Below are 230,686 nucleotides of genomic sequence, written 5' to 3'. Positions count from 1 at the left end.
CCTCTGCTCCTCCAATGTTTGCTTGAGATAACCAATCTAAAGATGAGTTCCAACTTTCACTGTCATCTTCCCAGTAGTGGTTGTAGGTGAGATTAAAGCTATTTAACCAACTCACATAGCCGCTCTCACTCGGTTTAAAAAGCGGGTAACCTGATGATAAATTGATGTCAGTTTCGTTTAGAATTTCAGAATCTAACGTCGCTTGTAGGACCAACAATTCAGGGTTGAGTGATATAGAAACCCCTTTCGCATTCAGTGTTTCAACCGTGACATAGTCCGAACCACTTTTTGGGGTATTTTCCTGCCACCACTTCGCGGTGATGCGTCCGCCTAACACGCTATTCAATCCAGAGATAGAAACACCAACCAGTGACATGCCATTAATTTCGACAGGCAAGTCTCCGAGCTGTGTCTCTCCATAGACTAAAGGAAGAGAGAGTCGATAAACGCTTCCCCAAGCCGAAATGGAAATAAAAATCGTAATGACAATAAATACTGACCGCCACATAATCGACCTACGTTATTGAAAGGTGTGACGTTATTGAGTAAAAAGAGACTCTGCGTTTACTTTCACTTGCTGGTTTGGAACCAGATACTGCATTGGAAGCAAAGATTCTAATTGTTCCCAATTCCAAACTTTCTTTTGACCATTCCATTCAACCGAGTAACTGTGTCTACTCAACTCTAGAATACTTGTTCCAGTATTGCTGATTACTAATTCTGGCGTATTTTTGCTATTCGTGTTTACCGCACTGGTAAAGTCATCTTTTGCGCTTTGAGGCGAGACGAACACCAATGCCCCAATACGAAATAGCATCTGAATTGCATCTTTCTCTGACTCTGATTTGAGTGGTAATTGAGTCACGATAAGACGATAAGATTCGGCGAACTGCTTCGGTGCGCCAATGTATTGCACTTTAATTGTTTGGGACTTACCTGGTGGAATTAAAATCTGTGGTGGGAAAACCATTAGGTCATCAGTCTCAAGCAGAGTCTCGTCATTATTAAATTGGACACTACGTTTACTGGTTGTCATCTCTAATGGCAAAGGAACCAAAGATGTATTGGTCACTTTAAAAAACGTCGAAGTCCCTTTTCCAATATCATCAACACCTTGCACCATAGGGAAAAGCTCAAAAGCCAACACTTGGATTGGCATTAAGATAATAGAGATAACGAGCAGTCTTATAGTTTTCATAAAGCACCTCAGATTGGGGAGACTGCTCTCCCCAATAGCTTTAACTATTTATTACATGTGGAATAGTGATACATACATTGCACCGCTGTACTCACCCCAACGTGCGCCCGCTTGAGGGTTAGATTCAATTGTCAGCGTATGTTCACGGTTCATTTTCTTGTTAATTTTATTACTAATCTTAACTTCTTTAACAATACGTGCATCTACTGTAGATACGCCTTTTTTCTTCGTTGAAGTTGTTCCTTTAAAGGTATACTTCATTGGGATTTCGTCGCCATTTGAGTTCACGAAATCAAATGGGTCAACATACATTGTTCCTTTGTTACCGTACGAGTTACACCATGCTTTAAATTTGAAAGTATGAGTATCTTTATCTTGAGCAAGGTCGAACGTAAGTTCTTTTAGACTATTATCTGCTACCATTTCACAACGCTGTGGTACTTCGCCTTTAAATTTCACATAAAAGTCAGCACGGCCATCATCAGTACCTACGGTCCAATCATTTGCTACTGCACCCGCTGAAAATAGCACTGCCATTGCTGCGATACTTGCTAAACGTTTCATGATTGTTCTCCTTTACATTTATTCCTTCGGTATAAGTCAAAAAGTTGATTGGAAATTACAATGTAAATTTACGCTCAAAGCATTTTTTTACCATCAGTCATCTGACCAGAAAGAAACAAATAAAGGATGAGGAAAGGCCAACAAACACCTTAAATTGATTTAGAACAACAATTAAAACCTTTATTCCATCATTAAAGCACCTAATTGAGATCGACTTTGTTTTCCTGTTTTACTCAAAATATGTGATACATGAGTTTTAATCGTACTCAAACTCACATTTAATTGTTCGGCTATTTCCTTATTGGAGTAACCTTGGAGCAAATATAGAAACACTTTTTGTTCTTTACCTGACAACTCATACTTAGCCCCTACCATTTCCATAGACAAACCGTTATGGACCTGCCCCCTCACTATATTTCTTAAAGAATAAGACATCGCTTCGCGACTAAACCACAATTGTCCAGAAGTCACCATTCTCGTAGCTTTGTGCAAAAGTTCTAAAGTCATCTCAGACTCCAAAAGGCCACACCACCCCATTGAAATCAGCCCTTTAACACCTTCCAAATCTTGCTTACTTGCGTTTGCTAATATCCAAGCCCCGCCACGAGTAATAGGAGATATTAAATGGAGAGAAGGATTACCTAATGTCGTCCGGTCATAAATAACCAGATCATTTTCGTTCAGTTGCCAAAGTTTATTGACAGAAGCTTCAATAAAAAAGTTGTACGTTTTAAAACTATGAGAAAGCCCTGCAATTACTAACTTAGACCACTCGGGATTTTCAGATACAACAAAAACCTTTTGTGAGTTCGCCATAATGCATCTCGTTCAGAATTATAATAATAAACACTTGCTAACCAACAAGGTTGCATATTTATATTACTTTATTATCAGCCGGATATTTTGATTATCTTCACAATATAGTTTTATTTATCCTTTTGTCATTTTCGTGATTTTATTAAATGAAACACAAAATTATAAAAAACGCCGCATCAATTGCGGCGTTTTTTATTGAATGAGCTCTTCTGAGCAATGGCGAATTAAGCTTTTGGATAAAAGACTAACTTATCCCCTTCCACCATCACACAATCCATACCTGCTGCGTGAGCGGCTTTCTTGCCTAACTCGGTATCTTCAAACACCACACAGTCTTGTGCGCTTAAACCAAGTTGTTCTGCGGCCATAAGGAATGTATCTGGGAAAGGTTTGTGGTTTTCGACGTCAGTCGCTGTGACGACAGCATTTAGCTTCTTCAAGATGCCTGCTTTCGCCAATAGACGCAGTGCACTGTCTCGTTGGCTACCGGTTCCAACTGCGATTTTCTTATTACCTAGATGTTCATCTAATACGATGTTGGTACACGAGATGATTTCTCCGTGTTGTTCCATCTCTGCGAACGTGTCCATTTTGAAGCGAGATACGGTTTTAGGGTCGAGAGACAAACCATGTTGACGGTTCACTTCGCCAACGATTTTGAAGCTTGGCATGCCACCTAAACTGTGCAACCAACCTTGGTTGAAAGGGAAATCGAAACGGTCTGCCGTCGCTTGCCACGCTGCTAGATGCGCTGGCATGGTGTCGATTAAGGTGCCGTCCATATCGAAAATCAACCCTTTATAGGGGCTTAAATCTATCGTATTCATGTCAATTCTTCTATTTGTACATCTCTGATGGTAATTTATCAGCCATTACAACATTCCTTATTGGCATTTAGTAAACATGCTCAAAATTTCGAACTCCGTCACAATTCAAGATTGGGAAATCCAATTATCTCCCATCAGGGCTCAAGGAAGTGGTGGGCAAAACGTTGATAAGGTATCGTCCGCGATACATTTGCGCTTTGACGTACGTCATTCCACGCTGCCAGAATTCTATAAAGAGCGATTACTTGCCCTTTCTGACAGCCGAATATCCAAAGATGGCGTAATCATCATCAAAGCACAACAGTTTCGGACGCAAGAGCAGAACAAAGAAGACGCACTAAATCGATTACAAGCGTTGATACAATCTGCAAGCCGACAAGAAAAGAAGCGTATTAAAACCAAACCAACTCGCGCTTCGCAACGTCGTAGACTTGATAGCAAAAACAAGCAAGCGACAAAGAAACAGCAACGCCAAAGAGTGCTGTACTAATAAACGTCAGAGCTAGCCATTGGGAACCTTTTTGGGCTCCTTACTTTAGTCAACTATTCAGGACAAACTTTATGACTATTAGGCACAAGCTCTACTCCTTAGGAGTGATCGCCATTCTGGGCATTATGACCCTGCTGGGTACCTCGTCACACTTCGCTAACCAAAGCCAAGAGCTCGGCCATGCTGTTAAGCTCGTTGGTGATTTGGAGATTCGTCTCCTTAACTTACGCCGTAATGAAAAAGACTTCTTACTGCGTAGTAACATCAAGTACCTTGATAAGTTCGATGGTAACGTCGATAAGTTCTTGGTGATTGAACAAGAATTGGCTGGCATCCTTAACCGTTATGACCTTCCTTCTAGCCACCAATTCAAGCAAGACTTATTGGCCTATCAAAAAGGTTTCCAGACTTTAGTTTCTGCCTACGGACGCTACGGTCTAGATTCGGAAAGCGGCTTATGGGCAAGTTTTGAGCGAGAGCTTTCTGCTGCGGAGCAAAATGCTGATCATCAACAAGTCATGGCTCTGACTAAATTCTCAGAACTTGTTAAAGCCGGAGAAATGGACGAAAGCCTTCTACAAGACCTATACGTACCTGCTTTGATTGAAAGTGCCCGTCAGCTTGCTGCGCAAAAGCAAACTATCGGCGTGGCTTACAATAAGGGTTTATTGGGTGATACTCGTGCTTTATCACACACAGTAGAACAACAGTTTAAAACCTTTTCATCTGCCCTGAGCGACGCAGCACAAGCTCGAGATAGCCAAAACAACTTGGTGAAACAAGTCATCACAGCGGTTGTGCTGGTCATCATCTTTGCCTTGATCTTCCAAATCTCACGTTCGATCAATACTCGCGTTAGTAGCTTGCTCACCACTATTAAAAACATTAGTGAAAGCAATAACATGGGCCTACGCTCTGAACTTGCGGGGAAAGATGAACTGGCGGACATCAGCCATCACTTAAACGATCTATTAGACAAACTTGAGCACCTTATCCACGGAACACAGGAGAAGTCAGCACAGTTATCGGCAAGCACAGACAACATGCACCGTGAGCTAGAAGGCGTAATGGAACAATTTCATGCCCAAGCCGATCATACTTCGTCGATGGCAACAGCCGTTCAGCAAATGGTCGCAACCATTGGTGAAATATCTGAAAGCACTTCGGTAGCAGTGGAAGGCGTTCACCAAGCAGCAAACAATGCAGAACAAGGTCGTACCGTTGTCGAGACGACAGTTTCGAATGTCGGCCAGTTAACTGGTATTCTTTCAAACAGTCAGCAGTCCATTGGCTCTCTCAACGAGCACGTGGCGAAGATTGGCGGCGCAGTAAATATCATCCAAGATATCGCTGAGCAAACTAACCTACTCGCACTTAACGCAGCGATTGAAGCTGCACGTGCCGGCGAGCAAGGTCGCGGTTTTGCTGTTGTGGCCGATGAAGTACGTGCACTGGCAAGTCGCACTCATCAATCGACAGAAGAAATCACCCGCGTGGTGTCTGATATTCAATCGCAAATGTCCATGGTGGTATCTGATATCGACCAGTGTAATGATCAGGGTCAGCAAACCCTACAAGCATCGGAGAAGTTAGATTCAAGCCTTCAGCAAATCATCGCAGACATGCACGCAATTCAGGGCAACTCCGAGCGCATTGCATCAGCCATTGAAGAGCAAGGCATCGTGATGAATCAGGTGAGCGATTCGATTACTGAGCTAAACGTGATTTCAGAGAACAACATGCAATCAGCGCAAGAATGTTTGCATGAGGTGAACTCTGTTTCGGCTCAGGCCCATGAAATGGATGATGCTGTCGCTGAATTCAAAACACGCAGCGTATAATCTACCTTCCCTTGCAATCATTATTGCCAGATAAACAAAAAGCCCGAAGCACTCTCATGCTTCGGGCTTTTTCTATCTGAGGAAACTCAGTGCTTATTCGTCATCAAGAGGAACAAGCTTAGTGCTACCACCGTGGATCTTCTCACGCTTTCTCTGTACCAGAGCGTAGAAGCCCGGGATCAGGAAGGTACCCGCTAGAAGTACACACAACAGACCACCGATTAGTGAAATACCCAACGAGTTTTGGCTCACGTGACCCGCACCTGCTGCGAAGATCAGTGGGAAGATACCCAAGATGAACGACCAAGATGTCATGTTCACCGCACGGAAACGAAGCTTACCACCTTCTACTGCCGCATTATCAATATCCACATCTTTCTCTTCACGCTCTTGCTTGGCGAATTCCACAATCAGGATTGCGTTCTTCGCCGCGAGCGCTATGAGCAAGACGAGACCTATCTGAGCGTACAAGTTGAGTGGCGTTCCGGTTAGATTCAACGCAAGGAAAGAACCTAACGTTGCCACAGGTACCACAAGGATGATCGCCAGAGGGATACTCCAACTCTCGTACTGAGCCACCATGAACAAGTAGATAAAGATCAATGCCAACGCAAACGCATAGATTGCTTGGTTGCCTGCCAGTACTTCTTGGTAAGCCATGCCCGTCCATTCATAAGTGTAACCTTGCGGTAGCACTTCAGCTGCGACACGCTCCATCGCTGCGATCGCATCACCACTTGAATAGCCCGGTGCTGGTTGGCCTTGAATGATCGCGCTGCGGTACATGTTGTAACGCCATGCTACATCTGGCTCAAACACCTGCTCGTAACTTACTAGCGTGCTCAGCGGCACCATATCACCACTTGAAGAACGAACGTGGAAACGTTCCAGATCGTCCATGCTGCTGCGGTGCTCACTGTCTGCTTGCATGGTTACACGGAAGTTCTTACCAAACATGGTGAAGTCGTTCACGTACAACGAACCAAGGTTACCTTGTAGTGTTTGGAAAATTGACGACAGTGGAATACCCAACTGCTGTGCTTTTTCACGGTCAATATCCACATAGTAATGCGGTACGTTTGCACGGAAAGTACTGAAGGTATAAGCGATTTCTGGCGCTTGGTTAGCCGCCTGAATCATCTCCCCCATTACCATCGACAAATCAGTACGGCTACGACCTAGCGTGTCTTCCAGTACAAACTCGAAGCCAGATGCTGCGCCCATACCCGGTACTGCAGGAGGCCCCATCGCGAATACTACCGCTTGAGGAAGTTCCATCGCAGCACGGCCGTTGATGCGGTTAGCAATTGCGTTAGCAGCGTGTTCACCGTCAAGCGAGTTACGCGTGTCCCAATCATGCAGTTTGATGAACAGAGACGCACCGTTTGATGCTGCGGCACCCGTCATGAATGAGTAACCATTCGCAACGGTTACGCCATCTACACCCGGCTCTTGCTCAACCATCTTCATCAGTTCATTAGTTACTTCCTCGGTACGAGAAAGCGAAGCCGAATCCGGAAGCTGAACGTTCACCAACAAGATGCCTTTGTCTTCTTGAGGAACAAACGCCGTTGACGTTGTTTTCGCGAAGAACGTTACTGCCGCAACCGCCACGAAGAAGAAAGCAATCAGCAACATAGACTTCTTAACCAAGAAGCCAGCAATTTGACCGTAACGCGCTGTTACACGCTCTAGACCACGGTTGAACGCTTGGAACCAGTTAGCCGTGTTGCCACCACCCTGCTTCAATACCAACGAACATAGTGCTGGAGACAGCGTTAATGCGTTAATAGACGAGATAACTACTGAGATACAGATCGTCAATGCGAACTGACGATACATGATGCCAGTAATACCCGGAAGCATGGCTACTGGCAGGAATACCGCCAATAGAACCAAGGTCGAAGTAATGATTGGACCCGTTACTTCTTTCATCGCCAGCAACGTTGCTTTACGCGGTGAAATAGTTGGGTCTTTCGCCATGGTGGTATCCACGTTTTCGATAACCAGAATCGCGTCATCTACCACGATACCGATGGCAAGGATCAAACCGAATAGGGTTACCGTGTTGATGGTAAAGCCCGTCGCCTGCATGATGGCGAATGTACCGATAAGGGATACAGGAATCGCAACAACCGGAATCAAGGTTGCACGCGCACTACCAAGGAACAGGTAGGTTACTGCGATTACCAGCAAGATAGCTTCAATCAGCGTTTTCACTACGCCCTTGATCGACTCTGCAACGAACACGGTGGTATCGTAACTGGTCTCGTAAGCCATACCCTCAGGGAAGTTAGTGCTTAAGCGCTCAAGCAAGTCCATAACTGCTTGACCACTTTCCAGTGCGTTTGCGTCGGACTGTAGTGACAGAGCGACGATCGACGCATCTTGACCACGGAACTTACCGTTACCATCGTAGAACTTCTTACCAAGCTCAACACGAGCCACGTCTTTTAGGTATACCGTAGAGCCATCTGGGTTTGCGCGAAGTACTACATCCTCAAACTCGCTCACGCTCTCAAGACGACCTTTGGTCACTAAGTTGAACTGAACTTCTTGAGGGTTGTTGTACGGCGCAGCACCGATACGACCTGCCGCTACCTGTACGTTCTGTTCTGCCAATGCCGAGTAAACGTCAGTTGTCGTGAGGTTCAGGTTAGCCATTTTTTCTGGGTCTAACCAAACACGCATCGCGTATTCACCACCACCGATAACGTTAACTTCACTGATGCCTTTAACACGCGCCAGCTGGTCTTTTACGTTCAGGTTGATGTAGTTGATAAGGAACTTGTCATCGTACTTACCGTCAGGTGAGTAGAAGTTCAGAACCATCAACAAGTCAGGAGAACGCTTTTTCACCGTTACGCCTACCATGCGCACTTCTTGAGGTAGTTTGGACTCAATCTGTGATACACGGTTTTGCACGTTAACCTGCGCCATGTCTGGGTCAGTGCCTACATCGAAGGTAACGTTTAGGCTGTAAGAACCATCGTTCGCGCTCTTAGAAGACATATAGATCATGTCTTCTACACCGTTAACGGAGGTTTCTATCGGGTCGGCTATTGCCTGTTCCACAACCTCTGCACTTGCACCCGTGTAGAATGCGGTCACGCTCACCGATGGCGGACTGATTTTTGGATATTCAGCAACTGGCAAGATCGCTAAAGAGATGGCACCTGCCAACGTCAATATGATCGAAATAACCAGTGCGAATTTTGGTCTTTGAATAAAGAAACGACTTAACATTGCGCCTCCTACTGCTTGTCTTCAGCAGGAGATTGAATGCGCACTTCTACACCGTTACGTACACGTTGCAGACCCTGTGTAATCACAGTGTCGTCTTGTTCCAAACCTTCATTGATGATGATGCCCTGCTCTACTTGAGGGCCAAGTTTCACGTTGCGACGCTCTGCAACATTGCCTTCAGTCATCACCATTGCGAAATCGCCCTCTAGGTCAGTTTGCACCGCACGACGAGGAATCACGATAACGTCTTTCGCGTTTTTATCACGGAGATTCACTTTAATGTGCTGACCAGGAAGAAGTTGTTGTTCTGGGTTTGGTACCAATGCGCGCATCGCAATCGTACCGGTTTGGGTGTTGATACGGTTGCCCAAGAAGTCTAACTGGCCTAGGTGCTCAAAGTACTCACCGTTTTCCAGTTCAAGTTGAACTTCTACACCACTCGACTCATCACTGCCGTCACCCTTGATGCGGTCCATACCAAGCGTTAAACGCTCACGTTCACTAACGCTAAATGAAGTATGCACTGGGTCTAAGCTAACAAGCGTTGTCAGAATGCCAGAAGAAGGAGAAAGCAGGTCACCCGTACTTACTTTACTGTCGCTGATGCGGCCGCTAAATGGCGCACGAATTTGTGTGTAAGAAAGGTTTACTTCCGCAAGCTTGAGTTGAGCGTTTGCCGCTTCTAACTCGGCACGCGCGCCAAGAAGAGTGGCCGTTAACGCATCAAATTCAGATTGAGAAATACTGCCACGTGGCAACAAGTTCTTACCTCGTTCGTGGTCAAGTTCCGCTTTCTTCAAAGCAGCTTTAGCTTGAGCTAAGGCCGCTTTTGCACTCGCCACTTGCGCTTCAAAAGAAGAAGGCTCGATGGAGTAAAGCAGTTGTCCTTTCTCGACCATTTGACCTTCGTCAAAATGGCGAGCTTCAAGATAGCCAGAGACTTGTGCCGTGATATTTGTATCTTCTACTGCTTCAATGCGACCGATGTAAGATTTGCTCGGCTGGTAGTCGATAATTGTGACATCTTGAGTCACAACAAGAGGAGCTTGGCCCCCCTTCTGGGCATTGTTTGCTTCTCCGCATCCTGCGAGGATAGCTGTTGCCGCCATTAATGCGACGAGTGGTTTCTTTTGCATGTATATACCGTCTTTATAGAACAGGATTCGTTTGACAATACCCTAACCTTACAGGGTGCTTTGTCCGAAAACTTTAAAGGAAACCGGGGAAAGTGTATCAAAGTGTAAGCCAATGAAACGACTCGCAAACATCGTAATTAGCAGGCTATATTTGTTGCGATCCTGTACTCGAATCGCAATGAAAGTCGTGTAAATGTTGTGGGGTAGAGAACGGAGATTATTTGCACAATGATAGGCCGATAACCTAGTAAAACGAAAACTTCGTAAGCGCAGCGTATGATTTGACTATTTTTTTAAACAAAATGCGTTATCATGCAAGTAATTCAAAGCTTTCGACCGAGAGGATTAGTATGATTTCTAAATGGGAGAAACGTTTTTACCAAATGGCTGAGCTTGTGGCGTCTTGGAGTAAAGATCCATCAACACAAGTTGGCGCGGTAATCACTAAAAACAACCGCATTGTCTCTGTTGGCTTTAACGGCTACCCACACGGTGTTTCCGACAGTGTGGATACAGATGAACGTGAACTGAAGTATCTAAAAACGTTGCACGCTGAAGAGAACGCGATTTTGTTCTCAAAACGCGATTTAGACGGTTGTGATATTTGGGTTACCCACTTCCCTTGCCCGAACTGCGCTGCGAAAATCATTCAAACAGGTATTGCGCGCGTAAGTTGCCCTGAACAATCTGAAGATTTCTTATCTCGCTGGGGCGACAAGATTCAAGTGAGCCAAGACATGTTCGACCAAGCAGGTGTGGAAGTAAACTGGCTACCAATCAGCGAAATCGAAGAGAAAAGCGTTCGCTAAGTTATCACTGAGCTTTTGTTTGAGCACTCAGGCAACCCTAGCTCGAAGAAACAAATAAAAAAGCCCAGGCACGCGTCTGGGCTTTTGTTTATCTAAATGGTGAGGTTAACCAGCTGTAAGATTAACCGTATTTCTTAGCCGTTAGTTCTGCAATCTTGACGATCACTTGTACCGACTTCTCCATCATCTCCACAGAGATAAACTCATGAATACCGTGGAAGTTGTAACCTCCAGTGAAGATGTTTGGACAAGGTAAGCCCATGAACGATAAACGCGCGCCATCTGTACCACCACGAATTGGCTTAATCAGAGGTTCAACATCGCACGCTTCCATCGCTTGCTTCGCTAAGTCGATGATGTGAGGGTATGGCTCAACCATTTCACGCATGTTGTAATAGCTGTCAGTTAACTTCAACTCAACCGAACCGTGTTTCAAGCCTGCGTTCATGTCATCAACGAGCTTCTGCATAAAGACTTTACGGTTTTCCAGACCTTCACGGTCGAAGTCACGGATGATATAACCTAGCTCACTGCGAGCGACACCAAGTTCACCAGATTTTAGATGGAAGAAGCCTTCATAGCCTTCTGTCGTTTCTGGCGTTTGATCTTCTGGCATCTGCACTTGGAATTTAGCCGCCAAGTTCATTGCATTAACCAATTTACCTTTTGCTGTGCCTGGGTGAACGCTCACGCCATGGAAGATAACGTCTGCACTAGTTGCATTAAAGTTTTCGTATTCCAACTCACCTTGCGGGCCACCGTCGATGGTGTAAGCCCACTCAGCACCAAATTTCTCAACATCAAACAAGTCAGCACCACGACCAATTTCTTCGTCGGGAGTAAAACCAATACAGATGTCGCCATGTGGGATTTCTGGGTTTTCAATCAACATCGCTACCGCAGAAAGAATCTCTGCAATGCCCGCTTTGTTGTCAGCACCAAGAAGCGTTGTGCCATCTGTGGTAATCAGGTTGTGGCCATGAAGCTCGTGCAAATCAGGATACTGCACTGGAGAAAGCACTTCATCACCTAGGCCAAGTGCGATATCGCCACCTTGATAGTCTTCAATAAATTGTGGTTTTACGTTTTTACCTGAAGCATCAGGAGCCGTGTCCATGTGCGCGATAAAACCAATTGCTGGCACATCATAATCAACGTTAGATGGCAGCTTAGCCATTAGGTAGCCATTGTCACTCAAGGTCACATTGCTTAAACCAAGTTCAATCATTTCTTTTTTAAGCTGCTGAGCAAATACAAGTTGCCCGCCGCTGCTTGGGCAAGCTGATTCGTGGGGATTAGATTGAGTATCGAACGTGACGTAGCGAAGAAATCTTTCAACTAAATGCTTCATAATTATTCTCATTGTTTTGAGCGAAGGATGCCGCGCACAGGGATGTAAGGTGTGCGAGGATCCTATCCAACATGGTTCGACAAGCCATGTTACGCTCATGCCACAATAAGAATTTGCTTTGAATCAGTTTTTCATCAGAAAGTGCTGACACGCCACATCAGCACTCACATTAAGGGATTGTTTTATCGAGAATTAATTCAATAAGTCTTCAGCAAGTTCACGCCATTCACGGATTTTTCCGTGGAAATGTCGCCACTGTTTATCACTCATTGTTTGAGAAATATCTAGGGTGAATTGATCCGTTAGAGCGATATTATGATCAATATTCTTGGTCAGTTGATCACTATAATAACTTTCCGGCTCAAACAGGAGCTGCATGAATACCTGCTGGTAAACCACGCTATTGTTTTTATTTTCGAAAAGATACTCTAATTCCTGAATTATAGAGGATCGATAATCACGCCATAATGAGCTATTAATTATCACATCTTGAGAAAGCTGTTTGGCACGTGCTTTTTGCTTGTTAGATAATTTACCTAACCATTCTTCCATCCACTCTTCTGTATTCTCTAAGACAATTTCTCTCAGCTCTTGTTCCGTTTTCCCTGCATATTTTTCATCTCGTTCTTTGTAACGCTCTTTTACGCTATCGACGAACTCCGATTCTTGCTTACTGTCTAACTGCATACTCAACGAGAACAGGTCTGGCGCGGCTTTCGAGACAAGACGTTGGTAATGGTCTCGCATTTGATCTCGGTTAGCTTGCAATGACTCAAGTGTCACACTGTCTTTATTCAGTGACTCTAATTGTTTTAAGTGATCGATATATAAGGGTAATTCCTCTTCTTTATGCCAATCCGCCAATAATAAGATACGTTCTTCCAACAGAGCTTCTTGCTCACCATCTAATGAGACGTAGTCATCCAAATATTCAATCACGACCCAATCAATATTGCTGTATAAGAACTTTTTCGCGCAGCCAGCGAGTACCAGAATAGATATCAAAATACATCCGTATCGAACCGCGTTATTAGATAAACTTTTTAATTTCATCACCGATCCATATTCCCTTTTCCATTGATTCAGTTCTATACTCAATCTTAATCACTTATTATTGCGGCAAACTTTCGTCAGTACGGCAAAGTGACATTGCCACTCATGTAGTATATAGAGTTTGAAATTAACTTTTTTATCACAACTATCCGCAAAAAAGTGAGTTAGTGCGCAATTATCGACCAAAACTTGAACGAAACGGCGTTCCTTATATGGCATATAATTTGCATCAATAACATCAGGATAGTTTATGGAGGCGTAGCATGGCTGCTGCTGAGCAACTTGATACGAGTGTAGAGTACGAGATTCGTTACTTTGAACAGGGGAAAATGCACAGTATGAGAGTCGTCGCGGAAGATAAAAACGCGGCACATCATTACTACTTGGAGTGCGGCAAGCATAACAGTGATTTGTATTCGATTCGCCCAGACAAATGAAAAAACCGCCAGTGATTGGCGGTTTTTTTCTGCTTAAGATGCGTTTAGCTTTAGGCGGTTATTTGATTTCGCCAAAACGCTCTAGATAAAGCACAGTCGCGGCGGTGCGAGAAGGCACTTTGAGCTTTTTCAACAAGCTCTTCATGTGCACTTTCACCGTTGACTCAGAGATAAACAGACGATCTGCAATTTGCTTATTACGGAAGCCACGTGCGACCTCTTGCAAGATCTGCGTTTCTCGGTCAGTAAGCGTGTCAAACACGTCTTCTTGCCCTTCACGTTCGTTCAGGTACTTAGCCACGGCTTGGCTGTATGCCTTGTCACCCTCGTGTGCTTGTTTTAGCAATTCAACCAACTCATCTGGCTCGGTATCTTTCAACAAGTAACCATCAGCACCACTTCGCACGATCGCTTCGATGTCCGCAGGGCTATCCGATACCGTTAGGATAACGATACGCGCTTCACAACCGTCTGCGCGCAGCGCTTTCAGCGTATCCAGGCCCGACATGCCCTTCATGTTCAGATCAAGAAGTACCAAATCCAGTTCTAGTTCGTGAGCTTTAGCAACCGCACCTGCGCCGCTGCTCGCCTCTGCAACCACTTCAAACTCTGGCTCGAAACTGAGAAGCTGATGAATACCACGTCTCATGAGTGGGTGATCATCCACCAGCATTACTTTACACACTGTCAATGTTTACTTCCTTACTATGTTGGAATTCTAGTCTTACGATACAGCCACTATTCTTCGCTGCCTCTATTCTGAGGTCGGCGTGCAACCTTGCTGCACGCTCTTGCATGATGCTCATACCGTAATGATTTAATTTTTCATCTTGTTGCTCAAAGCCTATACCATCATCGGTGACCGTCACTGTGACTGTCCCTTCAGAATCAAGACATTGAATATCAATATTTTTAGCTTGAGCGTGCTTGATCGCATTAATTGTCGCTTCTCTGATCAACTGTAGTAGATGTACTTGTTGGTGCGCATCTAATTCTGTTGAAGAGAGCTTGTTATTGAGAGAGATTTCAGCCGCCGTTTGATCGTCTAGCGTCGAAACCATCTCTTGAAGTGCCTGACCAAAACTGCCCTCTTTTATCGTGAGACGGAATGTAGTCAGCAATTCACGTAACTGGGTGTAGGCCGCTGAAAGCCCGGTATCTAATTCAGCAATCACTTGATTAGTTTGCGCGATCGCTTTCTCATCAGGGATGTTCTTCACACTGCGTTTCAAGAGCGACACTTGAATCTTCAGATAAGACAAGGCTTGAGCCAATGAATCATGAAGCTCGCGAGCAATGGTGGCACGCTCTTCCATCAGCAATAATTGCTCGGCTTGTCGTTGCGCTCGGTTGTAATATACCGCACGAGATAAGATTTGAACAAAGTTATCAATAAGGGACTCATTTGGGCAAGGTAGTCCTACTTTCCAATGCAAGAAGCCAAGATGCTCGCCATCTAAAGTAAGCGGCTTACTGTGACATTCACTGTCACACTCATGACGGCATTCTTCCCCTTCCGTAAGAATCCAATTTGGTTCCCCAATTTGATCAATTTCGAGCTTAACAGCACGAATTCCTTCCAAACTTGCAATATGTTGTAAAATCGCTTGGAAATTCTCTTGATGAATACGAGAAGCGGTCAACTCTTTTGATGAATCATACAGCACTTGGAGTGTTTGGTTTGCATGTTGAAGCTTGCGTGTTTTCTCATCCACCGCCAGCTCTAACCCTCGATATAGCTTCCCTAAATCAGTCGCCATCCGATTGAAAGTTCGAGTTAAAATGCCCATTTCATTGTCACTCGATACATTCAGTGAAACGTCAAAAGAACGGTTCTGGATCTGCTCACTGGCAAACACTAATGCGCGTAATGGTCTTACGACTTCTAGCCTCACAAAGTGCACAACAAACATGCTCACGCACAAGATTCCGCCAAGCCCTAATCCACCAATCCACGCTAAGTTAATCAGTTTTTGTTCAGAATAGTTCTGTAGCTTAAACACGAAACCATCAATTTGTTGAACAAAACCAGCCACTAACACCAAATACTGATCTCTGTCTTGGCTCTTTAATACGGTTTTCAGCTCGTGCCAGCGAAGAATCAGTCGATAGTAATCTTTTGTAATATCTTCTGGCACCGACCAATGCTGCAGTGCGAGCATCGAGTGGGAATAAATGGACTGCTCAAATAAATCAATATGTGAAGAATAATCGACAGATTCGCTTTGAATATCATGGGCTAAGCGATAGCTCTGCATTCGCATAGAGCCAGAAACGTTGACGGCCTCTGCATCATTTAAGCTCGACGCGAGAGTGAAAATAGCAAAGCCAGTGGTTGCGACAGAAAGAAGCAAAATCAACATCATGGCAGACGCAATCGTGCGCGTTACTGACTTTTTCACATTTTTAAACAACTCTGAACTCCGCTCATTTGATAACCATGTTTGTCTTTATACAACACGTATTATCTTTCAACTTTATCAATATGTGATCACCTGCGACGGAATTTATTGATCCAAAACAATATTGCGTCCTAATTACCCCCTAAGAGGTATTTATAGATATATGTCAAAAACTACAATTTCGTGTACTTAAATGACAGTTTATTAATGAAATTGTGGACTATGCTTAGTTTGGGTTTCAATTTCCGAGGTGACTAAGTGGTAGACCTTTCTAGAAGAAGACTTTTTGCACGTAAAGCGCAGCCAGATAATTCGGTACGTCTTCCTTGGTTAGCTAAGCCGACTCAATTCACAGACGATTGCACTCGCTGCGGTAAATGCATCGAGGCTTGTGAAACTAAGATTATAACTAAAAGCGACGGCGGATTTCCTGCGGTCGATTTTTCGATTGATGAATGCACGTTTTGTTACCAGTGCGCTGAAGCTTGCCCAGAGCCGCTATTCTTAGCAGAAGCTGAACAACCATGGCACGCAAAAGCAAGCATCAACGAAAGCTGTTTAGCAAAACAAAATGTCGAATGCCGAAGCTGTGGGGACATGTGCGACCCGATGGCAATCCAGTTCAAGTTAGAACTTGGCAAAGTAGCACAACCAAATTTAGACCTTGATGAGTGTAACGGCTGCGGCGCCTGTGTTTCAGTGTGCCCTACTTCATCCATCAATGTGAGCAATATAACAGCCTAGCCGTTAGTGGTCGGCGCGAAAGGCGATAAAACGAGAGAGATGTATGTCACTAAACGAAGTGCACATTTCGAGTCTGGTAGTCCATGTTCTGCCTGAACATCTGGCTGAGGTCAAAACCCAGATTGAAGCGTACGAAAACGCGGAAATCTACGGTGACAGCCCGGAAGGCAAAATCGTGGTGGTGCTAGAAACTGAGAACCAAGGTTTCATCACCGACACTATCGATGCGATTAATAATTTACCGAATGTCTTGAGCACAGTACTGGTTTATCACCAAATCGAAACTGGGCTTGAAGAAACGGAAGAAAAAGACACTGGAACACAACATTCCCAAATCGAGGGTGAAGTATGAAAATGACAAGACGTGCGTTTGTGAAAGCAAACGCGGCTGCATCAGCTGCTGCTGTCGCAGGTATTACACTACCGGCTTCTGCAACCAATCTGATTGCAAGCTCTGATCAAACTAAAATCACATGGGACAAAGCGCCTTGTCGTTTCTGTGGTACAGGCTGTTCTGTTCTTGTTGGTACACAAAACGGCAAAGTGGTAGCAACTCAGGGTGACCCTGAAGCACCAGTAAACAAAGGCCTAAACTGTATCAAAGGTTACTTCCTTTCTAAGATCATGTACGGTCAAGACCGTCTGACTCAGCCGCTTCTTCGAATGAAAGATGGCAAGTACAACAAAGACGGCGACTTCACTCCTGTATCTTGGGACGCAGCTTTCGACATCATGGCTGAGAAATGGAAAGCTTCTCTAGAGAAGAAAGGCCCAACAAGCATCGGTATGTTTGGTTCTGGTCAATGGACCGTAATGGAAGGTTACGCTGCCGCTAAAATGATGAAAGCGGGTTTCCGTTCTAACAACATCGACCCGAACGCGCGTCACTGTATGGCGTCTGCAGTAGTAGGCTTCATGCGTGCATTTGGTATCGATGAGCCAATGGGTTGTTACGATGACTTCGAGAACGCAGATGCCTTCGTTCTTTGGGGTTCAAACATGGCAGAAATGCACCCAGTTCTTTGGACTCGTATTACTGACCGTCGCCTGAGCCACCCTCACGTTAAAGTGAACGTGCTTTCTACTTACTACCACCGTTCATTTGAGTTGGCAGACCACGGCTACATTTTCAATCCTCAGTCTGACCTTGCGATTGCTAACTTCATCGCAAACTACATCATCGAAAACGATGCAGTAAACTGGGACTTCGTGAACAAGCACACGAACTTCACTCAAGCAGATACTGACATCGGTTATGGTCTGCGTGACGATGATCCGCTACAAAAAGCAGCGAAGAATCCGAACTCTGGCAAGCTAACTTCTATCTCTTTCGAAGAGTACAAGAAATCAGTTGCACCATACACAGTAGAGAAAGCATCTGAAATCTCTGGTGTAGAGAAAGAAAAACTGATTGAGCTTGCGAAGCAATACGCGGATCCAAACACGAAAGTAATGTCTCTATGGACGATGGGTATGAACCAACATACTCGTGGTGTATGGATGAACAACTTGGTTTACAACATCCACCTACTAACCGGTAAGATTGCGACTCCGGGTAACAGCCCATTCTCACTAACAGGTCAGCCATCAGCGTGTGGTACGGCTCGTGAGGTTGGTACGTTTGCTCACCGTCTACCAGCAGACATGGTGGTTGCTAACCCTAAACACCGTAAGATCGCAGAAGACATCTGGAAACTACCTGAAGGTACTATTCCACCAAAACCTGGGTTCCACGCAGTACTTCAAGACCGTATGTTGCATGACGGCGTTCTGAACTGTTACTGGGTTCAGTGTAACAACAACATGCAAGCAGGTCCGAACATCAACACTGAACGTCTTCCTGGTTACCGTAACCCAGAAAACTTCATCGTTGTATCTGACCCATACCCAACAGCAACAGCGCAAGCCGCTGACCTTATCCTTCCTACCGCAATGTGGATCGAGAAAGAAGGTGCTTACGGTAACGCAGAGCGTCGTACTCAGGCTTGGTACCAACAAGTTGAGACCATCGGCGATGCGAAGTCTGACCTATGGCAGGTAATGGAATTTGCAAAACGCTTCAAGATGGAAGAAGTGTGGCCAGAAGAGCTACTTGCAAAAGCACCAGAATACCGCGGTAAGACCATGTACGACATGCTGTTCAAGAACGGTCAAGTCGACAAGTTCCCTATCGAAGAAGCGCGTGAGATGAACGATGACGCTCACCACTTCGGCTACTACGTACAGAAAGGTCTGTTCGAAGAGTACGCGACGTTTGGTCGTGGTCACGGTCATGACTTAGCACCATACGATGTTTACCACACAGTACGTGGTCTACGTTGGCCGGTTGTTGATGGCAAAGAAACACAATGGCGCTTTAAAGAAGGCTCTGACCCGTACGCGAAAGCTGGTTCAGGTTGGGACTTCTACGGCAATGCTGATGGTAAAGCGAAGATCATCTCTGCACCATACGAAGCGCCACCAGAGGTGCCAAACGAAGAGTTTGACCTATGGCTATGTACTGGCCGTGTTCTTGAGCACTGGCACACAGGTACTATGACTCGTCGTGTACCAGAGCTTTACAAAGCGGTTCCTGACGCGGTGGTTTACATGCACCCTGCGGATGCGAAGAAACGTAACGTTCGTCGCGGTGAAGAAGTTCTGATTGCAAACAAACGTGGTGAAGTACGCGTTCGCGTTGAAACTCGCGGCCGTAACCGTCCACCTGAAGGCTTGGTATTCGTACCGTTCTTTGATGCCCGTATTTTGATTAACAAGTTGATCCTTGATGCGACTGACCCACTGTCAAAACAGACAGACTTTAAGAAGTGTCCAGTCAAAATCACCAAAGTCGCTTAACCGTCAAATAACGAATGCAATGGCCGTCTACTCGGCGGCCTAAAAAGAATTTAAGCCATAAGGCGGAGATGAAATGATGAAAAAATACCTTATCGCACTTTTATCTGTAGGTGCTTTGTTGACAGGCGTTGCACAAGCTGAGCTGGACAATCCAGGCGGCACAGGCGGTCTAGACTCGCTACGTGGTACTGCACAACTTGAAGACACGCGTCCTGCAGATGATTTCAAAGACTTTCCAAAAGACCAAATCGTTGCAGACAGCTTTGTATATCAGCCGCCACTGATCCCACATAGCATCCGTAACTACGAAGTGTCTTTGAACGCAAACAAATGTCTAGCATGTCACAGCTGGAAAAATGCTAAAGACGCAGGCGCTACCAAAATCAGTGTAACGCACTACGTTAACCGTGAAGACGCGGTACTGGCAGATATGTCGCCACGTCGTTACTTCTGTTTGCAATGTCACGTTCCACAAACAAGTGCTACCCCACTAGTGGAAAACGAGTTTAAGGCAGTCGATTCGCTTCAGTAATTGAAACGCGAGTACTAAGAGGTTACTTATGAAAATACTTAAAGCGTTTTGGAAGAGACTGTCGAGCCCGAGTAAAGCTGCCGCTGGTATCGTTTTATTCTTAGGCTTTACTGGTGGTCTTCTATTTTGGGGCGCGTTCAACACGGGTATGGAAGCGACCAACACAGAAGAGTTCTGTTCTGGCTGTCACGCTCCAATCGTTGCTGAAATTCAAGAAACGATTCACTACTCGAACCGCTCTGGTGTTCGTGCAATCTGTTCAGACTGTCACGTACCACACGAATGGACTGATAAAATCGTTCGTAAAGTTCAGGCATCTAAAGAGCTGTTTGCGCACTTCGTAACGAAGACGATCGACACGCCGGAGAAATTCCAAGCACGTCGTGAGCACTTAGCAGAACGCGAATGGGCACGAATGAAGAAAAACGACTCACTTGAGTGTCGTAACTGTCACGAGTTCGACTTCATGGATTACTCTCAACAGGGTAAACGTGCAGCTGAACAACACTCAACCGCTCTGGCTTCAGGCGAGAAAACGTGTGTAGACTGTCACAAAGGTATCGCACACAAACTGCCTGACATGCACGGCGTTGAAGGCTGGCAATAAGGAGAAACAAAGACAATGAGTAATCTTGAATCCTTTATCTGGCATTTCCTTGGGTACAGTGCAATGCCAGTCATTATTCTTTCCGGCTTTGTCGGAGTAGCAGCAGTCTCTCTATGGCTACTCTCACTAGGTAAGGATAAAGAGGTTTAATCTGCCTCGAATCAGTCGACATTTTTGCCTATTTTGTTGACGGAAAACGCCAAGCATTTGCTTGGCGTTTTTTCTTTGTGGTTCTGGCAATTCAATTGCGCTGAAAACGAGCTAAGAAGTTTTGTTTTCAATCCCCTCCCACCGACTCAAACTCTCATTACCACAACTCAAGCTTCCGTGCTTCACTCCTTCACTCCCTCACTAAGCCTCCTCGGCTTCCTTGAGGTACGCCAAAAACAAAAAAGGCGACCCGTGTTAGGCCGCCAAGTGAGACTGCTGTGAGGAGCAGATTAGGACTCTTTGATTGGCAATACTTGTCTTACGTACTGACCCGGAGCGTCTTCAATTACTGGGTTTTGCTCTGACCCCACTGGGAACGGCTCAACTTGCTCTTCTGGGTTGAATTGCAACAGCCATTGATGCCAATGCGTCCACCAAGAACCTTCCTGATGATTAGCGTTGTTAAACCATTCATCAGCAGAGTCATCAAGGTTGTCGTTTAACCAGTAGCCATACTTGTTTTTAGCTGGATGGTTAACGATACCCGCGATGTGGCCAGACTCGCCCAACACAAAGGTCTTGTTGCCGCCAGTATTGAGTGCACCACGATAGGTTCCTTGCCACAATGCGATATGGTCTTCTTTGGTCGATACAAAGTAGCTCGGGATCTTAATCTTATTCAGGTCGATCCAGACGCCACCGATCTTCACTCCCTTGTCTTGAACGAGCTTGTTCTCTAGATAGAGTTCACGCAATAAGAAGTTGTGGGAAGCTGCACTCACATTTGTGCTGTCGCTGTTCCAGTACAGAAGATCGAAGTCTACAGGGCTGTTGCCTTTGAGGTAGTTATCAACGTAGTAGTTCCAATATAAGCTGTTTTCACGCAGCAAACTGAACGTCACGCTAAGAGATCGACCATCCATGTAACCTTTCGCGTTGTTTTGCGTTTCAATTGCACTGATGATGGTATCGTTGATGTACGCCCCGACTTCGCCCGGCTGAGAGAAGTCCAGTAGCGTGGTAAAGAAGGTTGCAGACTTAATGCGCTTCTTCATACGCTTCGCCGCATAGTAAGCGACCGTGCTCGCCAGAACCGTACCACCGATGCAATAACCCGCTGCGTTGATCTGCTCTTGGCCAGTAATATCTTCAATCGCTGTGACCGCTTTCGCCACGCCTTCCGTTACGTAATCGCCAAACTCGACGTGAGCTTGCTCTTTACCCGGATTGCGCCAAGACATCATAAATACGCTGTGACCTTGCTCTAGCAACCATCGAACCATTGAGTTCTTCGCCGTTAGGTCAAGGATGTAGTATTTATTGATAAACGGCGGGACGATCAGCAGTGGCGTTGCATTCACTTTTTCTGTCAAAGGACGATATTGAATCAACTCAAACAGTTCGTTTTGGAAAACCACGTCACCCGGCGTTGTCGCAACATCATCCCCCACGCGGAAGGCATTATTGTTGGTCATGCGCACTTTGAGAATATCGGCACTCGACTCAACATCTTCCTTAAGCTTTTCCAGCCCCGTCAGCAGGTTTTCACCATTTTGCTCAAGAGTGAGTTTAAGCAGTTCTGGATTAGTAGCAATGAAGTTTGATGGAGAGAGTGCATTGATAGCTTGGCGAGAAAAGAAAGTAATACGTTCTTTCGTCTTCTCATCAAGACCTTCGATAGAATCGAGCGTGTCGAGGTATGTCTTGCTGAACAATAAGTAGGATTGTTTGATGAAGCTGTACATGGCTTCTTGTTGCCAAGCATCGTTTGAGAAACGCTTGTCGCCCTTCTCGGCTTCGATGATTTGTGTTTGGTTACCCGCCAGTGCCACGTTCTGCCATATTTGAAGCTGTTGCTCCCACCATTCGGCTTGCAACTTTAAAATCGCCGCTGGCTGGTTTGCCGCTTGCTCGAACAGTTTGGCAGTATCTTCGAAGTTCACTTCTTGCATGGCCTTATTCAAAGGAGAATTCACGACTGCCTTGTTCACTTCGAAATCATGCCACCACTGATGATTGGTTTCCTGAAGCTTTACAAGATAGTCCGAAAAGAAGTGTTGAAACATAGTCTTACTCCTGTATTCGGAAAAAACAACGCCGCCCAAGATCTCGGGCGGCGATAAGCGGACTTATTACGCAGGAGTAACAGTCTTAAGGTTTTCCGAAGTCATTTGCTCAACATCTTCTTTGAATTCTTTCGCTATAGATTGCAGCTTGTTGCTGTCGTCCATCATTTGCTGAGAAAGCTTAGTAAGAACAGCTAGCTGTTGGCTGTTGAAAGCCGTTAGAGAAGTCACGTCTTTGATTTCAGACGCTGCTTTCATTTGGTTTAGGCCAACTTCACTGTAAGTGCGGATTGCGTTCAGTTGAAGCTCTGTAAGAACTTCCACGTTCTTTGTCACTAGCTTGTTGAACTTCAAGTATGGTTCTAGATTCTTTTCAGTTTGATCGCTAAAAGTTTTGAAGAAATCAGTGTACATGGTTTATCTCCTAGAGAAAGAATTAAAAATGTCCGTTTAAATAACTACTTAACTGCTTTTACAACCACAGCCGTGCCCATACCGCCGCCTACACAAAGTGAAGCAACACCGTACTGACCGTCTTGTTTGTGAAGTTCGTGTACTAGCGTAACCAGAATGCGGTTACCCGATGCACCGAGTGGGTGGCCCAATGCGATAGCACCACCATTAAAGTTGGCTTTATCTTGAATTGAGCTCACTGGTACTTGGTTGGTTTCTGCCAGTTTATGAATCACACCTAATGCTTGTGCAGCAAAGGCTTCATTCAGTTCATAAACATCAATGTCGCTGGTTTTCAGCTCGGCTTTTTGCAGCGCCTTGTTCACTGATTCCACAGGACCAAGACCCATAATCTTAGGATCCAAACCGGATTGAGCGTAGCTCACCACTTCAGCAATTGGCGTCAGACCATGCGCTTGAACCGCGCTTTCTGACGCTAAAATGATGGCACTTGCACCGTCGTTGATACCTGAAGCGTTACCTGCGGTTACTGTACCTTCACGGTCAAACGCAGGACGTAACTTGCTCAAACCTTCTAGCGTCGCGTTCGCTTTTGGGTATTCATCTGTGTCAAATACCACAGTTTCGCGGCGCTGTTTGACTTCTACTGGGACAATTTCATCTTTGAACTTACCCGCTTCAATCGCAGCCACGGCTTTCTGCTGGCTTGAAAGTGCATATTCGTCTTGTTGTTGACGCGATAAGCCCACTTCCTTAGCCACATTTTCTGCAGTTACGCCCATATGGTACTGGTTGTAAACGTCGGTCAAACCGTCAGCAATGAGGAGATCTTTCAGCTCCATGTTGCCCATCTTATTACCATCACGTACGACGCTAGGCACAATGAATGGGATTTGTGACATCACTTCTACACCTGCAGCCACAACGATTTCTGCATCGCCACTGCGAATATGAGAAACGCCATCCATGACGGCTTTCATACCACTGCCACAAACCATGTTGACGCCGTATGCAGGGACTGACTCTGGAATGCCAGCAAACAATGCCGCTTGACGCCCAACACCCATGCCTTGCCCTGCGGCAATCACGTTACCAACGATCACCTCATCAACTTTATCGCCAGATAGCGATGCGGCCTCAAGAGCACCTTTGATCGCAACTGCAGCTAGATCGCCTGCTGATGTGTTTTTTAAGCTTCCGCCAAACGCACCGATAGGTGTGCGTTTCGCTGCAACGATAAATACTTTTTCCATCATCTCACTCCTTAGCTCATGTATAGACCGCCATTCACTGACAATGTCTCGCCAGTGATGTACGCGCCGGCATCACTCACTAAGAAGCTTACTGATGCTGCAATTTCTTCAGGCGTAGCTAAACGCTTCATTGGAATTTGGTTAGTAATAGACTCAAGCACTTCCGGCTTCATCTGTTCAACCATTGGCGTGCCTGTGTATCCCGGAGCAATCACGTTAACGGTTACGCCAGAACGAGCACCTTCGTATGCCAATGCTTTAGAGAAACCAATCATGCCAGCCTTAGCCGCTGAGTAGTTTGCTTGACCGAACTGGCCTTTAAGGCCATTTACAGAAGAGATGTTAATGATACGACCACCACCCTTTTCGCACATCGTTGCGAATAAAGGCTGTGTGACATTGAATAAGCTGTTGAGGTTGGTGTTGATTACATCGTTCCAAGCTTGTGCAGTCATCTTTTTAAACACGCCATCACGTGTGATACCTGCATTGTTGACCACGACATCAACGGTTCCTTCTTCCTCAAGCAAAAGTGCTAATTTTTCAGCACATTGCGCTGTGTTGGTTACATCCAATTCAAAAAGGCGTACCTGATCTTTCGTAAACCCTTTTTCATTAAACCATTCCAAAGCACATTCATAATTACCAGTATAATAAGTAGCTATTACTCGATAACCATCATTCACTAATTGAGAGGAAATAGCAGAACCAATTCCGCCTTTTGATCCAGTGATCAAAGCGACTTTCTTCATTGAAGACTCCATTCTTAACGGCATTAAAAAAGCGAATTAAGACACTGGCGAAATGTATCGCCAACTGACGTGTTAATTTATTCTTGTGGCAACAAATCCTCTGCTGCCTTTTATTTTAAGTTAACCTAGAAATATTACATTTCAAATAAAAAACTCATTCATTTGCATAAGATTGATTTAGATCTCACTCACAATGAAATGTTATAAAAACGTTAACTTGACATAAGCTCATGTTTTAAAAGAAAAAACCTTAACTACAATGTCATTATTAAATTTAAAAAACACTGCTTATTCAGCAAGTTGCACGCATTTTCATGTGCGTTACATTGACTAAGAGTTTAAGATCATCCTTCTTCAATCAAGTAATAAATTGCGATTAAATCATTGGAGCAATACTTCTAACCGACTTACTAATAAATATGAAATATATCATTTGGTTAGCATTCTATTGAGTATTTAATTTATTAAAACAAACCTCACTTGGTGATAAATTTGTTTATTGGAAAAATATTAAATATCAAGTAAACATTCTTTTAACCTTAATTCCAATTAGCCACATTTATTTATAAATGTCATTCTTTGGTGCAATGTCGCACTAATATGTCGCATGCATTTAATTACTATTTAAGTTTTATTAAATAATTGAATGTTAACTCTATACTGGCGCGTTCAAGATTGTTTAGAGGTGGCATCTCTTCTCCTTTTGCACTATCTTTGTGGCCTAGTTGTTTACTTATACAATCATCAATATTCATGAATACAGCCTTGTTAACCATGTTCATCCCCACCTTCTTTTTTGTCTCTATTACGCCTGGGATGTGCATGACGCTTGCTCTAACATTAGGGATGAGTGTCGGATATCGACGAACCCTATGGATGATGGCAGGCGAATTAGTTGGTGTTGCTCTCGTTTCTGTCGCAGCAGTACTCGGTATCGCAGCCATTATGCTTAACTACCCTTGGTTATTTACCGCACTTAAATTGATTGGTGGTGGTTACCTACTCTACTTGGGTATCGAAATGTGGCGCTCAAGAGGCAAACTCGCGATCAATGTTGAGAACGTTGATGTCCCTACCAGCGGCAACTGGGATTTGGTCTTGCAGGGCTTTGTTACCGCTATCGCGAACCCGAAGGGCTGGGCGTTTATGATCTCTCTTCTGCCTCCTTTTATCGATCAGAGTGCTGCTCTTGCACCTCAGCTTGTCATACTGGTTTCTATTATTTTGATGTTTGAGTTCATTTGTATGTCTCTTTACGCAACGGGCGGCAAAGGATTGAAGCGTTTACTGGGGCAATCAAAAAACGTACGCTTAATGAACCGAATCGCTGGCACCTTGATGATGGGTGTGGGTGTATGGCTATTAATGAGTTAGAAAAGCCTAAGTTATGAAGAACATTTTAAACAAGCTCAAGCAATCTATTGGTGAAGCGTTGGATTTTCAGGCCCGAGTGTGGGTTGTCAACGTCTATGCGGGCGAACATAAAGGCGAGTCTTATGTGGTTAATGAAGACAGTTTTTCTGAGCCATTACAATGGATGAAAAAGAAAGGGTATAAAGAGGCGATGCTTACCAAAGTTGAATCAATGAAGCGTTCGCAAATCATTGAGTTTGATTTAGGAGCAGTCAAACATCGCTTGATGCGAGTGAAATAACCCCTCTTCTATTTTCTATTTCGTTTCTCGTTTCTCGTTTCTCGTTTCTCGTTTCTCTAGATAAAAAAGCGCCACTCAAATTGAGTGGCGCAAGCACTTTTACCTTAAACACCAAGCATTATGGTGCAGTGTCGATCTCTACTGGTAGGTAGTGTTTTGGTTCTAGCTTCAACCATTCAGGAAGCACCGTACCAATCGAGATGGATGACCACGTACCTGAAAGTACGCCAATAAACATCGCTGTTGAGAAGCCAGCCAGAGCCGAGCCGCCCATAATCCACAACGCCCCAACAGTGATCAGAGTGGTACCTGATGTCACCATTGTACGAGAGAATGTCGCCAGTACGGCTTCATCGTTGATCTGCTCTGTTTTCCAGTTTTGCTTAGCCACCAGCAATTCACGAATTCGGTCTGCGATGATGATCGAGTCATTGAGCGAGTAACCAAGGATCGCCAGAATCGCAGCAAACACCGTTAGGTTGAACTCCATTTGTGTAATCGCAAAGAAGCCTAATACCAAGATAACGTCGTGAGCTAATGCGAATAGAGAACCACTCGCCAGACGCCATTCAAAGCGGAAACACAAGTAACCAAGAATCGTTAGTACTGATACTAATAGTGCCAAACCACCTTGATCGAACAGATCTTGACCCACTTGTGCACCAACGATGCTGTTACTCACTACATCCACTTGGTGTGAAATAGGCTTAAGCACATCAGCTACGCTCGGTAGTGTTTGACCTTCTGCAGGCGCAGAGTAGCGAATCACCCAACGGCCATCTTCACCTGAGCGTGTTACTGATGTTGATTCACCAAGCTTAGGTTGAAGTGCGTTAAGCAGATCGTGGTTAGTCAGTTGTTTATCGACTTTCACTTCAGTAACCATACCGCCAGTGAAGTCTAGACCTAGGTTAAGCCCTTTCATACCAAGAGCAACCAGAGCAATAATCGTTAGAATTACCGATACTACAGTCGTGAAGTAACGAATCTTGCGGATATTTTGTTTTAGCATTTCGACCATGATTAAACCCTCACATCACGACGGCCATCGCGGCCCCAAATTAAATTGATCATTGCACGAGAAGCGAATACGCCAGTAAACATACTGGTCATCAGACCCAAGCCTAGCGTTAGCGCAAAGCCTTGGATTGGACCGTTACCAATAGCGTATAGAATCACAGCAGTGATCATGGTGGTGATGTTGGCATCAAGGATAGTAGCGAACGCGCTGTCGAAGCCTAAGTCGATAGCTTGTGCAAAACTACGACCTTCACGCATTTTATCTTTGATACGTTCGAAGATGATTACGTTGGTATCTACCGCCATACCGACAGTTAGAACCAAACCGGCAATACCAGGGAGCGTTAGCACGGCACCAGGAAGCAGTGCAATTAGACCAAGCAAGCAAAGCATGTTTGCACACAAAGCCACGTTCGCAACCCAACCAAGACGACGGTACCAAAGTGCCATAAATGTCAGTGTTAGACCCATACCCAATGCTAGAGCAGCAAAACCGTTTTGGATGTTTTCTGCACCTAGAGAAGCACCGATTGTGCGTTCTTCAACAATGGTTACTGGCGCAGTTAGAGAACCCGCACGTAGAAGCAATGCAAGTTGCTGTGCTTCATCCATGCTGCCCGCACCTGTGATGCGGAATTGGCTACCAAGTTGAGACTGGATAGTTGCAACACTGATGACGCGCTCACTACGCTCTGTCATACCACGTTCGTCAGTTTTGTACTCGCGGTATACGGTCGCCATTGGTTTGCCGATGTGTGTTGCAGAGAAGTCACTCATCTTCTTACCACCCGCGTGGTCTAGAGAGATGTTTACTTCAGACATGCCCATTTTATCGACGCCCGCACGCGCGTTTACGATGTGCTCACCCGTTAGTACTGGACGTTTAGTTAGGATTACTGTGCGGCCATCGTTGTCTTTCAGAACGAGATCTTGGCTACTACGTGCTTGACCCGCGTCTTTTACTTCGTAGAACGCAAGACTTGCTGTTGCACCGATAACGTTTTTCGCTTGAGCAGGATCTTGAACACCTGGTAGCTCAATACGAATGCTCTCTTTGCCTTGGCGTTGTACCAACGCTTCAGTAATACCAAGCTCTTCGATACGGCCACGCATGATCTTCAAGTTTTGTTGAAGTGTCGTGGTTTGGAATTCTTGGATATTTTGTTCGCTTGGTTGAAGTTCAAAACCACGGTCTGAACTTGTCATTGTCCAACCTGGGTAGTTCTGACGAATGAACTGGCTCGCCGCTTTTAGGCCTGCTTCATTTTCGCTGTTTACTGCGATGTGGTTGTGCGCTTCTGCACGAACTTGAACGCCACGAACACGTTCTTCACGAAGGCTTGCTTTGATCTCATCAACGAGTGCATCACGTTGTTCTTCGAAAGCTTTGTTCACATCTACGTTCAGTAGGAACTGCACACCACCCCGAAGGTCGAGACCAAGTTTGATAGGGCTAAAGCCCATTTCGTTCAACCACTCAGGTGCAACAGAAACGTAAGAGAACGTAATGTTGTCATCTTTGTCTAGCTGTTCGTTAAGCAATGCACGCGCTTTACTTTGTGCGTCTTCACCATCAAAAACGATGGTAGTTTTGCCGTCTTTCTCAATGATCTTAGACGCAGGAATGTGGTGCGTTTTCAGCAATTGGTCTAACTGAACCACAGACATTGCGCTGTTGTTTTGGTCAGCAAACGTCACCTGAATAGAAGGCTGCTCACCAAACCAAGTTGGAATAGCACTTAAGGTTAAAATGATAATGGTCGTGATAAGTACGACGTATTTCCATGCTGAGTAATGATTCAGCACTTTTCTGGTTTTTTGTGGTTTTGGTGTTTTCTTCATGTAAACATCATCCCTTCACTAAACAGTGAAGTTTTCAATAATTGGATTCAAGACACGACAAAACGCTCACCTGATTAAAAATGCAGGTACAGAATGCCCAGAGCTTCAATCGCTCTGTCGAAGAGTTGTCGTGTTAAGAACGCACAAGATGTGCAGAGTGATGGTGCTTACGCAGAAAACTGACTATTGAGGGCGACGTACATGGCATTGGTTTCTTTCCAGCCGGAAAGACGATGGTCGCTAACGAAGTGATTAAATACGGATTGGTTTTGACGCCAGCTGATGTCCATTAGGCTATAAGCGTAGCCAGCATCAGCGTAGAAAGGCGCATTTAAATCGCCAATGAAGTCAATGTGTTCATCGTCGATATTCTCACGCAGATGCGATGTCCAGCGCTGAGAATTAAAGATGGCCAGTGAATCTTGAAGCGCATGCCCTTCAGAAACTGGAGACTGCGTGCTTTCTTCAGTCAGTTCAGAGAAATCAACCGGAGAGTTCGACGCTGAGCTGCTCGCCGTAAAAGGCTGCAGTTTAGAAAAGTGAGGCAAATAGGATTTTTGTTCTGTTTGTGCAGCCGACGCCTGCATTGGCGACAAAGCCATTGCAAGAAGCAACAAAAACAGTTTTCTAACGTAAATCCAAGGCATGATAGCTCACTTAAAACAAAACGAGCCGAGTTCTTCAACTCAGCTCGGAGATAGTATTCCTATTGCTTATACTTAACAACTAAAAAGTTATAAATCTCTGTTTTCAATCGTGGAAAGCAATGACCATAAGGGTTGAGGCTATATTCATCGATAAAATATTTCGCCTTTATCCACATCTAAGTAGATTTTGTTTTCTTGTTCCAGCCCGCCGCAATAGATGAAATACACGTTACGCTTCTTATAGGTAACTGAGCGAACCCAACCACCGAGTTCTTCGAAATCACTAGGGTCACAGGTTTCATCATCAAGCAATTGCTGCGTTTTGTTGCGGAACATATCCAAATGCGTTTTTAAATCGTCAGATTTTTGCAGGTAACCATCTAAGATTTCCAAACGCTCTTGTTCTTTGATAACTGGCTCTGCATCAGACAAGCCTTTTGAATCGACCCACTCAGCGGTTTCTTCCCGACCCTCTTCATACACGATGTAATCTGATAGGCGGAACCAACCATCGGCTTTTTCAAGCACAGAGACTTTCACACCTTTGTACAGAGAATCAACGATTAAGGCTTGGTGCTCCGGCTTGTTGTACACGTTAATGCGTCGCTCGGTCACGTAGTATTCGGTGATTTCCGGTGCCGGAGCTTCGAGATCCATGATCGGCTTTGGCTTTTCTTCTGGCTCGCTTGGTTGCTCAGGCTCTGGCTCTGGCTTTTGCTCAACCACTGGCTCGTCTTTTTGCATAAAGAAAAAGTAATACCCGGCTCCTGCTCCGCCTAATAGAAGCAAAATGGCCAACGCTATCAGGGCTTTCTTCATGTTCAATTCCTTTTTCGTTCCTTATGCAGTAGACGCTTCCACACTAACTATACTGATAGAAGATGCATAGCTGACGCGAAACCAATTAACGTGAAAACAAATAATTTCAAAACCAATAATCGTAAAACCATTCATTGCAAAACAATGAACCTGAAAGCCGTAAGCATGAAAAGAATGATGAACAAGTTCAGTTGGATATTGTTACTCCTGCCTTTTCCCGCTTTGGCAAATCTTCAATGTGATCACGCATCGTGGAATGACAATCTTACCCAATTCAACCGTTTAGAGTCCAACTACAATGAGCATGCAAATTTGTTTAATGAGAGGTTGAGAGAGCACAATGAGCACCAGTTGCTCTCGCAAACCTTCTCAGTTGATGAGCTCACCAATCTTTGGCGAACCCCTTCCAATAAAACCATGTTGAAAAAGCAATTGTTGGAGTCCAAAGAGCAACAACAAGAGTTTATTGAGATGTCGCGTTCCATTAATGCCTTGATGCACCACTCACAAAACATCGCAGAGAATTGGAAACGTATTGTTTTTTACTGCCAGAAAAGTGGCTCCAAATCGAATGAAATTTCCGCCAACTGGTATCTCACCAACACCCTTGAGATGCAGGAAGAGTTCCGCGTTTTAGCGGGTAAATATCTCACCTTAGCTAACCAATACGGTAAAGAAATCGAAGTGATAAATTACGCAAAAAATGTTTCCGATTAAATCTGTTCATATTGGGATTGTTCCCTTTTTAAAATTGAGCAATTAATAGACAAACAGGTCAAATAATAGAGATGTACGTCACAATAACGCTTTACTTGCGACCAGTTTTTGGGTAATTTACCCATTAACAAAATTTAATATAAAGTCACATTTGGCTGGAGATGATGCTAAACCAATGGTTATCAATCGTTTAAGTAACAGGGATTGTCCTAATGCTACCAGAGCCAAGTTTTTGTCAGTAGTTAGGCACGTTAAAGAGTTTGGTTCAATCAGTGATTTGGACCTTTGTAAAATCTTTGGAGAAACAATTTGGAGCGATGGGAGGGAATACCATTCAGCCGCGTTCTCATTCAAGGTTGATAGACACACAGGCAACTGTGAGATCTCAAAATACAAATACCAATAAGGCTTAAAAGAATACGCAAACGGAGGCAGGAAACTGTCTCCGTTTTTTATTGCACGCTATTTTCTTAGCTTAGGCATCACCACCGTGAAATCATGGTCGGAATAACCCTCAATGAGATAACTCCTTTCACTCAACAATTTGCAGTAACGTAACACGCCCTCTTTGTTATGAGATTCTAACAATCTCATGCTCGGTAATTTGGCCTCATCCAGAAGATTAAACGCGCATGCGATGTTCGCAGCATGATACATCTTCTCTATCATCTCTACTGTATGATTCGGGTTTGCGGACTGGTAATTCAGTGAACCCGAAGCAAACACGTAGTCCGACTTTGGCAGCACCAATTTCGAAAAGTCACCACGAATAAAATCAGTCTTCGTCTGGAAACTGCGCTTGCGAGACTCCGCGACAAACTGTTTTTGCTGATCGATGCCAACATAAAGGCTTGGACTGCTGCCCTTTTGTTCGATGAAGGTCAATAAGTCTCCATAACCACAACCAATATCGAGAACGCTTTTGCCATCTAACTCTAGATCTCGGCATAGAGCTTCAAAGCGTGTGATTTGGCTAAAAGTGTCTTGCCAACCAAGTGTTCTCGCTTTGTCGTCACCAAACTGCTTGTGTCTTTTGCGGTGATAGTGTGCGATCCGTAATCTATCGAGCCACTTCATAATGCCTTATTACCTTTGTATGGATTAACCGTGAATCGCCGTACTTACGAGTAAATTGGCAGGTTACCATTACCCTTCACTTGGCGGATGGCCAGATGCGTATGGATGTCTTTGACGTTTTCAAGTCGTTGTAATTTACGCGTGAAAGCTTCGTACCCAGTGAGATCTTTACTCACGACCTCTAACAAGTAGTCATAGGCGCCAGAGACCACATGGCATGAAATCGCCTCTTCCATATCGCTAATTGCTTGCTCAAAATCATCAATAGAGGTCGCTTGATGGTTGTTTAGACTGACTTCTACGAACACTGTCATCGCAATACCTGCTTGTTCGCGAGAAATCATTGCTCGGTAACCACTGATCACGCCCTCTTGCTCTAGGCGTTTTATTCTTCGCGCGCAAGGCGAAGCAGAAAGCCCAACCTTATCCGCGAGCTCGCTTGTCGTCATTGTGGCGTCTTGTTGGATCAAATCCAATAACAGTCGATCGATTTTATCCATTACGTCTTCCCTGCCAAATTTCACCAAGTAATGTTCATTCTAAGATGAAAATCGCTAAGTTCTAATTATATTCGGTCATATTTTGCCACCATTGAGCGCCACTTTCATTCGATAATTAACACATTATTTACAAACGCACGGAACGCCTTATGGCACTTGGATACGCCGCAATCATCACCACGTTATTTCTTTGGTCGGGCTTTTTTCTCTCACTACGCGGGGGCGCGATATCAAACCTTCAACCCGCCGACATTGCATTAGCGCGCTTTCTTATCCCTGCCATTGTGCTGCTTCCATTCGTTCTAAAGTCTATGGATAGCATCCGTGCTGTACCGAGCAAATACTTGCTGGGTCTCGTTGTGGGCAGCGGCCTGCCTTATCTCCTTGTCGCTGGTACAGCAATGCACTTTGCGCCCGTCTCTCATGGCAGCGCACTTATCCCTGGCACTTTGCCTCTATTTGTCTCTGCTATCGCAGTAGTGTGTTATCAACAACCGTTAAACCAACATCGCATTATTGACTTATCCGCAGTTTTACTCGGCATCCTGATCTTCTTGCTATCTAACGTTGGTGCAGAATACAACTGGCTACAATTAAAAGGACATCTTCTGTTTTTGGTTGGCAGTTTGATGTGGGCAGGCTTCACCATCAGCGCGCGCGTCGCCAATTTGAGTGCGTATGTTTGTGCTGGGTTTGTTTCGCTGATTTCATTTGCACTACTGATCATCGCGGTTGGTTTTGGCTGGCTTGATAGCTACCTTGCAACAACGCCTGTCAATCAATGGCCTTGGAATGAGTTGTTTGGTCACATAATGTTACAAGGCATAGGAGCAGGCTTGTTGGCATCGTTCACCTTCCTTTATGCGGTTAGAACCATAGGTGCAGAAGCCAGTGCGGCATTCGGCTCACTCACACCCGTATTAGCAACGTTATTAGCCATTCCTGTCTTTAACGAACAACCTGATACTCTCACTTGGTGTGCGCTGTTGTTCGTTACCTGCGGAAGCATCGTCGCAAGCAATGTGCTGATGAAACAAGATCCTAGCCAAAATTATCAGCCTCCCGTTCACAGATAAGAATAAAACTGCATAACTTTTCATGTCGCCTATTGAAAGCAAAAACGGCGATTTGATAACCTGTCTGGATAATAAATTAAAACGTCAGATGTTATGCCATCCACTCATACTAAAGATGAACTGAATAAATTCCTAAAAACAGGGATGCGACTCTCAATTAACTTTGAGTTTGGTCAGGACGAAAAGTACATTTACGCTGCGACCTATCTGGGGCTGAAAGAAAACGCTTATATCATCCTCGATATACCGACTCGTTTATTGGAAGAACAAGCACTTAGAAAACTCAACAATGTCGACGTTGTTATTCGTGGTGTATCGGACACCGATCTTGGGCATGTTGTCGCTTTCAAAACTAGCGTGTTGATGAACTTAGTTCGTCCTTCGCCATTGCTGTTTATTCGAATCCCTGCAACGTTTGCAACTAAACCAGTACGAGAACATGAACGCTATAAATTGCAACTAGATTGCGCGATCGACCACATGAGCAATAAATACGACGGCTGTTTGGTGGACTTCTCACTTTCTGGGTGTGGTATATCCACTCTGATTGAACCAGAGTTTGCGGTCGGTGATAGGATCACGATTGAGTCCCCTCTAAGTAGCTACATTGATGAAGACAACTGTTGCTCTATCGCCAATATCAAGAAGCTACAAAAAGGCTGGATTATTGGGGTTAAGTTTGCAGAGCCTCTCGATATGACGGAAGCGCTCAAGAATGAACTGCTAGAGCAGTCTTTTTCGGCCAGCACTATTTAAGATTTGGCAAACAACCAGATACAAAAAGGGAGCATTTCGCTCCCTTTCTCTTTTTCATTATGTCCTTTCAAGCAAGAACCGCTGCTTAAAATCGACAAACGCCTCATGCAATGCGTTTTCTTTTATCGGCTTAAGTAAGACATAGTTCGCGCCTGCTGCCATAAACGCATCACTGGTTTCCTTCGCGGTATCCGCTGTACATGCGTAAATCGGTGTACCTAAACGTAAGTTCTGACGAATCTCATGTGTTGTTTCGATACCACCAAGGTGCGGCAACTGATTATCCATCAATATGAGGTCATAGGTGTTATCAGCAAGAAACCCCATCGCTTCCAACCCATCTTTCGCCCAATCCACCTGCATCTTGTACTTCTTACAGAAAGCCTGAAGAATAAACGCATTGGTGTGGTTGTCTTCCACCAGTAGCACTTTCAAACTCTCATCAAACAATAGCTCTGGCTTAACACGTTGGCTGACCTCTAAAGGCCTCAATACGCGTTCACGATCCTTCACTGGAAGCGTCACAACAAACGTGGTCCCCACCCCTTTGCTACTGCGAACTTGAACGTCACCTTCTAGCATGTCGACAAGGTTCTTCACGATGGTCAAACCTAGGCCACTTCCGCCGTATTCACGTGTGGTCGTTGCCTCTTCCTGCACAAAAGGTTCAAACATTTGATCTAGTTTGTCGGATTCAATACCGATACCCGTGTCGGTGATTTCCACCACTAAAACGCTGTTATCTGCGCCGTAAAATTGCTCCAGTTCGGCATTCAAGTGAATCGAACCAGAAGGGGTGAACTTAACGGCGTTGCTTACCAAATTAAACAAAATCTGGTTGAGACGAACTTGGTCAGTGAAGATCTCAACATTCGGATCGAGTTTGTTCTCGATAACCAATTCGACCCCTTTGTTCGCACAGATTGGGCGGTAGATGTTCTCCAACGTGCGCATCGTATCGGTGAACGAGAATGGGTGTTTCTGAATATTGAATTTACCCTGCTCTATCTTCGAGAAATCAAGAATGTCGTTCAATACCGCCAACAGATGCTCGCCACTGTGACAAAGTACGTCGATTTGGTTCTTCTGCTCTTCCGTCTCTACCGAATCTTTAAGCAACTGAGCAACACCAAGAATGCCGTTGATCGGCGTGCGGATTTCATGGCTCATCTTGGCAAGGAAATCGGCTCGTGCTTGCGCTGATTTCTCCGCTTCACGACGAGCAATATTACTCTGCTTTTCGGCTTCGATAAGCGTTGTAATGTCTTGGCCTTGAACGATGATGCCACTGATATCGCCATCAACACGAATTGGCGACAAATTCCAACGATAGATCTTGTTACCGATAGGCACATTAACGCCCGTCAATGTCGCGCCTTGTGCGGCCATCTTAAGGTGTGGCGTCAGTTTGCCTTTAAAGCCTTGGAATACCGGATGCATCGTTTCGTGATCGTCTTCAATCACTAACTCTTTGCGCGCTGCTGGGTTCATTTGAATCAAGATGCTTTCTTCAGACCAAACCATGATTGGAGATAGCGCAAAATTAAACAGATCTCGGAACGACTTTTTCTGTGCTTCTAGCTCTTCAAAGGTACTTTCTAGGGTTGAGCCTATGTGGTCAAACTCTTCGATATCCGAGCCACCAAATCGTTCAAACCCCTTCTCCTCTCTCGCAGAGCGAGTATAGGACATCAAAGATTCCAACTGAGCCGCCACTTTGCTTTCAATCCACTCTTTGGTCATGAGCGCAATCATGATCATACCAATGATAGAAGCCAGCATGGCCAAAATGTGTTGGATTTGTAACGTCACGACGCTTTGGTTGTCTTGTACCGTCAACAGGCAAAGCTCGGTCGTCACAGCATTCACTTCAATTGGCGTTTCAATCACCAACAGCTTATCAAGTCTTCTGTCTGAAGCTTTACGGTGAAGGACATCCACCACATCATAAGGTTCATCGCCAATCAAAGAGTTAGCCAGAGGCACGTTATTGGCAATCAAGACGACGTTATCGACATTACTCTCACTCTTGAGCTTTTCCATCAACGCAAAGTTGTTGTCCAACACAACGGCATTGAACGAAAAGCCAAGCACCTCGCCAGTTGGTGGGTCTAATACAGGAACTCGACGAATCAGCATGTGCCTTGACCCGATAGAAGTCATCACATTCACATAGTACCAGCTGTTGCTAAAGGTCACTCGATTGGCAAGGCTATCCAGAATCAGGTCATTCACACCATAGAAATGTGCATTGCCATCGTCCCAAATGATGCCTTTGTGATCGGTAAGAAAGCGAAATTCTGGTGTATGTGACGGGTCGCTCTGGTCGATGCTGAGAAAGAAGAAGTTGAGCGCATCCGTATTTCGACTGGTGTAAAAATCACGAATCACTTCACTTTTAGTATTGCTGTCATGATGTATTTGAATCGCCGCAAAGTGGCTATCAAATATATTGTGGATCAGTGCAGAGGTTTGTTGCTTGGTTCTGTCCACTTCTTGCCAAATGATCTGCTTGGAGAAGTAGTAGCTCTGAATGAAAATCCCGAGAATGATCGGAGCAAGAACAAGGATGATGATCTTTGTAATGAGCGTCGCCAGAGAGCGACGCTTTTTTATAGTTGAACGCGTTGTCGTCATCAATTATCTGAATATCTAAATGCACGCTTTTTAAGCGCTTCGATTCGTTCCGGTGAATCCGATTTTGTGACAATTTCAAAGTCACCGGAGTATACGGTTGGCACTGGCTTTCCTTCCAAGTCCCACTTAATGGCTTCTGCCATGGCGATGCCAGTATCATCATTCATACGCATGACGGTAATGTCTAAATCGCCTTTTTGAATAGCGTCTAGCTCAGCAGAGCCTCCACCCCATCCATTAACCATAATGTCGTCACGACCCAACTCAGCCAATGCATCGACAGCACCTAAGGCCACATCGGTCGAACACGCATAAATAAAATCAACGTCTGGGTGTTTCGCTAAACTTGCTTTCGCGGCCTCATAGCCAGATTGCTTGGTTGCTTTCGTGTAGTACGCTGATTGTAGCTCAAAGTTATTGTCACGGTTAACTTGGTGAATGAAAGTGTCACCTCTTACGTCGCTAATGTACCCTTCAGAAAAGTAAAGCACACTGTAATATGTGTGTTTTGGGAAGTACTTTCCGAATTCTGTTGCAAGTTCACGACTGCCTTCTGCGTGGTCAAACCCAACATATAAGAATGGCTGATGCTTATCCCATTCACGCACTGGTGTGGTGATATTTTGTAAAATTAATTTGGTGTCGGTGGAATCTAACACGTGCTCTACAAATTTACGGTGCCTCGTCGTATCAAGCGTGAAAATCAAATAATCGGATTTGCTCTTAAGCGCCTCCATTAATGACAAGCTCTGTTGCTTAATATCGGCATTTGGTCGTGTAAATACTTGGTTGATTTGATAGTTGATATTCAACTTGTCTAATCGTTTTTCAAATGCAGCGATGTTTCTTACCCAATAATCGGACACTTGTTGCCCTGGATAAACAACCGATATTTTGAGTGGACGCTTTTTGGTTTTAGAAAGCGGAACAGGATGCTCTCGAACGGCTTCCGCCAACGCATTGGTCAGTTTTCTCTGCTCAGGAAATTCATCTAAGAATTCTTGATATGCCCAGTACCCATTCAACACTTGAGTGGCGTGGGTAACTGGAGAAAAACTCACCATAGAAATTAAGGAAAATAGTAACGCTTTATTCATTTGTTGCTCATTTAGTTTTTTATGGAGCATGGAGCTGCTCTATTTTATTACCTAGCCGAGTCATCCTTTACCCTATTAATTTCATCTTCCATAAATTGTCCGTTTCTATATAAATATTTTTGATATAAAGCCGAACGGACATCAACGTATTATGTGGTACAAGCGCCCGAAATGATACCCACAAGCGCCAAAAATAAACCGCCATTTGAAGGCGGTTTATTTTTTGACATAATTAGGTATTAATTTAGAGGACAAACGTTGAATTAGCTGCACAGTTTTGCACTTTTTGACCGATTGAGGGTTGTACTTGCTAGATGTAACTCAAACGCCTGTCCAGCCACTGGATGAGCTCTTAGCGTTGCGATTTACGGGTTTGAAATGCAAGCAATTGGTCTTCACCTACCTGAATATCGGCGCTTTTTTGCACCAACAGTTCTTTCTTCGTCTTGGTAAGCTGCTTGATGAAATATTCAGCCTTCATTGCCATGCTTTTGTTCTCAAAAGAACAGGACCACTCTAACGTTAGCGGCCCTTTTCCTTTTAAAGCTTTCGCGCCTTTCCCACTCTCGTGCTGCTTGAAGCGTCGCTCAACGTTATTCGTCACACCGCAATACAGCGCATTGCGGTTATTCCGAATCAGGTAGACACTCCAATTCTGCTCGGCGGTCTCACTCATGAAAGTAGAGATTCAACCTGCTCTTTTAGCGCTGCAAGCTCTTCACGAAGTTCCGCGACTTCTTGTTCTAATTGAGCAATACGTTCAGAACCCGCAGAAGAAGGCGCCGCGCTTGCTACTGCCAACTCACTCACATCCACTTCACCGCAGAATAGGTGCATGTAGCGTGATTCACGTTTGCCAGCTTCACGAGGAAGTTTAACCACAAGCGGGCCTTTCTCATCACTTGCTAGATGCTCAAGTACGTTTTCGACTTCTTTTACATCATTGAAAGTAGCCAGACGGTTAGTACGAGTGCGGATTTCACCTGGAGTTTGCGCACCACGAAGCAACATGCAGCATACGATGCCCTTTTCTTGCTCCGTCAGTTTTAGATCGCCAAATTCAGTATTGCAGAATCGATGTTGGTATTTGCTCACGCGGCTATTAAAACCACTTTCATCGCTGACTAGGCGGCGCTCAATCAGGGCATCAACCGCATCCAGTACATCGGCTTCGGATAGCGACATTACTGGTTCGCGGTTACTTTTTTGGTTACATGCGTTAGTCAGCGCGTTAAGGCTTAGAGGGTATTGGTCGGGGGTGGTCACTTCTTTTTCGATTAAGCAGCCAATTACTCGTGCTTCAATTGCCGTTAGCTCAACTTTCATAATGCATTTCCTTATTATTGTTGCATTTGAATTTGGGTATCAGGCTAAAGCATAGCGCATGGACCTGACACCCTTTGCGAATCGGGTTAGGTCTTAATGCTCTGAGAGAATCGACACCTTGGTCATTTTTCCATTCTCATCAATCATCATTATCTTCGAACGATTGAGTTCGACTTCAGTGATTTCAAGTTGCGTTCTCGCCGCAACATAGGATGCTTTGAGCTTGGCCGCCAGAGAGTCGTTTTGGGTCTCGACATCTTGGCTTTCAACTTGCTCCGCAATAGTCCCAGAGTTCATTTCGAGCTTCATATTTTTGTATTGAATGACGCTGATAATATAGCGAAGGCATCACCATGACAACGAGTCCCTGCGTTCAAGTGAGCAACATTCACGCTTTTAACACTCGATTGTTAATAGCTCATCAGAATTGATGGATAAATGCTCAACCCAGCATGACGTTTGATCTAAAGACTGTTATGCCACGAGATGTTGTGCTTTAATCGAGTCAGATATTCACAAATTAGGAAAGGGAACCATGAGTAGCGTATTTGAAATCGTGAACCAAGCTCGTCGTAAAAACAAACTAAAACGTGAGCTGCTTGATAACGAGAAAAAAGTTCGTGACAACCGTAAACGTGTAGATCTACTAGAAAACCTACTAGACTACATCAAGCCAGAAATGACTCACGATGAAATCCTAGCAATCATCAAAAACATGAAAGCAGATTACGAAGACCGCGTTGACGATCACATCATCAAAAGTGCAGAAATCTCTAAAGCACGTCGTGACATCAGCCGTCGTATCCGCGAACTGACTGAAGAAGACAAGCAAACTAGCGGCAAAAAATAAGTCGAATTAGTTTCAGAATTCAACCCCGAGCAGGGACAACTTGCTCGGGGTTTCTTTTTGTCTCTTTGTTGTACACTGTGTACAATAAAATCAATTTCTGTTCTAAACACACTCAACGTTCCTATGCCTTCTACTTCTTCTAACGCACAACCGACGTTAGCAAAACAACTGTTTACTATGACATGGCCAATGCTCTTTGGTGTGTTGTCATTGATGAGCTTTCAACTTGTTGACAGTGCCTTCATCGGTCAACTGGGCATTTTGCCGCTTGCGGCTCAAGGCTTTACTCTGCCTTTGCAAATGGTGGTCATTGGCATTCAGGTTGGCCTCGGCATTGCTACCACCGCTGTTATTTCAAAAGCGCTAGGCGCGAATGACAGTCGCTATGCAAAACAATTAGGCGGTCTCGTCCTGATGATTGGCTCTGTAGGCGTGGCTGTATTTGGCCTACTTATCTGGCTATTGCGCTACCCTATTCTCTCACTGTTGAGCGCACCTGATACCGTGATGCCAATCATCGACAGTTACTGGCCTTGGTGGCTGTTGAGTTCTTGGGTAGGTGCGGTGCTGTACTTCTACTACAGTATCTGCCGCGCAAATGGCAACACCATGCTACCTGGCACCATGATGATGGTCACCAGCGGTGTGAACTTAGTGCTCGATCCGTTATTTATCTTCACGTTTGATTTGGGAATTAACGGTGCGGCAATTGCTACCATCATCGCCTTTGGTTTCGGTATATTGGTCGTCGCTCCCCGTGTTCAAAGAAACCATTGGGCAACCTTCCAATGGCAAGATTTGAATGTGGTTAAGAGCATCACTTCCATTGGTAATATCATGGGCCCAGCGATGATCAGCCAGCTTCTACCACCGCTATCATCTATGTTAGCGACCAAGCTACTTGCAGGCTTTGGGACTGCCGCTGTCGCTTCTTGGGCCTTGGGGTCTCGCTACGAGTTCTTCGCCATCGTTTCGGTATTGGCATTAACCATGTCTATGCCACCGATGGTTGGTCGTTTGTTGGGGGCGAAAAACTACACTGACATCCAGTCGCTGATTTCTATCGCGGTGAAATTCATTCTAGGTTTCCAACTATTGATTGCAGTGATTACATTTATCGCCGCAGATCCACTTGCGCTGCTGATGACCAGCGATGCAGAAGTGACCAACGTACTTGAAATGCACCTGATGATTGTGCCAATTAGCTTGGGCTCTTTGGGCGTGTGTATGCTTATGGTGTCTATCTGTAACGCTTTAGGCAAGTCGTACACCGCGTTAACGATTTCAGCATTGCGTCTGTTCTTGTTTTTCCTTCCTTGCCTATGGATCGGTGCACAAATGGGCGGAATCAAAGGCCTACTTATAGGGGCGTGTATCGGTAACATAATGGCTGGCATTGCCGCTTATATTACGTACCACAAAACCATTCATAAGCTTGCATCCGCTTAAAAAGCAATTTAAGAATATCGCACAAAACAAAGCCCTCACAACGAGGGCTTTTTAGTATTTGGTAGGGAAGTTGAGTAAATTAACCCAATGCAATTTTATCGGCAGGGAACACAACACCAGTTTGTCTTCTCACTTCGGTTAGCACTTTGGCGACCGTCAATGAGCGCTGCTTCATTTGAGGATCAATCGAGCCAAGTTTCAGTTGCTTAGCAAACGCCTGGGCTTCATAGAACATGTGGTTCTCTTCTTGAGGTAGCGTGAGAACCTCTTTGCCTTCACCACGTAGAATGCGTTCAACGCCACGACCTGTGGCAATCATATCCACCAGCACACTGCCCTGTTCACCTTGGAATTCGCTTGGGATAAGTGAATCACTCACCTTCGAGTGCAATAGGTTCACATTAAAGCCATCGTAAGCGAGCGTCACGCTGCCACAACCATCAACACCTGAGGGCAGAACATGAGCACTTGCTTGTACGCTGTTAGGCTCTCCAAACAACTCAACAGCAGAACCAACACAGTAGTAACCAATGTCCATGATAGAACCGTTAGAAAACTCTGGATTGAAGGTATTTGGATTTTCACCGTTCAGGTATTTCTGGTAACGAGATGAATATTGACAGTAGCTAATGGTGGCATGACGAAGAGGAGCAATCGTCGGAAGGCTATCTTTTAGCACTTGGAAGTTTGGTGTGTATGGCGACATGAAGGCTTCAAACAATACGACGTTATTTTCTTCAGCCGTTTTGAACATCGCTTGAGCAAGAGAATAATTAGACGCCATCGGCTTTTCACAAATCACATGCTTACCGGCTTTAAGCATTTGCATTGCCTGAAGCGCGTGAAATGAGTTAGGGCTCGCAATGTACACCGCATCAATACTCTCATCGGCACCCAGCGCCTCTAGGCTGTCGTAGTATGCTTCTGCGTTGTAAGGTGAGCCAAATTCACGCGCTTTCTCTACGTCGCGTGAGTAAACGGCTTGAAGGCAAAATTCTTTGGTCTGAATCGCTGCTTCAACAAATTGTTGAGAGATCCAGTTTGTCCCGATTACAGCAAGTTTGAACATGTTACTTCCTTTTCTTTATCGTTCTAAAAGCCGTAAAGAGTCCGGCTTTCAAGTGCGATTTAAGCAAGCTTTAGTTCATTAAACAACTCAAATAGTTGATTCGATTTGTAAGGTTTCGGTAAGTATGCGTCCATCCCTGCAGCAAAACAGTTTTGGATATCTTCTTCTAGCACGCTGGCTGTAAGAGCAATGATTGTGATTTTGTCGCTCCCGACTTCTTTCTCCCAACGACGAATCTCTTTTGTCGCAGTCAACCCATCCATTACCGGCATCATGCAGTCCATCAAAATGGCATCAAACTGCTCACCTGTAGTGATTGCCTCCAGAGCTTCCTGCCCATTGCTCGCGATGAGATAATCGTACCCTGCTTTATCTAGAAAGAAACTGGCTATCTTTTGGTTCATCAAATTGTCTTCGGCAATCAAAATACGACGATGCGTGCGTGACTGATTAATATTGTGAATCACAGCGGATTGAGTGACACGGTAACTTTCAGCATTCTGCTCAACTTGAGCAAGCTCATCAATGGCATGCCGGAAGCGATTTCCAAGGAATGGCTGAGTCAGCACCGCATGAATTCGTTCTGAGTTGGTATAGGTGGTGGTGAGATGATGCTGACACACAATGATTCGGCTCGCGTCGACATAACTCTCTAACTCATCAATAGCTGAATCCAGCTTACTTTTGCCATCATGACAGTAAAAAATAACTTCAGATTCTCTTGCGGAGGAGGTCAAATCATCAATGTGCTTAACCTCTGAGAGTTGTATTCCTGCCAAGCGGCATTCTTTAACGATTTGATCGGTGTAAGAGTATTGGTCTGCGATAAGTATACCGGTTCGGATAATTTCTGAACGCCAACCAACAATTGGAAGCACTTCCACTTCGATTGAGAATTCGAAACTGGTTCCAATCCCTTTCGATGACGTCGCAGTGAGTTTCCCCCCCATCATGGCAACCAATTGACGACAAATCGCTAAACCTAATCCGGTACCACCAAACTGGCGCGAGATGCCTTCATCTTCCTGAGTAAAAGGTTCGAAGATGATATTCAGTTTGTCTCGCTCAATACCCACTCCAGTGTCTGTCACTCTGAACGTTAGGAAAACGCTCTTTTGCGTCGTCGACTCTTGATAATCAACATCGACTGAAATGTGCCCTTCATGGGTGAACTTCACCGCATTAGAAACTAAGTTCATGATGATCTGTTTGATTCGGTGATCGTCGACCATAATGCGCGGAGGAATACGTTCATCCAGGTTGATGTTTAACTCCAATTGCTTAGACGTTGCCTTGGATTGAAATAAAATCATCGACTGATAAACGACCTCGCGAATGTCCGTCTCGATTAAAGAAAGTTGCAAGTGTCCGGATTCAATTTTCGATAAATCGAGAATGTCGTTTAGCAGAGTCAACAACGTATGAGACGAAGTATCAATATCGGTTAAGACTTCTTTCTGATGATCGGAAAGATCACTTCGGGACAGTATCTCCGTCATTCCGATAATGCCATTCAGCGGAGTTCGTATTTCATGGGACATGCTGGCAAGAAAGACCGATTTTGCCCGGTTTGCAGAGATGGCTGACTCTTTGGTTTTCAGAATCTCTTTTGTTTGTCGGTTTTGCTCTTCCATCATGCGATTGACTTGCTGCGCGAAAATGGTGAATTCATCATTACCGTCAACGGCAACCTTCTCTCCTTTCACATGCTCATGGATGAGAGTGTTGAGAGAGTGAATGATGGCGTCCAGTTTGCTGTGCACTCGATACCAAGTGCCAAATCCCAACCAGCACAACAACACGATGATGACCATGACTCCCGACGTCATCAACGTGATGCTTTGTTTTTGAGAACTGACTTGAACTAATAGCGCACTCTCGACTTGCTGAGTGAACCCTTCCGTCATCACTTGTAAACGTTGCACGCGGTGGTCAAGGTCTCTCAGATAAGTCACATAGTCCGATTGCGACAACTCACCAGCCATCAAACGTCCACGAGCTTCAATGCTAGAGAGATAGCGCGGCGATGTGTACAAGCTCAGTAGTTTATCAACTTGCTCATTTGAAGCCCCTAGCTTTAGGAACCCTTCCAAACTTTGCTGTTGTCTCTCAATTGCTTGGAAAAACATCCCTTGATTCGGCTTGCTTTCTGGCTCTAACACCAAGCGATAGGTTAACCATGCCTCTTTTTGAGTCCAATAAGAAAGCTGCGCGAGATAAGCAATGAAGTCTTGCATCCAATGCGCTTCGTCACTGTCGAATAGGTGGTAATGCTGAACCAATGCTTCAGACATTTCCTGTAAGAGACGAAATGACCAATCTCCTGCATCCACACTGCCCCTTATGTCACCAGAGATCACATCTAACATGGCTTGCTTTAAATCTTCGGAATACTCCAAGGTGTGGCTGTTTTTCATGAACTTGTCATAAATAGCGAGCGCTTTATCTCGTTGAACTTTGACTTCAATAGGAAGAGGCTGTTCTTCTCCATATTGGTGACGCTCTTTCTCCATCTCGTATACAAAGTGAGAGGCTTCTGAAATCAGCTTTAAGCCTTGGATATTACTAACGGTTTGATTGAGTCTGGCGACTCGTTGGGAGTTAACTGAGAATTGGTGAACGGCAAACACAGAAATAACCACCGCAGGTAACAGTGCGAGTAGAGCTAAACGTAGTTTTATAGAAAGTTTTATCATCCGTTCGCCCGAGTTAATAAAAGGCCCTCGAATTAATACTAGACTACTTTCATAGATTGAATATGAACTTATGCGAAGGGTTTTATTGGCGCTTTTGCTTCGCTTATCTGCCCAAATAGGCAAAAACAACACTTAGAGCCCTTTGTTGCACCAAGGTTAACCGAACAAAAAGTGTGATTGCTTGCAAAATTTTGCAGCATCATTTTTAAACAGATTTGGTTAAATCGACTCATACCATTGGTGAATCCCGAACTATCGCTAAAAAGCGCCTAAAACGTTTACTATTTTCGTGTTAAAGATAACAAGAGTCACAAAAACAAAATGCACCCTATCATTGTTACAACCTTTCCATTTGAAACGATCCTTTATCATCGCGAATTAAGTTTCATATTTGTAAAAAGTCAATCCCCATCAAACCCTGCCTTAGTCACATTAATCAACCATTAAAATGACGATTTACCACACGTTAAACTGGATTTATTTTTCCTAGCAGAATAAGACCTCCACCCGTACAATCCGCACACATAATTATTACAACCCAATTACAAAACACCCTCACTTCACGCTCTACCGTTGAGGTAACAGCAAAAAGTAAGGTCAGCCCCCAAAACGTGAAAGGTCCAAAACAACAATGAGTCCAGAGAAATATCTCCAAGACTGGCAAACTAGCCAAACGATTGCTGAATCTATCTCCCCTCTTATTGGTAAGCTGTATCGTCAAAAAGGAATCGAAGTGGTTCTGTTTGGTAAAACACTTATCAACGCAACAACCATAGACATTCTCAAAACTCACCGCATTGCAAGACGTTACACCGGAAGCCCTCTCTCTCTAGAACAAACCATGCCAATCATCCAAGCATTGTGCGAAATGAGCATTTCATCTTGCCGCGTAGATGTTGGTCAGCTTGCTGGTATGTACTGGAAAGATCACGAAGACACAGCTGCACTTAACGACTTCTTACACACCGCTTTACATGGTGCTCGCGATGCAGATTCATCTCTGGCTGCTCGTGATGTGGTGCTTTATGGGTTCGGTCGTATCGGTCGCCTATTGACTCGCCTGCTGATTGAAAAGAGCGGTCCTGGTTACCCACTGCGTCTGCGTGCAATTGTTGTGCGTGGCGGTAAGAAAGGCGACCTAGAAAAGCGTGCTAGCTTGCTGCGTCGTGACTCTGTTCATGGACAATTTAACGGCAGTATCGTGATTGACGAAGAGCGTAAAGCGCTAATCGTGAACGGTAACTACATTCAAATCATTTACGCTAACAGCCCAAGTGATGTGGACTATTCGGTTTATGGTATCAACAACGCACTTGTTGTTGATAACACAGGCGTTTGGCGTAATGCGGAAGGTCTTAGCCAACACGTAGCTTGTAACGGAGCAGAGAAAGTACTGCTTACTGCACCAGGTAAAGGCGACATCAAGAACGTAGTATTTGGTGTGAATGAGTCTGTGATTCAAGAAGATGACACAATCATCTCTGCAGCAAGTTGTACGACTAACGCCATCACTCCGGTTCTAAAAGCGCTTAACGATAAGTACGGTGTGCTTTCTGGCCACATTGAGACCGTTCACTCTTACACCAACGATCAAAACCTAATCGACAACTTCCACTCAGGCGATCGTCGTGGTCGTAGCGCTTCGTTGAACATGGTTCTAACTTCAACAGGCGCAGCGAAAGCGGTAGCTAAAGCACTGCCAGAACTTGCAGGTAAGCTTACAGGCAACGCAATTCGTGTACCGACTCCAAACGTATCAATGGCAGTTGCGAACCTAAACTTAGGTGAAGATGTAGACCGTGATTCGCTAAACGAATACCTACGTGAAATGGCATTAAACTCTGAGCTTTCTGCGCAGATCGATTACACAGACTCGACAGAAATCGTATCTAGCGACCTAGTTGGATCTCGCCACGCAGGCGTAGTAGATGGCCAAGCGACCATTGCTCAAGACAGGCGCTGTGTATTGTACATCTGGTACGACAACGAATTCGGTTACAGCTGCCAAGTTGTACACTGTATGGAACAAATGATGGGCGTTCGTTACCAAACATTCCCTCAATAAGGTGAACCTTGCTCCACAACGTTAACCACAATGTGTAACGAGCAACACCCCAGCATTTGTTTTAAATAATAAGCGCCTTGCGCATTACTAATATACTTCCCCGCTTATACGCCTGATGACCCTCAGGCGTTTTTTCGTTTTTAAGGCACTTTGACATTCCTCAGACAAATCGATGCGAAATTGAACGGTATATTCATGTTTCGTTCATGTTCAGCGCACTAATATGAACCCATAGATTGAAAGAGAGGTCATGATTATGAATCGAATTATCGTTACTGCACTAGCACTGATTACTGGCTTTTTTACTTTGGTATTCAGCCTAATCATGGCGATTCCATTGACCATCGCAGCCCTGATTACTGGTAAACGTATTGAAAAGCGCGTGAAGCAAATGCAACAAGAAATGCATGAAGAGTATGAATTCAATACAGGCAAATCCGACGCGATTGAAGGCGAGTTTGAAGAAGTTCGTCGCTAACGCTTCTGAAGGTTCCACACTCCCCCTATGTTCCTGAGCAACCTTCTTTGCTGACATCCTATCTCGTTAAGAGTTAGGATGTTTTTTTATCTGCCATATACAAGAAAGGCTACCATCGCGGTAGCCTTTCTGCTTTTTATACAATGCGTTCGACTTGGTTAAATCGTCACAACCACTCGCACGGCTAATAGCATCAAAACGATGCCAGATAGTCGGTCAATCAGTACCGCTTTTGAGCGAATACGGTCAACGACGCGCGAGTTCGACAGCACCAATGTGATGAACGTGTACCACAAACCATCGACGACAAACGGTGTCGCGACGATAATCATTTGGTTGCTCAGATCGTTACCCAGTGCCACAAACTGACTGAACAATGCGATGAAGAACAGAGCAATTTTCGGGCTTAGAATCGAAATAAGAAAGCCTTCTCGCGCCGATTGTAAAACTGTCGTTTCTTCACCAGATTCGAGCTTCGCTGCCACACCACCTTTTGAGCGCAATGCATTGAAACCGAGATACGCCAAGTAAGCTGCACCTGCCAAACTGATAGTCTTAAATAGCAATGGGCTTTGTTGAAGTACCACTGCCAAACCTATCAAGGTAATGAACGCATAAATACCGATACCAAACGCGTGCGCCCATGCGGTAGCCAGACCATTCATGCGGCCACCAGCTAACGAGTGCTTAGCGACAATCGCTAAACTTGGACCTGGTGACATTGCCCCTAATAAACACACGGTAAAAAGTGATAACCAAACTGTTAGTGTCATAAGAATCTCCCCTCTTTGACGCTAATCTATCAACGGAATAGGTATAATTAGAAATCAAAGTTTTTCATACTAACCATGATTTCAAATCATAACCTAATAAGGCATTTATTATCGGATGGAATACTCTGAGATCTGCATGACCGAACGAATCTCTTCGCGCACCCATTTATGCGCAGGATCCGTATCGTATTTTGGATGCCACATTAACCAATACTGATGAATAGGCGTTTCGAGAGGCAGTGCTTTATGGGCTAAGTCCCAATGCTTCGCAAGATTGACCGCAATATGCTCTGGAACCACCATTAGATGTTCACTAGAAACTAAGCGATTGATGGCAGCAGAGAAGAAAGGCACTTTGAACGTAATGTGACGTGTATGCCCTAGCTCTCTCAATGCTAAATCGGTGTACGAATCTTTGTCCCCACCACCTGTGACTTTAATGTGGGAGTAAGAAATTAAATCTTCAACACTGATACTGTCTTGCTTTGCTAACGGATGAGAAGCTTTCATCAAACAAACTGATGAGTCTTCACCAATCTTCACACTGGATACACCCTGAGGCTTCTCTGGATACATGGAAGACGCGATATGAATACCAGTCTCATGAAGCTTATCTAGAAAGTCTGCCTGCCATAGTCGGTACGCCATATCTAACTGAGGAGCAAAGCCACTCAAGTGAGAGGCAATGTCAGGGAGGACGTATTGGGCGACATAATCACTTGATGCAAATACTAACTCTGCTTTCCAATCCTCAGGTTCAAAAGGCTTATCATCGAGAAGATGATCGAACTCTGCTAATAAGTCATCCAACTTCTCTTTTAGAAGCAATGCTCTTGGTGTTGGAATGAGTTGGTTACCCTGTCGAACCAATAAAGGGTCACCGCACAATTCACGTAACTGCGCTAATTGACGGCTTACTGCGGATTGGGTGATGTGCAAACGCTCTGCAGTTCTGCTCACATGGCACTCTTCAAGCAATACATGCAAAGAGCGCAGCAGATTCAGGTTAATGTTATTCAGCACGTTCTACCCACTTTGAGCGCCAATCTGCTGCTGCATACTCTTCTGGCCAATATTCAACTTGCTTGCAAATCAATCCATCTCGCACAGTGTGGAAAGTAATCGCGCGATCAGAGCGAACCCCATCACTTACTATCACATCAGTGACCACCTGTTCGCCTTCCCCCACAATACGCTCAATCGTAAAAGTCCACTCACCTTCTGCTGGATAAGCAGAGTTCAATTGGGCAAAATTCCTTCTGCCACGAATGACCTCTTTTGTCAGCGGCCAAACAACTTCACAATCGGGCGCGAGGAGTTCCGCTGCCGCATAGAAGTCATTGCTTGCCATTACTTTCCAAAAATTGAGGACGATGTCTTTCTCGGTCATTTTACGAACTTGCTCCCTGTGGTATTGAAAAACTCCGTTAACACGGTATGTGTCATCACGTTACGAAGTTCTGGATAGCTTTGGATATAGTCTCGAATCTCGTTGAGGCGAGCGATATTCGGCACTTCGACGAATAACATCATATCGGTTTCACCACTGATCGCATGGCACCATTTCACGCCATCAATTTTGTACAGATCGTTCGCGTAATTATCACAGTGATGGCTAGAGGCTGATGTATCAAACTTCAGCGCCATATACGCGCAAATCGTCGATTCTTTCGATGTTGCAATATCGGCATGGTAGCCAAGAATCACTTGGTCTTTTTCAAGCTTTTTGATTCGTGCGGTCACAGCAGAACGTGACAAATTAACTTGTTCTGAGATTTCAGTAATAGAGAGACGGGCGTTCTGCCTTAAGAGGTCTATGATCTGATGATCAAATTTGTCCATAACATCACCAAGCTTTCCTTAATTTTGTCATTCTACTCATTTACAACTTATTGAAAACCGACAATTTGCGGTTTATCGGCAAAACAACCGTCATTTTGACGGTCGACAACATCATTTTGCTGTGCAGAATTTAGATATGCTTATGGCTTGCATTACCTAGACGTTCAGAGGTCGTTATGGAACAACTCAAAAAAGACATTACGCTGATATCCGGAATCGGTCAGCTCTCAACAACCTTAATGGGCACAGGTCTATTTATGATCCCAGCGATTGCCGCTGGCATTGCAGGTCACTTTTCGCTTTGGGCTTGGATTATTTTATTCATCGCTATTTGCCCTATCGCCCTTACCTTTGCTCAATTAGGCAAACGCTACCCAAGTGCTGGCGGCACGGCGTTTTTTGTCCGCAAAGCCTTCAACAGTAAGCTAGAGAGCAGCGTGGCGTGGTTGTTTGTTAGCGTCATTCCTGTTGGTGTGCCTGCCGCTGTCGCACTTGCTGCAGGCTTTTTACAACAACTGTTACCAGAGTCCATTAGTAATCACCTTTTCGCCCAAATTCTCACGGTCGCTCTGTTAATGGTGGTCAACTTGCTCGGCACCAAATCATCAGGTCGCTTACAAACCATTATCGCACTGAGTATTTTTGCTCTGGTCGGTGCATTCTGTGGAAAGGCGATGTTGGTTCTGTCGATTTAACCATGCCTGTCATTACGATGGATTCAACGTGGTCGATTGCAGCGGCTTTGGGCGTGATGTTCTGGTGTTTTGTTGGGATAGAAGCTTTTGCTCATATGGGCGAAGAGTTTAAGAACCCACAACGAGACTTCCCAATTGCCATCATCGTTGGCTGTTTTGTCGCGGGCGCCACCTATTGGGCATGTTCTGTTGTGATACTAAAATTTGGTGCTTACGGCAGTGCAGAGTTCGACAGTGCATCGATTCCTTGGCTAAGTGCCCACCTATTTGGTGATCATGCCAAGTGGTTAATCAGTGTTATCGGCTTCTCTGCATGTTTTGCGAGTGTGAACCTCTACACTCAAAGTCTGGCTCGAATGGTGTGGGCGCAAGCAAGAGAACACAAGCCAACCAGTGCTATCGCGAGAGTGTCAGCTCGAGGCGTTCCAGCAAATGCCACGTTAATCGTCGGCGCTATATTGCTTGCTTCTTGTGTTATTGGTTCGCTATCCGGATTGGATTTGGAGTTCTTCCTTAAACTTGCGAATGGTATTTTTGTTCTGGTCTATCTATTAGCAATGCTTGCTGCTTACAAATTGCTACAAGGTTGGGGAAAGATCCTCGCAGGAATTTCTCTTGTATTGTGCACCGCAGTATTCATTTGCTTAGGTTGGTCTATGCTTTACGCCGTTACTATTTTTGCTGTGCTCTCTTTACCGTGGAAGCAATGGCGAAAAAAGCACACTAGACGGGTGACTGAATAAGTCAAACAAGTACCCAAAAAAGAAGGAGCCAAATGGCTCCTTCTTAAGTTTTAACGATAGTTTACGCCGTCTCTATTTTTACGCGGAAGAAAATGGCGTAAAACAGCGGGATGACAACCAAAGTAAGAATCGTGGCAAACAATAGACCGAACATAATGGTCACCGCCATGCTCTTAAAGAATGGGTCAACCAACAACGGGGCAACACCCAAAATAGTCGTGAATGCGCCTAGTAAAACCGGACGAGCACGGCTTAGTGCTGCATCAATAATCGCGGTATACGGTGTTTTACCTTCACGAATTTCAACATCCGCTTGGTCCACCAGAACAATCGCGTTTTTCACCATCATACCAATCAAGCTTAAGAAGCCGAGAATGGCCATAAACTCAAACGGTGTTTGGAAGATGATAAGCCCCACGGTGACGCCGACAACCGCGAGCGGTGCCGTTAGCCAAATCACCAATGGCTGACGCAGTGCGTTGAACATAAAAATCACCGAAAGAATCATCGCAGCAAACCCGTATGGCGCTGAGATAACTAGCCCTTCATTGGCATCTTTCGACGCTTTATATTCCCCATACCATTTCAACTCGTACCCTGCTGGCAACTCGATGGCTTCAATTTGAGAGCGTACTTGCTTGAATGCATCCGCGGTTAATACTCCCGGTGCGGGATCCGCTTGCACCAAAATCGTCGGCATGCGGTCAATTCGACGCAAAATGGCATCTTGGTATACCACATCCACAGAGTTAACTAGTTGACTTACCGGAATATAAGCACCGGCCGTTGGGCTAAAAACTTCCGTATTTTCAATCGCACGTTGGTGGCTGCGCTCACTTTCTGGCGCACGGACAACGATTGGGATCAAATCATCTCCCTCTCGATACACGCCCACGTTTCGGCCTGTTAGGGTTTGCGCGATGGCCTGATTAATTTCCATCGTTGTCAGCCCGTATCTTTGCGCTTCTTCGGCAGAATATGCCGGGCGAAGCACAGGAACTTGTTGACGCCAATCATCCTGAACCGCTATCAAGTTGCTGTCTGCTAGCATGATGGCTTTCGCTTGCTCTGCCAGTTGACGCAACACCGCACTATCAGGCCCTTTGAAACCAGCTTCTATCTTCTTGCCACCTCCGCGACCAAGCATGAACTTCCACACTTTGATGGACGCATCTGGGTATTTGGCTTCTAACTCACTTTGAAGCTCACCCAGTAAAGGAGCGATCTTTGTGTAATCGTCGATATCAATCAGCAGTTGACCGTAACTTGGGTTACGAGCTTCTGGCGCGTAGGTCAGCATAAAGCGCAAGCCGCCGCCACCAATAAAACTAGTGATGTTGGTAATTCCCTCTTTGGCTTTCACATCTTGCTCAATACTCGCGACCACAGCTTCAGTACGTTTGATATCAGAGCCTTGCGGCAAGTAAACATCCACAACAAATTGCGGGCGTTGAGATTCCGGCATAAAGCCCGGAGGTACAAACTTCACGCCCCAAATTGCTGCTGTCATCATTCCCAACAACAGTGCACAACTGATGATGCGGTATTTCAATACCCATGCGAGCAGTGACTTGTAGCTTGCCACGACGCGACTAGGCTTCTTATCTGCATTTGCCGCTTTTACTTTGAGGAAATCGTGACACAGCATTGGTGTTACTGTGACTGCGAATACCCAACTAAGGAGCATTGAGTAAAGGATCACCCAAAACAGAGAACCTGCGTATTCCCCCATGTCTGAAGGCGATAAACCAATCGCACTGAATGCACAGATACCAACGACGGTTCCTCCTAACAAAGGCCACTTGGTTGCATCGACAACTTCAGACACCACAGTGTTGCGATCAGCGTCTGGATCTTGTTGAAAACGAACCAAGATGCCGTCGGTCACTACAATCGCATTATCCACCAGCATCCCCAAGGCAATGATCAACGCCCCAAGAGAGATGCGCTGCATTGCAATATCTTCAATGAGCATAATGCACAACGTGCCTGCGACGGTTAGTAGAAGAACAAAGCCGATAATGACGCCCGAGCGTACGCCCATAAACAGCAAAAGCACGACGAATACAATGCCAACCGCTGCGATCAAGTTGTCGATAAAGTTCGCTACCGATGCGCGCACAGAATCTGACTGCATCGAAATCACATTCAGCTCCATCCCCAGTGGACGCTGACTTTCCAACTCGGCCAAGCGTGCTTTTACTGCATCTCCCATATCCACCACGTTACCGCCGGATACGTTGGAGATACCAAAGCCCACTGCTCGTTCACCGTTGAAACGCATCAACATGGTTGCTGGTGTTTGGTAACCGCGAGTGATGTCTGCAATGTCGCCTAAACGAAGCACTGTATTGTTGTTACCCAACCCGACTTGTAGGTTTTTCAGGTCGGCAACAGAGTCAATATTGGAACTTGGGATCACAGGAATGCGCATCGCATTGGTTTCGATGCTACCAGCTACTGTGACTAAGTTTTGCTTTTGCAGAACCTGAAACACTTTCTCAACTGATACACCAAATTCGGCTAAGCGCTCACTTGAGATTTCTACGAAGATGGTTTCTTGCTGTTGTGCCAGCGTCGCTGTTTTCGCTACACCCGGAACAAGTACGATTTCACGACGTAAACCATCGACATAATCTTGCAATTGCTTATCGCTGAACCCTTCACCAGTAACGGCAAAGAACAAGGCATACACATCCGCAAAGTCATCATTCACAATTGATGGCCCTGCTCCCGGTGGAAGCTGGCGCTGTGCGTCTGTCACTTTACGGCGAAGTTTATCCCATACTTGCTGTAGCTCTGCGGCGCTGCCTGCAAACTCCAACTTGATCTCGACCGTGACCTCTGACATTCCTTGCATCGAGACGGATTTCACTTCTTTGACTTCTTGCAAAGCCTGAACAGCACCTTCGATAACATCGGTCACTTCATCAGAGACTTCCTGTGCCGTCGCACCTGAGTATGGGGTTGCAATCACCGCCTGACGAATAACAAACTCAGGGTCCTCAAAACGGCCTAGTTTAAGGTAACTGATGTAACCACCTAACAGTATCAGAGCAATCAGCACCCAAACACTGGTTCGCTTGGCTATGGTATAACGTGCAATGTCCATCATTGTACTCCAGCGCGATCATCCGTGTAAGGGCGAACTTCCATACCCTCTCTCACACTTGATACCCCAGCAATGATCACCTTCTCACCCAACGAAAGGTGTTCCGTGACAATAATGCGATCTTTGCTGAGCGCACCAATCGCCACATAACGCTTCTGTGCTTTGTTGTCATTACCAACCACCCAGACAAATTGCTTGCCTTGGTTATCTGGGACAATAGACGTCAGCGGTAAGGTAATTTGTTGATTCTGAGCTTTACCAGAAGAAGAAACTGGCAACACTTTCACCGCCATTCCCGGTAATACATGGAAACCGTTCAAGTGCTCGAAGCCCAACACAACCGGATAAGTCTGAGAAACAGGGTCTGCAACGGTCGCAACTGTGCGCAGCTTTAATGGAAAAGATTGACCTGGAATGGCTGAGATTTCAGCAATCGCTTTGGTCTCCTCTTTGCCGGAGAGCATCACTTTATGCGGAATGTGGATGACCACCTCGAGATCATTAATATTATGAACAATCAGGATCGGTGCATTTGCTTGGACTTGGATGTAGTTGTCAACCAACTTGCGTCCAACCACACCATCAAAAGGAGCAAAGATTTGGGTGTATTCTAGATGACGTTTCGCATCCTCCACGCGTGTACGAGCAAGGTTATAGCGTGTCGTGATGGTATCTAGGTCAGCCTTTGAAATTGCTTGGCTTTTCTTAAATACAGCTTGAGCTCGCTCGTACTCACGAGACACATTCTCAAACTCTAATTGCGCTGACACCAATGCGTTTTTTGCATCTCGATCATCTAAGGAAGCAAGCAGTTGCCCCTTGCTTACTTCATCTCCTTCCTTAACGAAAATATTGGTCAGTTTTCCACTTACTCGGAAAGCGAGATCTGCACTATCTGCAGCACGCACGATGCCATTAAAGCTGAGCTCCGTTGCTAACTGGGTACTAACTACCTCGGTAAGTGCAGGCTTAGCAGTAGGGACAACCACTGAAGTATTCGCCTCACTACCACAGCCGCTAAGGTTAATAACGGACATCAACAATGCCGAGGTTACACTCAATTTAAGAACTTTTTGGCCAACTTTTGCTACGACCATAGATACTTCACTCCAAGAGCGTGACCGATAAACCTACCGGCCAACAGTTATGTGACAATTTTGTAAAAAGGTAAACTTCGGAGTTTATTTTAAGACCAATTCAATACAGGGTAAACTCAAAAGTTTACCTGTTTGTATCAATTTGTTAGATTGGCTTGAACGCATAAAGGAGAGAGACCATGGCACTCATAGAAGAAAAGCGTTTAGCCATTATTATTGCGGCTAAAGAAGAGTTTATTGAACATGGGTTTACCAAGGCGAATATGGATAGAGTATGCGCGTCTGCAGGGGTGTCAAAGCGAACTCTTTATCGTCACTTTAAGAGTAAGGAAGTATTGTTTGAGTCGATACTTGCCATCATCAAATCAAGCGTCGATGAAAAAAATCATTATCCGTTTGATGCACATAAGAGCCTAGCTGAACAACTGACAGCCATAACTCGGAATGAAGTGGAAATTCTTTACAAAACTTATGGAATTCCCTTTACTCGTGTGGTGATGGCTGAATTTTTGCGCCAACCAGAAATGGCTCAACAAATCATAACAAAGCTGTATCGTTCTCACGTCCTAGCGAAATGGTTTGAGGAAGCACAACAGGCCAATGCAATACAACACATTGATAGTGCTTTGCTTTCTAATACATATTCTAGCCTGTTCAATGGCCTGTTTTTGTGGCCATTCGTATTCAACATGAAACCACTTCCATCCTCAGACGAAATAGAGCAGAAGATCGAACATCTTGTTTTTGTTATCTCAAGCACCTGTGAAGCATCGATTCAACGTTAGTTAAAGTGATACTTCAGCAACTAAAACAACTCAGAAAGCTGTTCAACCAGAGCATCAATCTCACTCAGCGCGACATTGCCGTAGCCTAAGACTGCACCTTGCCAATCTCGCGTTCTAAAATCTGAATGCTCATAAAAACTCATCGGACGCAGCACAATACCTTTTGACTGAGCGCGCTGCGTCCATGCGTGTTCATCAATACCCTGCTGCCACTTTAAAGTGATATGGAGACCAGCAGCCTGACTGATCACCGCAACTCTATCGCCAAAGTGCTTTTCAACCGCCAAACACATCTGCTCATACTTAGTTTTGTACAGTCGGCGCATTTTGCGGATATGACGTAATAACCCACCTTCAGTAATAAAATCAGCCAACGCTTCTTGTGTGTGCGTAGGTGAATCACCACTTAACGCATCTTTAACCACCAAACATTGCTCTACTAAACGTTCAGGAACCACAAGGTAACCAAGCCGTAAGCCGTTAAACATCACTTTACTGAAAGAACCCACATACAACACGCGATCATCTCGACCCATTTGAGCCGCTAGCCCTTGTAAGCTGGTATAGGGGCGATGAGCAAACTGGAATTCGCTGTCATAATCGTCCTCGATGATCCAGCGTGACTGTTCGACTGCCCAATTGATGATCTTCCCTCTTTGCTCGGTATTGAGTGTGGTGCCCATGGGATATTGATTACTTGGGGTGATATACAGTGCATCGGCATCGCTTGTGGTCACCGCTTCCACATCAAAGCCTAGTTTTTCTCGTACGAACAAAGGCTCAAATTGATACTGCTGGAATTGAATTAGCTTCCGCATTTGCGCGTAACCCGGTTGCTCCATCAGAACCTTTTCGCCTTGCTCGAGGACAACCATCGTCGCAATCGACAACGCTTGCTGCGCCCCAGAGGTAATAATGATGCGCTCTGGGGAACAATTCACTGAACGGCTTGATGCAAGGTAGTCAGCTAAAGCACAGCGTAATGTCCAACTGCCCTGGATATCTTGATTCCCCAACAAGCAGGAACGGGAGAGATGGCGAGCAAGTAACTTTTGCCATTGCGCCATCGGAAACGCTTCCAAATCAGGCACACCCGGTGCAAATGCGCGGTTGATATCAAAGTTGGTTTTCGGTGAAGAGTCCGTCTTGATTGAACTCGGTTCAGGTAGATACTGCTCCGGCAGTTCTACGGCAACATAAAAGCCCGAACCTTTCTGACTGTTCAAGTACCCTTCCGCCACCAACTGCTCGTAGGCTGAAATCACGGTATTCCGACTGAGATTAAGCTCTTGTGACAGCTTTCGTGTAGACGGCAACTTCCCATTCTTCGACCACAACCCTTGAACAATCTTCTCACGGATAGCAAAAAACAACGCTTGCTGACGCGTTCCATCACTTTCTTTTAAATGCAGGTCACCGATATCAATCAAAGACAAACTGGATCCATCCATTAGTTAAAACTGGCTCTCTTTAAGCTACCAGTTAAACGCTACATTGCAATCAGAGATTGAGGAGCAAGTGCTCGTCCATGTGAGCAAATAAGGAGAGAAAATGTTATCCAATACCAATAGAACGGAAATTAAGAAAGGCGTACATAAAGCCGTCTCTGATGTTAACAAACTGCACGCCATCATAGATGAAAGCCTAATCGCTCATGTTGCAATAACCAACGAGTCTGGCCCTGTAGTTATTCCCATGTTGGCATGGCGTGTCGATGATTACGTGTATATCCATGGAGCCAACAACAGTCGATTGTTACGCTCACTCAAACAAGGAGTGCAAACGTGCCTAACCTTTACTTTGTTTGATGGTTGGGTATTAGCTCGAAGTGCGTTTCATCATAGCGCGCATTATCGTAGCGCTGTGGTCTTTGGTCAGTTTGAGATTGTGGATTGTAACCAAGAGAAAGACAGAATACTGAATCACTTTATCGAACAGATCGCTCCGGGGAGAACCGAAGAAGTCCGTTTGAGTAATGAGAAAGAACTCAAAGCCACCATGCTACTGCGTATTCCACTCACAGAAGCATCCGTGAAAATCAGCAATTTTGGCGTCAATGACGATGCGGAAGACATGGACATTCCTGTTTGGGCTGGTGTCTTACCCTACCGAACCGTCGTAGGCCCACTGCAAGCTTGTGACGATTTGTATGAAGGTATTGCTGAGCCAGATTACCGCAGTGCCTATCCTAATCGTTGGCAGGAATTAGTACCGTAAAACGTGCCCCGCCTAAGTGGCTCTCGCCGACAGAAAGTTCCCAACCTAATTGCCTCGCTGCACTGGTAGCGATGGCAAGCCCTAAACCAAAGCCTTTCACGTCGGCGTTGCGGCTTTTGTCTAAACGCGAAAATGGAACAAACACTTCTTCTCGCATTGCTTCAGGGATACCCGGACCATCGTCCTCGACATCAACAATCCAGAAGTGCTCAACCGATCGAATCGTCACCTCAACGCAAGATTCACCGTAACGTTTTGCGTTCTGTAGCAAGTTATCGAGGACAAGGTTGCCTAAAGTCGGTTGCAAGTGAATGGATTGATACGCGAGTTCATTTTCTACCGTCAACTTGGCGAACTCTAAGCCTCGGTAATTCATTCGGCTTTTACACCAAAGCGGCAGTTCAATGGTTTCAACAGAATCGTTCAAAGAATGGTTTTTGACGCTCAAACGAGACAGCATGACAATGTCGGACGTTAAATCCGTCACGACATCAACGTACCGTTCAATATCATCATGCAGCTCTGCCTGCATTTCACCGCTGGTGCGCCTTGCTAAATCGGTCGCTAACTGAATTCGGCTGAGCGGAGTGCGTACTTCGTGAGGGATAGCTTGGGTAAAGATGTGTGTCTGGCGTACTCGCCTTTCTATGTATTCTGACATGCTGTTGAAGCCTTGAGCAAGTTCTTTCACGGGTTGCGAAAATTGCTTTAGCTCGACTCGCGTATTCAACTCACCAGATCCAAACTGTTGTTGTGCGGCTGTTAGCTGTCGGATCTGGCGATCAAGGCGACGCACAGGGATGTAAACCATGACACCTAAACTGCACACCACAGTAAGTAACAGAGTGAGAACGAAAATGATCTCGGAATCTTCATCCCAATCGATATCTGGACTGAAAAAGTCACGCTTTTCTTTGAATACCAAACTCTCTGACGTGTTAGGAAGTGGAAACACCGCAGCGTAGATACTGTCATCGATTAAATAAACGGGTACCCCTTGCATACGATAAAGCAACTCGCAATCCAAGCACGGGGGTGAGCCATCCCAGTTTTTCAACAATGTGAGGTCGAAGATAAAGAAATCTTGTTTTCCGTTGGCGGTGAGCTTTTTGTACAGTGAATCGGGAGAGCCTCGCTGCTCGATATACTGGTCAACAAAGTAAGCACCGTCGCTTAAGAAGATACCTGCTTCTGTTTTACGCATGTACTCGTCGCCCATGAAAAGGAACAACGCGACAGTTAACGCGAGGCCAGTCACCAACCCCACGTAAAGACGAGTAAACATGGAAAACATGCGCTACTTCCCTGTGAGCATATAGCCGCGATTGCGCACGGTTTTTATGGTTGCGGTATGGATATGAGCCTTGGAAAATTTTTTCCTGAGCGAGGAGATTCGCATGTCAATGGAACGGTCGGTAATGCAATACTCAATACCCCGGGCGAGACGGCAGCATGACTCTCGAGAGACAGGCTTATCGACGTTGAGCATTAGAAGTTCTAGGATCTCAAATTCAGAGTCCGTGAGGTCGATGTCTTGTTCCAAGTAGTAAGCTTTGGAACGACGGGTGCAGAGGTCAATACCATATCGACTCAATTCAGTCTCTTCTACGGTATCCACTTGGCGGCGATAGCGACGCAAGGCGGCTTCAATACGGGCGAGCAGAATATTACCTTTGATCGGTTTAGTCAGGTAATCATCAGCCCCAAACTTAAACAAGCTGACTTCACTCATCTCATCATCCGTCGCGGTTAAAACAATGATGATACCGTGGTAGAACTCTCGCGCCTCTTGGCATATTTCCGCGCCATTTTTGCCGGGTAGCATCAAATCTAACAGCACTAATTCCGGCTTGAGTTCCTTAATCGCCTCTAACGCGTTTAGACCATTATCGACCACTGTAACTAGATAGCCTTCCGCCTCTAGATACATTTTGGTTAGTCGAGCAATCTCAGAATCATCCTCTACTAGCAAGATTTTATTGCCACCCATGAACCATTCACTCCATCTATAAAACAGAAGAAGTATATCGTTCGTTTTGTAGGGCGCAACCCACATGCACGACACTTTTTCCTACAAGAGATCGCTTACAAACACTTACAAACCATACATTTATAAAAGCCAACCACACTAAAAATAAGACAATTAGAGCAAATGACCAGTTTATAAATCAAATGCAGAACATTGAGCAACTAAAACCAACCGCGACAATATATAAATCCTTTATTATTTTGGTTTTGTCGAATTAAAAACCTTACAACAAAACATTTCTAATCATTATGACTCAGATTGCTCATATAGACAGATATTTCTGTTCCCCCTAAATTCCCACCGAACCCTCAGCCTGTGAGTAATACAAAAATGAAATTCGCTCGATTAACGCCTTTAGCCATGTTGTGTGCGGTTAGCCTAACAGCTTGCGGTGGTAGTGACTCAAATTCGAAAACCTCGACAACCACACCTCCAACGCCACCAACCCCAACATTGAACACCGTTATTATCCCTACTGTCGTTTCTACAGAATTTCCTGCCGAGCTAAAAGTCGCGGCAGATGCTGGCTTCACCCACTACGTAAAAATCTCCCTGTCTGAAGCAAACAGCGACGATGCATTTCACATTGTGGCGGTTGATGACGGTGTGAATAATGAAAAAATCTTTCGTGCCGCAAAAATCATCCAACACCTACTCACAAACCAACCGGATTCTAAGTACGGCGCCGACAAGTCTGGTATCGCTAAGACATTAGCCGACCGTGATGCGACACTAATGCTGACAGCAAACGATGACCAGAATAACGAAATGCTAACCAAGATTTTTATTGGTGAGCTACTTCGTCAAGACAAGTTGAATGATGCCGTCGCAGACTCAGGGTTATCTCAATCTTTTGATACCAGTTCACTAGACAAGTTTATTGCTGACATGATGGCGCTTAACGAAGACGACATGGACACATTAGTGGAGTCTTTGATAACGACACTAATGAGCAGCAAAGACACGCCAAACTGGCTCATGAACAGCCAATCTCTAATGTACCGAGAACTCACGGTTGAAGGCGATTGCCATTACATGAGTAACTTTGCTGATTACTGTGCCAATCTTGGCAACCACGCCGACCGTGATGCCGCTTTTGAAGAAATTCTACACTTGGTCCAAGCGCAAGGCATTGCACCTAACGCGTCGACTGCGACACTTCAAAACGACATTCAAGCTCATGCGTTAAGCATCTATAACGATATTCAAGCCGGCAAACCAACGGTATGGCGCCCGACACAAAATGATTGGGAAGATTGGGAATCAGACGACTTCGATCCAGAACGTGTTAAGCAAACAGGCCCTTCTTACTCTCACGAATATTTTGCTGCCGCTTTTGAAGCGTACATGGGCGTAGCAAAAGCAAACGGGCAAGGCTTAGACGGCTACCAAGCATTAACGCGTGAGGAAATGCAAACCCAAGATCCACAAGCGGTTGATTGGATTAGCGGCTTATTCCACGGATATCTGCAATACACTGCGAACATCGATTCTGCAGGCGTCAAACTCTACACAGAGAAGACGAATCCAGGCACAGTGCCGACCTTCCGTATGTCACCAAACAAAGACGGTTTGGTAGAAGCGTACACCTACAAATCTCAGTGGCTGACAAAAGTGAAAATCGTTGGCGACGACGCAATCAATGTCATCGGTAATGACCAAGACAACACGTTTGAAGGCAACAGCAAAGACAACAGTATTTATGGTGTAGGCGGCGTCAACACCTACATCGTGCCGCACAAACTGGCGGAATGTATCGTAATCAAAGCGAAGAACGTCTCTGTTGAGTGTCCTAGCACAGGCACTGACGAGCTATACGACATTCAGAACATCCAATTCACCGATCAAACTTTAGATGTAACCAAGCTATAAAAAATGAAAAACATGAAGAAACTTACTTTACTCGCTCCCCTATTCCTTGTTGGTTGTGGTGGCCTTGCTGTCATGGATCGTACTGATGCAGTAAAAGCGCAACCAGAAATGTTGGTGAAAACCGACGGCGATTTTTGGGGGTTCGGTGCAGATGGCCATTTTGATTTTGCTGGCAAGTACAAAGGCAAATATTCGCGCAGTGCTTCAAACTCAAGCTGGTTCAATCGCATCTCATTTAAAGAAGGCGCAATGGGTGCAGAAGTGACTCGCATAGACAGCGGTGAAACTTGGCTCCTAAACTGCACAGGCGGCGGCATGTCGGTTAACTACATGGGCGTTGACTTTGGTGGCAACGATCCATACACCTGTGACATTACCCAAGATGGTAAAAAAGTCGGTGAGTTTGCGATGGAACCGAAATCCGCGTTGATCGACATCAGCCTAGAGAAAAAAGAGACAGGCGTCGTTCGAGTTGGCAACACGCATTTTAATGTAGAAACCGTTCACACGAGTCCTGACTCCATGATGGCGGTAGACATTCCATTGGGTTACAGCTTCAAGCAAGGTACACAAGAAGTTGCAGCAGTGCAAACGAACGGCACAATTGCCGTACAGATGTTGCCAGAGCTTAACGATAAACAAAAAGATGTGGTTGCCATCGGTGCCGTTGCGAGTGCACTGAGCTGGCGCCCTGAAGAATAAGCGTCTAAATAACGCATAAAAACCAAAGCCCTCAACCTAGAGGGCTTTTTTGTTAATACACACCTTGTCAGGCTATTTTTCTAGTCGCGCTGCATACTGTTTCGGTGTTAAGCCTCGGTGCTTTTTGAACATGCGATTGAAGCTCGCTACATTGGTGTAGCCAAGCCGCAGTGCGATATCGTCAATACTATTTTGCTTACTCAGCAACTCTGCGGCGATATTACTCAGTACATAGCCAGATACGGTTGAAAAGTTCAGCCCTAATTTGTGTAAGCGGCGTTGAAACTGCTGCTCGGACAAACCCAACAATGTAGAAACGCGTTCAAGTGTAGGAAGCCCATAATGGCTACTGTAATTCACCACTTCATAAATCACTTTCAGCTCATCTTCTGGATCGGGCATGTTGAGTAAATCATCCAAATCGGAAAAACTCATCGCTAAACGGTTGTCTTCACGATGATTTACCTGTCGCGAAGCAAGACGGTCATCGCCGTTAATCCATATTTCTGTCTTGGGTTGGCTCCATTCCACTTCACAACCAAAGTACTCTTTATAGAGCGCACTGTTTTTCCTAGAGCCAGAAATCATCACTCGCAAAGGTTGATAATCTTCACCCAAAAACTCGCGTAAGATTTTGATCATGAATATTGCACAACGAATGCTGTCGTGCACTTTCACTGAGGTTTCAATAAAGGGATTATGATAGGTCCATTTGATGATTTTTCCGGATTGTTCACCCGCAAAGAAGGCACCAGATTGAAGATTACTCGTACCATAATTGACTCTTCGAATCGTACTAGCTAAGTCATTGCCAGAAAACAGCCAACGCCCCACAGGGCCAAGCTTTTGCAGCTCGATGTCTCGGCTAAGGTTCAATATCACATCTGGGTCATTGCTTCGCTCTTCAACACGTCGATACCATTCGGACACCGCCCTCAAAGGAATTAAACCCATCGGGTTATGAAACACCGAAGCAGGTATACCAAGCTCATCTGAGCTCAAATTGTACTTAGATAACGCTAGGTTATTCATGTTTAAAATACCCATGGCGCGAATAAACCGAACTGTTCTCATAACCAATCACATCAAATTTAATCCTCTAGTGATTGAATTTGTCACAAAGACTCACCTATTTCAATTCCTGATCACAATAAGCCAACAGTTTGATAGAGGAGTGTTTAATGAGTTTACTGAGTGTCCCATTTGTCGGAACAGGCGCAGATACAGCGTTGCATGTCGTTGCTGCCGTCGTTTTAATCGCGAGTGTTGCAGGCGCGTGTTACGGCTTTTGGAAAATCCATGAGTTACCAATTAATAAGGCACATAGCAAAGACCACCACCAAATAGGGTTGATCACCGCCCTCACCTGGATAGGTTTTGTCTGGCACTGGGTATGGGTGCTAGCCGTGATTTTTGCATTCGTTGATATGGAAAAAGCCATCATCAATCTGCGTGATACATGGAAAAGTAAACCGCAAACAGAAGCACAGCCACAAGAGGAGGCGTAATGTTAGAAGGTTTAGCGGTTTGGGCACTCTTCATCTATTTGCTGCGTTTAGTCGGCATGCCTTGGAACAAAGCGACCAAATCGTTCGCTTATCTTGGCGGTTTGGGTTGGCTGATGTTTGTATGGGTGGGCCTGATTAACTTCACACCGATGGATTTATCCGGCGGTTCTGTGGTGCAATCTCCTCATGTTCAATTGCGTCCAGATTCAACTAACGTGAAAGGCAAAGTTGACCACATTTACATCAAGCCGAATCAACAAGTTGAAAAAGGTCAGCTCATTTATGAACTTGACCCAACGCAATACGAAATTGCATTAAATCAAGCGAATGTATCCGCTGATTCTGCTCGCGTTGCATTAGCTACGGCAAAAGGTGACATCGAGATTGAAGAAGCTAACCACGAAGCGCTAGTGCAAGATCTGGAGACATCAAAGAGCCAATTGGAAGCCGCGAAAGTTGACTACAAATTGCAGAAAAAGATGCTAGATCGTTATGTTGAGCAAAACCGAGTGGTGCAAAACACCATTACGGAAAGCGACATCGACAAACAGTCGAGCACGGTAGACATGGCTCGCCACAATGTGTTGACTCTTGAATCTCAAATCAAGAAGAAACAAGTCGATATTTCACGTGCGAAGCTGGCGATTCATAAAGCGGAGCTAGCGGTTGAAACGAAACAGGCTGAATTGCGTCAAGCGGAAGAACAAATCGCAAAAGCACAATGGGATCTGAACAGCACCAAAGTGCACGCTCCTAGCGATGGCTTTGTGACTAACTTTATCTTGCGTGAAGGCCAGCGTGTATCAGCAATGCCGCGTATTAATATGTACACCAACGAGAAGTACGTACTGATGCGAGTTAACCACCAAGCGATTCGTAACATCAAACCGGGTCAACCTGCGGAATTCTCCTCTTCGGTTTATCCAGGTAAGATCTTCTCAGCGACTGTCGAGGGCATTGTTGAGGCAACAGGTGAATCACAAGGTAATCTAATGGGCTTCGATGACTCTGTTCGCGTCACAACCGGTAAGAACTTGCAGAACAAACACCACTTTGTTCGTCTTAAGATTGATGAGCCAGAAGGCTACGACATCCCTGTAGGCTCTGTTGGTCTTGCATGGGTCAGCGGTGAAAAACCGATAGGCTTCATGGCCTTCTTGGATGTGATTCGCGGGATCATCATCCGAATGAAGTCTCAATTGTACTTCTTCTACTCTATCTAAACTCACAAACCGCCAGTTACGCTGGCGGTTTTCTTTTCATTTGTATCCAAGCACGTACTTTTCCCGTATAACAATTAGTTAGTAAACAACGGAGAAGATTCATGTCGGCAAAGGAAAGAAGCCTACCTACCCATCGTATCTCAAGATTCAGCAAGTTCGCTTCACTTGCTACCCGTGTCGCAGGCAACGTGATTGCAGAAGGCACGAAGCAGATCGCCAAAGGCAACAAACCAAAAGCGAAAGACCTCTTGCTGACGCCGCAGAACATCGCGCGCTTAACCGACCAGCTCGCCCATCTACGTGGCGCAGCAATGAAGCTCGGTCAAATGCTATCAATGGATGCTGGTGATGTACTTGAACCTGAACTCGCTGATATTCTTTCCCGTCTTCGCTCCAACGCAGACCCAATGCCAGCGAAGCAACTGAACGGTGTTATGGAAGGTTCGCTTGGTGCTAACTGGAAAGCCGAGTTCCTGTCCTTTAACTTCAAACCTATTGCCAGCGCCTCAATCGGACAAGTGCATCAGGCCTACAGCGATGCAGGTGATAACCTAGCCGTCAAAGTACAATATCCTGGCATACGAAAAAGTATCGATAGCGACGTCGATAATGTCGGCACACTACTTAAAGTCGTTGGGTTGATTCCCGAGTCTGTTGATTACAAAGGCTTGCTGGAAGAAGCGAAAAAGCAACTGCATGATGAAGCCGATTACGCACGAGAGGCGCAATTTGCCATTCGTTATCATGACGCGTTGAAGGAGCACCCTCATTTTGTGGTGCCGAAGATTCACACCGAAAGCAGCTCAGACTCCGTTCTCGCGATGGAATTCATCGATGGTAGCCCGATTGAGCAAATCGAACATTATGATCAGAGTACGCGAGATTTTGTCATGCACAGCCTACTCGAATTACTGTTTCGAGAGCTGTTCGAATTTAAGATGGTGCAAACCGATCCCAACTTCGCCAACTACTTATATATCGAAAACACTCGTCAAATCGGCTTGCTAGACTTTGGTGCGACCCGCGAATACAGCGAACGATTCAGTACTGGCTATCGCCAAGCTTTTGCTTCTGTAGTGAATAATGACGAACAAGGCTTAAATGATGCGCTTGAACAAATAGGCTTCTTCAGCCAAACCATCCTTCCAGACCAGCGCCAAGCGATTCTCGATCTAGTGAAAATGGCGTGTGAACCTATGTTGGTCGATGAGCCGTATGATTTCAAAGCTAGCGGCTTAGCACAAAAGCTTCGCGAGGCTGGCACTATTCTAAGCATGGAGCAAGAGTACTGGCACACGCCACCAGCCGATGCCCTATTCCTACACAGAAAAATTGGCGGTATGTACTTACTCGCCGCTCGTATTGGCGCAAAAGTGAACATTCGCCAATTGGTCTCACCTTACCTACAGATAACTGACCAATAGGCTATTGTTTTTCTGCTATTTTCGAGTACCTTGATCAGCTGCCTATAAGAATAATCTGACTGTCGGGGTGCTCGGTGAGTAAGTTTCAAGACCTCTCCACTCTAATCGAACAAATTGTCCAAGCAGACGAAGCGGAACAAGTCACCGCTTTGAATGATTCTATCGAATGCGGTCTCGAGCCCGGTGCGGTTGCATTGATCCTCGAAGCCTTCCCGATCGATGATCGTGTGCGCTTGTGGCGTGCATTACCTATGGAACTGCACATCGATGTGCTAACCGAAATGCGTGCAGAAGTGCGTCTTTCGATCATCGAAGCGCTTTCTGAAGTTGAGTTAAAGCTTACCTTAGCCAAGCTAGATAACTTATCTCTGATCGAATGGGCAGACTCTCTGCCTGAAGAGTTCATCAATGAAGCGCTAGAGCTGATTGAGAAAGACGAACTCGACCTCTACGATCAAGCAAACGAATACGAAGACGAAGAACTTGGCCGCTGGGCTGAGCGTAAGATCATCACGCTCCCTTTTAATATCACGGTTGGCAAAGCTCGACGCCTAATGGAGCGTTACAGCTACGATACACCGCAACAAGTGTATCTCATCAACCGTAAGAAACAGTTTCGTGGCGCGGTGAACTACTATGAAATCTTGCGTAGTGAGGAAGACGTTCGCCTTAAAACCTTAGCGATAGAAACCGTCACCGTACTCGACAGTAAAATGGAGTTACCAGAAGCAGTCGAAGCGCTAGAGCACAGCCCTCTTCCTGCTTTGCCAGTGACGGATGCTGACCAAACCTTAATTGGGGAAGTAGATTGGCAGTTTGCTCTGAGCACGCAACGTGAAATCTACGAAGCACGCTTGATGGCGGGTACCGGTATGGATGAGGGCGATGACTTGTTCGCACCTATTCTAAAAAGCTCGCAAAAGCGCGGCGTTTGGCTCGGTATCAACTTACTGACAGCGATTCTAGCCTCTGTCACTATCGGTTTGTTTGAAGACGTGATTTCACAAGTGGTTGCTCTTGCTGTTCTGATGCCAATCGTTGCCTCTATGGGTGGTATTGCGGGCAGTCAAACACTGACCTTGATGGTTCGTGCTATGGCATTAAATCAGATCACCCCAGGTAACCGTTTTGCGCTGCTTAAAAACGAACTGGGTATCGGCTCTCTTAACGCTTTGTTGTGGGCGCTGATCATCGGTGGATTAGCAGGACTTTGGTTCCAATCTCCCGTTCTAGGCGGAACCATCGCGTTAGCCATCATCGTCAATATCGTTACCGCAGCATTATTTGGCGTGCTGATCCCTATTGTTCTGGATAAACTAAAGCTAGACCCAGCCTTGGCAGGTTCAGTCATCCTGACAACCGTTACTGATGTCGTCGGTTTCTTTGCTTTCTTGGGTACTGCCAGCCTAGTAATGTTGTAAAAATGATTGCCCTAGTTAATTAATTCATCATTAGCATATTAATTACAAATTGCAATCCGCATTTGCATTTTGCAATTAACACAATAAATTAGGCAACCTATATCACAGAAACCGCGTTTTTACGGTGGTTTTAAAGTTGGCACGCTAACTGCATTATCTATAGTGACCCTTCTTAAGCCGAGGGTCACCTAGCCAACTGACGTTGTTAGTGAACTTGAATTTGTTCACAAGTATATAAGCCAATCGCGCTCTTTGCGGTTGGCTATTTTTTTATCTGTGCTTTCGTGATTCCTTTCTTCGCCTTCCTCCTTCTCGCACTCAGTACTCTCTATTCAAGCTGCAGCAAAATCCCAGTTTCAAAGTCAAATCAAGTCAAACGCCCAAAAACTTGCAAACGATTTCACTCCAGATTTCGCCAAGTTAACCACTAAAAATAACCACTTGAGACTACATTTCTCATTTAAGCCACATAAACATCAGTGATTAAACTTAATTATGTTTAATTTATGCGCAACACAACACTCAACCAAAAAGAAAACGTTTGCTTAAAAAACATAAGAGGTAACAATGGTTGAGTTTATAAAGAAAGCGTGTAAAGCAAAGGCGATATAAGAAAGAGCTCAATGATACCGATTTCATGACATATTACTCTTGAATGAAGCAATCAATTAACAAACTTTTTTGCTCTTCAAATAAAATGTAACCTTATGTTTTTAATGGAATAAAAAAACACAAAGACTTGAGTAAACGTTTAAATGACAAAAAACTCATTGACTATGAGATTTACATCACGATAATACGCGCCGTTTGCCCAGAAATTGGGATCTATAATTAGTTTTAATTTTTTTGCGGAGGTAAAAATGGCTGCAGACAATAACTACAGTCTCGGACCGGTTCCTAACACTGCCAGAAAAGGCGTGGCATCATTAACCATGGTTATGTTGGGACTCACTTTCTTCTCCGCAAGTATGTGGACGGGCGGCTCGCTCGGTACTGGCCTTTCTTTTGATGATTTCTTCCTCGCTGTTCTCATTGGTAACCTAATCCTCGGTATCTACACTTCTTTCCTCGGTTACATCGGCGCTTCTACTGGTCTCTCCACTCACCTCCTTGCTCGTTTCTCTTTTGGCTCTAAAGGCTCTTGGCTTCCTTCCGCACTTCTTGGCGGTACACAAGTTGGTTGGTTTGGTGTTGGCGTAGCAATGTTTGCGATTCCAGTAAACAAAGCAACAGGCATCGATACAAACACGCTTATCATCATTTCTGGTCTACTCATGACCGCAACGGTTTACTTCGGCATCTCTGCGCTTATGGTGTTATCTGCGATTGCAGTTCCGGCGATTGCCCTTCTTGGCGGTTACTCTGTGATTGAAGCAGTAAACAGTGTTGGCGGCGTGGCTGAACTGCAAAAAGTACAACCGGCACAACCTATCGACTTTTCAGTAGCGCTAGCAATGGTGGTTGGCTCATTCATCAGTGCGGGTACCCTAACCGCAGACTTTGTTCGATTCGGCAAGAAGCCAAAAGGCGCAGTGATGGTCACGATGGTGGCATTCTTTATCGGTAACTCGCTGATGTTCATCTTCGGCGCAGCTGGTGCGGCGGTAACAGGTCAATCGGACATTTCAGAAGTGATGATCGCGCAAGGTCTTCTTATTCCAGCTATCATCGTTCTTGGCTTGAACATCTGGACAACCAACGACAACGCGCTTTACGCATCGGGTCTAGGCTTTTCCAACATCACTGGTTTGCCAAGTAAATACATCTCAATGGCGAACGGTTTAGTAGGTACATTGTGTGCACTATGGTTGTACAATAACTTTGTAGGCTGGTTAACCTTCCTATCGCTTGCAATTCCACCAATTGGCGGCGTAATCATTGCGGACTTCTTCATGAACCGTAAACGTTACACAAATTTCGCAGCTGCAGAGTTCCAAACGGTTAACTGGGCTGGCATTATCGCGGTGGCGATTGGTGTTGCAGCAGGTCACTTCCTTCCGGGTATCGTGCCTGTGAATGCGGTACTAGGCGGCACAATCAGCTACCTGATTCTAAATCCTATTCTTAATAAAAAGACACTGGCACAACAGCCAGCGTAAGGAACCATCATGACGACACTATTGATCAAGAACGCAACGCTAAAGGGACAGGAAGGTCTCCAGCAAATTTTGATTGAGGATGGTCAATTCAAGCGTATTGAAGACAATAATGTAGAACTAAATTACACAGGTGATGTTCTTGATGCGGAGGGCGGCATGGCTGTCGCTCCTTTCTGTGAGCCGCACATTCACCTAGACACCACGCAAACCGCCGGTGAGCCAAGCTGGAACATCTCTGGTACGCTTTTCGAGGGTATCGAGCGTTGGGCTGAGCGTAAAGAGATGCTGTCGATTGAAGACGTGAAATCACGCGCAAAGCAAACGCTTAAGTGGCAAATTGCAAACGGTGTGCAGCACGTTCGTACTCACGTTGACGTTTCTGACCCTACCCTAATTGCCCTAAAAGCGATGGTAGAAGTTCGTGAAGAAATGAAAGAGTGGGTAGACATCCAAATCGTTGCGTTTCCACAAGAAGGCATTTTGTCTTACCCAAACGGTAAAGAACTACTGGAAGAAGCGGTTCAGCTGGGTGCTGACGTTATTGGTGCAATTCCTCACTTTGAATTCACTCGTGAGTACGGCATCGAGTCTCTGCACTACGTTTTCGAACTGGCACAGAAATACGACCGTTTGATTGACGTACACTGTGACGAGATCGATGACGAGCAATCACGTTTTGTTGAAACGCTTGCAGCGCTAGCGCACAAATTCAACATGGGTCACAAGGTAACCGCAAGCCATACGACCGCTATGGGCTCTTACAATGGTGCTTACGCATCTCGTCTGTTCCGTCTTCTACGCATGTCTGGCATCAACTTCGTTGCAAACCCATTAGTGAACATCCACCTTCAAGGCCGCTTCGATGATTACCCGAAACGCCGTGGTGTGACTCGTGTGAAAGAAATGCTGAATGCGAACATCAACGTATGTTTTGGTCACGATGATGTATTTGACCCTTGGTACCCACTAGGCACAGCAAACATGCTGCAAGTTCTGCATATGGGTCTGCACGTGTGTCAGGTGATGGGTTACGACCAAATCAACAACTCACTGGATCTGATCAGCACGAATTCAGCACGTACACTGAATATTCAAGACAAGCACGGCATTGAAACAGGTAAGCCAGGTAGTTTACTGATTCTTCCTGCAGAAAATGGTTTTGACGCAGTACGTCGCCAAGTTCCGGTTCGCTACTCTGTTCGTCACGGTAAAGTGATTGCAGAAACACAGCCTGCGACAACACACATTCACCTTGGTGAGCAAGAGCAAGTGACTTACAAGCGCTAATCACTGAGCTTTTAAACAAAAAAAGGGTCTGATTAAATCAGACCCTTTTTTTATTTCTTCACGCGCTGTGTTAGGTGTCTACGGCAACTAATGACATTCCTTAGCAACGAAGGCGTATTCCCTAAATAGACAACCTTGCCATCTTCATCAACAATGGCAGGTACAACCTTTAAGCCTTTCATATCTGCGCCGTATTCCACCAACTTACGTTCTAGCTCATATAAATCCTGCATATCTCGGACTCAATTTATAATTATCAGTTTTCGCGTGAATGCTATCCCTCTAAAGAGATATCAATACTGATCTGGATCATGAAAGATAGATCCTAATTATGGTGGGCTCAAACTTGAGACACTTCATGGTTTGAATGTGTTTTTGAATGTGAAATTTTGTGAACTGCATTCAAATTAAATTTCAAAATATAGACAGTTTGCGTAATAAATATTTGCACTCCTTCGTAACAAACACTAAAGTTAGGGAGTTAGTTGAGCTTTATACTAAAAAGCCACAAATCGCCCAAACACAGATTTAACACTAACAACGTCAAAATTAGTGCTTATAAAATAAAGAATAAAACAAAACCTAGGGTCAACAGCAATGTTGACCCTTTTCTTTGCTTCCCTCACTCGAGCCAAACAGAAAAACTTTGAGCCTTATAGTAAACAAAACTTTTGCGTGATAACTGTCGGTTATCAGCGAGATAAGTGGATTCCTAATCAAACAGCGTTCAATAATAGCTTCGAACCAAACATCTCGGAGTGAAATACATGAACATTTTCAACAAAACTACATTGGTCGCGGCAGTATCTCTTCCCCTACTTGCAGGATGCGTGACTCCGGGAGAAGATGATCCAAACGCATTAACAAAACAAGGCGCTGCAGGTGGTGCACTTTTAGGTCTGACTATGGGCGCTTTGACGGGTGATGCTGAGCTCGCCGTGAAAGGCGCAGTTGCGGGTGGTGTAGCCGGTGGTGTCGCAGGTGCTGGCGCGGATATTCACAATAACCGTGACAACATTCGCCACGACAGCCGCAATGACGCGATTAGTGGTATTAACGGTGGTCAGAACACAGCAGCAACCAACGCCCCACAGCAGTGGCAAGAGATCGATAACTTTGTAGGTGATTGGAACGTAAATATCCAGAACCACAATCGCGACTTTAAAGGTTTAGAAGGTCTGTCTGCACACGGCTCGCTAGCAAAAACAACGGAAGCAAATGTTAAGGTGACCAATTCGCAAGGTGTTGACCTTAATGCCGCGTTCACGTTCGATCCACAAGCAGGCTACCAACTAACGCTGACTAATGAAGCAAAAGATGTATCGGTTGCTTTTGCTGGTGAACAACAATCACAAAACCATCGCTACAACTTCTACCCGATGAACATTAACGACGTCATTTACCAAGGTATTCCGACGGGTGATGTGCGTGTCGAGCTAGGTTTTGCAGGTCCAAACGTTTGGACCATCGATAGCTACGCTTACATCGACGGAGCAGAACAAAAAGTACAAACGTTCCGATTCACTCGCACCCAATAAAACAACAAGGCTTTCTTCGCAACATCTCAATAACAACGTCTCACTTGGCAATTTAATAAAGGCTTAGGCATACTCTGTCTAAGCCTTTATTTTTTAGAAGAAATCCATGTATCAACTCAACCTAGCAGAGCTCAGCCAATTTGAGCCTCAGTTCCTACAGTTTATGCAGCAAGAGATGCAAACTGATGCCGCTCACGACCTCAGTCACGTACGACGCGTAGTCAAAACCGCTCGTCAGCTAGCAGAACAAGAAGGTGCAGATTTAGCCGTTGTATTGCCTGCTGCGTATCTGCACGATTGCTTTACTTACCCAAAAGATCACCCGAACCGCAAACAAAGCTCAACGATTGCAGCAACTAAAGCGATTTCGTTTCTAGAAAGCATCGACTACCCTGCTCGATACCATGACGCTATCGCCCACGCGATAGAATCTCACAGCTTTAGCGCCAACATTACACCTATTACTTTGGAAGCTCAGGTCGTCCAAGACGCAGACCGCTTAGACGCGCTTGGCGCAATTGGTGTGACACGTTGTATTCAAGTGAGCACGTTGTTTGATGCCGTCTTATATAACGAACAGGACATGTTTGCAGAGCATCGAGAATTGGAAGATAAGCGATTCACCATCGATCATTTCCAAACCAAATTGTTTAAAATTGTCGAGACGATGAACACCAAAGCAGCATATGAAGAAGGTTTGAAGCGTAAAGCGTTTATGCAGTCTTACCTAGAGCAGCTGCGCCAAGAAGTAGAAGGTTAATATGTCGGAAAGTCACGACCTAATTAAAGAGCTCAAACGCCAACTCAAGCAATCTGGCTTGCACTATGTCGATGTCGCGCAGCACTTGGAACTGAGCGAGGGCTCGGTAAAACGCTTATTGGCAGAAGGCAGTCAAATCAGCCTCGACCGCTTGGAGCGCATCTGTCAGCTGATTGGGTTAGAAATGGCAGAGCTATTTAAACTGGCAGCAGCACACAACAAAGGGCTGGAGTCGCTCACGCTAGAACAAGAAAAACAGCTGGTTGATGATAAAGGCTTATTGTTGGTTGCGGTTTGTGTGGTCAATGGTTATCGCTTCGAACAAATCATCGAGCAATACACCTTTGATGAGTTAGAGCTGATACAAAAGCTTGCCCAACTCGACCGTCTCAATATCATCGACTTGCTGCCAGGTAACAAGATTCGTCTGCGTATATCCCCGACTTTCAGGTGGCACACTGGTGGTCCTATTCAGCGTTTCTTCCAGCAACAAGTTCAAGAGGCTTTCTTCCAAAGCTATTTCTCTGCTGAAGATGAGAAGTTAGTGATGGCAACGGGCTTAATGAGCTTACCAACCAACAAGAAGATGCAGCAAAAGCTACAAAAGGTCATCGATGAGTTTTATCAGATCTGTCAAAGCGACGACTCATTGGACATGAATGAGAAGCACGGTACCTCTCTGGTGATTGCGATGCGTCGTTGGACATTCCCGCTGTTTAACCCTTGGGAACGCAAATAGGTACTACCTGATGCTCGATAAACTCAAAAGCCTATCGGTCAAGACGAGACCTATTCTCCCTTTATTCATACTCATCGCGTTTGGTGGTTTTGCGGTGTTCATTGCCACACTCTTGCAACTTTCTGATGTGGTTAAGGAGTCTTATCTTATTCCGAGTGGCGTAACGGCGTTGTGGGCGCTTGCCGCTTGGGTGATGATCTCAAGCTTTCAGCATGTTCCTGAACTTACGCCAAGCCTCGGTTTTTTCAAACGAATGAAAGCTCGCTTGGTGCGCCTGTTCTTTTATTTGGTGACATTAGGCTTTATTGGACTCTCTGGTTTTATTCTGTTTGTCACATTGAGAATGCTCAGCGTCTGGTTTCGACACTAAGCTCATCTCGTAACGCATAAGAGCACCAATCAGTGCAATATCACAAAATCATGAAACCAAAAGTATCGCAAAGTGTTACTTTTAGTTTCTCATAACGTAACTCTTTTCTTCGTGCTAGCTTCCTAAAACGCAACCTTTAAAGTGCCCCCATCTCAACGCGATTTTGCAATTACGGAGCCAGCATGTTTCTCACTAAACGATTCTTCCCCTATTTCGTGACTCAGTGCCTTGGTGCACTGAACGACAATATCTACAAGAATGTTCTCTTGTTGATGGTGACCTACAGCCAAATTGACTCACTACCGATGTCGGTTGACCTCTTTGTTAACCTTGCGGCAGGCTTATTTATTCTTCCCTTCTTTCTGTTTTCAGCCCACGCTGGTGCGATTGCCGACAACATGGACAAAGCCAAGTTAATCCGCCGCTTAAAACTTATTGAATTAGTGATAATGAGTTGCGCAGCGACGGCTATCATGACGCAGAGTGCCATTCTAATGCTGGTTCTACTCTTCATGACTGGTACTCAATCGGCTTACTTCGGCCCTGTGAAATACGCTCTACTTCCTCAAGCGCTAAAATCTGATGAGCTAGTGAAAGGCAATGCTTGGGTTGAGATGGGGACTTTCCTTTCTATCCTGATTGGTACATTAAGCGCAGGTCTATTGCTTGCGATTCCAAATGGTATGCTTATCGCCTCTTGCATTGTGATTACGCTTTCACTACTGGGCTTTTTAAGCAGCGCAAACATCCCTTCTCTGCCAAGTAAGAAAAGTGACAAAGTAAAATTCGAACCTGTTACTGGTTTGAAGAAAACACTCAAACTGGCACAAAAACAACGCGGTATTTGGATGTCGATTCTAGCGATCAGTTGGTTCTGGTTTATGGGTGCGACTTACCTGACTCAATTCCCAAATTTTGCTCGTGAACACCTATTTGCAGACAGCACTGTGGTTTCTCTGTTGTTGGCTCTGTTCTCAGTTGGTATCGCAACAGGTTCATGGCTATGTGAAAAGCTGTCCTTCAATCAAGTTGAACTGGGTATTCTGCCATTTGGTATTTTGGGCTTAACGATTTTCAGTGCCGACCTACTATGGGCAGTACCTGCAATCGAATCTTTCCCAAGTCAGTATTACGATGTACAAAGCTTTGTTGCCCAATCTTCACATATTCGAGTGATGATCGACTTGTTCTTGGTTGGTGTGAGCGGAGGCGTATTTATTGTTCCCCTTTATGCGTTTATCCAATCGCGCTCAGAAGAGGGCGAATGTGCTCAATCTATTGCGGCAAACAACATCATGAACGCACTGTTTATGGTCGCTTCCGCTGCTGTTTCTATCTTGGTGTTAAGTGTTTTAGAGTTCTCTATTGTTGAGCTATTTGCCATTTTGGCAGTCGGTAACTTCATCGTGGCTATCTACGTTTACCGTCAAGTACCTGAGTTCACTCAGCGCTTTATTAGCTACTTGCTAAGCCACTGTCTGTACCGAGTTTCGGTAACCGGCCGTCAGCATATCCCAGAACAAGGCGCTGCCCTGATTGTGGCAAACCATGTGAGCTATGTAGACGCTTTGATTCTAATGGGTACATCAACCCGCCCTGTTCGATTTGTGATGGACAAGTCAATCAGTGAGTTACCTGTTCTTAAATACGTTTTTCGTCATGCTGGCGTTATCCCAATCTGCTCTCCTCGCAAATGTGCAGAGACTTACAAAAGAGCTTTCGAACAGATTGAGCAAGCTCTTAATAACGACGAGGTAGTTTGTATCTTCCCTGAAGGTCGTTTGACCTCAAATGGCGAACTGGGCGAGTTCCGACCGGGTGTTGAGAAGATTCTTAAACGTACACCGGTTCCCGTGATTCCAATGGCGTTAAAAGGCTTATGGGGCTCTTTCTTCAGCCACAAGAATGGCCATGCGTTAACGAAGCGCCCTACTCACTTTTGGTCTTGTATCGAAGTCAATATTGGTGAGTTATTGCAACCAACCACACTAGATCGCCATTTGTTACAAAAAGAAGTGCAAGATTTGCTAATTCGCTGACAGTAGTCTCTTGGAGAATCTAGTAGGATAAAATCAACGTCATAAATCTAGGAGGTATTATGAAAATCATCATCTTACATGGTCTTTATATGCATGGGCTGGTCATGCAGCCTCTTAGCCAAAAGCTGAGAAAGCTGGGCTACGAGACCCAAGTATTGAGTTACAACACGGTTTCAATTAACGAAGAGTCGCTGTTCGATTCCATCGACAAGGCGCTTAATCCGCTGACGGCAAATGTGTTAGTGGGTCATAGCCTAGGTGGTTTGATGATTAAACGATACCTCGCGAGCAGAAAGCCATCGACAAGTCTGGTGTCCCACGTTGTGGCAATTGGCTCGCCACTGAAAGGCGCATCTATCGTCACTCGCATCCAAGATTTGGGATTCGGTGCGATGCTTGGTAATTCACCGTATCACGGCCTTAACAAGCACGAAGATGTTTGGGCTTTCCCACAAAAGCTCGGCAGCATCGCAGGCACAATGGGCATTGGCGCTAGGCCGATTCTAATGCATAAAGACAACACTATGTCTGATGGCACAGTGACCGTTGATGAAACACGTTTAGAGGGCATGCAAGATCATATAGAGACGAAACAGACGCACACTAGCCTTATCTACAACACCTATGTACCTGCGCAGATTGATCACTTCATCAAAACTGATCACTTCAGCCGATAGCGCACTTTTCCATCAAGTAGTTGCAATCTACTTTTCAAGCCAAGGCGTTCGCAGTACTATCTCTACTCCGACCACTCATTTGAGTGTCGGAGTTTTTACTTCTAACCATATTGGTTGGATTCAATGTTCTCAGGGCGGGGCGAAATTCCCCACCGGCGGTATACTCTTTTGAGTGAGCCCGCGAGCGCTCGATTCGTCGAGGTCAGCAGATCTGGTGAGATGCCAGAGCCGACGGTTATAGTCCGGATGAAAGAGAATAAGAAAACATCAGCGGTTTCCTCAACGTTCTGTGTTGATGAACACTGGTGCACTTCTTTTTGGATCGCATTTTTTATTGCGTGGGTTTGTGCCATCTTACCGTTGGTGGCTCAGTGCATGCGTAAAATGTGACGATCCCTCATACCGCCCTGATTCTGGTGATATTTAGGAGTTAACCATGAATCAGTCATCACTACTTGCCGAATTTGGCGACCCAATTACTCGCGTTGAAAACGCACTTATCGCATTAAAAGAAGGCCGTGGCGTGCTTCTTCTCGACGATGAAGATCGTGAAAACGAAGGCGACATCATTTATTCCGTAGAGCACCTGACTAATGAGCAAATGGCTCTGATGATCCGCGAATGCAGCGGCATTGTTTGTCTGTGTCTGACCGATGCTCAAGCAGACAAATTGGAACTGTCACCAATGGTTGTGAACAACAACAGCGCAAACCAAACGGCTTTCACGGTTTCTATTGAAGCGAAGCAAGGCGTAACAACTGGCGTTTCAGCCGCTGACCGTGTAACAACTATCAAGACAGCAGCGAACCCAAATGCAAAACCAGATGACTTAGCTCGTCCTGGTCATGTATTCCCTCTACGTGCTCGTCCTGGTGGCGTCATGACTCGTCGTGGTCACACAGAAGGCACTATCGATCTGATGCAAATGGCCGGTCTACAGCCTGCAGGTGTGCTATGTGAGGTGACAAACCCAGATGGCACCATGGCAAAAGCACCAGAGATCGTCGCGTTTGGTCGTTTACACAACATGCCAGTGCTGACCATCGAAGACATGGTTGCTTACCGTAACCAATTTGATTTGAAGCTAGCGTAATCAACACGCATTTGCTCTAGTCGAAAGCCGCTGAACTCAGCGGCTTTTTTGATCGATTTGATTCCTTTGCGAGTAGTTATACTTAGTAAAAATAAAAGGAATCAACATCATGAAGGGAATCACTCGCAGCGCACTTACCGCAACACTACTCTCCATCAGCTGTTTGGCTTTTGCATCGAACTGTCCAGATATCTTGCAAGGCAAGCAAAGACTTTTAAATTCAACGGAAGAAATAGAGCTGTGTGACGCCTTCAAAGGCAAAACGCTACTTGTCGTGAACACCGCGAGCCAGTGCGGCTTTACCCCTCAATTCGAGCAATTAGAGCAGTTGCATCAGACTTACAAAGATCAAAACTTCGCCGTTGTGGGCTTTCCTAGTAACGACTTTCGTCAAGACCGTGGCAGTGAAGAAAAAACCGCTAAAATTTGCTATCTCGACTACGGTGTTACCTTCCCTATGATGGCGCGAACCTCTGTTCTTGGCGAGGATGCAAACCCAGTATTCGCCGAGATCAGTACTCAAGCGGGCATTACTCCGAAGTGGAACTTCTACAAGTTCTTGATCAACAAAGAAGGTAAAGTCGTTGCAACCTTCCCAAGTTCAACCTCTCCAACAAGTACTACGCTTACTAACATGATTGAACAGCAACTGTAAGGAAGGCTGCCATGACGACCACACGTACGACAATGCTGCAATTGGGCTATTTAGGACTGCTGCCCTTTCTGTTCAGCTTGGTTCTCATCGTTACAGAAAGGACTTTGTTTAACTTATCAGGGGAGCAGTTTTTTATTGCTTACAGTGCGGTGATTTTGAGTTTTCTTTCCGGGGTACTTTGGGGAAACGCCATTGATCATTTCTACCATCGATTGAGTCGAAATGCCTTAGTGCTAAGTAACTTATTCGTATTGCTTGCTTGGGGAGCGCTGCTACAAGGCAACAAGCATTATGTTATCGCGACTCTGCTATTGGCTGCTGGCTACATCGCCGTTTGGTACGCAGAAAAGCTGATTCGAAGAGTAGAAAAAGAGGCGGAGCCAAAAGGGTATCAGATGATGCGAGGCAAGCTCACGACAGGTGTGGTAGTTATGCATGGGTTGGTTTTAATTGCTTAAACTGGTCTGTCCACCTACCAGATCACAAAATTAACTAAGTTATATAAAACAATGTTCATTTCGTGAAGTGTGCGTAATTTTGAACGCCGTTTTGTTTTAATTATGAATGGATGGTCATATAAGTATCTCAAAAGCATTCACAAAGGATATGAATATGTTTTTTCGTAAACTTCTTTTTAGTACCGCAGTTATCAATGCAACAGCGGGTTGCGTGTCTTATCAAGCACAACAGGCTGCGGTCAATACGGTAAATACCACTGGAGTGGTTCTTAACAACGTAGTGAAAACCACCATCGCTCAGCCTTGTAACGTTGCCGTCACTGTTGCTAGCTTGTTTTATCCAAATGCGATCTTTATGACTGATATGCCAACCGCAGCTTGTACGGCAGTGCTCCGCTAACGCAAAAAGAACATAAAAAATGGCGACCTCATTGGTCGCCATTTTTATTGATGCGATTATAGCGTTAATAAGTAGTTCACTAACGCGTTGTAATCATCGTAGCTGCGGATCTCATTTGGCAACACAATGTACTTGTTGTTCACCACAACACCCGGAACCCCGGTCAGCGTGCTTTGTTTGAATTGTTTATCAAAACCTTTCTGCATAGAATTCACTGCAAAGCTGTTGTACGCCGCATCGAACTTCTTGCCATCGACGCCATTATCGACGAACAGTTGCTTAAGCTCTGCTTCGTTTTGAGGCGCTTGACGCTTCTGATGGATTTGCGCAAACATCGCCGGCACCATCTTATCCTCAACACCTAGTGACACCATTGTTGCGTAAGACTTCGCCATTGGAACTGCCATATCACCGCCCATAAATGCGACATGCACCTTCTCAAAGCTAGCGTCTTTCGGTAACGCTGGTTTCAAGTTGTCGATGACAGATTCAAATTTGTAACAGTGTGGGCAATAGAAAGAGAAGAACTCAGTGACTGTCGGTGTTTTTGCTTTCTCTACATCCAAGATTTTGTAGTGTTTACCCGCTTCAAATTGCGCCGCGTGAGCAGTGAATGCCAGTAGTAGAGTGCTGCAAAGAGCAAATAGCTTTTTCATGTTTGATTCCTTTGGGCACAAGTGTGCCGTATTCATGTGTTAATGTTTAAAAGCCCAGCAGTGCTGGTTTGTGATGAATAAAGGAATCAAACAATAGGAGGACGGTAAGGCTTATAAATCACTGTCACTGCTTTTGGGGTGAGTGATTTATCAATCAATGCAAGACTATGCGGTAATAAAATCACATCATCTTGCAAGAGGTTAGTTGGTATTTTGACGATACAAGAAGAGCTACAGCTGGTGTGTACTTGCTGCCCTTTCTCCATCAGATGATCACCATGGTGTGATTCAATACAGTCCGTATTGTCCACGCCCATTTTTTGATGAAGCTCAGCCGTTCTATCGTTATTCGAACTCACTTCGATTGGCGCTGTGGCTGCACGCACACTAGACGCTACGCCCGTTAGCAACATGGCTAATAGACAGAGCATTGTCGTCATAAATGTACGGTTAAAACTCAGCATATAACTTCTTCAAAATACGGTGAATCTTCATCATACAGAATCCTTCTTTTCATACAAGCCAATCACTTAATGCTAGGTTCACAAACAAGACGATTCTGACACTCGATACCGACTGCAATGCCGATAACACTTGAAATCACTATGAAACCTGAGTAATAGTTAGATCAGTTTTTGTACAAACAAGGAAAGATTAATGCTTAAAAAGAGATTCTTTAAAACAAAAGATGAAGTCGAAGTCACGTTCGAGCTAGACAAAAACCAGTGGGAGTCGATTCAAATTGCAGGCGATTTCAACAACTGGCAACCAGAACCAATGAAGCTCGTGAAGAAAAGTGGCCAGTTTAAGTTTAAGACGCGCTTACCGAAGGAACAGAATATCCAGTTCCGTTACCTATTCAACGAAGCCGAGTGGGAAAACGACCCACAAGCAGACTCATACGTGCCAAATGGCTTTGGTAGTGATAACAGCGTTGTATGCACGCAAGAGCAAATCGCTTAAGCACCGAATTCAGAAACAAAGGCGCACCGAGTGCGCCTTTTTTTATTGTCTAATTTTCATTGGGTTATTACTTATTGTTGCTATATAACAACAGTGTTTTAACTGAAGTGATATATATCAACAAAAGCCATTTCCTTAATATATCCACATCGCAGCGAAACAGGTGTTCTTTACTAAAAGCTGCTCTCAAACGAAAGCAATTCTTAAAAAATTAAGGAAACAAAAGATGAAAAAACTGATTGTAATCACAGGTGCAAGTTCTGGTATTGGTGAAGCTATCGCACGCCGTCTAAGCGATGAAGGTCACCCACTTCTTCTTCTTGCTCGTCGTGTAGAGCGCTTAGAAGCACTAAACCTGCCAAACACGCTATGTGAAAAAGTAGACATTACTGAAAAAGCTTCATTTGAAGCGGCAATTGCTAAAGCAGAAGAGAAATTTGGCCCTGCTGACGCATTAGTAAACAACGCCGGCGTAATGCTACTTGGTCAAATTGACACACAAGATGCATCAGAGTGGAAACGTATGTTCGACGTGAACGTACTTGGTTTGCTAAACGGCATGCAGTCTGTGCTTGCACCAATGAAAGCACGTAACAGCGGTACTATCATCAACATCAGCTCAATCGCAGGTAAAAAGACGTTCCCAGATCATGCGGCTTACTGTGGTACTAAATTCGCAGTTCACGCAATTTCTGAAAACGTTCGTGAAGAAGTGGCTGCATCAAACGTTCGCGTAACAACAATCGCACCAGGCGCTGTAGAAACTGAACTGCTTTCTCACACAACATCACAAGAAATCAAAGATGGTTACGGTGCGTGGAAAGAAGATATGGGAGGCGTGCTAGCTGCTGATGACATCGCACGTGCAGTTGTATTTGCTTACCAGCAACCACAAAACGTTTGTATCCGTGAAATCGCTCTAGCACCAACTAAGCAACAACCTTAATCTCTGCGATTCTAAGACGAAGAAATTCAAAAAGCGGCTCAATGCCGCTTTTTCTCTTTATGTAATCAACATTCTTCGGTAAATGAGTCGATCGTCACGCTACCACCCGAGACCGCATCTTTGTAATAAACATAGCACTTCTTGTACCACACCTTATCTTTAGTAAAGCCAATAAATGCTTCCCTACCCGCCGCATTGCTGCCTTTATTTGTAATGTAAACGTGCTCAGCATCGATATTAAAGCTGCGCAATATATTGTCTCTATGTGCAGTGGGGTATCCGTTACAGGTATAAATGTCATCGATGTAGGTATAACACTGACTTTCAATGCCTTGGGTCAGTGCTTTGGTGAACACAATGTCCGAGCCAGTTTTCATTACGGCTTCGATCTCTCTTAGTTTCGCCGCTCGTCCATCACTAAAGAAGCTTAAAATTCGAGGAGCTGCGGTAACAGACACAAGCGCTAATACCACGACGACAATAACGAGCTCTAATAAAGTAAAGCCTTTAGTTCTCCTCACAATCCACCTCTTTACAAATTCAAGCAAGCCACCAAACTAATAAGGAAAATTATTTCACAATCCAATGCTCGCCATGTAAGCGTTTGTAAGGTGAACAGAGTAAAGCTAGAGAAGTGATAGCTCTTGCTCTCATACCTTCAATTCAATCACTCTCGTCTATAAATCCCCTCTGACTCTTTACGTTTATTGAAATCCCTGACAAATTTGTTTAAGTTTCAGGGATAATTCCTACAAGATGCATCACTGCTATGAACGTACAAGACACTAAGCAATCACTTATCATCGTGGAAGACGATCCCAAACTGCAGGCTATGCTAAGCGAATACTTTGAAGGACAAGGCTTTGAAGTTAGCTGCATAGACAACGGAACGGACGCTCCGGATGCGATTCTTGAAAGCCAGCCAGATCTCGTTCTTTTAGATTTGATGTTGCCGGGGCAAGATGGATTAAGTGTTTGCCGTCAGATCCGTGAATGTTACAAAGGCAAAGTGCTGATGCTTACTGCCAGTGATGATGATTTTGACCATGTTGCTGCGCTTGAAATTGGTGCCGATGATTTTGTTACCAAACCGATTAAACCTCGCGTGTTACTCGCTCGTATTCGAATGCTATTACGCCGTAAAGAAGCATCAACAACAGATTCAGACACGTGTTTAGAAGTTGGCGTCCTGTGCCTTAATCGCCTGCGTAAAACATGCGCTCTAAACCAAGAACCCATTCCTCTCACCGACGGTGAATTTGATCTCCTTTGGGTACTCGCAAACCATCCTGAACAAACCCTTTCTCGCGAGTGGCTCACCAAAACATTACGTGGCATCGAATACGACGGCACCGACCGCACCATTGATAACCGTGTCGTAACGCTGCGTAAAAAACTAGGCGACAGCACCACACCACCACAGAAAATCATTACTGTGCGCGGTAAAGGTTACTTGTTTATGCCTGATGCTTGGAACGCGTAATGAAGCGCATTTATCTGGAAAGCTTTTTAGGTCTGATCATTTTATTTGTAGCCAGTCTTGTTGGCTATGAAGTCATTGTTTATCAAGTCAATACGGACTACGACTACCTACTCGAAGAGCATGAAGCTCAAGCTTTCCATGAGCTGATTTATCCGGTGTATCAAGAGAAAGGTGAAGATTACACCGTTCAGCAGTTAGAGAAATTCGCAACATCGAGTCACATGTTGTTAATTGCTCAGGAAATGACGAGTCTTCCTCCTGAGATACAACAAGCATTCGATGAAGATCCATCTGTGAATACGGCTTTTGATGATGAGCGAGACTTGTGGTTTCGTTTTGAACCCGGTTCGCCTATTTTCAAGTTAAGCCAAAACCCCAACAGCCCTATCATTCAAGCCATCAACTTTGATGACAACATCATTTGGCTGTTTTTTCTTGCCGGATTTGCGCTTTACTGTGTCTTGCTGATTTGGTTCTTAAGCCGACGCGTTCGCGCTTTAGAAAAGGTTACCGTTGATTTTGCCTCTGGTGATCTTAACGCCAGAGCGGATACCTCCAGCGCCAAATCCGTTGGAACTTTGAACAGAAGCTTCAACCATATGGCAGACAAGGTATCTCGACTCATCACCACCAATAAAATGCTCACCAATGCAGTAGCGCATGAGCTTCGTACTCCAATTTTTCGTCTTCAATGGCAAGCCGATCTGCTGGCCGACGCGGCTTTAAATAAACAACAACAGAAGTACGTCGACAGCATCGTAGAAGATATCGACGACATGGAAAATATGGTGGAAGAGCTGCTCTACTACGCCAAAATGGAGCGACCAAATGCCGAGATTCAAACTTCCTCTGTCGCCCTATCAAGCTTTGCCCAATCGTTTTTACCCAAGTGGCAACGTGACACCCAACTTTCTATCTTGATTGACGACACGAGCTCACAACAGGCAATCATTGACGCCGACCCAAAACTGCTAAAACGCGCCTTAGATAACCTACTTCGCAATGCGATGCGTTACGCACAAACCCAAATCGTGCTAGAGATTATGGAGACACCGGAGAAATCTTGTATTCGTGTGCATGACGATGGCTGTGGTGTGGAAGAGAAAGATTGGCCTCATCTGTTTGATGCGTTTTACAGTGCTGATAAATCACGTAACAAGAGCACTAGCGGGTTCGGTTTAGGGCTTGCCATCGTCAAACAGATCGTTGAATTGCAGAACGGCGAAGTCTATGTCTCACACAGTCCGCACGGCGGTGCGTGTTTTACTATCTGCTTTCCCAAGTAAATTCATAAACTTATCAATACTCCCTTAAACGCCATTACAAAAGGCGACACTTCAATACAATTGGCCGACAGAGCACCACAATAAAACAGTGTACATTTAATCCATAAATTCACAGCAATAATGGATCAACGCAATGTATAAACCTCTTCTTCTCGTCACCCTTTCTTCCACACTTGCTGCTTGTGCTTACAACCAAGAACCTGTTGTCGATATGACCAATGTTGACCAAGCCCAATACGAACAAGACTTCACGTATTGCCAAGGTTACGCTGAAAAAGTGGATAAAGGCGAAGCTGCTAAAACTGAAGCACAAAATGGTGCCGTTACAGGAGCGTTGGTCGGTGCCGTTGCAGGTGCATTAGAAAATGGCATTGGCGGCGCTGCTGTGGGCGCGGTGGCAGGCACTGCTGTTGGTGCAGGAGCTGGGGCTGTTGGTGGTGCTAACGACTCGACCAAAACGCAATCCTTAGTTCTGCGTAAATGCCTAGCGAACAAAGGCTATACCGTATACGACCTTGATTCATAACGTATAAATTCGCATCAATTACACAAAATTTTGTGTTGAGCGACGTTAATTTCACAAATGTTTCACGCTCGACCTATTAGTTTCATGTTTTCCAATTCGATGCACTTCTGTCATCAGGGGAGGCTTTATCCCTCAAAGCGCCCCCTCTTTTTTAGGGCTTAGCAGTTAAAAGGCCACATTTTGAAACTAGGTAAAACAGGCATTCGCCGGATATTGGACGCAACCGGCTATTCACTTCAAGGATTGAAAGCAGCGTGGACTCATGAAGCCGCTTTCAGACAAGAACTGGTACTTACACTTGTCCTTTCTGTTTGCGCATTCTTGCTTCCTGTCACCACCTTAGAACGCATCATGATGATCAGCAGCCTTCTGTTGGTCGTGATTGTTGAATTGATTAATTCCGCCATCGAAGCGGTTGTCGATCGTGTCAGCGATGACTGGCATGAACTCAGTGGAAGAGCCAAAGACATTGGCTCCGCAGCAGTATTTGTTGCACTTTTTCTCGCCCTATTTGTTTGGGCGTCGATTTTACTTTAGTCACATCGAAGCACGTCAATTATGAAGACAATTGAACTCCCAACTAAAGGTATCTCCTACATTACCTTTACGCTTTTATTAGCCTTATATTTCGCACTTGTAGTCAATATCCCCATCTACAAAGAGTTGATTCATATCTTTGCGGATCTCGATCAGGTAAAGGTCGGTTTCATCATTACGATTCCAATCTTCTTTTTTGCGGCGTTGAATTTCCTATTTAACCTATTCAGTTGGCCTTGGATCAGCAAACCTTTCTTCATCTTATTGCTGATCACATCGAGCATGGTGAGTTACGCAAGCTACAACTACGGCACCTTGTTCGATACGGACATGATCACCAACATCGTTGAGACAGATACCAGTGAAGCCAGCTCATACTTGAGTGCCTACTCACTTATCTGGACACTATTGATGGGTGTTCTCCCTGCCCTAATCGTCTTCAAGATTAAGTTTAAGCCCCTTGAAGGCAAATGGCTTCGCTTCACGTTGACCAAAATCGTTTCAATGCTGGCTTCGTTGGCTGTTATCGCCGTGATTGCAGGCATGTATTACCAAGACTATGCGTCAGTTGGTCGCAACAACAGTTACCTAAAGAAAGTCATCATTCCGACTCAATACGTGTACGCGATCTCTAGCTATGTAAAAGAAAACTACTTAACCACGCCAGAACCCTACCGTGAGATTGGTACGGATGCGAAACAATCCCAACTTGCACTAGAGCAAGCAAAAGAGAAGCCGACGCTACTTGTCTTTGTATTAGGTGAAACAGCACGAACTCAGAATTATCAAATTAATGGCTATGAACGAGAGACTAACCCATACACCAGTAAGTTAGATGTCATCTCGTTCCAAGACGTTTCTTCCTGTGGTACCGCTACGGCGGTCTCTGTGCCTTGTATGTTCTCTCAATTACCACGCCACGACTTTGATCGCAGTAAAGCTGACAACCAAGATAACGCATTGGACATCATGCAGCGCGCTGGCATTGATTTGATGTGGAAAGACAACGACGGCGGCGACAAGGGTGTTGCTCATAAGATCAATAAGATGGATGTCGCACGCGGCAAACAAAACACGCTTTGCAACGGTAATACCTGCTACGACATGGCGCTGCTAGACAATTTGGACGACCAAATCGCGAGCATGAAAGGTAACCGAGTTATTGCGCTTCACCTGATTGGCAGCCATGGTCCGACATACTTCCAGCGCTACCCGAAAGACAAAGCATTTTTCCAACCAGACTGCCCTCGCGCAGATATTGAAAACTGCAGTGTGGAGCAAATTGTGAACTCTTACGACAACACGATCCGCTACACAGACTTCGTGTTGGATCAAACCATTGCGAAACTGAAAACGTTGGAAGATAAATACAACACGGCGATGATCTACGTCTCTGATCACGGCGAGTCTCTGGGCGAAAACGGGTTGTTCTTACATGGCATGCCTTATGGTTTAGCACCGGATTTCCAAAAGCGTGTTCCTATGATGCTTTGGATGTCACCAGGCTTTAAACAAGCAAAACACGTCAACACCGATTGCTTGGCACAAGAAGCGCAGCAAACCGCAACGCACTCACACGATAATGTATTCCACTCATTGTTGGGCATTATGGATGTGGAAACCAATGCCTACGACGGCGCTTTAGATATCTTTAAGACTTGTCGTCAAAGCTAATAATCATATTCATAACCAAAAGGAGGGGGATATTTACCCTCTCCTACTTCGAACCATAAGCATTCAAATCAACCTCTATGGCTAGGTGGAAAATTTCATGCAATACTAGGTTCTATAATGAAAAAACAAACACTCATCGCAATCTCAATCACAACCGCCGTTCTTTCAGGTTGTGGTACTGACAATCAACCATCGCTCACCCCAGACCCGATTCAAGCCGTTCATGTTCAAACCGTTAATCTTGTCGATTTTGGGAAAAATCAATATTCCGATGTGCAGTTGAAAGCTTACGAGAATGGAAAAGAGCAGCTCATGCACTCTGACATCATTCAATATGGTGCTTCCTCATCAAGCCTTTTGATTGCTCAACAGAAAAGCCACACCATTCCTTATACCTTCAAACTTTTTGATACCAACTCACAAAATGAGTTAGCCCAAAAGAAACTCACTTTAAACTCGGGTGACCACAAGATCGTGTTCGCTTTCGGTGACGTAGATAAGGGCTATTACGAACTGTCGGTTCAAAACAAACCTAATATTTCTAGTGCCTCCTCAGACGAAGTTCCAATTTATATTTTAGATTCAAGCGACGTGACAAAGGGTTCCCAAACAAGCGTCACGGTCGAAGGGCAAACGATCGATAACCTTCAGAGTAAGACACTCTCTAGAGCCTTAAATGTACCCAAAAACCAGCAAGAGATGACGGCAACATTTACTCACAATGGCGTCAGTAAGACTTGTAAATTTAGCACCAAAGACACTCCTCAAATGGTTATTCTTGGCCCTTACAACCGATGCTATGGTTTGAGCTTCCTAACATCGTTTGCGGATTAATACGTTACCTGCATATTAAGAAGATACCTGCGTATTACGGTACGCAGGGTTCATTCATTAATACAGAATTATCGATAACCTGCTCATAAACGAGGAGCCAAATTCAAGTTATACTCTTTTCCTGCAAATAGAACGTCGAAAGAAGAACTCAAAATGAAAATTGGCATCATTGGCTTGGGCGACATTGCTCAAAAAGCTTACCTTCCTGTTATCACTCAACTTCCAAATGTTGAGTTGGTATTTTGTACCCGCAATGCAAACGCACTCAACGCGCTCGCTCAACAGTATCGAATCACAGAAACCTGCCAAGACTATCAGCAATTGGTTGGCATGGGCGTAGATGCAGTCATGATTCACGCCGCTACTAGCGTTCACTCTCAAATCGCGTCTTTCTTTTTAGAACAAGGCATCCCGACATTCGTTGATAAGCCTTTGGCAGACAGCGCTGCTGAAGTAGAAAAGCTATATGAACTGGCAGAACGCGTGAAACAGCCTCTGTATGTTGGCTTCAATCGCCGTCATATTCCGCTCTACAATCAACATATGCCGAGCATACAAAAAGGCGAACTTTCAGGCTTGAAATCTCTGCGTTGGGAGAAGAACCGTCATCAGCTACCCGGAGATATCCGTACCTTCATTTTTGATGATTTTATCCACCCTCTTGATAGCGTGAACATCACGGCCAGAGCAGATCTGAAAGATGCTTACATTACACATCAAATGGATGGTGACCAACTGACTCGTTTGGATATCCAATGGCAGCATGGTGAGACACTGCTTCACGCATCCATGAACCGCCATTTTGGGATCACCACAGAGCGTGTCCAAGCGTGTTATTCAAACAAAGCAATGGAGTTTGATTCGTTTGTTGAAGGGAAACTGTGGCAAGACAATCAAGAGCAGAAGTTGAGCTTAAAAGATTGGACGCCAATGCTGGCCAGTAAAGGCTTCCACTCTATGCTGTTGGATTGGTTTGAAGTCATCCAGTCAGGCAAAATCGCTTCTGAAATCGTAGCGCGTAATATCGCTAGCCACCAACTTGCCGAAGCGATTTGTCAGCACATTGAACAGTCAGTGCGTCGATAATTAAGCACTAAAACGAGCGCGGAACGCTTTGGGAGCCAATCCCATTGTTTTGATGAACACTTTGCGAAACGCGCTCGCGTCTTGATACCCAACTTGATAAGCGATGACTTCAAAAGCTAAGTTGCTCGACTCTAATAAATCACACGCCTTTTGCACACGAAGATGCTGCAAATACTGATTCAAGTTCAAACCTGTCGCTTTTTGAAAACGCCTTTGAAGCGTGCGTTCAGTTAAACAACTGATCTCCGATAGAGCTTGGTTTGAAATCACATGTGAGAAATGATCGGCCATGTAGTGCTGAGCACTAAGAACGGCACTATCACCATGTTGAAAGTTAGGCGTGAATTGCTGATAGAAACGTTGCTCTCTGGCACCAGTATCGACCACCAGCATCTTTCCCAACAAACGCATCACTGCAGATGTACTTAGCAGAGAAACCAACTCCAACCCCAAATCAAGCCAAGACATCATACCACCAGCGGTAATGATGCTGCCCTCGTTGATAAGGATGGACTCAGGCTTAAGCGTCACGTTAGGAAACCTATCTCGGAATAACCCTGACAAGCCCCAGTGTGTTGTGCACGCTTTGTTGTTCAACAAACCAGCTTGAGCGAGAACAAAAGCCCCGGCACATGCAGACGTAACAACCGCTCCTGCTTTGTGTTGCTCAAACAGCCAAGACGTTAACGCCTCACTTGGCGAAAGGTAATATTGCTCCGCACCGCTTGGCGGCAGTATGACGACCGTGAACTCATCGGCTCGAATAACGCCTTCTTTCCAATCAATGATGTCTGCATGAAAGCGGCATTCAACATCCAGCTCAATCGAAGCGCGGTTTGCCATCTCAAACAGTTCCTGCAAGCCATAGACTGACGCTTTTGAAGCCCCCGGATAGTTCACAATAGCAATGTTTATCTTGTTCATTCCAATTGTCGTTTTTGACCTATTTTTTGTCATTTTAGACACTGAGCAAGATAAAAGAAAGTACGCATAATAGCTCCCATACCAAAGCAACACATTCACTGAAAACAAAAGGAAAACACCATGAGCCAAGCAGCACTTCTTGTTATCGATCTACAAAACGACTACTTCCCTAACGGTAAATTCCCTCTATGGAATACAGAAGCAACACTAAACAACATCAAGAGCGCCATTGCTAAAGCGAATGAGAAAAATATTCCTGTCATTCATATTCAGCACATCGCCGACCCAGCAATGGGCATTGCGCCTTTTTTTAATGAAGGTTCTGAAGGCGCAGACATTCACCCTGAGATCTTCGCGCTAGCACCAAATGCCGATGTGGTTATCAAACACTTCGCGGACGGCTTTGAACAAACAAACCTTGAAGAAGTACTGCAAAAACATGGGGTAACAGAGCTATTAGTAACTGGCATGATGACGCAAAACTGTGTCACTCATACTGCGATTTCTAAAGCGGCAGAAAAATACGACGTATCAATTCTTATGGACTGCTGCACAACGGTCGATGAAATGATCCACAACATCGCACTGCACGCTGTATCAACTCGCGTCCCACTAGTAACGGCAGAACAAAAACTGTAAGCCTGCGAGCATCCACTATACTGTCTAAATTAGAATGGCCCGATGCGCCACGCGTCGGGTCCTGTTGGTTGGCACTGACTCTCATTAACTCTATAGGGACAGCACAATGAAGTGGATGTCAGTTTTATCAATTATCACCTTATCGAGCGCACTCACCGGCTGCGGAGGGAGCGACTCCTCAGATCCAGAGATTGCGGTAAGAGCTCTCAACTTTCAGACCGTTAACTTCGTCAACCAAAACCCGAGCGGTGTTTCAGATATCAGTGTTCAAGCCAATTACGGCAGCCTGCAAGAAGATATTTATTCCAACCTGCCACTTTATGGTGCGACAGAAACAGGCTTGCTGTTGATTCAAGAAAACGCCAGTACTTTTGATATCACGTTTAATTTGATTGAAACTAATAGCCAGCAAACCTTAGTCAGTGAGACACGTTCAATTGCTGTCTCTAATCCTCAAGTGATCTTTGCTTTTGGTGACGCTAACACAGGTTTTTATGACCTCGTCTTCCAAGACAAGCCCGACACGAGCAGTACAACCAATACTCAAGTCTCTGTATTCGTTGTGGATGCTAGCCAACTCCAAGGCGGTATCAACAGTGATGTTTGGGTGGATGGGTCCCAACGGATCTTTAATCTGAGCAAAAGAACCTTGTCGAGCCAGATCATCGTAGGTGCGAATACCGCAAATGTTCCGATTGAAATCAGAGAAACAGGCACTACAACGGTGATAGACACGTGCAGTATTTCTACCGAAACCAGAGCCATCATGGTGATATTGGATCCATTGGGCAACTGTCGAGTGCTGTCTGTTTTAGACTCTGTTTTTTAAACCATTTGTTGGTATTTTGGACACTCAATAAGGTATGCATAAAACGCATACCTTACTTCACTTTTTATCATTTGTGTCATCACAGACTTATCTCTACACTTCGCGCTCTTTTTTCTACTTGAGCGCACAATGCATGCTTTTTTCTCAAACCATTTTCGCTCAGGTGCTGAGAATGTCCGTCATGTTGGGCCTGTCGTTAATCATCGTCCATAACTCACCTAAGTTATTGGAAATATTGGCAGAACAAGCCATCAACAGCGGTTGCCATCAAACCACTGGCGACGGCGAACACCAGGATCACTCTCATCACCACCATCACCATTAATAAGAGCAAATTATGAGTATTTTCCGATTTCCAATTCTTGTTTGGCTTGGAATAGGGATTTTGATTATCTGTCTAGGGATCAGACAATCGTTCGGCATTTTCATGATGCCAATTTCAGACCACTTCCAAACGGGCCGCGAGTTCTTTAGCTTTGCTATTGCCTTGCAAAACCTGTTGTTTGGTGTGTTCCAACCATTCGTTGGTATGGCGTCAGACCGTTGGGGCGCGAAGCGTATAATCATTTTAGGTGCCATTTCTTACGCTTTGGGTCTTTACCTGACTTCTATCGCAGTTGAGCCAACCATGATGTATTTGTCGCTGGGTGTTCTAGTTGGCTTCGGCTTAAGCGCGACCAGTTACGTGATCGTGCTAGGCGCAGTGGCAAAAGTTGTCCCTGCCCAACACGCAGCAAAAGCATTTGGTTTGACAACTGCTGCGGGCTCATTCGGCATGTTTGCGATGATCCCCGGCGCACAAGCGTTATTAAGTGACTTTGGTTGGCAAGGTGCACTTCAGGTGTTTGCCGTATTGTGTAGCTTTATGGTGATGTTTGCGTTGTTCATGAGAACGGCAAAACCACAAACCAACAACGCAGCAAATGCTCAAGAAGATACACAAACTTTGAAAGAAGCGTTAAAAGAAGCTTTCGCACACAAAGGTTACTGGTTGATCCACGCTGGCTTCTTCGTGTGTGGCTTCCATGTCATGTTTATCGCCACTCATTTACCAAGTTATTTGGCGGATAAAGATTTACCGGCTTCAACAGCAGCAATGGCACTGGCGTATGTTGGCATCTTCAACATCTTTGGCTCTTACTTTTGGGGCGTGATGGCTGATCGCTTTAACAAGCGTCACGTTATGTCTGCACTGTACTTAATGCGCACGGTGGTGATCGGTGCTTTTGTGACTTTACCTGTCACCGAACACACCGCTGCCATTTTTGGCGGTGCTATCGGCTTCTGTTGGTTAGGCACGGTGCCACTGACTTCCGGCTTGGTCCGCCAGATTTTTGGTGCTCGTTACCTTTCTACATTGTACGGCTTGGTGTTCTTCACTCACCAAGTAGGCAGCTTCTTGGGAGCTTGGGTTGGTGGCCGCATTTACGATTACTACGGCTCTTACGATCCAATCTGGTGGTCAACAGTCGTATTGGCATTTATCGCGGCTCTTATTCACCTGCCGATCAATGACAAACCGGTACCACGTTTGAACTTGGCAACCGCGTAATCAAAGAAGGCTCTTAACGTTATCGTTGGAAGCCTTTTCTCTTTTCTCCCCGCAACACGCTTTTTGTTTTCCCTCAATCGAATAGGCATTCTCATCAATGATTGCTTATTTAAGATAAAGTGCGTCCATTCATCCTCTGTTAAGATTCGTGTGACATACTTAACACAACGCTATAAATCAAAAAGGGTTTTAAATGAGAACACTCGGCAACATCATCTGGTTTGTATTCGGTGGCGTATTCATGGGTTTGCTATGGTGGTTCTTCGGACTACTGGCTTTCATTAGCATCATCGGCATTCCATGGGGACGCGCTTGTTTTGTGATGGGTAACTTCTCGTTCTTCCCATTCGGCAAAGAAGCGGTTTCACGAGATGAACTGACCAATGAAATGGATATCGGTACTAGCCCGCTTGGCGTGATTGGTAACGTGATTTGGTTTGTATTTGCAGGTATTTGGTTGGCAATCGGTCATATACTTTCTGCCGTAGCATGCTTCGTAACCATCATTGGTATTCCGTTCGCACTTCAACACCTGAAACTGGCGGTTATCTCTCTGGCTCCGATAGGTAAAACAGTCGTGACAACAGAAGAAGCGGCAATGGCTCGCTACAACATCAACCGTTAATTTTGTCGCCCTCTGAGCATCCTGCTTAGAGGGTTATTCCTGTTAAAAGTAAGCCCATAATTGCCACTGCATACTCAAGAATAATGGATTGAAAGTTCATACTCCCACCTTAGTTAAAAGTTAAAATTAATACCTAGTTCTACGCTGTTCTCTTCACTTATTTTGGTCGAGCCCGGTGAAACTCGATGCTCACCAAATGTGTACTTCACATAAGGCTCTATCCATTTCGGTTTTAAAGTAATACGCACTTCGTGATTGGTTCGATGACCACCCTCTGTGAGTTTTTTATCGTAGTTATAAGAATAACCAAGCCGGATAAAATCAATCGGTGTATAGCTTGCACCAACGGTGTTTTTCCACTCCCTTTCTGTTTTTTCCAATGATGGGAATGACTTACCAATTGAGCTGGTTCTCCACTCATGAGAGCTGTTGGCGAAAACCATCCAATCATCCCCTAACGCGGTGCCGGTAAACACGCCCGCATCATAAACGTCGAACAGATCTGCGCGGCCATAGCTCACAAATGCTTCTGTGTAGAATTGCCCGAGCATCACGCCATATCCTGTCCCCAATTCTAAATACCCCGTAGAATCGACCTCAGCAGAAATGTTCCACTCTTCGGTTGCTTGTAAGTACCCTGAAGCAGTCACAATCCATTCATCATCTGTATTGGACACATCTAAACCAAACTCTGGCATTTTGTAGTCAGCAGAAAAACACGGCACGGCAAACAGCGCGCAAAGCAGCGTCAGAGATTTATTCATTGGAATACCTATCAGAAAGACTTGAAAAGAAAAAAGGAGCCACTTAAATCAAGCGGCTCCTTGCTACTTACCCTTATGCGATTTGGTTTACGAGCGCTCAACGCGGTCGCGAATCGCTCTTTTTATTTCCTGACGTTGCTCTTGTGATAGGGATTGAACCTTTTGTTTCAATTCTGCGCGCTGTTCTTGAGTAAGCTCTCCACTAGGCAGCGTTACCGGACCTTCAATAGGGTTGACTGGCGTAACATCTTCAATTGGGTGAACGGGACCAATTTCAATTGGTCGCATCGGCACGCCCTCGATCGGGTGTGATACATCTGGACGCTCAATAATCGCGGCAAATAAGCGACCATCTTCATTGCGCACTACAAATTGAGTACCACTGTCTAAAGTGATAACGAAGTTGTCGCCGTCTTGCTCAACCGAACCAATCGTGTTGCCTTCAGGATCTTTTACCGTTCCGCTTTCAACCGTGTAATGGTTCTCTTCGTCGTTGATAACAATATGCACATTGCCATCATTATCTTTGCTTACGATAGCCACGTTATCATTGTCACCAACGATCATCGCGGCACCGCCTAAGTCAACAATGTCACCATATGTTGGAATCACGCCAGCGTCATAATCTGGGTCAGAAACGATTGGATTCTCAGGGTTCGCAGCGCCTTTCTCATTTACAATCAGACGACCATCTTCAACAGAAAGGTGCACATAACCTGCTGGGCCAACAAACATAAGCTGGTTATCAACCACTTCAATCACACCGACTACTTCGTGGTCTTTGTTCATTACCTCAGTGCCGTTGGTGTAGTAAAGCTCACCACCAACATTGAATACCGTGTTCCCTTCTGCGCCTTGGATTGCAACCGTGTTGTACTCACCTTCATCGCCTTGAATAACCATGCCGTCAAAGTTTTCACCGTTGAAAACCTCCACACTCGCTACCCCATTTGGCGTTTCAGTGTCAGAATCCGAACCCGATGAAGAACAGCCAGCTAGAAACGTCGCCGCGATGATTGCACTCAGTAATTTAACTTTCATGATTTACTCTCTTAATTTGTCGAAACTCAGGGATGCCTCTTGCAAGAAAAGTGGACTCCCTGCCCGATGAAGAGAAGTATATTGAGCAGTGTTTTATTGCTCTAATCGCTAAAAAGAAACCCGCACTTAACGGCGGGTTATTAATAAACAAAGGTAGAGAGCTTGATAACCAAGGGTTATTATTGCTGTTGCGAGCGCTCTAGGTGTTTGGTTATGACGTCCGTGATGATGCTACGTAGCCAATGAACCATTTCATTACGACGATTCTTATGGTGATAGTAAGCGTGCAAGCAAGGCTCAATCACGATACCGTCGAACTCGATATCCAATCTTCTCAATTGAGAGATCTTATCGACGTTGACCGTTTTTGAAGCGGGAAAAACCATGTCCGAGTTTGCCACCACGTCGATGATGGCCGACGGCAATTCAGATCGAAACGCGATTTTTGGCTCTACGCCTTTGATTTTCATTATCTTCTCAGAAAACGACACGCTGGAGTTCCAATCGGCCGCAATCACGGTCGCAAACTCCAAATCCCTGCAATCCGAGATTTGTAGTCGGTCACCGGGAAACGGATGATCTTTTCGCACGTATGCACAGAAGGTGTCTTTGACGATCATTTTCGTCAGTAGCTCTTTTGGAGCGTGGTTGATTTCGTAGTTCACACCAAGCGTAACATCGTCTTTGATGATCTCATCCATGGTGGAGCGAGACCAATTCAGCAAGTGGATCTGGACGTTTGGTGCTGCTTGTCGAATCGCCTGACAGATTTCACTGGCGTAAGAACTCAAGATAAAAGGCGCTAGCGCGATCTTGATGGTCCCGTTCATTTCTAATGGGTTAAATGCTTTAGAACCATTGAGCGTGATAGAGATTTCATCCAGTAACGGGGCGAGATTTTCCGCTAAATCGGTCGCATACTCCGTCGCTCGCAACCCGTGATGGGTTTTCACAAACAGCTCATCTTCAAAATGATCACGCAGCCGCTGCAATGCCTTACTCACGGCGGGTTGAGAAACAAACAAGCGCTCTGCCGCTCGGCGCATATTGCGCTCTTGATGCAAAATAATGAATGTTCGGAGCAAATTCAGGTCGAGGTTTGAGAAGAGATCTTTGGCCATATTCCACGTCGATAATAACTTGAGGTTATTATTCAGCATAAGAACAGATTTGCGTACTTTCCAATCTCAAAGCATGAATTCTTTGCGCTCGCTACGCTTCTATGACGGAAAAATAACAATGGCTGCGATCAAGTTGGCGTTTATAAAATTCCAATGCGCCGTTCCGATGAACACCCTATTCTCAGTAAACGTTAATCTGCGGCATTCTTCGCTTATCACATTCCTCAAACTTATCATTTCACATCGCTTTGAAATAAGTCGTTTGCTCATCCCTGCATCAACTCGGATGCGGGCTTCTAGATAACTTCTTTGATGCAGGTGTGAGGATATCCAGTGTTCGTTTTTATGCGTTGATTCTCAAAAAATAGAGTAAAAAACCTAGTACATTAAACGAGATAACCCACACCAAATTTGTAGATTGAGAACTTCCGTTAAGTGCATCCATCTTTCCCTAATAAAGGAGCTGCTCAAGCGTTTATTAAGGAAGAGCAAAAGCAGTGCCCTGTGAAGGTTTTCTATATTTCATTGGAAGTGATTTTAACTTTCCAATGTTCAATCACTAAAGTAGATAGGATAAGGTTTATGGGTTACAGTTTCTTACAACAATCAAAGTCTTTCATTCTTATACCAAAAATGGTTTAGACGCATAGCAAGGATTCCTATGATAAATAAAAAAGTATTGATTCTCTTTGCGCATCCTTCCCAGCATCGCTCAGAGGTGAATGCTCCCCTTTTTAAAGCAGCTAATACGATTGAAGGTGTCACTTGTGTCGATCTCTATGCCGAGTACCCGCACTTCAATATCAATATTGACCGAGAACAACAGCGTTTACGCGATCACGATGTGGTGATTTTTCAGTTTCCGCTGTACTGGTACTCCACACCAGCCATTCTAAAAGAGTGGCAAGATCTGGTTTTAGAATACGGCTTTGCTTATGGCTCGGAAGGTATAGAGCTTCATGGCAAAACCATGCTTTGTGTCTTATCCGCAGGTGGTAAAGAAGAGGCCTATAAAGCCGAAGGCTACAACCACTTCACCATCCGTGAGCTATTAGCTCCTATCGAGCAAATGTCGGCACTGACTGGGATGAATTACATCGCTCCACTTGCGTTGTTTGGTTCCCGTACCGCCCAAGAAGAAGATCGAATTCCACAGCATGTTGAACGCTACAAAACGCTGCTCAATGCACTCGTCAATGACACACTTGATCTTGAAGCAGCGGCATCGCTCATCAAACTCAACAGTGCATTACCACAACTGATTAAGGAAGCATCATGACAGGGATATTCTTACAAGCCTTTGTTTACCTTATTGCCGCTGTCGTCGCCGTTCCTTTAGCAAAACGTCTAGGCTTAGGCTCGGTATTAGGTTACTTGATTGCGGGTGTGGTCATTGGTCCAATTATCGGCCTCGTAGGTGAAGAAACCACTACAATTCAACACTTTGCTGAATTTGGTGTGGTTATGATGTTGTTCCTCGTTGGTTTGGAACTTGAGCCTAAGATGCTGTGGGCAATGCGTAACCGCTTAATGGGCTTAGGTGGCTTACAAGTTGGTGGTACTGCCGCACTGATCATGGCGATTGCCCTGTATTTTGGCCAATCTTGGACCATAGCATTAGCGATCGGTTTGATCTTCGCGCTTTCCTCCACCGCGATTGTTCTGCAAACCTTTAGCGAGAAAGGACTGACCAAAACAGAAGGTGGTCAGAACGCGTTCTCTGTGCTGCTTTTCCAAGATATCGCCGTAATTCCAATGTTGGCATTTATTCCGCTGTTGGCACTGCCAGAGTTGGTAGAACAAGCGCAATCGGCAGCGCAAGCAGCTGCAGAACACCATGAGGAACTTAGCCTAGTTGCCGGACTTCCTGGCTGGGCTTACGGTCTCGTGATTACGGCTTCTATTGCTATCGTCGTTGTTGGCGGACATTTCCTAAGTCGTCCACTGTTCCGCTACGTAGCAAGCTCTGGTCTGCGTGAAATTTTTACTGCAACGGCATTGATGCTGGTGATCGGCATTGCAGCTTTAATGAGCCTAGTGGGTCTGTCCCCTGCGCTGGGTACGTTCTTAGCAGGCGTAGTACTGGCGAACAGTGAGTTCCGCCATGAGTTAGAGTCAAACATCGAACCGTTTAAAGGCTTGCTGCTTGGCTTGTTCTTTATCACAGTAGGTGCTGGCATCGATTTTTCAGTGCTGTTCAGCGATTTTGGTTTGATCATCGGTCTAACGCTTGGCGTGATGATTCTGAAAGCAGCGATTCTATTCGCACTTGCGTTCATCTTCCGTATCAAAGGCAGTAACCGTTGGTTGTTTACTTTGAGCTTGGCGCAAGCGGGTGAATTCGGCTTTGTGCTATTGAGCTTCTCGGTACAAAACCACGTAATCCCATTCGAGCTTTCACAAACGCTGGCATTGGTTGTTGCGATCTCTATGTTCCTAACGCCTGGTCTATTTATTCTATTTGATAAGGTGATTCTTCCTCGCTTTGAAAGTGAATCAAATGAGCGCGAAAGTGACACCATTGAAGAACAAGGTACCGTCATCATTGCAGGTATTGGTCGCTTTGGTCAGATCGTAAACCGCTTATTGGTATCTAATGGCGTGGAAACGGTTGTACTAGACCACCAAGCAAGCCAGATTGATAACATGCGCCAAATCGGTACTCGCGCTTACTTTGGTGATGCGACTCGACCAGACATGCTACACACAGCAGGTATTGAGCATGCCTCTGCACTTGTCGTCGCGATAGATAATCAAGAATCGAGCGTTGAGTTGGTTAAGTACGTAAAACACACCTATCCAAACGTGACAGTGATTGCGCGTGCATTTGACCGCGGGCATGGCTACCTACTACGCCAAGCTGGCGCAGATATCATCGAATCAGAAACTTACCATTCTGCATTGGAGATTGGTGGTCACGCAATGAAAGCCATTGGTATTCATCCGTTCTTCACTGAGCAACAAAAATCGACTTATCGCCGCGTTGAAGATCGCAAATCCAACATGCTTTATGAAGCGTGGGTCGATGACTCAGAGGGTGAACGTTACGACAACAACTTCCGTCAGCTATTTATTCATCTTGAAGAAAAAATGGCAGAAGAGATGCAAAAAGATCGTCACGACAAGCTCTCCCGTTCTGAACGTGGTTGGACACCGCCACCAAAAGGCTATGCCGACGACTTCAGCGAAGAAAACGTCCAAGAGCTGCATCCACCAAAAGAAGACGCTCAATAAACGCGAAAACCTCCCACTGGGAGGTTTTTTATTGCCGGTGAAAAAGCAGAGCTACATGAGATCACTCATCAATGTCTCATACTCTTCATTCGCTTCATCCACTAAATGCGACAGTTCTAATGCGTCGGTTTTCGCTAGGTTGAACTGCCACGGAACGGTGTCTTCTTTCCCGCAAATACGCGTTTGAGCGCCACTACTTTCAAAAGAAAGATCATCAAACTCGGTGGTGTGGTGCTCTTGAAGCTCGACAATTTCAACTTCCAATTTACCGACGGGATTGACTTCAACATGGGCGTGTAAATCTGGGCTATTCGATAAACAATACTCTCGATGAACTGCAATCATGGCTGCCTCCTTGGTCTGCCAACTGACAACTCATCAAACAGTGTAGACGAGGCATTTTGAACGTGGGGTGAAATAATAATGAAGATTGATCCTGAATAAAAATTCATCAATTTTAATTCCAAACCGACTCTGAGTGTTTGCCCCGCTCACCGTCAGTTTTTACATAAAATGACTTCGTCAATACGCGATTCAATCGCCTTTATTGCTATTGTCACTGCCATCGGCACATGCGCTTGGTAGGGATGCAATACATAAATTGGGTTCACCTTTGACGCTTTCGCATCGGGAACCGGCTCAAGACGTAAGTTCGACTCCAGCATAAAATCAGGCAAAACCCCAACGCCTAACCCCATTTCTAACAGACTCGCCACATCAAAGACGGTATTCGCTCGGTGCTTCACTGGATATTGAATTTGATGTTCTGGCTCCTTGAAGGTAAACACATGGACCACAGGCTCAAGCTGCCAATGTTGAGCAATATAAGGTGCACTTTCAAAATCAGTATGCGCGCCTTTCGCACGACACAAGACGTCACAAAACTGCCCCACTTTACGCTGCTTAATGTTTGAATCACCAGAAGCCCCTACTCGTACTGCAAGATCGATATCCTGTTGAACGATATCCACATGCTTATCATCACTGATCAAATTTAACTGCACATCAGAGTAATCAGCAAAAGCACTCGTTAAAGCAGGCAACACTATCGAGCGCATTAGTGCATGTGGCGCAGTGACGGTAAGCCGTCCCGTTGGCACTTGCTTTAACTCTGTGGCTTCTAACCACGCAGCTTCTGCTTGTTTTGTCATTTGCGCGCACTGCTCGTAAAAGCGCTCACCTGTCGAGGTCAGAGTTTGCTTTCTGGTCGTACGTTTGAGTAAGCAAGTATCCAGCTCTTGCTCTAGTTGCTTCAAAGCAGAGCTCAACACTGACTTAGAAAGCTCTAACTTATCGGCAGCTTTGGAGATTGAACCACACTCGACAATATGAACGAACAGAGACATCAAACGCAGCTTATTCATCGCCTTCCTTATTGTTCTTTTTTACAGAACATTAAATTCTTATTACTTTGTTTTTCTATCTTAATTCTAACCCTATGATTGCTACATAAACAAACACTAATCACAGGATACTCAGGATGACTCAATCAGTTTTAGAACGCGCTCAAGCAGGCATCTCAGCATGGCAAATCGCTTTCAACAATCAAGACGCTGCGGGCTGTGCAGCACAATACGCTGAAGATGCAGTTATGATTGCAAAACCATTTGGCACCTTTGAGGGACGTGAAGCGATCCAAGCATTCTGGCAAAACATCATGGACCAAGGTTTTAACAGCGTGGACTACACCAACACTAAGTGGGAAAAAGACAGCGAAAATGGCTACATTCTTACTTCAGATTGGACGATGAACAAGGCGTTTGGTGTCGTGCACAAAGAGCTATGGGAAATTCAAGAAGATGGTTTGTCTCGCCTAACGTACGATGAGTTTGAAGTGCTTGGTGAGCGATAAGCTTTAAGTCTTTCAGAATAAAGAAATCCCCAAGCCGAAACTTGGGGATTTTTGTTTTTCAGTTTACTTAATTAAATTAAGCAAAGATGAAGGTGTATAGGTAACCTGCGCCCATTGCCATCGTTAAGATAACGAATAGGAAGGCTGCAATCATTTGGTTCTTAAAGATTGATTTCAACAAAATCACTTCTGTAAGACTTGCGCCTGCGCTACCAATGATAAGTGCCATTACTGAACCCAGTGCCATACCTTTTTGTACTAGTGCCGCACTTAGTGGAATAACTGCCTCTGCACGGATGTACAATGGAATACCAATAATTGCTGCTACTGGAATCGCGTACCACTTCGCTTCACCTGCGTACTCCGCAATAAGATCCGTTGGGATGAAGCCGTAAATGAATGAACCAATCGCAATACCCATCATTAGGTAAGGGAATACTTGTTTAAAGTCTTTCCAAGTTGAGTGCCAAATACGTACCCAGCGGCTAGGCTCTTTTTCTTCCACGATTGTCGCTGTTGCACTACCGTCTGATGAGCAGCAAGACACTTCTACTTTGGGCTCAGCTTTTGGTGCGCTATCACCACAACAAGATGTTTTCGCTACCACAGGCGCTGGCTCACTACAGCATGATGTTTTTGCTGCAACTGGTGCAGGTTCTCCACAAGCGCTGGTACCACAGCTTGATGCAGGTTTCGCTTGTTCTTTTTTCTTGCTTGAATCACCGCAAGATGTACCACATGAAGAGGTGCCTGCTGCTTCGTACGCTTCTGGTTTTACGTAACGTTCAAAGCCCAGCTTTTCAAGAACATAGCCTGCAACCACAGACACTGTCATCGCGATAGCAAAGTAGAATACCGCTACCTTCCAACCAAAGGTCACTACAAACAAACCAATGATCACTGGGTTAAGCAGTGGACTGGCAAATAGGAACACCATCATAGGCCCAAAACCTGCTCTTGCACGCAATAGACCTTTCAAGAAAGGAATGGTCGAACACGAACAGAAAGGCGTAATCGAACCTAATAGCGCAGCAATGAAGTAACCTTTACCCTTTTTCGAGCTCAGGATAGATTGGATTTTTTCTGGCGTTAGAAAATCTTGCAACACACCCACGATGTAGCTAATTGCTAGGAATAGGATGATAAGTTCGGTTGCTAGAAACGCAAACATATCAAGCGCTTCCTTAGCCATGGTCATGATTTCTGGATTCATATTGATTCTCCTACTGATGTCACATCAGTAACTGTAAATTTCCTAATGAAGCTGAACTCTTCATTTCTATTTTTCTCGAATTATAGAATTAAAAACCGACGCGTCAACCATTATATTTCGATAAATATCGAAATATAATTTAAAGTCTTAATAATCAATTAATTAACTAGGGAATTTTTCTTGTTTGCTATTCACCCACACTTTCACTATCATCGAAATGTATTTATCGTCTGTCATTCCAAGAGGTCAGTATGGAACTCGAAGCTGTAGCAAAAGCGCTCAAAGAGCTAGGACACCCTACCCGTTTATGTATCTATAAAGAGGTGGTCAAAGCAGGCTATGAAGGAATCGCGGTTGGTGGCGTACAAGATAAACTTGGTATTCCAGCCTCTACCCTTTCTCATCACATTTCGAGCCTAGCCTCAGCCGGCTTAATCAGTCAGCGTCGTGAAGGTCGTACTTTATATTGTGTTGCTGAGTATGAATGCTTAGATACGGTTATTGGTTTCTTGCGTGACGAGTGTTGCATCAATGAAAACTGCTAATCTCGAATCAATTTGGAGCGAATACGAACACGCTATTCATGCGTTCTTGCGCTCTAAAGTCAGCAATGAAGATGATGTAGACGACTTAAAACAAGATATTTTACTTAAGACTTATCAAAACCTTGCGGATATTCGTGATGTATCAAGCGTCAAATCTTGGCTCTTCCAAATCGCGAATAACGCCATCATCGATTTCTACCGTAAACGCGCTCGAAATCAGCGTGATAGTGAGCTCGTTGCTGACGATCTTTGGTTTGAAGAGCAAGAATCAAACCTGAAACAAGAACTGTCAAAGTGCATTGCGCCGTTTGTGCAAGCATTACCAGATGAGCAATCGCAACTGCTCTCTTCTATTGAGCTTGAAGGCATGAGCCAGAAGAAGTTGGCCGAAGAGCAAGGTATCAGCTACTCAACCCTCAAATCGCGCGTACAGAGAGGACGTGTCGAATTGAAAAAGCTATTTGAAGAGTGTTGCAGTTTCTCGTTCGACAAACAAGGTCGTATGACAGATTGCAACCAAAACGGTGCTTCTTGCGATAAATGTTAATCCCTCGCTGAATGCCCACCTCGCAATGAATACCGATAGCTTGGCGGCTCGTTATTGAGTCGCCTATCCATGAACTCAATCACAGCTTTATCTCTTCATCCGCTCTCTCATTTGCTATCTTACTGAATAGTAAGCTTTACTTCTTCTGCTTTAAGGAAGAAGGAAACTTATATTTATGATCTCATTAAGAGAACTCACCAAAGAAAACTATCTAGATTGTATTCGTCTCAATCTTCACCCAGAACAAGAAGAAAACCTTGCCTCCAACGCGATTACGATTGCTCAGTCACGCTTTGAAACCGACTACCGATTGAAAGTGATTTATGAGCAAGAGACGGTGATCGGTTTGCTTGCGTTTTGCCATGAAGACGAGCCGCTTGATTACTCCATTTACTGGCTGTTCCGCTTTATGATCGACAAAGATCACCAGAACAAAGGGTTTGGAAAGCAAGTACTTAGTTTGCTCGTTGAAGAAGTGAAACAACTTGGCGGGAAAACCTTACTCACGATGCATAAACCCTCCAATCAGCAGGCAGGTCAGCTATATCGTGCTTTCGGATTTCAAGAGGATGGCGTACTCGATGATGGTGACATCTCACTACGATTAGTGCTTTCTTAATCCAGTACGAATCCAAAATGGAGAATTCTGGCTTTTACACCTGTTTATCAAACCATTCGGTCACCAACGCCACCAGCTTTTGATGGACAGGACTTAACGTATTGCCTCGCTTTAGTAACACATAACCTGCACGACCTTCGTTAGCCATAAAATCGATGTTTAACGGGACAAACTCGCCTTTCTCATCGTGAGCTTGCACTAAATGATGAGGAAGCAAGGCAAAGCCATCATTTTTCAATAATCGCATCAACACATCGATGTTACTGATTCGAGAAATGTTTGGTGACATCACCTGTTGATTACCAAGTGCACTGGTGCTGAAATTCTCTGCAATGTATTGATGGTGTGACGCGAGATCCTGCAGAGTCACCACGGGTTTCTGCGCTATTGGACTTTTCTGATGCGCATAGAAGGTAAACCTTGGGTAGCCTAAGTTAATGAACGACATCCCTTCGGTTGGGAACGCTTTACCGCTGTTAAGTACCACCGCAAAATCCGCTTGTTTCGCCATAAGCATTTCTAACGCTTCATCTCGGCTGCGATGTAACCAATGAATCGCTGTACTCTTGTATTGCTTACGCATAGACAGGTCGATGTCCGCTATGGCATCACACGGTACCGACATGTCGTGACAAATTGTTATCTCCGGAACATCCCCTTGAGAGTAGCTATCACAAGAAAGCTCTAAAGACTGCATTTGGTAAAGAATGTGCTTGGCTTGGGTAAGTAACGTCGCCCCTACTTCCGTCAAGACTGGTGTTCTTCCTTTACGTTCAAACAAGATCACATCCCAATCAATTTCGAGATCGCTGACTTGATGATGCAGCGTCGCTCTGTCTTTCCCGATTACCCTTGCGGCTTGGCTAAATGATCCATGCTCTGCGACAGCGACAAATGCAGTAAGTTGGTCAAAACTGGCTTTGGGCATTGGAAGCTCCTCTAACAATAAACCCGTTTATCTTAGCTCAACCGATATCCTTTTGTTGCAAAGTTTGCAACATAACTGAGATTACATGGTGAGAATTACACGTAATAATGACCTCGTATTGAAACGTTACGAGGGCAATTCAATGAAAGGTTTTAGCAAAAAAGTTCTTCTAGCAGCATCTGTTGCAATGGCAGTTGGCAGCATCTCTACCGCAGCAAATGCGTGTTCACGTTTGGTTTGGGAGACTCAAGACCATGGTGTATTTGTCTCTCGTACTATGGATTGGATGGAAGCTAACCAGCCAACCATTGATGTTCGCCACGCAGGCCAAACATACCGCGGCTACGATAAAGACGATGCGCTTACATGGACATCGAAATACGCTTCTATCGGTGTGAGTATTTACGGCGTGGGCATTATTGATGGCTTTAACGAGAACGGCTTTGCGGCGAATGCCCTGTTCTTGGATGAAGAAAACCCAGAGGCACCACAAGCTGGCAAACAACAAATTGAAAACTCGCGCTTTGTTGCTTACCTGATTGATAGTTTTGCATCCGTTGATGAAGCATTGAAGAATCTAGATTCAATTCAAATCCAACAGTTCAGCCACAATGGCATCGAAATGAAGGGACATTATTCATTAGAAGACGCAAGTGGTGACTCTGCTGTGTTGGAATACATCGACGGCGCTTGGCAAGTTCATCATGGCAAACAATATGACGTGATGACTAACAGCCCAGAGTACGCGCAACACTTGAAAAACTGGCAAGAAGCGCAGCCAAAAGCGAAGAGTGATGTGAATGGTGAGTTCCCGATCCCGGGTAACATTAATTCTGCTCAACGCTTTATCTGGAACAGCTACATGAAGGACCAGCTTAAAGAGCCTAACAGCTAAACCAATGGCATTGCGAAACTGGACAGTGTGACCTACAAAATCCCATTGGATGCGGCAAACCGCCCAGTGAATGGCGAAATGCGCGGCTACGCAACCATCTATGGTTTGGTGTACAACCTAGACCAAAAAGTGATGAACGTGCGTTACCAGTATGACGACAGTTACACACAATACTCAGTGGACTTTAACAAGTTGAATGACGGACATAACTACACCATCAAAGCGGATTTACCGGATCTGTTTGGTGACATTTCATCTCGCTTAGAAAAAGGTGATGGCGTAATGGGTCAGCACTTAGTGAAATAGCTTAAACAATAGAACTTGAAAGGTGTGTGGACAAAAGCACCATTCAAAAAAAGCGCCGACATGTTCGGCGCTTTTCCTTTCTATTCGTGTTGTGCTCAATGGCACTGGTCTCGATAATGCCCAGGAGATATTCCCTTCCAAGCGCTGTAAGCTCGAATAAATGAGTTCGCTTCTTGAAATCCCAGTAGGAAGGAGATTTCACCCAGTGACATTTGAGACTTCTCTAAATAGTGATCAGCAAGCTCCGCCCGTACCATTTGCAGCACGGATTGATAACTTTCAGCTTCTGCAGTGAGCTTACGCTGCAATGTACGTTTACTCATTGCCAGTTTTTCCGCGACCATTTCAATAGCACTGTTCCCCGCGGGTAATGACTCGACCAAGACTGCTCGAACACGTTCTACTGTTGAGGCACTGGCATCAAGATCTTTTAGCTTTTGGTTCAACCCTTGTTCGAAAAATCCCCACATTTGCGCATTTGAAGTCACGAACGGATGCACTACGTCTTCCGCTTTAAATCGCACCTCTACGCCATCACCTTTGACCAACGGGCAACCAAAGTAAGCTTGGTATTCCTCAAGGTTGTTGGGAAGCTCAGGCAACGTAACTTGTAGCGGTTGCATCCGCTTTCTCGTCGCTAAGCGTGCTAGCTGAGTAAAGAAAACCACTTCTGTCAAAGCCAAAGATTTAGGCAGCGCTTGTCGTTGGCCATAACAACTGATGCTGAGTTTTGTTTCTTTATCGGCAACGTCTAACGTCATTACCATAGGTCCAATCAACGGCTTATATTGCTGAATCCGTTTGAGTGCGGTGTTCAAGTTCGGACTGCAAATAGCGGCAAAAATTGGGGCGTCAAACCCCTCAACCGACATATGTTCAGCAAGGAGCAACGGCATCTCGCGCTCACCGGACGCTTGTTCAACTCCGACCCAAAGCTGAAAGTACTCATTTGGGCTAAGCGTTGCCTTTTCTCGATTGAACAAGTCGGCAGGTAACTTGGCGTATGCCAGCACCAATTGCGGATCGATATCCATATCGTTAAGCAGCACTTTCCAACTCTGAGGCACAGTGAATTGACTCGCTCGCTTGATCATATTTGATTCCTAAGCACTTTTTTCCATGGTTTGACGCGATATTTTTAGCACCAATTTTCTGGGTAGGAAAGGCACAATCCATTCAAGCATGAACTTCAAACCACCTTCGTTGAAGGCCACTAACTTACCCTGTTCCATCGCATTGTAACCACACTCTGCAACAGAACGAGGAGACTTGGCATTTTTAAACACTTCCACACCTTGCAAATCCCCGGCAGCGACAAAACCCGTTGCTACCGCACCCGGACACAACGCTGTCGCCGTTACATTGGTGTATCTAAGCTCTTCCGCTATCGCTTGAGTAAACGATGTAACATAAGCCTTGGTTGCGTAGTACACCGCCTGTAATGGACCCGGCATAAACGACGCCGTTGATGACACATTTAAAATCTTACCGCGATTGCGCGCCACCATGCCTTGCAGGTACAAGTGCGTCAGATTGGTTAACGTCACCATATTAAGTTGCATCATGGCTTGGTCCGCCACCAGATCACGTTCATGGAATTTTCCGTGACCACCAAAGCCTGCATTGTTAATCAGCAGATCAATTTGCAAGCCTTGCGCTTCGGTTTGCTCAAACACACGTGCAGCAGAGTCAGCCTGAGTCAAATCCTCTGCAATCACAGCAACCTGAACCTTGTGTTTATCGCGAAGCTCTGATGCCAGTGCCTCTAGCTTGTCTTTAGAACGGGCAACAAGCACTAAATCTCCACCCTTCTCGGCGTGTATACGCGCTAATTCTTCACCGATACCACCTGATGCGCCTGTAATTAATACTGTATTTGTCATGTGCTTGTCCTCTTAGTATGAGCTAACGTCGTTGTTGGTATGGATAAAGTTTATGCAATCCAATCGCGCCACACACTGGCAAAAGATGACATCTTACTTGCCGATCGTGCCACCCTGATTAAAGACCGTTGATTACATAAATTTATTACAATGAGAACAAATGATAATTTTTGGATAAAGATTGAACTAGCTAATATGCTTTGAACAGGATGAACACACAGAAGAGGCAAAGGTTATGTCTATCCCATATCCAAGAACGTTTTCTCACATTGGTATTTCCGTACCCGATTTAGAAGCAGCCGTAAAATTCTATACCGAAGTTCTGGGTTGGTACCTGATTATGGAGCCAACTGAAATCGTCGAAGACGACAGTGCGATCGGTGAAATGTGTACTGATGTCTTTGGCGCAGGCTGGGAGCGGTTTCGTATCGCTCACCTATCAACAGGGGATCGAATTGGTGTCGAACTGTTCCATTTCAAGAACCAAGAAAATCCTGAAGATAATTTTGAATACTGGAAAACTGGGATTTTCCATTTCTGCGTCCAAGATCCAGATGTCGAAGGTCTAGCTGAAAAGATCGTTGCGGCAGGTGGTAAGAAACGCATGAAAGAACCCCGTTACTACTACCCAGGCGAAAAACCTTATCGCATGATCTACATGGAAGATCCGTTCGGTAACATCCTAGAAATCTACAGCCACAGCTACGAGTTAACTTACTCAGCAGGCGCATACCAATAAATCATCAAAGCTATCCAACGGTGATTGCGCCGTTGGATTTTTATTTTTCGGGCAAGTGCCCTTTGGGGAAAAGAATGAAAGCGATCACTTACCAAAAAGATCTAGATACCTTCACCTATACCGACATCGACACGCCAGCGATTGCGAGTGGGTTAGATGTGTTAGTAAAAGTTCATGCCGTTGGGCTCAACCCTGTCGATGCGAAAGTGAATCTTTGGCACGAGATGGTCGATGGTATGGATGATACTTTCGTTGGTGGCCTCGATATTTCGGGGGAAATCGTTGCCATCGGTGACAAGGTATCGGGTTGGCAGGTAGGAGATCGCGTTCTCTATCATGGCAACATGCGTCGAATGAGCGGTGGTTTCGCCGAATACGCAATTCAAGACTCACGTACGTTAGTTGCACACCCTGATGTCGCTCCAGAAGTCGCAGCCGCTTCACCTTGTGCGGGCTGGACGGCTTATCGAGCGCTCGTTGATAAACTGAACATTTCTACACGTAAGAGCATTTTTATTGCTGGTGGTTCTGGTGGCGTGGGCAGTTTTGCCATTCAGCTCGCTCGCTTCTTCGGTGTAGAAACCATCATCACTACAAGCTCTGCAGCAAACCACGAGTTTGTGCGTTCATTGGGTGCAACACACGTCATTGACTACAAGCAAGAGGATGTACGTGAACAAATCATGGCTATCACTGAAGACTTAGGCGTAGAGGTATCATTGGACTGCGTTGGTGGCGACAACGACATTCTGTGTGCTTCTGTGCTTGGTTTTGAAGGTGAAATGGTTGAACTAGTAAGGACAACGCGTGCAACCGAATACCCTGGAGCCTTTTTGCAAGGGCTTACCTTCCACCAGTTGAGCTTAGGCTCTGGTCATGTGCATGGCGAACAAGGTTTTGCTTCTATCGTTAACGCTGGGGGGGAATTCTCCCACATGTTAGAACGTGGTGAGGTAATGGTGCCTAAATTGGAAGTCGTCGCATTAAAAGACGTCGCTCAAGCTCTAGTGTCTATTCGTCAGCAACGAACGGTCGGAAAGATCGTCGCTAAACTCGTCGACTAAATCCCAAGCGACAAATAAGGAAAAAGAAGCGCAAACTCCAAAGCTGTTTGCGCTTCTAAGGGGTATTACTTTTCTACAAGCAGCATTGCTGATTTCGCCGCCACTTTAATCTCTTCACCGCTAGGCACTTGTTCTTCGGTCATCATATCAACCAGGGCCTTGTTCACTGTCAGCTGCAGTGATTGCGCTCGCGCAGATTTGTTGAGTACCAAGATGCCCTTCTCGCCGCGCTGAAGTACCAACATGTCGTCGTTACCTTCTAGTACCGTCATTGGCTCGCCATGAACAAGATTATGGAATGCCACCATCTTTGCCATACGTGCGTCCTTCCACGCATTTTGCCATCTTGGTTTACCATCCACGCCCTTAATACCACTGGTATCCAAATCCGTGTAGATAAGCGGAACACCACCATCGCGTCCCAGAATGTAGGCGTACGCTAGCCATTCGTTCTCTTCATCCATGACCAAATCCAAGAACACATCATTGTTTGGAATATCATGAGTGATCGCAAAAGTGATGGCTCGACGGTTAGATAAAGCCTGACCAAAACAGTACGGGTCGATCAAAGACTTAAAACTGCCCTTCTTCGAGAACGCCTTAAAGATGGTTGAGAACAACGGAAAATCGTATGCACCTAACCGTGTTTCTTTCAAATACGGTTCTAGGAACAGCTCATATTCTTCTTCTGTCGCGCCACCATCTGTGATGATTTCACCAAAGATATGGACGTCTTGAGTAATGTCTTCGGTCCAAACCAACTTTAGGTGTTCTAGCGTCATGTGCTTTGCGGCATCAATACGGAAACCTTTCACGCCCAGAGCCTTAAGCGCTTTCAGGTAATTACGTTGCTGCTCAACAACATGCTTGCACACACGTAAAGTCGGCAACCCAGGATCGGTTGGACCGCCCGAGATTCGACCATTTTGAACTTCCCACTTGTCTTTCCAATCTTTAATGCCAAAAGCTTCAACGAAGTCATTCTCATCAAACAACGGCTCTGACAAGTCACCGAATAGAATCAAATCTTGATACTTGCTTGCATTCTGCTGGTAATCGTCCATCACGGCTTGGCGGGGATATTGTAAATCCGAGCGTAGATGGGCTTCGTTCGCCATATGATTAAAGACAACGTCGGCGTAAACTAATACACCTACACGGTCGAGTGCTTCAACCATGTATTTAAAATCTGTGGTATTACCGAGCGCATTGTCGATAACACGATAATCTTGAGGTTGGTAACGCTGCCACCAGCGTTCGTCTTGTGCGCTTTTCATCGGCGGAGAAACCAATACCGAGCCATAACCTAGCTCGCTGATCTCCGCTGCGCGTTGGGCAATGTCAGCATACTTCCAATCAAAAGCGTGCAAAATAACATTTGCACCTGTTGATTGTGTTTCCTGTAAGCCACTCATGTTTCTCTCCTCGTCGCGTTCGCTCACCCATTGTTACTCGTATTCTTCGTGAGCGAATCCAATAGCCAAAATTATAAGAACTATTAGCGAACCTCCCTCACCCCTTTCGCGTTTCTGCTAGGTGGAAAAACAAGGCGTAGCTCATCCCCAGTTAAGGTTTAAACGTCCGTTTAAAAGTATTCGAACGCCCAAGCCAAAACAAAGATCGCAAGGATACCGATTTAAACACCTGTTTTATAAGCATTTTGCAGATAAACCATTCTGATCGCGCCTACTCTCACTATTACGCCTTTTCTCAGTAAGAATGTGAATTTGGGGCAATAATTCGATATGTAACAAATATTTAAGAAAGCGAAACTGCTGCTCACGTCACAGTTGGTGCGGTTTATAAATTGATAGAAAAGGAGAGGAAGACTCGAAATGATGACAGCAGGTGCACGAATAAAGAACGCTAGATACAAAAATAGCGCGATAAACGCGCTATTTTTTAAGTGCGGTATAACACCTTAACAACGTGCCAACCGAATTTGGTTTTGACTAGGTGCGGAGTAAGAACCTCACCAGAAAAACAAACTTTGTCGAACTGTGGCACCATTTGACCGCGGCGAAACTCACCTAGGTCGCCACCACGTTTACCAGATGGACAAGTCGAGTATTTCTTTGCCAATGTCTGGAATTTAGCACCTTTTTTAAGCTGCTGGATGATGTCTTCAGCTTGTTCTTTATGCTTTACAAGAATGTGTAAAGCGGCTGCTGTATTTGCCATGTGTCTGCCTCTCACTGTTCGGGTGGCGCAAGTTTACCGAATCGCTTCAATATCGCAATAATTTCTCTCATGCCGTCCTTATCTTCATCTTTTGATACTCGGTTCTATCTAACAATTTGATGAAAACTTGGCCGCTCACCGATTCAATTTCACTTTTATTTGCGCTATTTCCTAAAAAGCTCACTTTTCCACGCTCTACGGTTGAAGCGGTCGCCTTATAAGATTAGATTAGTTACATAAATCAGTGATATTGATAAGGTTATTTTCATGGCAAAAGTCGCGAGTAAAGCGAACCAATCTCAAGGCATGTTGGTGTTTAAACTCACCCTGCAACAGAACTTCGCAATTGGCACACTTAAAGTCCGTGAAATTGTTCCTTATATGCCGACCACCAAAATTCCCTATTCGCACCATCATGTAATTGGCACTGTGACGATTCGTGATTTGACAGTGCCAGTGATTGATATGGCGGCAGCAATTGGATTCCGTCCTATCCAAGAGGAAGAATACAAGAACTGCTATTTGATCGTGACGGACTGTCTACGTACCGTGGTGGCATTTATGGTGCGAAGTATCGAGAAAATCATTGAATGTGATTGGAAATCTATCGAAACACCGCCATCAAGTGCGGGTCATAATATCTTTGTAACGGGTATTACTCGCTATGAAGAGAAGATCGTACAAATGTTGGATGTGGAACTTCTACTATCGAAGATCTACCCGCAATACGAGAATACCAAGATTCCAATGCTTACAGACATCGAGCGTGAGCGTTTGAAAGCCTTAAATATCCTTTTGGTCGATGACTCTTCTATCGCTCGTAAGCAATTGAGCGACGCGTTAGACCGCATCAACATTCCGTATCAAATCTGTAAAAACGGCTCAGACGCACTCGACTTGATGAAGCGAGATGCAGAAGCGAACCGCCCAATTGACCTTTTAGTGAGTGACATTGAAATGCCAGGACTGGATGGTTATGAACTTGCGTTTGAAGTTCAAAATGATTCTGCGCTGAACAACTCTTACCGTATTCTTCACACATCTCTATCAAGCGAGATTTGTGTTGACCGAGCTCACCAAGTTGGCGCTCACGAGGCATTAGAGAAATTCAACGCTGGGGAATTGATTGAAGCGATGCTGCGCGGTGCAAAAGAGCTGGAAGCAAAAGCGATAGCTTCTTAATCATATCTAATAAGTTTGCTTGATCTGGTATACATCAATAACTTTTTCGGCAGTGAACAAACTCGTGATACTTGCTACCGAACATGAAAACAGTGCAACAAAGACGAACATTTTGATATGACTATTGAGCAATAGCCCTCCGCCGAAGAAATACAGTCCTATCGCGATAACCGTTGGCATAATCAATGCGGGGCGACACACCAATTCCATTGCAAGAGAGAAAAAGTAAACCTCCTCCCTTTTCGCAATCGAATACCAGTTGTAGAAAATAATAGAAGCTGTCGCCCCCACCGCTAACGCTATAGCAATCAGAACACTCGAAAAATGCTGCCCTGCAAACAACACAAACCCCGCTCTAATAGACAATACCGCGCAAAACAGCCAGACCAATAAAGGCCCCCCAACAACTAAACCCATCGTTTCTTTCCTCTGAATCAATTTTAATCGTTATTCAAACAAAGGCAGAAAGATGGGTAAAGGTAATCAAAGCACTCGAATGAGAACTCTGCGACGGCTAGCTTAAAGTCATTAAATTCAGACTATTAGGTGATATTTTGCCTATTTACTTGGCATTGTGTAGCTGCGAGACACGAATTCAGTTTCTTCGACTTGATAAATGTGGTTGATATAAGACGCAAGACTGTAGAGCACATTTGCGAGCAGGTTTGAATAGCGGAACAAAATCGGAGCGGGTTGTTTCTTACCTGAATGCTCAACGGAAACCAATGCACGAACCACCTTCTTTGCTTGGCAACGACACAAATGCAACTGGCTTGACGTTGGGTGGCCGCCAGGAAGCACAAACCCTTTAAAGCCGCCGTCGATACGAGCCTTGATTGCATCGTAATCGGCTTTTAGCTCATCGACTTCCGCTTCTGTAATCGCGAGTTTTCCGCGGATAGAGCCATTCACATGGTATACGTTTGGCTGCATTCGAGTCAGTATGTCGCGGCTAAAGTCATCGAGTTCCATCGATAGAACCAACCCAATTCGGCTGCACAACTCATCAGCGGTGATTTCAAAATCACATACTGGGCTGTCTTCATAGATGAATGGGTAACAAATCTCGCCAAGTTCCTTGCTTACTGGTCTCATGCTCTTTCTCTGTGCTTTGGTTCTAATAAAAAAGGGAGTCAGTATAACCTAACTCCCTTTGGGCATTCATATCCGTTTAGACGATCATAAGTTAGAAAATCGGCTTATGCGTTTTCGATTTTCTTGTGACCTTCTTGAAGGTGAACGAAGTCAACCAAATCATCGCCTGATACTTGGTAGGCTTGACCAAAGCCTTTCACGAATAGACCTTGTTCTGCTTTTAGGTTGAACAGAACAAAGTCTTCTAGTTGGCTCAGACCATCAATGATCTCACCGAAACGATCTTTCATTTGACCAACAACTTGTTGCCACATTTCAGTATCGCGCTCAACAACGGTTGCAACCGCATCAAACGTTAGACGCTTACGAGCAAACAACTGCTTCGACGAGTCTTCGTCTTCAATCATCATCAAAGATACGTTTGGATTCTCTAGTAGGTTGCGTGCGTGACGAGCAATCTGAGAAATAAGAACGAAGTAACCTTCCTGGTTTTGAACGTATGGTGCGTAACTTACGTTTGGACGGCCTTCCGCATCAACGGTTGCCAATTGAATGGTACGACGCTCCTGACGAAATTCCTTGATTTCTGGTCCTAGACGACCTTGTAAACGCTCTTGTTTAACTTGCTGATCCATTTTGATACCTAACTTTACTTGTTTGTTGTTCCGAGTTTTAACTCGGTTATTCTTTAATAAAATGACACTGCGCTAACGAATTAGTGCAGTGTCATGCTCATTCGAGACTACTTGTTGAACTCTGCTTGCATTGCACGGAATGCTGTTACTTGATCTTCGATTAGCTCACGCTTCTCGTTGCGGCCTAGGTAAATCTTAAAGATGTTGCTGCCACACTCAGAGAAGAAACCAAAGTAATGGCTCTCACGTCCCATAAACGGTTTACTTACTAAGGCAATGTTTTTCACGTTATCCAGTTTTAGGTGGCCATGAAGCTCACCTTCTTTGCCCATAAGGTTGTAGTAACCACGAGCAACTTTACCTTTCGGGAACGGCGCTTTTACTTCAAAGATAGAACCAAAAGAATGAACGATAGTTGTTACTGGGCCAAAACCAACAAGACCTTCTAAAATGCTTTGCGCTTGCTCGCCTGGTGCTACTGCAACCATCTCTTGAGGAAGTGCAGCTACCACTTCAAACTCTGATACACCAAGGCGCTCAGCCATTGCTGCTGGAAGTAGTTGCGGCTCTTGTTCTAGTAGGGCTTCGACCTGTTGCTTAATTGATTCCATTGTTTTTTCCATTTCTTTCAGATTAATTGTTAGATACTTTTGGTACGTTTTCGTTCATTTCAGAAGTCAGTACTTGAATACATGCCTGAGCCAGAGACACAGCCCAGAAGCTACCTGCTAACGTCAGAACTAAACTGCGCTCTTGTAGCTCAACTAAGCCCTTGTCATGCCATACTTTGAATAGTGGCATCAGGAAATTGAAGGTGTCTTCGCCCATAAATGCTGGCAGCTTGCTTGCTTGAACAATGCCTCGATCAAAGCCAGACTTCAGCGCTGCGAATAGTGGCTCTAGTGGGCTTTGCTTCATCATCATTGCGATGGTGCTCTGCCCTTCGTTTACGGCTTTAACGTAAGTGTCTAGCGTGCGGTGCTGCATCATGCCGTAACCACCGATGTTACCGCCTGCGCCACAACCGACAGGCAGCACTTCTGCATAAGTCTTCGCTAAGCTGTTGTATAAACTGCGTTCACGGTTATCGATCGCCCAGTGGTTCACGCTAAGCTGCTTCATGTGATGCTCTGCCATAAACTTAGCACCAAGCTCGTACATGCCTGCTTTTTCCGGTGTCGTTGCAGGTGGCGGCATTTTGCCCTTTTCAACTAAATTGAGCATTGGCGCTGTACCGCCAACCACTAACTGATAAAGGTCCAAACCATGAGCGCCTGTAGACATGAAGTCCTTAAGATCTTGCTCTAAAACGTCTTTTGTTTGGTAAGGCAGGCCGTAAAGTAAATCGATGATGACAGGGATCTTGTCTTCTTTTGCCAACTCACTAACGCGATTCAATACGTCTTCGCGATCATCCAAACGCTTAGCGCTGCGACGAACTTTGGTATTAAAGCTCTGCACACCAAATGAGAAACGATTGAATCCACCGTCCAGCGCACCTTGATACAACTCGTCTGAGAATCGGTTGATACGACCTTCAAGTGTAATTTCGCAGTCAGCTGCTAGAGGGAAGTAGTCGTGAATGGCCTGACCAAGAATACGAACTTGTTCTGGTGCCAGATCCGTTGGCGTGCCACCGCCGATGTAAACCGCATGGAAAATGCCACTTTGCGTCCACGGCATCGCCGCTTTCTCTTTTAGCTCTTTCATCAGAGCATCAAAGTATTCATCGACTAACTTACGGCTGGCAGCATTTTGGAAGAAGTTACAGAAAGTACAGCGCACTCGACAGAATGGAACATGAATATATAAGCAGCGCTTATTGTTCTTAGTCGTCGTTTCCGAGGTGATTCTGGATAGGATGTCACCTTGCTGTGGCGGTGGCACTGGCATACTACTGCCACCCGCATGCGCAGAGTGTTTTTTCACAAAAGCAAAGCGCAACGGATCGGGGCTATCACCCCCAAGGATTGATTCGTCAAATTTATAAATATCGACGGTCATATTTACTCACTTAAAGCCCACCACACAAAGGATTGAGGCTCATTTCAAAAAAACTGCAAAGATCATAATTTGGCCGTAATGATAATGCAATTGATAATTGATCTTATTTCTTTTGTAAGTGATAATCAGTCCAAGTTGATAATGATTAGCAATACCGAGATTTACCCGTGAACGTAAAAAGATATGTCATTGCCGGAGGCGCCTCTTTAGTGGTGCACGCTGCACTGCTTTTTGTCTCTCAAGAGACGAAGGTGTTTGCAATGCCTGCAGGGAATCCTACTAGCTCGGTTAGCCTCAATTTAGTCTCGGCTCCCAAACCAGTCCAAGCTGAACCGACACCACAAGAAGTGGTAGAAGAGAAGCAACCAGAGCCACAAAAAAAGCCTCAACCAAAGCCAGAGCCTAAACCGGTTAAAAAGACGGTAGAAAAGCCAATCGTGAAGAAAGAAGCGATCAAAAAGAAACCAGTCGAGAAAAAACCGAAGCCAGTTAAGAAGCCACAAACATCTAAGCCTGTTGCCAAGAAAGATCCACAGCCAAAAGAGAAAGTGAAAAAGAAAGTGGCAAAAGAGCCTGTAACGCAACAAAAAGCAGCACCAACGGAACAATCAAAAGGTGCAACGTCTCAGCCTGTGATGATTGACCAGCCTGCTTTTGTTTCCCAGCCAGTTCAGCCCCGTTACCCTCGTTCAGCTCGTAAACGTGGTATCGAAGGCGTGGCACTTTATGAGGTTTGGTTGGACGAAAATGGCAACCAAGTAAAACAAGTACTTATCGAATCTTCTGGTGCTGAAATGCTCGATGTTTCAGCACTGCGTGCCATCAAACAATGGCAATTCTCACCACATATTTCTGGCGGGCAAAAAGTCGCTCACCGAGTTCAAATCCCAGTTCGTTTTAAGTTGGATGGATAATGGAACAGCTACAACATTTACAAACCCAATTTGGTCTTATGACTTGGCCTTTAGTTATTTGCTCTGCACTTACAGTCATGATCATTGCGGAAAGACTCTTTCAAGTATTCATCAGTCTAGGCGTAGGCAAACGCGCAATTCGTCAAAAGCTGAATAACCTTGATCCGACCAACAACAAAGATATCGAAGCGCTAGCGGATGAACTTTCTGGCAAACGCCCTCTTCTTTATCGTGGTGTTGCAATGTTGCTAGCGCATCACTCGTTCTCTAAATCTTTACGTGAAGATGCGGCGGGGATTTGGCTACAAGAAAAGCGCCATCAATTGCATTCAGGTCTTCGTTTATTGACTCTGATTGGCGTGATCAGCCCGCTTATCGGATTATTAGGTACGGTACTTGGCCTGATCGATATGTTTAAAGGCATTGCGTCTTCTACAGGTAACATCACGCCAAACGATTTGGCCGATGGCCTAGGTCTCGCAATGCGCACGACCGCAGCAGGTTTGATCATTGCATTGCCCGCAATTTCTGGCGCACAACTGATTGGTCTTTGGGCTGACCGCGTTATCGCTAAGCTTGAGCACACACTGAACTACGTAAACCTTTGGTTAGAAGGTATTTCTTTGCAACACGTTTCTCCAGAAAACAACAAAGAAATCGCAACGGTTGCTGATCATGTTGAAGCGAGAAGCTCATGATTAAAGCACCTCAGGACAATAGCAGCCATGGTTTAACACCGGACCTAACCCCGTTACTGGATATTATCTTTATTGTAATGGTGTTCTTGATGTTGACTGCGGCGGTCAAGCTCGACTCTTTGGATGTCAACCTTCCAAGCACTGATTCCCAAGCCGTTGCTGAAGTTGATAAACAATCAATTACGGTCAATATCCTTAAAGACGAACCGCACTGGGCAATCAATGGCAAGTCTTACATCGATTGGGAAAACTTCACGATTGCTCTGCTAGAAGAAAGTAAATCAACAGATAAACCGATTGTGATTGGCGCTGAAAAAACCGCCGATATTCAGTCACTGGTCAAGCTTCTTGGCTTTTTACAAGAAAACGGAATTCAAGCGACTCAATTGCTCACTGAAGAGTCGCAATAAAAGAACATAAGATTGAGAACATCCTAATGAATAAAACACTATCTCCAGTTCGCACCGCCTTAACAGCAGCTGTCACTATGCTGGCAAGTGCGAGTCTTTTTGCCAATGAAGCCCCATCTTCTGAACGTGTTGTTAGTGCGGGTAGCGCTGTCACCGAATTGCTTATCGCGCTTGATGCAAAAGACAGCCTTGTTGCTGTTGATGTCACCAGCCAACTGCCAAAAGAAATGGAATTGCCAAAAGTAGGTTACCACCGTCGTCTGTCTGCTGAAGGTTTGCTAGCACTTAGTCCAACGAAAGTGATTGGTTCTGATGAAATGGGCCCGAGCACAACACTTGAGCAACTAAAGTCTGCTGGTGTAGATGTAGAGATCGTAAACACCGAGGCAAATGTTGAAGGCCTTGTGGATCGCATAGACCAAATCGCCAACATCATGCATCGTGAAACTCAAGCAACAGCGCTAAAAACAGAAGTTGAAACGCAAGTAAAAGCGCTTGAGAGTAACCAACCTGCAAAAAACGACAAAAAGAAAGTCCTCTTCCTTCTTATTCATGAAGGCCGTCCTGCGAACGTCGCAGGTTCAGAAACCACGCCAGATGCCATCATTCAACTTGCGGGTGGTGAAAACCCAGCGGCAGGTCAGTTATCGTCATACAAACCTCTATCTACAGAGGCCATGGTTGAAATGCAGCCTGATGTAATCCTAGTCAGTGGCCGCAGTTACCAAACAATGGGTGGTGTAGATGCCATTTTGAAAGCGATGCCTCTACTTGCTGCTACGCCGGCTGGGATGAACAAAAACATCGTGACAATTGATGGCCACGCACTCGTAGGTGGTTTGGGACTAAAGAGCCTTTCTGAAGCGAAGCGCCTGAATGAGCTGCTATACCCGTAGAGAGATTCAATGCTATTAAGACGTACCCCTTTACCTACTATTCTGCTTGCTTTATCCGGCATTTTAGCCTTTATCGCAGTTGCTTCAATTACTGTAGGTCCAATGAATATCAGCTTCACAGACAGCCTGCGAAGCTTAACAGGGGCAAGCTCTGATCTTGCTCCTCACATCCAACTCGTTATCAACGAAATACGACTTCCTCGCACTGTTCTTTGCATGTTTATCGGTGCCATTTTAGCGATCTGTGGTGTCGTCATGCAGGGCTTGTTCCGGAACCCTCTCGCTGAGCCTGGCATCATCGGTGTCTCTGCTGGTGCGGCGCTGGGTGGTGCATTTGCTATCGTTGTTTTCGCGGATTTCAGCCAAAACTATCCAACATTAATGAACCTAGCAGCACTGCCTTTCTTTGCTTTCTTAGGCGGTGCAATCACTACTGTTTTAGTTTACTGGTTAGGGACAAGTAAGTTTGGTACATCCGTTACCATCATGCTTCTCGCTGGTGTTGCTATCAGTGCATTATCAGGAGCCGCAATTGGCTTCATGAACTTCATCGCAGATGATCAAATGCTGCGTGACTTAACACTGTGGTCTATGGGATCACTAGCAGGTGCGAATTGGTCTGGTATTGGCTTAGCGGCCGTGACATTGGTATTGCTGATGTTCTGGTTCCAGAAAAAAGCGATGTCGCTAAACGCTCTCCTATTGGGCGAGTCTGAAGCAAGGCATTTGGGTGTTCCCGTTCAAAAGCTAAAACGACAGCTCATTTTGTTATCTGCGGTAGGTGTAGGTATTACCGTGAGTATCTGTGGCGCTATTGGCTTTATCGGCCTTGTTATTCCTCATTTAGGTCGTATGCTCGCAGGGCCTGACCATCGAACTCTGCTTCCTATTTCTGCTTTGATGGGCGCATTACTTCTTACGGCAGCAGATATGTTTGCACGTGTCGCGGTTGCACCAGCAGAATTACCAGTAGGTATCGTTACTGCACTAATTGGTGCACCATTCTTTATCTACTTACTGTTCCAACAAAAAGGGAAAATCCTGTAATGAATAACACCGTTTTGTCGGGCAGAAATATTTCGATGCGATACGGAAGCCGTGTCGTTCTGGACGACATCAGTATTGAGATTCGAGCTGGAGAAGTCACAGCATTGCTTGGTCCGAACGGAGCCGGCAAGAGTACGTTATTAAAGCTGCTGTGTGGCGAAATCCCATCTCAAAATGATATCGAATTCTTTGGTACCCAAAAGAATGATTGGGAACCTACAGAGAGTGCAAAACACGTCGCTATGTTGCCGCAACACAGCACATTGACGTTTCCTTTCTTAGCGAGAGAAGTGGTAGAGCTCGGAGCAATCCCTCTCTCTATCTCCAATAAGGAAACCAGTGAACTCGCGTTGCATTACATGCAACAAACTGATGTTCTGCATTTAGCTGATAGCCTCTACCCTGCCCTATCTGGTGGTGAAAAGCAGCGTTTGCATTTAGCGCGTGTTCTCACTCAGCTTCATCAGTCTGGCGATAAGAAAATCTTGATGTTAGATGAGCCAACCTCCGCTTTGGATTTGGCTCACCAGCACAACACCTTAAAAATTGCTCGCGCAGCAGCCAAAGAGAATAATGCTGCCGTCGTGGTTGTGTTGCATGATTTGAACTTAGCTTCTCAATATGCAGACCGCTTAGTCCTGCTGCATGATGGCAAGTTAGTATGTGATGACACGCCTTGGAATGCACTGACTCCAGAACGCATTGAGCAAGTCTATGGCTACCGCTCAATCGTAACTAAACACCCAACCTTGGATTTTCCTCAAGTGCACGCAGCGGCTTAATCAGCGCGTTTTAAGCCCATGTTTGTCATTCCAAATGATAGGCATACAAAAAAGCCCCGCAACGTTGCGGGGCTTTTTGTTTTGGGGTTATTTGCTCATTTGAATCAACGAACGACCAATCAACCACTCTAGCTCTTTGTCGCTACCTGCACCAAATTGGCTTTCTGCCATCTTGTACAAACGGTCGATGCCATTTGCAGCAAACTCATGTGCGCTTTCTGAAGTAACAATATGGTGGAACAATAGACGCAAGATCGCTAAGAATTCAGTATCTTCTAGAGCCTTAATCCAGCTCTTAGAGAACGCATCCAGACCTTTATCAAATTCTAGATGTTCTACGAACATTTTGAAGATACGACCGTCTAACGCGGCGGTAAAGTCCGTTTTCTTAGGGAAATGGTGGCTAATACCTGTACGCGATACACCTGTTTGTTGACTTAACGTGGTGTAAGACATTTTGTCATAACCAAGTCTTAGAAGCTGATCAACAACGGCATCCATGATTTTCTGGATAGTGATTTCGGTATCTTCTTTACTACGCTTTGGCATATTTTAAGCTCTTCTCTTTGTAAATCCATCTAACTCACAATTAAATGAGGCCAGAATGAAAATCATCCTCAGCATTATGTACTGTATGCCTCTAACAACAAATCAGAGGACCAATCATAACTAAAGTGCACTGCGTAACGTGCAATTTACAGTGATATTTCTGTCAATACATGTGACTCAAAATATGGCGAAAAGTCCACTCCATCAAAACCTTGCACCAAATCATTCATCGAAACTATTCTCAGGCTAAGAATGATAATTATGTAAAAATAATTAATCCGGAAATAGTCTTATAAATTGAACCCCAGTTCAACTCACCTGACAAAAATCTCACCAATATCTAGGTTAATTGATTTTAAATATTGATACATATCACATTAATTTTATTAAGGAAGTTCTAATAAAATTAATTAACGCACTGTTAACAACATAACATACCGTGCCTTTTTTATCCAAAATCATTCATTTTTGTAGATAGAGATCAAATACCTGATAGAATACCCACAGTATTTACAAGAGGATTCGTTATGAGTGTCGAATTAGAAGAAAACCAAGTATGTGAAGCTTGCGGTTGCGCTGGTGAAATGGGTTTTATCATCAAAGAAGGTGACGATGTTGCCGACGTAACGATTTTCGCAGAGACTAAAGCAGCACTAGAAGCTGAGTTGGCGAAATACATCGAACTAGCAACACAAGTTTGTGCTGACGTTGAATACAACGTTTCAGAACTGACAGAAGAATCTAAAGAGCTAACGGCTCGATTCAAGTTTGAAGTAAGTGCTGAAAAACTTATCTTTGAACTAAAGACTCGCTCTCTAGCGCGTTAATCATCGATACATAATCGACATATAGATAAAAGCGAGCTCTTAGCTCGCTTTTTTAATGCTTGATTGGCTTGTTACTGGTTGTCTTTCTGAAACACAACCCACTTCAGTGCCCCGTTAGTTTCAAAGTCATTCTCATCGGTACACACGAGCAATACGCCATCTATGTTTAGCACCGCCCCAGTGGTGTATGCCTTATCGTCGTAGTAACAAACCCGCTGTCCTAGCTTCCCGTCTGCCACTACTAGAGCCTTTGTATCTGGTGTACTGTAAGATTTTGCTAATACAACGCCTGAGAAGGCCATAGCAGTACTCGCGACCAGCATAGAAATCTTTCTTAAGTTCATGAATATCCCCTCAATGAAGACCACATAAGTTAACAAAGAAACGTTTCATGTTCTTGGCAGCATCTCATATTCTTGAGACATTGGACTGTAGCGGCCTACTATGCTTTACGTTATCCTTTTCCACTTATCCTCAATACTGTATCGGTTATGCGCGCTTTACTTATCTCACTCGCTCTGACGGCTTTTTCCAGCTCATCCATTGCTTATGAGCTCGATTACTATGCCAAATTTGGCCATACCGATAACTATGGCAACATTGACCTTCGTAATAAGCCCTATACCACGATACCTGATGGATTGGTTGTAAAAGGCAATCTAAACATTTCACAAACACCAATCACCAAATTACCGAGAGGGTTGGATGTTCAAGGAAGCCTTGAAGCCACCAACAGCGCATTAAAAACGATAAGACCAGGGGTGAAAATTAAGGGTTACGCGAACTTACTCGGTAGTAAGATTGAGCGTTGGCCACGCGGTGTCAAATTAGGCGGCTATTTAAACTTAACCGATAACCCGTTAACCAGTTTACCCGCAAGATTAAGAGTGAAAGGCGATCTAAGTGTCATTCGAACGCCGCTTACCGAACTGCCGGAAGGTTTAATCGTGGATGGTAACCTGTACATAGGTGATTCCAAACTGACAGAATTTCCAGACACCATGACAGTGAAAGGCAATATCTTTTTGGGGGGAAATCGAGTTACGAAATGGCCAACGAATTTGACCCTAGGTGGCGCAGTTGCACCATAGAAATGGTTAGACGAAAGCTCCTTCCCAAAACCAAGCGCTCAGTGCTTTATTGCAAAGCACTGAGCGAAGTTTAAATCATTCTTGGTTGTTTACTGGGTTAGCGTAACTTGCCACCAAGTAACTGTGAGCACCGTTAGGCAGTTGCTCCAACTTCTCTTGTAACTGAGATTTCACCGACTCCGTAATCGATTCATCTTCACGACCCGCAGCAAGCAGGTTGATTGGGAACACACGGTAGTTATTGTGAATCTGACGATCGATTTCATTCGCGAGTTCGTCCGGAGTCTCAAACTCTTGGTTAATCACATCACCAAATGCAACGTGCACTTTACCTTTGTAACCAACGATACCTTGAATGATGCTTTCGATATCTTCGAATTCGCCTTTCTCGTAACTACCATTCTCTGCTTTCTCATACAGCTCTTTGGCTTTTGCGATGTCACAAGGGTCATTCTGGTAAGAGATGGAAACAGGCACAATCTTCAATGAACGCGTGTATTCACCAAAGCTTACTTTTTGCTTACGCCCTTCAACATGAAACATCTTTAAGATGGCAGGATCAGTAAAGTCATTACCGTCTTTGGCACGACCTTCTTTTTGCGCAATCCAAATCGAGTTGCCGGTATCAAGAGAGTGCTTGATGTAGCTTGATAGCAAGCCTAACGCTTTCATCATTTCGCGCGGCGCTTTCGCCGAGCGTTTAACGATAAAGCTTTTGTTCAGTCTCATTAGCTCAGTCGCGCAAGGCTTCTTAAGCAGGTTATCACCAATTGCAATACGCACTGTACGATGATCCGTTTGGTGCAAACCGTAGTTTACGAGAGCAGGATCCATCGCGATATCACGGTGGTTAGAAACAAATAAGTAAGACGTATCCTTGTCAAGTTGGTCAAGGCCAGAAAACGTCACGCCGTCAGTGGTACGATTAAGCGTATCTTGAAGGTACTTCTTCACTTCCAGCTGAATTGCCTCTACAGAATCCAATTTGCTCCACTTCGCTTTTAAGTAGACACGGATAATCGGACTCATGAGAGTTTTGAACCACGCCGCTTTGTTTGCAAAACGGTGGTTTAAAATCGCGCTGATAAACTCATCGTCTTTGATCAGGCGGTCCAGCGCAGCTGGGATTTCTTCGTCGTTATATGGACGAATTTCAATATAAGGATCGGTATTGGCAGTCATTATTCAATTCATTTCAAAAAGAGCTGGCACATTTTACGCATTGTTTTGCCAACCCGCAGCAATTCATACCATACTTTTAACATGGTCATACCAGTACCATTACAATTTCTATTCACAAAAAAATCTGTTATCCGGTTGGCAATTTAGGGGTTTAGCGTTACCCTTAGCGCCCCAAAAACTCTGGTATTCACAATGAACTACGCAATTGAATTTCACGACGCTAATTACCCTTTTCTTAATGTTGCTGCGCGTAAAAAAGCGCTAAAACACAGCTTACTATCAGTAGTAGAAGGTTTGGCGATCATTAAATTGGGTAAACATGAGTATGCCATTGAACCGGGTCAGTATTTCTGGATTCCTCAGGGATGTTTGAGCTCCCTCACTTTTTTGCCTAACACGCGAGTAACTCGCTGTGACTTTTCTGTGCGCTTAACTGACGCATTTGCTCAACAAGCAGGTTACGTGAAGCCATCTGCTCTATTGTCAGCGTTGATTGAAAAGTTGGTGACAACAAAAGCACGTAGCGAACACCAGATGGATTTACTGGCAGTTGTTAGACATGAAGTTCAGACACTAAAGCCAATGTTGACTAGCTCTCCACTGACAGACTCGATTAATAAGTGGAAGCCGGGCTGTGATTCTTCAATTTCGATAGAGCTTTGTCTTGTCTTGACCTTAAGAGAAGCACGTAAGATGAAGTTGTCAGGCAAGAAGCAAGCGGACATCGTTGCAAGATTGTTCAACAACAACGACGAAGAATACGAACAGTTGTGTTTTTTAGTGTTTGGGGAAGCACTATAAAAACGAACAAAGAAAAGAATGTAAAAAAGGACGTGCTCAGTACGTCCTTTTTGTTTTGAATTCGGTTAAAACGGCACTTCTATCTGCATCATCCAATCGGCGTCGTAGTATTCGTGCCAGCGGTAATCAAAACGCATTCTTGGTTCATCACCGCTCTTATCACCAAAACCGACGCTGAACATCAAACCATGGCTTTTTAGCCACTCTTCTGTGCTCATCTTCGCCTCTTCATCCCTCAGTTCTTCTGGCATCCAAAGCCCAAGACCAAAGTAGTTACTTTCTAGATTCTGAGTAAGAATCGGCGTGTCTTCCGATTTGATTGCCCACTGATCCCAATAGCTCTCTGTAGGCCCCTCAATCGACTTTTCAGCAATGTACCAGTTGATCGTGTCCATACTTAACACACCCACGCTATCAAAAATATCTTCACAGATAGGCATGGTGTTATCAGCAAACACGACGGAACGATCAGATAAATAGTTACAAGCAGAGCTAGCCTGTGTTGCCACAAGCAGCGCGCATGCACTAAGTACCACAACTCTGACCATGAAAATCTGACCTCTTCGTTTTCAGATTACGATTGTTTGTATAAGCCTTCGCTTAGTAATAATTCATTGACCGTTGGTGTCGTGAATGCACTGATGTCTTCACCCTCTAACAGTGCATTACGAATGTCCGTGCTTCTGATTTTGACTTTCTCAGGACACGCCATCACAGTCCAACGTTCGGTTATTTCTTCTGCTCTGTAAAATTTAGCAAATTTGAAAAAATTATCAGGACCTATGACAAAAGTTATATCGGCTTGCGTGTGGATTTCTTGAATTTTTTCTAATAACGCAAAAGTCGTCACACTTTGTCCAGGCTGGTACAAAGCTTGCTCAAGGTCAGAGCGTTGAACATTAGAAAGCCCTATGTCCTTAATGAAGGCATCAACCAGTTTGCACCGAATTGGGTAATCCAACATATTTTTGCCCCAAGCGTGTGCAATGCTTGGCTCAAGTAGCACGAGATCAAAGTGGCTCAGTGACTCGATCACGCTCTTGTGACCTAAGCTTGGCGGGTTAAATGCGCTGCCAAAAACGGCGATTTTTTTCATATCCGGTGATTACCTGGTTGAAGAGAGTTTTCTAATCCGATGATTTCGGTATGATACTACTAATCTTTAGAGCTTTTTGACACTAAAGCGACGTTTATGAATATCAACTGCATGGTTTCTCACCATTTGTGAACTATAAGCGCCTGCCGCAGTATGAATTTATTCACACTCATTTGGTGTCATACATATTTGCAGGAAAAGGAACCCTAAATGGAACAATCCATCCGCGATGAAATGCGAGTACTACCTTCTATCGATCCGCATTTCGAAATTGAACGCCGTGTCGCTTTTATCAAGCGTAAATTGCAAGAAGCAGGCTGTAAGTCTCTTGTTCTTGGCATCAGCGGTGGCGTTGACTCAACGACGTGTGGTCGTTTGGCTCAATTGGCTGTAGACCAACTGAACGAAGAGGCTGGCAACAATAGTTACCAGTTTATCGCCGTTCGTTTGCCTTACGGTGAGCAAAAGGATGAAGACGAAGCACAACTTGCTCTTGCTTTTATCCAACCAACGCACTCTGTATCGGTAAACATCAAAGCAGGTGTAGATGGTCTTCACGCTGCTTCTCACGTTGCATTAGAAGGTACTGGTCTTCTTCCAACAGAAGCAGCAAAAGTAGATTTCGTGAAAGGTAACGTAAAAGCGCGTGCTCGCATGGTTGCACAATACGAGATCGCTGGTTACGTTGGCGGCCTAGTGCTTGGTACTGACCACTCAGCGGAAAACATCACTGGTTTTTACACCAAGTTCGGTGATGGTGCGTGCGACATGGCACCACTGTTTGGTTTGAGCAAACGTCAAGTTCGTGAAGTGGCTGCAACATTAGGTGCACCTGAGCAACTAGTGAAGAAAGTGCCGACGGCAGACCTAGAAGAACTGGCGCCACAAAAAGCAGATGAAGATGCTTTGAGCCTGACTTACGAGCAGATCGATGACTTCCTAGAAGGCAAGCCTGTATCACAAGAAGTGAGTGATCGTCTTGTTGCAATCTACAAAATGACTCAGCACAAACGTCAGCCGATCCCAACAATCTACGACTAATTTACGATTTTACTCCTGAGCGATTTGTTGCTTAAACCGCTCTGAGATAAATAGAAAAACGCCGCTAAATTAGCGGCGTTTTTGTTTGTTACGGTTTATTTTTAACGCGTTCAGTCCGCGAGTGTCACGTCCGTTTGTGGGATTGCACAACATGCCAACACTTTACCCATCGCACGTTCCTCTGCGCTGATAGCAGGTACATCTGGGTGATCGACTAGCCCTGATTCTAATTGAACCTTACAAGCACCACATAAGCCCGCTCGACAGCTGTTGCTAATGTTTTTACCTGCATTCTCTACTTGCTCAAGTAGCGTTTGTTGGTTGTTGCCCATCAACTTAAAGCCGTTGAATTCAATCTCAACACTTTTCTCTGGCTTCGCTGTGGTAGCCGCAACGCCGAATGCTTCTTGATGATAGTTATCTTCCGGTAGCCCTTTTTTGATTAGAAGGTTTTTCGCCTTTTGCATAAAACCATCAGGGCCACAAACGAACACTTGGCGCTTCTCAACATCTTTGATCTGCTTGATATGAGACAGACTGATTCTTCCTTTCAAACCAAACCAATCCACCGCAGGTTGAGTTAAGCAAATCTTCACATCTAGTCCCGGATGCTGACGTCTCAGTTCATCTAGCTCATCTTTACATGGGATATCAATCTCGCTGCTGCACTGATGGTAGAACACCACATCATCAAGTTGGTTGTGATCAGCTAAGTAACGAACCATTGACAGCATTGGTGTTACACCGCTACCTGCAGACAGTAAAAGCAGAGGCTGGACAGAATGCTCTTTAAGATGAAATTGACCATCTGGCGTTTCTGCTTCCAGAACATCCCCTACTTGCAGATTATCAAGCAGTGAATTAGACACACGCCCACCAGAAACGCGCTTAACCGAAATCGCGTAGCGACCCGGGCGAGATGGGCTCGATGACAAGGTGTAACGACGCCCTACTTTCTTACCTTCTATATCCACTTCGATAGGTAAATGCTGACCCGGTAAGTACGTTGGTAGCTGACCTTTACTTGGCTCAAGCCATAAGGTGACGAAGTCACGCGCAATCTCTTCTCGTTCCACACAAGTTAACGCCATTCGATTAGGAGAATTGTCTGGATAGAACTCTGGCTCTTTGTATTCCAGCACTTCGACTTTGTCACCAGAACGAATAATGCCTTCATTAAGAGCAACAAGGTTTTGACCAAAGAACACACCGCCACGCTCATTCGCACGGAACTCTTGCAGTGTTTTAAGTGGTTCTTTGCTTTCTCGGAATGTACCGCGTTGAGTATTAACGGTGGTTAGAATACAACGCTCACAAGGTTTTACAGATTCAAATTCGACTTCACCAATGCGAATGCGCTTCCATGAATCTTCTTCAAATGGCTTGGTATCAGATACCACTAGGTTGGTTCGGAATTGATCCATTGAGTGCTGTTCAGAGCTTCTGCGATTTAACTCTTCCAGTGACGCTTCACTGATAACAAGCACCGGATAACCATCGGCAAAACTAACGTTGTGCCCCAACTTCTCTCTTACACGATTGGATTGCTCACCAGTAAAAAGTAACTCAACGCGAAGGCCTAACACTTTACTAAACCAATCATCCGCTTCGTCAGTGGTAGTATATGCCGTAAAACTGTCTTTCCAAACCGTTGCGGGCGCTTCCTGCATTTTGAAATCTTGATAACAGATCTTTAGTGGCTCTTCACCAAGACTGGTAAACACTACGCCATCGGGCAACAACGCTGACTTAATGGTCACCATTTGGGGGAATTTTCGAGCTGTCACCATTGAGCCATCTGACGTCGCAATCATAAATCGACGATCAAAACTCAATCCTTGTTTTTCTACCCAAGCGGAAGATAAGGCAACACCTCCGACGGATTTGACTGGAAAAACATTAATTTGGGACAAAACTGATTGCGACATAGCCTTCTTCCTACAGGTACTTTCTCATTATTGGACTATCATATCCTCATAAGAGTAATGACCCAAGTGCCTATAAAAACTCAATTTTTATAAGGTATCTTCCCAAGGCGATTGGCGTTGTCCTTTCATAAGCGTTCCTTTTTGTCTCACTTTATGAACAGAGTTCCATAAATTTGCACAGTATTGACGAAATAAGGATTGCCAAAACGTGACATCGCACACATAATTCGCCAACTTTTTGACACTATACATAACCTATCCGGAGCATAGACCATGGATACTAATAAACTGATTCTAATTCTACTTTGTATCTTCCTTCCACCAGTGGCGGTTTACATGGAAAAAGGTCTAGAGAAAGACTTCTTCATCAACCTGATCCTAACGTTCTTCTTCTTCCTACCAGGCACAATTCACGCGCTTTGGTTGACGATGAAGTAACCAACTGAACTCCTGCCAAAAAGAAATGTGAAAAATGGGATGAAATGAAAGTGCAATTCCACTATCATCCTGTCGCCTAAGCGCAAGCGTTTGCTCTTGAGGTAAATGCAGCGTTTAGGCTCCAAACATAACTTTTAAATGGTGGGAGCAAATAATGACAACACTGACTATTACTCGTCCTGACGATTGGCACGTTCATTTACGCGATGGTGAAGTTCTAAAAGATACCGTTCGCGATATTAGCCGTTATAACGGCCGCGCACTGATCATGCCAAACACCGTCCCACCAGTGACTAATACTGAAATGGCGCTAGCCTACCGTGATCGCATCCTTGCTGAACAACACGGTGAGCAATTCGAACCTCTTATGGCGCTGTACCTAACAGACAACACCACGCCAGACGAAATTCGCAAAGCGAAAGCAACAGGCAAAATCGTTGCAGCAAAGCTTTACCCAGCAGGCGCAACTACCAACTCTGATTCTGGCGTAACCGACGCAAAGAACATCTACCACGTTTTTGAAGCGATGGAAGAAGTTGGCATGCTGCTTTTGGTTCATGGTGAAGTGACTCACAACCACGTTGATATTTTTGACCGTGAGAAGGAATTCCTAGACACGGTTCTTGCTCCTATCGTCAACGACTTCCCTAACCTAAAAATCGTCCTTGAGCACATCACGACTGCGGATGCGGCTAATTTCGTCAACAACGCTTCTGATAACGTTGCAGCAACTATCACCGCTCACCACCTGCTGTTCAACCGTAACCACATGCTAGTCGGCGGTATTAAGCCACACTTCTACTGCCTACCAATTCTTAAGCGCAATACCCACCAACAAGCGCTTATCGAAGCAGCAACAAGCGGCAGCAAGAAATTCTTCCTAGGTACGGATTCAGCTCCACACGCAAAAGGCGCAAAAGAGTCGGCTTGTGGTTGTGCTGGATCTTACACTGCACACGCAGCGCTAGAGCTTTACGCAGAAGTCTTTGAGAACGAAGGTAAACTAGAAAACCTAGAAGCATTCGCAAGCTTGAATGGCCCTGATTTTTACGGCATCGCTCGTAACTCAGATACCGTCACGCTAGAAAAAGCAGCGTGGGATGTACCAGAAACGATGCCATTTGGCAGCGACATCGTTGTGCCAATCCGTGCAAATGAAAAAATTGAGTGGGAAGTGAAGTAATCACCCTCAAGAAATGAAAAAGGGTCATGCCACCATATTTGATATGGAAAGGCATGACCCTTTTCTTTTGGCTTTAATACAGCCTCAACAAACTGAACTCGCGCTTATTTTTCGCGGACCTTTTCAACAAGCGTCCAAGCAGCAACCACAATCAAACCAGCAATGACACCAATCACACCGTTAAGCAGTGTCGGTACGATCGCAGTAGCAATGGTGTGACCACGGAAGTCCATAATGATAGGTTCAATCAGATGATGAATTGCAGGGACGTTATGAACAACAATACCGCCGCCAACCAAGAACATGGCTGCAGTACCAACAATCGCAAGCATCTTCATCAATTTCGGAGCGAACGCCACTAACGCACCACCAAGTTTGGCTTTTAGACCTTCGCCATTGGATTTACGCTCTAGATAGAAGCCCAAATCATCGAGCTTAACAATGCCAGCCACTAAACCGTAGACACCAATGGTCATCAAGATCGCAATCAGGCTTACTACCAAAATCTGCGTCACGATACTTGTTCCTGTGACGGTGCCTAACGCAATCACAATGATTTCAGCTGACAAAATAAAGTCAGTACGGATCGCACCCGCCACTTTTCTCTTCTCGTACTCTTCCACGGATTCCCCCGTATCAGAGGACTCTTCCGCGTTATCTTCATGCTGATGAGCGTGAGGGAATAGTTTCTCTAAGATCTTCTCTGCGCCTTCAAAGCAGAGGAACAAACCGCCAATCAAGAGTAATGGCATGATCAACCAAGGAATAAACGCACTAATGAGCAACGCCGCAGGCACCAGTATCAACTTGTTTTTAAATGAACCTTTCGCGACTGCCCATACCACTGGAATTTCTCGTTCGGCTGCAACACCCGATACTTGCTGCGCGTTTAGCGCTAAATCGTCGCCCAATACACCAGCGGTCTTTTTCGCCGCTACCTTTGACATCAATGCGACATCATCCAATACAGCTGCAATGTCATCCAACAGTGTTAGTAAACTTGCTCCAGCCATTTATTTATCTCTTTTGTGGAATTGAATAAGTAACAAAATGTAACACCATTAAATCAGTCAGCAAAGTTATGATTCTGCAAAGAATAAGGTCACAAATTGTGTTTTGTGTTGATGTAGCTTTGAGACAGGACTAGTCTTGTCTTACCTTTCAAGCACACAAAAGAAAAGTATAGATGAAAAGCGGATACACTTACCCAATCGGTACCCCAGGTCAGCCATGGGGCGAAGCAGAACGCAAAGCTTGGTGTGAGCAACGTGACGTAAAACGTAGCTACCAAGAAGAAGTCGTGACGAAGATTGATGCCCTTCGCGAGCGTTTTGATGTTGAGCAATACGGCGCACTTTCTTACGATGAAGCACGCTTCCCTCTGTTTTGTATCAAGACTCGTAACTGGGATGCAGCAAAACCTGTTGTTTTGGTCACTGGCGGCGTACACGGCTACGAAACAAGTGGCGTTCATGGCGCACTGAAGTTTGTTGATACACAAGCAGAACGTTATGCAGAACACTTCAACATTGTCGTTGCGCCATGTGTTAGCCCTTGGGGTTACGAAGTGATTAACCGCTGGAACCCAAATGCGATCGATCCAAACCGCTCTTTCTATGCAGATAGCCCTGCGGAAGAGTCAGCAAACTTGATTAAGCTGGTTGTGACCTTGGGTGATGTTCTAATGCACATCGACCTGCACGAAACCACCGATTCTGATGAAACCGAATTCCGCCCTGCACTTGCGGCGCGTGATGGCCTTGAATATATCGAAGGCATGATCCCAGATGGTTTCTACACGGTCGGTGATACAGAAAACCCGCAACCAGAGTTCCAAAAAGCAGTCATCGAGTCAGTAGCGAAGGTAACGCACATTGCACCTGCTGACGATAAAGGCGAAATTATTGGCTCGCCAGTGGTGCAATTTGGTGTGATTAATTACCCAATGGTAAAACTGGGGTTGTGTGGCGGCGTAACCAACTGCACTTACGGCACCACAACAGAAGTTTACCCAGACAGCCCGAAAGTGACTGATGAAGAGTGTAACGATGCTCAAGTTGCAGCAGTTGTAGGCGGTTTAGACTACGTTCTCGCTCAGCTATAACAAGCGGTTCTTATATTGCTCCGGTGTAATGCCGGAGTATTTCTTGAACATGGCAATAAACGGACTGGCTTGGTTATAGCCTAACGTCAACGCCACCTCTTTTACCGTTTGCCCTTTTCTTAACAGCTCCATTGAATGCAGATAACGAACTCGCAATCGCCATTCAGTAAAGCTCATCCCTAACTCACTTTGGCAATGGCGAGCTAACGTACGTTCGGTGGTATGCACCTTTTCCGCCCACTCGCCCAAACTAATTTCATCCGTTGGCGCTTCTTCAACGGCTTTAAGAATGGGTTCCAGATATTTGTTGTCTGTGGTTGGCAAGAAGTGATGCTCAACCTCTTGCTTCGCTAACTGATCAAGCAGTACCTGTACGATGCGTTTGTCTTCTTCACTCTTTGCCACGTTAATGTCGCGCTGACGAAAGTCTTCCACAATCGCAGACACTATTGGCGTTACTTTGATCAAACTGGCTTTAGAAGGGAAATGCTGCGTCAGCTCTGGTGCGATATTTAAAGAACAGTATTCCAATGGCTTACGGTTATAGCTGGTATGACGAATTCCGGCAGGCACCCAAATAGCCAGATGTGGTGGTGCTAAAAAGCGTGTGTCTTCTGCATCCATTTCTAGAATGCCGCCACTTATCAACTGCACTTGTCCCCAAGGGTGACTATGAATCCGAGTCTCAGTATTCGACAGAAAGGCTTCAAAATTCATAAACACATCTGATGGTGCCTGTTCAATTGATAATGAAGGATGAAGATTCCTAGTGGTCTTTTTCAAAATTGTCTTCCTATCGCTTACGATGTCTTTCCAGAGATACTTTTCATTATAAAGACCTGTCAGACTAGCGCCATTAATTATTGTGCGATGAGGTTCTCATGGTTTATTTGCTTCCGTTTTTTACTGTCATGATTTGGGGTGGGAATTCCATCGTAAATAAAATGGCAGCAAGTGCCATCGAACCGAGTGCAATGAGTTTCTACCGTTGGTTTGTCGCTATGGTGCTTCTGACGCCATTTTGCTTACCTGCCGTAATCCGCCAACGTCATGTCATTCGCCCTTACCTGCCAAAACTCGCGTGCCTTGCGCTGCTTGGTATGGTGCTAAACCAATCGTTGGGCTACTACGCAGGTTTGACGACGACAGCATCGAATATGGCACTGATTACTTCTCTTGTTCCTCTTATCAGTGTTTTTCTAAGCGTACCCTTGTTAGGTAAGTCAATTTCTATGTTGAGCGTGGCAGGTGGCGTGATTTCACTAGGCGGCTTGGCGTTTATGTTAGGGCACGGCGATATCACCTACTTCCTGCATCAAGATATGACACAAGGTGACAGCTTGATGCTTCTTGCTGCACTTTGTTACGCGATTTACTGCGTGTTACTTAAGCGCTGGAAAATGCCATTCAACAGTATGACTTTGGTTTACATGCAGGGCTTTTTCTCATTAGTCATGCTTGCGCCATTGTGGCTAAGCAGCGATCAACTTCTGCCAAGCCAAAGCGCGTTACCTTTAATTGCTTACGCGGGTATTGCGGCGTCTATCTTTGCCCCATTGATGTGGGTGAAAGCAATTGATTTGATTGGCGCGGATTCTAGTGCCATGTTCATGAACCTGATGCCTGTGGTCTCGGTAGCCCTCGCTTCAACAATGCTCGGCGAAGAAGTTCATGTTTACCACATCATTGGCGGCATGCTGGTTATCTCTGGCGTTATCTTGTCGCAAATTAAGATTCGCAAGAAGATACAATCGCCAAGCCCAGATTTACCACCAGCGACATCGTAATTCAATCTCACAAGCCACGTTCATTAGCGTGGCTTTTTTGTATCTGACGGCTTTATCTGAAACGTTGATAGAAAAGTTAATATTTTGTTGCATTAACTATTCCAGTATCGATTCCTTATTGATACATTGAAGTTAGTAACAACGCACAAAGGAATGACAGATGAGCAGTGGTCAAAGAGATATTACCCTTCGTTTTCTTGCTGAACCGGGAGACGTAAACTTCGGTGGTAAAGTGCACGGTGGCGCCGTGATGAAATGGATCGACTTGGCCGCTTACGCGTGCAGCGCGGCTTGGAGTGGCAAGTACTGCATCACAGCGTATGCGGGTGGTATTCGCTTTGTTGCGCCGATTCATGTCGGTAACTTAGTCGAAGTCAGCGCGAAGGTCATTTACACAGGTCGTAGCTCAATGCATATCGCGATTGATGTGCAAGCGAGCGATCCAAAAGAGTTAAAAAACCGCCTAACGACGCATTGTATCGTCATCATGGTTGCGGTCGATGAAGACGGAAAACCAACCGACGTACCGAAGTGGATTCCTGAGTCGGATGAAGACAAAGCACTAGAACAATCGGCTATTCGCTTGATGAACATGCGTAAGCAAATTGGCGAAGAGATGGAAGCGCACGTCAAATATCTCAAATAGCTCAAACAGTTCAAATAACTTGCCCCCAAGGCCCCAAACTGATTATCAAGTAATCGTTTGCTCCCTATATGTGTGAAGTAATGTCATGGTTCTGTCATTCACTTCACACTAGATTCAAATTGTCATAAATCTTTCACTTTGATTTGATTAAATCCACGCACAATTTTAGTGTTGGATAGAGTTTGGATCTTGAGATTAAAAGAGACCACATTAAGTGAAAAGACATTGACCAATTTAAAGGCGGTCGAGTACCAGTGGGTGCGCACCATGTATGTGGAAGGTTATAACGAAGACGAAATTAACCACTACATCCAGACCTGCTTTGGTGGCGATACCACATTCGCCGATCTTTTCCGTCGTGTCGCATTGCAACAGGAGAGTTTGTACACACTGCTGCAATATGTAGGCTGTGCGCCATCTAGCCGCGAGTTTTAAAGCCCTCCCCCGGATTACATCACCGTTCCCTTTCGAATACCCCTACACTAATTATGTGAAGTGATACGCACGGCATTCGGATGCCACTGTGTAATGCATTGCAAACTGGTTAGTCTGTGTCTGTTATAAAGACAAAGTGAATCTATAGGCATAAAAAAACCTGAGTTTAAACTCAGGTTATGGTTACAAGAAACTGTTAGTGATTAAAGCGTAAGGAACTAAGCTAACAGCCAGCTATGCGTAACGCCAATAAAAGCGAGATATTACTGATCGGCGGCCAAACCAAAAGCGTAATATCGATTGCTAAATATAAGGGCGACCTAATGGTCGCCCTTTTCTAGTTATTCTTTTGTATCTTAGTGACCAACCAAGATTAACCTTTCACACCACCAGCCGTTAGACCACCAACAAGCCAGCGTTGCGCCAGTAAGAATACCGCTGTGATTGGCACTGCTGAAAGCACTGCTGCTGCCGCAAAGTCGCCCCACAAGTAGTTCTGAGGGTACAAGTACTGCTGCATACCAACCGCAAGAGTGTACGAGTTTACATCAGATAGCAGTAGTGATGCTACCGGAACTTCGCCTATCACCATGATAAATGACAAGATAAACACTACCGCTAAAATTGGCACTGACAGTGGAAGTAGTACCAGACGGAATGCTTGCCAAGGCGTTGCACCATCAAGCGCTGCTGCTTCTTCTAATGAAGAGTCGATACTTTCAAAGTAGCCTTTGATTGTCCATACGTGAAGCGCAATACCGCCTAAGTAAGCGAAGATCAAACCACCGTGCGTGTTCAAACCTAGGAACGGAATGTACTGACCTAGCTTGTCAAACAATGCGTATAGGGCAACCAATGCCAATACTGCTGGGAACATTTGGAAGATCATCATCGCTTTCAGGATAGTGTTCTTACCTTTGAACTTCATACGAGCAAACGCATAAGCTGATGTTGTCGATAGCGCCACAATCAAGATAGCTGAGATTCCGCCAACTTTTACTGAGTTCCACAACCAAGTCATGACTGGGAATGGAGGTGGTGTAATTGAGCCATCTGCGTTTGTTACTGATATACCTAGCGCCAGTTTCCAGTGGTCTAACGTTGGGTTGTCTGGGATAAGGCTACCCGTTGCAAAGTTACCTTCACGGAATGAGATCGCAATGATCATCAACAGTGGGAAGATAATCAGCGCTAGAAACGCCCACATTGCGATATGTGTAGCCCAAACACGATATTTTAATGACTTGCCTTGTACCATTGCCATTGTTCTGTCTCCTTAATCCTGAGCTACTTTAGTAACACGTAGGTTCAATAGTGCTAGTGCGCCAACCAATAGGAAGATAAGCGTTGCAACTGCACTTGCTAGACCGAAGTCTTGACCACCAGCACCTTCAAATGCGATGCGGTACGTGTAGCTTACAAGTAAGTCCGTGTAACCTGCTGGCTCTGATGTGCCAATCATGTTTGGACCACCACCCGTCAATAGCTGGATAAGTACAAAGTTGTTGAAGTTAAACGCGAAGCTAGCAATCAACAGTGGCGTCAATGGTTTCAGCATCATCGGCAATGTAATGCGAGTGAAGTTAGTGATGAAGTTTGCGCCATCGATAGCCGATGCTTCGTACAGATCTTCAGGAATAGCTTTCAGTAACCCCATACAAAGAATCATCATGTAAGGGAAACCCAACCAAGTGTTAACCACTAGGATCATGGTTTTCGCCATGAATGGGTCTGAGAACCACGCAGGGCTAATACCAAACAGCCCTTCCAGCAACATGTTGATCTCACCAAAGCTCTGGTTGAAGAGACCCTTAAAGATCAAGATAGAGATAAACGCTGGTACCGCATACGGAAGAATGAGCAGTAATCGGTATACAGAGCGGCCTTTCAAGGCTTCCCACTGAACGACACTTGCAAGTACCAAACCGATAACCAGTGTACAAACAACGGTCAATGCAGAGAAAACAATCGTCCAGATAAAGATGCTGATGAACGGTTCTTTAATGCCATCATCTTTCCAAACACGTTCAAAGTTGTGCGTACCGATGTTTACCACGAAACCTGGAGAAACCGTGTTACCAACAAACTGACCATTTTCGTCTACTGGTTGGTAGTAGCCCACATCCATATTAGGACGTAGTGTCTCTTGAGTACGATTGTTGTATAGAGTCTCACCATCGTCTTGCAGCGTGTAAAGAGGAACAACTGCCGCAAACTTACGAAGACCGCTCATACGGATGTCATCGCCGTTCGGCATGTGTAAATCAACGCCACTCAGAGCACTGCGGTTTTTAACGATCGTTTTAATCGGTTCTTTATCGCCCGTCGCTTCTGTGATTGGTGTTAAGTCTAAATCCGTTGCAGAGAAACCTTGCAATTCAAAGGTTGGTGTTGCTAAAAGCGCTTCACCTTTCTTCACTACAATTTGGTGACCCTGCTCAGTTTTGTACAGAGTGAACGGGTAGCTGTCGCCACTTTGGTACGTTCTGTCCATCAAAACGGTCTGCGCACGGTCAAAAGAGAGTTGGTTTTTTGCGCTGTAGTTAGTGAATGCAAGACCTATGGTATAAGCCAAAGGGAAAAGGATGAATAAGATCATCCCCGCAATACCTGGGTAGATATAGCGATGAGCGTAGGTCTTTTTACTACCAAAAATAAATAGCGCTAAACCGGTAAGAATGAGCGTAAGGAGTGCAAACGCAATCTCACCACGAGAATACATAAGGATTGTTGCGTAGCCATTGATAATGCCGACTGTGCCCAATAGTGCCCACTTGATAAACACTTTTTTGCTGCTCGGAAGGCTGGCTTCTGGTGCTGTCATAGCATTTGTACCTTGAACTGACTGCATAGGGAACCTGCTAGCGAATATAGGATAAAAATAGAAAAGTAAGGAGGAGTTGCCCCCTCCTTAAAAAGGGTATTACCGAATTATTTAGTCATTTGTTTTTCTGCATCTGCTAGTGCAGCATCTACAGTTTGACGACCGTCAACAACGTTGATGATAGCGTTCTTAGCAGCACCCCAGAATGCGTTCATTTGTGGGATGTTTGGCATGATTTCACCGTTCATCGCATTGTCCATTGTTGCAGCAATACGAGTGTCTGAATCTAGCTCTTTTTGGAATGAGTTTAGAGCAACCGCACCAAGTGGCTTATCATTGTTAACCATACGCAGACCGTCGTTAGTTAGTAGGTAGTTCTCGATGAACTCTACTGCTAGGTCTTTGTTAGGTGATGCAGTGCTGATACCAGCTGTTAGAACACCAACGAATGGCTTAGAAGATTGACCTTGGAACTTAGGTAGCGTTGTTACGCCGTAGTTCACACCAGACTTCTCGATGTTGCCCCATGACCATGGGCCATTGATAGTCATCGCCGCAGTGCCTTGGTTGAATGCAGACTCAGATACTGAGTAGTCCATATCTGCAGAGATAACACCTTTGTCTACAAGGCCTTTCACGAAGTTCATTGCGTCTTTCACGCCTTCGTTCGCGATACCAGCATCTTTAACATCGTAGCCAGTTGAAGTGTACTTAAATGCGTAACCACCATCAGCAGCCATTAGTGGCCATGTGAAGTACGGTTCTTTTAGGTTCCACATAATTGCAGACTTACCGTCTTTCTTAAGTTTTGCGTCTAGCGCAGCAACTTCTTCCCAAGTCTTAGGTGGGTTTGGAACTAGATCTTTGTTGTAGATAAGAGATAGAGACTCAACCGCTACAGGGTAGCCGATCAATTTGCCGTCGTAACGTACTGCATCCCAAGCGAAATCAACGATACCTTCTTGAACCTCTTTAGAAGGTTTGATTTCAGCAAGTAGACCAGCTTCTGCATAACCACCGAAACGGTCGTGTGCCCAGAATACGATATCAGGACCATCACCTGTCGCTGCAGTTTGAGGGAACTTATCTTGTAGGCCGTCTGGGTGAGCCACTGTTACTTTGATACCAGTGTCTTCTTCAAACTTCTTACCAACCTCTGCAAGACCGTTGTAGCCTTTATCACCGTTGATCCAGATAGTAAGTTGTCCTTCTTCGATGGCAGCGTTTGCACCGAAAGAGCCCAGAGCAACAAGAGTACCTAGTGCTGCAGCGCTTAATTTTTTCATGTTCGTATCCTTTTTATATTTTTGATGTAGGGCTAGTCCATTGAGGTTCAGCCGTATTTCGACATATATCATCTGAAATAATCCCATATGTCTCATCCTCCTAATCCCTACGCCCTTGCAATTATGACGTATTTTCGTGATCTGAATCGCCAAGGGTTAGAGACTCAAATCACAAAATGAATACTTCCTGTGATCGATTTCAACTTTAGGTCGCGCAATAATGTGACTTCCGCCCAACTCCACCTCTACTACTACTTTTTGCCTCCTCCCTGCCTACTCCCCCTACAATTATTTCGATTAGGAGGATGTAGCAGTGAACACAATCTTAGAAACTGCAGTCATCCAAGAGTGGATGGTAAGAACCCTTTCCCAGCAGTACCTACCCTATAGGTAAAAAAGATTTGCTGGTTTTTCATTGCCATACGAGTGGAATGTCATTATTGGTGTTGTTTGTGGTAATTATTTCACGGGGGAGACAACACGAATAATGTGGGGGAGAGAAACTCGTATTTGGCTATGGTGGGTAGTGCTCCAGTTCAGGACATTTGGAGTACTACCCTGTTTTTCTTACCAATCACAATAACTTACCGATTCCTACTGTTACTGCTCGCTAGATAATTCATATAATGATGAGCGGTGAATAATAAAAATTGATCGAGGACGAGCTACATGGCGAGTGTCACGTTAAAAAATGTTTGTAAAGCGTATGGCGACGTACTGATTTCTAAGAACGTAGATCTGGAAATCCACGAAGGTGAATTCGTGGTTTTCGTAGGTCCATCAGGTTGTGGTAAATCTACCCTGCTACGTTGTATTGCCGGTCTTGAAGACATTACTTCAGGTGATTTGTATATTGGTGACCAGCGCATGAATGACGTAGAACCATCCAAACGTGGTGTTGGTATGGTGTTCCAGTCATACGCTCTTTACCCACACCTAAACTTATATGACAACATGTCATTTGGTCTGAAGCTGGCAAAAGCTGATAAAGCGGAAATGGATAAGCGCGTAGAACACGCCGCTGAAATCCTACAATTAGGTCACTTACTAGAGCGTCAACCAAAAGCACTTTCTGGCGGTCAGCGTCAACGTGTTGCTATCGGTCGTACGCTAGTGTCTCAGCCAGACGTATTCCTTCTTGATGAACCACTATCAAACTTGGATGCAGCACTGCGTGTAAACATGCGTGCTCAAATCACAAAACTTCAGCGCCAACTTGGTTGTACCATGATCTACGTAACGCACGATCAGGTTGAAGCAATGACCATGGCAGACAAAATCGTTGTTCTAGACGGCGGTTACGTTTCGCAAGTTGGTAAGCCTCTTGAGCTTTACCACTACCCACAAAACCGTTTCGTAGCTGGTTTCATCGGCTCTCCAAAAATGAACTTCATGAGCGTATTCATTGAAGAAGCCGAAGCAGAGCGCGTAAAAGTACAACTTTCTAACGGTGTGTCATTCTGGATTCCAGTCGATGGCACAACAGTTAACCGTGGTGACCGTATGTCACTAGGTATTCGCCCTGAGCACTTAGTTCAAGCGGTTGAAGCTGACGCGACGATTCACGGTGAAGTGATGATCGTTGAAAAACTAGGTAACGAAACTCAGGTTTACCTAAACCTAGAAGGCGCAGACGCTGACGTTATCTACCGTCAACCAGACACACTACCAGTTGAAACTGGCGACAAACTTGAAATTGGTATCCCTGCGTACCGTTGTCATCTATTCCACAGCGATGGCCGTGCATGCCGCCGACTACACAAAGAAAACGGCGTAGATTTCGAGTAAAAACTCTTTCACCTTTGCTTGCTACCAATCCCTCTCATTCGAGAGGGATTTTTTTATCCCGCCACTAACGTATTATTTTTATTGAAGAGAAATAATACATTCGATAAGCCTCCACATAAGTCTAAATTTTTATGGAAAATCCATCCATATAATACTTTTTCTCATTCCTACAGCCTAAGTACCAACTTTGTCTTAAACCTCCAAAGTCAGCCCATCCTCTAAATTTCATTCTTATTTCCACTTACCGAAATAACGTGAGTTTTTAAACTTATCTCGAAAATTATAAGAGCCTGAGTTTATAACGTCGGAAGCAAGTCGTCTGAGTACTTCTCTGTCTATTCAAACACTAAATCAACACTATCGAGTTCGGTCGCTGAGGAAAGGTAACGTACCGAAAAGGAAATTAGGATATGAAACATAAAGGACTTATTCGTTCTCATGAGGTGGAATTTGCATTTCTCTATCGCCTCACCGACCTTGCAGTCATTGTCTCATTCATGCTGTTTTTAATTCTGAATGACGCCAATACGTCGATTGAAAAGGACTACGTTATTCTGTCTTTCGTCAGCAGCGTGACTTTCTTCATCATTGCTGAAAGTGGCAAGCTCTACCGTTCTTGGCGAACCAGCTCATTCAAAGACCAAGTCTTCATTGTTTGTGTCTCATGGCTTGTGACTTGCGCATTCTTATTTATGGTTCTCTATTTCTCGCACGTCCATACTCTATTTGAACGTTATATTCTTGCGACTTGGTTATTGATTACGCCTGTACTTCTCCTCTCATGGCGCACGCTATTTCGAGTCGCGCTGGCTTACATGAGAAAGCTCGGATACAACACACGTACCGCCATCATCATAGGTCAAACACCGCATGGCCTCACCCTTGCCAACGAATTAAAGAACCATGCAGAGCATGGTGTGTTGTTTGATGGTTTCTATGACGAGCGATCGAAAGAGCGTTTACCTGAGTCAGAGTACCCAATCAAAGGCAACGTTGGGCTAGCACTTGAAAGAGCAAAGCGTGGCGAAGTCGATTACGTCTACATCGCGATGCCAATGCATGCGAATGAACGTATTGCACTGTTTCTGAATCAGTTCTCGGATACCACTGCTAATACCTATCTCATCCCTGATTTTTTCACTTACAACTTACTGCATTCGCGCTGGGATCAAATCGGCCAAGTTCAAACCTTGAGTGTATTTGATACGCCATTTGCAGGTATCTCATCATGGGTAAAAAGATTAGAAGACATCATCTTATCTAGCATCATCTTGCTACTTATCTCTCCGATTTTGCTCGCCATTTCTATCGGCATAAAAGCGACCTCTAAAGGTCCGGTGATCTTCAAACAATTCCGCTACGGTTTGGATGGAAGAAAAATCGAGGTCTGGAAATTTCGCTCAATGACCACGATGGAACAAGGCAGCGACGTTAAACAAGCCACCAAGAATGACCCACGTATCACGCCTTTCGGTGGGTTTCTTCGCCGAACTTCTCTTGATGAGTTACCGCAGTTTATCAACGTTCTTCAAGGCACGATGTCCATCGTAGGCCCACGTCCTCATGCGGTTTCGCACAACGAAGAGTACCGTCAGATTGTCGACCGATACATGCTTCGCCACAAAGTAAAACCGGGCATCACTGGCTGGGCGCAAATCAATGGCTATCGTGGTGAAACAGACACGCTCGACAAGATGGAAAAACGCGTCGAGTTCGACTTGGACTACATCCATCACTGGTCAGTTTGGATGGACATCAAGATCATCTTTCTTACGATTTTCAAAGGGTTTACTGGTTCCAATGCGTACTAAGTTCATCAACATGACAAAAGCGGCCGGTTTTGTGTCGATTGCTTTGGCTTCGCTTTCTGCGAACGCTGACCCAATGGCGTATAAAACGGATTCTGGGATTGAGTTCATCCCGACCTTAGGCGTGTTCTACGAAGGTGATGACAACATCAACAAGGCCGATCGTGGAGAGAACATCGAATCAGTCAACATTTGGGGCGTAGAGCCAGCCCTGCTGGCTAAAATTGAACGTAATCAATATCGAGCAAACATCCTGTACAAGCTGAGTGCCGGTTTCTCTTCCGATGATCAGAATGACTACGACGACCACACCTTTCAATTTACCAACTTTTTCGAGTTCAACCATCGCAATCGTCTAGTGGTTGACTATCAGTTTCGTGCGCAGCATGAAGAAAAAGGGGAGGACTTTACCGAAGGGCAAGGCAGCTTATTAAACGAACCCGTTGAGTTTCATCGCAACGACGTGAGAACAAACTATGTATTTGGCTCTGAAGGCTCAAAAGGTAGGCTGGAATTGGGTGTTGGCTATCGAGACAAAACTTACCAAAACTACCGTGATGGCTTGCCGGGAAAACCTGACGCCAAGACCAAATACAACGACTTTCGCGCCCCAAACGCGCACTTAGAGTTTTATCTTCGAGCAACACCAAGAACATATTGGTTGGTTGGTACTCAACAAATGAGCACCGATTACCTTTCAGACAATCCTTCAGTGCCATCAAAAGACAGTTACTCTGGTTTCTACTACACCGGTGCACAGTGGGAAGTCACAGGGAAAACCAAAGGTATCGCCCGTTTAGGTTATCAAATTAAAGACTTTGACAGCCATCAACGCGAGACCTTTAACGGCTTCAGTTGGGACATCGGATTAGAGTGGCTACCTCAAGAGCACTCGTTGATTACGCTCAAAACCACTCAAGCCGCAGTGAGTCCAGATCAAGATGGTGATTACGACTTACAAACTCGCTATCAGTTAAACCTCAAGCACGATTGGAATAGTTATCTCACGACACGCTTAGGTGCGCTTTATCAAGAGGATGACTATACCGGTGTCACTCGTAAAGAAGACCGCTATGCCCTCTCTGCAGGGCTCGATTACCAAATCAAACGATGGGTTTTACTTCAAGCCGATTGGCGCTACCAAGATAAGAGCTCCAACTGGCAAGGCTACAGCTTTGACCAAAACGTTTGGTCCCTTAGTGCTCGATTCTCTTTGTAACAAGGAATGTGAATGAACTTACTAGCAACGTTATTTGGCTTGGTACTTGTGCTTCTTAGCACACCTTCTTTTGCCAGTGCCAATGAGCAAGATTACTTACTCGACACTGGTGACACAATTTCGGTTCAAGTTTACGGTGAGGAAGATCTTTCCATAAAGAACATTCTGATCACTTCAGACGGCTATTTTGATTACCCATACCTTGGACGCATCAAGGCCATCAACAAAACCCCTAAACAGCTTAAATACGAAATAGAAACGGGATTAAAAGGCGACTACCTGATCAACCCAAAGGTAATGGTAACCATCAATAGTTTTCGACTTTTCTACGTCAATGGCGAAGTGAGAAAACCTGGCGGATTTGAATATCAGCCCGGCTTAACCATAGAGAAAGCTATCGCCCTTGCCGGTGGCCTAACCGATAGAGCCTCTCGCAAAAGCATTAACCTAACCCAACACAACACGGGTAAAACCGTGGAAAGCGTCAGCATGCAGCGCTCTGTAGAACCTGGCGACATTGTATTTATCGATCAGAGCTTCTTCTAATGACAGGCAATTCAATGAACGGAACTCATTCTACTCACCCTTCTTCGAATCACGTCGAGTTGATTCGTTTTGGGCATCACTTTAGAACACTCAAAAAAAACTGGTTGAGCATCCTCGCTTTCACCATCATTTTTTCTTTGACCTGTACTTGGTATATCTATTCTAAGAAGTCGGTATACCAAGCCACGGCAACCCTTCTTATCCAAGAAGAGCAGAAAAGCGCCCTTTCGATAGAAGAAGTTTACGGTGTAGATACGACCAAAAAAGAGTACTTCCAAACTCAAATTGCGATCCTGAAATCAAACCATATCGCAGACAAAGTGATCACACAGTTGAACTTAACCAAGCATCCCGAGTTCACCAGTGCCAGCGGCTTAAAGCAGAAAATAGATGAAGTAAAAGCCATCCCATTTGTACAGGACTTACTTCATGTTGCACCGAATCCAAAGGAAACCTCGCAACACACTAAGCCTTATTATCAAGCACTCCAAACCTTCAAGAGAAAGCTTGAGATTGAGCCTGTACGCAATACTCAGTTGGTGAGAATTCGTTTCCGCTCGACTGACCCTCAATTAGCGACAACCATCGCAAACGCCGTTGGTCAGGCTTATATCGACGCTAACTTCGAAGCAAAGCTCGTTGTGACACAAAATGCAGCGACTTGGTTAACCAATAACTCACAGAAGCTCGAAGAACGATTAAGAGCTTCTGAACAAGCTTTACAAGACTTCTTGATGCAGGAAGGACTCATCGATATTAATGGCATTGATGATATTTACGCCAATGAACTCGAAGAACTCAACCGTAAATTGAACGCCGCAGTCAATAAACGTATCGAAGCCCAAACTCTGATTGAATTGCTAAAACGTAAGTCATCTCAAGACTTAGATAGCCTATTGTCGATCGACGAATTTGCCAACCAAGCACAGATCCGTGATTTAAAGCTTTCAGAAGCCCAAGCGGCCAAAAACGTCTCTGAACTCTCTCAACGATACGGTCCAAAACACGATCGTATGATTCAAGCGAAAGCACAATTAGCTTCGATTCAAGCAAGAACGCAGCGACTGATTCGCGAAATTTCCTTTAGTAAACAACAAGACTTACTCGCTGCTAAGTCACAAGAAGATCTATTACGAGCAGAACTAGACAGCAAGAAGTCTGACTTCCAAATGTTGGGCTCACAAAAAGCGCGCTACGAGCAACTCAAGCGCGAAGTGGAATCAAACAAAGACTTGTACGAAGCATTCTTAAACCGCGAAAAAGAGACGAACGCGACCAGCGATTACAAAAACGTTACGGCGCGATTTACCGATCCTGCAATCGTGCCACTCTTCCCTATTGCGCCTCAACGCATGAAGTTAGTCCTGATTGCGACCCTCTTTGGTTTCGCTATCGCGTGTGCGCTTGTGATCATCTTGGAAACATTACGAGAAGTGATTCGCACCTCATCGGATGTACAAGACAAACTTGGAGTCACTTGCCTTGGCACTATTCCAAAGGTGAAAAAGCGCAGCTTAAAACAAGGTGGAGTGACTTATTCAGCATACTTAGATCAGGATGAAAAGCTCTTTAGTGAAGCTTGTCGCTCGGTTCGAACCTCACTATTGCTGAGATTGACCAACACGAAACAAAAAGTATTGCCCTTTACTTCTGCTATACCGGAAGAAGGCAAAACATCCACCAGCATCAATATGGCCGTCTCTTTCTCGACGATGGAGAAGGTGCTACTTATTGATTGCGACTTACGCAGACCATCATTGGCTAAGCGATTCAATCTTCCTGAATCAAACCCGGGACTGACCAATATCCTCACCATGGATACGCCTTTGAGTGAGTGTATTGTTCGTAGTGACGAAGCGAACTTGGATGTGTTGCCGGCAGGCATTATTCCACCAAACCCGCAAGAGTTATTAGCTTCCGAGCGGTTCGAAAAGCTCCTTGAATACCTCAAGAGTAAATACGACCGCATCATCATCGACACCCCACCACTGCTTTCAGTGAGCGACGCGTTAATCCTTGGCCAAAAAGCCAACGGGCTGATTACGGTCATTCGCTCTGAATCCACCAAAGCATCACTGGTTAACGTAGCGTTATCTAAGCAAATTCAACACTCAATACCATCACTTGGCGTTCTGATCACTCAAACAAAATCTAAGGAAGGAGAAGCGCTTTATGTCCAAAAATACGCCTACTAATCAAAGTATGCAGTGGTATCAGCTCCTCAAAAGCCAAGCAGAACCGGTACTCATTTATCAAATGGGCAAAGTGGGCTCTAGCGCATTGGAAAAGTCGATCCCAAATTCGCTTCACCTGCACGATTTGATGTCAATTGAAGCTGGGAAACAGATTTCACCCGTTCGAGCTCAGCTGCATAAACCCATCACGAACCATGTGAAACGCATTTTGAAGCGAGCCATCATGGTCAATATGCTTAAGCGTAAACAGCAGGTACGTATTATCTCCCTAGTTAGAGAGCCGGTGGGTCGAAACATCTCCATGTTCTTTCAATCACTGCCGTTTTGGATGGCGGATAAGTACCTGAAAGACGACAGTGCCGTGCGTTCCGAGCGTCCTCAATTGCTTCATGAAGCGTTTGAAGAACACGTAAACCACCAATATCCGCTCCAGTGGTTTGATAATGAAATCAAAGCACTGACAGGCATCGATGTTTTCGCTCAGCCTTTCGATCAAGAGCTTGGTTATCAAACCTATCAAAATCGTAACTTCTCACTCATGGTGATTCGTATCGATAAGCTCGATCAATCACAACAGGCTATTAGTGATTTCCTGCAACAAGACATCACCGTCGTTCACGAAAACCAAGCCGACAACAAATGGTATTCGCCATTGATTAAAGAGTTTAAAAGCTCATACCAGCCAAAATCCGAGTTTGTTGAAGAAATGCTTTCGTCAACGCTGACTAGGCATTTCTTTACCGCGCCTGAAATTGAAAAGTTCAAACAAAAGTATCTAGCGGCCAAGTCATGAAAACTAAAATACTTCACATTATCAATGATCTATCTAAGAACGGCGGTGCTCAAAAGTTTCTCGTTGATTTGGTTATGGAGCACACATCTGAGTATGAGATCAAAGTTCTCGTGCTCTGTGATGACAACGATTATTTAGAGCAACTCACTTCCAAGAACATTGAATGCTTTAACTGGCAAACCCTCTCCCTCAAAGAGAAATGGACTTTGTTGCGCTGGCCAGATCTCGTGCATGGGCATTTATACCCATCAATCTACCTCGCATTACTCGCTGTGGGTAAAAAGCGAATTCAGACCGAGCATTGCTCATATAATCGCCGTCGTGACTACCCATTGTTTAAGTTTATGGAATTCCTGCTGTATCGCGGCCATAACCTTACAGTGAGCATCAGTGAAAAAGTACAAGAAGAGCTGGTTAAGTTCATGCCGCATTTTGAACATAAATACCGTGTCGTGCATAACGGTGTGGATTTAGCTCGCTTTCCTCTTACGGTAAAGTCAGGCAGTCAACTTACGAGCAAATCGACGATCAACATCGGAATGGTGGGTCGTCTGCATGAACACAAAGACCATGAAACGCTGATTCGCGCCGTTGCCCAACTCCCCTCACACTACCATCTCCACTTAGCGGGGGATGGCGTTAAGCGAAGTGAACTCGAATCTCTAAGCCGAGAGCTCAATATTACTCAGCACGTTCACTTCCATGGTGTTGTCTCGGACATTCCCGCCTTCTTGTCTGATATGGACGTATATGTTCAGTCTTCACATGTGGAAGGCTTCGGTTTAGCCGCGGTTGAAGCCATGGCTGCTGGTTTGCCTGTTCTCTCTTCTGATGTGCCTGGGCTAGATGAAGTCATGGGTAGCGATACTTACCTGTTCAAAGTCGGCCAACCAGACCAACTAGCCGAGAAGCTCACGCAGCTATGTAACACCGCAGAGCTTTACCAACAAGCAAGCGAATATTCAGTGAATCGCGCCAAGCTCTACACTATCGACAAGTTCCGAGATGGATACTATGGCATTTACCAACAACTTTGCGCCAGCAAGTAACCGTATCGCGCTACTGGCGGCGATAACTCTGGCTCTTTTCTTTGTTCCAGTAAAAGTTAGAGCAGGTGGAGTTGCATTAGCACCATCTGATATTGCGAGTTTGCTGTCATTAGGATTAGCAGCGCTTGTGGTGATTGAAGGTAAGGCGCATAAGCTCTTTCACCCTTGCCTCGGCTTCGCACTGCTGTTTACCAGCTATGTATTTATCAATGGCCTGCTCAACCGTGTCCCCCTACTACCGTTGATTACCGAGACGGTACAGTGGATAGCGATCCTCAGTTTATTAGGTGTGTTGTTCGCCTATGGAGTATTTGATGATGAACGGGTGATGGTATACCTCACCTATTGTCTTGTACTGATTTGCTCTCTAGTAGCAGCATGGCACTTCGCACAAGGTTACCACAGCGGTTTTAAGCTACTTGGCGTAAGTAAGTATGCTTTCGGCGTACTCTGTTCCCTACTCTATTTGTATCGTGACCGAATTAGAGCATTCCCTTTCTTAATGCTGTTTGCTTTTGCTCTTCTTCTACTCTCACAAGAGAGAAAAGCACTACTCGGTTTCTGTTTGTTAGTCTTCGTTGATCAATTGGTGATTAAAAGGCTAATACGCCAGACTATTAGCGAGACTTATACATGGACAGTATTAATCGCGAGCGCTTTAATTGTCTTGGCAACCGTCTCTACCACCCTTTATTTTGGCTTTGATCAGTTCGCAGACAAGCTTGAAATAACCCAAGAAGACATCCTGTTTGCGAATCAAAGTGAAGCTCGTTGGATCTCCAATTTACACCGTAAATTGCTGCTAGCAAATGGCTTAGACATCTTACTTCAACACCCTATTTTAGGCGTTGGGGCAAAGATGCTACCTAACTATATGATCAACTACTTCAATTACGATGAACTCGCGATTTACACCCATAACTTCATTCTCGACACTTCAATCGAATACGGTTTGCTTGGTATCGCTTTGTTGTTTGGTGGTTATTTCTTATTTATGAAGTTTTGCTTCAACACATTGAAAGAAAACAGAAAAAGCCTATTACTTTCCATCTATGCGCTGATTATGGTGTTTTTCGTTGCCGTCAACACCACCATCATTTTAATACTTTTACTACCCGTCATGATGGGCAAAAAACGGCATCATAGTCTTCAGACAGAACAGCAAAAACAAACTGATCATCACCATCAATCTGAATTACCAATTCCGCCAATAACAAACAATCAATAAACGCCGCGGAACAACGAACTTATAGTTATCAAGGATAGGATAAATGAAATATTCAATCTCTCGACAATTTGAAAAAAACCGAGAACTTCAAGCCGACAATTTCGTATTGGTTTATCAAATGGGCAAAGTAGGTTCTTCGTCTATTGAGCACACGTTAGGTGAAAGAAAAATACCGAGTTACCACATCCATACCTTTGATGATCATGAAGAATTTCACATGTATCACAACAAAAAGGATGTAAGTAAGTTCTTTGATTTTAAGAATCGCACCATGTATCGCTTAGTCTTAAACAAGCGTAAACGCATCTTGCAAAAACGTGAACACATTAAAATCGTCACACTCGTTCGAGATCCTATCGCGACCGTTTTCTCTCGATTTTTCCAAGACTTACATCTTCAGTTTATTGAAGGTAAGAAAAATGACGCGATTCATCGCGATATGGATGTGACCTACAAACACTTGGAGCATTGCTTCGATAACTACATCAACCTGAATTACTTCGCTAACTGGTTTGATAACGAACTTAAGCGCAACTTCAACATTGATGTGTTACGCCAAGAACTGGATAACACACAACCTTTCTATACGTTTAATAACGATCAAGCGAGCGTTATCTTGATCAAATGTGAACAACTGAGCTCACTCGATCAAGAGATTGGTGAGTTTCTTCAACTCGATGACTTCATTCTTAAAAACAGTAATGAAGCAAAGAACAAGTGGTATTCCAACATCCACCAGTACTTCAAAGAACACTACGACTTTTCCAAGCTTTTTTACATGTATGACCTCCCTCTTTATCGCCATGTTTACTCAGAACAAGAGCGTGAAGCTTTCAAAAATAAGTGGAAGCAAACACCAGGGACAAAGTCAGCATGAAAAAAGTATTGCACATTACCGAAGCCTTTGGTGGCGGGGTTCAAACGGCACTTTATAGCTACGTCCATTCGTCACGTTCTGAACCTTTCGAGCACTCATTGCTCGCCCGTGCACGCTCAAATGATATGACGAACGAATCCAGTAATCATGTCTTCCAACATACGAAATGGGTCGAAGGTGGCTTATTACAATTTATGAAAGATGCGAACGCCTTTATCAGTGAATTAAAGCCAGACATTGTTCATTTGCATTCGAGTAAAGCTGGCTTCTTAGGGCGCTTTTTAAAGCTCGGTGGAGCACGTTTAATCTACACACCACATTGCTATGCATTTGAGCGTGAAGATATCTCCGGTTTTGCTCGCCACGTATATAAGACGTTAGAAAAAGTCCAAATGAACAAGATTGATGTTGTCGCAGGTTGCAGTCAGCGTGAGTGCGATTTGGCTGTCAGCATTGGTGCAAAACGAGCAGAGTTGCTCAATAACTACGTGACTTACGAGAGTAACGAACGACCAAAAAGCGAAACGCTATCCAGCTTAAAACTTGTAGTACTTGGCCGGGTCGCCCCACAAAAAGATCCGCAATTCCTGCTCGACACGTTAAGTCATATCAAACAATCCGACCTAACACGCGAGTTCGATATCACTTGGATTGGCGGAGGTGATACAGAACTCGAAGATCAGTTGCGTAGTCATGGGATAACAGTAACAGGGATGATTCCACGTAATGAAGTCGTGAGCTTACTGAAAAACTCAGATTTGTATTTGCATACCGCCGCTTGGGAAGGAATGCCACTCACCATCCTTGAAGCAGCAAAAATGCATTTACCTATGGTTATTCGTTCTATCGGCGCAACGAAAGACCTGAATTATCCGTTCTTAGCGCAAAGTCCTCATGACATGGCGAAGCAGTTGACTCATTGCATCAACCACTACCATGAAATTGACTTTCATCCGTACACGATTGGGCTCAACGAAGCGTTCAGTGAAGAGAAGCAACGTTTGGCGTTAAACAGCATCTATAACTAAGGTTTTCTATGCTTCAATCCATTAGTCAAAAGCTCCAAAACTTACCGAGTGAAAAGAAGCAGTTCTTCTCACTCGGTGCCGCGACCGGGATAGTCAAAGCCCTCGCCGCTTTCTTCGCTTTCTTACTCACCCTAGTAGTATCAAGATACTCTGACGCCAACACCGCGGGTCAGTTCTTTTATCTGTTTAACCTTGTTTCCTTAGTCGCCATTATTGCTCAATTGGGCTTCAATATTTCTTTGGTTAAGTTCAATGCCATTGCGTTTAAAAGCCAAAACAGGAGTGAGCAAAGTAACAATTATCGGATTGCTTTAGTACGCAGCCTTTTTTTCAGCTTTCTCGCATGTGCTCTTATTTACTTGGCGTTTATCACCTTCCCAAGCCAACTCAACACCACTAACGTATCTGATTTCTCACTTATATTCGCGCTTGCGGCTATTCCTCTCCTCGTGATCGGTCAAACCAACAGTCGAGTACTACAAGCAAGCAAGAGAATGATTTCATCTCTTATCGCACTGCAATTGGGCGTCAGCTTTCTTATGGTGCTATTGATTATTGCTGCGAGACCATCATTGTTGATCAGCACAGATACTTTGATGGCCTTACTCTTAATTGCAGCAGCGATTGTTGCATTACAGTCGACGCTTCAATGGGTTCGTTCTGGCGAATATCAACATGGAAAAACGAGAGCAAACAGCAAACTCTCCTATTCAGCCAAACAAGTCTGGATTGGAAGTATCTTCACCAATTTGGTCCAGTGGGGAAGCTTAGTCATTGCAGGGTTCTTCATCTCAACTTCTGAGCTTGGCTTACTTGCCGCAGCACAGAGAACATCATTGCTCATTGGCTTTGTCCTCATCACCATCAACTTCGTTGTCGCGCCTATGTTTGCCTCACTCTACAAAGAGGGCAAGATGGATCGATTACGTAATCTTAGCCGCCTTGCGTGTCGTGCGAATATCGCAGCCGCAACCATTCCGGTGATTGTTTGTGTCTTGTTCCCTGAGTTTGTGATGCAGTTATTTGGCAAAGAGTTTGTTGCTGCTGCCCCACTCCTTATCGCACTGTCTTTAGGGCAATTAATCAACGTAGCAACAGGCTCGGTTGGTTTCCTATTACTCATGAGCGGGCACGAAAAAACGATGAAATACATCACTATCATGTCTGGAGTTGTTTCAATCTTGCTGCTGATTGCTCTATCTCAATTCTATGGCGTTCTGGGGGCTGCTTGGGCCATCGCTATTGGCTTAGCGATTCAAAATCTAGCCGCGCTGTATTTTGTGAAACGTTACTTAGGCTTCTTTCCTGTGGGGTAAACATGACAAATACGATTGCAAGAGTTAGCTTTATTGGCGTATTGCTACTGACCGTGTCTCTATCACTTTGGAAGAGCTCAGACATCGACCATAACATGTATCAAAGCATGGAGAACTACGTCGGTGGTTCGAGCACGTTACACTTCACCTTTAGCCTATTGATTGGGTTTCTTGCAGTGTTTAACTTCCCTAAATGGGTGAAAGCAACAAAAGCAGATATGTTTGGCATTCGCCTACTGATTATTCTGCTGTGTATCGTTTCTCTTGAAGAGTTTAGTCAGCTGTTTATCGAAACTCGCTCATTCAGTTTTGATGATTTAAGCACCAACTGGATAGGTATCATTTTGGGCTATTTCTGTGCCAAACTTATAAAACTCTTTGCTAGTCAGTGATTTTTCCGGCGTACACGCCACTCTAAATCGACAAACTACACGCCTGTCCTCCACAGGCGTTATACTCTCTCTATCCTTTCTCCATTCTGTACAGCGCCTTGATTTTAAAAAGAACACTTTCTCGAATTGCATTCAAATCCGCTATTGCCTTAGTTGCTACGCTCTCGTGCATAACACAAGTACAAGCACAGGAAGGCAAACTCACTGTCATCAACAGTTATATCGACGATCTCTTCACATACAACAAAGCCATGGGCAGCTTCACTATTTTGGATAAAGGTAACGTGGTGTTGGACAAACAAACTGGTTACTCAAACCGTAAAATTGGTTTATTAGCCAGCCGTGGTTATGTTCCTGCAGACAGCTCAAGCCCATACAAAGTAGCATCTATCTCCAAAACCATGACGGCGACCATGGTGATGCAGTTAATTGAAGCAAATAAGCTTAGTTTGAACACCAAACTGAACGACTTCTTTCCTGAGATTAGCAACGCTGAGCACATCAGCATCAGAGATTTGCTCCAACACCGCTCTGGGTTGGTGAACTTTATTGATGAACCCGACTTTCTGAGTTACTACACAAAACCTCAAACGCAAGCACAAATGATTGCGAGATTGGCCGCGCTGCCCTCTAACTTTCCGCCAGGTAGTCAATATGAATACTCAAACGCAAATTACCTTTTGCTAGGCTATATCATTGAAAAAGTGACGGGAAAGAGCTTTGACGAGGTACTCTGCGATCAAATCACGCAACCATTGAACTTAACGCACACTCAGTATTGTCTTGATCTCAAGGCGTGCGATATTCACATTACTTCGTTCTATTACTGGAACAACGCATGGGTGGCAATCACACCACACTGGTCGCCAACCGTAACAGGTGCAGCGGCGAGCATTACATCAACAACACTCGATGTTTCTCGGTTTATTCGGGCACTGTTCCAAGGTGAGTTGCTTTCGAACGAAACAGTGAAAATGATGACGAAGAAGTATTTTGGTATTTACAGCCCTGAATACTCGCAGCTGGAGCGCTATGGACACGATGGCATCTTGGAAGGTTATCGCTCGTCAATGTTGTACTTCCCCAAACAAGATGTTGCGATAGTCATCTCAATCAACGGACTTCATGAAACCTATGACGACATTGTGAGAAATATTGTCGGTTTGTACTTTGATGAGAAGGTTGAACTGCCAGATTATGACCGCCCAAACATGACAATGAATGAAGGGCAACTTAAGGCCTTCACTGGAACATACAAAGCCTTGGATGGCCAAAAGGTAGTAGAGGTATTCATTGATGATGGGGCATTAAAAGCTCAGATGGTAGGTCAACCTTCATTTACTTTCATTCCAATGACGGAAAACGAGTTCGAGAACAAAGCTTTCGGCATAATTTTAACCTTCAGCCCTGTCAAAAATGAACAGGGAAAGACCAATAACGTTAAAGCAAAAAGTGGTAATCATACTGAGACCTACTACCGACTACGCTCCTCGAAATAGCAACTCAGCGCAGGTTTCCTCGGTTAGCACTTTTTTGGATATTTTTCTTAAAGGGCGAGATATACTCTTGCCCTATTACATTAATATGAGCATCGGTTATGTCTTCACATCCAACTAAAATCACTTTCTTTGAATTCCTAACACCACTTATCACTGCGGGTAAAAAGACAATCACGATTCGTGATGAATCAGAAAGCCACTACGTGCCAAACACTGAAGTGGAAGTGTTCACCCTAGAAACAGACCGTAAGGTGTGTGACATCAAAATCCTATCAGTGGCACCACTGAAGTTTGATGACATCAACGAGTTCCACGCAGAACAAGAAGCGATTGAACTGCCAAAACTGAAAGAGCTTATTCGCGAGATCTATCCGAATATCGATGAACTGTATGTGATTGAATACGAACTGATCAAATAAGAACCATAATTTACTAGACGACTGGTCTAATTGCTTTTATAGTATTGCTCATGAACGCAAAAACGAACGATACACGCCAACACATTCTCGATGTCGGCTACCAATTGGTAGTGACCAAAGGTTTTACGAGCGTTGGGCTCTCAGAACTTTTAAAGGCAGCGGATGTGCCGAAAGGCTCTTTCTACCATTACTTTAAGTCGAAAGAGCAATTTGGTGAGGCATTGATTGAAGATTACTTCTCTCGCTACCTTGAGATGATCACAGCCCACTTTACTGAAAGTGAAGGCTCTGGATGCGACCGCCTTTTGAGCTATTTTGAGCGCTGGATGGCGATTGAAAATGGCCAATGTAACGCCAACAAATGCTTGGTCGTGAAGTTGAGTGCTGAAGTCTCTGATCTTTCAGAAGCAATGCGCGTAAAACTGGCTTCGGGTGCCACTCAAGTGGTGAAAGCCATCGAAGATTGTGTCCAAGCAGGCATTGAAGACAGCTCTATCCAAGTCGAGTCAGCAGAACAAACAGCCCACTTGATTTACCATCAATGGATTGGCGCAAGCTTACTCAACAAACTGTATCAGGATCGTTCCGGTTTAATGCGTAGCTTTGAGAGCACTCAAAGTATGCTAAAAGGCAAATAACGAACCACACTTAATCCGCCTTATCTTTACCCAAAAAGTACGGCGGATTTTTTAGGAATCAAAACTAGACGACTGGTCTAATAATTAATATAGGAACTTACCATGACCCAAACGCTCAACCGTCAAATCGTATTGGCTAACCGTCCAAAAGGTTCGCCAGTCCCAGAGAACTTCCGTTTAGAACAGGCTGCCATCCCTACCCCGAGTGAAGGGGAAGTGCTTTTACGTAGCGTGTACCTGTCTCTTGACCCATATATGCGCGGCCGTATGAATGAAGGCAAATCCTACGCTGATCCGGTAGAGCTAAACGATGTGATGGTTGGCGGAACCGTTTGTCAGGTGGTGGAATCGAAGAACTCTGACTTCCAAACTGGCGAATGGGTGGTAGCTTACACAGGCTGGCAAGATTACGCGCTATCTAACGGCGAAGGTCTGTTTAAATTAGGCAGCGAGCCGACACATCCGTCTTATGCCCTGGGTGTGCTTGGTATGCCTGGCTTTACCGCTTATGTGGGTTTATTGGAAATTGGTCAGCCTAAAGCTGGTGATACTCTAGTTGTCGCAGCTGCAACCGGTGCGGTTGGTTCTATGGTTGGTCAAATCGGTAAGCTAAAAGGTTGCCGCGTGATTGGTGTCGCAGGCGGTGCAGAGAAGTGTCAGTACGCAAAAGAGACCCTAGGCTTTGATGAATGTCTTGACCACACCGCAGATGACTTTGCAGAGCAGCTAACAGCAACATGCGACAAAGGTATCGATGTCTACTTTGAAAACGTAGGCGGTAAAGTCTTTGACGCGGTATTGCCTCTGCTTAATGTCGGCGCTCGCGTACCACTTTGTGGTTTGATTTCTCAATACAACGCGACAGCGTTACCAGAAGGTCCAGATCGTATGTCGATGCTGATGGGTAACATTCTGGTTAAACGCATCAAGATGCAAGGCTTCATCATTTTTGACCACTACGAGCAAAGCTACACAAACTTCGTCAAAGATGTAAGCCAATGGCTAGCAGAAGGCAAAATCCACTATCGCGAACATCTAGTAGAAGGTTTAGAAAACGCGCCAGAGGCATTCATCGGTCTACTGGAAGGCAAAAACTTCGGCAAACTTGTTATTCAAACCAATCAACCTGTATAAGAAAGGATTCTTCTATGATTAAACTGCATCATTTAAACCAGTCTCGCTCAAAACGCATCATTTGGTTGTTAGAAGAATTGGGAGTGGATTATGACATCGTGCCTTACCTTCGTGACAGCGTCACTTTCCTTGCGCCACCTGAGCTCAAGAGCATTCACCCACTCGGCAAGTCACCTGTATTGGAAGATGGCGACGAGGTCGTTACAGAGTCTGGTGCTATCACTGAATACTTAATTGAAAAGTATGCAGATGGACGTTTTGCACCAGTGCGTGGCAGCAAAGCTTACACGCAGTACATTCAATGGCTGCATTTTGCAGAGAGCTCAGCCATGGTTCCCCTGCTGCTCAAAATGTTTGTTGCTAAAGATGGCGCACAGACCAATTTCCTTGCGGACTACGCCGATGCGGAAACCATGAAAGTCATGGGCTACGTTGATCAAAGCCTAGAAGGGAAAACCTACTTTGTAGAAGAGCGACTAACAGGCGCGGATTTCATGATGTCTTTTGTCGTCGATGTCCTAAACAAGTTTGGCGTCATTGAGCGCTTCCCAAACATCCAACGTTATGGTGCACAGCTCGCGACTCATCCTGCGTTTACTAAAGCAGAAGAACTTGAAGTGAAATTCGGTTAATCGAGCTGAGACCTTCTCAAACCGTTGAGAATTTCTGTCTATTTCGGGAATCTTTGAAATAGACAGAAATCATTCACACCAAACATGCCTGAATGCCATTTATAATCCACACGACAAATAATGTTAATTGACATAAAGCCATTAATTAACAAACACTTAAAGCATAGGTGATACCTATCACACTGATTGCTAATAACAGTTTTTTTCTTCTCAATTGCAGCGTTATTCTCCTCGCATAACTTTCGGATTCATCCAAAAGACAAGATTTATTATCACTATTGCAAGGAAATTCAAATGAGCAAGAAATTGACTACAGCAGCAGGTTGCCCTGTCGCACATAACCAAAACGTTATGACTGCAGGTCCTCGTGGCCCTCAACTATTACAAGACGTTTGGTTCCTTGAAAAATTGGCACACTTTGACCGCGAAGTGATCCCTGAGCGTCGTATGCACGCAAAAGGTTCTGGTGCTTACGGTACGTTCACAGTAACGCACGACATCACAAAATACACTCGCGCTAAAATCTTCTCTGACATCGGCAAAAAAACAGAACTATTCGCTCGCTTCACTACTGTAGCTGGTGAGCGCGGTGCAGCAGACGCAGAACGCGACATCCGTGGTTTCGCACTAAAATTCTACACTGAAGAAGGTAACTGGGACTTGGTTGGTAACAACACACCAGTATTCTTCCTACGTGACCCACTAAAATTCCCAGATCTAAACCACGCAGTAAAACGCGACCCTCGCACTAACATGCGTAGCTCTACCAACAACTGGGATTTCTGGACATCACTACCAGAAGCATTCCACCAAGTGACTATCGTAATGAGTGACCGTGGTATCCCTGCGTCTTACCGTCATATGCATGGTTTTGGTAGCCACACATTCAGCTTCATCAACGCAGAAAACGAGCGTTACTGGGTGAAATTCCACTTCAAAACTCAGCAAGGCATCAAAAATCTAACTGACCAAGAAGCAGAAGCAATCGTAGGTAAAGACCGCGAAAGCCACCACCGTGACCTTTACGAAGCGATTGAGCGTCAAGACTTCCCTAAATGGAAGATGTACGTACAGATCATGCCTGAGCTAGAAGCGGATGAAGTCAACTTCAACCCATTCGACCTAACACGTGTATGGTCTCAAAAAGACTACCCACTGATCCCAGTTGGTGAGTTTGAACTGAACCGTAACCCAGAAAACTTCTACGCAGAAGTTGAGCAATCAGCGTTCAACCCAGCAGCAGTCGTACCTGGTATCGGCTTCTCTCCAGATAAGATGCTACAAGGTCGTTTGTTTGCTTACGGCGATGCTCAACGTTACCGTCTAGGTGTGAACCATCATCAAATCCCAGTGAACGCACCTCGTTGCCCTGTTCACAGCTACCACCGCGATGGCGCAATGCGCGTTGATGGCAACTTTGGTTCAACACTAGGTTACGAGCCAAACTACAAACAAGAATGGGCAGAGCAACCAGATTACTCTGAGCCACCTCTACGCATCAACGGCAACGCTGATCACTACGATCACCGTGTAGACGAAGACTACTTCAGCCAAGCGGGTGACTTATTCCGCCTGATGAGCGAAGAGCAACGTCAAACTCTGTTCGACAACACAGCTCGTGCAATGGACGGTGTGCCAGAGTTCATCCAACAACGCCACGTTCAACACGCATACCAAGCGGACGAAGCGTACGGCAAAGGTCTTGAGATTGCACTAGGCTTAAACAAGTAAGCGAATGCGGTAATCATCACACTGTGTGATTAAAAGACATAAAAAAGGAGGTGCCCAACAGCACCTCCTGATTTCAAATCACTAATCCTTAATCACTATCCACAACCAATGCTCAAGGTGATTCATTATGATCAACTTAGATTTCTTTAAGCTCTTTGATACCAAAGAACTGTTTATCTATTACTGATTCATCAACTACTGATTTTTAGCGACCGCTTTGATCAGTACTGATGTATCCATGCGACCTAAACCATCACGTTGAAGGTCTGCGTATTGCTCATCCACTTTCTTAGTCAGTGGAAGCTCTAGACCCACTCGCTCTGCTTCTTGCAGACAGAAACCCAAGTCTTTGCGCATCCAATCAATAGCGAAGCCAAAATCGAACTTATCTTCCGCCATCGTATTTGCGCGGTTTTCCATCTGCCATGAACCTGCAGCGCCGTGCTTCAACGTTTCTACAACTTGAGCGATGTCCAAGCCTGATTTTTGTGCCAGCAACAAAGCTTCACTCAGCCCTTGTAAAACGCCACCAATACAGATTTGGTTTACCATCTTACAACGTTGACCCTGACCGTTTTCGCCCAGTAGCGTCATCTGCTTCGCGTACACATCCATCGCCGGAGACACACGATCAAAAATGCTTTGTTCACCACCACACATGATGGTTAGAACACCATTTTCTGCGCCCGCTTGACCACCAGAAACTGGCGCATCAATGAAGTGATTGCCGTACTTAACACACGCTTCAGCCAGCTCAACCGCTAGGTCTGAAGAAGTCGTTGTGTGGTCCACTAACACGGCATCCGCTTTCAAGCCAACCAGAATGCCTTCTTCACCGTAAACAACGCTACGAACGTCATCATCATTACCCACACAGGTAAAAACAATGTCACAGCCTTCTGCCGCTTCACGTGGTGTTTCACAAGCCACGCCTTGGTATTCTTCAGCCCATTTGTCGGCTTTCGCTTTTGTGCGGTTGTATACTTTGGTTTCAAAGCCCGCTTTACTTAGGTAACCAGCCATTGGGTATCCCATCACACCCAGACCAACAAATGCTACTCTTAGTTTTTCCATTGCAAGCCTCCTTGAATTCGAAATAAGTGACGTTTTGAAACTATTACTATTTGAAACAGTTAATATTTGAAACATGTTACTAAAGATTTCAGAACATTACTTGCAATAATTTCGTCTTAAATAAGCGCAACAAACTCAATCAAAGGCGAAGCCACCAAAAGTGATAATAAAAGCGTCACAATGGACGGAATCGCATCTTTCCAAGTATCAAAACGAAAATGGAAAAACATCGCACCAACTGAGGTGAAAACAATAAAACTTGCACCTATCGCACTTAACAAGTTGTTCGTCGATAACAAGCCAATTAACATCAAAATTGCACCCGTTACTTCAACCAGTCCAACCAAAAACATAGCGGCACGGTTCAGTCCATATTTATGAAAGAAAGCGAGCTGAGGCTCAAAAATCGGCTTCACCCAACCGATGATTTTGATAGAACTGGCAAACAAGAAAAACGCGATTAACAACCCTTGAATCAACACCATAATTTTAACTCCCGAACAGATGATGGAAGTATTAAAGCATTCCACTTAAAACTTAAGGAGAGTAGTATTTCGCTACTTATCATTCCAAACAGGAATGCATCATGGATAAATTTGATTGTTTGAAAGTCTTTTCTCGTGTTGCTCAGTTAGGTTCATTTACTGCCGCGGCTAACGAACTCAATACCACTCAGAGTGCGGTGAGCAAGAAGATCGCTTGGCTTGAGAGTGAAGTCGGCATCACCTTGTTTCATCGTCATGCTCGCGCTATCAGCTTAACTTCTGGTGGAAAACAATATCTCGAACTGGGACAAAAACTCATAGAACAAATGAATTCCTTCGAGTCGCAGCTTAGACAAGAACAAGCATCGGTCTCTGGCGAGCTCAAGCTTTCAGTGCCGAGTGCGTTTAGCGTTCGCTTGTTATCTGCGCCACTGAATGAGTTCCTCAACCAACATCCAGAGCTTAGCGTTGATGTGTCGGTTTCGGACAAGTTTGTCGATTTAGTTGAAGGCAATGTTGATATCGCGATTCGTGCCGCCTACCTAAAAGACTCGGGTTTAAAAGCTCGTTGGCTGATGGATAACGAATTAGTTTACTTCGTGTCTCCCAGTTACCTCGACAAGCACAAACCTATTCATACCGCTAACGATTTGAGCAAACACCTTTGCTTAACCTACTCACTCTCCAATCCGTCTAACTTATGGCGTTTCAGCGATGGTGATGAAGCCATTAAAATCAAAGTGAAAGAGCAAGTTCGAAGTGATAGTCCTGAGATGTTGGTGCAAATGGCGAAGCTTGGGCAAGGTATCGCTGCAATGCCAAAATGGATGGTAGAACAAGAGCTTAATAACGGTGAGTTAATTCAAGTACTAACGCAATATCAATCAGTTAAGCTACCAATGTACTTGGTTTACAAAGATAGTGAGTACCAACCTCAGCGCATTCGCACTTTCATTGATTTCTTGGTTAAGCACTTTTCTCAGGGATAAAAAAAGCTCCATCAAAAATGATGGAGCTAACTAGCAGATAGCCTTAGTTAGGGGGCTACATACTTAAGGGATTCTTTTCGCCTGCAACAGTGCTGCGGCATTGAGCATCGCGTCTTTAGTGCTGACATCCAGCACCTTCATTTTTCTGAATCGTTCTGGCTCTTTGATGGCGACATCGTGAGCGAAGATAACAAACCTCGCCTTGGCGATATCTTTGTCAGTGATTCGGTTAATGATGCCGTTCGCACCTTGCGTTTCGACCTTGATCTTAATGCCTAACGCACAAGCAGCTTTTTCTAATGACTTCGCCGCTAAGAAGGTGTGTGCTACACCAGATGGGCAAGACGTTACAGCAAGAATGTCTGCTTCGCCCTCGCCTTGCACAGACGTGTAAGCTTGAGATTGACCAACCGGACTGTCGTCTTCTGTGACTGTCTTCTTAAGCGCAATAACAATCAATGCTGTGGTAAACGAGCCTGCGATTGTGCCGACTATGTAGCCAATCTTGCCATCTACAACTGGCAGTACAATCCAGCCGCCCCACGGAGCATGGTTAATCACATGGAACATAAATCCAATCACGTTACCGACAATGCCACCAGCAACAATCGCAGGCAGTACGCGAGCTGGGTCACCGGCAGCAAACGGAATCGCCCCTTCACTGATGCCAATCATGCCCATGATGCCCGCGGCTTTACCGGCCTCACGCTCATCACGTTTAAACTTACTTGGCGACAAGAAGGTCGCTAACGCCATGCCCAAAGGCGGGGTACAAATCGCAATACCGACACCACCCATTAGCCACGGCTGAGTATTCACTTGAGTCTGAGCAAACAAAGTCGCCACTTTGTTGATAGGACCGCCCATGTCAAATGCGGTCATTGCACCCAGTACAGTGCCCAACATCACTTTGCCAGAGCCCGCCATACCTGTGAGCACATCGTTCATGGTCGTCATTGCGCTCGCGATAGGTGAACCAATCACCCACATCACTGCGCCACAGGTGACAAACGTACCAACCAGTGGGTAGATAAAGATCGAGCCGAGCGAACTCATGCTGTCCGGCAATTGAATCTTCTTCAGCAGCCAAACAACAAAGCCGGCGAAAAAACCGACCACAATCGCGCCCAAGAAGCCGGTGTTGTAGTGACTAACCGCAATCCATGAGCCAATCATGCCCGGAGCCAAACCCGGCTTATCCGCAATCGAATAGGCAATGTAACCACCCAATACCGCGGTAAACAGCGTCAAACCTGCGATACCCATCTCAGCGATATCTGCCAGAATACCTTCTTCCGGAACACCGCCATGGCCTGAAATCATCACGGACAGAGACAATAACACGCCGCCCGCGACAATAAACGGAATCATATGAGAGGTGCCAAACAGCAAGTGTTCTTTCATTCTGCCGAGCTTTTGCGCCCAAGGGCTTAGAGGCTCAGACGCAAACTCTAAAGGATCGATACCCGAGTCATTCGCGTTTGATTGAATATCAGTAAGTAGCTCGCGCGCTTCCTCCACTGACTCCGCCGCTTTTAACTTATTGACGAAACCATCTTCAATGATTTTGGTGGAAATTTGTGCCAAGACTTCGATGTGGTGATGGTCATCCCCATCCGGAGAAGCCAGCATAAAAAATACGTCAGACAGTTCGCCGTCATCAGCACCGTAATCAATCCCTTTTCGGCTGATGCCCACTGCGACTGCAGGTTTAGCGACCGCATTACTTTTGGCGTGAGGAATGGCAATACCCTCATCAAAGCCGGTATTGCCAATCTCTTCTCGTTTCCAAATGTCCGCCAAGAACTGACTTTTGCTAGTGAGCTTGCCCGCCGCGTCCAACAATTCGACGAGCTCTTTGAGCGCTTCATCTTTGGTTTGAGCCTGCAAATCCAAGCAAATGGTTTCCGGCTCAATAAGGTTTAATATGTCCATTGTTTGTACCTTGCAATGTTCACGCTCGTGAGTCATGAGTTATTTGTTCCATCTATGACTGTGTACAGAGTAACCAACACTTTCTGTTTTCAATACAGGATAAAAAGTGCATTAACTGGATTAATGTAACATGAGATTTAAACTGTGATAGAGCTCTTGCGATTATCTGCTTTAAATCCATCCTTTCGTCGACCACTATGCTAAAATCCACAAAAAATAAAATGGATAGAACATGAAAATCGTAGCGGTGACAGCGTGCCCTACAGGCATCGCTCATACTTATATGGCGGCAGATGCTCTAATGAAAGCTGCGCCTAAGCATAACGTACAAATTAAGGTCGAGACGCAAGGTGCGATGGGTATTGAGAATCAGCTCACTCCCCACGACATTGCACAGGCAGATCGTGTCTTAATTGTGTCCGATATTGAGATTGAGCAACCAGCCCGCTTTGAAGGCACCAACAAAGTCCAAATCCCAATTGAAGATGTGTTACTCAATGTCGATAAAGTGTTCCTCGTGCACTGTCGATGATACGCTGCGCTGATGAACGAATACCAAATCACCTTTTTTGTCGACGATATTAATGCCAGTGCTCACGTAGCGCAGCCCCTCAATCGCGTTGCCAAAAAGTTCAAAAGCACGATACACATCATCAACATAACCCAAAACCGCATCGCTGAACTCACCAAGTCAGTCGCGGTTTTACAGGTCGGCTTACAGCAAGGCGACCTGTGTCAAATCACTGCTATCGGTATTGATGCCGAGCTTGCCTGTTTCGTTATCAAAGACATCATTGCTGAGAACTTTACCGTTGTGGGTTCCCACATTAATTACGAGTTCTCAAGCCAACTTGCAGAGCGACTTCCCCAGATTTGCCCACCGTGTGAAATCCAATGGCATTACGCCAAAGCGCACACTGAGCTCACCAAATTTGAGTGCTTGAAAGGGCTAGCGCAGCTTATTCATCCGATTCACCCAGACGAACTCATTCTCGCCTTTATCAAACGCGAAGAACGATCTTCGACCGCAGTAACACCGGGCGTTGCCCTGCCCCATGTTATGTTCGAAGGTGTAGACCACATTTCTATCGCAGTGATCGCTAACGAGATTCCGATGGATTGGGCATCCAAAATGGGTGAAGTGCATCTTGCTATAGCACTAGTAATGCCAGCGAAACCCACACGCGAGCACATCATCGCGGCAACCAACTTAACCCGTAACCTGCTGACCGACCAAATGGCTGAGCGTTTACTGCTAACAAAAAGCAGCGTCGACTTGCAGGCGCTTCTGATGTACGCCATGTCGAGGCTGCTTGCTTAGGGTCTGTTCTAGATTGAACCGCGATATTCCGTCGGCGTTCTGCCCGTGCGGTTCTTAAAGACTCGGCAGAAGTAGTTCACATCTTTAAATCCACAGCGCACCGATACCTCATTCAACTTAAAGTTGTATTTCTTGAGCATAAACTTCGCGCGATCTACTCGAACCCACGTAATGTAATCGGCTAGCGTCATATGACCTTGTTGACGGAACAAACGCGACAAATGGTTAGAAGAGATGCTGAACCTCGACGCAATACTGTCACGCGTAATTGGGCGGTGGAAGTTCTCTTGGATGTAGATACAAATGCCCTGATACAGATCTTGTACTCGGCTATGCGCCTGCGTCTCTATAGGTGCATCTAACATCGACTTAGCGTATTGCAACAAGGCTTGCAGCAACAACTCATCCATTGGCTTCTTATTACACTCACGAGCCAATGAACTCAGCGCTTCCAAGATATTATCAATCGCAAATCCAGAACGAGTTTGAATACTGTGTTTTTGAATATCGTAAAAGCTCGCTTCCCCTTTACGTTTGGACACGAGACTCAAACCCAATTGGCGGCGACCAAAGAGAATACTTAATACCGAGCAATCTGTATCCCAGTCAGGTTTATTCCAACAGTTAGGCGGAATAAATATCGCATCACCAGTTTTCGCCACGATATGCGTCACTTTGCGATCATGACTTTCCATTTCATTAATATATTCACCAGACAAGACCAATTCTAATCGAGGGAAGTTAACCTGATAGCTAAATTCAGGTGGTGTATGAAAATCACCAGCAAACCATATATTGTGGAATGGTTCTCGCTCGTTTAATACTGATGAAATCAAATCATGAAAAATCATTTTACGTACTCTTAAACACGCATCCATGATGCTATACCTATAGATATACACCCTACTGGATTTTTGTGCTATTGAGCAAAATCACACTTCCATTTTAAGGTTACAAAAATCTAGTTAACGCATCAATTATCCAGTCTATCAAATCATCAACAAAGCCTTTAAAGCCTTATATATTGGAGCAATAACACATTTTACTTATGGTTCACCGACTTCCACATAATGTCACAGATATGCAGTAAGTTTATCCAGTAGACGATCTACATCACACTCTAGTCGGGCGGTTACAATCGTCCAGTAAATGCATTTTTTCTTCACTACTGTCTCTGCTTGGTTAATTTCAAAATACCCCTGAAATAAAAATTATATTTATAGGGGTTCGACAATGATCACCAAACTAATAAATGAAGACTTGATTAAGCTTGATCTTCAAGCGACTTCAAAAGAAGACGTATTTAAAGAACTGGTTGCAGTTCTACACGCCCAAGGTCGTATTTCAGACCAAGAGCAATTTCTTGCAGATATAAAAGCACGTGAAGAATTAGGTAACACCGGATTTGAGGATGGCGTTGCTATCCCACACGCGAAAAGTGCCGCGGTTCTTGAACCAGCGGTTGTGATCGGCGTAAGCAAATCAGGTATCGAATACGGCGCGGAAGACGGTTTGCCTTCAAAACTGTTCTTCATGATCGCTTCTCCAGACGGTGGCGATAACCACCATATCGAAGTACTTGCAGAGCTGTCTTCAAAACTGATTGAAGATGGTTTCATTGATGCGTTCTTAGGTGCAGCAAACAGCCAAGACGCACTGGCACTCCTACTTGCTAAAGAAGAGCCTCAAGCAGTGACAGACGCACCAGCAAACCAAGGCTTCATCATTGGTGTTACTGGTTGTCCTGCGGGCGTAGCGCACACTTACCTAGCGGCAGAAGCGCTAGAGAAAGGTGCAGCGGCGATGGGTTACGAAATCAAGGTTGAAACGAACGGTTCAATCGGTGTGAAAAACAGCCCAACCGCAGAAGAAATCGAGCGTGCAGACGCAATCATCGTGGCATGTGACAAGCAAGTCGACATGAACCGCTTTGCGGGCAAACGCGTGGTTAAAACCAACGTAAAAGCCCCTATCCGCGATGCTCAAGGTCTGATTAACGAAGCGTTAAGCGCTCCAGAATACCAAGCAGAAGCAAGCAGCAATGCACAAGCGTCTGTGGCAAACAAAGCCTCTCAGGCTCGCTCTGACCTCTACCGCTACTTGATGAACGGTGTATCACACATGATCCCATTCGTTGTAACGGGTGGTCTGTTGATTGCACTTGCTCTTGCAGTCGGTGGTCAGCCAAGTGAAGCGGGCATGGCAATTCCTGAAGGCAGCATGTGGAACCAAATCCTCAACGTAGGTGTGGTTGCCTTTACGCTGATGATCCCAATCCTAGCCGGTTACATTGCTTACGCGATTGCTGACCGTCCTGCTCTAGCTCCTGGCTTGATCGGTGGTTGGATTGCAAACAACGGTTCTTTCTACGGTGCAGACGCAGGCACAGGCTTTATCGGTGCCATCATCGCTGGTCTGCTTGTGGGTTACTTCGTGAAGTGGATTACGTCGATTAACTACCACAAATTCATTCAACCTTTAGTGCCAATCATGATTGCGCCAATCACAGGTTCGTTGTTCATCGCTGGTCTTTTCATCTTCGTTATCGGCGCGCCAATCGCAAGCCTAATGGACGGTCTGACTGCGCTACTAACGAGCATGAGCACAGGTAACGTCGTTCTGCTGGGTATTGTACTTGGTGGTATGGCTGGCTTCGATATGGGTGGTCCATTCAACAAGGTCGCATTCCTATTCTCTGTGGGCATGATTGCGAGTGGTCAAACTCAATTTATGGGTGCGATGGCGTGTGCAATCCCAGTTGCACCTCTAGGCATGGCACTGGCAACGGCGCTTGGTCGTAAGTTCGACCTGTTCGAAGAATCAGAAACAGAAGCGGGCAAAGCAGCTGGCGCTATGGGTCTGGTTGGTATCTCTGAGGGTGCGATTCCGTTCGCAGCGCAAGATCCAATGTCAGTGATTCCAGCAAACGTACTTGGCTCAATGGTAGCGGCAGTAATGGCGTTCTCATTCGGCATTACCAACAGCGTTGCTCACGGCGGTCCAGTTGTCGCTCTACTTGGCGCGATGAACCACCCAGTACTTGCTCTGATTTGTATGGCAGCTGGCGCAGTGGTTACCGCAGTAACGTGTGTAACTCTGAAGAAAGTTCGTAAAGCAAAAATGATGCAAGCAGCCGCTTAATCACCCCTACCCCCAAATGGCTCCTATGGCTTGGGCAATGTCGCCCAAGCCATGATTTTCTCTCATGGTGACACTCTATGTCTGATTTAACGATGTCCGATACACAAACGATTCAAACTCAAGCTAAGCATCCGATGTTTTTCCTGATGAACAACGTGATTCAAAACTACGCTTGGGGCAGTACTACTTCTGTTAACCAACTGTTTGGCATTGAAAACCCAACGGGTGAACCACAAGCAGAAGTATGGATGGGCGCGCATCCAAACGGTTGCTCATTGGTGATGGTAAACGGTGAGGAGACCAAACTGTCTTCACTGATTACTCAAGACATGAATGCCTTTCTGAGTGAAGAAGTCGCAAACCGTTTTGGTGAACTTCCATACCTGTTTAAAGTGCTTGCCGCTGAGAAAGCACTGTCGATTCAGGTTCACCCAAACAAACAACAAGCAGAGCTAGGCTTTGCACTGGAAGAAAAACAAGGCATTCCCCTAACCGCTGCAAACCGTAACTACAAAGATCCAAACCACAAACCTGAGTTGGTTTACGCGCTAACCGAATACCAAGCGATGAATGGCTTCCGCCCAACAAGTGAAATCATCAGCTTCTTCTCTGAGTTGGCGATTCCTGAGCTGCAAGGCTTGGTGGATGACCTTATCGCAAACCAAACGCCAACAGGCTTGGCGACCTTCTTCTCGGGTCTACTGTCACTAGAGGGCGAACAGAAAGAGATGGCGTTGACGGTGCTATTGGCTCAAGCTCGCATCACCGACTTACCTCTGTTCAACCTTATTCTTGAGCTAGAGAAGCAATACCCTGGCGATATTGGTTTGTTTGCGCCACTTATGCTTAATGTGATTACCCTACAACCGGGTGATGCCATGTTCTTAGATGCAGAAACGCCACACGCTTACTTAAAAGGTACAGGTCTTGAGATCATGGCGAACTCAGACAACGTACTACGCGCTGGTCTGACACCAAAATACATGGACGTGAAAGAGCTCGTTGCGTGCACACGCTTCAACGAGAAGCCATTCGACAGCCTATTGCTTGCACCAAACGAAATCGACGATATGTTGGAATACCCAATCCCAGTCGACGATTTCAAATTCGCCATCGTTAAACAAGCTCACCAGCGTACTCTAGAAGTTCAAACCGCTGAGATCCTTATGCCTCTGGATACCAAACTTGTGCTAACTCACGCAAACGGCGAAACATGCGTAATTGAAAAAGGACAATCTGTTTTCATTCCGGCTTACGCAAAACAGGTTACTTTGGATTGTGAAGGTCGTGTCGCACGCGCTTACAGCTAATCGTTATTATTGATAGTACGCCACTAAAACCAACGCCTCGCCACTCGCGGGGCGTTTTGCTTTTAACCCTAGTCTTTTTAACCCTAGTAAACCAATGGTTAATTAAGCACTATAGTCTTGATCCAAAACAGAAAAATTTCCCTACAAAACCAAGAAACTATGTAAGACTTATTGAGTAGCCCTGTTGATAAAGGTGGCAAGATGACTCATAGAAACGCTCGCTCTCTTCATGCCATTATCGGCGCACTCGTCGGTGATGCAGCATCTCTCGGATTTCATTGGCTTTACGATCAAGAACTCATCAGGCAGTTTGGTTCTCCGCATCCGGAATTTCATCAACCGAATCGAACTGAATACCATGACAAAGGTTATTTTGCCCACGGTAGCAAGCAAGTCGGTGACCTCACCCACTATGGTGCGCAGCTTGTTGCCATGTTAGATGCTCTGGTTCAAACCGGACACTACGACGAGGCGCGTTACATTCGCTCCTTTCGAGAATGGTTTGATTTTGGTGGTAAATGGCAGGGCTATACAGACAAACCGACAAAGCAAACACTGCTCAACATTCATGAGTTGGAAACCAAAGAACTGCGTGTAACCCTATGTGGAGCTGACGACACGCAAAACCCTGCATTATCTAAGCTTCCGCCGTTGGTGGCTTTTCATTCAGATGATGACAAACTCGCTAAACTGGTCGACTCCGCCGTGCGGGTTACCAATAACAACGACACCGCAGTTATGTACGCCCAAGCTATCGCAGTGATGATTCAGATGGCGTTGCAAGGCGCTGCGCCCAAAGCGTGTGTAATGGCAGCTCAGACGGTTTCTCCAAAGATTGCTAACGATATTCAACGTGCAGAAGCGATGAGCGGCAGAACCGCCACCAGCGTTGCGGAGTCCGTTGGAATGCATTGCGGTTTAGACGCTTCATTTGTGGTGATTTGTCATTTGTTGATGAACTCTGAAAGCTACGAAACCACCATGCGTGAGAACATTTACTGTGGCTGCGATTCAAGTGGACGAGCTATTCCGCTCGGTGCCATTCTTGGGGCAAGTTACTACGACACACCAATGTCGATTCCAAATCATTGGATGGATCAAACCGCGCTACCTCGCCGTTTACTGCAATGTTTATAACCCTCTTCAACCAACGAAAAGAACAGAACCCAAACTCTGGTCTTTTCGTTGGTGATGATTTGAATCTCGCCTGACAGAAATAATCCTCGAAATCTTTACGCTATCCACCTACATTGAAGATAAAGCAAATCAAAGAGATAGCCTATGGACCTTAACTTGTAAAAAACGTTTGATGCGGTCATGAAGTCAAAAAGCGTCAACGATGCCGCTCCCGCGTAAAACATCCCTGCCCCCGCCGTGAGTCACGCACTCAACAAGTTAAGAGATCAATACCAAGATCCCCTCTTTGTTCGTCAAGGCAGAGGCATCGTCCCGACGAATTTCGCGATTGAGCTACACGCAGAAATCAAAGAGCCTTTAAGCCTATTGATCAACGGTTCGAAATCTCGTCAAGAATTCACGCCAGAAACCAGCCAACGCACGTTTCGAATCTCTAGCCATAAAGATATCGATTTAATGCTCGTGCCAGCCTTGGCGAAATACAAATCTCAGCATGCGCCATTGGTGTCTATTGAAGCGGATGTGGAACACTTAAACGAACAAGACCGTCAAGACGACTTAAGACGCCGACGCGTGGACGTGATTCTTGCTACCGTGCCTTTAACGGATCATGGTTATTACAATGAATTGTTGTTTGAACAAGAACTTATGGTGACAGTGAGCCAAGATCACCCTCGTATTCAGGACGCACTCACGTACGACGACTTCATGCGTGAATCTCATGTAACTTGGCGAACGCAGCGACTCAACACCAACGCTTTAGACTCTTTGATCATCGAAGATACGCTGCCCCCGAGGCAAGTGGCTTATTCCACCGGCTCGACCATGACAGCGCTACAGTTAGTGTCTCAAACCGATTGGATATGCGTTACCTCGCGTTGGTTCTCCGACAACTTGGCAAGCAAGCTCGGATTGAACGCTTTCACTTTGCCCTTTGAAGCCAATAAGGTGCCTATTTACATGACTTGGCACCAATCACAAAAGAACGACAAAGGGCATGAGTGGCTGAGGAATGCGATTAAACAAGCGGTCACTCAATCCATTGTGTAACAGACGAGCAATAGCAGTACACCCACAGAAAAAGGGCGAAGCCTGCTGCTTCGCCCTTGATGTCATTAGCCTTCGAATAACCAGTTTTGCCAACTCTGCATTCTCAGAATCACTTTACGTACGATGCTGAACATTTCCCATTTCGGTGAGTACACCGCGACGTGTGCATCTGTGCCGGATGGCAATGGCATGTCTTTGACTAAGTTTGGATTATCCAATTCCACTTTCACTAAGATTCGGCCACCCGCAGGAATTTGCTCTGGGTACTTCATGTTACCTGATGGTGATATCGCGCCCTGAGCAAAAATGTCATTCACTTGTGTCACATGCGCCTTGTATGCATGACCGGGAATGGTATTGAAGGTCAATTCCGCCGGATAACCGACTTTCACATATCGTGCTGGCGCTTGTTTAAATGCAGCAAACAACTGTTTGTCTTCTTTATGGACGAAGGTCAGGTTGCCTTGAAACGGCACAATACGACTCTTCATACCCGGACGCAGCGCCACTTGCGTGACATACCCATCCGTTGGTGCGGTAACGGTGGTTTTGCTCAGATTAAACTGTGCAACCTCAAGCTCTGATTGGTATTTGCTTTGATTGGCTTTTTGCTCAAGCAATTGGTTCTCAATGTTGTCGATTTTCTCTTGAGAAGAGTAACCTTTGCTGCCCAGCTTTTTGTATCTCGCTAATTCAGATTGGTAAAAATCAATCGCTGATTCCGTACGTTTGATGTCACCTTGAATACGGTTCACTTTGTCTTTAAATGGCGTGTCGTCAATTTGGTAAAGTGGGTCACCTGCTTTCACTTGCTGGTTTCCTTGCACATACACTTGGGTAACCATGCCTTCTACCTGAGAAGTGATTGGCGTCGTCACGCTATACAAACGCGCCATACGAGAAACCGGTTGATACATCGCCATGTAGAGAAAAATCCAACCAACGATGAACATGCCAATGACCGACGCCGTGGTGAGTGTCCACTTGGTTTTAGGCACACGAAATACTCGAAACACGATAACGCACAGCGCTACGTAACTTAAGATGATGAGTGTTTCCATTATTCTTCCCCTTTCGCTTGCTCAAGTTGATTGATGCGGGCTAACAGCTGCTCGTAATCTTGTTGAGATATCGAAGGCTTAGCACCTAACCAGTCTTTCTTCTCTCCGTCGTACATGGTTGCCCAGATCCAAAGGAACGGCCAAATCACATGAAGGAAGAACAAGCTCACCCATCCCGCAACATGAATCGCATCGGCATGAGGGTGGTTACGTTTTTTCGCAATTTCGTAGGGAATATCGTGCAGGGCAATCAATCCAAAAATCAGAATCAACAGCACCACAAATAAGATCGCCAGAGAGGCGTAGTCCAGAGTCAAATTCATTGTGGAAGCTCCTAGTTTAAGACGTTCTAGACGTTTAAGACGCGCTAAACACTGCTAAAACGTAACTGAGTGATGACTTTCCTTAAGCTTGTCGCTCCGTCGCAATGAAGAAATAGTAGGATGAGGCTTACATCAGGACTATTGATTCCTGTTTAAATGACAGTTTAGTGATATTTAGTTGTCCATAAAATCATCAAGTTAGACCTCTATACCCATTCAAGTTCTGAATAGTTTCAGAATAAGCAGAACAGGATTGAATCTAGCTTTCTACAAGCAGAAAAAAAGCGATACCAATATTGATATCGCTTTGGATAAGGTTGCAAGACCAGTAAATATTCCGAAAAAATCGATTGGACCCCTCCATCTCTCTAAACGGGTATTAATAACCCGGCACAAGCAACAAACCTAAAATCACTTTTATCTGTTTACTGACCTAAACAAGTGTCACCAATACGCGCTGGGGCGATCTGGTCTAAGACTTTGTTTAACGCTTTCCAATCACTTGCCATCTTGTTGGCTTGCTCTTGCGTTAGCACCGTGCCATTGGCAGCAATGCGGTCGTGCTCCACCTTGGTGTAGTGGAAAATCGTCATATCGATCGCTTTGTCGTCTTTGTAAGCATTTTCCATGTTGACGACGTTCTTTTTGCTGTCATCGACAAACACGACGTCACTGAAACTTTGACCTGTTTTATCCAGAATGTACTCAAGCATGGTGCCCTTGTTCATTCCCGTGGTCATCATGACGCCGTTGATGTAACTCATCGGACGCTCAGGGTTATCAATATAAACCGGCAAAGATTCCGCCCCTTTTTCCTTAAGCGCGGTACGAGTCATATCGAATTGGTTACGCATTAACTCTCGTTCGGTCGCGTAACGATAGTTCGGAGAGCGAGACGTTAACGCCATAACCGTTAAGCCCTCATCTTGCCAACCACGAAGCATGGCAGGTACATCACTTTCAATGGTTTTCATCGGAACCAGTTCGTACAACATGCCAATAGAGTCTTGGAACAGGCAGTTTACTTTGTCAGATTCTTTTGGCTTCACATCGAGTTTGCCTCGTTGCCATTGGTACCAAATATCACCACCGATATCGGACGTTGAAGTCAGCAATGTGTTATCAATATCGACCACAATCAGGGGACTTTTTCCTGCTTGTTTGAGTTGGTTTACTTTAGCCGCAACGTCGTTAAAGCTGTTGGTATCTTTGACAACCACATCCGCCATTGCATTGGTAGCAAAAGACAGAGCGCAAAATAGAACCGCTTTTTTTAGCGTCATAGTATTTCCTTAGTTTGATTGTTTCGACTAGCTCGAGTTCGTCAAACAACATTTACGTTATAACATAACAAAAACACAGTAACTTGTTGTTACGTTCCGACTATATAGTTGATGTCCATCACATAAATGGGAGCAAGGTTTCATTTTGGAACTCCGCTCATCGGATCTCCCACAAAGTTTCTGTGCTTCAAGGCGCCAGCTTGCGACAAACAAAAAAAGAGCAGAGACGAATCTCTGCCCTTTTGCCTACGCTTAATGATTAAGCTTGATAGTAAACGCTTCTTCCCGACAAATTAGCACTGTATTAACTTCTGTATGCGTTATTTCTTCGCGTGGAACATCGCTTGCCCACTCTTGTCTTTATTCGACCAGAAATTGATGTTGAACTGAGCATCACCGCTCATCTCAATACGATGCCAGTACTGCGGTGGGCTGGTAGCAAACTGGCCTGCATTAATCACCACCACTACTTCTGCTTCTGTGGCGTGTTCATCAGCAAAGCCGTAGTAAGTCACTTGCCCTTCCATGACACACAACTGTCCAAACACACCCTCAGCGGTATTGTGATGAGTCAGTAGCGCTGGTGGCACATTGTCTTTAGTGAAGAAAGGCGTTGAACGTTGAACAGTCCAGTCTTTAGGAATTCGTAGATGCGACATAATGATACCCTCTCTAATTACAATTCTTTTCGTTTAAATCGGTTAAGCCTGACCGGCTTGAGACAACTCTCGAAGTAATGGAAATGCTTGCGTAACTTGTTCTCCCGTCACGACGAAGCCCATGAATCGGCGATTTTCATCTTCTGCCTTAGCGGCAATGCCTGTTTGAGAAATCTGCACGCTCCAATTCGTCACCGAACTAAAATCGCCTGCCAATTGAATTGGATAACTCGGTGTTTTGACCTTTACCATCATAGGCGGTAGTTTCAACTCTGCTTCTTGCCCTAGTAGCTGTTTGCCTAAAGCATTGGCACTTAGCACGATCGGTTGGAGATAAGGCATCATTCGACCTTGGATTTCAGCACAATCGCCTAATGCGAACACATTGGCTGCTGATGTCTGTAATCGGGCATCTACCTCGATGCCTTTATTGACACTCAACCCACAAGCCTTCGCTAACCAAGTGTTAGCACGTAAACCCGCCGCTGAAATCACTACATCAGCTTCAATTGCTTTACCTTGGCTCAAGCTTGCCACCAGCGAATCATTTGAGTGATTAATCGCAGCAACTCCAGTCTCCAAGGCAAGTTGAATACCTTGCTGCTTAAGTTGGTTTTCAAGCGGCAATGCAACGAATTCAGGAATCAAGTTAGCGAGCAAACGGGGATTTGGCTCAACCACCGTAACTGCTTTACCACTGGTTGCGAGATCCATAGCGATCTCGACGCCGATCAAACCACCACCCATTACAAGAATTCGTTTCGCACGGCTAATTTGCTCTTCCGCTAATTGATATTCTTGTAGCGAGTTCAGCGTTATCACCTCTGGTGCTGCATCACCAGATATTGGCGGCACAAAGGCTTTCGCGCCTGTCGCAAACACCAGTTTGGAGTAAGGATAGGTTTGGCCGTTGGCGACCACTTGCTGAGCTTGCACGTCGACATGCTCAATCATGGTATGGGCGAACAGTTCGATGTTGTGTTCCTGTGCAAACGCCTCACCACTCTTAACCACTAAGTCTTGGGCGGTTTGCTTGTTACTGAATACATGGCTCAAATCAGGCTTGTTGTATTCCGCGCCATCATCAGCAGTAAACACTTGCAGCGGAATATGTGCATCCATTCGACGCACTGTTTTCACCAATTGGTAAGCCGCAAAGCCGCTACCAATAATCACAATAGGTGCTTGCATATTCGCCCCCTTACCCGTTGTATTCGACAAAGACGTCTTTACCCAAGTGACATTCTGGACACAAGAAGTAATCTGGCACTTCAGACCATGCTGTACCCGGTTCAACGCCTTGATTAGGCTCGCCTTTAGCTGGGTCGTATACCCAATTACAAACGGTGCAAACCATGCATTGGCAATCTGCAGGATGCGCCTCGGCGCTAGGGTTGCTAGGAGCAGCATCTACTACCGCTTGTGTTGCTACTTGTGCAGCGGGTTGTGATTGAACTTGTGGTGCAGACGCAGCAATCGCCGGAGAAATAACAGGACTTGTCAGGTCATGCTTCGCCCACAACTTCGCGATGTTCTGACCATGTTCGCGACATTCACGCATCGCTTTACCATCTGGTCGCCATTTGGTTTTCAAACTCACTGCGGTTTCAAAGCCTGCGTCAGTCAATCGAGCATGGATACGATCTACCGCACCACCGTTCCAACCGTAGCTACCAAACGCAGCGGCTTTCTTCGCTTTGAAGCGCAGGCCGGTAATTTCTTCTAGCATGCCTGCGATCTTCGGCATCATGACGTTATTCATGGTAGACGAGCCAACCAAGATGCCTTTTGAGCGGAATACATTGGCGAGAATTTCATTCTTATCATGCTTAGAGACATTAAAGACTTTGACCGCCACCCCAGGGTCGACATCGTGAATGCCTTGCGCAATGGCATCAGCCATCATTCGAGTGTTGTTTGACATAGAGTCGTAGAAAATCGTAATGCGATCTTCTTGATAATTGTCTGCCCACGCCAAGTATTGCTCGATGATTTGAACTGGATTATCGCGCCATACAATACCGTGTGACGTTGCGATCATGTCGACAGGTAAATTAAAGCTCAGCACTTCTTTGATTTTAGCGGTTACCAAGCTGCTGAACGGCGTTAGGATATTTGAGTAGTAACGCAAACACTGTTCCATCAACTCATTTTGATCTACTTCATCATTGAACAGACGTTCATCGCAGTAGTGCTGACCAAATGCGTCGTTACTGAATAGCACCGCATCACCCGTTAGGTATGTCATCATGCTGTCCGGCCAATGTAGCATCGGCGCTTCCACGAACACCAATTGCTTACCGTTACCAATATCAATGCTGTCGCCCGTTTTTACGGTTTTAAAGTTCCACTCAGGATGGTGATGATGACCCACAATCGAATCAATCGCCGCTTCTGTACAGTAAATTGGCGTGTTCGGAATCTTCTCCATCAAAGCCGACAATGCGCCTGAGTGATCTTCTTCTGCATGGTTTACCACGATAAAGTCGATAGACTTAAGGTCGATTTCCATCTCTAAATTTTGGATGAATTGTTGACTGAATCGATGATCGACCGTATCAATCAATACGGTTTTCTCTTCACGAATTAGATAACTGTTGTAGCTGGTACCTTTTGTCATTTTGTATTCTGTACCGTGGAAGTCTTGAACTTCCCAATCGCGTTGACCTACCCAGTGGATGTTGTTTTTTACGTGAATTGTCATAATTACTACCTTGAATGACGGGATAAACAAAAATAATTTCTTCTTGTATTGCACTGGGCGTGCCAACTTTTAATTTCTATATATTTCAATAACTTAATTAAAACTCAACTTTAATAACTGTCATTTAGACACAATTGAAAATTGTCATTAAGACACCACAATAGTCATATTGACACAATCGGTATTGGCTATGACTTCTTTAATCGCGCAATGGCTACACATCACGCAAGACCTTAACTCGGCGCTCACTCAACAGGCTCGCTTCGATACGTTATTAACGACGATTCGAGACGTATTGAAGTGTGACTCTTCTGCCCTTCTTTTGTATGAAGACCTGCACTTTAAACCTTTAGCAATCAATGGATTGGCGAAAGAAGTGCTTGGACGCCGTTTCTCCATTGAGCAGCACCCAAGATTAGAAGCCATTGCCCGAGCAGGCGATATCGTGCGCTTTCCCTCCGACAGCGACTTACCTGATCCATACGATGGCTTGATTCCAAACCACGATGACAAACTGCATGTCCATTCCTGCATTGGTTTACCTCTGCTGATCGACGATCAACTGATTGGTGCCATTACGATTGACGCCTTCGACCCCAATCAATTTGATGGGCTACGCAACCAAGAGTTACGTTTTGTCAGCGCGTTGGCAGCAGGTGGCCTACACACTGCACTCCTACTAGAACAACTAGAGACACAAGCGAGCCTGCCACGTGACTCTTACGCCGAGAAGCGCACCTTAAGTAATGAAATCATTGGTAACTCTCAGGGTATGAAGAATCTTCAAGAGCAGATTGATGCAGTCGCCGATACGGAATTGTCTGTGTTGGTCATGGGAGAAACGGGCGTAGGTAAAGAGTTGGTTGCCAGCGCTATTCACCATCGCTCTAGTCGCTCTAGCAATACTTTGGTTTACCTCAACTGCGCGGCGCTGCCGGAGTCAGTCGCGGAAAGCGAGTTGTTCGGCCATATCAAAGGCGCATTCACAGGCGCAATCAGTAATCGTAAGGGTAAGTTCGAACAAGCCGATGGCGGCACACTGTTTTTGGATGAAGTCGGCGAACTGTCGTTAGAGCTGCAAGCCAAGTTACTTCGAGCTCTACAATACGGCGACATTCAACGTGTGGGTGATGACCGTCATATTCGAGTCAACACACGCATTGTCGCCGCCACTAACCGTATATTGCATGAAGAAGTGACTGCTGGTCGCTTCCGAGCCGACTTGTATCATCGTTTAAGTGTCTTCCCGCTTCATGTTCCACCTCTTCGTGAACGTGAAGACGATGTGGTACTACTCGCAGGCTTTTTTGCCGAACGCTTAAGAAGCAAATTGGGATTAAACAGCATTCGTTTGTCCCCCACGTTAGTGCAAGCACTCAAAGACTATTCATGGCCAGGCAACGTGCGAGAGCTTGAACATGTCATTAAACGTGCTGGTGTTTTGGCAAAGGCGCGCACTCACGCCATGGACATTGAGTTAGTTGAGCAAGATTTTGATATTCGAACGCCGAATCAGAACATCAAGAACATTGAAGAAGGGGAACAAAACTCTCGGCTTGAGCTACCAGAAGGCGGATTGAAGCCTGCCACAGACGCCTTCCAAAAAGCGATGATTGTTAGAGCCCTGGAAGAGAATCAAGGCAACTGGGCAGCAACGGCACGTCAACTTGAATTAGATAACGGCAATTTGCACCGATTAGCAAAACGCCTAGGGATAAAATAGGGATTGGGTAAAAAGCGTGTGAGATGGTGGAATTCCACAGGAAAAACGATGTTGCTTGTGTCAAAATGCGCCATCTCAATCGACAAGTCATAAAGTAATGAATTATCAAGCAGCTATTTTCGACATGGATGGGTTACTCCTCGACACCGAACGCGTTTGTATGCGTATCTTCAAAGAGGCATGCGAAGCACAAAATCTTCCTTTCTTCGAAGAGGTTTACTTAACCATCATTGGCCGCAATGCCGCTGGTGTTGAAGCGATTTTTCGTAAGACCTATGGTGATGACTTAGACCGTCTGCACAATGAATGGCGTACTCGTTACGATGCGGTCGTGAAGCATCAAGCCATTCCGGTAAAAGAAGGTGTGGTTGAACTGCTTGAATGGTTGAAAGAACAAGGCTTACCTATTGCGGTTGCTACTTCAACTGCAAAAGAAGTGGCACAGAAGAAGTTGGAACTGGCGGGCCTAAGCAAGTATTTCGACAACTTAACGACAGGCTGTGAAGTGTCCCACGGCAAACCAGATCCAGAGATCTACCTGCTTGCAGCAAGTCGTCTAAACGTAGATCCAACCAAATGTATCGCATTTGAAGATTCCAACAATGGCGTACGTTCTGCAGTAGCGGCGAACATGGTCACTTTCCAAATCCCAGATCTTGTTGAACCTTGCGAGGAAGTTCGTGCCTTTGGCCATGCGATTGTTCCTTCCTTGCATCACGCATTAGCTGAGTTAAAGCAGGCATAACCCGTTTTCTCTCATCTAACTGACTAAAAACGCTCCATCTTTTGGGGCGTTTTTTGTGGATAATATTTACCCAACTTTACACTGAGATGTGTAGTTCTATTCACAACATTGATGGATAATTGCTCGTATAACCACAAATAAAACGAGGATTAATTCATGCTCAACAAGAAGCCATTAACTTGGCAAACCATTACATTGCATTGGATAACGGGGCTTGCCTTTATCGGTGTATTCGCGCTTGGCCTCTACATGGTTGATTTGCCACGTAGCCCAGAAAAGTTTGAGTGGTATGGCATCCACAAATCACTAGGCGCTATCATTTTAGTTGTCGCTCTTATCCGTCTAGTGTGGCGCTTAAAAGAAGGCGCTCTGCCACCCGCTTCGGAAATGCCTGTATGGCAAGACAAAGCGGCCAAAGCAATACACGGTATCCTTCTGCTTGCTACTTTGGCAATGCCTATCTCTGGTATCGCAATGAGCGCAGGTGGCGGCCGAGCGGTCGATATCTTCGGTTGGGTTATTATCGCAGAAGGTCCAGAAACCCCTTGGCTTCAAGAACTTGGCTCAACCATTCATCATTCAGCAGTGGAAATTTTGATTGCCGTGTTTGTTCTCCACGTTGCTGGCGCCATCAAACACCAAGTGGTCGACAAAGATGGCACCATTTCTCGAATGCTTGGCCGCTCATAGAATCCATATAGATACAAAAACGCACTCTCGATTGGGAGTGCGTTTTACTTTTAGCTCATCAACATCTCAGAAGAATCGAGCGATTGAGGTTCTACCGCCTGCTTCTTCTGCCAACGGTCGATGACAAGCGTCGCAATCAAATCCCCTTCCACATTAACAGCGGTACGGAAGGTATCTAGCGGTCTTTCTATCACCAATAAAATCGCAATCGCTTCCAGCGGAATACCCGCTGCTAGCAGCACTAACTGCATCCCCGACATGGAGCCCGAAGGCATGCCCGGCGCACCAACGGAAGAAACCATTGCCATGATGAAGATCATTACCAATCCAGTGGTACTCAAATCCACACCAAACAACTGTGCTAGAAAAATCGCAGCGACACCTTCAAATAGCGCGGTGCCGTCCATGTTCATTACAGAGCCGAGTGGCAACACCATGCTGCTGACTTCTGGCGCGACATCTAAATTGTCTTCCGCACTTTGTTTTGCCAAAGGCAGCGCCGCCGCACTTGATGACGTCGCAAACGCCATGGCTAATGGTGCTGAAATCGCTTTAAACAGCGCAACAGGAGAGATGCCCGTCATGACCTTAGCAATCGTCGGTAACACAACTAGCCCGTGCACCATAGTGAGGACAAACACCAGTATCGCGAACAACGCGAGTTGCTGAATCAGATTCCCACTTGAAGTCAGCGTGATATCAAACACGATCGCAAAAATAGCAATCGGAGACAGTTTAACGATGCCTCGAATCATGGTGTTGACGCTTTTGTTCAGCCCCGAAATCACTGCTAGCAACGGATGACCTGACGGAACAGAAAGCAAAATCGCAACGCCTGCCATAAAGGAGAAAACCACGATCGCCAGTAAGTTGCCATTCGCCAGTGCTGCAAACGGATTCACCATCGCCATCTTGACGAGGTTAGTGAGTATCGCGACACCACCAGCGCCTTGCTCGTCAATCAAATGGACATCACTACCCACAGAAATGCTTTGGCTAAGTGGCTCCCATGCAGGCAATGCTAACGACGCACCAAGCCCTAAACTAATGGCAATTAAGGTGGTGAAACTGTAGAAGAGCAGTGTTCGCCCACCCAGAGCTTTAAGACGAACAGTTGAACCAATATTGGTGATGCCCTCGACAAGAGAAAACAGCACCATCAAGCCCACCACCATTTTCAGTAAGCCGAGATAGACCGTTTTGCCCAACATTAAAATTTGGTAGTAATCACTCGACAGTAAAAGCGATTTGTCTGCCAACCCATGGTCGACTAAAAGAAGGATGGCCTGAGCCCCACCCCACGCAAATAGGGCAGAAATAAGAAGTTGAACGGGCAGAGAGAGTTGCAAATGACGCATAAAAAACACCTAGCGCCACAAATTCTGATGATTTGGGCGCTCGATAAAAATGAAAAAATGGAAGTGGAGAGCCTCAGCTTGGATTAAGACCAAGAGCCTTTGTAGTATGGGTTCAATAAACCTTTTACGCGTTTGAGCACTACCAAAGCCGACACACGGAACCAACCGAAAATAACGCGCTGATGCAGCCTAAAGATCGTGTCGTACAAGCGGCGAACGTAGCGTCCACGCAATACGAGTTTGTCATTCATCAATGCGCCAACCGCGTAGTCATGCCCAAGAGCAACGACCATTCCGCCGTCTTTGAATACAAACCGTTTTAACTCTTTGCCTTTCACCAAGCGTTTAAATTGCTTCGCCAAATGTGCAGCGGCTTGGTTGGCGGCTTGCGCTCGTGGTGGTACAACACGTCCATCCTCTTGTGGACATTCTGCACTATCACCGATGACAAAAACGCTCTCATCAAGAGTGGTTTGCAACGTTGGCAACACTTTAAGCTGGTTAATGCGGTTGCTTTCAAGACCATCAAGATTCGCTAACCAATCCGGGCATCGAATCCCCGCCGCCCAAATTTGTAGATCAGCAGGAATGACTTCATTTTCCGTCACGATACGGTCTGCTTCTGCACGCTGAACTTTAGTGTTTAAGCGAACGTTAATACCCTGATTTTGTAGCTTCTTCAACACTTTTGTAGACATACACTCAGCACTTGCAGGTAAAACACGATCCGCCGCTTCGATAAGCGTAATCGAAAGCTGAGTATCATCTTGATAGCGGTTTAATTGCTTGCTGACTTTCGCCCACTCGGCTGCCAACTCAACGCCAGTGGCACCAGCACCCACAATAGAAACACGATGTGAACCGCCGTTCGCCAGCATTTGCTTCATCTGTTCCCACGCTTTTTCTGCTTGAGAGGCTGAATCTAAGAACAAGCAATGATCGCTTACGCCCGGAATCTTAAAGTCGTTACTGATCGCGCCAACGGCAATCACGAGGTAATCGTATTTCAATGTTTGCTCTGGAGAGAACTCTGCGCTCACCGTAATGGTTTTATTTGCTCGGTCTAAACCTGACATACGAGCTTGAACATATTGGTAACCGTGGCAAGCAGCATGAAGACGAAACGCAACCGAATCGAGCTCATTATCAAACGTGCCCGCCGCAATCTCATGCAGTCTTGGTTTCCATAAGTGATGAGAAGATGGCTCAACCAAAGTAACGGTATGGTCAGATTTGCCAGCAAAACTGCTCGCTAAACGCGTGACCATTTCTAGACCCGCAGCACCACCACCGACAACAACAAAATTCGACATACTCCCCTCCCGGAAACCATCCATCGAAAGATAAAAATCAAAAACGCAGCAAATACGCTTGGAATGGCGGGCATTATATTGAGTTACAAATAAATGATAATAAGCTGAAAAAGAAAATAACTATTACGAATTTGTAATAATGAAAACTAAGCATCTGAGCCAAATGCTAAAAACAAAAAAGCCACCACTTTTCAGTGATGGCTTTGCTTTATCTTTGTTGCTTTGTCTTAATTAGCGAGGATCAAGACCTAGCTTTTGTAGTACCAGTTTGAAGTTCTCGCGGCGCTCTTTCACGTTGTGAACATCACCTGTCGAACACGTTAGATCCGGACAGCCACGGTTAACGATGCCTGAAACGTCATCGATAAATTGAGCACCTTGTAGACCACTGTCCACGTACTTCTTCAGTTCGTTGTGGTAGTTCCAATCCGCGTACTGACCGCCTTCATCGTTGTATGCCTGAACTGACGTTACCCAGTAGAACAGACCTGCGATCCACTTGATCTCTTTGTTCTCTTCCGAGCTACAAATCAGACCTGGGTTAGAACAGAAGTCTAGCTCAGCATAAAGTGGGTTCGCCGGTGGCGCTTCTACCGTTACGCCATCAATTGTCTTACCAATGGTTGATGGATCAACGTGCGAACGGCCTAGGTAGTGGTTAAGCGTACCGAAGTTCTGGCGACCTGTGGTTTGGATAACACCACGCCCCCACCAGCCACAGCCTTCAACGCTCTCTTGGCTGCTGCCGTCCCAAATGAACTTACCTGCTTTCTGACCAACGTAAGTCTTACATTCGTCGCGTTCCCATACTTGCTTAGACGTATCTACGCTTTCTGGAACATCATTACAGTGACCGTTGTTTGTCCAACGACCTGCTGCACCGTTCACCAATAGACCACGCTCTTCAAGTACTGCATCAGGTGCTGCAAAAACTGGAGCTGGAGCCCCATACCATTTCGCATGAGTCAGAGCACTAACTTCCATTTTGTCATCACGAGGACAAGAGTACGCATGGTCCAAACCTGAAACTGGGTTTACGCCGTAATCTGCGTATTTCTGACCCAATTGACCACAGCTTGCTGTCATTGGGTAATCCGCAGGCGCACCGTATTTCACTTCAGACCAGTTGTTTTCATCACACGCGTTGTAGCGGATGGTCTCTTGCATACTTTGCGCAAGGAACGCAGCAATCGCGACTTTCGCGTATTTGATGTTTGTTGCGTCATCAACTTCATCGTTCATTAGCCAGAACTTGTTGCCCGCTACACCAATGTTGTGCATTGCGTTCAAGCCATCTAGGAAGTCGTTCCACTTGTAAACCGTTGACGGAACCCACTGAGATTGCGGTGTTTCGTATAGGAAGGCTTCGTTATCCATCACGCTTTCAGCATTTGCTAACTCTTGGTTCAGCGCTTCAATGCGAGTCAATGAACCTTTCTCTAACTCTTCACCTACGTAGTACAGTGGCACTTTCGCCGTTTGGTAAAGCTCAATTTTGCTGGTTAGAGCTTGAGAGTCTTGATCAAACATCAATGCAAACACGTTGCTGTACGCAGCTTTACGGATTTGCTGATCGGTTTGCGTGTTGCCCATGAAGTAGTTTGCGGTTTGCTCTGTCGGCATATTCGCTAGCATTGCAGGCGCATCAACGTAATCTGTCACCTGTTTTACGTATTCAAGTGCGTGGTGCCACTGCTCACTATTTAGCGCAGCGGTTGCGTTCGATTTAGTAAACGCCACAAAGTCAGCTTTGTTCGCATCATCGGCTTTGTAGAGCTCGAAGCTATCAAGTAGATCTGCCGTGAAAACAGATGCTTCATCCCATACAGACTGACGACCAGAGTGGGTATCGTAAGCAAACTCGCCAATGCTTAATGACCAACCAAATGTCGCTTGTGGCGCAAGGGTTGTGAAGATCAAGTTGTAAGCATGTGCCCAGCCTTTCACGTCATCGCTCAGTACGTTGATTGCATCAATATCAATACGGCTACCCGTGATATCAATAGCATTCGTCAGTGCTTGTTTAACCGCAACTGCGCCAAACGATGCACCTTTGTCTTGCGTAGCCAGATCCAGAACATCCGATTGAATCACGATTGATGCTGTACCCGCGTTCTCTGCTTGTTCGATAGCCGACACAAATGAACGTGTAAGCTGCTCTAGGTCTGTTAGCGCATCATTGCTGCTTGCTGCGATAGTTAGTGTGCTTGGTGCTTGAGTGGATGGGCTCGCCACTACGAATGTGTTTGGCCAACCTGCCACTTCTAGACGCACTGGGTCCATTGGGTTGCGCAATGATAGCGCTGGCGCTGTACCCGGCTCAGTACCATCACAGTTTAGATGTAATGACCATGAGCTATCGCTGCCAGGAACAGATTGCGTCCAGTACACCGCTGAGTAAGCAATGTTCTTATGAACCATAATGTCACCGCCTGTCGCGTGATCACCACGAGTCCAGTCTGGGTACACATTAAAGTCAGCACACAGTCCACCTGTTGGCGGAGGTGTCGGTGTTTCTACTTTTTCAACTGTGATGTTTACACGTGCTGTCGCCGTTAGGTTCTCAGCATCCGTCGCAATCGCTTCTAGCTTAACTGCACCAACTTCTGACGCCGTCCAGTTACAAGAGAACTGGTTTGTGGTTGCTGCGTTGAAGTCACAGATTTGCTTGTTGTTTGCTTTCACGATAACGCGAGACAAATCGTCATCAGCATCCGTTGCACGAACAGAAATCGAAACCGCTTCGCCTTTTTCAAACTTAGAACCGTTTGCAGGTGAAGAGAAGCTCACTTCTGGCTTAACAAAGCTTGGAGCTGCTTCAATAGCAACAGCGATACTGCGTTGTTCAACCATTTGGTTGTTCTGATCGAGAACCACCACTTTAAGTGTCGCATTGCCCACTTCATTTGGCGTCCAAGATTGAGAATACGTCGTTTGACCTGCAGCGATATTACGTTGACCTAGCTTGCGGTCATTCGCCCAGAACTCTAGTTTAGAGATCAATTCACCATCAACGCGTGCTTTGATCGTCGTTGCCTGACCCACCATCAATGTTTGACCTTGTGTAGGCGCGACGAACGTCAGCTCATGCACTTCTGGCTCCACAGGTGGCTCAACTGGCTTCTCTTTTACTGAAATGCTGACCGCTTGTTGCTGTGTAAGACCTGAGGTGTCTTCCACTACAGCTTTGATCGTATGAGCGCCTGCGCCAACAGAAGTCCAACTCGCTTGGAATGGAGCTTGTGTTACGCGAGCTACTTGTTTGTTGTCGACAAAGAAAGTCACCGCTTTAACGCTGGTATTAGTCGCCGTTACGTTTGCTAGCATGGCAACCGCTTGACCTTCTTCAAACTCAGCACCGTTCACTGGCGATGCCAATTGAAGAGAAATTTCTGGTTCGCCGACTTCACCTTCATCGTCAGCAATCAGACGAATAGTATTTTGAAGAAGTGTCAGATCCAACACGCCGCTCACACCAAGCGTTAGCTCAATACGTTCACCTGCCGGAAGTTGAGATTTCACCCAGCTACCGCTATCAAAAGCGAGCGCAAGTGTGTTCTTGAACACGTTACCTTGCGCGTCGCTGGTGAACTTCATTCCCGGGTAGCTGATGCCAGTCGCAGACCAAGAAGGTGTCGACATAGATAGGTTTGAATCAAACGTCACTTTCGCATCACGCAGTTCAACTGGCTTTGAACCGTCGTTCGTTAGGATCACTTTGTAAGTGTTCCACCACTGGCTTTCTGAGCCGACGATAGTTGCGTCTGTGATCACTCCTGCGTGTGCAGCAGGCAACCCCATACCGATCGCCAGTGCTAAAACACTTGGCATGATCGCTAGCGTATTCTTTCTCATAATTAAGGACTTATACAAACAACAATAAAAAGGAACAACATTATAGAGGGGGACTTTTTTCGCGCCGCAGCGGACAGATGTAACCAAATGTAACCAAAGTTACAGGTGTAAAAGTGCCAAAAATAAAGCGTCTTTTTACATCAATTTGACGACATTTAGCACGTCATCGGTAAGCAAACAAAAATCTGGGACTCTAGTTCAATTTTCTGAAAGTGTGCGCAAGATTAAACAAATCAATTTATCCGTTTCTACAAATAGTGGCATTTGTGTTTTTCACACCTTTATGCATCTGAAAATCAATAAGTTACAGAATAAATACACTTGAAATACTTAGTTACATGTTAGCGAAAAAAGCACCAAAACTTGGGCGTTCTTAAGACATAAATGAAGCGCCTAAAGCGGTTATCAAGATCGTCTTCACACTTCTTAATTGAAGCGTTAAAAATAAGGTATATGAATGATCATCCAGTGAAAACGATAAGTATAACTTTGCAACAAAACGTCAATATCCGGATTGAAGCACGGTTTCAGATTGAATATTCGATGATAATGAGATGCATTGGATCGGTTTGAATCCAAGTCAGCCCAAAATAAAATATGGAGAGTGTTATATGTCTTTACGTTTAGTAGCAGCAACCTTTGCACTAGTTGGAATGAGCTTTGGCGCACAAGCGAGCGCAGAGTGTGAAGTGTCTATCGATGCAAACGATATGATGCAGTTTTCGACCAAAACTATGAGTGTTCCAGCAACGTGTAAAGAAGTAAAACTGACGCTGAACCACACAGGTAAGATGCCAGCACAGTCAATGGGTCACAACGTGGTCATTGCAGACACGTCTAACCTACAAGCAGTCGGTACAGAAGGCATGTCAGCAGGCCTTGAAAACAACTACGTAAAACCTAACGATGATCGCGTTTATGCCTTCACTAAAGTGATCGGCGGCGGCGAGAGCACATCCATCACGTTCAGCACAGAGAAAATGACTCCAGGGGGCGATTACTCGTTCTTCTGTTCTTTCCCTGGTCACTGGGCAATCATGCAGGGTAAGTTTGAGTTCAAATAAACGTTCACGCTCGAACTTAAGCCTCTGAAAAAGAAAAGGGAAGCACGATGGCTTCCCTTAATTGTATCTGTAGTTCAAGAGTTAAAACGCGAAGTGATCGTACTCTGAACTGTCGTCTGATTGGGTGTATTCAAGTTTCGTAATGTCATCAAACGGCATAGGTTTATAGAAGTAGAAGCCCTGAATCAAATCAATCCCCTGCTCTGCCATAAACTCTAACTCACGCTCCGTTTCGATACCTTCCGCAACGGTTTCTGCACCAGTGATTTTCACCAGTTTAGCTGTCAGTCGGAACAACTCTCTTCCGTTCTTGTTATCAAGGTTGAGCACTAAAGAGCGGTCGATTTTCACCTTATCGAAATCGTATTTCGACAAGTAGCCGATCGACGAATAGCCGGAGCCAAAATCATCAAGCGCGATCTTCACTCCTGCTTCTCGTAACTCACTCAACACACGGTGGGTACGATGCTCATCTTGAATCAACATGTCTTCGGTAATTTCAAACTCAACTTGCGAGTAAGAAAGTGCGCTTTGGTGAATCATCATCAACACTTTCTCTGTGAAATCTGGCACCAAACACGTTTCAGGAGACAGGTTGATCGACACCTTAAAACTTGGTCGATTCGCTAACGGCGCAACTTCTCGCAGCGTCGTTTCTACCACCCACAGGTCCAACTCACTCATCAAACCGACTTTGGCAAAATCTTCTAGAAACGTTGGAGGCGTGATCTCACCCGTTTCAGAGCGATGACGAATTAACACCTCAAGCGAACGAATCTCACCAGTGCGAGCGTTTACCTGCGGTTGGTAGAACAGGAAGAACTCACCGTGTTTCTTCAAATCGCTAATGCGTTTCTGAGCAGCAAATTTATTGGTAATCTCCGGGAAGAAAGCCCCCGCGACTTTGCCATTGTCCAAGCCCTCATAGTTGAAAAAATCATCAGAGGCTGACTTCGCAAGCAAAGCATTTGAGCTGCCAATTTTGTCCATCTGTTTAAAGAACGGATAGTAAATCACAATGCCAACCAGAATAATGATCAGCTGCAATATCGCCCCCGTCCACGTGTAACCTGTACCGATGTAGCCACTGGCTAATGGCGGTGTCATCCAGCTAATGATTTCTGTTATCGGCGCAACTAAGCCCATCACCGTGGCAATGTACGCAATGATAAGACCGATAATAGGCGCAATCAGAAACGGCACAATCAGGACTGGGTTGAACATGATTGGTAAGCCATAAATGATCGGTTCGTTGATGTTGAACAAGCTTAATACTAACGCCGTCGCCGCCAATGCTTTGTAACTGCGATTCTTGGTTAGAAACAGCATACACAGCACCAGAGAAATGGTGTTTCCTGCCCCACCCATTCCCGCATAAAAGTCATAGAAGTTGGTGGTTAAAATTGGCAGAGGTGTGCCAAGTGCTTCGTGGTTCTCTATCGCGACACGCGTTGTCTCATACAGTTCTGCTTTGTAAGGAGCAAAGATGATGTGACCATTGATGCCAATCGACCAAAACAGGTTACGTACAAACTCATAGATAATGCCATCAAGCAAAGAGTTTGGGTCAAGTTCTGGAAGCAGAAAACTCGCGACATCTGCTGCGCAAACTGCCTTGCCAAGCACGTAGCCAAGGGCTGAGTAACCGACCACCAATACAATGGTTGCCACTACAAGGTTGTATGATTGATCCACCACATTTGGCAAATCTGAACGCATGAACCATTTTCGGTTTTGCATCACACGCACAGACCAAGCGATTACTGTTGGTACAAGGATCGCCAGTGGGTAGTTACTCGGAACGACGGAGCCTTCTTGCAGCAAACCCCATTCGTTACACACGATAAAGTAAACCATCAGCGATGGCGTGATGACATTTACACGAGAGACTTTCAGCAAAGAAGAAAGAAACTGCGAGAAATACACTAACAGTAAGATCGGGAAAAGCTTCCAAATGATCGCGCTTGCCGTGCCGATCGTGATGCCAAGTTGCTCATAACCAGCAATCATAAATAGGTTACTCAGCAAGGTACTAAATGCTGAAATGAGCGACACGGGCAATAACATCACGAGGACATTACACAAACCGTTAATGTATGAGTTGGAAGAAATTAAAGTAAAAAGCCGATTAATGTATCGATTATTCATTTGGCTAAGTAAATCCATCAAAGTACGACTCAAAGAGCCGTTCAGGAAGTTCGCCGCAATTAAATCCGTTTAGTTTGTTTCGCAATGAGGGAGAGTTTCGACATGCTCGTCGAGGACGGTATCATTCGAGTAACAAAGCGTTGATCGTTCAACGTTGCGAATAGTCACTCAACAAAGGTAGCCATAGCCAACTTGTTGTTTCTTACCAAACACAAAGAGCACCAATCATTCCCATTGACACTCTTTTGTTTGGTCAAAACGCGTTGTTTCTCAGGCCAACGTCGTTTGTAAATTCGCCTGCTTTTTAGGCAAGGGCGCGCACATTAGCGCCTGTAAGCCTATATTTCCACTCGACTTTGTAATTGTGACGATAAAAGTGGCTTGTCTTGTTGCTCGTCAAGAATGTCCTTAAGCGGTGACGGACGAGCAAAGAAATAACCTTGCACTTTATCGACACCACAACCTTTCACAAAATCGTACTCCTGTTGGGTTTCCACCCCTTCTGCAACCACTTCGCAATGAGTAATATGCCCCAACTTTGCGACCAGTTCGTAAAGGTCTCTGCCCTTTTGATCGTTGGCATCGAGCAAGAGAGAACGGTCGAGCTTGATCTTATCAAACGGGTATTTCAGCAAATGCGGGAACGACGCATAAACCGTACCAAAGTCATCCATAGCGATACGAATACCTTGAGCTTGCAGCGCTTCCATAGTTTTAATCAAAAACACCTTATTGCTAAGAATCGCTTCTTCGGTAATTTCAATTTCCAACCACTCTGGCGAGATGCCGTAGTGGGCTAAACGCGATAGTAGGTGCGGAACAAACTCTTCTTGCTCAATCGTCGCTACTGCGATGTTGATGGCAATACGGCGATCTTTCGACAGCGTCATCTGCTGCATATCTGCCAAGACTCTTTCAATGACCAACTTATCCAACAGCGGCATTGAGTTGAGCATTTGGAAGTCACTCACAAACGTCGGTGGGCAAAGGTTTCCATCTTTATCGATATAACGAAGTAACGCTTCATACGAGAACACGTTGACCTTCTTAGTCGACTGAAGTTTTTGATAAAACATCACCAACTCACCTTCTCGCAATATCGTGGTTAAGCGCTTTTGTGCAGTCGATTTGCTGATACTGGAGTTATTGGAGTCTCTTACGTTGTTCAACAATGATTTGAATATCGAACTTTCAATACCGGTATAGGCGGTATTTGCACGAAACTGCGCCGAAAACTTCCCTGCGTATGCCAAGTAAAATGGTCGGTAAATGAAAACACCCAACACAATGATTAACGCTTGCAGAATTGAGCCTTCAATTTGATTTCCCATTGCCATGTAGCCGCTGAAAATGGGTGGCGTCATCCAGTTCACGATGTTCTCTACCGGTGGCACTAAACCAAACGAGATACACGAATAGGTGATAACAAAACTTACTAAAGGCACCAAAACGAAAGGCACGATCAGGATTGGGTTAAAGATGATCGGCAAGCCAAACAGCAATACTTCGTTGATGTTGAAAATCACCAGTGGCATTGCTGCCAGAGCAAGCATCAGGTGGTTACGCTCTCTCGCGAACATCAGCACACACAGCAACAAGCTAATCGAGTTACCAGAGCCGCCCATCGACATGAATGCATCATAAAAGCCTTGGCTAATGACGTTGAGTGGCGCATCCCCTGCTTGCCAAGCCATCATATTGGCTTCTGTGGCAGCAAAGATCTGCTGCTTAATCGCAAACAGCAAGTTGTGTCCGTTGATACCAATCGAGCCAAGTAACCCAAGCACGGTTTGATACATCAATCCGCCACTGAGCGTCAGTGGGTCGACACCCAAATCACGGACCATGCCACCAAACAGCGCCATAAAAATCGCGGTGAAATGGGACATGACCAAGGCCACCAGCACAAACAAGAAGAAGTGCACCACGTGCTTGAGCAAACGGGACGAAAAATCGAGAGCTTGCGGCTCTAACAAACGTATCTTGAATAGGCTGCAATACACGTACGTCATCGTCGCGCTCAATAAAGCGAGTAACGGATTGTTTGGCAGCATATAAGTCGCTGACAAGCTGCTGTTTTCTATCGAGACCAAATAAAACATGATCAGCGAGTAGATGATGAACAGAGCGCTCGAAACATTGGTTTTGTGGGAAAGGTAGTACCCTGCAACGACACAAAACGCACTTGGATAGAGGTTGATCAAAATGTCGGAGACGTGGAATAACAGCTGCGACAAATCAGCCAAACCAGTAAGCCTGAAAACGTGTCCGAGAAATATAGCCAACGCATTAGACAAAGTCAGTGGAAGTAACAGCAAAGCAATAGACGCCAAATCCGTTAAATAGGACTTGGAGCTCGCTCGCCATTGACTCACCACTGCCAATAAACGTTGGGCAGGTGCAAATTTGAGTGTAAAGCCAGTTTGCATGGAGCATCTTATTATAAATGGGGGAGTGAGCTGTTAAACGAACAGCCGTAATTGCAACCTGTGCCTTTTTTAGGCGTGACCATCTATGTAGTCTTAGTTAGTAGTAATTTTTAGTGCTTAGCAGCAAGCGTAAGTTGTGCGGATAGGTTGCGATGCGTAATTTAGCGATTATATGCGCCTCGATCCATTAAGATTATTTGTCGTGACGATAAGTGGACACATAAAAATAACCCTCACTGTGAAAAGCGAGGGTTAACATTTGCCAGATGATTATTGAGCGAGAACTTAATGCTCAGTATTCATTGGAAATCGCTGCTCATAGAGCTCCATAAAGTCTTTACGAATCAGATGCTCTAAATGGTTTGCCTTGTCAGTCGGGCAGAAAATCATGATGTGCAGGATTTGCTCGCCGTTGATGTTACTTGAGATATGGATGTGCGGCTCAGCACCCGGCAGATCAACACCAGCGTGCTTTTCGATCATCGCATTGTAACGGTGAGCAACATCAGCAAAGTAACTGCAATGTTCATCAATCTTATCGGTCAGTAACGGCAAAAGTGGGTAGAGATTGACGAAGTCTTTCACCACGACAGAAAAGTCATGGTAGACGTAACGCTTCATGAAATTGAGGTTCTTCACTGGGTAGGTGAAGAACATGCTGTTGGGCAACGTCGCGGTTTTCCCCGTGAAATGGTATTGCCCATGATGCAGATCGATTTCTTGAATCACTGTCGCCATCATGTTGTGCTCAATAACCTCACCACACAGCTTGCCGACTTCAATCCAATCACCAATGCGGAATGAGCGCGAACTGGCTCGCTGAATCGAACCGGTAAAACAAAGAATAATCTCTTTCGATGCGACCACGATCGCCACTGCAATCGCCGTAACACTTAGAGCGAATTCGCTGATTTCAGATTGCCATAAGATGAACAGCAGAATCAGTGTGATAGCAAATGTGCCGTTTTTGGTTCTCGACATCCAACTGCGTTGTTCTTCCGTAATGAAGGCATCGTCGCCACGAATTCGAGACAGAATCAAACGACGTAGAACAATGATAAACAGCAGGATTAATGCGGAAAATAAAATTTTGTGAGTGAGAAGAAAATCGACGACTAACTGCACTTTCTCCATTACCCGACTCCCTGTTTGGTTTAGATAGGTTGACCTTTCATGCTAAATATCGCTCAGAAAACAGATAGCTAGCTTGCGAGAGGACAACCTTACCAAATTATTCAGTCGGTTGCCCCAGTTCGCTCTCTTTAAATACGATAAACGCACGGCGGTTTAAAGCATTGGCTTCCGGAGATTCTTCGTTGATCACAGGTTGAAGCTCACCAAAGGCTTTTACTTCCCACACAAACTGCGATGGTTCGAGTTTCGTCTTGAGATACGCCACCACGGTTTGCGCTCTTCGCTCCGCCAATTGTTCATTATAAGAGAGCGAACCCACTTGGTCGGTATGACCAGCCACCATAATGCTACCTTCTAAACCTTTCAGTTTTGCGATGAAATCATCTAATTGTGAAAGGTCTTCCGGTTTTAATTCCGACTTATCGAAATCAAAGTGTGGCGTCATCGCCATGTAGATCTTACGTTCTGGTTTTGGCGGCTCACAGAAAGGCATCTCTTCGTACTTCTTCGCCTCTTCAAACATCACGTAAGCACGACGGTTTTCGGCGCGAGCTTGCTCCGATTTACCCAACGCTAGCGGCTGCGACTCACCAAAGTGCTTCACTTCCCAGTCGTATTGCTCTGGATCGAGTTGTTGCTGGAGATACGCTTCTACCGATTGAGCACGGCGCATAGACAGCTTCTCGTTATATTCGTCAGAACCTTTAAAATCGGTGTGACCAACAATCGTGATGCGCCCGCTCAAACCTTGAATATCACGGATAAACGCATCTAGACTTGCCGCATCGGCTTCACGAATGATGGATTTATCGAAGTCGAAATGCTCGGCAACCGCAATATGGATTTCGCGTTGCGGCGCTAAACATTCACTGATCAGAAACTTGGAGACATTGACATCGGCAAACTTTTCTCGGTTCTCTTGGCTTACATACGCATCCGCCGAACAACCTGCCAATATTGCCCCTGCGATCATGCCGCTTAACAAACGAATCGTCGTTTTCATATCGCCCTCTTATAACTTACCAACTAGGTTAATGAACACGCCTGATGCGTCGTAATCGTCATCATTCGCTAGGTTGCCATCAAAGCCTGAGAAGTTGTAACCCACGCCGACTTTGAAGTTGTCGCTCAAATGTTTGTTAACCGAAACCAATGCGCCCTGCTCTAGCTCGTCGTAGGTGCTGTCCGTCTTCCAGTGGTACTCACCAGTCACGTCCCAATCTTTCATAACACGGTAAGAGGCACTCAAACCGTAGAGAGAAATTTTACTGTCGACTGGAATGTCTTCGCCTGACTGACGAGTGAAGATTTCATGCTTGTCCTTATAAGCGTATTTCGCGCCTAAATCCCAGTTTGCATCCAACGAGTAGATACCTTCGATTTCGATGATGTGGCTTTCTTCATCTTTGTAATCCACATCGCGGTTAAGTTGGTCGAAGTCCACCAAATACGTGTAGCGAGAAAGAACGTTCAAACGGTCGTTGTAGATTGGGCGATATGCTAAACCTGCAGTGGATTCAATAAAACGAGCCAACACTTTATCGCTCGATTTACTTTCTGAGCGTGAGTAGTTGAACTTGCCAAACAAAGTGTACTCTTCCGTTAGATGGTGCGTGTAACGGTTGGTCGTCACCCACTGGTCGACACGTTTTTTATCTGGATCTGCGGAATCATCGGTCTTGTCGACACGGTACTCGACTTTGTTCTTGAACAATACGTCATCTACATCAATCGAAGTGCTCACACTCACGGCTTGACGCTCTGTGGTGATCTTCTGGTCGTCTTCGATTTCGCCTTTTTGGTAGCCGATGCCCATGTCGATGTCATCATTCATGTCGTAACCAAAACCAAACGAGTCAATACGACCTTTGCCGTTGTTCTCATCTACAAATTGGTTTTCTTGGTAGAAATCGACGGTTGAAGTCAGATCTGCACGTTGCCCGACAATCACGTTGTTTTTGCCTTCGTATGTGTCGTCTACGTAGGTTAAGTACGTGCTGTAATCTTCGGTTACGTCATACGTCACGCTTGCTTCTGCCGCATCACCACGATCACCCGTGGTGTATTCTGCACCAACCACAAAGTCTTCTAGGATGCGGGTTTCACCACCTAGCGTAACGCTGTCGTTCTCGTCGTATTCGTCGGTTTGGCCTACGGTTTTCTGGCCTTTTATGTACACGTTGTTGTCGCTGTCCCAGATGTAGTCAGCACGCAGACCCGCTAACGTCCCTTTGCCTTTTTCATCTTGGTTGTTTAGCTCTTCAACTTGTTTACCCGCTGCTGAGATCTTGATGTGTTTGGTGACTTTAACTTGGGTTTCCAATTCCGCTTGCTGAGTATCGGTTCGCAGATCACCATCGGATTCACGCTCCTCAACCGAGGTAAAGCGCGTCTTCACAGCAACTCGGTCAGTGGCTTGAAAACGAATTTCAGTACCGTAAGACTCTTGCTCTAAGTCGTCATCTTGGCTAGCAAAACTGTAACCTGCGTCTTTGGATTTGTACCAAGCTTTAACGTCGTTACCCACCGCAGAGAATACGTTGGGTGCTAAGTCGTAGAGGTTCATCACCCCTTTCACTTGGTAGATATCACCTTCACGATCTTCCGCGTTGCTACCAATCGGAGTAAAGGTTAAGCCGCCATCGAAAGATACGTAGTTGGAATCGGTTTGGCGACCTTTACTGTGTCCGAATTCGGCTTTTAAGTACGTCCCTTCAGATGCACGCAAGGTTAAGTCCGTGCCGTACGCTTCGTAATCTTGGTTGTCTTTTTCTTCGGTTTGGTAGTTAGCACCCACACCAATATAGTCGTTCACCCAACCTTTCACACGACCACCAGCAGTCATTGCGTCAAGCGCGTCACTGCCTTGGGGAACGTATTCGTAGTCCACCGAAAGGTAGTTGTCATAGCCAGATGCTGGTTGATCGTTGATGACCGTGCCGAAGTTATCCGAAATGATGTTGTTCAGCGGTCTGGTCAGAATAATGCGGCCTTGATACGGGTCGATTTCATAGTCACGCCCCGATTGCAGCGGCATTTCTTGCACTGTGATGCTGCTGTCTGGGTCGACAACTTTCACCATCACTTTGTCACTGCCCGGTACCACTTCACCATGACGCAAGAAGTACAACGAACCACCAGTGCCTAGGAATTCATCGTGAGCAAAGAGTGAATCAGATTCAGCCGCAAAGCCAACAATGTTTAGACGATCTTCACCAAATTTAGTGGTTGATCGGGTACGATAATCCCCTTTGAAACCGTATAAGCTACGGTTGTAATCGTTGTTGTCGGTGCCAGTAATGCCAGTGTTGTAGTTACCCCACAAGACATTGGATTTGTCGTACTCAACGTTGAGGTAAACCTTACCTTTGGTGTTCACTACTTTGTAGATGTTGGAGCTGTCACCATAGTTGCCGTAATACATCTCATCGTCGTCTTCGAGAATGTCGAATACGCTGGAAGAATCAGAGGCAAACGGGTTCTTAAACATGTCTCGCACGTCACTCTCTTTAGTATCAAAGTGAGTGGTAACTCTGAGTTTGTCGCCAAATTTACCCTGACCAAAGTACGCCAAGCGTCCTTGGTTATAGATGTCATCTTGGTATTGCTCGTCGACAGCTAATGCGGCGGAGTTGCCCGTCACTTTGTTTTTACCGATGTAGAAATCCGCAAGACCTGCTTGTACCCAATACTCATCAGGAATACGCACGTACAGTTGGTAGCGACGCTCTTCGCCGCTGTCGAATACCACACGAGTTGGGAACAAGTAAGCGTCTGCTGGCAAGTATTGTTCTGCGTATAACTCGCCCTCTTCCACATCAAACTCGTCTTCGCCAATCACGACTTTATCAACGCCTTTTAGTCCCGTACCCATGAACCTAGCCAGACCAGCAGAGGTAGGAATGTTGTGACGCATCAACTGAGCTTTGCCGAGCTTGCGGCTTTGCTCTTCTTCACCGTCGTTCTTATCGATATCGACTTCAGAATCTGGCTCGACAAGGTCAATCACACCAACCGTCGTCACGTCCATGTTGCCGTCTTTATCGAAGGCTTTTAAACGGAACAACAGCTGTGTGTTGGATTCAAATTGATACTCTTGGTCGGTCGTGCCATCCCAAACAATGTTGAAATCGTTTGCAAATTGCTGACCTTCAACCACTGCTAAAGGGTCAACCAAGCCACGGTCACCACCACGGAAGACTTCCAGTTGGTAATGGTCTACGTAGTAGCTGAAGTTGGTTGTAATAGCGAAGCTCATCTCTTGCAATGGCTTGCCGTCTTTCACTTCAACATCACTGCTAATGCTCAGGTCGAGAACTGGGTCAAATCGCATGATGTCGCGGCTTACCCAAATCGCACCTTGGTCTAGGTAGATACGCGAGTTATCCGTTTGTTCGTGAGCTTTTACTTCAATACCCAGTGAGTCACTGTCAAGTTTCTCCAATTGGCTGGTGTCTTTCGCGTACGAAAGTATCGGCAACGCAGCCGCGATACACATTGTCAGTTTTGATTGTCTAAATCTAATCATAATAATCCTGCTTAACCGCTTGAGTGGATGGCTGGAACTGGCCCAGCCTGCGTCTGTACTGCGAACGGTTAATCATCCCCACTGCTTTGAATACTGAAGTTAAATTTCGTCAGTTTGTTTGGTGTGATTCGGCGTACTTTCGGGTTCTCACTGACCACCGTCATGCCTGTCGGTAGCGAGTCTGTGTCGACTTTGACCAAGAACTGCTTACCTTTTTTATTCAACACCCACTGATCTGGAACGTGGTATCGACCATATTGGTCTGTCTCGATGATGATGCCTTCAACCGTTAACAGTCGAACACCTGGGATACCGTCTTCGTAAAGTCCTTTGTTCTCTACGATGATTTCCCATAAGTACATATCACCATCTCGGTAGAGGTTTCTCACCACGTCGATATTCTCTGCCGACAGACCTTTTTTCTTATCTCCTTTGTGCTTGGTAATCGCGTTACCTTGCTTATCGAACTCAATGTGCGTGCCGTTATCCGTTGTCACCTTGAACGGGAAACCTTGGCGAGTTCGAGTATTAAACTGGAACACCACTTTGTTGCTGTGTTCGAGGGTACGGTTACGAGATAGGCCGTACAGCTCATCGACTTCATAGCCTTTATCCACACTCGACATAACAACGTCTTGGCCTTTGTGTTTCACCTTCACATCTTTGAGTTGGGTTTCAACACCATCTTGAGTAATAAAGGTTGAGCCCGGTACGTAATCGCCCGCGGCAAGGTCTACATCGATATAAATGTCATCTGCCGTTGCGTCTGCTTGGAAACCGTCACCGTTGTGGTCTTCGAACACCTTGCCGATGATTGAAGCGGTATCGAATACCTTGTCTGGCATGACTTCAACCGTTGCACTGGCGAGGTTCGACTTCACAACATAGTTGGTCGTGGTGTTTTGTGCCGAGAAGCTTTCTGCCGGTGGCGCTTCAGCCCATGCGGTGTTGGTGTAAACGCCAAAAGTGGCACCAACGCTTACACGCATTAGGTAGCGGATACGAACAGCATCAGCGGTTTTCGAATCGCCCTTGCCGTAAATATTCATGTCGCCGACTTCGAAGAACAGTTGATTGGTCTTCGTTGGCTCTACGGTGATTTGGATGTCATCCGAGGTATCAAATACGCCATCAGGACCACTGTTGACCATCTCAGTCGAGTCTGGGATGTAAGCAAAACCTCCCGGATAGCGGTCAACCAAACGTACACCCGTGAATGGGTTGTCGTTTTCATTGGTAATCACGACTTCGTATTCGACTACCTCACCGACGCTCGCCTCTGACTTGCTCGCTACCTTGGTCACTTTCAGCATGCCTTCGTTGTAAGCTTGCTTCTTAACCTTAATCGTGACGTTGGCGGAAGCGACTTCACCTGTCGATGCTTTCGCGGTAAAGACGTTCGTAAAGTTGTCATCAATGCCTTGGTTAATTTCACCCGTCACTACGATTTCGTATTCATTACCTTGGTACGCCTTCATAGTGTGGTTTGAATCGACATTGCTATCTGAATCGACAGAAACCACCACACCAGACTTGAGCTCAGTGATGGTCGCTTTCCATGTGGTGAACAATGGATTGCCGTTGTTACCAATAAGCTTATCGATTTCATCCAACAGGTTGACGCTTTCTGCATCTGCAGAGCCTCGGTTGGTGGCCGTCATCGTGAAGGTAATCTCATCGTCGTCGTTGGTGTATTCCGCTTTATCTGCCACCTTGGTCACCGACAAAATAATCGGCAGTGGTTTGATAGTTGCGAAATCATCCGCCAGAACATCGCTTTCTGACTTGTCGTAGGCATACGCGTGGTTGGTGATTTCTCCCATCGCATCTGCGTTGACAACACCTGTGATTTCAATGTCCAACTTATCGTTTGGCGCAATAATCACACGGCTATTCACGTCCAGATTGTCGCCCTGAATTTGTGGTAAGACGATGGTGCGGTCATCAGTGTATGAGCTTGTCATGCTCCAACTGGTAAACGCTGGCGCTTCGGTGTCGTGAATCGTATTTACCTTCAACTCTGAGATAAGATCTTTAAGTACTATCTCTTCGGTAAACGAGCCAGATTCATTACTTAACACCACGTGGTAAGTGACGTTTTCACCCGGACGGTAGTACTCATCATCGACGGTCTTCTCTAGCTTGACCGACTCTGGCATCGCCAATAGCATCGCGCTTGCTTCTTGTGTTTCACCACGGAATGTTGCACTCGCGGTGTTTTCAATCTCACCCGTTGCGTATTGATTCACCAAACCCGTGATAACGAACTCCACCTCATCATTCGCTGCAATGGTCAGCGTTGAATCGATGTCCGTATTTACACTCGGAATATTGGTAATATCAGTATCGGAACTGCCCTTGTTCACTTCGATACGCCACGAGTCGAACGCTTTGACTGTCGTGCCATCTAAGCGAACCACTTCAAGGTCACTGATGGCATCTTTCACCTCTACGTCTGTTGCTGGCACCGTACCTTCATTCTTTACTTTGACGCGGAACGTCGCTTCTTTGCCCGGAATGTAGAACTCAGTGTCAGCGGTTTTCTCGATAGAGATACCTTGCGATTGAGGTTGAATCGTTGCACTTGATTGCTGTGTGGTGCCGTTTAAGTCTGCAATTGCCGTGTTAGTGATTTCACTCGCTGCCAATGGATTGGTTTTCGCCGTAATGGTGAACTCAACAATGTCATGTGGCGCGATATCGATCACCGAACGGATATCTTGGTCATCAACTGGCATTGGCGTGATGGTTGTTCGACTGTCATTGTTAGTCGTCTCAATCTTCCAACTCTCGAAAGCACGTTCATTTACACCGTAGATATTGACCGCTTTAATACCTGACAGAATGTCATCGAGCTCAATGTCGTTGTCGAAGCCATCAGTACCGTTGTAAACGCGAACATGGAACACCGCTTCCTCACCCGGAATATAAATTGGCGATTCGGCTGTTTTCTCTATCCAAACCTCTTCAGGTAGGGTTTCTAGCGTTGCCGTTGCATCGGTAGTCGCACCGCCAAACTCAACCGTCGCTGTGTTAACGATGTTGGCTACCGCACTGCTGTTGACTGTACCTGTGATAGCAAATTCAACCGTGTCGCCAGGTGCAATATCAAGGTTGGTAGAGATGTCACCGTTTGGTCCCGGTACCGTTTCGATATTGGTGCGTGGGTCGCCTTTCGTGGTCACAATCGTCCAATCATTCAACGCTGCTTCCATCGCACCACCCGAGGTTTCTACTTCAAGCGAAGAAATGATGTCTTCAACTTTCACAGCCGCCGCAAAGCCCGAGCCATTGTTGGTCACTTTGACTCGGAAGGTAGAGAACTCACCCGGTTGGTAGTAACGTTCATCAGTAGTTTTCTCCAGAACGATATCACCCGGACGCGGTTTCAATGTTGCTGTTGCCGTCACGTCTTTACTGTTGTGATTCAACGTTGCGGTGTTAACAATGTCACCCGTCGCTTCTGTATTGACTAAGCCAATAACGTAAAGAGTGATGGTGTCGTTCGGTGCGAGGTCGATGTTGTAATCAATGTCCTTGTCGACAACGAGTGAGTTAGCATCCACCGTAGTCAATGAACTTCCAGTCACGTACTGAACAGCCCATTGCAGGAAGGCTTGGTTCACTGAGCCATCAACGGTATCGACGGTTAGTGCACCAATTTCATCTTTTAGATTGATGTCATTCGCGTAGCTGTTGCCTTCGTTGACGATTTTCAGGATGTAACCTGCCGCTTGGTTAGGGCTATAAAACTCGACCATAGGCTCTTTGGTGAAGGTTAAATCTGGGATCTTCGCGGTGCTGGTTGCCTCTGCTGTTTTTGTTGCACCGTTGTAAGTGACTTCCACTTGGTTAGTCACGTCACCTACGACTTCAGGGTCAAGCTCACCTTCAACAGTCAACGTCACCACATCATTTGGACCGATGTCCAAGCTACCATCTAGGAATTCACCCGTTGCTGATGGGAACTTAGTATCGCCAGTTTGAGAGGCCGCATCGAAGAAGATGGTTCCGGATTCAAACGCTTTCACTGTCGCACCAGTGACACTGGTAGACGTGATGTCATTGACTAAATCTTTAACCGCGACATCACTTGCCCAGTTCGCCGTCGTGTTTTCTATTTTGATGGTGTAAGTGAGGGTATCACCAGATTCGTATTGGCTCTTGTCGACCGTTTTTTCGACCGTTAAATCAGCCGTCGCAGCCACATAAGTCGCATCGGCCGATTGAGTACCACTTGAATCACTAACTTCAACCGTATTGGTAATGTCGCCAACAAGATCGTCTTTCACAACACCTTCGACATGAAGTTTCACCGTGTGATCTGGGTGAATGTTGTAACGAATCTGATAACCATTGTCGCCAGTCACCTCAGAGCCCGCAATTGGTTGAGTCAGCGTTGGATCTGTACCATCAACACTCACAGATGTTGCTGACCAAGAATCAAACGCGCGCACAGGCAATGTCGCCCCTGCTTTTTCAGTACGAATCGTCTTCCAAAGGTCTGAAATCAGAACATCGGTCGCATAACCTGTACCGGTATTTTTCACCTCAATGTCGTAACCGATGGTATCGCCCGGATGGTAAATCGCAGGAGTCGTTGAGGTGACTTTGGTGACCGTTAAGCTGCCCGGCTCTGGAACGATCACTTTCTCTTTCAGGTTATAGCTAAAGTACGTAGTGCCTGAACTCAACTTACCTTGAAGTTGGTTAGTAAACTCCCCGACCGCATCGTCACGTGCATGACCAACAACTTCGATCAGGATTTCTGTGTAAGTATCATCGGCCGCTTTACCACCCATCTGAACCGTCACATCAATATCGGTGTTTGGTGCAATGGAGTTTAGGTTGCTAATGTCGGTATAAGCTGGGTTCCCGTCAGTAATGACTTGAGCACTGACCGTCCAGTCTTTTAGAGCAACTTGCTCTGAGCCATCAGCGACTTCAACTTTGTAGTCACTAATAATGTCTCGGATATCAATTAGCTCATTATTGGCAGTCTCGTTGCGCACACGCATTTGGTAGCGAACTTCAGAGCCCGGTGTATACGTTGGTGTATCTGTGGATTTCTGAGCAATAAGACTTGATGTACCAGGGTCAAGAACGACTTCATTACTGTCGACATCGTTCACTTTGGCGACGTTGGTTATTGTCCCAGTCGCGTCCGCTGCAACTGTGCCATCAATCTCAAACACAACCGTATCACCTGGCATCAAATCAAATGCAGCATTTAGTGGTACAGTTCCTTGGTAGTTACCCGTAATAGAGAAACGGTCTGCATCAGGCGCACTTACGATTGCCACACTGTAATCTTGGAATGCAGGTTTGCCATCAGAAGTGTTAATCGTATTCAATTCATCAACAATCGTTGCACCATTGGTAATACTGTCACCCACGTTGGTCACGCTAACTTGGTATTGAACTTGGCCATTTGGGTTGTAGTGACAATCAGTGCCCGTGGTTGATGGGAAGGTACAAGTGCCACTATCTGCCGTCGTGCTCAAAACAGACTTTTCAAAATCTAGTACAGGAACAACTGGTGGAATTACATCAGTGGTATCACTTTGATTGCCAGCTTTACCCGTGTTGCCATCGATATCACCAAGTGCGTCTGGGCGAACTTTACCGGTAACCGTAAACTCAATGACTTCTTCTGGGGCGATATCGACTAACAGGTCAAGATCATCGGTTGCATCATAAGATTCGATGTAAGTGTCTTGTGTTCCCGTTGTGCCTGTTGAAGTAAAGGCATGGGAGATGTTCGTCTCCGAGAACGCAGCTTTCGTCGTTCCACCGATCACCTCAACGCGAACGTTAGAGACGATATCTTGAATAACGGTTTGGTCACGCCATACTGGTTCAGTGTTGGTTACCGTAAATTTGTAAATGACTTCGTCTTCAGGCTTGTAAGTATCTCCGGCAACGTAGGATTTTCCGGCAATAGAAACAATTTCTTTGTTTACCGAAAGGTTGCTGCCTTCTGGCGTCACTGTTGCTGCACTGAAGTTAGAACCGTTGTATTTAGGTTTCACGACAATCTGATCAAGTGCATCTTGGCGGATCTGAGATTCCATAACGAAGTCAATCCAACCGCCCGGTGCAATTGATAGTGTCGGAATATCGATGTCTGAACCAGCACCACCCGCATAGCCACCAATGTCTGTGGTTGCTTCTCCAGATGTCGTTACAGAAACCGTCCAACCATACTGCTGGAATGCCTCTAAAGTCTGGGAATCTGATTCGCCTGCGGCATTTTGCGCGACACGAACTTTCACTTTTGAAAACAATTCTTGCAGAGACTTATTGTATTCCAAGCCTTTACCTGTATTTTCAATACGTAAGTGATAAACGATCTTCTCACCATCAGTCGTATGGTTGTAGGTCGTTTTATGTGTTGCTAGCGTCGTGTCTGTGTACGCTTTATGCGTTTTCGAGATTTTCGCAGGAAGCATATTGACCGGTTCAGCCGGGAGGTTGTGGCTGTTATCAACGACAGCAACGTTGAGAATTTGACCAACAGCTTGCTCACTGATCTTCGCTTTGATCGTGTAGGTCACGAAGGTTCCACCTGTCGCAAAACCGTTCGCGGCTAGGTTGAATGTCGTATCAATGTCGCTGTTGTTGGTTACTGTGCCAGCATTACTGATACCACTCGTGTCTACACTTGTCGTGATTGTCCATGAATCAAACGCTTGACCAGTTCCGCCACCAAAATACTGTGTTTGAACCTTGCTAATTTCATCTTTAATTGGCATGTCATTGATGTGAACGTTGTTCAGGTTCTTCAACGAAATTTCATATTCGATGTAGCCGCCAGGGGTGTAGCCACCGCTTAGCTCAGTCGTACCATCTTGGTCATAGATTTTCGTGACATGTTTAGAAAAGTCGTATTTTTCGGCGGATGCTTTTGTCTCGGCACTAACGGTATCGCCATCCACCACGAGCAAGTTAAGAATGTTACCAACAGCATTGTCGTTCACTTTTGCTGTCACTTTGTATTCGATCTTGGTGCCAGCAGGAATTGAAGCATGTGTGTTGATGTCGGCATTGTTCGCAATTGTGCCGTCTAAATCGACGATCGCTTTAGCGCTTCCACTAACAATACTCGTCTCGACAGTCCAGCCAGAATCAAACGCCTTACCACTTGAACCATCGACAAGCTCGACATTGACGTTAGACAATCGGTCAATAACAGGAATGTTGTAAGCGTTACCTTTACCATCGTTTTCTATCGTTAGACGGTAAACAAGGGGTTGCCCCGGTTCATAGCTTGATTGATCTACCGTTTTGGAGAACGCCAGATGATAGCTGTTTGGAATCACCGTGATGCCGCCAATAGTAATCGTACCTGTCGCGTCTTCACGGACTACGCCTTCAACTTCGAACGTTACGGAATCACCACCTGCAACGTCGATCGTAGTCGCAATATCTTTGTTATCTTCAACTGTCCCATCTAATGTGCCGTCGGTTGTGCCGTCACCACCATTTGAGTCATCTTTAGAAACATCAACCGTAAAGCCAGTGTCAAACGGCGTCGCTAATGAACCATCAAGCAACTGAGTCGTCACGCCGGTGATGTTTTCATTCACACCATGATCGTTGACATAACCAGTTTGCGAAGACACTGTCACTTGATAGGTAAGCGTATCGCCCGGAGAGTAGAAACGAGACTCTACGCCATTTACTAATAGTTTTCGTACTACGTCTCCACCATTGAAAGCGCGCTCCATTTCATGGTGAGAAACGTGCGATTCTTCGGTCACTTCACCAAAATCACGATATACGTAAGCGTCGTTTTCAATTTTGTCGTTTAGGTTCCCCATTGAATCTTGAGAACCAATAACGTTGTCTTTTACGTGAGCTTTAATTCGGAAAGTACGAAGCTCACCCGGTTCAAGCGTCATTGTGTTAGAAGCTGCACCCGGTGGGTAAATAAAGTCTTCGGTAGTTTGAGGTTGAAAGCCGCCACCGTCATCGAAATCAAACTGCCAGTATTCAAACGGAGATTGATCAGGGTAGTTTTCGTATTGGTTGTCTTTGTCGTTCGCTAAAACAGAGCGAATCTCTGTCAGCAAATCAACGACCTTAAGACCATTTTCGACATTCGCGCCATTGTTCAAGACACGAATCTCATAAGTGACGTCATCGCCTGGGACAAAACGGACTTTGTCAGCGGTTTTTAGAATCGAAACGTTCAGCTTTTCACTGCTCGTCCCACCAATTTCTGCAGAAGAGGATTGGTTTAGATTGGTCGAGGGATCGTAGATTTCAGCTGTGTTCGAGATTTCATCTTCGACGTAATCGTCTTTGACTTTACCTCTCACATTGTAAACTACGTAACCTTCTACCCCATTCACTTTCGGGTCGATATCGATGCGACTATCAATGTTTCCATTGTTTGGATAGCCCGACTTTTCACCAGCGTAACTGCCTGTTTTAAAAGGTGTGTTATTGGAATCCGTGTACGAAGTTATTTCCCATTCCGAGAATGCATTTAGACCTTTGATGTCATCTGTGACACGTACTTCGTTCGCATAACCTGGCCCCGTGTTCACAATGGTGATTTTAAAGTTAACCCATTGTCCCGGAACAAAAGCATCATCTGGTGTTGTTTTTGCCACAATCACTTTTGGATCGTGAGGGTAAACAATAACGGTATCAGACGCGGATGACTGAACCGTAGAATCTGGTGTTTTGATCTCTGCGGTATTGTCGAATCGAGAGTATATGATCTCGTCTTCATTAGAACGATCAATCTGCGCTACGATGGTATACAACACTTCAACGTTGGGTGGGATTTGTGCTGTAGTATCTAGATCCGTGTTATCGCTAAAAGTACCAACATCGGTATAAGCAGGGTTTCCATCAAGTTGAGGATCATCCGAGATGATCTCAGCGCTGATCGTCCAAGAGCTGAAGACTTTTTTGGTCATGCTATCTGGCTCTAGTACATTGGCCGTAATACTAGAAAGCGCATCTTTTACAGCAACATTGGTCGCGTATCCGTTTTCTTTATCGTTCTTCAGGCTGATTTGGTAAGTGACCTCAGTATCCAGCTTAGAGTAAGCCGTCTGCTCACCATGAAAACCTGAGTCGGTATTGGTCTTAACACGTTTATTTAGCTCAATCGCAAAGTCACGAGGGTCAGAGCCTCGGTCGGCATATACGGTTCCATCAACCGTTACTTGGTTGGAAATATGGCCATTAGCAATCGGGTTAGTGTCCGCAACGATGGTGTATTCAATGTAGGAGTGAGGCTGGAGCGTTGCTATCACATTTAAGTTATCGGGATAATCGATCTCGCCGGAGATGCCAGTATTTGAAGCCGTCGCTGGCGTACCATCGTCTTTAAACGCTTCAGCGGTGATCGTCCAATTTGAATAAGCATTGATCTCGTTACCGTTGATATCGGTTGTTTTCACTGAATTAAGGTCATCTAGCACCTGAACTTGGTTTGCAAAACCATCACCGTCATTCGTCACGGTAATGGTGTAAGTAAGAGTCTGGCCAGAAGAATAAAAACGGCTATCTACATCTTTACTTGCGCGCAAGTTGTCATCTGGTGTTTGAACACCCGAGCCTTCTTCAGTGACGTTATCGTTAGAACAACTCAAGCTATCATCCAATATAAGACCTGTGCTGGTCTCGTTGGTTTTTGCAGTTAACTTGTACTTGATGGTTTGACCAGGCGCGATATCTGGAGTCAAAGTAATTGGACTGGATGTCCAAGAGTTATAACCAAAAGACCCCGGATCTGAACCAATTGAATCTTCTCCGGAAATGACTTCGACTTTCCATTTTTCAAAGGCTTGACCATCTCCCGCTCCACCCGCTTGTTCTGTCATCACACAGGTCAGGTTGTCTTGCACTAACAGGTTGTTAGCGAAATATTTTGAAGAGCCATTGGTCACCGTGATCTCGTACTCGATATCACCACCCGGTACGTATTCAGAAGCCGAGGTTGTTTTGGTAATCGAGATATCTGAGTCCGTTACGCTTAGTACTTTTTCCGCATCAACTGTGTCTGAAATGCTCGTACTTTTGACCAGAGACCCAGAATCATCTGTGACCGATGCAGTAAAACCTTGCAAGGTGCCAATCGTGATTGGTGTAAGGGTTGCTTTAATTTGGTAAGTGATCGACTCACCCGGGTAGATAGAAACGGTATCGTCAAAATCGACATCCGTTTGCGCGCTGCCTTGATAAGTCGAAAGAGAATTGCTGCCAATGCTTGAAACCGTGATATCCCAAGTCGTGAAGGGGTTACCGTCCACATCGGTGTTGTTGTAAGAAGGAGATAAATTGTTAGCTAAACCATTGCTGCTAATTAGGTCTTTAATGTTCTGTTTTACATGATAATTATGGGCAATCGCGCCACCGGTATTGCTCACCTTCACTTCAAAATCCACCTCACCATTAATCAGGTATGGCGATGTTGAGTTGAGCTTATGTTCCAGTGTGATATTAGGGTCGGCTGGTGGTGTCGTTAATTCATTACTGTCAACTGTACCAGAGCGAGTCGTTGACGTTGCTTGCGTTTGAATGTCAGAGACAAGATCTGCAGCAACTGTTGCCTGAATCGTATAGGTGATGTAGCCACCCACTGAAATTTCAGCATCCGAGACAGATAAGTCTCCGGTTGTCGAAAATGATCCCGCATCACTTCCCGACGACGCAACCGCGCTAATGCTCACGTTGCTAAATGCATTACCAGTTGAACCATCTAGCTTTTGACCAGTTAAAGACGCAAACTCCTGTTCGATATCTAACCCTTTGACGGTAAACGTGCCATTGTTCGTCGCCGTGAGTGTATAAGTGAGTGTGCCGCCAACATCATATTCTGTTGGGCTGACAAAAGCGTCTAGCGTGTAATCGTATTCTGCTGGGGTATAAGTAATCGTATCAGTGTTCGTAAAAGTCGTTTCTGTGCCGGAAACCGTTCCTTTCACCTCTGTGTTGCCGAGAACAATATTTCCTGCCGCATCGTCAGTCACCGTCGCTTCTATTTGATAGGTGATGCGCCCCAAGGGTAAGAGGTTTGCTCCGGTTACATCGAGGTTACTGTTGCTTGATGTGTAACTTCCGGGGTCGGTTCCTAATGTATGGGTATCCGATATGCTTACCTTGCTAAATGCTTTGTTGGTCCCCGACATCACATCCCAAATAGCGTTCGTTACTGAAACGTCGCTTATGGTGGTAATCGTCGTATTTCTTACTTCGATGGAGTAAGTGATCACTTCTCCATTTTCATAGTAAGTTCCTGAAGTTGGACTGAAAGATATTTCAATTTCCCCTGCTGCCATTGCTTGGACAGGGAGTAAAAACATCAACAAAAATAAGATTAAATAACGTTGAACAATTGGCACAATACTTTTCCGACTCATATAAAATATTAATTATTCAGATGGTTATGACTAAGCTAACGATAGCGTCAAAAACTAGGCACCGAGATATTGGCGACAGAAAAATTAACATTGTCACGTTTCTGTCATTTTTTATTCGGCATCAGTTAAAACTTTTTGGCTGTCAGCTCTGGTTCAGATTTGCGACAGATTCGAGCTGCGCAGAGGTAATAAATTCACCAAATGTTTCACACCAAATAATAACGGTCGTGTAGTTGTCTAAAGGCAGATCTTGAGGAAGAGTGACCATAAAACGGTCAAATGTTTTTACGTCACCCACATTAATCATTTGCGGCTTCAATCGATTGAAATCAGCTTCCGTTTCAACGAATGTTGGAGAAAGATAAACTTTATAATCTGGGCCCGGAGCTAGCTCACCTTGGAACGCAATGGTGTCCTCTGTTAACCAGATCTCCCCTTCTCCCCAGTGTAGGAAATCACTGTCAGTTCGGTTGCGATCAAAAGAGCCTTGATACAGCACACCTTCAGTGGAATTAGAGATGACGGAAACATCAGGCGAATCCGGCTGAATAAGAATAGGCAGAGCGTAAATACCCGCAGCAAAACCAGCCAAAACACACAAAGTGTGGCTTACAAGCAACAAAATCCATTTCATAGTTATATACCTAGCTTTAGCTAACACGACGTCACTAATAAAGTTAGTCTATAAATCTCGCTAAATCAGGGTATTACCCAAAACTCAGAAAATTCCTATATGTTTTTCAGGTCAATATCACAATTCTCGTTATCATATTGCGATTCTCGATACTTAAATCGAATAATTGTTATTCAGCTAAATGCAACTCATAGAAATATAAATGAAAATAATTTGTGCTAAGGGCAAAGCGGTTTTATTTCATCTAGCGTGTATTTGCCAGCGCTTGAGAAAGTAGGAAAGGAGGATGAAATAGAGTGGAAATACGAGAGAAAGGTAAAAAAGCCAGCCTTTATTGGTTCAATCCTAGGCTGGCTTTTTAATTATTGTTTAGGTTGGATAGTTGTCTGCTCTATCGAACCTTCTTTGAATACGATGAAGGCTCGGCGGTTAAGGGCATTGGCCTCTTTCGAGCGTTCATTGATAACCGGCTTTAGCTCACCAAACGATTTCACTTCCCATAAGAAGTGCGATGGGTCGATTTTGGTTTTCAGATACTTCACCACTTCAGATGCTCGGCGCTGTGCCAAGTCCTCGTTGTATGACAGCGAGCCAATTTGGTCAGTATGGCCTGCTACAAGAATACTGCCCTGCAAGCCTTGCAACTTATCAGTGAAGCTGTCTAATTGGGCTAAATCTTCTGGCTTCAGTTCGGACTCGTCGAAATCGAAGTGCGGTGTCATCGCCATGTAGATTTTACGATCCGGTTTGGGTGGCTCACAAAATGGCATTTCTTCATATTTTTGCGCTTCTTCGAACACCACAAAAGCACGACGGTTTTCAGCACGATCTTCATCGGTCTTACCTAGCGCTAGTGGCTGCGTTTCACCAAAATACTTCACTTCCCAGTCATAATGGTCTGGATTGAGTTTTTCTTTCAGGAAGCTCTCCACTGATTGAGCGCGGCGCAGTGACAAGGCTTCGTTGTATTCCAGTGAGCCTTTGTAATCGGTATGACCAACAATGGTAATTCGACCGCTTAAGCCTTCGATTTCATGCACGAAGGCATTCAGACTCGTCGCATCTACGTCTCGAATGTTGTACTTATCAAAAGCAAAGTGCTCTGCCACAGCAATGTGAATCTCTCGCTCTGGCGCTAAACATTCGCTGATTAAGAATTTCGATACGTCCAAGTCGGTAAACTTGTCTCGGTTCTCTTGGCTTACGTAAGTATCAGTGGCGCAACCTGCGACAAGCAGCGTGCCCACTACCCCACCAAGAAGACGAAGGGTTGTTTTCATAAATTCCTCTCACTCATTCACAGATGGGGTTATAACTTACCAACCAAGTTGATGAATACGCCTTGCGCGTCGTAGTCATCATCGTTGGTTAAGTCGCTATCAAAGGCAGAGAAGTTGTAACCAATACCGACTTTGAAGTTGTTGCCGATGTGCTTGTTCACTGACACCAAGGCACCATGTTCCAACTCATCATTTAAGGTGTCCGTTTTCCAGTGGTATTCACCGGTGACGTCCCACTCTTTCATCACTCGGTAAGAGGCGCTTAAGCCATACAGATCAATGTCACTTTTGACGATTTCGTTCTTACCGGATTCACGTGCAAAGACTTCTTCTTTGTCTTTGTGTGCGTATTTCGCGCCGACATCCCAGTTTTCATCGATGCTGTAAATCGCTTCGACTTCGATGATTTGACTGGTTTCATCTTGGTAATCCACATCACGGTCTAGTTGGTCATAATCCGCAATGTAGGTATAACGGCTCAATAAGTTCAGACGATCGTTGTAGATTGGACGGTATGCTAAGCCACCTGTTGCCTCAACAAAGCGCGCCATGGTCTCACCTGTGGTTTGACTCTCAGTGATCGAGTAGTTGTACTTACCAAACAAGGTGTGCTCTTCCGTTAAGCGATGTGTGTAACTGTTGGTCGTCACGATCTGCTCCAGCTCTCGCTGTGCGACATCGGGATCGTCTTCGTTCTTGTCGACACGGTATTCCAGTTTGTGACTCAAGTTGATGTCATCCAAATCGATTGACGCGTTCAAGCTGACGGATTGTCGCTCGGTGATTTGGTTTTCATCGTCTTCGATTTCACCTTGTTGATAACCAATGCCCATTTCGACATCGTCTGTCACATCGTAACCAAATCCGTAGGAGTCGATACGGCCGTGGCCATCGTTTTCATCGACAAATTGGTTCTCTTGGTAGAAATCCACGCTTGAAGTTAGGTCAGCACGTTGGCCGACAATCACGTTGTTTTCACCTTCGTAGTTGTCATCCACGTATGTGACATAGGTAGAGTGGTCGTCAGAGACATCATACGTCACCGTCGCTTCGGCAATTTCGCCACGATCACCCGTGGTGTACTCACCGCCCAGTGATAAGTCTTCCAACACGCGGAACTCAGCTCCCACAGAAACGCTGTCGTTATCGTCGTAGTCGTCCGATTGATTCATTGTGGTTTGGCCTTTGACATAAACGCTGTTGTCGCTGTCCCACATGTAATCCAAACGTAAACCCGCCAAGGTTGCGTTACTTTGCTCATCGGCTTGGTTGAGCTCATCGACCTGTTGGCCTGCTGCCGATAGCTTGATGTGCTGAGTCAGTTTGAATTGGGTTTCTAGCTCAATGGTCTCAGAATCTGTTTTCAGATTGCCATCCATGTCACGCTCTTCGTTGGCAGAAAAACGTGATAACACTGCAATACGGTCGGTGGCTTGCAGGCGCAATTCCGCTCCATACGCTTCTTGCTCAAGGTCATCGCTGCTACTTGCATAGCTGTAACCGGCGTCTTTGTCTTTGTACCAAAGTTTGACGTCGTTACCGACCGCACCGAAGATGCTCGGCGCCAAGTCATATAAGTTCGCAACGGCTGTCACTTGAATGCTGTCACCTTCGCGGTCTTCTAGACTGTCACCAATCGGCGTAAAGGTTAAACCACCATCGTACGAGACAAAGTTCGACTCAGTTTGTCGACCTTCACTGTGAGCGAATTCCGCTTTAATGAACGTTCCTTCCGTTGCGCGAAGCGTTAAATCAGAGCTGTAAACTTGGTAGTTTTGGTTGTCTTTCTCTTCCGTCGCGTAGGTGACGCCAAGGCCGATGTAGTCATTCATCCAGCCTTTCACACGGCCGCCGTAAGACATCGCATCCAGTGAGTCAGAGCCTTGAGGGACGTATTCGTAGTCCACAACCAGATAGTTTTCGTAATCGTCGTTGCCTTCAATCACGCTGCCAAAGCTGTCAGACATGATGTTGTCTAGCGGCTTAGTCAGGATAATTCGGCCTTGGTATGGGTCGAATTCATAGTCACGCCCCGGCTCTAGTGGCACTTCATTTTGCGTTAAGCCGCTTTCATCCACGACCCTAACGTAAACCTTGTCACTGCCTGGTACTGCTTCGCCGTGACGCAAGAAGTAAAGCGAGCCGCCAGTGCCAAGAAATTCATCGTGTGCGTATAGGGAATCTGCTTCTGCTACAAAACCAACGATATTCAATCGGTCTTCACCGTATTGGGTGGTATCGCGAGTGCGGTAGTCTGCTTTGAAGCCATATAAGCTACGGTTGTAATCGCTGGTTTCTGTGCCTGTGACACCCGTGTTGTAGTTACCCCACAAGTACTGCGACTTGTCGTATTCTACATTTAGGTAGACTTTGCCCTTGGTATTGACCACTTTCTCGATGTTCGAGCTGTCGCCATAGTTGCCGTAGTACAACTCGTCATCGTCTTCCAGAATGTCAAACACGTCTGAGTCTTCCGACGCAAACGGGTGCTTAAACATGTCTTTCAGTTCACTTTCTTTGGTATCAAAGTGGGTAGTAATACGCAGCTTGTCACCAAACTTACCTTGGCCAAAGTACGCCAGACGACCTTGGTTGTAGATGTCGTTTTGGTATTGATCATCAACGCCAAGCGCTGCACTGTTGCCTCATACGTTGTTCTTACCGATGTACAAATCCGCCAAACCAGTTTGTGCATAGTAAGTGTCTGGGATACGCACGTAGAGTTGGTAACGGCGCTCATCGCCATTATCAAACACGACTTTGGTTGGGAATACATACGCGTCGGTAGGTAGGTACTGCTCTGCGTACAAGTTGCCATCTTCAACGTCGAATTCGTCTTCGCCAATGATGACTTTATCAACGCGTTTAAGGCCGGTACCAATAAACTTCGCCAGACCTGCGTCGGTCGGAATGTTGTGACGCATCAACTTAGCTTGGCCATAGCTGCGGCCTTTGCCTTCTTCGTCTTCGTTGTCGTTTCGGTCGATGTCCACTTCTGCATCCGGACGAACGAGATCCGTCACACCCACCGTAGTGACATCCATATTGCCGTCTTTGTCCCATGCTTTAAGTCGGAACAACAGCTGGCCACCAACATCAAACTGGTAGTCTACATCTGTAGCACCGTCCCAGTTGATGTCAAAATCGTTGGCCAACTTATCGCCTTCTAGCACGGCAATCGGCTCGGACAAACCAAAGTCGCCCACACGATAAACTTCAAGTTGGTATTTTTTGATGTAGTAGCTGTAGTTAGTGGTAATGGTGAAACCAACGCTATCGCGCAGCGTACCCTCTTCCACCTCCAGCTCATCACTGACGCTCACATCCAGCACTGGGTCAAATCGCGTGATATCACGACTCGCCCAAATAGCGCCTTGGTCTAAATAAATACGCGATGCGTCGTCTTCTTGTTTTGGTGTTTCGACCGCGATATCAGTGGTCTCTGACTCGAGTTTTTCTAACTTGCTGGTATCGGCTGCCATGCCCATCATCGGCATGGCAGAAATAATACAGGTAGCTAAACGAGACTTGCTAAATACTTTCATACAAATTCCAGATACTGCTCCAATGACTCACTACTCTTGCTCGGCGTCTTTCGCTTTGCGATGAACACTGAAGTTAAACTTCGTGAGCTTATTCGGGGTAATTCGCAACACTTTCGGGTTTTCGCTCACCACTTCCATCGAAGTCGGTAACGAGTCAGTGTCTAACTTCACTAGGAAGTTTTTCCCTTTCTTATTCAGCACCCATTGGTCGGGCACGTGGTAGCGTCCGTACTGGTCTGTATGAATGACGATGCCTTCCACCGTCATCAGCTTGACACCTGGTATCCCGTCTTCATAAACCCCTTTGTTCTCAATCACGATTTCCCACAGGTAGGCATCGCCATGTCGATAGAGGTTTCTTGTGACGTTAAGATTCTCTGCACTTAGGCCGTTCTTTTTGTCTGATTCATGAGCAAACTTGATTTGGCCTTGCGCATCAAATTCGATGCGTGAGCCACCGTCCGATGTGACGGTAAAATCAAAGCTCTCACGAGTACGTGTTTTGAATTGAATCGCGACAGATTTTGTTTCAGAGATGGTGCGGTTTATCGAGTGGCCCCAAAGATCACCCAACTCAACACCTTCTTGCACGGCTGAAATCACTTGACCATTGTCTTGCTCATCCTCAACCGACAGCTCTTTCCCATCGCGGACGACGATTGTAGAGCCAGCGATGTAGTCTTGTGTAGGCAAGTTGGCAATCAATTCCACATCAAATGCCGTCGCGTCTGCTTGGAAACCGTCTTTGTTGTGGTCTTCAAACACCTTACCGATGATGGATGAGGTATCGAATACCTTGTCCGGTTCTACGGTTACTTTGGCACTGTCTTCGTTCGATACCGCAAGGCCATCGACTTTCGATACCGCGGTGTTGATGTAGTCACCAAACGTCGCGCCAACAGAAACTCGCAGTAGATAACGAATACGCAGCTTCTCGCCCGGGTCGAAGTTCAATGAGGTAAACAGCAGCTTGCCTGTGTCTGATGGCTCAATCGTCAACACTCGGTCGTCTTCATTACCAAACTCACCATCTGGGCCACTCAACACCACTTCCGATGTATCAAGAATGTACTTGAAGCCGCCTGGGTAACGGTCTTCCACGGTGACGTTTTTGAAGTACGATTCGTTGTTGTTTTCTACAATGACTTCGTATTCCACGGCATCACCCACTTGCGCGGTGTCTTGCAACGCCGCTTTCGTTAGCTGAAGTTCACCACTGTTATCTGGGATCTTCTTGATGTGCGTGGTCACGCTGTCACTGGTTTGTGTACCGTCGCTTTCTGTCGCGGTAAAGGTGTTGGTGATGTCGTCATCCAAGCCTTTACCTAGCGTGCCCACAACTTCAAAGGCAAACGCATTACGTTTTTTCGACTTAAGGTTGACCGTTAAGTCCAAATCTTCACTTGCCGGGAAGGTGTGGCGATCAATCACGCTGCCGCTGTCGTCTACTTCAACACCTTCAATCGTCCAGTCGGTGAAGACCTTGTTGCCCGCTTCATTTTGCAGCTCACTGATTTCATCGGTTAGACGAACATTGGCTGCGTTACCATCACCTTGGTTCGTCACGGCTAAGTAATAAGTGACGGAATTATCATCCGGTGTGTATTCCGGCTTATCAGAACGCTTCTCGACCACAAGCTCAGCAGGAACAGGCGGTAAATCCAACGCTGCAACTTGGTCTGCTGAACCCTGCACTGAGGTTGGCGAAGGCATCATGCCTTTTGAGCGCGCCATTGCAGCCGGATTCCACGTCAGATCTAAGTAGTAACCGAGTACATCAATGTTGGTCAGCATGTCTTCGTTGACGGTCAACGTGAAGGTGTAATCAATCTTACCGCCCGGTGCGATATCAACGATGGTGAACAGGTCTTTATCGTCTTCATAATCGCCCGGCTGAGTTTCAGCCCCTTGCCAATCCGCCGTTAGCGTCCAATCATCAAAGGCTTTATCACGAGAACCATCGATGTAATCACCCATGGATTCAGCGAACTGAGTGTAGACCGCTACGTTCTTTGCAATACCGCGTCCGATGTTTTCAACTACTAAGTGATATTCCACTTTTTCACCCGGCACGTAATGTGGTGCGTCGGTGTATAGCTCCGCCTGAACAACCGCACTCACACTCTGAACGGGTGGGCTGATCACATCACCACCATCGACTTGCGCGGTATTTACAATGGCTCCGGTCGCTGAATCCACAACCGTGCCTTTCGCGCGGAATACCACCTTACCTTTTGGTGCAATATCCACGCTGTATTCTGTCGGGCTGATCGATTCGACATTGCTACCTATGGTCTGTGATTCAACCTCAAGCGATGTTGAGCCATCTACAAACGCAGGGCCAGTTGTACCATCGTAATAACCAACTTGGATAGACGACATGTCATCCACCACGCTCAAATCGGTGATGTAGTTATTCGAGGTATTCTCGATTGTGATCAAGAACTCCAACTCTTCACCAGGTTCGTATTCGGTTTGAACGTTTGTTTTGGTGGCGACAAAATCGGAATCCATCGGCAGCATAATCGCCGTTGATTCTTGAGAAACACCGTTATAAGTGACGGTTGCAGTGTTACTGATTTGACCAATCGCTGTGGTACGGATCAGCGCTTTCACACGGAAGGTCACGGTACTCTCAGGCGCAATATCCATGGTTGCATTAATATCGTCGCTCAGCTCAAACGTTTTTGGCGTCACAACCGTGCGTTCATCCGATGCTTCGTACGTCACTTCCCACAACATAAACGCTGACTCTTTGTTACCACTGGTGGTATCAACATCGATGTCGCTGATGATGTCTTTCAGTTCAACACCAGAAGCAAACGCCAATGACGTATTGCTCACCGTAATGTCATAGTTGATCAGTTTGGTCACTTCATACGTGGTTGTATCAACGATCTTATTAATGGACACCGTCGCTAGAATTGGCGTACTGGTTACGCTTTTTTCTGCTGTACTCCCTTCAAACGTTGTACTCGCGGTATTGGTGATGTCACCCGTCGCATTGGCTACCGTTGTCGCTTGAATGGTATAAACGATCGTATCTTCAGGAGCGATATCCAGCGTCTCTTTCAGATCTTCACCTGTTGTTGGTGCTGGTACTGGCGTTTCACCCGTTGTTGAAACCGCTGAAATCTGAATTGAACTTGGGTCAAACGCTTTTCCTGTGGTGCCGCCAGCAAGTGTCGTTTCAATCGACTTCAATGTGTCTTCAATTTCAACGGCTTCTGCCCAACCTAAGCCGTTGTTCTTAACCGTCACGGTATAAGTCAGCGTATCACCCGGTAGGTATTCAAGCTTGTCGACTTCTTTCGCCAACGTGACTTGCGCGTCTTCAGGCAAATACGTCGCTTCCGCAGTGTAGTCTGTGCCATCACTGTCCACTTTAACTAAGTTAGTGATGTTGCCTTTGGCCTTGTCGTTGACGGTATTCGTTACAACGAGAGAGTAACTATCGCCCGGGTGGATACTGTAAGTCGCGCTGTAACCCTGATCGGTATCGATCACGTTTTTGCGAGCGTTCAGCAAAGGATCGCCACTACCACCGAGTACTTCATCACTGATCACCCATTTACCCGTAAAGGCTTGTTCTTTGTCAGTACTGTTCGCCACATCGGTCATAATGGTATCAATGCGATCCACCAGCACTTGGTCAACCAAGTAACCTTCACCGACGTTAGTTAAGGTGATTTTGTACGCAACAGGCTGACCCGGTTGGTATTTCGCATCCGGCTCCGCAATCGGCGTAGTCTCTTTGGTCAGCTCCAATTGGCCTGGTTTTGGTGTGATGTAGCCTTGCTCAAGTCGAGCAATCTTAGAATCATCAAGACCGTGTTTTAGGTATGCCGTGTTGGTGAATCGGCCAATCGCATCATCACGAACCTTGCCTTCCACGTGGATACGTAGAACGGTGTACTTGTCTCCGCCGCCAGTGCCTGCGTCATCACGACCAGCCATTTTTATCGCTTCTGATGGCAAATCGATATCTGGATTAACAGCGCCAACATAAGCATCCAGAGCAGTGAAGTCATTTGCCGTTGGATCACTTGGAGCAGAGTTAAACAGCACTTCGTAATCAAGCGTCCACTCTTTAAGTGCCGTCTGCATTGAACCGTCAACCGTCTCGACTTCAAAACTACTAATAATGTCGCGCAACGAGAATAAGCCGGTGTCTACATCATCATTGGTAATATCGATGTAGTAGTTGATAGTGCCGCCTGGGACATATTCTGGAGTATCGGTCCACTTATCGATCAGGATTTTTGAACGACCCGCCTCAAGCACAATGTCATTCGTGTCATTGCCATTCACTTGCGCCGTATTGGTAATCGAGCCCGTTGCTGAAGCAGAAACGGTCCCCTTCACGTCAAACACGATGTGTTCACCTGGGCGAAGGTCTACCGTGGCATTCAAAGGTACGTTGCCGTTGTAGTTACCTTGAACGTCGTAGGTTCCCGCAGGCTCAACAGCAATACCTGTGTTCCATTCAGTGAAGGCATCTACCCCATCTTCCGTTTTAATATTGTTAATGGCATCGATAACACGAACGTCATTAGCAATGCTGTCGCCCGTATTTTCAAGGGTGACTTGATATTCCACATCACCGCGAGGAGCATAAGTACAGCCACTACCATCACTAGAAGGAACCGAACAACTCGCGGAATCGCCATCGGTGTACTCTAACGTCTTGAAGTAGTTGATTTCTGAAGGCTTAGGTGGAATAGGCTCCGACGAATCCGACTTACCATCTGCGGTCACTCGGTTCGCTTCAATCTCACCCAGTGCGTCGTCTCTTACTGTACCTTTCAGGTTAAAGGTCAGCGCTTCTCCAGCTGCAATATCTACTTCGATATCGAGATTACCGGCTACGCTGTAACCCGGAACATAGGTATCAATGTTCGCGTCGATACCATTACTCACCGTATGACTGATATCACCAGAGGCATACGCCGGTTTGGTTGTTCCGCCAATAACTTCAACACCAATATCGGTCACCGTATCTTGAATACGCACATCGTTCGCCCACCCATTTTCTGGGTTAGTAACCACGAATTCGTACTCCACTTCATCGCCAGGAATGTAAGTATCTCCCGAGGTGAAAGGTGCACCATTAATAGACACGACGCGTTTTTCCACATTGATGTTGTTCGCCAAAGGCAGCAACGTGGCGGTTCGGTTTTTGCCATCGTAGTTCGCGGTGTTTTTAATATCACCCAATGCATCTTCACGGATGGTGCCATGGACCGTGAATGTCAATGACTCCTGAGGGGCGATAACAATGTCATTGTCGATATCAATACGAGAACCATCGACAAAACCAACTGCCTCGGTAATCGAGTCTGGTGCTGCATCTTTCGCCAAACTCACTTCCCAACCTACATCAAAAGGTTCACCAACCGGATCGCCACCCGCCGTCGAATTATCTTCCGCAAGACGGGTTTGAATCGCAGAGATGGTGTCTTTTAGGCGAGAACCATACTCGGTGCCATAGCCGTTGTTTTTCAGCTGAATACGGTAGTAAACCTCACTCTCACCCGATGCTTGCGAGTAGGTGGTTTTCTCTGTGCTGAATCCAGCATCAGAGAAGGCTTTCTTATTGAAGCTGATTTCCGGGTCAGCCATTGACGCTGGAGGAGACACCGCAATTAGCTTGTTGCCATCATCTTCATCAATAAACGCTCGGTTAGTAAACGTCCCTACCGCTTTTGGGCTGATCTTCGCGAGAATCACATATCGGACATGAGGCGTGGTTAAGAAACCGCCGAAGTCTTTGGCTGCAATATCGACGTGAGTATTGATAGGATCGGTAATAGGTGTGCCTGTGACAATAGCACCATCTACATCTGGGTCAGAGATACCTGAACGATCGGTATCTGTCGTAATCGTCCACTCAACAAATGCAGGGCCTCGACTACCGTCATAGTAGTCCGTCATAATTTCATCAATGTCATCACGTAGGCTCATATCATCGACATGAGCCTCGGCAATGTTTTCGATCAGAATTTCATACTCAACATATCCACCCGGCATGTAGTGAGTCGCACCAGCCAGCTTGTTTCCATCTACATCATAGAAAGCGAGAATATTTTTCTCGTACTCAACTTTGTTTACAGTCTGCTTAATACTGTGAGCAATACTGTCGCCATCAACCTTTAACAAGTTGACGATTTCGCCTTGCGCTTTGTCATTAACCGTCGCAACCACTTCATATTCCAAGGTTGCCCCCATTGGAATATCAGCCAATACGTCTAGGTTACGGTCGCTGGAGGTATAAACATTGCCAGCACCTGCGCCTGCGTCGACGTACTCTTTATTATCACCGGTCGCCTTTGAAGTAATGTCCCAAGTAACGTATGCATCACCTGTACCGCCATCAACGAGATCTACCGTGATATCCTCAAGATTATCGACAATTGGAATGTCATCGGCATTGGCTTTACCATCATTCTCGATGATCAAACGATACGTGACTGTTTTACCCGGCTCGTAAACCGTTTCATCAGTGATTTTGTCAAAATTCAGGTGATAATCATTCGGAATAACAATGGTGTCACGATAGCTGATATCACCAACCGCATCGGGACGAATCATCCCTTTCACGGTGTACGTGACATCTTCTCCTTCATCGATATCAATCGTAGTTACAATGTCATTGTTGTCAGCGACCGTACCGTCTTTTGCACCATCTGTAGTGCCCGCATTCGCAAGATCACTTTTCTCTACACTTACGCTGAACTGATTAGTCTTTGTCGTAGGATCATAGAACGGGTTGCCCGTTGAGCCATCTTGCAATTGAACTGAAATACCATTAATCAATTCATTCACATCAACGTTATTACGGTAGCCTTTGCCGTCTTGTGAGGTGTACTTGAAGGTGTAAATCAACTCATCACCTGGAGAGTAACGGTTGATGTTAGTGGTACGGAAAACATCACCATTGTTGTAAACCTGATGGTTTTCAGCAACGGCACGTTTTAAGTACTCACATGAAGTAGTACAACCTGCATCATCTTTGTGAATCAACAATGCCTCGTTGCGGATCAAATATTGTTCACCCGCTTCTACCCCGTTAGAAACCGCATTATCTTTGACCAGCGCTTTGATTTTGACGGTAATAAAATCGTTCGCAGGAATGTTAAGTGGGATCTCAACATCGTTGGTATTAGGCGTACTGTAGGCACCACCATCAACTGAATACGACCAATGCTCAAACGGATTTTGCTCAAGTAAATCCTCTGATTCACCATCTTTGTCATTCGCAAGCGTGGTTGTAATTTCACTCAGACGGTCAATCAAGATCAGATCCGTTTCTGGAATATCACCATTGTTGCCGATCACGATGGTGTACTCGAGATCTTCACCTGGGGTGTAACGCACAACATTGGTTGTTTTAGTCAACGCAACGTTGATGTCATAAGCGCTGTCTTTGTTGTCGATTTGAGCAGACGAACTGTGGTCGCGATCCGTTAATGGGTCATAAACATCAACACGGTTTGAAACTTGGTCGTGTGGATAATCATTTTTGACGATACCGGACACTTCATAATGCACCCACCCTCCCGGAGTGATATCGACGTCGGTATCGATGTTTTCGTTGTCTGAAACGTCACCGTAGCGTGAGCCTGGCTCATCGGTATTTTTTGAACCTGTTATAGACCAGCTGGAGAAGAAGTTCAGCGCTTCGATGTCATCCTTAACGGTTGCATCATTGGCGTAACCCACTCCACGGTTGTAGATGTAGATATCAAACGTTGCACGCTCACCAACAATAAAATCAGTGTTTTGAGCGGTTTTCGCCACAACAAGGTTTGGCTCGTTTGGATGCGTCGTGACTGAATCCGCTAGATTGATGTTGTCTTCTGCGTCAGTCGACTTGACGGTTGCTGTGTTAGAGAAAGATCCCCACAGGATCTCAGTATCAACACTGCGATCAAGAGTACCAACAATGGTGTATGTGATAGTTACACCCGGTGGGACTTGAGCGATAACATCAAGATCATTGTTATCAGAAAAGTCACCGGCATCAGCGGCGACTTTTAACCAAGGCGAATCTGCCTCAATGTCTGCTGAAATAGTCCACGAGGTGAAGACTTTCTTCATCGCACCAGCAGGCTCAAGCAGTTCTGCCTCTATTCCGCTGATGTCATCTTTAATTTCGATATTAGAAGCAAAACCATTGCCTTCAGGGTTAGTCACACTGATGGTGTAAGTCACTTCATTAGTCGTATTGGTGTACCAGCTTTCTTCATCATTCCCATCTACGCGCTTATCCAACACTAGGTAGTAATCACGAGGGTAAGAGCTTCGATCCGAATAAAGCTTGCCATCCACTTCAACTTCGTTTCGGATTTCATCATCCGCAATTGGGTTAACTACTGCAGCAATCGAATAAATGATGGTTTCTTTAGGAGCAACCGTCGCATTTACATCTAAGATGTTCTTATTGCTCTGATTACCAGCAATTTCGCCAGTGAAGCCCGGCTTACTGTTTGTGGAAACATTGCCATCCTCATCGTAAGAGGTCGCCGTTACCACCCAACTTACGTAAGCTTTGGTTGATGTTCCGTTGATAGAAGTAGTGGTTACAGAAGCCAGATCATCATAAACAGGAACGTCGATCGCGTATCCTTCACCGCTGTTTTCTACTGTGATGGTGTAGTTTAGGGTGCTACCTGACGAGTAGTAGCGAGAGTCTACTTCTTTTTGCACTTTTAAGTTTGAGTTCGGCATTTGCACACCAGAGCCAATTTCGCCTAGGTTGTCCCCTAAACAAAGTCCCGCATCTGTGCCATCATCAACAATCTGACCTACACTGTCGTCCGCCACTCTTGCCGTCAACTTGTAACGAACATAACCTTCA

199 protein-coding genes, 4 pseudogenes and 1 riboswitch (2 of these 204 cut by a window edge) are annotated in these 230,686 nt (G+C 45.4%); of the genes and pseudogenes, 110 read left to right on the top strand and 93 right to left on the bottom strand.

Features of this window, described 5'->3' with window-relative positions:
• The 5 genes from ATB78_RS08560 to ATB78_RS08540 form a co-directional block, all read right to left on the bottom strand.
• Positions 1 to 508 carry the start of a fimbria/pilus outer membrane usher protein gene (locus tag ATB78_RS08560; RefSeq protein WP_061008390.1) on the bottom strand. The gene continues 1,883 nt to the left of window position 1, outside the view, so 508 of the gene's 2,391 nt are visible here — the first part of the coding sequence; its start codon is at positions 506 to 508; its stop codon lies off the left edge, out of view.
• Positions 509 to 538: 30 nt separating this feature from the next.
• On the bottom strand, positions 539 to 1,198 hold the full coding sequence (locus ATB78_RS08555; RefSeq protein WP_061008389.1) for a fimbria/pilus periplasmic chaperone: 660 nt from the start codon (positions 1,196 to 1,198) through the stop codon (positions 539 to 541).
• Between the two features lie 51 nt (positions 1,199 to 1,249).
• The gene (locus tag ATB78_RS08550; RefSeq protein ID WP_045479376.1) at positions 1,250 to 1,762 is read right to left on the bottom strand and encodes a hypothetical protein; all 513 of its coding nucleotides are present in this window, start codon (positions 1,760 to 1,762) and stop codon (positions 1,250 to 1,252) included.
• Between the two features lie 180 nt (positions 1,763 to 1,942).
• Positions 1,943 to 2,578 (bottom strand): response regulator transcription factor, encoded by a 636-nt coding sequence (locus tag ATB78_RS08545; protein ID WP_061008388.1) that lies wholly within the window; start codon positions 2,576 to 2,578, stop codon positions 1,943 to 1,945.
• Positions 2,579 to 2,802: 224 nt separating this feature from the next.
• Positions 2,803 to 3,405 (bottom strand): beta-phosphoglucomutase family hydrolase, encoded by a 603-nt coding sequence (locus tag ATB78_RS08540; RefSeq protein WP_061008387.1) that lies wholly within the window; start codon positions 3,403 to 3,405, stop codon positions 2,803 to 2,805.
• Between the two features lie 76 nt (positions 3,406 to 3,481).
• Between ATB78_RS08540 and arfB the strand changes: the two genes are divergently transcribed.
• Together arfB and ATB78_RS08530 are read left to right on the top strand one after the other, a co-directional pair.
• Positions 3,482 to 3,895 (top strand): alternative ribosome rescue aminoacyl-tRNA hydrolase ArfB, encoded by a 414-nt coding sequence (gene arfB / locus ATB78_RS08535; protein ID WP_061008386.1) that lies wholly within the window; start codon positions 3,482 to 3,484, stop codon positions 3,893 to 3,895.
• A gap of 71 nt (positions 3,896 to 3,966) precedes the next feature.
• Positions 3,967 to 5,736, top strand: coding sequence for a methyl-accepting chemotaxis protein (locus ATB78_RS08530; protein ID WP_061008385.1), 1,770 nt, complete (start codon positions 3,967 to 3,969; stop codon positions 5,734 to 5,736).
• 93 nt (positions 5,737 to 5,829) lie between these two features.
• Here the strand turns inward: ATB78_RS08530 and vmeZ are convergent, their stop codons facing one another.
• Complete coding sequence (gene vmeZ, locus ATB78_RS08525; protein ID WP_009704744.1) at positions 5,830 to 8,982, bottom strand: multidrug efflux RND transporter permease subunit VmeZ; 3,153 nt, start codon at positions 8,980 to 8,982, stop codon at positions 5,830 to 5,832.
• Between the two features lie 8 nt (positions 8,983 to 8,990).
• A complete protein-coding gene (gene vmeY / locus ATB78_RS08520; protein WP_005435881.1) occupies positions 8,991 to 10,118 on the bottom strand; it encodes a multidrug efflux RND transporter periplasmic adaptor subunit VmeY in 1,128 nt (375 codons plus the stop codon).
• A gap of 350 nt (positions 10,119 to 10,468) precedes the next feature.
• On the opposite strand from vmeY, the gene ATB78_RS08515 reads away from it, so the two are divergent.
• A complete protein-coding gene (locus ATB78_RS08515; RefSeq protein WP_005435882.1) occupies positions 10,469 to 10,927 on the top strand; it encodes a cytidine/deoxycytidylate deaminase family protein in 459 nt (152 codons plus the stop codon).
• A 121-nt stretch (positions 10,928 to 11,048) separates the two neighbouring features.
• On the opposite strand, the gene pepT is transcribed toward ATB78_RS08515, so the two are convergent.
• Together pepT and ATB78_RS08505 are read right to left on the bottom strand one after the other, a co-directional pair.
• Complete coding sequence (gene pepT / locus ATB78_RS08510) at positions 11,049 to 12,278, bottom strand: peptidase T (RefSeq protein ID WP_061008384.1); 1,230 nt, start codon at positions 12,276 to 12,278, stop codon at positions 11,049 to 11,051.
• Between the two features lie 192 nt (positions 12,279 to 12,470).
• A complete protein-coding gene (locus ATB78_RS08505; RefSeq protein ID WP_061008383.1) occupies positions 12,471 to 13,331 on the bottom strand; it encodes a DUF6279 family lipoprotein in 861 nt (286 codons plus the stop codon).
• 263 nt (positions 13,332 to 13,594) lie between these two features.
• On the opposite strand from ATB78_RS08505, the gene ATB78_RS08500 reads away from it, so the two are divergent.
• Positions 13,595 to 13,768 (top strand): hypothetical protein, encoded by a 174-nt coding sequence (locus ATB78_RS08500; RefSeq protein ID WP_009704747.1) that lies wholly within the window; start codon positions 13,595 to 13,597, stop codon positions 13,766 to 13,768.
• 58 nt (positions 13,769 to 13,826) lie between these two features.
• Here ATB78_RS08500 and ATB78_RS08495 read toward each other — a convergent pair whose 3' ends face one another.
• Positions 13,827 to 14,459, bottom strand: coding sequence for a response regulator (locus ATB78_RS08495; RefSeq protein ID WP_240537375.1), 633 nt, complete (start codon positions 14,457 to 14,459; stop codon positions 13,827 to 13,829).
• On the bottom strand, positions 14,446 to 16,182 hold the full coding sequence (gene narQ, locus ATB78_RS08490) for a nitrate/nitrite two-component system sensor histidine kinase NarQ (protein WP_009704749.1): 1,737 nt from the start codon (positions 16,180 to 16,182) through the stop codon (positions 14,446 to 14,448). Before narQ ends, ATB78_RS08495 begins: the two co-directional genes overlap by 14 nt.
• A gap of 246 nt (positions 16,183 to 16,428) precedes the next feature.
• On the opposite strand from narQ, the gene napF reads away from it, so the two are divergent.
• The 6 genes from napF to ATB78_RS28275 all read left to right on the top strand — a co-directional run bounded on the left by napF (position 16,429) and on the right by ATB78_RS28275 (position 21,041).
• The gene (napF, locus tag ATB78_RS08485) at positions 16,429 to 16,914 is read left to right on the top strand and encodes a ferredoxin-type protein NapF (RefSeq protein WP_009704750.1); all 486 of its coding nucleotides are present in this window, start codon (positions 16,429 to 16,431) and stop codon (positions 16,912 to 16,914) included.
• Positions 16,915 to 16,957: 43 nt separating this feature from the next.
• Positions 16,958 to 17,266, top strand: a complete 309-nt coding sequence (locus ATB78_RS08480; protein WP_005433349.1) for a chaperone NapD — start codon at positions 16,958 to 16,960, stop codon at positions 17,264 to 17,266.
• Positions 17,263 to 19,752 carry a periplasmic nitrate reductase subunit alpha gene (gene napA / locus ATB78_RS08475; RefSeq protein WP_009704751.1) on the top strand — a complete coding sequence of 830 codons (2,490 nt, stop codon included), beginning with the start codon at positions 17,263 to 17,265 and terminating at the stop codon, positions 19,750 to 19,752. Before ATB78_RS08480 ends, napA begins: the two co-directional genes overlap by 4 nt.
• A gap of 76 nt (positions 19,753 to 19,828) precedes the next feature.
• Positions 19,829 to 20,284 (top strand): nitrate reductase cytochrome c-type subunit, encoded by a 456-nt coding sequence (locus ATB78_RS08470; RefSeq protein WP_033005082.1) that lies wholly within the window; start codon positions 19,829 to 19,831, stop codon positions 20,282 to 20,284.
• A gap of 28 nt (positions 20,285 to 20,312) precedes the next feature.
• Positions 20,313 to 20,891 (top strand): NapC/NirT family cytochrome c, encoded by a 579-nt coding sequence (locus ATB78_RS08465; RefSeq protein ID WP_005435291.1) that lies wholly within the window; start codon positions 20,313 to 20,315, stop codon positions 20,889 to 20,891.
• A 15-nt stretch (positions 20,892 to 20,906) separates the two neighbouring features.
• The gene (locus tag ATB78_RS28275; protein ID WP_009704753.1) at positions 20,907 to 21,041 is read left to right on the top strand and encodes a TIGR02808 family protein; all 135 of its coding nucleotides are present in this window, start codon (positions 20,907 to 20,909) and stop codon (positions 21,039 to 21,041) included.
• A 290-nt stretch (positions 21,042 to 21,331) separates the two neighbouring features.
• Here ATB78_RS28275 and phaC read toward each other — a convergent pair whose 3' ends face one another.
• From phaC to ATB78_RS08445, 4 genes are all read right to left on the bottom strand, one after another.
• Entirely contained in the window at positions 21,332 to 23,107 is a 1,776-nt protein-coding gene (gene phaC / locus ATB78_RS08460) for a class I poly(R)-hydroxyalkanoic acid synthase (protein ID WP_009704754.1), read from the bottom strand.
• Positions 23,108 to 23,173: 66 nt separating this feature from the next.
• Positions 23,174 to 23,521: a phasin family protein gene (locus tag ATB78_RS08455; RefSeq protein ID WP_005435289.1), complete on the bottom strand. Its 348-nt coding sequence runs from the start codon at positions 23,519 to 23,521 to the stop codon at positions 23,174 to 23,176.
• 44 nt (positions 23,522 to 23,565) lie between these two features.
• Positions 23,566 to 24,774, bottom strand: a complete 1,209-nt coding sequence (locus tag ATB78_RS08450; protein WP_061008381.1) for an acetyl-CoA C-acetyltransferase — start codon at positions 24,772 to 24,774, stop codon at positions 23,566 to 23,568.
• Positions 24,775 to 24,785: 11 nt separating this feature from the next.
• Positions 24,786 to 25,526 (bottom strand): SDR family oxidoreductase, encoded by a 741-nt coding sequence (locus ATB78_RS08445; protein WP_061008380.1) that lies wholly within the window; start codon positions 25,524 to 25,526, stop codon positions 24,786 to 24,788.
• A gap of 753 nt (positions 25,527 to 26,279) precedes the next feature.
• Between ATB78_RS08445 and ATB78_RS08440 the strand changes: the two genes are divergently transcribed.
• Positions 26,280 to 26,900: a LysE family translocator gene (locus ATB78_RS08440; protein ID WP_033005057.1), complete on the top strand. Its 621-nt coding sequence runs from the start codon at positions 26,280 to 26,282 to the stop codon at positions 26,898 to 26,900.
• Between the two features lie 13 nt (positions 26,901 to 26,913).
• Complete coding sequence (locus tag ATB78_RS08435) at positions 26,914 to 27,180, top strand: hypothetical protein (RefSeq protein WP_061008379.1); 267 nt, start codon at positions 26,914 to 26,916, stop codon at positions 27,178 to 27,180.
• A 118-nt stretch (positions 27,181 to 27,298) separates the two neighbouring features.
• Here ATB78_RS08435 and secF read toward each other — a convergent pair whose 3' ends face one another.
• The 4 genes from secF to ATB78_RS08415 form a co-directional block, all read right to left on the bottom strand.
• On the bottom strand, positions 27,299 to 28,201 hold the full coding sequence (gene secF / locus ATB78_RS08430; RefSeq protein ID WP_009704757.1) for a protein translocase subunit SecF: 903 nt from the start codon (positions 28,199 to 28,201) through the stop codon (positions 27,299 to 27,301).
• 2 nt (positions 28,202 to 28,203) lie between these two features.
• Positions 28,204 to 30,042: a protein translocase subunit SecD gene (gene secD / locus ATB78_RS08425; RefSeq protein WP_054823757.1), complete on the bottom strand. Its 1,839-nt coding sequence runs from the start codon at positions 30,040 to 30,042 to the stop codon at positions 28,204 to 28,206.
• A gap of 167 nt (positions 30,043 to 30,209) precedes the next feature.
• Complete coding sequence (locus ATB78_RS08420; RefSeq protein WP_039839760.1) at positions 30,210 to 30,689, bottom strand: hypothetical protein; 480 nt, start codon at positions 30,687 to 30,689, stop codon at positions 30,210 to 30,212.
• A 144-nt stretch (positions 30,690 to 30,833) separates the two neighbouring features.
• Positions 30,834 to 31,508, bottom strand: coding sequence for an SH3 domain-containing protein (locus ATB78_RS08415; protein ID WP_061008378.1), 675 nt, complete (start codon positions 31,506 to 31,508; stop codon positions 30,834 to 30,836).
• A gap of 351 nt (positions 31,509 to 31,859) precedes the next feature.
• Between ATB78_RS08415 and ATB78_RS08410 the strand changes: the two genes are divergently transcribed.
• Positions 31,860 to 32,225: a hypothetical protein gene (locus ATB78_RS08410; protein ID WP_240537374.1), complete on the top strand. Its 366-nt coding sequence runs from the start codon at positions 31,860 to 31,862 to the stop codon at positions 32,223 to 32,225.
• A 175-nt stretch (positions 32,226 to 32,400) separates the two neighbouring features.
• The gene (locus tag ATB78_RS30310; protein ID WP_078609136.1) at positions 32,401 to 32,631 is read left to right on the top strand and encodes a hypothetical protein; all 231 of its coding nucleotides are present in this window, start codon (positions 32,401 to 32,403) and stop codon (positions 32,629 to 32,631) included.
• A gap of 56 nt (positions 32,632 to 32,687) precedes the next feature.
• On the opposite strand, the gene ATB78_RS08405 is transcribed toward ATB78_RS30310, so the two are convergent.
• A complete protein-coding gene (locus tag ATB78_RS08405) occupies positions 32,688 to 33,302 on the bottom strand; it encodes a class I SAM-dependent methyltransferase (protein WP_061008377.1) in 615 nt (204 codons plus the stop codon).
• A gap of 44 nt (positions 33,303 to 33,346) precedes the next feature.
• On the bottom strand, positions 33,347 to 33,802 hold the full coding sequence (locus ATB78_RS08400; RefSeq protein ID WP_061008376.1) for an Lrp/AsnC family transcriptional regulator: 456 nt from the start codon (positions 33,800 to 33,802) through the stop codon (positions 33,347 to 33,349).
• Between the two features lie 149 nt (positions 33,803 to 33,951).
• Here ATB78_RS08400 and ATB78_RS08395 point away from each other — a divergent pair, with 149 nt between their 5' ends.
• Both ATB78_RS08395 and ATB78_RS08390 read left to right on the top strand, forming a co-directional pair.
• On the top strand, positions 33,952 to 34,878 hold the full coding sequence (locus ATB78_RS08395; RefSeq protein ID WP_061008375.1) for a DMT family transporter: 927 nt from the start codon (positions 33,952 to 33,954) through the stop codon (positions 34,876 to 34,878).
• Between the two features lie 93 nt (positions 34,879 to 34,971).
• On the top strand, positions 34,972 to 35,634 hold the full coding sequence (locus ATB78_RS08390; protein ID WP_061008374.1) for a PilZ domain-containing protein: 663 nt from the start codon (positions 34,972 to 34,974) through the stop codon (positions 35,632 to 35,634).
• A 57-nt stretch (positions 35,635 to 35,691) separates the two neighbouring features.
• On the opposite strand, the gene luxQ is transcribed toward ATB78_RS08390, so the two are convergent.
• The 5 genes from luxQ to ATB78_RS08365 form a co-directional block, all read right to left on the bottom strand.
• On the bottom strand, positions 35,692 to 38,271 hold the full coding sequence (luxQ, locus tag ATB78_RS08385; protein ID WP_061008373.1) for a quorum-sensing autoinducer 2 sensor kinase/phosphatase LuxQ: 2,580 nt from the start codon (positions 38,269 to 38,271) through the stop codon (positions 35,692 to 35,694).
• On the bottom strand, positions 38,271 to 39,368 hold the full coding sequence (locus ATB78_RS08380; protein ID WP_061008468.1) for an autoinducer 2-binding periplasmic protein LuxP: 1,098 nt from the start codon (positions 39,366 to 39,368) through the stop codon (positions 38,271 to 38,273). The genes luxQ and ATB78_RS08380 overlap by 1 nt, the downstream gene beginning before the upstream one ends.
• Before the next feature lie 352 nt (positions 39,369 to 39,720).
• The gene (locus tag ATB78_RS08375) at positions 39,721 to 40,044 is read right to left on the bottom strand and encodes a GIY-YIG nuclease family protein (RefSeq protein WP_005442413.1); all 324 of its coding nucleotides are present in this window, start codon (positions 40,042 to 40,044) and stop codon (positions 39,721 to 39,723) included.
• Entirely contained in the window at positions 40,041 to 40,694 is a 654-nt protein-coding gene (locus tag ATB78_RS08370; protein ID WP_009704768.1) for a YceH family protein, read from the bottom strand. Before ATB78_RS08370 ends, ATB78_RS08375 begins: the two co-directional genes overlap by 4 nt.
• A 93-nt stretch (positions 40,695 to 40,787) precedes the next feature.
• A complete protein-coding gene (locus ATB78_RS08365) occupies positions 40,788 to 40,991 on the bottom strand; it encodes a hypothetical protein (RefSeq protein ID WP_009704769.1) in 204 nt (67 codons plus the stop codon).
• A 238-nt stretch (positions 40,992 to 41,229) separates the two neighbouring features.
• On the opposite strand from ATB78_RS08365, the gene ATB78_RS08360 reads away from it, so the two are divergent.
• Positions 41,230 to 41,544, top strand: a complete 315-nt coding sequence (locus ATB78_RS08360) for a DUF496 family protein (protein ID WP_005442423.1) — start codon at positions 41,230 to 41,232, stop codon at positions 41,542 to 41,544.
• A gap of 123 nt (positions 41,545 to 41,667) precedes the next feature.
• Entirely contained in the window at positions 41,668 to 42,993 is a 1,326-nt protein-coding gene (locus tag ATB78_RS08355; protein ID WP_061008372.1) for an MATE family efflux transporter, read from the top strand.
• 79 nt (positions 42,994 to 43,072) lie between these two features.
• On the opposite strand, the gene ATB78_RS08350 is transcribed toward ATB78_RS08355, so the two are convergent.
• Positions 43,073 to 44,062 carry a Gfo/Idh/MocA family oxidoreductase gene (locus tag ATB78_RS08350; RefSeq protein ID WP_061008371.1) on the bottom strand — a complete coding sequence of 330 codons (990 nt, stop codon included), beginning with the start codon at positions 44,060 to 44,062 and terminating at the stop codon, positions 43,073 to 43,075.
• A gap of 59 nt (positions 44,063 to 44,121) precedes the next feature.
• The gene (locus tag ATB78_RS08345; RefSeq protein ID WP_061008370.1) at positions 44,122 to 46,758 is read right to left on the bottom strand and encodes an ATP-binding protein; all 2,637 of its coding nucleotides are present in this window, start codon (positions 46,756 to 46,758) and stop codon (positions 44,122 to 44,124) included.
• A gap of 631 nt (positions 46,759 to 47,389) precedes the next feature.
• Here ATB78_RS08345 and ATB78_RS08340 point away from each other — a divergent pair.
• Positions 47,390 to 48,823, top strand: coding sequence for a glyceraldehyde-3-phosphate dehydrogenase (locus tag ATB78_RS08340; protein WP_061008369.1), 1,434 nt, complete (start codon positions 47,390 to 47,392; stop codon positions 48,821 to 48,823).
• Positions 48,824 to 49,079: 256 nt separating this feature from the next.
• On the top strand, positions 49,080 to 49,301 hold the full coding sequence (locus tag ATB78_RS08335; protein WP_005442428.1) for a hypothetical protein: 222 nt from the start codon (positions 49,080 to 49,082) through the stop codon (positions 49,299 to 49,301).
• A gap of 158 nt (positions 49,302 to 49,459) precedes the next feature.
• On the opposite strand, the gene ATB78_RS08330 is transcribed toward ATB78_RS08335, so the two are convergent.
• From ATB78_RS08330 to ATB78_RS08315, 4 genes are all read right to left on the bottom strand, one after another.
• Positions 49,460 to 50,074, bottom strand: coding sequence for a LysE family translocator (locus ATB78_RS08330; RefSeq protein WP_009704775.1), 615 nt, complete (start codon positions 50,072 to 50,074; stop codon positions 49,460 to 49,462).
• 108 nt (positions 50,075 to 50,182) lie between these two features.
• Complete coding sequence (locus tag ATB78_RS08325) at positions 50,183 to 51,097, bottom strand: LysR family transcriptional regulator (protein ID WP_061008368.1); 915 nt, start codon at positions 51,095 to 51,097, stop codon at positions 50,183 to 50,185.
• Positions 51,087 to 51,464 carry a nuclear transport factor 2 family protein gene (locus ATB78_RS08320; protein WP_061008367.1) on the bottom strand — a complete coding sequence of 126 codons (378 nt, stop codon included), beginning with the start codon at positions 51,462 to 51,464 and terminating at the stop codon, positions 51,087 to 51,089. Before ATB78_RS08320 ends, ATB78_RS08325 begins: the two co-directional genes overlap by 11 nt.
• On the bottom strand, positions 51,461 to 51,916 hold the full coding sequence (locus ATB78_RS08315; protein ID WP_005442432.1) for an Lrp/AsnC family transcriptional regulator: 456 nt from the start codon (positions 51,914 to 51,916) through the stop codon (positions 51,461 to 51,463). Before ATB78_RS08315 ends, ATB78_RS08320 begins: the two co-directional genes overlap by 4 nt.
• 176 nt (positions 51,917 to 52,092) lie before the next feature.
• Between ATB78_RS08315 and yjeH the strand changes: the two are divergent.
• Positions 52,093 to 53,354, top strand: a pseudogene (gene yjeH / locus ATB78_RS08310) (L-methionine/branched-chain amino acid transporter).
• 61 nt (positions 53,355 to 53,415) lie between these two features.
• Here yjeH and ATB78_RS08305 read toward each other — a convergent pair.
• Together ATB78_RS08305 and ATB78_RS08300 are read right to left on the bottom strand one after the other, a co-directional pair.
• A complete protein-coding gene (locus ATB78_RS08305) occupies positions 53,416 to 56,466 on the bottom strand; it encodes an efflux RND transporter permease subunit (protein ID WP_061008366.1) in 3,051 nt (1,016 codons plus the stop codon).
• On the bottom strand, positions 56,466 to 57,563 hold the full coding sequence (locus ATB78_RS08300; RefSeq protein ID WP_061008365.1) for an efflux RND transporter periplasmic adaptor subunit: 1,098 nt from the start codon (positions 57,561 to 57,563) through the stop codon (positions 56,466 to 56,468). Before ATB78_RS08300 ends, ATB78_RS08305 begins: the two co-directional genes overlap by 1 nt.
• A gap of 179 nt (positions 57,564 to 57,742) precedes the next feature.
• Between ATB78_RS08300 and ATB78_RS08295 the strand changes: the two genes are divergently transcribed.
• Positions 57,743 to 58,348 (top strand): TetR/AcrR family transcriptional regulator, encoded by a 606-nt coding sequence (locus ATB78_RS08295; RefSeq protein WP_020194114.1) that lies wholly within the window; start codon positions 57,743 to 57,745, stop codon positions 58,346 to 58,348.
• A gap of 20 nt (positions 58,349 to 58,368) precedes the next feature.
• Here ATB78_RS08295 and ATB78_RS08290 read toward each other — a convergent pair whose 3' ends face one another.
• A complete protein-coding gene (locus ATB78_RS08290; protein ID WP_061008364.1) occupies positions 58,369 to 59,799 on the bottom strand; it encodes a PLP-dependent aminotransferase family protein in 1,431 nt (476 codons plus the stop codon).
• Between the two features lie 100 nt (positions 59,800 to 59,899).
• On the opposite strand from ATB78_RS08290, the gene ATB78_RS08285 reads away from it, so the two are divergent.
• On the top strand, positions 59,900 to 60,565 hold the full coding sequence (locus tag ATB78_RS08285) for a pyridoxamine 5'-phosphate oxidase family protein (RefSeq protein WP_061008363.1): 666 nt from the start codon (positions 59,900 to 59,902) through the stop codon (positions 60,563 to 60,565).
• Here ATB78_RS08285 and ATB78_RS08280 read toward each other — a convergent pair.
• Complete coding sequence (locus ATB78_RS08280; RefSeq protein ID WP_061008362.1) at positions 60,537 to 61,859, bottom strand: ATP-binding protein; 1,323 nt, start codon at positions 61,857 to 61,859, stop codon at positions 60,537 to 60,539. The genes ATB78_RS08285 and ATB78_RS08280 overlap by 29 nt on opposite strands.
• Positions 61,860 to 61,862: 3 nt before the next feature.
• Positions 61,863 to 62,555 (bottom strand): response regulator transcription factor, encoded by a 693-nt coding sequence (locus ATB78_RS08275; protein ID WP_009704784.1) that lies wholly within the window; start codon positions 62,553 to 62,555, stop codon positions 61,863 to 61,865.
• Between the two features lie 369 nt (positions 62,556 to 62,924).
• Between ATB78_RS08275 and ATB78_RS08270 the strand changes: the two genes are divergently transcribed.
• Together ATB78_RS08270 and ATB78_RS08265 are read left to right on the top strand one after the other, a co-directional pair.
• Positions 62,925 to 64,466 (top strand): hypothetical protein, encoded by a 1,542-nt coding sequence (locus ATB78_RS08270; RefSeq protein WP_061008361.1) that lies wholly within the window; start codon positions 62,925 to 62,927, stop codon positions 64,464 to 64,466.
• Positions 64,467 to 64,478: 12 nt separating this feature from the next.
• The gene (locus ATB78_RS08265) at positions 64,479 to 65,168 is read left to right on the top strand and encodes a hypothetical protein (RefSeq protein WP_038893570.1); all 690 of its coding nucleotides are present in this window, start codon (positions 64,479 to 64,481) and stop codon (positions 65,166 to 65,168) included.
• A 72-nt stretch (positions 65,169 to 65,240) separates the two neighbouring features.
• On the opposite strand, the gene ATB78_RS08260 is transcribed toward ATB78_RS08265, so the two are convergent.
• Positions 65,241 to 66,242, bottom strand: a complete 1,002-nt coding sequence (locus ATB78_RS08260) for an AraC family transcriptional regulator (protein ID WP_061008360.1) — start codon at positions 66,240 to 66,242, stop codon at positions 65,241 to 65,243.
• A gap of 107 nt (positions 66,243 to 66,349) precedes the next feature.
• Between ATB78_RS08260 and ATB78_RS08255 the strand changes: the two genes are divergently transcribed.
• The 6 genes from ATB78_RS08255 to ATB78_RS08230 all read left to right on the top strand — a co-directional run bounded on the left by ATB78_RS08255 (position 66,350) and on the right by ATB78_RS08230 (position 74,130).
• Positions 66,350 to 66,676 (top strand): MFS transporter, encoded by a 327-nt coding sequence (locus ATB78_RS08255; RefSeq protein WP_005442452.1) that lies wholly within the window; start codon positions 66,350 to 66,352, stop codon positions 66,674 to 66,676.
• Entirely contained in the window at positions 66,676 to 67,899 is a 1,224-nt protein-coding gene (locus ATB78_RS08250) for a biotin/lipoyl-binding protein (RefSeq protein WP_005442453.1), read from the top strand. The genes ATB78_RS08255 and ATB78_RS08250 overlap by 1 nt, the downstream gene beginning before the upstream one ends.
• A 101-nt stretch (positions 67,900 to 68,000) precedes the next feature.
• Positions 68,001 to 69,323 (top strand): AarF/ABC1/UbiB kinase family protein, encoded by a 1,323-nt coding sequence (locus ATB78_RS08245; RefSeq protein ID WP_005442454.1) that lies wholly within the window; start codon positions 68,001 to 68,003, stop codon positions 69,321 to 69,323.
• Between the two features lie 74 nt (positions 69,324 to 69,397).
• Positions 69,398 to 70,744: a magnesium transporter gene (locus ATB78_RS08240; protein WP_009704789.1), complete on the top strand. Its 1,347-nt coding sequence runs from the start codon at positions 69,398 to 69,400 to the stop codon at positions 70,742 to 70,744.
• Between the two features lie 860 nt (positions 70,745 to 71,604).
• The gene (gene codB / locus ATB78_RS08235) at positions 71,605 to 72,843 is read left to right on the top strand and encodes a cytosine permease (protein ID WP_005442458.1); all 1,239 of its coding nucleotides are present in this window, start codon (positions 71,605 to 71,607) and stop codon (positions 72,841 to 72,843) included.
• A 9-nt stretch (positions 72,844 to 72,852) separates the two neighbouring features.
• Positions 72,853 to 74,130 carry a cytosine deaminase gene (locus ATB78_RS08230; RefSeq protein ID WP_045479453.1) on the top strand — a complete coding sequence of 426 codons (1,278 nt, stop codon included), beginning with the start codon at positions 72,853 to 72,855 and terminating at the stop codon, positions 74,128 to 74,130.
• Positions 74,131 to 74,180: 50 nt separating this feature from the next.
• Here ATB78_RS08230 and ATB78_RS08225 read toward each other — a convergent pair whose 3' ends face one another.
• Entirely contained in the window at positions 74,181 to 74,363 is a 183-nt protein-coding gene (locus ATB78_RS08225) for a hypothetical protein (protein WP_009704791.1), read from the bottom strand.
• A 534-nt stretch (positions 74,364 to 74,897) separates the two neighbouring features.
• Between ATB78_RS08225 and ATB78_RS08220 the strand changes: the two genes are divergently transcribed.
• The 10 genes from ATB78_RS08220 (at position 74,898) to ATB78_RS08175 (ending at position 82,859) form a co-directional block, all read left to right on the top strand.
• Entirely contained in the window at positions 74,898 to 75,668 is a 771-nt protein-coding gene (locus tag ATB78_RS08220; protein ID WP_061008359.1) for a hypothetical protein, read from the top strand.
• Between the two features lie 106 nt (positions 75,669 to 75,774).
• The gene (locus ATB78_RS08215; protein ID WP_061008358.1) at positions 75,775 to 76,428 is read left to right on the top strand and encodes an HD domain-containing protein; all 654 of its coding nucleotides are present in this window, start codon (positions 75,775 to 75,777) and stop codon (positions 76,426 to 76,428) included.
• A gap of 1 nt (position 76,429) precedes the next feature.
• Complete coding sequence (locus ATB78_RS08210; RefSeq protein ID WP_061008357.1) at positions 76,430 to 77,167, top strand: helix-turn-helix transcriptional regulator; 738 nt, start codon at positions 76,430 to 76,432, stop codon at positions 77,165 to 77,167.
• A gap of 10 nt (positions 77,168 to 77,177) precedes the next feature.
• Positions 77,178 to 77,537, top strand: a complete 360-nt coding sequence (locus ATB78_RS08205) for a hypothetical protein (protein WP_039839814.1) — start codon at positions 77,178 to 77,180, stop codon at positions 77,535 to 77,537.
• Positions 77,538 to 77,719: 182 nt separating this feature from the next.
• Positions 77,720 to 79,576 (top strand): MFS transporter, encoded by a 1,857-nt coding sequence (locus tag ATB78_RS08200; RefSeq protein ID WP_061008356.1) that lies wholly within the window; start codon positions 77,720 to 77,722, stop codon positions 79,574 to 79,576.
• A gap of 59 nt (positions 79,577 to 79,635) precedes the next feature.
• Positions 79,636 to 80,253 carry a cobinamide adenolsyltransferase gene (locus ATB78_RS08195; protein WP_061008355.1) on the top strand — a complete coding sequence of 206 codons (618 nt, stop codon included), beginning with the start codon at positions 79,636 to 79,638 and terminating at the stop codon, positions 80,251 to 80,253.
• A gap of 121 nt (positions 80,254 to 80,374) precedes the next feature.
• Positions 80,375 to 80,515, top strand: a riboswitch (FMN riboswitch).
• A 174-nt stretch (positions 80,516 to 80,689) separates the two neighbouring features.
• Positions 80,690 to 81,346 (top strand): 3,4-dihydroxy-2-butanone-4-phosphate synthase, encoded by a 657-nt coding sequence (gene ribB / locus ATB78_RS08190; RefSeq protein ID WP_061008354.1) that lies wholly within the window; start codon positions 80,690 to 80,692, stop codon positions 81,344 to 81,346.
• A 109-nt stretch (positions 81,347 to 81,455) separates the two neighbouring features.
• Complete coding sequence (locus tag ATB78_RS08185; protein ID WP_061008353.1) at positions 81,456 to 82,001, top strand: glutathione peroxidase; 546 nt, start codon at positions 81,456 to 81,458, stop codon at positions 81,999 to 82,001.
• 11 nt (positions 82,002 to 82,012) lie between these two features.
• A complete protein-coding gene (locus ATB78_RS08180; protein ID WP_061008352.1) occupies positions 82,013 to 82,459 on the top strand; it encodes a DUF3429 domain-containing protein in 447 nt (148 codons plus the stop codon).
• A gap of 154 nt (positions 82,460 to 82,613) precedes the next feature.
• Entirely contained in the window at positions 82,614 to 82,859 is a 246-nt protein-coding gene (locus tag ATB78_RS08175; RefSeq protein ID WP_005433479.1) for a hypothetical protein, read from the top strand.
• A gap of 56 nt (positions 82,860 to 82,915) precedes the next feature.
• Here the strand turns inward: ATB78_RS08175 and ATB78_RS08170 are convergent, their stop codons facing one another.
• Positions 82,916 to 83,515 carry a thiol:disulfide interchange protein DsbA/DsbL gene (locus tag ATB78_RS08170; RefSeq protein ID WP_041053586.1) on the bottom strand — a complete coding sequence of 200 codons (600 nt, stop codon included), beginning with the start codon at positions 83,513 to 83,515 and terminating at the stop codon, positions 82,916 to 82,918.
• 86 nt (positions 83,516 to 83,601) lie between these two features.
• Positions 83,602 to 83,979: a hypothetical protein gene (locus tag ATB78_RS08165; protein WP_061008351.1), complete on the bottom strand. Its 378-nt coding sequence runs from the start codon at positions 83,977 to 83,979 to the stop codon at positions 83,602 to 83,604.
• 193 nt (positions 83,980 to 84,172) lie between these two features.
• Here ATB78_RS08165 and ATB78_RS08160 point away from each other — a divergent pair, with 193 nt between their 5' ends.
• Positions 84,173 to 84,478: an isoamylase early set domain-containing protein gene (locus tag ATB78_RS08160; RefSeq protein ID WP_061008350.1), complete on the top strand. Its 306-nt coding sequence runs from the start codon at positions 84,173 to 84,175 to the stop codon at positions 84,476 to 84,478.
• A 226-nt stretch (positions 84,479 to 84,704) separates the two neighbouring features.
• Entirely contained in the window at positions 84,705 to 85,424 is a 720-nt protein-coding gene (locus ATB78_RS08155; protein ID WP_061008349.1) for an SDR family oxidoreductase, read from the top strand.
• A gap of 65 nt (positions 85,425 to 85,489) precedes the next feature.
• Here the strand turns inward: ATB78_RS08155 and ATB78_RS08150 are convergent, their stop codons facing one another.
• Positions 85,490 to 85,945 (bottom strand): prepilin-type N-terminal cleavage/methylation domain-containing protein, encoded by a 456-nt coding sequence (locus tag ATB78_RS08150; RefSeq protein WP_061008348.1) that lies wholly within the window; start codon positions 85,943 to 85,945, stop codon positions 85,490 to 85,492.
• A gap of 248 nt (positions 85,946 to 86,193) precedes the next feature.
• On the opposite strand from ATB78_RS08150, the gene ATB78_RS08145 reads away from it, so the two are divergent.
• The 7 genes from ATB78_RS08145 (at position 86,194) to ATB78_RS08115 (ending at position 92,850) form a co-directional block, all read left to right on the top strand.
• Positions 86,194 to 86,907, top strand: coding sequence for a response regulator transcription factor (locus ATB78_RS08145; protein WP_061008347.1), 714 nt, complete (start codon positions 86,194 to 86,196; stop codon positions 86,905 to 86,907).
• Positions 86,907 to 88,193 (top strand): ATP-binding protein, encoded by a 1,287-nt coding sequence (locus ATB78_RS08140; protein ID WP_061008346.1) that lies wholly within the window; start codon positions 86,907 to 86,909, stop codon positions 88,191 to 88,193. Before ATB78_RS08145 ends, ATB78_RS08140 begins: the two co-directional genes overlap by 1 nt.
• 133 nt (positions 88,194 to 88,326) lie before the next feature.
• Positions 88,327 to 88,719: a glycine zipper family protein gene (locus ATB78_RS08135; protein ID WP_020194094.1), complete on the top strand. Its 393-nt coding sequence runs from the start codon at positions 88,327 to 88,329 to the stop codon at positions 88,717 to 88,719.
• Positions 88,720 to 88,899: 180 nt separating this feature from the next.
• Entirely contained in the window at positions 88,900 to 89,256 is a 357-nt protein-coding gene (locus tag ATB78_RS08130; RefSeq protein WP_061008345.1) for a diacylglycerol kinase, read from the top strand.
• Between the two features lie 21 nt (positions 89,257 to 89,277).
• Positions 89,278 to 90,930 (top strand): phosphoethanolamine--lipid A transferase, encoded by a 1,653-nt coding sequence (locus tag ATB78_RS08125; protein ID WP_061008344.1) that lies wholly within the window; start codon positions 89,278 to 89,280, stop codon positions 90,928 to 90,930.
• A gap of 117 nt (positions 90,931 to 91,047) precedes the next feature.
• Positions 91,048 to 91,764, top strand: coding sequence for a hypothetical protein (locus ATB78_RS08120; protein WP_061008343.1), 717 nt, complete (start codon positions 91,048 to 91,050; stop codon positions 91,762 to 91,764).
• Between the two features lie 153 nt (positions 91,765 to 91,917).
• On the top strand, positions 91,918 to 92,850 hold the full coding sequence (locus tag ATB78_RS08115; protein WP_061008342.1) for a Gfo/Idh/MocA family oxidoreductase: 933 nt from the start codon (positions 91,918 to 91,920) through the stop codon (positions 92,848 to 92,850).
• Here the strand turns inward: ATB78_RS08115 and ATB78_RS08110 are convergent, their stop codons facing one another.
• Positions 92,851 to 93,774, bottom strand: a complete 924-nt coding sequence (locus ATB78_RS08110) for a helix-turn-helix domain-containing protein (protein ID WP_061008341.1) — start codon at positions 93,772 to 93,774, stop codon at positions 92,851 to 92,853.
• Positions 93,775 to 93,894: 120 nt separating this feature from the next.
• Between ATB78_RS08110 and ATB78_RS08105 the strand changes: the two genes are divergently transcribed.
• From ATB78_RS08105 to ATB78_RS08090, 5 genes are all read left to right on the top strand, one after another.
• Positions 93,895 to 94,413, top strand: coding sequence for a cysteine hydrolase family protein (locus tag ATB78_RS08105; RefSeq protein WP_061008340.1), 519 nt, complete (start codon positions 93,895 to 93,897; stop codon positions 94,411 to 94,413).
• 106 nt (positions 94,414 to 94,519) lie between these two features.
• Positions 94,520 to 95,242, top strand: a complete 723-nt coding sequence (locus tag ATB78_RS08100; protein ID WP_061008339.1) for a hypothetical protein — start codon at positions 94,520 to 94,522, stop codon at positions 95,240 to 95,242.
• A gap of 172 nt (positions 95,243 to 95,414) precedes the next feature.
• Positions 95,415 to 95,567 carry a hypothetical protein gene (locus tag ATB78_RS29365; protein WP_005535284.1) on the top strand — a complete coding sequence of 51 codons (153 nt, stop codon included), beginning with the start codon at positions 95,415 to 95,417 and terminating at the stop codon, positions 95,565 to 95,567.
• A 12-nt stretch (positions 95,568 to 95,579) separates the two neighbouring features.
• Complete coding sequence (locus tag ATB78_RS08095) at positions 95,580 to 96,794, top strand: MFS transporter (protein ID WP_061008338.1); 1,215 nt, start codon at positions 95,580 to 95,582, stop codon at positions 96,792 to 96,794.
• A gap of 193 nt (positions 96,795 to 96,987) precedes the next feature.
• On the top strand, positions 96,988 to 97,419 hold the full coding sequence (locus ATB78_RS08090; protein WP_009704819.1) for a YccF domain-containing protein: 432 nt from the start codon (positions 96,988 to 96,990) through the stop codon (positions 97,417 to 97,419).
• A 113-nt stretch (positions 97,420 to 97,532) separates the two neighbouring features.
• Here ATB78_RS08090 and ATB78_RS08085 read toward each other — a convergent pair whose 3' ends face one another.
• The 3 genes from ATB78_RS08085 to ATB78_RS08075 form a co-directional block, all read right to left on the bottom strand.
• On the bottom strand, positions 97,533 to 98,183 hold the full coding sequence (locus tag ATB78_RS08085) for a hypothetical protein (RefSeq protein ID WP_041053622.1): 651 nt from the start codon (positions 98,181 to 98,183) through the stop codon (positions 97,533 to 97,535).
• An 87-nt stretch (positions 98,184 to 98,270) separates the two neighbouring features.
• Positions 98,271 to 99,224 (bottom strand): hypothetical protein, encoded by a 954-nt coding sequence (locus ATB78_RS08080; RefSeq protein WP_061008337.1) that lies wholly within the window; start codon positions 99,222 to 99,224, stop codon positions 98,271 to 98,273.
• A gap of 179 nt (positions 99,225 to 99,403) precedes the next feature.
• A complete protein-coding gene (locus ATB78_RS08075; RefSeq protein ID WP_061008336.1) occupies positions 99,404 to 100,345 on the bottom strand; it encodes a LysR family transcriptional regulator in 942 nt (313 codons plus the stop codon).
• A 661-nt stretch (positions 100,346 to 101,006) separates the two neighbouring features.
• Here ATB78_RS08075 and ATB78_RS08070 point away from each other — a divergent pair.
• A complete protein-coding gene (locus ATB78_RS08070) occupies positions 101,007 to 101,624 on the top strand; it encodes an NAD(P)H-dependent oxidoreductase (RefSeq protein WP_061008335.1) in 618 nt (205 codons plus the stop codon).
• The gene (locus ATB78_RS08065) at positions 101,621 to 103,579 is read left to right on the top strand and encodes a monovalent cation:proton antiporter-2 (CPA2) family protein (RefSeq protein ID WP_038877719.1); all 1,959 of its coding nucleotides are present in this window, start codon (positions 101,621 to 101,623) and stop codon (positions 103,577 to 103,579) included. Before ATB78_RS08070 ends, ATB78_RS08065 begins: the two co-directional genes overlap by 4 nt.
• Before the next feature lie 51 nt (positions 103,580 to 103,630).
• Here the strand turns inward: ATB78_RS08065 and ATB78_RS08060 are convergent, their stop codons facing one another.
• Positions 103,631 to 103,924, bottom strand: coding sequence for a hypothetical protein (locus tag ATB78_RS08060; RefSeq protein ID WP_061008334.1), 294 nt, complete (start codon positions 103,922 to 103,924; stop codon positions 103,631 to 103,633).
• Positions 103,925 to 104,076: 152 nt separating this feature from the next.
• On the bottom strand, positions 104,077 to 104,943 hold the full coding sequence (locus ATB78_RS08055) for a LysR family transcriptional regulator (protein ID WP_061008333.1): 867 nt from the start codon (positions 104,941 to 104,943) through the stop codon (positions 104,077 to 104,079).
• 116 nt (positions 104,944 to 105,059) lie between these two features.
• Here ATB78_RS08055 and ATB78_RS08050 point away from each other — a divergent pair, with 116 nt between their 5' ends.
• Entirely contained in the window at positions 105,060 to 105,431 is a 372-nt protein-coding gene (locus tag ATB78_RS08050) for a nuclear transport factor 2 family protein (protein WP_009704826.1), read from the top strand.
• Positions 105,432 to 105,507: 76 nt separating this feature from the next.
• Here ATB78_RS08050 and ATB78_RS08045 read toward each other — a convergent pair whose 3' ends face one another.
• Entirely contained in the window at positions 105,508 to 106,644 is a 1,137-nt protein-coding gene (locus ATB78_RS08045; RefSeq protein ID WP_038893537.1) for a permease, read from the bottom strand.
• A gap of 251 nt (positions 106,645 to 106,895) precedes the next feature.
• Here ATB78_RS08045 and ATB78_RS08040 point away from each other — a divergent pair, with 251 nt between their 5' ends.
• The 3 genes from ATB78_RS08040 to ATB78_RS08030 all read left to right on the top strand — a co-directional run bounded on the left by ATB78_RS08040 (position 106,896) and on the right by ATB78_RS08030 (position 108,355).
• Positions 106,896 to 107,189 (top strand): metalloregulator ArsR/SmtB family transcription factor, encoded by a 294-nt coding sequence (locus ATB78_RS08040; RefSeq protein ID WP_005433559.1) that lies wholly within the window; start codon positions 106,896 to 106,898, stop codon positions 107,187 to 107,189.
• On the top strand, positions 107,176 to 107,736 hold the full coding sequence (sigZ, locus tag ATB78_RS08035; protein ID WP_061008332.1) for an RNA polymerase sigma factor SigZ: 561 nt from the start codon (positions 107,176 to 107,178) through the stop codon (positions 107,734 to 107,736). Before ATB78_RS08040 ends, sigZ begins: the two co-directional genes overlap by 14 nt.
• A 175-nt stretch (positions 107,737 to 107,911) precedes the next feature.
• Entirely contained in the window at positions 107,912 to 108,355 is a 444-nt protein-coding gene (locus ATB78_RS08030; RefSeq protein WP_061008331.1) for a GNAT family N-acetyltransferase, read from the top strand.
• Between the two features lie 34 nt (positions 108,356 to 108,389).
• Here ATB78_RS08030 and ATB78_RS08025 read toward each other — a convergent pair whose 3' ends face one another.
• Positions 108,390 to 109,283, bottom strand: coding sequence for a LysR family transcriptional regulator (locus ATB78_RS08025; protein ID WP_061008330.1), 894 nt, complete (start codon positions 109,281 to 109,283; stop codon positions 108,390 to 108,392).
• An 85-nt stretch (positions 109,284 to 109,368) separates the two neighbouring features.
• Here ATB78_RS08025 and ATB78_RS08020 point away from each other — a divergent pair.
• A pseudogene (locus ATB78_RS08020) lies at positions 109,369 to 110,484 on the top strand (linear amide C-N hydrolase).
• 95 nt (positions 110,485 to 110,579) lie between these two features.
• Here ATB78_RS08020 and ATB78_RS08015 read toward each other — a convergent pair.
• On the bottom strand, positions 110,580 to 111,578 hold the full coding sequence (locus tag ATB78_RS08015) for an AraC family transcriptional regulator (RefSeq protein ID WP_081096577.1): 999 nt from the start codon (positions 111,576 to 111,578) through the stop codon (positions 110,580 to 110,582).
• A gap of 9 nt (positions 111,579 to 111,587) precedes the next feature.
• Positions 111,588 to 112,367 (bottom strand): SDR family oxidoreductase, encoded by a 780-nt coding sequence (locus tag ATB78_RS08010; RefSeq protein WP_061008329.1) that lies wholly within the window; start codon positions 112,365 to 112,367, stop codon positions 111,588 to 111,590.
• A gap of 235 nt (positions 112,368 to 112,602) precedes the next feature.
• Here ATB78_RS08010 and ATB78_RS08005 point away from each other — a divergent pair, with 235 nt between their 5' ends.
• Both ATB78_RS08005 and ATB78_RS08000 read left to right on the top strand, forming a co-directional pair.
• A complete protein-coding gene (locus ATB78_RS08005; protein ID WP_061008328.1) occupies positions 112,603 to 113,106 on the top strand; it encodes a lactoylglutathione lyase family protein in 504 nt (167 codons plus the stop codon).
• 74 nt (positions 113,107 to 113,180) lie between these two features.
• Positions 113,181 to 114,170, top strand: a complete 990-nt coding sequence (locus ATB78_RS08000) for a zinc-binding dehydrogenase (protein ID WP_061008327.1) — start codon at positions 113,181 to 113,183, stop codon at positions 114,168 to 114,170.
• A 65-nt stretch (positions 114,171 to 114,235) separates the two neighbouring features.
• Here the strand turns inward: ATB78_RS08000 and ATB78_RS07995 are convergent, their stop codons facing one another.
• Both ATB78_RS07995 and ppiC read right to left on the bottom strand, forming a co-directional pair.
• Positions 114,236 to 115,585: an alpha-amylase family protein gene (locus tag ATB78_RS07995; protein ID WP_061008326.1), complete on the bottom strand. Its 1,350-nt coding sequence runs from the start codon at positions 115,583 to 115,585 to the stop codon at positions 114,236 to 114,238.
• 487 nt (positions 115,586 to 116,072) lie between these two features.
• Complete coding sequence (gene ppiC, locus ATB78_RS07990; RefSeq protein WP_005433507.1) at positions 116,073 to 116,351, bottom strand: peptidylprolyl isomerase PpiC; 279 nt, start codon at positions 116,349 to 116,351, stop codon at positions 116,073 to 116,075.
• Positions 116,352 to 116,618: 267 nt separating this feature from the next.
• Here ppiC and ATB78_RS07985 point away from each other — a divergent pair, with 267 nt between their 5' ends.
• Positions 116,619 to 117,533 (top strand): chemotaxis protein, encoded by a 915-nt coding sequence (locus tag ATB78_RS07985; protein ID WP_038867269.1) that lies wholly within the window; start codon positions 116,619 to 116,621, stop codon positions 117,531 to 117,533.
• 6 nt (positions 117,534 to 117,539) lie between these two features.
• Here the strand turns inward: ATB78_RS07985 and ATB78_RS07980 are convergent, their stop codons facing one another.
• The 5 genes from ATB78_RS07980 to hutW form a co-directional block, all read right to left on the bottom strand.
• Entirely contained in the window at positions 117,540 to 117,950 is a 411-nt protein-coding gene (locus ATB78_RS07980) for a hypothetical protein (protein ID WP_061008325.1), read from the bottom strand.
• A 141-nt stretch (positions 117,951 to 118,091) separates the two neighbouring features.
• Complete coding sequence (locus ATB78_RS07975) at positions 118,092 to 118,628, bottom strand: ATP:cob(I)alamin adenosyltransferase (RefSeq protein WP_045423738.1); 537 nt, start codon at positions 118,626 to 118,628, stop codon at positions 118,092 to 118,094.
• A gap of 104 nt (positions 118,629 to 118,732) precedes the next feature.
• Complete coding sequence (hutZ, locus tag ATB78_RS07970; protein WP_005441121.1) at positions 118,733 to 119,263, bottom strand: heme utilization protein HutZ; 531 nt, start codon at positions 119,261 to 119,263, stop codon at positions 118,733 to 118,735.
• A gap of 107 nt (positions 119,264 to 119,370) precedes the next feature.
• Complete coding sequence (gene hutX / locus ATB78_RS07965) at positions 119,371 to 119,874, bottom strand: heme utilization cystosolic carrier protein HutX (protein WP_020194073.1); 504 nt, start codon at positions 119,872 to 119,874, stop codon at positions 119,371 to 119,373.
• Between the two features lie 22 nt (positions 119,875 to 119,896).
• Positions 119,897 to 121,267 (bottom strand): heme anaerobic degradation radical SAM methyltransferase ChuW/HutW, encoded by a 1,371-nt coding sequence (hutW, locus tag ATB78_RS07960; protein ID WP_061008324.1) that lies wholly within the window; start codon positions 121,265 to 121,267, stop codon positions 119,897 to 119,899.
• A gap of 167 nt (positions 121,268 to 121,434) precedes the next feature.
• On the opposite strand from hutW, the gene ATB78_RS07955 reads away from it, so the two are divergent.
• Genes ATB78_RS07955 through ATB78_RS07930 form a run of 6 tightly spaced genes read left to right on the top strand, consistent with a single transcriptional unit; the run spans position 121,435 to position 126,014 of the window.
• The gene (locus ATB78_RS07955) at positions 121,435 to 122,181 is read left to right on the top strand and encodes an energy transducer TonB (RefSeq protein WP_081096576.1); all 747 of its coding nucleotides are present in this window, start codon (positions 121,435 to 121,437) and stop codon (positions 122,179 to 122,181) included.
• Complete coding sequence (locus tag ATB78_RS07950; RefSeq protein ID WP_005441125.1) at positions 122,181 to 122,879, top strand: MotA/TolQ/ExbB proton channel family protein; 699 nt, start codon at positions 122,181 to 122,183, stop codon at positions 122,877 to 122,879. Before ATB78_RS07955 ends, ATB78_RS07950 begins: the two co-directional genes overlap by 1 nt.
• A complete protein-coding gene (locus tag ATB78_RS07945) occupies positions 122,876 to 123,289 on the top strand; it encodes a biopolymer transporter ExbD (RefSeq protein ID WP_005441127.1) in 414 nt (137 codons plus the stop codon). Before ATB78_RS07950 ends, ATB78_RS07945 begins: the two co-directional genes overlap by 4 nt.
• A gap of 26 nt (positions 123,290 to 123,315) precedes the next feature.
• A complete protein-coding gene (locus tag ATB78_RS07940; protein ID WP_061008323.1) occupies positions 123,316 to 124,185 on the top strand; it encodes a hemin ABC transporter substrate-binding protein in 870 nt (289 codons plus the stop codon).
• A 9-nt stretch (positions 124,186 to 124,194) separates the two neighbouring features.
• Entirely contained in the window at positions 124,195 to 125,232 is a 1,038-nt protein-coding gene (locus ATB78_RS07935; protein WP_038893511.1) for an iron ABC transporter permease, read from the top strand.
• A complete protein-coding gene (locus ATB78_RS07930; protein WP_061008322.1) occupies positions 125,232 to 126,014 on the top strand; it encodes a heme ABC transporter ATP-binding protein in 783 nt (260 codons plus the stop codon). The genes ATB78_RS07935 and ATB78_RS07930 overlap by 1 nt, the downstream gene beginning before the upstream one ends.
• Positions 126,015 to 126,101: 87 nt before the next feature.
• Here ATB78_RS07930 and ATB78_RS07925 read toward each other — a convergent pair whose 3' ends face one another.
• Complete coding sequence (locus tag ATB78_RS07925) at positions 126,102 to 126,563, bottom strand: TetR/AcrR family transcriptional regulator (RefSeq protein ID WP_005441131.1); 462 nt, start codon at positions 126,561 to 126,563, stop codon at positions 126,102 to 126,104.
• A 527-nt stretch (positions 126,564 to 127,090) separates the two neighbouring features.
• Here ATB78_RS07925 and ATB78_RS07920 point away from each other — a divergent pair.
• On the top strand, positions 127,091 to 127,390 hold the full coding sequence (locus tag ATB78_RS07920) for a YfcZ/YiiS family protein (RefSeq protein ID WP_005441132.1): 300 nt from the start codon (positions 127,091 to 127,093) through the stop codon (positions 127,388 to 127,390).
• Positions 127,391 to 127,461: 71 nt separating this feature from the next.
• Here ATB78_RS07920 and ATB78_RS07915 read toward each other — a convergent pair whose 3' ends face one another.
• Complete coding sequence (locus ATB78_RS07915; protein ID WP_061008321.1) at positions 127,462 to 127,734, bottom strand: YnjH family protein; 273 nt, start codon at positions 127,732 to 127,734, stop codon at positions 127,462 to 127,464.
• Between the two features lie 147 nt (positions 127,735 to 127,881).
• Between ATB78_RS07915 and ATB78_RS07910 the strand changes: the two genes are divergently transcribed.
• On the top strand, positions 127,882 to 128,481 hold the full coding sequence (locus ATB78_RS07910; protein WP_061008320.1) for a hypothetical protein: 600 nt from the start codon (positions 127,882 to 127,884) through the stop codon (positions 128,479 to 128,481).
• A gap of 75 nt (positions 128,482 to 128,556) precedes the next feature.
• Here the strand turns inward: ATB78_RS07910 and ATB78_RS07905 are convergent, their stop codons facing one another.
• Positions 128,557 to 129,663: a 1-acyl-sn-glycerol-3-phosphate acyltransferase gene (locus ATB78_RS07905; protein WP_061008319.1), complete on the bottom strand. Its 1,107-nt coding sequence runs from the start codon at positions 129,661 to 129,663 to the stop codon at positions 128,557 to 128,559.
• A 192-nt stretch (positions 129,664 to 129,855) separates the two neighbouring features.
• On the opposite strand from ATB78_RS07905, the gene ATB78_RS07900 reads away from it, so the two are divergent.
• Positions 129,856 to 130,464, top strand: a complete 609-nt coding sequence (locus ATB78_RS07900; RefSeq protein WP_061008318.1) for a hypothetical protein — start codon at positions 129,856 to 129,858, stop codon at positions 130,462 to 130,464.
• Positions 130,465 to 130,529: 65 nt separating this feature from the next.
• On the opposite strand, the gene ATB78_RS07895 is transcribed toward ATB78_RS07900, so the two are convergent.
• Positions 130,530 to 131,012 carry a hypothetical protein gene (locus ATB78_RS07895; RefSeq protein ID WP_005441137.1) on the bottom strand — a complete coding sequence of 161 codons (483 nt, stop codon included), beginning with the start codon at positions 131,010 to 131,012 and terminating at the stop codon, positions 130,530 to 130,532.
• A 26-nt stretch (positions 131,013 to 131,038) separates the two neighbouring features.
• Complete coding sequence (locus tag ATB78_RS07890) at positions 131,039 to 131,560, bottom strand: nicotinate-nicotinamide nucleotide adenylyltransferase (RefSeq protein ID WP_061008317.1); 522 nt, start codon at positions 131,558 to 131,560, stop codon at positions 131,039 to 131,041.
• A gap of 210 nt (positions 131,561 to 131,770) precedes the next feature.
• Between ATB78_RS07890 and nadE the strand changes: the two genes are divergently transcribed.
• Positions 131,771 to 132,601, top strand: coding sequence for an ammonia-dependent NAD(+) synthetase (gene nadE, locus ATB78_RS07885; protein ID WP_061008316.1), 831 nt, complete (start codon positions 131,771 to 131,773; stop codon positions 132,599 to 132,601).
• A 110-nt stretch (positions 132,602 to 132,711) separates the two neighbouring features.
• On the opposite strand, the gene ATB78_RS07880 is transcribed toward nadE, so the two are convergent.
• Positions 132,712 to 134,529 (bottom strand): hybrid-cluster NAD(P)-dependent oxidoreductase, encoded by a 1,818-nt coding sequence (locus ATB78_RS07880; RefSeq protein WP_061008315.1) that lies wholly within the window; start codon positions 134,527 to 134,529, stop codon positions 132,712 to 132,714.
• A gap of 273 nt (positions 134,530 to 134,802) precedes the next feature.
• Here ATB78_RS07880 and ATB78_RS28265 point away from each other — a divergent pair, with 273 nt between their 5' ends.
• Complete coding sequence (locus ATB78_RS28265) at positions 134,803 to 134,967, top strand: YqaE/Pmp3 family membrane protein (protein ID WP_005453437.1); 165 nt, start codon at positions 134,803 to 134,805, stop codon at positions 134,965 to 134,967.
• A 154-nt stretch (positions 134,968 to 135,121) separates the two neighbouring features.
• Complete coding sequence (pyrC, locus tag ATB78_RS07875) at positions 135,122 to 136,150, top strand: dihydroorotase (RefSeq protein ID WP_061008314.1); 1,029 nt, start codon at positions 135,122 to 135,124, stop codon at positions 136,148 to 136,150.
• A 104-nt stretch (positions 136,151 to 136,254) separates the two neighbouring features.
• Here pyrC and ATB78_RS07870 read toward each other — a convergent pair whose 3' ends face one another.
• On the bottom strand, positions 136,255 to 137,163 hold the full coding sequence (locus ATB78_RS07870; RefSeq protein ID WP_061008313.1) for a DUF808 domain-containing protein: 909 nt from the start codon (positions 137,161 to 137,163) through the stop codon (positions 136,255 to 136,257).
• A gap of 173 nt (positions 137,164 to 137,336) precedes the next feature.
• Between ATB78_RS07870 and ATB78_RS07865 the strand changes: the two genes are divergently transcribed.
• A complete protein-coding gene (locus ATB78_RS07865) occupies positions 137,337 to 138,254 on the top strand; it encodes a M14 family metallocarboxypeptidase (protein ID WP_061008312.1) in 918 nt (305 codons plus the stop codon).
• Here the strand turns inward: ATB78_RS07865 and ATB78_RS07860 are convergent.
• A complete protein-coding gene (locus ATB78_RS07860; protein WP_061008311.1) occupies positions 138,249 to 139,037 on the bottom strand; it encodes a helix-turn-helix transcriptional regulator in 789 nt (262 codons plus the stop codon). The genes ATB78_RS07865 and ATB78_RS07860 overlap by 6 nt on opposite strands.
• Before the next feature lie 98 nt (positions 139,038 to 139,135).
• Here ATB78_RS07860 and ATB78_RS07855 point away from each other — a divergent pair, with 98 nt between their 5' ends.
• The 3 genes from ATB78_RS07855 to ATB78_RS07845 all read left to right on the top strand — a co-directional run bounded on the left by ATB78_RS07855 (position 139,136) and on the right by ATB78_RS07845 (position 141,122).
• Complete coding sequence (locus tag ATB78_RS07855; protein WP_038893498.1) at positions 139,136 to 140,041, top strand: DMT family transporter; 906 nt, start codon at positions 139,136 to 139,138, stop codon at positions 140,039 to 140,041.
• A 160-nt stretch (positions 140,042 to 140,201) separates the two neighbouring features.
• Positions 140,202 to 140,687 carry an acyl-CoA thioesterase gene (locus ATB78_RS07850; protein WP_005441158.1) on the top strand — a complete coding sequence of 162 codons (486 nt, stop codon included), beginning with the start codon at positions 140,202 to 140,204 and terminating at the stop codon, positions 140,685 to 140,687.
• Between the two features lie 189 nt (positions 140,688 to 140,876).
• Positions 140,877 to 141,122 carry a hypothetical protein gene (locus ATB78_RS07845; RefSeq protein ID WP_027726536.1) on the top strand — a complete coding sequence of 82 codons (246 nt, stop codon included), beginning with the start codon at positions 140,877 to 140,879 and terminating at the stop codon, positions 141,120 to 141,122.
• Positions 141,123 to 141,495: 373 nt separating this feature from the next.
• Here ATB78_RS07845 and malG read toward each other — a convergent pair whose 3' ends face one another.
• The 3 genes from malG to malE all read right to left on the bottom strand — a co-directional run bounded on the left by malG (position 141,496) and on the right by malE (position 145,232).
• The gene (malG, locus tag ATB78_RS07840) at positions 141,496 to 142,386 is read right to left on the bottom strand and encodes a maltose ABC transporter permease MalG (protein ID WP_005441164.1); all 891 of its coding nucleotides are present in this window, start codon (positions 142,384 to 142,386) and stop codon (positions 141,496 to 141,498) included.
• Between the two features lie 12 nt (positions 142,387 to 142,398).
• Positions 142,399 to 143,973: a maltose ABC transporter permease MalF gene (malF, locus tag ATB78_RS07835; RefSeq protein WP_061008310.1), complete on the bottom strand. Its 1,575-nt coding sequence runs from the start codon at positions 143,971 to 143,973 to the stop codon at positions 142,399 to 142,401.
• Between the two features lie 80 nt (positions 143,974 to 144,053).
• Complete coding sequence (gene malE, locus ATB78_RS07830; protein WP_033006399.1) at positions 144,054 to 145,232, bottom strand: maltose/maltodextrin ABC transporter substrate-binding protein MalE; 1,179 nt, start codon at positions 145,230 to 145,232, stop codon at positions 144,054 to 144,056.
• Positions 145,233 to 145,901: 669 nt separating this feature from the next.
• Here malE and malK point away from each other — a divergent pair.
• From malK to ATB78_RS07740, 18 genes are all read left to right on the top strand, one after another.
• Positions 145,902 to 147,020: a maltose/maltodextrin ABC transporter ATP-binding protein MalK gene (gene malK / locus ATB78_RS07825; RefSeq protein ID WP_061008309.1), complete on the top strand. Its 1,119-nt coding sequence runs from the start codon at positions 145,902 to 145,904 to the stop codon at positions 147,018 to 147,020.
• A gap of 410 nt (positions 147,021 to 147,430) precedes the next feature.
• Entirely contained in the window at positions 147,431 to 148,831 is a 1,401-nt protein-coding gene (locus ATB78_RS07820; protein ID WP_039985258.1) for an undecaprenyl-phosphate glucose phosphotransferase, read from the top strand.
• Positions 148,821 to 150,047, top strand: coding sequence for an outer membrane beta-barrel protein (locus ATB78_RS07815; RefSeq protein ID WP_061008308.1), 1,227 nt, complete (start codon positions 148,821 to 148,823; stop codon positions 150,045 to 150,047). Before ATB78_RS07820 ends, ATB78_RS07815 begins: the two co-directional genes overlap by 11 nt.
• A 12-nt stretch (positions 150,048 to 150,059) precedes the next feature.
• Entirely contained in the window at positions 150,060 to 150,593 is a 534-nt protein-coding gene (locus tag ATB78_RS07810) for a polysaccharide biosynthesis/export family protein (RefSeq protein ID WP_005441171.1), read from the top strand.
• The gene (locus ATB78_RS07805) at positions 150,593 to 152,788 is read left to right on the top strand and encodes a polysaccharide biosynthesis tyrosine autokinase (RefSeq protein ID WP_061008307.1); all 2,196 of its coding nucleotides are present in this window, start codon (positions 150,593 to 150,595) and stop codon (positions 152,786 to 152,788) included. The genes ATB78_RS07810 and ATB78_RS07805 overlap by 1 nt, the downstream gene beginning before the upstream one ends.
• A complete protein-coding gene (locus tag ATB78_RS07800) occupies positions 152,766 to 153,581 on the top strand; it encodes a putative capsular polysaccharide synthesis family protein (protein WP_061008306.1) in 816 nt (271 codons plus the stop codon). The genes ATB78_RS07805 and ATB78_RS07800 overlap by 23 nt, the downstream gene beginning before the upstream one ends.
• Positions 153,578 to 154,630, top strand: coding sequence for a glycosyltransferase (locus ATB78_RS07795; protein ID WP_061008305.1), 1,053 nt, complete (start codon positions 153,578 to 153,580; stop codon positions 154,628 to 154,630). Before ATB78_RS07800 ends, ATB78_RS07795 begins: the two co-directional genes overlap by 4 nt.
• Complete coding sequence (locus ATB78_RS07790) at positions 154,596 to 155,858, top strand: O-antigen ligase family protein (RefSeq protein ID WP_061008304.1); 1,263 nt, start codon at positions 154,596 to 154,598, stop codon at positions 155,856 to 155,858. The genes ATB78_RS07795 and ATB78_RS07790 overlap by 35 nt, the downstream gene beginning before the upstream one ends.
• 43 nt (positions 155,859 to 155,901) lie before the next feature.
• Positions 155,902 to 156,735: a putative capsular polysaccharide synthesis family protein gene (locus tag ATB78_RS07785; protein WP_005441181.1), complete on the top strand. Its 834-nt coding sequence runs from the start codon at positions 155,902 to 155,904 to the stop codon at positions 156,733 to 156,735.
• The gene (locus ATB78_RS07780; protein ID WP_061008303.1) at positions 156,732 to 157,763 is read left to right on the top strand and encodes a glycosyltransferase; all 1,032 of its coding nucleotides are present in this window, start codon (positions 156,732 to 156,734) and stop codon (positions 157,761 to 157,763) included. The genes ATB78_RS07785 and ATB78_RS07780 overlap by 4 nt, the downstream gene beginning before the upstream one ends.
• 8 nt (positions 157,764 to 157,771) lie before the next feature.
• A complete protein-coding gene (locus tag ATB78_RS07775) occupies positions 157,772 to 159,079 on the top strand; it encodes an oligosaccharide flippase family protein (protein ID WP_061008302.1) in 1,308 nt (435 codons plus the stop codon).
• 2 nt (positions 159,080 to 159,081) lie between these two features.
• Positions 159,082 to 159,471, top strand: a complete 390-nt coding sequence (locus ATB78_RS07770) for a VanZ family protein (RefSeq protein WP_033006403.1) — start codon at positions 159,082 to 159,084, stop codon at positions 159,469 to 159,471.
• A gap of 98 nt (positions 159,472 to 159,569) precedes the next feature.
• Positions 159,570 to 160,970: a serine hydrolase domain-containing protein gene (locus ATB78_RS07765; RefSeq protein WP_061008301.1), complete on the top strand. Its 1,401-nt coding sequence runs from the start codon at positions 159,570 to 159,572 to the stop codon at positions 160,968 to 160,970.
• Positions 160,971 to 161,068: 98 nt separating this feature from the next.
• Entirely contained in the window at positions 161,069 to 161,389 is a 321-nt protein-coding gene (gene yqfB / locus ATB78_RS07760; protein ID WP_005432046.1) for a N(4)-acetylcytidine aminohydrolase, read from the top strand.
• Positions 161,390 to 161,439: 50 nt separating this feature from the next.
• Complete coding sequence (locus tag ATB78_RS07755) at positions 161,440 to 162,027, top strand: TetR/AcrR family transcriptional regulator (RefSeq protein ID WP_061008300.1); 588 nt, start codon at positions 161,440 to 161,442, stop codon at positions 162,025 to 162,027.
• A 102-nt stretch (positions 162,028 to 162,129) separates the two neighbouring features.
• On the top strand, positions 162,130 to 163,161 hold the full coding sequence (locus ATB78_RS07750) for an NADP-dependent oxidoreductase (RefSeq protein ID WP_061008299.1): 1,032 nt from the start codon (positions 162,130 to 162,132) through the stop codon (positions 163,159 to 163,161).
• Positions 163,162 to 163,175: 14 nt separating this feature from the next.
• Positions 163,176 to 163,793 carry a glutathione S-transferase family protein gene (locus ATB78_RS07745; protein WP_061008298.1) on the top strand — a complete coding sequence of 206 codons (618 nt, stop codon included), beginning with the start codon at positions 163,176 to 163,178 and terminating at the stop codon, positions 163,791 to 163,793.
• 294 nt (positions 163,794 to 164,087) lie between these two features.
• Complete coding sequence (locus ATB78_RS07740; RefSeq protein ID WP_009704876.1) at positions 164,088 to 165,524, top strand: catalase; 1,437 nt, start codon at positions 164,088 to 164,090, stop codon at positions 165,522 to 165,524.
• Positions 165,525 to 165,719: 195 nt separating this feature from the next.
• Here ATB78_RS07740 and ATB78_RS07735 read toward each other — a convergent pair whose 3' ends face one another.
• A complete protein-coding gene (locus ATB78_RS07735) occupies positions 165,720 to 166,598 on the bottom strand; it encodes an NAD(P)-dependent oxidoreductase (protein WP_061008297.1) in 879 nt (292 codons plus the stop codon).
• A 116-nt stretch (positions 166,599 to 166,714) separates the two neighbouring features.
• Positions 166,715 to 167,083 carry a DoxX family protein gene (locus ATB78_RS07730; protein ID WP_042600115.1) on the bottom strand — a complete coding sequence of 123 codons (369 nt, stop codon included), beginning with the start codon at positions 167,081 to 167,083 and terminating at the stop codon, positions 166,715 to 166,717.
• A gap of 101 nt (positions 167,084 to 167,184) precedes the next feature.
• Between ATB78_RS07730 and ATB78_RS07725 the strand changes: the two genes are divergently transcribed.
• Positions 167,185 to 168,072, top strand: a complete 888-nt coding sequence (locus ATB78_RS07725) for a LysR family transcriptional regulator (protein ID WP_061008296.1) — start codon at positions 167,185 to 167,187, stop codon at positions 168,070 to 168,072.
• A gap of 63 nt (positions 168,073 to 168,135) precedes the next feature.
• Here the strand turns inward: ATB78_RS07725 and ATB78_RS07720 are convergent, their stop codons facing one another.
• A complete protein-coding gene (locus ATB78_RS07720) occupies positions 168,136 to 170,007 on the bottom strand; it encodes a fructose-specific PTS transporter subunit EIIC (protein ID WP_045398585.1) in 1,872 nt (623 codons plus the stop codon).
• Positions 170,008 to 170,239: 232 nt separating this feature from the next.
• On the opposite strand from ATB78_RS07720, the gene ATB78_RS07715 reads away from it, so the two are divergent.
• The gene (locus ATB78_RS07715) at positions 170,240 to 170,539 is read left to right on the top strand and encodes a PTS fructose transporter subunit IIB (protein ID WP_005441202.1); all 300 of its coding nucleotides are present in this window, start codon (positions 170,240 to 170,242) and stop codon (positions 170,537 to 170,539) included.
• Between the two features lie 12 nt (positions 170,540 to 170,551).
• A complete protein-coding gene (locus ATB78_RS07710; RefSeq protein ID WP_053049134.1) occupies positions 170,552 to 171,328 on the top strand; it encodes a PTS sugar transporter subunit IIA in 777 nt (258 codons plus the stop codon).
• An 8-nt stretch (positions 171,329 to 171,336) separates the two neighbouring features.
• Here the strand turns inward: ATB78_RS07710 and ATB78_RS07705 are convergent, their stop codons facing one another.
• On the bottom strand, positions 171,337 to 172,179 hold the full coding sequence (locus tag ATB78_RS07705; RefSeq protein ID WP_005451367.1) for an AraC family transcriptional regulator: 843 nt from the start codon (positions 172,177 to 172,179) through the stop codon (positions 171,337 to 171,339).
• Positions 172,180 to 172,561: 382 nt separating this feature from the next.
• Here ATB78_RS07705 and ATB78_RS07700 point away from each other — a divergent pair, with 382 nt between their 5' ends.
• The 4 genes and pseudogenes from ATB78_RS07700 (at position 172,562) to ATB78_RS07685 (ending at position 177,966) form a co-directional block, all read left to right on the top strand.
• Positions 172,562 to 174,469, top strand: coding sequence for a fructose-specific PTS transporter subunit EIIC (locus tag ATB78_RS07700; RefSeq protein WP_039975052.1), 1,908 nt, complete (start codon positions 172,562 to 172,564; stop codon positions 174,467 to 174,469).
• A 77-nt stretch (positions 174,470 to 174,546) separates the two neighbouring features.
• Complete coding sequence (gene manA, locus ATB78_RS07695; RefSeq protein WP_061008295.1) at positions 174,547 to 175,779, top strand: mannose-6-phosphate isomerase, class I; 1,233 nt, start codon at positions 174,547 to 174,549, stop codon at positions 175,777 to 175,779.
• 201 nt (positions 175,780 to 175,980) lie between these two features.
• Entirely contained in the window at positions 175,981 to 176,916 is a 936-nt protein-coding gene (locus ATB78_RS07690) for an ADP-ribosylglycohydrolase family protein (RefSeq protein ID WP_061008294.1), read from the top strand.
• A 180-nt stretch (positions 176,917 to 177,096) separates the two neighbouring features.
• A pseudogene (locus tag ATB78_RS07685) lies at positions 177,097 to 177,966 on the top strand (LysR family transcriptional regulator).
• Positions 177,967 to 178,031: 65 nt separating this feature from the next.
• Here the strand turns inward: ATB78_RS07685 and ATB78_RS07680 are convergent.
• From ATB78_RS07680 to norV, 6 genes are all read right to left on the bottom strand, one after another.
• Positions 178,032 to 179,027, bottom strand: coding sequence for an efflux RND transporter periplasmic adaptor subunit (locus ATB78_RS07680; protein ID WP_061008293.1), 996 nt, complete (start codon positions 179,025 to 179,027; stop codon positions 178,032 to 178,034).
• Complete coding sequence (locus tag ATB78_RS07675; RefSeq protein WP_061008292.1) at positions 179,027 to 179,350, bottom strand: DUF3302 domain-containing protein; 324 nt, start codon at positions 179,348 to 179,350, stop codon at positions 179,027 to 179,029. Before ATB78_RS07675 ends, ATB78_RS07680 begins: the two co-directional genes overlap by 1 nt.
• A 425-nt stretch (positions 179,351 to 179,775) precedes the next feature.
• The gene (locus tag ATB78_RS07670) at positions 179,776 to 180,633 is read right to left on the bottom strand and encodes a DUF2608 domain-containing protein (RefSeq protein WP_061008291.1); all 858 of its coding nucleotides are present in this window, start codon (positions 180,631 to 180,633) and stop codon (positions 179,776 to 179,778) included.
• Between the two features lie 320 nt (positions 180,634 to 180,953).
• A complete protein-coding gene (locus ATB78_RS07665) occupies positions 180,954 to 181,292 on the bottom strand; it encodes a DUF1971 domain-containing protein (protein WP_061008290.1) in 339 nt (112 codons plus the stop codon).
• Positions 181,293 to 181,334: 42 nt separating this feature from the next.
• Positions 181,335 to 182,483: an NADH:flavorubredoxin reductase NorW gene (gene norW, locus ATB78_RS07660; protein WP_061008289.1), complete on the bottom strand. Its 1,149-nt coding sequence runs from the start codon at positions 182,481 to 182,483 to the stop codon at positions 181,335 to 181,337.
• A gap of 10 nt (positions 182,484 to 182,493) precedes the next feature.
• Entirely contained in the window at positions 182,494 to 183,996 is a 1,503-nt protein-coding gene (gene norV / locus ATB78_RS07655) for an anaerobic nitric oxide reductase flavorubredoxin (RefSeq protein WP_061008288.1), read from the bottom strand.
• A gap of 190 nt (positions 183,997 to 184,186) precedes the next feature.
• Between norV and norR the strand changes: the two genes are divergently transcribed.
• From norR to ATB78_RS07640, 3 genes are all read left to right on the top strand, one after another.
• Entirely contained in the window at positions 184,187 to 185,719 is a 1,533-nt protein-coding gene (gene norR, locus ATB78_RS07650) for a nitric oxide reductase transcriptional regulator NorR (RefSeq protein WP_061008287.1), read from the top strand.
• Between the two features lie 97 nt (positions 185,720 to 185,816).
• Entirely contained in the window at positions 185,817 to 186,464 is a 648-nt protein-coding gene (locus tag ATB78_RS07645; RefSeq protein ID WP_005441226.1) for an HAD family phosphatase, read from the top strand.
• A gap of 156 nt (positions 186,465 to 186,620) precedes the next feature.
• Positions 186,621 to 187,154: a cytochrome b gene (locus ATB78_RS07640; RefSeq protein WP_061008286.1), complete on the top strand. Its 534-nt coding sequence runs from the start codon at positions 186,621 to 186,623 to the stop codon at positions 187,152 to 187,154.
• A 50-nt stretch (positions 187,155 to 187,204) separates the two neighbouring features.
• Here ATB78_RS07640 and ATB78_RS07635 read toward each other — a convergent pair whose 3' ends face one another.
• From ATB78_RS07635 to ATB78_RS07625, 3 genes are all read right to left on the bottom strand, one after another.
• The gene (locus ATB78_RS07635; RefSeq protein WP_061008285.1) at positions 187,205 to 188,512 is read right to left on the bottom strand and encodes a dicarboxylate/amino acid:cation symporter; all 1,308 of its coding nucleotides are present in this window, start codon (positions 188,510 to 188,512) and stop codon (positions 187,205 to 187,207) included.
• 83 nt (positions 188,513 to 188,595) lie between these two features.
• Complete coding sequence (locus ATB78_RS07630) at positions 188,596 to 189,825, bottom strand: NAD(P)/FAD-dependent oxidoreductase (RefSeq protein WP_061008284.1); 1,230 nt, start codon at positions 189,823 to 189,825, stop codon at positions 188,596 to 188,598.
• 231 nt (positions 189,826 to 190,056) lie between these two features.
• A complete protein-coding gene (locus ATB78_RS07625) occupies positions 190,057 to 193,680 on the bottom strand; it encodes an Ig-like domain-containing protein (RefSeq protein WP_061008283.1) in 3,624 nt (1,207 codons plus the stop codon).
• A gap of 611 nt (positions 193,681 to 194,291) precedes the next feature.
• Between ATB78_RS07625 and azu the strand changes: the two genes are divergently transcribed.
• Positions 194,292 to 194,744, top strand: coding sequence for an azurin (gene azu / locus ATB78_RS07620; RefSeq protein ID WP_061008282.1), 453 nt, complete (start codon positions 194,292 to 194,294; stop codon positions 194,742 to 194,744).
• Positions 194,745 to 194,825: 81 nt separating this feature from the next.
• Here azu and ATB78_RS07615 read toward each other — a convergent pair whose 3' ends face one another.
• The 10 genes and pseudogenes from ATB78_RS07615 to ATB78_RS07570 form a co-directional block, all read right to left on the bottom strand.
• On the bottom strand, positions 194,826 to 196,892 hold the full coding sequence (locus ATB78_RS07615; protein ID WP_061008281.1) for an EAL domain-containing protein: 2,067 nt from the start codon (positions 196,890 to 196,892) through the stop codon (positions 194,826 to 194,828).
• A gap of 338 nt (positions 196,893 to 197,230) precedes the next feature.
• The gene (locus ATB78_RS07610) at positions 197,231 to 199,321 is read right to left on the bottom strand and encodes an EAL domain-containing protein (RefSeq protein WP_061008280.1); all 2,091 of its coding nucleotides are present in this window, start codon (positions 199,319 to 199,321) and stop codon (positions 197,231 to 197,233) included.
• Between the two features lie 285 nt (positions 199,322 to 199,606).
• Positions 199,607 to 200,455 (bottom strand): mechanosensitive ion channel family protein, encoded by an 849-nt coding sequence (locus tag ATB78_RS07605; RefSeq protein WP_061008279.1) that lies wholly within the window; start codon positions 200,453 to 200,455, stop codon positions 199,607 to 199,609.
• Positions 200,456 to 200,552: 97 nt separating this feature from the next.
• On the bottom strand, positions 200,553 to 201,458 hold the full coding sequence (locus ATB78_RS07600) for an OmpA family protein (RefSeq protein WP_061008278.1): 906 nt from the start codon (positions 201,456 to 201,458) through the stop codon (positions 200,553 to 200,555).
• A 9-nt stretch (positions 201,459 to 201,467) separates the two neighbouring features.
• Complete coding sequence (locus ATB78_RS07595) at positions 201,468 to 204,983, bottom strand: hypothetical protein (RefSeq protein ID WP_061008277.1); 3,516 nt, start codon at positions 204,981 to 204,983, stop codon at positions 201,468 to 201,470.
• A gap of 68 nt (positions 204,984 to 205,051) precedes the next feature.
• The gene (locus ATB78_RS07590) at positions 205,052 to 216,310 is read right to left on the bottom strand and encodes a DUF11 domain-containing protein (protein WP_240537379.1); all 11,259 of its coding nucleotides are present in this window, start codon (positions 216,308 to 216,310) and stop codon (positions 205,052 to 205,054) included.
• Positions 216,311 to 216,509: 199 nt separating this feature from the next.
• The gene (locus tag ATB78_RS07585) at positions 216,510 to 217,001 is read right to left on the bottom strand and encodes a DM13 domain-containing protein (RefSeq protein WP_005441250.1); all 492 of its coding nucleotides are present in this window, start codon (positions 216,999 to 217,001) and stop codon (positions 216,510 to 216,512) included.
• 362 nt (positions 217,002 to 217,363) lie between these two features.
• Positions 217,364 to 218,281: an OmpA family protein gene (locus ATB78_RS07580; protein ID WP_061008276.1), complete on the bottom strand. Its 918-nt coding sequence runs from the start codon at positions 218,279 to 218,281 to the stop codon at positions 217,364 to 217,366.
• A gap of 29 nt (positions 218,282 to 218,310) precedes the next feature.
• Positions 218,311 to 221,826: pseudogene (locus ATB78_RS07575) on the bottom strand (hypothetical protein).
• A 30-nt stretch (positions 221,827 to 221,856) separates the two neighbouring features.
• Positions 221,857 to 230,686, bottom strand: the 3' portion of a protein-coding gene (locus ATB78_RS07570; protein WP_155647778.1) for a DUF11 domain-containing protein. Its footprint extends 1,709 nt past the window's final position; only the last 8,830 of its 10,539 coding nucleotides appear in the window; its start codon lies off the right edge, out of view; its stop codon occupies positions 221,857 to 221,859.

This window comes from Vibrio sp. CUB2 (genome assembly GCF_001557945.1).
GTDB classification, from domain to species: domain Bacteria; phylum Pseudomonadota; class Gammaproteobacteria; order Enterobacterales; family Vibrionaceae; genus Vibrio; species Vibrio owensii.
This window is presented reverse-complemented; position numbering and strand designations above follow the sequence as displayed.

Excerpts from the sequence above, each read along its gene's own strand:
- ATB78_RS08555 (WP_061008389.1), bottom strand. The coding sequence starts at position 1,198 with ATGAAAACTATAAGACTGCTCGTTATCTCTATTATCTTAATGCCAATC.
- ATB78_RS08550 (WP_045479376.1), bottom strand. The coding sequence starts at position 1,762 with ATGAAACGTTTAGCAAGTATCGCAGCAATGGCAGTGCTATTTTCAGCG.
- ATB78_RS08545 (WP_061008388.1), bottom strand. The coding sequence starts at position 2,578 with ATGGCGAACTCACAAAAGGTTTTTGTTGTATCTGAAAATCCCGAGTGG.
- ATB78_RS08540 (WP_061008387.1), bottom strand. The coding sequence starts at position 3,405 with ATGAATACGATAGATTTAAGCCCCTATAAAGGGTTGATTTTCGATATG.
- arfB (WP_061008386.1), top strand. The coding sequence starts at position 3,482 with ATGCTCAAAATTTCGAACTCCGTCACAATTCAAGATTGGGAAATCCAA.
- ATB78_RS08530 (WP_061008385.1), top strand. The coding sequence starts at position 3,967 with ATGACTATTAGGCACAAGCTCTACTCCTTAGGAGTGATCGCCATTCTG.
- vmeZ (WP_009704744.1), bottom strand. The coding sequence starts at position 8,982 with ATGTTAAGTCGTTTCTTTATTCAAAGACCAAAATTCGCACTGGTTATT.
- vmeY (WP_005435881.1), bottom strand. The coding sequence starts at position 10,118 with ATGCAAAAGAAACCACTCGTCGCATTAATGGCGGCAACAGCTATCCTC.
- ATB78_RS08515 (WP_005435882.1), top strand. The coding sequence starts at position 10,469 with ATGATTTCTAAATGGGAGAAACGTTTTTACCAAATGGCTGAGCTTGTG.
- pepT (WP_061008384.1), bottom strand. The coding sequence starts at position 12,278 with ATGAAGCATTTAGTTGAAAGATTTCTTCGCTACGTCACGTTCGATACT.
- ATB78_RS08505 (WP_061008383.1), bottom strand. The coding sequence starts at position 13,331 with ATGAAATTAAAAAGTTTATCTAATAACGCGGTTCGATACGGATGTATT.
- ATB78_RS08500 (WP_009704747.1), top strand. The coding sequence starts at position 13,595 with ATGGCTGCTGCTGAGCAACTTGATACGAGTGTAGAGTACGAGATTCGT.
- ATB78_RS08480 (WP_005433349.1), top strand. The coding sequence starts at position 16,958 with ATGTCACTAAACGAAGTGCACATTTCGAGTCTGGTAGTCCATGTTCTG.
- napA (WP_009704751.1), top strand. The coding sequence starts at position 17,263 with ATGAAAATGACAAGACGTGCGTTTGTGAAAGCAAACGCGGCTGCATCA.
- ATB78_RS08470 (WP_033005082.1), top strand. The coding sequence starts at position 19,829 with ATGAAAAAATACCTTATCGCACTTTTATCTGTAGGTGCTTTGTTGACA.
- ATB78_RS08465 (WP_005435291.1), top strand. The coding sequence starts at position 20,313 with ATGAAAATACTTAAAGCGTTTTGGAAGAGACTGTCGAGCCCGAGTAAA.
- ATB78_RS28275 (WP_009704753.1), top strand. The coding sequence starts at position 20,907 with ATGAGTAATCTTGAATCCTTTATCTGGCATTTCCTTGGGTACAGTGCA.
- phaC (WP_009704754.1), bottom strand. The coding sequence starts at position 23,107 with ATGTTTCAACACTTCTTTTCGGACTATCTTGTAAAGCTTCAGGAAACC.
- ATB78_RS08455 (WP_005435289.1), bottom strand. The coding sequence starts at position 23,521 with ATGTACACTGATTTCTTCAAAACTTTTAGCGATCAAACTGAAAAGAAT.
- ATB78_RS08450 (WP_061008381.1), bottom strand. The coding sequence starts at position 24,774 with ATGGAAAAAGTATTTATCGTTGCAGCGAAACGCACACCTATCGGTGCG.
- ATB78_RS08445 (WP_061008380.1), bottom strand. The coding sequence starts at position 25,526 with ATGAAGAAAGTCGCTTTGATCACTGGATCAAAAGGCGGAATTGGTTCT.
- ATB78_RS08440 (WP_033005057.1), top strand. The coding sequence starts at position 26,280 with ATGAATACAGCCTTGTTAACCATGTTCATCCCCACCTTCTTTTTTGTC.
- ATB78_RS08435 (WP_061008379.1), top strand. The coding sequence starts at position 26,914 with ATGAAGAACATTTTAAACAAGCTCAAGCAATCTATTGGTGAAGCGTTG.
- secF (WP_009704757.1), bottom strand. The coding sequence starts at position 28,201 with ATGGTCGAAATGCTAAAACAAAATATCCGCAAGATTCGTTACTTCACG.
- secD (WP_054823757.1), bottom strand. The coding sequence starts at position 30,042 with ATGAAGAAAACACCAAAACCACAAAAAACCAGAAAAGTGCTGAATCAT.
- ATB78_RS08420 (WP_039839760.1), bottom strand. The coding sequence starts at position 30,689 with ATGCCTTGGATTTACGTTAGAAAACTGTTTTTGTTGCTTCTTGCAATG.
- ATB78_RS08415 (WP_061008378.1), bottom strand. The coding sequence starts at position 31,508 with ATGAAGAAAGCCCTGATAGCGTTGGCCATTTTGCTTCTATTAGGCGGA.
- ATB78_RS30310 (WP_078609136.1), top strand. The coding sequence starts at position 32,401 with ATGGTTATCAATCGTTTAAGTAACAGGGATTGTCCTAATGCTACCAGA.
- ATB78_RS08405 (WP_061008377.1), bottom strand. The coding sequence starts at position 33,302 with ATGAAGTGGCTCGATAGATTACGGATCGCACACTATCACCGCAAAAGA.
- ATB78_RS08400 (WP_061008376.1), bottom strand. The coding sequence starts at position 33,802 with ATGGATAAAATCGATCGACTGTTATTGGATTTGATCCAACAAGACGCC.
- ATB78_RS08395 (WP_061008375.1), top strand. The coding sequence starts at position 33,952 with ATGGCACTTGGATACGCCGCAATCATCACCACGTTATTTCTTTGGTCG.
- ATB78_RS08390 (WP_061008374.1), top strand. The coding sequence starts at position 34,972 with ATGCCATCCACTCATACTAAAGATGAACTGAATAAATTCCTAAAAACA.
- luxQ (WP_061008373.1), bottom strand. The coding sequence starts at position 38,271 with ATGACGACAACGCGTTCAACTATAAAAAAGCGTCGCTCTCTGGCGACG.
- ATB78_RS08380 (WP_061008468.1), bottom strand. The coding sequence starts at position 39,368 with ATGAATAAAGCGTTACTATTTTCCTTAATTTCTATGGTGAGTTTTTCT.
- ATB78_RS08375 (WP_005442413.1), bottom strand. The coding sequence starts at position 40,044 with ATGAGTGAGACCGCCGAGCAGAATTGGAGTGTCTACCTGATTCGGAAT.
- ATB78_RS08370 (WP_009704768.1), bottom strand. The coding sequence starts at position 40,694 with ATGAAAGTTGAGCTAACGGCAATTGAAGCACGAGTAATTGGCTGCTTA.
- ATB78_RS08365 (WP_009704769.1), bottom strand. The coding sequence starts at position 40,991 with ATGAACTCTGGGACTATTGCGGAGCAAGTTGAAAGCCAAGATGTCGAG.
- ATB78_RS08360 (WP_005442423.1), top strand. The coding sequence starts at position 41,230 with ATGAGTAGCGTATTTGAAATCGTGAACCAAGCTCGTCGTAAAAACAAA.
- ATB78_RS08355 (WP_061008372.1), top strand. The coding sequence starts at position 41,668 with ATGCCTTCTACTTCTTCTAACGCACAACCGACGTTAGCAAAACAACTG.
- ATB78_RS08350 (WP_061008371.1), bottom strand. The coding sequence starts at position 44,062 with ATGTTCAAACTTGCTGTAATCGGGACAAACTGGATCTCTCAACAATTT.
- ATB78_RS08345 (WP_061008370.1), bottom strand. The coding sequence starts at position 46,758 with ATGATAAAACTTTCTATAAAACTACGTTTAGCTCTACTCGCACTGTTA.
- ATB78_RS08340 (WP_061008369.1), top strand. The coding sequence starts at position 47,390 with ATGAGTCCAGAGAAATATCTCCAAGACTGGCAAACTAGCCAAACGATT.
- ATB78_RS08335 (WP_005442428.1), top strand. The coding sequence starts at position 49,080 with ATGAATCGAATTATCGTTACTGCACTAGCACTGATTACTGGCTTTTTT.
- ATB78_RS08330 (WP_009704775.1), bottom strand. The coding sequence starts at position 50,074 with ATGACACTAACAGTTTGGTTATCACTTTTTACCGTGTGTTTATTAGGG.
- ATB78_RS08320 (WP_061008367.1), bottom strand. The coding sequence starts at position 51,464 with ATGACCGAGAAAGACATCGTCCTCAATTTTTGGAAAGTAATGGCAAGC.
- ATB78_RS08315 (WP_005442432.1), bottom strand. The coding sequence starts at position 51,916 with ATGGACAAATTTGATCATCAGATCATAGACCTCTTAAGGCAGAACGCC.
- ATB78_RS08305 (WP_061008366.1), bottom strand. The coding sequence starts at position 56,466 with ATGGACATTGCACGTTATACCATAGCCAAGCGAACCAGTGTTTGGGTG.
- ATB78_RS08300 (WP_061008365.1), bottom strand. The coding sequence starts at position 57,563 with ATGGTCGTAGCAAAAGTTGGCCAAAAAGTTCTTAAATTGAGTGTAACC.
- ATB78_RS08295 (WP_020194114.1), top strand. The coding sequence starts at position 57,743 with ATGGCACTCATAGAAGAAAAGCGTTTAGCCATTATTATTGCGGCTAAA.
- ATB78_RS08290 (WP_061008364.1), bottom strand. The coding sequence starts at position 59,799 with ATGGATGGATCCAGTTTGTCTTTGATTGATATCGGTGACCTGCATTTA.
- ATB78_RS08285 (WP_061008363.1), top strand. The coding sequence starts at position 59,900 with ATGTTATCCAATACCAATAGAACGGAAATTAAGAAAGGCGTACATAAA.
- ATB78_RS08280 (WP_061008362.1), bottom strand. The coding sequence starts at position 61,859 with ATGTTTTCCATGTTTACTCGTCTTTACGTGGGGTTGGTGACTGGCCTC.
- ATB78_RS08275 (WP_009704784.1), bottom strand. The coding sequence starts at position 62,555 with ATGGGTGGCAATAAAATCTTGCTAGTAGAGGATGATTCTGAGATTGCT.
- ATB78_RS08270 (WP_061008361.1), top strand. The coding sequence starts at position 62,925 with ATGAAATTCGCTCGATTAACGCCTTTAGCCATGTTGTGTGCGGTTAGC.
- ATB78_RS08265 (WP_038893570.1), top strand. The coding sequence starts at position 64,479 with ATGAAGAAACTTACTTTACTCGCTCCCCTATTCCTTGTTGGTTGTGGT.
- ATB78_RS08260 (WP_061008360.1), bottom strand. The coding sequence starts at position 66,242 with ATGAGAACAGTTCGGTTTATTCGCGCCATGGGTATTTTAAACATGAAT.
- ATB78_RS08255 (WP_005442452.1), top strand. The coding sequence starts at position 66,350 with ATGAGTTTACTGAGTGTCCCATTTGTCGGAACAGGCGCAGATACAGCG.
- ATB78_RS08250 (WP_005442453.1), top strand. The coding sequence starts at position 66,676 with ATGTTAGAAGGTTTAGCGGTTTGGGCACTCTTCATCTATTTGCTGCGT.
- ATB78_RS08245 (WP_005442454.1), top strand. The coding sequence starts at position 68,001 with ATGTCGGCAAAGGAAAGAAGCCTACCTACCCATCGTATCTCAAGATTC.
- codB (WP_005442458.1), top strand. The coding sequence starts at position 71,605 with ATGGCTGCAGACAATAACTACAGTCTCGGACCGGTTCCTAACACTGCC.
- ATB78_RS08230 (WP_045479453.1), top strand. The coding sequence starts at position 72,853 with ATGACGACACTATTGATCAAGAACGCAACGCTAAAGGGACAGGAAGGT.
- ATB78_RS08225 (WP_009704791.1), bottom strand. The coding sequence starts at position 74,363 with ATGCAGGATTTATATGAGCTAGAACGTAAGTTGGTGGAATACGGCGCA.
- ATB78_RS08220 (WP_061008359.1), top strand. The coding sequence starts at position 74,898 with ATGAACATTTTCAACAAAACTACATTGGTCGCGGCAGTATCTCTTCCC.
- ATB78_RS08215 (WP_061008358.1), top strand. The coding sequence starts at position 75,775 with ATGTATCAACTCAACCTAGCAGAGCTCAGCCAATTTGAGCCTCAGTTC.
- ATB78_RS08210 (WP_061008357.1), top strand. The coding sequence starts at position 76,430 with ATGTCGGAAAGTCACGACCTAATTAAAGAGCTCAAACGCCAACTCAAG.
- ATB78_RS08205 (WP_039839814.1), top strand. The coding sequence starts at position 77,178 with ATGCTCGATAAACTCAAAAGCCTATCGGTCAAGACGAGACCTATTCTC.
- ATB78_RS08200 (WP_061008356.1), top strand. The coding sequence starts at position 77,720 with ATGTTTCTCACTAAACGATTCTTCCCCTATTTCGTGACTCAGTGCCTT.
- ATB78_RS08195 (WP_061008355.1), top strand. The coding sequence starts at position 79,636 with ATGAAAATCATCATCTTACATGGTCTTTATATGCATGGGCTGGTCATG.
- ribB (WP_061008354.1), top strand. The coding sequence starts at position 80,690 with ATGAATCAGTCATCACTACTTGCCGAATTTGGCGACCCAATTACTCGC.
- ATB78_RS08185 (WP_061008353.1), top strand. The coding sequence starts at position 81,456 with ATGAAGGGAATCACTCGCAGCGCACTTACCGCAACACTACTCTCCATC.
- ATB78_RS08180 (WP_061008352.1), top strand. The coding sequence starts at position 82,013 with ATGACGACCACACGTACGACAATGCTGCAATTGGGCTATTTAGGACTG.
- ATB78_RS08175 (WP_005433479.1), top strand. The coding sequence starts at position 82,614 with ATGTTTTTTCGTAAACTTCTTTTTAGTACCGCAGTTATCAATGCAACA.
- ATB78_RS08170 (WP_041053586.1), bottom strand. The coding sequence starts at position 83,515 with ATGAAAAAGCTATTTGCTCTTTGCAGCACTCTACTACTGGCATTCACT.
- ATB78_RS08165 (WP_061008351.1), bottom strand. The coding sequence starts at position 83,979 with ATGCTGAGTTTTAACCGTACATTTATGACGACAATGCTCTGTCTATTA.
- ATB78_RS08160 (WP_061008350.1), top strand. The coding sequence starts at position 84,173 with ATGCTTAAAAAGAGATTCTTTAAAACAAAAGATGAAGTCGAAGTCACG.
- ATB78_RS08155 (WP_061008349.1), top strand. The coding sequence starts at position 84,705 with ATGAAAAAACTGATTGTAATCACAGGTGCAAGTTCTGGTATTGGTGAA.
- ATB78_RS08145 (WP_061008347.1), top strand. The coding sequence starts at position 86,194 with ATGAACGTACAAGACACTAAGCAATCACTTATCATCGTGGAAGACGAT.
- ATB78_RS08140 (WP_061008346.1), top strand. The coding sequence starts at position 86,907 with ATGAAGCGCATTTATCTGGAAAGCTTTTTAGGTCTGATCATTTTATTT.
- ATB78_RS08135 (WP_020194094.1), top strand. The coding sequence starts at position 88,327 with ATGTATAAACCTCTTCTTCTCGTCACCCTTTCTTCCACACTTGCTGCT.
- ATB78_RS08125 (WP_061008344.1), top strand. The coding sequence starts at position 89,278 with ATGAAGACAATTGAACTCCCAACTAAAGGTATCTCCTACATTACCTTT.
- ATB78_RS08120 (WP_061008343.1), top strand. The coding sequence starts at position 91,048 with ATGAAAAAACAAACACTCATCGCAATCTCAATCACAACCGCCGTTCTT.
- ATB78_RS08115 (WP_061008342.1), top strand. The coding sequence starts at position 91,918 with ATGAAAATTGGCATCATTGGCTTGGGCGACATTGCTCAAAAAGCTTAC.
- ATB78_RS08110 (WP_061008341.1), bottom strand. The coding sequence starts at position 93,774 with ATGAACAAGATAAACATTGCTATTGTGAACTATCCGGGGGCTTCAAAA.
- ATB78_RS08105 (WP_061008340.1), top strand. The coding sequence starts at position 93,895 with ATGAGCCAAGCAGCACTTCTTGTTATCGATCTACAAAACGACTACTTC.
- ATB78_RS08100 (WP_061008339.1), top strand. The coding sequence starts at position 94,520 with ATGAAGTGGATGTCAGTTTTATCAATTATCACCTTATCGAGCGCACTC.
- ATB78_RS29365 (WP_005535284.1), top strand. The coding sequence starts at position 95,415 with ATGTCCGTCATGTTGGGCCTGTCGTTAATCATCGTCCATAACTCACCT.
- ATB78_RS08095 (WP_061008338.1), top strand. The coding sequence starts at position 95,580 with ATGAGTATTTTCCGATTTCCAATTCTTGTTTGGCTTGGAATAGGGATT.
- ATB78_RS08090 (WP_009704819.1), top strand. The coding sequence starts at position 96,988 with ATGAGAACACTCGGCAACATCATCTGGTTTGTATTCGGTGGCGTATTC.
- ATB78_RS08085 (WP_041053622.1), bottom strand. The coding sequence starts at position 98,183 with ATGAATAAATCTCTGACGCTGCTTTGCGCGCTGTTTGCCGTGCCGTGT.
- ATB78_RS08080 (WP_061008337.1), bottom strand. The coding sequence starts at position 99,224 with ATGAAAGTTAAATTACTGAGTGCAATCATCGCGGCGACGTTTCTAGCT.
- ATB78_RS08075 (WP_061008336.1), bottom strand. The coding sequence starts at position 100,345 with ATGGCCAAAGATCTCTTCTCAAACCTCGACCTGAATTTGCTCCGAACA.
- ATB78_RS08070 (WP_061008335.1), top strand. The coding sequence starts at position 101,007 with ATGATAAATAAAAAAGTATTGATTCTCTTTGCGCATCCTTCCCAGCAT.
- ATB78_RS08065 (WP_038877719.1), top strand. The coding sequence starts at position 101,621 with ATGACAGGGATATTCTTACAAGCCTTTGTTTACCTTATTGCCGCTGTC.
- ATB78_RS08060 (WP_061008334.1), bottom strand. The coding sequence starts at position 103,924 with ATGATTGCAGTTCATCGAGAGTATTGTTTATCGAATAGCCCAGATTTA.
- ATB78_RS08055 (WP_061008333.1), bottom strand. The coding sequence starts at position 104,943 with ATGAATAAGCTGCGTTTGATGTCTCTGTTCGTTCATATTGTCGAGTGT.
- ATB78_RS08050 (WP_009704826.1), top strand. The coding sequence starts at position 105,060 with ATGACTCAATCAGTTTTAGAACGCGCTCAAGCAGGCATCTCAGCATGG.
- ATB78_RS08045 (WP_038893537.1), bottom strand. The coding sequence starts at position 106,644 with ATGAATCCAGAAATCATGACCATGGCTAAGGAAGCGCTTGATATGTTT.
- ATB78_RS08040 (WP_005433559.1), top strand. The coding sequence starts at position 106,896 with ATGGAACTCGAAGCTGTAGCAAAAGCGCTCAAAGAGCTAGGACACCCT.
- sigZ (WP_061008332.1), top strand. The coding sequence starts at position 107,176 with ATGAAAACTGCTAATCTCGAATCAATTTGGAGCGAATACGAACACGCT.
- ATB78_RS08030 (WP_061008331.1), top strand. The coding sequence starts at position 107,912 with ATGATCTCATTAAGAGAACTCACCAAAGAAAACTATCTAGATTGTATT.
- ATB78_RS08025 (WP_061008330.1), bottom strand. The coding sequence starts at position 109,283 with ATGCCCAAAGCCAGTTTTGACCAACTTACTGCATTTGTCGCTGTCGCA.
- ATB78_RS08015 (WP_081096577.1), bottom strand. The coding sequence starts at position 111,578 with ATGATCAAGCGAGCGAGTCAATTCACTGTGCCTCAGAGTTGGAAAGTG.
- ATB78_RS08010 (WP_061008329.1), bottom strand. The coding sequence starts at position 112,367 with ATGACAAATACAGTATTAATTACAGGCGCATCAGGTGGTATCGGTGAA.
- ATB78_RS08005 (WP_061008328.1), top strand. The coding sequence starts at position 112,603 with ATGTCTATCCCATATCCAAGAACGTTTTCTCACATTGGTATTTCCGTA.
- ATB78_RS08000 (WP_061008327.1), top strand. The coding sequence starts at position 113,181 with ATGAAAGCGATCACTTACCAAAAAGATCTAGATACCTTCACCTATACC.
- ATB78_RS07995 (WP_061008326.1), bottom strand. The coding sequence starts at position 115,585 with ATGAGTGGCTTACAGGAAACACAATCAACAGGTGCAAATGTTATTTTG.
- ppiC (WP_005433507.1), bottom strand. The coding sequence starts at position 116,351 with ATGGCAAATACAGCAGCCGCTTTACACATTCTTGTAAAGCATAAAGAA.
- ATB78_RS07985 (WP_038867269.1), top strand. The coding sequence starts at position 116,619 with ATGGCAAAAGTCGCGAGTAAAGCGAACCAATCTCAAGGCATGTTGGTG.
- ATB78_RS07980 (WP_061008325.1), bottom strand. The coding sequence starts at position 117,950 with ATGGGTTTAGTTGTTGGGGGGCCTTTATTGGTCTGGCTGTTTTGCGCG.
- ATB78_RS07975 (WP_045423738.1), bottom strand. The coding sequence starts at position 118,628 with ATGAGACCAGTAAGCAAGGAACTTGGCGAGATTTGTTACCCATTCATC.
- hutZ (WP_005441121.1), bottom strand. The coding sequence starts at position 119,263 with ATGGATCAGCAAGTTAAACAAGAGCGTTTACAAGGTCGTCTAGGACCA.
- hutX (WP_020194073.1), bottom strand. The coding sequence starts at position 119,874 with ATGGAATCAATTAAGCAACAGGTCGAAGCCCTACTAGAACAAGAGCCG.
- hutW (WP_061008324.1), bottom strand. The coding sequence starts at position 121,267 with ATGACCGTCGATATTTATAAATTTGACGAATCAATCCTTGGGGGTGAT.
- ATB78_RS07950 (WP_005441125.1), top strand. The coding sequence starts at position 122,181 with ATGGAACAGCTACAACATTTACAAACCCAATTTGGTCTTATGACTTGG.
- ATB78_RS07945 (WP_005441127.1), top strand. The coding sequence starts at position 122,876 with ATGATTAAAGCACCTCAGGACAATAGCAGCCATGGTTTAACACCGGAC.
- ATB78_RS07940 (WP_061008323.1), top strand. The coding sequence starts at position 123,316 with ATGAATAAAACACTATCTCCAGTTCGCACCGCCTTAACAGCAGCTGTC.
- ATB78_RS07935 (WP_038893511.1), top strand. The coding sequence starts at position 124,195 with ATGCTATTAAGACGTACCCCTTTACCTACTATTCTGCTTGCTTTATCC.
- ATB78_RS07930 (WP_061008322.1), top strand. The coding sequence starts at position 125,232 with ATGAATAACACCGTTTTGTCGGGCAGAAATATTTCGATGCGATACGGA.
- ATB78_RS07925 (WP_005441131.1), bottom strand. The coding sequence starts at position 126,563 with ATGCCAAAGCGTAGTAAAGAAGATACCGAAATCACTATCCAGAAAATC.
- ATB78_RS07920 (WP_005441132.1), top strand. The coding sequence starts at position 127,091 with ATGAGTGTCGAATTAGAAGAAAACCAAGTATGTGAAGCTTGCGGTTGC.
- ATB78_RS07915 (WP_061008321.1), bottom strand. The coding sequence starts at position 127,734 with ATGAACTTAAGAAAGATTTCTATGCTGGTCGCGAGTACTGCTATGGCC.
- ATB78_RS07910 (WP_061008320.1), top strand. The coding sequence starts at position 127,882 with ATGCGCGCTTTACTTATCTCACTCGCTCTGACGGCTTTTTCCAGCTCA.
- ATB78_RS07905 (WP_061008319.1), bottom strand. The coding sequence starts at position 129,663 with ATGACTGCCAATACCGATCCTTATATTGAAATTCGTCCATATAACGAC.
- ATB78_RS07900 (WP_061008318.1), top strand. The coding sequence starts at position 129,856 with ATGAACTACGCAATTGAATTTCACGACGCTAATTACCCTTTTCTTAAT.
- ATB78_RS07895 (WP_005441137.1), bottom strand. The coding sequence starts at position 131,012 with ATGGTCAGAGTTGTGGTACTTAGTGCATGCGCGCTGCTTGTGGCAACA.
- ATB78_RS07890 (WP_061008317.1), bottom strand. The coding sequence starts at position 131,560 with ATGAAAAAAATCGCCGTTTTTGGCAGCGCATTTAACCCGCCAAGCTTA.
- nadE (WP_061008316.1), top strand. The coding sequence starts at position 131,771 with ATGGAACAATCCATCCGCGATGAAATGCGAGTACTACCTTCTATCGAT.
- ATB78_RS07880 (WP_061008315.1), bottom strand. The coding sequence starts at position 134,529 with ATGTCGCAATCAGTTTTGTCCCAAATTAATGTTTTTCCAGTCAAATCC.
- ATB78_RS28265 (WP_005453437.1), top strand. The coding sequence starts at position 134,803 with ATGGATACTAATAAACTGATTCTAATTCTACTTTGTATCTTCCTTCCA.
- pyrC (WP_061008314.1), top strand. The coding sequence starts at position 135,122 with ATGACAACACTGACTATTACTCGTCCTGACGATTGGCACGTTCATTTA.
- ATB78_RS07870 (WP_061008313.1), bottom strand. The coding sequence starts at position 137,163 with ATGGCTGGAGCAAGTTTACTAACACTGTTGGATGACATTGCAGCTGTA.
- ATB78_RS07865 (WP_061008312.1), top strand. The coding sequence starts at position 137,337 with ATGAAAAGCGGATACACTTACCCAATCGGTACCCCAGGTCAGCCATGG.
- ATB78_RS07855 (WP_038893498.1), top strand. The coding sequence starts at position 139,136 with ATGGTTTATTTGCTTCCGTTTTTTACTGTCATGATTTGGGGTGGGAAT.
- ATB78_RS07850 (WP_005441158.1), top strand. The coding sequence starts at position 140,202 with ATGAGCAGTGGTCAAAGAGATATTACCCTTCGTTTTCTTGCTGAACCG.
- malG (WP_005441164.1), bottom strand. The coding sequence starts at position 142,386 with ATGGCAATGGTACAAGGCAAGTCATTAAAATATCGTGTTTGGGCTACA.
- malF (WP_061008310.1), bottom strand. The coding sequence starts at position 143,973 with ATGCAGTCAGTTCAAGGTACAAATGCTATGACAGCACCAGAAGCCAGC.
- malE (WP_033006399.1), bottom strand. The coding sequence starts at position 145,232 with ATGAAAAAATTAAGCGCTGCAGCACTAGGTACTCTTGTTGCTCTGGGC.
- malK (WP_061008309.1), top strand. The coding sequence starts at position 145,902 with ATGGCGAGTGTCACGTTAAAAAATGTTTGTAAAGCGTATGGCGACGTA.
- ATB78_RS07820 (WP_039985258.1), top strand. The coding sequence starts at position 147,431 with ATGAAACATAAAGGACTTATTCGTTCTCATGAGGTGGAATTTGCATTT.
- ATB78_RS07815 (WP_061008308.1), top strand. The coding sequence starts at position 148,821 with ATGCGTACTAAGTTCATCAACATGACAAAAGCGGCCGGTTTTGTGTCG.
- ATB78_RS07810 (WP_005441171.1), top strand. The coding sequence starts at position 150,060 with ATGAACTTACTAGCAACGTTATTTGGCTTGGTACTTGTGCTTCTTAGC.
- ATB78_RS07805 (WP_061008307.1), top strand. The coding sequence starts at position 150,593 with ATGACAGGCAATTCAATGAACGGAACTCATTCTACTCACCCTTCTTCG.
- ATB78_RS07800 (WP_061008306.1), top strand. The coding sequence starts at position 152,766 with ATGTCCAAAAATACGCCTACTAATCAAAGTATGCAGTGGTATCAGCTC.
- ATB78_RS07795 (WP_061008305.1), top strand. The coding sequence starts at position 153,578 with ATGAAAACTAAAATACTTCACATTATCAATGATCTATCTAAGAACGGC.
- ATB78_RS07790 (WP_061008304.1), top strand. The coding sequence starts at position 154,596 with ATGGCATTTACCAACAACTTTGCGCCAGCAAGTAACCGTATCGCGCTA.
- ATB78_RS07785 (WP_005441181.1), top strand. The coding sequence starts at position 155,902 with ATGAAATATTCAATCTCTCGACAATTTGAAAAAAACCGAGAACTTCAA.
- ATB78_RS07780 (WP_061008303.1), top strand. The coding sequence starts at position 156,732 with ATGAAAAAAGTATTGCACATTACCGAAGCCTTTGGTGGCGGGGTTCAA.
- ATB78_RS07775 (WP_061008302.1), top strand. The coding sequence starts at position 157,772 with ATGCTTCAATCCATTAGTCAAAAGCTCCAAAACTTACCGAGTGAAAAG.
- ATB78_RS07770 (WP_033006403.1), top strand. The coding sequence starts at position 159,082 with ATGACAAATACGATTGCAAGAGTTAGCTTTATTGGCGTATTGCTACTG.
- yqfB (WP_005432046.1), top strand. The coding sequence starts at position 161,069 with ATGTCTTCACATCCAACTAAAATCACTTTCTTTGAATTCCTAACACCA.
- ATB78_RS07755 (WP_061008300.1), top strand. The coding sequence starts at position 161,440 with ATGAACGCAAAAACGAACGATACACGCCAACACATTCTCGATGTCGGC.
- ATB78_RS07750 (WP_061008299.1), top strand. The coding sequence starts at position 162,130 with ATGACCCAAACGCTCAACCGTCAAATCGTATTGGCTAACCGTCCAAAA.
- ATB78_RS07745 (WP_061008298.1), top strand. The coding sequence starts at position 163,176 with ATGATTAAACTGCATCATTTAAACCAGTCTCGCTCAAAACGCATCATT.
- ATB78_RS07740 (WP_009704876.1), top strand. The coding sequence starts at position 164,088 with ATGAGCAAGAAATTGACTACAGCAGCAGGTTGCCCTGTCGCACATAAC.
- ATB78_RS07735 (WP_061008297.1), bottom strand. The coding sequence starts at position 166,598 with ATGGAAAAACTAAGAGTAGCATTTGTTGGTCTGGGTGTGATGGGATAC.
- ATB78_RS07730 (WP_042600115.1), bottom strand. The coding sequence starts at position 167,083 with ATGGTGTTGATTCAAGGGTTGTTAATCGCGTTTTTCTTGTTTGCCAGT.
- ATB78_RS07725 (WP_061008296.1), top strand. The coding sequence starts at position 167,185 with ATGGATAAATTTGATTGTTTGAAAGTCTTTTCTCGTGTTGCTCAGTTA.
- ATB78_RS07720 (WP_045398585.1), bottom strand. The coding sequence starts at position 170,007 with ATGGACATATTAAACCTTATTGAGCCGGAAACCATTTGCTTGGATTTG.
- ATB78_RS07715 (WP_005441202.1), top strand. The coding sequence starts at position 170,240 with ATGAAAATCGTAGCGGTGACAGCGTGCCCTACAGGCATCGCTCATACT.
- ATB78_RS07710 (WP_053049134.1), top strand. The coding sequence starts at position 170,552 with ATGAACGAATACCAAATCACCTTTTTTGTCGACGATATTAATGCCAGT.
- ATB78_RS07705 (WP_005451367.1), bottom strand. The coding sequence starts at position 172,179 with ATGATTTTTCATGATTTGATTTCATCAGTATTAAACGAGCGAGAACCA.
- ATB78_RS07700 (WP_039975052.1), top strand. The coding sequence starts at position 172,562 with ATGATCACCAAACTAATAAATGAAGACTTGATTAAGCTTGATCTTCAA.
- manA (WP_061008295.1), top strand. The coding sequence starts at position 174,547 with ATGTCTGATTTAACGATGTCCGATACACAAACGATTCAAACTCAAGCT.
- ATB78_RS07690 (WP_061008294.1), top strand. The coding sequence starts at position 175,981 with ATGACTCATAGAAACGCTCGCTCTCTTCATGCCATTATCGGCGCACTC.
- ATB78_RS07680 (WP_061008293.1), bottom strand. The coding sequence starts at position 179,027 with ATGGAAACACTCATCATCTTAAGTTACGTAGCGCTGTGCGTTATCGTG.
- ATB78_RS07675 (WP_061008292.1), bottom strand. The coding sequence starts at position 179,350 with ATGAATTTGACTCTGGACTACGCCTCTCTGGCGATCTTATTTGTGGTG.
- ATB78_RS07670 (WP_061008291.1), bottom strand. The coding sequence starts at position 180,633 with ATGACGCTAAAAAAAGCGGTTCTATTTTGCGCTCTGTCTTTTGCTACC.
- ATB78_RS07665 (WP_061008290.1), bottom strand. The coding sequence starts at position 181,292 with ATGTCGCATCTACGAATTCCTAAAGACTGGACTGTTCAACGTTCAACG.
- norW (WP_061008289.1), bottom strand. The coding sequence starts at position 182,483 with ATGCAAGCACCTATTGTGATTATTGGTAGCGGCTTTGCGGCTTACCAA.
- norV (WP_061008288.1), bottom strand. The coding sequence starts at position 183,996 with ATGACAATTCACGTAAAAAACAACATCCACTGGGTAGGTCAACGCGAT.
- norR (WP_061008287.1), top strand. The coding sequence starts at position 184,187 with ATGACTTCTTTAATCGCGCAATGGCTACACATCACGCAAGACCTTAAC.
- ATB78_RS07645 (WP_005441226.1), top strand. The coding sequence starts at position 185,817 with ATGAATTATCAAGCAGCTATTTTCGACATGGATGGGTTACTCCTCGAC.
- ATB78_RS07640 (WP_061008286.1), top strand. The coding sequence starts at position 186,621 with ATGCTCAACAAGAAGCCATTAACTTGGCAAACCATTACATTGCATTGG.
- ATB78_RS07635 (WP_061008285.1), bottom strand. The coding sequence starts at position 188,512 with ATGCGTCATTTGCAACTCTCTCTGCCCGTTCAACTTCTTATTTCTGCC.
- ATB78_RS07630 (WP_061008284.1), bottom strand. The coding sequence starts at position 189,825 with ATGTCGAATTTTGTTGTTGTCGGTGGTGGTGCTGCGGGTCTAGAAATG.
- ATB78_RS07625 (WP_061008283.1), bottom strand. The coding sequence starts at position 193,680 with ATGAGAAAGAATACGCTAGCGATCATGCCAAGTGTTTTAGCACTGGCG.
- azu (WP_061008282.1), top strand. The coding sequence starts at position 194,292 with ATGTCTTTACGTTTAGTAGCAGCAACCTTTGCACTAGTTGGAATGAGC.
- ATB78_RS07615 (WP_061008281.1), bottom strand. The coding sequence starts at position 196,892 with ATGAATAATCGATACATTAATCGGCTTTTTACTTTAATTTCTTCCAAC.
- ATB78_RS07610 (WP_061008280.1), bottom strand. The coding sequence starts at position 199,321 with ATGCAAACTGGCTTTACACTCAAATTTGCACCTGCCCAACGTTTATTG.
- ATB78_RS07605 (WP_061008279.1), bottom strand. The coding sequence starts at position 200,455 with ATGGAGAAAGTGCAGTTAGTCGTCGATTTTCTTCTCACTCACAAAATT.
- ATB78_RS07600 (WP_061008278.1), bottom strand. The coding sequence starts at position 201,458 with ATGAAAACGACGATTCGTTTGTTAAGCGGCATGATCGCAGGGGCAATA.
- ATB78_RS07595 (WP_061008277.1), bottom strand. The coding sequence starts at position 204,983 with ATGATTAGATTTAGACAATCAAAACTGACAATGTGTATCGCGGCTGCG.
- ATB78_RS07590 (WP_240537379.1), bottom strand. The coding sequence starts at position 216,310 with ATGTTTTTACTCCCTGTCCAAGCAATGGCAGCAGGGGAAATTGAAATA.
- ATB78_RS07585 (WP_005441250.1), bottom strand. The coding sequence starts at position 217,001 with ATGAAATGGATTTTGTTGCTTGTAAGCCACACTTTGTGTGTTTTGGCT.
- ATB78_RS07580 (WP_061008276.1), bottom strand. The coding sequence starts at position 218,281 with ATGAAAACAACCCTTCGTCTTCTTGGTGGGGTAGTGGGCACGCTGCTT.